Origin of the sequence: Epilithonimonas zeae (genome assembly GCF_023278365.1) — a bacterium.
Classification (GTDB): Bacteria; Bacteroidota; Bacteroidia; order Flavobacteriales; family Weeksellaceae; genus Epilithonimonas; species Epilithonimonas zeae_A.
Window position 1 is genome coordinate 2824993 of record NZ_CP075338.1, and the last position, 230686, is coordinate 3055678.

The 230686-nt window shown below is 35.0% G+C and carries 226 protein-coding genes and 1 tRNA gene (1 of these 227 cut by a window edge); 126 read left to right on the forward strand and 101 right to left on the reverse strand.

All coding sequences use genetic code 11. From position 1 onward, the window contains the following. From KI430_RS12720 to KI430_RS12785, 14 genes are all read right to left on the reverse strand, one after another. Positions 1–683, reverse strand: the 5' portion of a protein-coding gene (locus KI430_RS12720) for a PP2C family serine/threonine-protein phosphatase (RefSeq protein WP_248875329.1). The gene continues 541 nt to the left of window position 1, outside the view; 683 of the gene's 1224 nt are visible here — the first part of the coding sequence; it begins with the start codon at positions 681–683; its stop codon lies beyond the left edge, outside the window. 157 nt (positions 684–840) lie between these two features. Next, the gene (locus KI430_RS12725; protein ID WP_248875330.1) at positions 841–1884 is read right to left on the reverse strand and encodes a TerY-C metal binding domain-containing protein; all 1044 of its coding nucleotides are present in this window, start codon (positions 1882–1884) and stop codon (positions 841–843) included. A gap of 18 nt (positions 1885–1902) precedes the next feature. Next, on the reverse strand, positions 1903–2541 hold the full coding sequence (locus KI430_RS12730; RefSeq protein WP_248875331.1) for a vWA domain-containing protein: 639 nt from the start codon (positions 2539–2541) through the stop codon (positions 1903–1905). A gap of 2 nt (positions 2542–2543) precedes the next feature. Beyond that, on the reverse strand, positions 2544–3182 hold the full coding sequence (locus KI430_RS12735; RefSeq protein WP_248875332.1) for a vWA domain-containing protein: 639 nt from the start codon (positions 3180–3182) through the stop codon (positions 2544–2546). After that, the gene (locus tag KI430_RS12740) at positions 3183–3584 is read right to left on the reverse strand and encodes a hypothetical protein (RefSeq protein ID WP_248875333.1); all 402 of its coding nucleotides are present in this window, start codon (positions 3582–3584) and stop codon (positions 3183–3185) included. After that, complete coding sequence (locus KI430_RS12745) at positions 3581–4237, reverse strand: TerD family protein (protein WP_248875334.1); 657 nt, start codon at positions 4235–4237, stop codon at positions 3581–3583. Before KI430_RS12745 ends, KI430_RS12740 begins: the two co-directional genes overlap by 4 nt. A 38-nt stretch (positions 4238–4275) precedes the next feature. Further along, on the reverse strand, positions 4276–4887 hold the full coding sequence (locus KI430_RS12750; protein WP_248875335.1) for a TerD family protein: 612 nt from the start codon (positions 4885–4887) through the stop codon (positions 4276–4278). A gap of 2 nt (positions 4888–4889) precedes the next feature. Beyond that, positions 4890–5858, reverse strand: coding sequence for a hypothetical protein (locus tag KI430_RS12755; protein ID WP_248875336.1), 969 nt, complete (start codon positions 5856–5858; stop codon positions 4890–4892). 7 nt (positions 5859–5865) lie between these two features. Next, complete coding sequence (locus KI430_RS12760; RefSeq protein WP_248875338.1) at positions 5866–6945, reverse strand: toxic anion resistance protein; 1080 nt, start codon at positions 6943–6945, stop codon at positions 5866–5868. Positions 6946–6950: 5 nt separating this feature from the next. After that, the gene (locus KI430_RS12765; RefSeq protein ID WP_248875339.1) at positions 6951–7505 is read right to left on the reverse strand and encodes a TerD family protein; all 555 of its coding nucleotides are present in this window, start codon (positions 7503–7505) and stop codon (positions 6951–6953) included. Next, positions 7439–8314, reverse strand: a complete 876-nt coding sequence (locus tag KI430_RS12770; protein ID WP_248875340.1) for a phosphoribosyltransferase family protein — start codon at positions 8312–8314, stop codon at positions 7439–7441. Before KI430_RS12770 ends, KI430_RS12765 begins: the two co-directional genes overlap by 67 nt. Before the next feature lie 7 nt (positions 8315–8321). Continuing rightward, complete coding sequence (locus KI430_RS12775; RefSeq protein WP_248875341.1) at positions 8322–8987, reverse strand: HAD family hydrolase; 666 nt, start codon at positions 8985–8987, stop codon at positions 8322–8324. A gap of 6 nt (positions 8988–8993) precedes the next feature. Next, positions 8994–9644, reverse strand: a complete 651-nt coding sequence (locus KI430_RS12780) for a hypothetical protein (RefSeq protein ID WP_248875342.1) — start codon at positions 9642–9644, stop codon at positions 8994–8996. Between the two features lie 7 nt (positions 9645–9651). Next, positions 9652–10227 carry a TerD family protein gene (locus KI430_RS12785; RefSeq protein ID WP_248875343.1) on the reverse strand — a complete coding sequence of 192 codons (576 nt, stop codon included), beginning with the start codon at positions 10225–10227 and terminating at the stop codon, positions 9652–9654. A 481-nt stretch (positions 10228–10708) separates the two neighbouring features. Here KI430_RS12785 and KI430_RS12790 point away from each other — a divergent pair, with 481 nt between their 5' ends. The 3 genes from KI430_RS12790 to KI430_RS12800 all read left to right on the forward strand — a co-directional run bounded on the left by KI430_RS12790 (position 10709) and on the right by KI430_RS12800 (position 13571). Then, on the forward strand, positions 10709–12049 hold the full coding sequence (locus KI430_RS12790; RefSeq protein WP_248875344.1) for a cytochrome ubiquinol oxidase subunit I: 1341 nt from the start codon (positions 10709–10711) through the stop codon (positions 12047–12049). Next, complete coding sequence (locus KI430_RS12795) at positions 12049–13065, forward strand: cytochrome d ubiquinol oxidase subunit II (protein WP_248875345.1); 1017 nt, start codon at positions 12049–12051, stop codon at positions 13063–13065. Before KI430_RS12790 ends, KI430_RS12795 begins: the two co-directional genes overlap by 1 nt. Positions 13066–13148: 83 nt before the next feature. Further along, positions 13149–13571 (forward strand): DUF6646 family protein, encoded by a 423-nt coding sequence (locus KI430_RS12800; RefSeq protein WP_248875346.1) that lies wholly within the window; start codon positions 13149–13151, stop codon positions 13569–13571. Between the two features lie 74 nt (positions 13572–13645). On the opposite strand, the gene KI430_RS12805 is transcribed toward KI430_RS12800, so the two are convergent. The 4 genes from KI430_RS12805 to KI430_RS12820 form a co-directional block, all read right to left on the reverse strand. Further along, positions 13646–15151, reverse strand: coding sequence for a serine hydrolase domain-containing protein (locus KI430_RS12805; protein WP_248875347.1), 1506 nt, complete (start codon positions 15149–15151; stop codon positions 13646–13648). Positions 15152–15220: 69 nt separating this feature from the next. Further along, positions 15221–16642, reverse strand: coding sequence for a beta-lactamase family protein (locus tag KI430_RS12810; protein ID WP_248875348.1), 1422 nt, complete (start codon positions 16640–16642; stop codon positions 15221–15223). 127 nt (positions 16643–16769) lie between these two features. Further along, on the reverse strand, positions 16770–17591 hold the full coding sequence (locus KI430_RS12815; protein ID WP_248875349.1) for a GLPGLI family protein: 822 nt from the start codon (positions 17589–17591) through the stop codon (positions 16770–16772). Next, positions 17591–18490 (reverse strand): pirin family protein, encoded by a 900-nt coding sequence (locus KI430_RS12820; RefSeq protein WP_248875350.1) that lies wholly within the window; start codon positions 18488–18490, stop codon positions 17591–17593. The genes KI430_RS12815 and KI430_RS12820 overlap by 1 nt, the downstream gene beginning before the upstream one ends. A 324-nt stretch (positions 18491–18814) precedes the next feature. Between KI430_RS12820 and rseP the strand changes: the two genes are divergently transcribed. Both rseP and KI430_RS12830 read left to right on the forward strand, forming a co-directional pair. Continuing rightward, positions 18815–20323 (forward strand): RIP metalloprotease RseP, encoded by a 1509-nt coding sequence (rseP, locus tag KI430_RS12825; RefSeq protein WP_248875351.1) that lies wholly within the window; start codon positions 18815–18817, stop codon positions 20321–20323. Positions 20324–20399: 76 nt separating this feature from the next. Then, a tRNA-Asn gene (locus KI430_RS12830) sits at positions 20400–20473 on the forward strand. 70 nt (positions 20474–20543) lie between these two features. Here the strand turns inward: KI430_RS12830 and KI430_RS12835 are convergent. Genes KI430_RS12835 through KI430_RS12845 form a run of 3 tightly spaced genes read right to left on the reverse strand, consistent with a single transcriptional unit; the run spans position 20544 to position 23104 of the window. Then, positions 20544–21137 (reverse strand): Pr6Pr family membrane protein, encoded by a 594-nt coding sequence (locus KI430_RS12835; RefSeq protein WP_248875352.1) that lies wholly within the window; start codon positions 21135–21137, stop codon positions 20544–20546. Between the two features lie 12 nt (positions 21138–21149). Further along, positions 21150–21890 (reverse strand): DUF3667 domain-containing protein, encoded by a 741-nt coding sequence (locus KI430_RS12840; protein ID WP_248875353.1) that lies wholly within the window; start codon positions 21888–21890, stop codon positions 21150–21152. Positions 21891–21901: 11 nt separating this feature from the next. Next, the gene (locus KI430_RS12845; RefSeq protein WP_248875354.1) at positions 21902–23104 is read right to left on the reverse strand and encodes a glycosyltransferase; all 1203 of its coding nucleotides are present in this window, start codon (positions 23102–23104) and stop codon (positions 21902–21904) included. A 214-nt stretch (positions 23105–23318) separates the two neighbouring features. On the opposite strand from KI430_RS12845, the gene KI430_RS12850 reads away from it, so the two are divergent. Both KI430_RS12850 and KI430_RS12855 read left to right on the forward strand, forming a co-directional pair. Next, positions 23319–24359, forward strand: a complete 1041-nt coding sequence (locus KI430_RS12850) for a GMP reductase (protein WP_248875355.1) — start codon at positions 23319–23321, stop codon at positions 24357–24359. A gap of 3 nt (positions 24360–24362) precedes the next feature. Further along, complete coding sequence (locus KI430_RS12855) at positions 24363–25091, forward strand: DUF1835 domain-containing protein (RefSeq protein ID WP_248875356.1); 729 nt, start codon at positions 24363–24365, stop codon at positions 25089–25091. Positions 25092–25123: 32 nt separating this feature from the next. Here KI430_RS12855 and KI430_RS12860 read toward each other — a convergent pair whose 3' ends face one another. Next, a complete protein-coding gene (locus KI430_RS12860; protein ID WP_248875357.1) occupies positions 25124–25696 on the reverse strand; it encodes a nucleosidase in 573 nt (190 codons plus the stop codon). A gap of 91 nt (positions 25697–25787) precedes the next feature. Between KI430_RS12860 and KI430_RS12865 the strand changes: the two genes are divergently transcribed. Together KI430_RS12865 and KI430_RS12870 are read left to right on the forward strand one after the other, a co-directional pair. Further along, positions 25788–26396 (forward strand): hypothetical protein, encoded by a 609-nt coding sequence (locus KI430_RS12865; RefSeq protein WP_248875358.1) that lies wholly within the window; start codon positions 25788–25790, stop codon positions 26394–26396. Positions 26397–26420: 24 nt separating this feature from the next. After that, complete coding sequence (locus KI430_RS12870; RefSeq protein WP_248875359.1) at positions 26421–27014, forward strand: hypothetical protein; 594 nt, start codon at positions 26421–26423, stop codon at positions 27012–27014. Positions 27015–27090: 76 nt separating this feature from the next. On the opposite strand, the gene fabG is transcribed toward KI430_RS12870, so the two are convergent. From fabG to KI430_RS12890, 4 genes are read right to left on the reverse strand one after another with little or no spacing between them, the layout of a single operon-like run. Continuing rightward, positions 27091–27834, reverse strand: a complete 744-nt coding sequence (gene fabG, locus KI430_RS12875) for a 3-oxoacyl-[acyl-carrier-protein] reductase (RefSeq protein ID WP_248875360.1) — start codon at positions 27832–27834, stop codon at positions 27091–27093. A gap of 54 nt (positions 27835–27888) precedes the next feature. Further along, on the reverse strand, positions 27889–28713 hold the full coding sequence (locus tag KI430_RS12880; protein ID WP_248875361.1) for an XAC2610-related protein: 825 nt from the start codon (positions 28711–28713) through the stop codon (positions 27889–27891). 3 nt (positions 28714–28716) lie between these two features. Next, the gene (rsmI, locus tag KI430_RS12885; protein ID WP_074235957.1) at positions 28717–29391 is read right to left on the reverse strand and encodes a 16S rRNA (cytidine(1402)-2'-O)-methyltransferase; all 675 of its coding nucleotides are present in this window, start codon (positions 29389–29391) and stop codon (positions 28717–28719) included. Continuing rightward, a complete protein-coding gene (locus tag KI430_RS12890; RefSeq protein WP_248875362.1) occupies positions 29392–30600 on the reverse strand; it encodes a hypothetical protein in 1209 nt (402 codons plus the stop codon). Positions 30601–30865: 265 nt separating this feature from the next. Here KI430_RS12890 and KI430_RS12895 point away from each other — a divergent pair, with 265 nt between their 5' ends. The 8 genes from KI430_RS12895 (at position 30866) to KI430_RS12930 (ending at position 40118) form a co-directional block, all read left to right on the forward strand. Further along, positions 30866–31456, forward strand: coding sequence for a thymidine kinase (locus KI430_RS12895; protein ID WP_248875363.1), 591 nt, complete (start codon positions 30866–30868; stop codon positions 31454–31456). 55 nt (positions 31457–31511) lie between these two features. Continuing rightward, positions 31512–31850: a hypothetical protein gene (locus KI430_RS12900; protein ID WP_248875364.1), complete on the forward strand. Its 339-nt coding sequence runs from the start codon at positions 31512–31514 to the stop codon at positions 31848–31850. Then, a complete protein-coding gene (locus KI430_RS12905) occupies positions 31828–32130 on the forward strand; it encodes a type II toxin-antitoxin system RelE/ParE family toxin (protein ID WP_248875365.1) in 303 nt (100 codons plus the stop codon). Before KI430_RS12900 ends, KI430_RS12905 begins: the two co-directional genes overlap by 23 nt. Continuing rightward, on the forward strand, positions 32127–34571 hold the full coding sequence (locus KI430_RS12910) for a bifunctional UDP-N-acetylmuramoyl-tripeptide:D-alanyl-D-alanine ligase/alanine racemase (RefSeq protein ID WP_248875366.1): 2445 nt from the start codon (positions 32127–32129) through the stop codon (positions 34569–34571). Before KI430_RS12905 ends, KI430_RS12910 begins: the two co-directional genes overlap by 4 nt. Before the next feature lie 2 nt (positions 34572–34573). Next, positions 34574–36730, forward strand: a complete 2157-nt coding sequence (locus KI430_RS12915; RefSeq protein ID WP_248875367.1) for a patatin-like phospholipase family protein — start codon at positions 34574–34576, stop codon at positions 36728–36730. A 4-nt stretch (positions 36731–36734) separates the two neighbouring features. After that, positions 36735–37151: an rRNA maturation RNase YbeY gene (ybeY, locus tag KI430_RS12920; protein ID WP_248875368.1), complete on the forward strand. Its 417-nt coding sequence runs from the start codon at positions 36735–36737 to the stop codon at positions 37149–37151. Between the two features lie 198 nt (positions 37152–37349). Further along, on the forward strand, positions 37350–39212 hold the full coding sequence (gene mnmG, locus KI430_RS12925; protein ID WP_248875369.1) for a tRNA uridine-5-carboxymethylaminomethyl(34) synthesis enzyme MnmG: 1863 nt from the start codon (positions 37350–37352) through the stop codon (positions 39210–39212). Between the two features lie 84 nt (positions 39213–39296). After that, on the forward strand, positions 39297–40118 hold the full coding sequence (locus KI430_RS12930; RefSeq protein WP_248875370.1) for a class I SAM-dependent methyltransferase: 822 nt from the start codon (positions 39297–39299) through the stop codon (positions 40116–40118). A 221-nt stretch (positions 40119–40339) separates the two neighbouring features. Here KI430_RS12930 and KI430_RS12935 read toward each other — a convergent pair whose 3' ends face one another. Beyond that, positions 40340–41530, reverse strand: coding sequence for a phosphoglycerate kinase (locus KI430_RS12935; RefSeq protein ID WP_248875371.1), 1191 nt, complete (start codon positions 41528–41530; stop codon positions 40340–40342). 679 nt (positions 41531–42209) lie between these two features. Here KI430_RS12935 and rpiB point away from each other — a divergent pair. The 12 genes from rpiB (at position 42210) to KI430_RS12995 (ending at position 51281) form a co-directional block, all read left to right on the forward strand. Next, the gene (gene rpiB / locus KI430_RS12940; protein WP_248875372.1) at positions 42210–42641 is read left to right on the forward strand and encodes a ribose 5-phosphate isomerase B; all 432 of its coding nucleotides are present in this window, start codon (positions 42210–42212) and stop codon (positions 42639–42641) included. Positions 42642–42883: 242 nt separating this feature from the next. Beyond that, positions 42884–45034, forward strand: a complete 2151-nt coding sequence (gene rnr, locus KI430_RS12945) for a ribonuclease R (protein WP_248875373.1) — start codon at positions 42884–42886, stop codon at positions 45032–45034. Between the two features lie 133 nt (positions 45035–45167). Beyond that, positions 45168–45410, forward strand: coding sequence for a hypothetical protein (locus tag KI430_RS12950; protein WP_248875374.1), 243 nt, complete (start codon positions 45168–45170; stop codon positions 45408–45410). A gap of 3 nt (positions 45411–45413) precedes the next feature. Further along, the gene (locus KI430_RS12955) at positions 45414–47228 is read left to right on the forward strand and encodes a hypothetical protein (RefSeq protein ID WP_248875375.1); all 1815 of its coding nucleotides are present in this window, start codon (positions 45414–45416) and stop codon (positions 47226–47228) included. A gap of 4 nt (positions 47229–47232) precedes the next feature. After that, entirely contained in the window at positions 47233–47532 is a 300-nt protein-coding gene (locus KI430_RS12960; protein WP_248875376.1) for a hypothetical protein, read from the forward strand. Between the two features lie 155 nt (positions 47533–47687). Then, positions 47688–48059, forward strand: a complete 372-nt coding sequence (locus KI430_RS12965) for a hypothetical protein (RefSeq protein ID WP_248875377.1) — start codon at positions 47688–47690, stop codon at positions 48057–48059. Continuing rightward, positions 48056–48217 (forward strand): hypothetical protein, encoded by a 162-nt coding sequence (locus KI430_RS12970; RefSeq protein ID WP_248875378.1) that lies wholly within the window; start codon positions 48056–48058, stop codon positions 48215–48217. Before KI430_RS12965 ends, KI430_RS12970 begins: the two co-directional genes overlap by 4 nt. A gap of 1 nt (position 48218) precedes the next feature. Beyond that, positions 48219–48512, forward strand: coding sequence for a hypothetical protein (locus KI430_RS12975; protein ID WP_248875379.1), 294 nt, complete (start codon positions 48219–48221; stop codon positions 48510–48512). Positions 48513–48528: 16 nt separating this feature from the next. Continuing rightward, positions 48529–48750, forward strand: a complete 222-nt coding sequence (locus KI430_RS12980; RefSeq protein WP_248875380.1) for a hypothetical protein — start codon at positions 48529–48531, stop codon at positions 48748–48750. A 170-nt stretch (positions 48751–48920) separates the two neighbouring features. Beyond that, positions 48921–49598 carry a LysE family translocator gene (locus tag KI430_RS12985; RefSeq protein ID WP_074235946.1) on the forward strand — a complete coding sequence of 226 codons (678 nt, stop codon included), beginning with the start codon at positions 48921–48923 and terminating at the stop codon, positions 49596–49598. A gap of 349 nt (positions 49599–49947) precedes the next feature. Then, positions 49948–50877: an LD-carboxypeptidase gene (locus tag KI430_RS12990; protein ID WP_248875381.1), complete on the forward strand. Its 930-nt coding sequence runs from the start codon at positions 49948–49950 to the stop codon at positions 50875–50877. Between the two features lie 35 nt (positions 50878–50912). Continuing rightward, a complete protein-coding gene (locus KI430_RS12995) occupies positions 50913–51281 on the forward strand; it encodes a YraN family protein (protein ID WP_248875382.1) in 369 nt (122 codons plus the stop codon). A 48-nt stretch (positions 51282–51329) separates the two neighbouring features. Here the strand turns inward: KI430_RS12995 and KI430_RS13000 are convergent, their stop codons facing one another. Beyond that, positions 51330–51830 (reverse strand): superoxide dismutase family protein, encoded by a 501-nt coding sequence (locus tag KI430_RS13000; RefSeq protein WP_248875383.1) that lies wholly within the window; start codon positions 51828–51830, stop codon positions 51330–51332. 236 nt (positions 51831–52066) lie between these two features. On the opposite strand from KI430_RS13000, the gene KI430_RS13005 reads away from it, so the two are divergent. The 8 genes from KI430_RS13005 (at position 52067) to KI430_RS13040 (ending at position 60285) form a co-directional block, all read left to right on the forward strand. Then, a complete protein-coding gene (locus KI430_RS13005) occupies positions 52067–54298 on the forward strand; it encodes a TonB-dependent receptor (protein WP_248875384.1) in 2232 nt (743 codons plus the stop codon). 253 nt (positions 54299–54551) lie between these two features. Continuing rightward, the gene (locus tag KI430_RS13010; protein WP_248875385.1) at positions 54552–55193 is read left to right on the forward strand and encodes a hypothetical protein; all 642 of its coding nucleotides are present in this window, start codon (positions 54552–54554) and stop codon (positions 55191–55193) included. A gap of 188 nt (positions 55194–55381) precedes the next feature. Next, the gene (locus KI430_RS13015) at positions 55382–56149 is read left to right on the forward strand and encodes a TIGR04255 family protein (RefSeq protein ID WP_248875386.1); all 768 of its coding nucleotides are present in this window, start codon (positions 55382–55384) and stop codon (positions 56147–56149) included. Between the two features lie 12 nt (positions 56150–56161). Then, the gene (locus tag KI430_RS13020; protein WP_248875387.1) at positions 56162–56656 is read left to right on the forward strand and encodes a hypothetical protein; all 495 of its coding nucleotides are present in this window, start codon (positions 56162–56164) and stop codon (positions 56654–56656) included. Between the two features lie 2 nt (positions 56657–56658). Then, on the forward strand, positions 56659–57231 hold the full coding sequence (locus KI430_RS13025) for a hypothetical protein (RefSeq protein WP_248875388.1): 573 nt from the start codon (positions 56659–56661) through the stop codon (positions 57229–57231). 148 nt (positions 57232–57379) lie between these two features. Next, complete coding sequence (locus KI430_RS13030) at positions 57380–57541, forward strand: hypothetical protein (protein ID WP_248875389.1); 162 nt, start codon at positions 57380–57382, stop codon at positions 57539–57541. A gap of 93 nt (positions 57542–57634) precedes the next feature. Beyond that, positions 57635–59755 carry a prolyl oligopeptidase family serine peptidase gene (locus KI430_RS13035; RefSeq protein WP_248875390.1) on the forward strand — a complete coding sequence of 707 codons (2121 nt, stop codon included), beginning with the start codon at positions 57635–57637 and terminating at the stop codon, positions 59753–59755. A 104-nt stretch (positions 59756–59859) separates the two neighbouring features. Next, positions 59860–60285 (forward strand): hypothetical protein, encoded by a 426-nt coding sequence (locus KI430_RS13040; protein WP_248875391.1) that lies wholly within the window; start codon positions 59860–59862, stop codon positions 60283–60285. 21 nt (positions 60286–60306) lie between these two features. Here the strand turns inward: KI430_RS13040 and KI430_RS13045 are convergent, their stop codons facing one another. Continuing rightward, positions 60307–60780, reverse strand: coding sequence for a YdeI/OmpD-associated family protein (locus KI430_RS13045; RefSeq protein ID WP_248875392.1), 474 nt, complete (start codon positions 60778–60780; stop codon positions 60307–60309). Between the two features lie 75 nt (positions 60781–60855). Beyond that, positions 60856–62397, reverse strand: a complete 1542-nt coding sequence (locus tag KI430_RS13050) for a glycine--tRNA ligase (protein WP_248875393.1) — start codon at positions 62395–62397, stop codon at positions 60856–60858. Positions 62398–62644: 247 nt separating this feature from the next. Here KI430_RS13050 and KI430_RS13055 point away from each other — a divergent pair, with 247 nt between their 5' ends. Further along, complete coding sequence (locus KI430_RS13055; protein WP_248875394.1) at positions 62645–63346, forward strand: pseudouridine synthase; 702 nt, start codon at positions 62645–62647, stop codon at positions 63344–63346. An 85-nt stretch (positions 63347–63431) separates the two neighbouring features. Here KI430_RS13055 and KI430_RS13060 read toward each other — a convergent pair whose 3' ends face one another. Both KI430_RS13060 and KI430_RS13065 read right to left on the reverse strand, forming a co-directional pair. Then, positions 63432–65723: a T9SS type A sorting domain-containing protein gene (locus KI430_RS13060; protein ID WP_248875395.1), complete on the reverse strand. Its 2292-nt coding sequence runs from the start codon at positions 65721–65723 to the stop codon at positions 63432–63434. 101 nt (positions 65724–65824) lie between these two features. After that, positions 65825–67381 carry a tetratricopeptide repeat protein gene (locus KI430_RS13065; RefSeq protein ID WP_248875396.1) on the reverse strand — a complete coding sequence of 519 codons (1557 nt, stop codon included), beginning with the start codon at positions 67379–67381 and terminating at the stop codon, positions 65825–65827. Positions 67382–67748: 367 nt separating this feature from the next. On the opposite strand from KI430_RS13065, the gene KI430_RS13070 reads away from it, so the two are divergent. From KI430_RS13070 to KI430_RS13080, 3 genes are all read left to right on the forward strand, one after another. Further along, positions 67749–68756 (forward strand): quinone-dependent dihydroorotate dehydrogenase, encoded by a 1008-nt coding sequence (locus tag KI430_RS13070; RefSeq protein WP_248875397.1) that lies wholly within the window; start codon positions 67749–67751, stop codon positions 68754–68756. An 88-nt stretch (positions 68757–68844) separates the two neighbouring features. Next, positions 68845–71163 (forward strand): TonB-dependent receptor domain-containing protein, encoded by a 2319-nt coding sequence (locus tag KI430_RS13075; protein ID WP_248875398.1) that lies wholly within the window; start codon positions 68845–68847, stop codon positions 71161–71163. Between the two features lie 10 nt (positions 71164–71173). Then, complete coding sequence (locus KI430_RS13080; protein WP_248875400.1) at positions 71174–71398, forward strand: putative signal transducing protein; 225 nt, start codon at positions 71174–71176, stop codon at positions 71396–71398. Between the two features lie 69 nt (positions 71399–71467). On the opposite strand, the gene KI430_RS13085 is transcribed toward KI430_RS13080, so the two are convergent. The 5 genes from KI430_RS13085 to KI430_RS13105 all read right to left on the reverse strand — a co-directional run bounded on the left by KI430_RS13085 (position 71468) and on the right by KI430_RS13105 (position 76418). Next, positions 71468–71908: a hypothetical protein gene (locus KI430_RS13085; RefSeq protein ID WP_248875401.1), complete on the reverse strand. Its 441-nt coding sequence runs from the start codon at positions 71906–71908 to the stop codon at positions 71468–71470. A gap of 170 nt (positions 71909–72078) precedes the next feature. Further along, positions 72079–74400 carry a TonB-dependent receptor domain-containing protein gene (locus tag KI430_RS13090; RefSeq protein ID WP_248878314.1) on the reverse strand — a complete coding sequence of 774 codons (2322 nt, stop codon included), beginning with the start codon at positions 74398–74400 and terminating at the stop codon, positions 72079–72081. Between the two features lie 44 nt (positions 74401–74444). Beyond that, the gene (locus KI430_RS13095; protein ID WP_248875402.1) at positions 74445–74837 is read right to left on the reverse strand and encodes a heavy-metal-associated domain-containing protein; all 393 of its coding nucleotides are present in this window, start codon (positions 74835–74837) and stop codon (positions 74445–74447) included. Between the two features lie 142 nt (positions 74838–74979). Continuing rightward, the gene (locus tag KI430_RS13100) at positions 74980–75351 is read right to left on the reverse strand and encodes a hypothetical protein (RefSeq protein ID WP_248875403.1); all 372 of its coding nucleotides are present in this window, start codon (positions 75349–75351) and stop codon (positions 74980–74982) included. Between the two features lie 203 nt (positions 75352–75554). Then, positions 75555–76418, reverse strand: coding sequence for a DUF4349 domain-containing protein (locus tag KI430_RS13105; protein ID WP_248875404.1), 864 nt, complete (start codon positions 76416–76418; stop codon positions 75555–75557). A 418-nt stretch (positions 76419–76836) separates the two neighbouring features. On the opposite strand from KI430_RS13105, the gene KI430_RS13110 reads away from it, so the two are divergent. The 5 genes from KI430_RS13110 to tsaB all read left to right on the forward strand — a co-directional run bounded on the left by KI430_RS13110 (position 76837) and on the right by tsaB (position 80752). After that, positions 76837–78195, forward strand: a complete 1359-nt coding sequence (locus tag KI430_RS13110; RefSeq protein ID WP_248875405.1) for an acyl-CoA dehydrogenase family protein — start codon at positions 76837–76839, stop codon at positions 78193–78195. Positions 78196–78244: 49 nt separating this feature from the next. Continuing rightward, a complete protein-coding gene (gene msrB, locus KI430_RS13115; protein ID WP_410744659.1) occupies positions 78245–78784 on the forward strand; it encodes a peptide-methionine (R)-S-oxide reductase MsrB in 540 nt (179 codons plus the stop codon). 70 nt (positions 78785–78854) lie between these two features. Beyond that, a complete protein-coding gene (locus KI430_RS13120) occupies positions 78855–79607 on the forward strand; it encodes an SDR family NAD(P)-dependent oxidoreductase (RefSeq protein WP_248875406.1) in 753 nt (250 codons plus the stop codon). Next, a complete protein-coding gene (locus KI430_RS13125; RefSeq protein ID WP_248875407.1) occupies positions 79607–80038 on the forward strand; it encodes a nuclear transport factor 2 family protein in 432 nt (143 codons plus the stop codon). The genes KI430_RS13120 and KI430_RS13125 overlap by 1 nt, the downstream gene beginning before the upstream one ends. Positions 80039–80065: 27 nt before the next feature. Continuing rightward, positions 80066–80752: a tRNA (adenosine(37)-N6)-threonylcarbamoyltransferase complex dimerization subunit type 1 TsaB gene (gene tsaB / locus KI430_RS13130; RefSeq protein ID WP_248875408.1), complete on the forward strand. Its 687-nt coding sequence runs from the start codon at positions 80066–80068 to the stop codon at positions 80750–80752. 19 nt (positions 80753–80771) lie between these two features. On the opposite strand, the gene KI430_RS13135 is transcribed toward tsaB, so the two are convergent. Beyond that, positions 80772–81971, reverse strand: coding sequence for a PQQ-dependent sugar dehydrogenase (locus KI430_RS13135; RefSeq protein ID WP_248875409.1), 1200 nt, complete (start codon positions 81969–81971; stop codon positions 80772–80774). Between the two features lie 99 nt (positions 81972–82070). Between KI430_RS13135 and KI430_RS13140 the strand changes: the two genes are divergently transcribed. The 3 genes from KI430_RS13140 to uvrB all read left to right on the forward strand — a co-directional run bounded on the left by KI430_RS13140 (position 82071) and on the right by uvrB (position 85856). Then, complete coding sequence (locus KI430_RS13140) at positions 82071–82442, forward strand: BlaI/MecI/CopY family transcriptional regulator (protein ID WP_248875410.1); 372 nt, start codon at positions 82071–82073, stop codon at positions 82440–82442. Between the two features lie 82 nt (positions 82443–82524). Then, positions 82525–83796: a M56 family metallopeptidase gene (locus KI430_RS13145; protein ID WP_248875411.1), complete on the forward strand. Its 1272-nt coding sequence runs from the start codon at positions 82525–82527 to the stop codon at positions 83794–83796. 68 nt (positions 83797–83864) lie between these two features. Then, positions 83865–85856 carry an excinuclease ABC subunit UvrB gene (gene uvrB / locus KI430_RS13150; protein WP_248875412.1) on the forward strand — a complete coding sequence of 664 codons (1992 nt, stop codon included), beginning with the start codon at positions 83865–83867 and terminating at the stop codon, positions 85854–85856. Here the strand turns inward: uvrB and KI430_RS13155 are convergent. The 6 genes from KI430_RS13155 to KI430_RS13180 all read right to left on the reverse strand — a co-directional run bounded on the left by KI430_RS13155 (position 85853) and on the right by KI430_RS13180 (position 90532). Beyond that, complete coding sequence (locus tag KI430_RS13155; RefSeq protein ID WP_248875413.1) at positions 85853–86617, reverse strand: lipopolysaccharide kinase InaA family protein; 765 nt, start codon at positions 86615–86617, stop codon at positions 85853–85855. The genes uvrB and KI430_RS13155 overlap by 4 nt on opposite strands. A gap of 18 nt (positions 86618–86635) precedes the next feature. Further along, positions 86636–87667, reverse strand: coding sequence for a glycosyltransferase family 9 protein (locus KI430_RS13160; RefSeq protein ID WP_248875414.1), 1032 nt, complete (start codon positions 87665–87667; stop codon positions 86636–86638). Positions 87668–87691: 24 nt separating this feature from the next. Then, positions 87692–87904 carry a DUF3820 family protein gene (locus KI430_RS13165; RefSeq protein ID WP_248878318.1) on the reverse strand — a complete coding sequence of 71 codons (213 nt, stop codon included), beginning with the start codon at positions 87902–87904 and terminating at the stop codon, positions 87692–87694. A gap of 10 nt (positions 87905–87914) precedes the next feature. Continuing rightward, on the reverse strand, positions 87915–89003 hold the full coding sequence (locus KI430_RS13170; protein ID WP_248875415.1) for an AI-2E family transporter: 1089 nt from the start codon (positions 89001–89003) through the stop codon (positions 87915–87917). Positions 89004–89016: 13 nt separating this feature from the next. After that, positions 89017–89754, reverse strand: a complete 738-nt coding sequence (locus tag KI430_RS13175) for a beta-carotene 15,15'-monooxygenase (RefSeq protein WP_248875416.1) — start codon at positions 89752–89754, stop codon at positions 89017–89019. A gap of 70 nt (positions 89755–89824) precedes the next feature. After that, positions 89825–90532 carry a hypothetical protein gene (locus KI430_RS13180; RefSeq protein ID WP_248875417.1) on the reverse strand — a complete coding sequence of 236 codons (708 nt, stop codon included), beginning with the start codon at positions 90530–90532 and terminating at the stop codon, positions 89825–89827. A gap of 208 nt (positions 90533–90740) precedes the next feature. On the opposite strand from KI430_RS13180, the gene KI430_RS13185 reads away from it, so the two are divergent. Together KI430_RS13185 and KI430_RS13190 are read left to right on the forward strand one after the other, a co-directional pair. Beyond that, the gene (locus KI430_RS13185) at positions 90741–91685 is read left to right on the forward strand and encodes an aminodeoxychorismate synthase component I (protein ID WP_248875418.1); all 945 of its coding nucleotides are present in this window, start codon (positions 90741–90743) and stop codon (positions 91683–91685) included. Then, a complete protein-coding gene (locus tag KI430_RS13190) occupies positions 91669–92295 on the forward strand; it encodes an aminotransferase class IV (protein ID WP_248875419.1) in 627 nt (208 codons plus the stop codon). Before KI430_RS13185 ends, KI430_RS13190 begins: the two co-directional genes overlap by 17 nt. Here the strand turns inward: KI430_RS13190 and KI430_RS13195 are convergent. The 5 genes from KI430_RS13195 to KI430_RS13215 all read right to left on the reverse strand — a co-directional run bounded on the left by KI430_RS13195 (position 92292) and on the right by KI430_RS13215 (position 97192). Beyond that, positions 92292–92927, reverse strand: coding sequence for a DUF3307 domain-containing protein (locus KI430_RS13195; protein ID WP_248875420.1), 636 nt, complete (start codon positions 92925–92927; stop codon positions 92292–92294). The two genes, KI430_RS13190 and KI430_RS13195, sit on opposite strands and share 4 nt — an antisense overlap. A 56-nt stretch (positions 92928–92983) precedes the next feature. Next, positions 92984–93589, reverse strand: a complete 606-nt coding sequence (locus KI430_RS13200) for a SatD family protein (protein WP_248875421.1) — start codon at positions 93587–93589, stop codon at positions 92984–92986. A 251-nt stretch (positions 93590–93840) separates the two neighbouring features. Beyond that, positions 93841–95511, reverse strand: coding sequence for a 2-succinyl-5-enolpyruvyl-6-hydroxy-3-cyclohexene-1-carboxylic-acid synthase (menD, locus tag KI430_RS13205; RefSeq protein WP_248875422.1), 1671 nt, complete (start codon positions 95509–95511; stop codon positions 93841–93843). Between the two features lie 187 nt (positions 95512–95698). Beyond that, positions 95699–96739 (reverse strand): PA0069 family radical SAM protein, encoded by a 1041-nt coding sequence (locus KI430_RS13210; protein WP_248875423.1) that lies wholly within the window; start codon positions 96737–96739, stop codon positions 95699–95701. A gap of 201 nt (positions 96740–96940) precedes the next feature. Next, positions 96941–97192, reverse strand: coding sequence for a hypothetical protein (locus tag KI430_RS13215; protein ID WP_248875424.1), 252 nt, complete (start codon positions 97190–97192; stop codon positions 96941–96943). A 101-nt stretch (positions 97193–97293) separates the two neighbouring features. Between KI430_RS13215 and KI430_RS13220 the strand changes: the two genes are divergently transcribed. From KI430_RS13220 to KI430_RS13240, 5 genes are read left to right on the forward strand one after another with little or no spacing between them, the layout of a single operon-like run. Next, the gene (locus tag KI430_RS13220; protein ID WP_248875425.1) at positions 97294–98619 is read left to right on the forward strand and encodes a 2TM domain-containing protein; all 1326 of its coding nucleotides are present in this window, start codon (positions 97294–97296) and stop codon (positions 98617–98619) included. A gap of 12 nt (positions 98620–98631) precedes the next feature. Next, positions 98632–98931, forward strand: a complete 300-nt coding sequence (locus KI430_RS13225; protein WP_248875426.1) for a 2TM domain-containing protein — start codon at positions 98632–98634, stop codon at positions 98929–98931. After that, positions 98918–99220 carry a 2TM domain-containing protein gene (locus tag KI430_RS13230; RefSeq protein ID WP_120212052.1) on the forward strand — a complete coding sequence of 101 codons (303 nt, stop codon included), beginning with the start codon at positions 98918–98920 and terminating at the stop codon, positions 99218–99220. The genes KI430_RS13225 and KI430_RS13230 overlap by 14 nt, the downstream gene beginning before the upstream one ends. Before the next feature lies 1 nt (position 99221). Beyond that, positions 99222–99797 (forward strand): methyltransferase family protein, encoded by a 576-nt coding sequence (locus KI430_RS13235; protein ID WP_248875427.1) that lies wholly within the window; start codon positions 99222–99224, stop codon positions 99795–99797. Between the two features lie 5 nt (positions 99798–99802). After that, positions 99803–100552, forward strand: a complete 750-nt coding sequence (locus tag KI430_RS13240; protein WP_248875428.1) for a LytR/AlgR family response regulator transcription factor — start codon at positions 99803–99805, stop codon at positions 100550–100552. A 45-nt stretch (positions 100553–100597) separates the two neighbouring features. Here the strand turns inward: KI430_RS13240 and KI430_RS13245 are convergent, their stop codons facing one another. The 3 genes from KI430_RS13245 to mnmA form a co-directional block, all read right to left on the reverse strand. Further along, positions 100598–100906 (reverse strand): hypothetical protein, encoded by a 309-nt coding sequence (locus KI430_RS13245; protein ID WP_248875429.1) that lies wholly within the window; start codon positions 100904–100906, stop codon positions 100598–100600. A 309-nt stretch (positions 100907–101215) separates the two neighbouring features. Further along, positions 101216–101635 carry a hypothetical protein gene (locus tag KI430_RS13250; protein WP_248875430.1) on the reverse strand — a complete coding sequence of 140 codons (420 nt, stop codon included), beginning with the start codon at positions 101633–101635 and terminating at the stop codon, positions 101216–101218. A gap of 189 nt (positions 101636–101824) precedes the next feature. Further along, positions 101825–103012, reverse strand: coding sequence for a tRNA 2-thiouridine(34) synthase MnmA (gene mnmA, locus KI430_RS13255; protein ID WP_248875431.1), 1188 nt, complete (start codon positions 103010–103012; stop codon positions 101825–101827). Positions 103013–103273: 261 nt separating this feature from the next. Between mnmA and KI430_RS13260 the strand changes: the two genes are divergently transcribed. Next, on the forward strand, positions 103274–103798 hold the full coding sequence (locus KI430_RS13260; protein WP_248875432.1) for a hypothetical protein: 525 nt from the start codon (positions 103274–103276) through the stop codon (positions 103796–103798). Positions 103799–103905: 107 nt separating this feature from the next. On the opposite strand, the gene KI430_RS13265 is transcribed toward KI430_RS13260, so the two are convergent. After that, a complete protein-coding gene (locus KI430_RS13265; RefSeq protein WP_248875433.1) occupies positions 103906–104490 on the reverse strand; it encodes a Crp/Fnr family transcriptional regulator in 585 nt (194 codons plus the stop codon). A 52-nt stretch (positions 104491–104542) separates the two neighbouring features. Beyond that, positions 104543–107077: an ATP-dependent Clp protease ATP-binding subunit gene (locus KI430_RS13270; protein WP_248875434.1), complete on the reverse strand. Its 2535-nt coding sequence runs from the start codon at positions 107075–107077 to the stop codon at positions 104543–104545. Positions 107078–107249: 172 nt separating this feature from the next. Between KI430_RS13270 and KI430_RS13275 the strand changes: the two genes are divergently transcribed. The 3 genes from KI430_RS13275 to KI430_RS13285 all read left to right on the forward strand — a co-directional run bounded on the left by KI430_RS13275 (position 107250) and on the right by KI430_RS13285 (position 109157). After that, positions 107250–107465, forward strand: coding sequence for a uroporphyrinogen decarboxylase (locus KI430_RS13275; protein WP_248875435.1), 216 nt, complete (start codon positions 107250–107252; stop codon positions 107463–107465). Position 107466: 1 nt separating this feature from the next. Beyond that, positions 107467–108573 carry a glycosyltransferase gene (locus tag KI430_RS13280; RefSeq protein ID WP_248875436.1) on the forward strand — a complete coding sequence of 369 codons (1107 nt, stop codon included), beginning with the start codon at positions 107467–107469 and terminating at the stop codon, positions 108571–108573. Positions 108574–108641: 68 nt separating this feature from the next. Continuing rightward, positions 108642–109157, forward strand: coding sequence for a DUF4251 domain-containing protein (locus KI430_RS13285; protein ID WP_248875437.1), 516 nt, complete (start codon positions 108642–108644; stop codon positions 109155–109157). On the opposite strand, the gene meaB is transcribed toward KI430_RS13285, so the two are convergent. After that, entirely contained in the window at positions 109158–110144 is a 987-nt protein-coding gene (gene meaB, locus KI430_RS13290; protein WP_248875438.1) for a methylmalonyl Co-A mutase-associated GTPase MeaB, read from the reverse strand. 88 nt (positions 110145–110232) lie between these two features. On the opposite strand from meaB, the gene KI430_RS13295 reads away from it, so the two are divergent. Beyond that, a complete protein-coding gene (locus tag KI430_RS13295) occupies positions 110233–110523 on the forward strand; it encodes a c-type cytochrome (protein WP_248875439.1) in 291 nt (96 codons plus the stop codon). 160 nt (positions 110524–110683) lie between these two features. On the opposite strand, the gene KI430_RS13300 is transcribed toward KI430_RS13295, so the two are convergent. The 5 genes from KI430_RS13300 to scpA all read right to left on the reverse strand — a co-directional run bounded on the left by KI430_RS13300 (position 110684) and on the right by scpA (position 116551). After that, entirely contained in the window at positions 110684–111217 is a 534-nt protein-coding gene (locus KI430_RS13300) for a tetratricopeptide repeat protein (RefSeq protein WP_248875440.1), read from the reverse strand. Then, positions 111204–111902 (reverse strand): peptide chain release factor H, encoded by a 699-nt coding sequence (prfH, locus tag KI430_RS13305; RefSeq protein ID WP_248875441.1) that lies wholly within the window; start codon positions 111900–111902, stop codon positions 111204–111206. The genes KI430_RS13300 and prfH overlap by 14 nt, the downstream gene beginning before the upstream one ends. Beyond that, a complete protein-coding gene (locus KI430_RS13310) occupies positions 111881–112468 on the reverse strand; it encodes a hypothetical protein (protein WP_248875442.1) in 588 nt (195 codons plus the stop codon). Before KI430_RS13310 ends, prfH begins: the two co-directional genes overlap by 22 nt. 85 nt (positions 112469–112553) lie before the next feature. Further along, positions 112554–113945 carry an RtcB family protein gene (locus KI430_RS13315; RefSeq protein ID WP_248875443.1) on the reverse strand — a complete coding sequence of 464 codons (1392 nt, stop codon included), beginning with the start codon at positions 113943–113945 and terminating at the stop codon, positions 112554–112556. Positions 113946–114427: 482 nt separating this feature from the next. Further along, entirely contained in the window at positions 114428–116551 is a 2124-nt protein-coding gene (gene scpA / locus KI430_RS13320; protein ID WP_248875444.1) for a methylmalonyl-CoA mutase, read from the reverse strand. 714 nt (positions 116552–117265) lie between these two features. On the opposite strand from scpA, the gene htpG reads away from it, so the two are divergent. After that, the gene (gene htpG / locus KI430_RS13325; RefSeq protein WP_248875445.1) at positions 117266–119155 is read left to right on the forward strand and encodes a molecular chaperone HtpG; all 1890 of its coding nucleotides are present in this window, start codon (positions 117266–117268) and stop codon (positions 119153–119155) included. 55 nt (positions 119156–119210) lie between these two features. Here htpG and KI430_RS13330 read toward each other — a convergent pair whose 3' ends face one another. Beyond that, positions 119211–121331, reverse strand: a complete 2121-nt coding sequence (locus KI430_RS13330; protein WP_248875446.1) for a carboxy terminal-processing peptidase — start codon at positions 121329–121331, stop codon at positions 119211–119213. A gap of 172 nt (positions 121332–121503) precedes the next feature. On the opposite strand from KI430_RS13330, the gene surE reads away from it, so the two are divergent. After that, complete coding sequence (gene surE / locus KI430_RS13335) at positions 121504–122268, forward strand: 5'/3'-nucleotidase SurE (RefSeq protein WP_248875447.1); 765 nt, start codon at positions 121504–121506, stop codon at positions 122266–122268. Between the two features lie 6 nt (positions 122269–122274). After that, positions 122275–122844 carry a Crp/Fnr family transcriptional regulator gene (locus KI430_RS13340; protein ID WP_248875448.1) on the forward strand — a complete coding sequence of 190 codons (570 nt, stop codon included), beginning with the start codon at positions 122275–122277 and terminating at the stop codon, positions 122842–122844. A gap of 182 nt (positions 122845–123026) precedes the next feature. Here the strand turns inward: KI430_RS13340 and KI430_RS13345 are convergent, their stop codons facing one another. From KI430_RS13345 to KI430_RS13375, 7 genes are all read right to left on the reverse strand, one after another. After that, positions 123027–123533 carry a hypothetical protein gene (locus KI430_RS13345; protein ID WP_248875449.1) on the reverse strand — a complete coding sequence of 169 codons (507 nt, stop codon included), beginning with the start codon at positions 123531–123533 and terminating at the stop codon, positions 123027–123029. A 64-nt stretch (positions 123534–123597) separates the two neighbouring features. After that, positions 123598–124797 (reverse strand): diaminopimelate decarboxylase, encoded by a 1200-nt coding sequence (gene lysA, locus KI430_RS13350; RefSeq protein ID WP_248875450.1) that lies wholly within the window; start codon positions 124795–124797, stop codon positions 123598–123600. A gap of 243 nt (positions 124798–125040) precedes the next feature. Beyond that, complete coding sequence (locus KI430_RS13355) at positions 125041–125538, reverse strand: hypothetical protein (protein ID WP_248875451.1); 498 nt, start codon at positions 125536–125538, stop codon at positions 125041–125043. Positions 125539–125544: 6 nt separating this feature from the next. Next, positions 125545–126768 (reverse strand): PolC-type DNA polymerase III, encoded by a 1224-nt coding sequence (locus KI430_RS13360; RefSeq protein ID WP_248875452.1) that lies wholly within the window; start codon positions 126766–126768, stop codon positions 125545–125547. 67 nt (positions 126769–126835) lie between these two features. Beyond that, the gene (locus tag KI430_RS13365; RefSeq protein WP_248875453.1) at positions 126836–128593 is read right to left on the reverse strand and encodes a BspA family leucine-rich repeat surface protein; all 1758 of its coding nucleotides are present in this window, start codon (positions 128591–128593) and stop codon (positions 126836–126838) included. A gap of 591 nt (positions 128594–129184) precedes the next feature. Continuing rightward, positions 129185–129835: a hypothetical protein gene (locus KI430_RS13370; protein ID WP_248875454.1), complete on the reverse strand. Its 651-nt coding sequence runs from the start codon at positions 129833–129835 to the stop codon at positions 129185–129187. 10 nt (positions 129836–129845) lie between these two features. Next, on the reverse strand, positions 129846–131378 hold the full coding sequence (locus KI430_RS13375) for a helicase HerA-like domain-containing protein (RefSeq protein ID WP_248875455.1): 1533 nt from the start codon (positions 131376–131378) through the stop codon (positions 129846–129848). 128 nt (positions 131379–131506) lie between these two features. Between KI430_RS13375 and KI430_RS13380 the strand changes: the two genes are divergently transcribed. The 7 genes from KI430_RS13380 (at position 131507) to KI430_RS13410 (ending at position 137309) form a co-directional block, all read left to right on the forward strand. After that, positions 131507–132388 (forward strand): bestrophin family protein, encoded by an 882-nt coding sequence (locus KI430_RS13380; RefSeq protein WP_248875456.1) that lies wholly within the window; start codon positions 131507–131509, stop codon positions 132386–132388. Positions 132389–132390: 2 nt separating this feature from the next. Then, on the forward strand, positions 132391–132930 hold the full coding sequence (locus KI430_RS13385; RefSeq protein WP_248875457.1) for an RNA methyltransferase: 540 nt from the start codon (positions 132391–132393) through the stop codon (positions 132928–132930). Between the two features lie 170 nt (positions 132931–133100). Then, positions 133101–133754 (forward strand): CBS domain-containing protein, encoded by a 654-nt coding sequence (locus KI430_RS13390; protein WP_074235873.1) that lies wholly within the window; start codon positions 133101–133103, stop codon positions 133752–133754. Between the two features lie 3 nt (positions 133755–133757). Further along, a complete protein-coding gene (locus tag KI430_RS13395) occupies positions 133758–134630 on the forward strand; it encodes an NAD kinase (RefSeq protein WP_074235872.1) in 873 nt (290 codons plus the stop codon). Between the two features lie 105 nt (positions 134631–134735). Further along, positions 134736–135803, forward strand: a complete 1068-nt coding sequence (gene fbaA / locus KI430_RS13400) for a class II fructose-bisphosphate aldolase (RefSeq protein ID WP_248875458.1) — start codon at positions 134736–134738, stop codon at positions 135801–135803. 86 nt (positions 135804–135889) lie between these two features. Continuing rightward, entirely contained in the window at positions 135890–136747 is an 858-nt protein-coding gene (gene accD, locus KI430_RS13405) for an acetyl-CoA carboxylase, carboxyltransferase subunit beta (protein ID WP_120211988.1), read from the forward strand. 52 nt (positions 136748–136799) lie between these two features. Next, positions 136800–137309, forward strand: coding sequence for a DUF6973 domain-containing protein (locus KI430_RS13410; protein WP_248875459.1), 510 nt, complete (start codon positions 136800–136802; stop codon positions 137307–137309). 46 nt (positions 137310–137355) lie between these two features. On the opposite strand, the gene KI430_RS13415 is transcribed toward KI430_RS13410, so the two are convergent. From KI430_RS13415 to KI430_RS13430, 4 genes are all read right to left on the reverse strand, one after another. Further along, a complete protein-coding gene (locus KI430_RS13415; protein WP_248875460.1) occupies positions 137356–138420 on the reverse strand; it encodes a T9SS type A sorting domain-containing protein in 1065 nt (354 codons plus the stop codon). A 245-nt stretch (positions 138421–138665) separates the two neighbouring features. After that, positions 138666–139466, reverse strand: coding sequence for a methionine ABC transporter substrate-binding lipoprotein MetQ (metQ, locus tag KI430_RS13420; protein WP_248875461.1), 801 nt, complete (start codon positions 139464–139466; stop codon positions 138666–138668). 11 nt (positions 139467–139477) lie between these two features. Further along, entirely contained in the window at positions 139478–140131 is a 654-nt protein-coding gene (metI, locus tag KI430_RS13425) for a methionine ABC transporter permease MetI (protein WP_248875462.1), read from the reverse strand. After that, entirely contained in the window at positions 140121–141149 is a 1029-nt protein-coding gene (locus KI430_RS13430) for a methionine ABC transporter ATP-binding protein (protein WP_248875463.1), read from the reverse strand. Before KI430_RS13430 ends, metI begins: the two co-directional genes overlap by 11 nt. A 534-nt stretch (positions 141150–141683) precedes the next feature. Here KI430_RS13430 and KI430_RS13435 point away from each other — a divergent pair. From KI430_RS13435 to KI430_RS13460, 6 genes are all read left to right on the forward strand, one after another. Continuing rightward, on the forward strand, positions 141684–143084 hold the full coding sequence (locus KI430_RS13435; protein WP_248875464.1) for a nucleoside recognition domain-containing protein: 1401 nt from the start codon (positions 141684–141686) through the stop codon (positions 143082–143084). A 47-nt stretch (positions 143085–143131) separates the two neighbouring features. Then, positions 143132–143524 (forward strand): hypothetical protein, encoded by a 393-nt coding sequence (locus KI430_RS13440; protein ID WP_248875465.1) that lies wholly within the window; start codon positions 143132–143134, stop codon positions 143522–143524. A gap of 8 nt (positions 143525–143532) precedes the next feature. After that, positions 143533–143985 (forward strand): tRNA (cytidine(34)-2'-O)-methyltransferase, encoded by a 453-nt coding sequence (locus KI430_RS13445; RefSeq protein ID WP_248875466.1) that lies wholly within the window; start codon positions 143533–143535, stop codon positions 143983–143985. Between the two features lie 147 nt (positions 143986–144132). Beyond that, positions 144133–144894, forward strand: a complete 762-nt coding sequence (locus tag KI430_RS13450; protein ID WP_074235861.1) for an alpha/beta fold hydrolase — start codon at positions 144133–144135, stop codon at positions 144892–144894. 94 nt (positions 144895–144988) lie between these two features. Then, positions 144989–145612, forward strand: coding sequence for a ribosome biogenesis GTP-binding protein YihA/YsxC (gene yihA, locus KI430_RS13455; protein ID WP_074235860.1), 624 nt, complete (start codon positions 144989–144991; stop codon positions 145610–145612). Next, on the forward strand, positions 145605–146054 hold the full coding sequence (locus KI430_RS13460; RefSeq protein WP_248875467.1) for a GNAT family N-acetyltransferase: 450 nt from the start codon (positions 145605–145607) through the stop codon (positions 146052–146054). The genes yihA and KI430_RS13460 overlap by 8 nt, the downstream gene beginning before the upstream one ends. A 149-nt stretch (positions 146055–146203) precedes the next feature. Here KI430_RS13460 and KI430_RS13465 read toward each other — a convergent pair whose 3' ends face one another. Next, positions 146204–146869 carry a response regulator gene (locus tag KI430_RS13465; RefSeq protein ID WP_248875468.1) on the reverse strand — a complete coding sequence of 222 codons (666 nt, stop codon included), beginning with the start codon at positions 146867–146869 and terminating at the stop codon, positions 146204–146206. Next, positions 146859–148550: a tetratricopeptide repeat-containing sensor histidine kinase gene (locus KI430_RS13470; RefSeq protein WP_248875469.1), complete on the reverse strand. Its 1692-nt coding sequence runs from the start codon at positions 148548–148550 to the stop codon at positions 146859–146861. The genes KI430_RS13465 and KI430_RS13470 overlap by 11 nt, the downstream gene beginning before the upstream one ends. 103 nt (positions 148551–148653) lie before the next feature. Between KI430_RS13470 and KI430_RS13475 the strand changes: the two genes are divergently transcribed. The 3 genes from KI430_RS13475 (at position 148654) to KI430_RS13485 (ending at position 151938) form a co-directional block, all read left to right on the forward strand. Next, the gene (locus tag KI430_RS13475) at positions 148654–149259 is read left to right on the forward strand and encodes a SprT-like domain-containing protein (protein WP_248875470.1); all 606 of its coding nucleotides are present in this window, start codon (positions 148654–148656) and stop codon (positions 149257–149259) included. After that, positions 149246–150325, forward strand: coding sequence for a mannose-1-phosphate guanylyltransferase (locus KI430_RS13480; protein ID WP_248875471.1), 1080 nt, complete (start codon positions 149246–149248; stop codon positions 150323–150325). The genes KI430_RS13475 and KI430_RS13480 overlap by 14 nt, the downstream gene beginning before the upstream one ends. An 80-nt stretch (positions 150326–150405) precedes the next feature. After that, complete coding sequence (locus KI430_RS13485; RefSeq protein ID WP_248875472.1) at positions 150406–151938, forward strand: YifB family Mg chelatase-like AAA ATPase; 1533 nt, start codon at positions 150406–150408, stop codon at positions 151936–151938. A 45-nt stretch (positions 151939–151983) separates the two neighbouring features. Here KI430_RS13485 and KI430_RS13490 read toward each other — a convergent pair whose 3' ends face one another. The 3 genes from KI430_RS13490 to dnaB all read right to left on the reverse strand — a co-directional run bounded on the left by KI430_RS13490 (position 151984) and on the right by dnaB (position 155564). Further along, positions 151984–153369 (reverse strand): T9SS type A sorting domain-containing protein, encoded by a 1386-nt coding sequence (locus tag KI430_RS13490; RefSeq protein WP_248875473.1) that lies wholly within the window; start codon positions 153367–153369, stop codon positions 151984–151986. Positions 153370–153440: 71 nt separating this feature from the next. Beyond that, entirely contained in the window at positions 153441–153917 is a 477-nt protein-coding gene (rnhA, locus tag KI430_RS13495; protein ID WP_248875474.1) for a ribonuclease HI, read from the reverse strand. A gap of 75 nt (positions 153918–153992) precedes the next feature. After that, a complete protein-coding gene (gene dnaB, locus KI430_RS13500; RefSeq protein ID WP_074235854.1) occupies positions 153993–155564 on the reverse strand; it encodes a replicative DNA helicase in 1572 nt (523 codons plus the stop codon). Between the two features lie 175 nt (positions 155565–155739). Here dnaB and KI430_RS13505 point away from each other — a divergent pair, with 175 nt between their 5' ends. Together KI430_RS13505 and KI430_RS13510 are read left to right on the forward strand one after the other, a co-directional pair. Beyond that, positions 155740–157203: a DUF5687 family protein gene (locus KI430_RS13505; RefSeq protein ID WP_248875475.1), complete on the forward strand. Its 1464-nt coding sequence runs from the start codon at positions 155740–155742 to the stop codon at positions 157201–157203. A 124-nt stretch (positions 157204–157327) separates the two neighbouring features. Further along, the gene (locus KI430_RS13510) at positions 157328–158038 is read left to right on the forward strand and encodes an ABC transporter ATP-binding protein (protein ID WP_248875476.1); all 711 of its coding nucleotides are present in this window, start codon (positions 157328–157330) and stop codon (positions 158036–158038) included. Positions 158039–158181: 143 nt separating this feature from the next. On the opposite strand, the gene KI430_RS13515 is transcribed toward KI430_RS13510, so the two are convergent. The 3 genes from KI430_RS13515 to fumC all read right to left on the reverse strand — a co-directional run bounded on the left by KI430_RS13515 (position 158182) and on the right by fumC (position 160621). Next, positions 158182–158511, reverse strand: coding sequence for a DMT family transporter (locus tag KI430_RS13515; RefSeq protein ID WP_248875477.1), 330 nt, complete (start codon positions 158509–158511; stop codon positions 158182–158184). A 73-nt stretch (positions 158512–158584) separates the two neighbouring features. Next, positions 158585–159145, reverse strand: a complete 561-nt coding sequence (locus tag KI430_RS13520; RefSeq protein WP_248875478.1) for a Crp/Fnr family transcriptional regulator — start codon at positions 159143–159145, stop codon at positions 158585–158587. 81 nt (positions 159146–159226) lie between these two features. Beyond that, the gene (fumC, locus tag KI430_RS13525; protein WP_248875479.1) at positions 159227–160621 is read right to left on the reverse strand and encodes a class II fumarate hydratase; all 1395 of its coding nucleotides are present in this window, start codon (positions 160619–160621) and stop codon (positions 159227–159229) included. A 273-nt stretch (positions 160622–160894) separates the two neighbouring features. Between fumC and KI430_RS13530 the strand changes: the two genes are divergently transcribed. Continuing rightward, complete coding sequence (locus KI430_RS13530; protein WP_074235847.1) at positions 160895–161170, forward strand: hypothetical protein; 276 nt, start codon at positions 160895–160897, stop codon at positions 161168–161170. 242 nt (positions 161171–161412) lie between these two features. Then, positions 161413–162501, forward strand: a complete 1089-nt coding sequence (prfA, locus tag KI430_RS13535) for a peptide chain release factor 1 (protein WP_248875480.1) — start codon at positions 161413–161415, stop codon at positions 162499–162501. Between the two features lie 112 nt (positions 162502–162613). On the opposite strand, the gene KI430_RS13540 is transcribed toward prfA, so the two are convergent. Both KI430_RS13540 and KI430_RS13545 read right to left on the reverse strand, forming a co-directional pair. After that, entirely contained in the window at positions 162614–163039 is a 426-nt protein-coding gene (locus KI430_RS13540; protein ID WP_248875481.1) for a DUF6146 family protein, read from the reverse strand. 209 nt (positions 163040–163248) lie between these two features. Further along, the gene (locus KI430_RS13545; RefSeq protein WP_248875482.1) at positions 163249–164454 is read right to left on the reverse strand and encodes an endonuclease; all 1206 of its coding nucleotides are present in this window, start codon (positions 164452–164454) and stop codon (positions 163249–163251) included. A 221-nt stretch (positions 164455–164675) separates the two neighbouring features. On the opposite strand from KI430_RS13545, the gene KI430_RS13550 reads away from it, so the two are divergent. Together KI430_RS13550 and KI430_RS13555 are read left to right on the forward strand one after the other, a co-directional pair. Further along, positions 164676–167555 carry a carboxypeptidase-like regulatory domain-containing protein gene (locus KI430_RS13550; RefSeq protein WP_248875483.1) on the forward strand — a complete coding sequence of 960 codons (2880 nt, stop codon included), beginning with the start codon at positions 164676–164678 and terminating at the stop codon, positions 167553–167555. A gap of 10 nt (positions 167556–167565) precedes the next feature. After that, positions 167566–168996 carry a DUF5689 domain-containing protein gene (locus tag KI430_RS13555; RefSeq protein ID WP_248875484.1) on the forward strand — a complete coding sequence of 477 codons (1431 nt, stop codon included), beginning with the start codon at positions 167566–167568 and terminating at the stop codon, positions 168994–168996. Positions 168997–169057: 61 nt separating this feature from the next. Here the strand turns inward: KI430_RS13555 and KI430_RS13560 are convergent, their stop codons facing one another. The 4 genes from KI430_RS13560 to KI430_RS13575 are packed head-to-tail and all read right to left on the reverse strand — an operon-like array spanning position 169058 to position 171412. Continuing rightward, positions 169058–169651, reverse strand: coding sequence for a DUF4126 domain-containing protein (locus KI430_RS13560; protein WP_248875485.1), 594 nt, complete (start codon positions 169649–169651; stop codon positions 169058–169060). 44 nt (positions 169652–169695) lie between these two features. Next, positions 169696–170067: a ribonuclease P protein component gene (rnpA, locus tag KI430_RS13565; RefSeq protein WP_248875486.1), complete on the reverse strand. Its 372-nt coding sequence runs from the start codon at positions 170065–170067 to the stop codon at positions 169696–169698. Positions 170068–170070: 3 nt separating this feature from the next. Beyond that, positions 170071–170796, reverse strand: a complete 726-nt coding sequence (locus tag KI430_RS13570) for a ThiF family adenylyltransferase (protein ID WP_248875487.1) — start codon at positions 170794–170796, stop codon at positions 170071–170073. Beyond that, positions 170789–171412 (reverse strand): TatD family hydrolase, encoded by a 624-nt coding sequence (locus KI430_RS13575; RefSeq protein WP_248875488.1) that lies wholly within the window; start codon positions 171410–171412, stop codon positions 170789–170791. Before KI430_RS13575 ends, KI430_RS13570 begins: the two co-directional genes overlap by 8 nt. Before the next feature lie 252 nt (positions 171413–171664). Here KI430_RS13575 and KI430_RS13580 point away from each other — a divergent pair, with 252 nt between their 5' ends. Then, on the forward strand, positions 171665–172294 hold the full coding sequence (locus tag KI430_RS13580) for a TetR/AcrR family transcriptional regulator (protein ID WP_248875489.1): 630 nt from the start codon (positions 171665–171667) through the stop codon (positions 172292–172294). Here KI430_RS13580 and KI430_RS13585 read toward each other — a convergent pair. Next, positions 172291–173433 (reverse strand): serine hydrolase domain-containing protein, encoded by a 1143-nt coding sequence (locus KI430_RS13585; RefSeq protein ID WP_248875490.1) that lies wholly within the window; start codon positions 173431–173433, stop codon positions 172291–172293. The genes KI430_RS13580 and KI430_RS13585 overlap by 4 nt on opposite strands. 78 nt (positions 173434–173511) lie before the next feature. On the opposite strand from KI430_RS13585, the gene KI430_RS13590 reads away from it, so the two are divergent. Further along, a complete protein-coding gene (locus tag KI430_RS13590; protein WP_248875491.1) occupies positions 173512–174813 on the forward strand; it encodes a M48 family metallopeptidase in 1302 nt (433 codons plus the stop codon). A gap of 19 nt (positions 174814–174832) precedes the next feature. Here the strand turns inward: KI430_RS13590 and KI430_RS13595 are convergent, their stop codons facing one another. After that, positions 174833–176362 carry a hypothetical protein gene (locus KI430_RS13595; protein WP_248875492.1) on the reverse strand — a complete coding sequence of 510 codons (1530 nt, stop codon included), beginning with the start codon at positions 176360–176362 and terminating at the stop codon, positions 174833–174835. Positions 176363–176491: 129 nt separating this feature from the next. Here KI430_RS13595 and KI430_RS13600 point away from each other — a divergent pair, with 129 nt between their 5' ends. Further along, the gene (locus tag KI430_RS13600) at positions 176492–177733 is read left to right on the forward strand and encodes a DUF445 domain-containing protein (protein WP_248878320.1); all 1242 of its coding nucleotides are present in this window, start codon (positions 176492–176494) and stop codon (positions 177731–177733) included. Positions 177734–177868: 135 nt separating this feature from the next. Here the strand turns inward: KI430_RS13600 and KI430_RS13605 are convergent, their stop codons facing one another. After that, positions 177869–179536, reverse strand: coding sequence for a DUF6909 family protein (locus tag KI430_RS13605; RefSeq protein ID WP_248875493.1), 1668 nt, complete (start codon positions 179534–179536; stop codon positions 177869–177871). A 356-nt stretch (positions 179537–179892) separates the two neighbouring features. Here KI430_RS13605 and KI430_RS13610 point away from each other — a divergent pair, with 356 nt between their 5' ends. Both KI430_RS13610 and KI430_RS13615 read left to right on the forward strand, forming a co-directional pair. Beyond that, the gene (locus KI430_RS13610; RefSeq protein ID WP_248875494.1) at positions 179893–182091 is read left to right on the forward strand and encodes a glutamine synthetase III; all 2199 of its coding nucleotides are present in this window, start codon (positions 179893–179895) and stop codon (positions 182089–182091) included. A gap of 225 nt (positions 182092–182316) precedes the next feature. Then, positions 182317–182979 carry a C40 family peptidase gene (locus KI430_RS13615; RefSeq protein WP_248875495.1) on the forward strand — a complete coding sequence of 221 codons (663 nt, stop codon included), beginning with the start codon at positions 182317–182319 and terminating at the stop codon, positions 182977–182979. A 276-nt stretch (positions 182980–183255) separates the two neighbouring features. Here KI430_RS13615 and KI430_RS13620 read toward each other — a convergent pair whose 3' ends face one another. Further along, a complete protein-coding gene (locus tag KI430_RS13620; protein ID WP_248875496.1) occupies positions 183256–184272 on the reverse strand; it encodes an aminoglycoside phosphotransferase family protein in 1017 nt (338 codons plus the stop codon). A 130-nt stretch (positions 184273–184402) separates the two neighbouring features. On the opposite strand from KI430_RS13620, the gene xrtF reads away from it, so the two are divergent. From xrtF to KI430_RS13635, 3 genes are all read left to right on the forward strand, one after another. Further along, a complete protein-coding gene (gene xrtF / locus KI430_RS13625) occupies positions 184403–184933 on the forward strand; it encodes an exosortase family protein XrtF (RefSeq protein ID WP_248875497.1) in 531 nt (176 codons plus the stop codon). A 298-nt stretch (positions 184934–185231) separates the two neighbouring features. After that, on the forward strand, positions 185232–185702 hold the full coding sequence (locus KI430_RS13630; RefSeq protein ID WP_248875498.1) for an exosortase F system-associated membrane protein: 471 nt from the start codon (positions 185232–185234) through the stop codon (positions 185700–185702). 11 nt (positions 185703–185713) lie between these two features. Then, entirely contained in the window at positions 185714–186247 is a 534-nt protein-coding gene (locus tag KI430_RS13635; RefSeq protein ID WP_248875499.1) for an STM3941 family protein, read from the forward strand. On the opposite strand, the gene KI430_RS13640 is transcribed toward KI430_RS13635, so the two are convergent. From KI430_RS13640 to KI430_RS13690, 11 genes are all read right to left on the reverse strand, one after another. Then, on the reverse strand, positions 186248–187246 hold the full coding sequence (locus tag KI430_RS13640; protein WP_248875500.1) for a cation diffusion facilitator family transporter: 999 nt from the start codon (positions 187244–187246) through the stop codon (positions 186248–186250). It lies immediately after the preceding gene. Between the two features lie 51 nt (positions 187247–187297). Next, entirely contained in the window at positions 187298–188317 is a 1020-nt protein-coding gene (locus KI430_RS13645) for an aspartate-semialdehyde dehydrogenase (protein WP_248875501.1), read from the reverse strand. Positions 188318–188347: 30 nt separating this feature from the next. Next, positions 188348–188776 carry a hypothetical protein gene (locus tag KI430_RS13650; protein WP_120211945.1) on the reverse strand — a complete coding sequence of 143 codons (429 nt, stop codon included), beginning with the start codon at positions 188774–188776 and terminating at the stop codon, positions 188348–188350. Between the two features lie 93 nt (positions 188777–188869). Further along, positions 188870–189877 (reverse strand): M12 family metallopeptidase, encoded by a 1008-nt coding sequence (locus KI430_RS13655; RefSeq protein WP_248875502.1) that lies wholly within the window; start codon positions 189875–189877, stop codon positions 188870–188872. Positions 189878–190184: 307 nt separating this feature from the next. Next, positions 190185–193304, reverse strand: a complete 3120-nt coding sequence (locus tag KI430_RS13660) for a carboxypeptidase regulatory-like domain-containing protein (protein ID WP_248875503.1) — start codon at positions 193302–193304, stop codon at positions 190185–190187. Between the two features lie 60 nt (positions 193305–193364). After that, positions 193365–194228: a carboxylating nicotinate-nucleotide diphosphorylase gene (gene nadC, locus KI430_RS13665; RefSeq protein WP_248875504.1), complete on the reverse strand. Its 864-nt coding sequence runs from the start codon at positions 194226–194228 to the stop codon at positions 193365–193367. 6 nt (positions 194229–194234) lie between these two features. Then, complete coding sequence (locus tag KI430_RS13670) at positions 194235–194819, reverse strand: hypothetical protein (RefSeq protein WP_248875505.1); 585 nt, start codon at positions 194817–194819, stop codon at positions 194235–194237. After that, positions 194816–196414, reverse strand: coding sequence for an L-aspartate oxidase (gene nadB / locus KI430_RS13675; protein WP_248875506.1), 1599 nt, complete (start codon positions 196412–196414; stop codon positions 194816–194818). The genes KI430_RS13670 and nadB overlap by 4 nt, the downstream gene beginning before the upstream one ends. A gap of 33 nt (positions 196415–196447) precedes the next feature. Next, the gene (locus KI430_RS13680; RefSeq protein WP_248875507.1) at positions 196448–196741 is read right to left on the reverse strand and encodes a type II toxin-antitoxin system RelE/ParE family toxin; all 294 of its coding nucleotides are present in this window, start codon (positions 196739–196741) and stop codon (positions 196448–196450) included. Beyond that, positions 196741–196965 (reverse strand): hypothetical protein, encoded by a 225-nt coding sequence (locus KI430_RS13685; protein ID WP_248875508.1) that lies wholly within the window; start codon positions 196963–196965, stop codon positions 196741–196743. The genes KI430_RS13680 and KI430_RS13685 overlap by 1 nt, the downstream gene beginning before the upstream one ends. A gap of 23 nt (positions 196966–196988) precedes the next feature. Next, on the reverse strand, positions 196989–197615 hold the full coding sequence (locus tag KI430_RS13690; protein ID WP_248875509.1) for an NAD(P)H-dependent oxidoreductase: 627 nt from the start codon (positions 197613–197615) through the stop codon (positions 196989–196991). Positions 197616–197863: 248 nt separating this feature from the next. On the opposite strand from KI430_RS13690, the gene mraZ reads away from it, so the two are divergent. The 32 genes from mraZ to KI430_RS13850 all read left to right on the forward strand — a co-directional run bounded on the left by mraZ (position 197864) and on the right by KI430_RS13850 (position 230661). After that, on the forward strand, positions 197864–198331 hold the full coding sequence (gene mraZ / locus KI430_RS13695; protein WP_248875510.1) for a division/cell wall cluster transcriptional repressor MraZ: 468 nt from the start codon (positions 197864–197866) through the stop codon (positions 198329–198331). A 77-nt stretch (positions 198332–198408) separates the two neighbouring features. Then, positions 198409–199302 carry a 16S rRNA (cytosine(1402)-N(4))-methyltransferase RsmH gene (gene rsmH / locus KI430_RS13700; protein WP_248875511.1) on the forward strand — a complete coding sequence of 298 codons (894 nt, stop codon included), beginning with the start codon at positions 198409–198411 and terminating at the stop codon, positions 199300–199302. 63 nt (positions 199303–199365) lie between these two features. Then, positions 199366–199737: an FtsL-like putative cell division protein gene (locus KI430_RS13705; RefSeq protein WP_248878322.1), complete on the forward strand. Its 372-nt coding sequence runs from the start codon at positions 199366–199368 to the stop codon at positions 199735–199737. After that, entirely contained in the window at positions 199718–201715 is a 1998-nt protein-coding gene (locus KI430_RS13710; RefSeq protein WP_248875512.1) for a penicillin-binding transpeptidase domain-containing protein, read from the forward strand. The genes KI430_RS13705 and KI430_RS13710 overlap by 20 nt, the downstream gene beginning before the upstream one ends. A gap of 84 nt (positions 201716–201799) precedes the next feature. Then, on the forward strand, positions 201800–203260 hold the full coding sequence (locus KI430_RS13715; RefSeq protein WP_248875513.1) for a UDP-N-acetylmuramoyl-L-alanyl-D-glutamate--2,6-diaminopimelate ligase: 1461 nt from the start codon (positions 201800–201802) through the stop codon (positions 203258–203260). A gap of 6 nt (positions 203261–203266) precedes the next feature. Further along, positions 203267–204508 (forward strand): phospho-N-acetylmuramoyl-pentapeptide-transferase, encoded by a 1242-nt coding sequence (gene mraY / locus KI430_RS13720; RefSeq protein WP_248875514.1) that lies wholly within the window; start codon positions 203267–203269, stop codon positions 204506–204508. Between the two features lie 16 nt (positions 204509–204524). Then, entirely contained in the window at positions 204525–205868 is a 1344-nt protein-coding gene (gene murD / locus KI430_RS13725; protein WP_248875515.1) for a UDP-N-acetylmuramoyl-L-alanine--D-glutamate ligase, read from the forward strand. Positions 205869–205940: 72 nt separating this feature from the next. Continuing rightward, complete coding sequence (tnpA, locus tag KI430_RS13730; protein ID WP_248875516.1) at positions 205941–206378, forward strand: IS200/IS605 family transposase; 438 nt, start codon at positions 205941–205943, stop codon at positions 206376–206378. A gap of 148 nt (positions 206379–206526) precedes the next feature. Continuing rightward, positions 206527–207762, forward strand: coding sequence for an FtsW/RodA/SpoVE family cell cycle protein (locus KI430_RS13735; RefSeq protein ID WP_248875517.1), 1236 nt, complete (start codon positions 206527–206529; stop codon positions 207760–207762). Further along, positions 207763–208863 carry an undecaprenyldiphospho-muramoylpentapeptide beta-N-acetylglucosaminyltransferase gene (gene murG / locus KI430_RS13740; protein ID WP_248875518.1) on the forward strand — a complete coding sequence of 367 codons (1101 nt, stop codon included), beginning with the start codon at positions 207763–207765 and terminating at the stop codon, positions 208861–208863. It begins immediately after the preceding gene. Between the two features lie 10 nt (positions 208864–208873). Next, a complete protein-coding gene (locus KI430_RS13745; RefSeq protein WP_248875519.1) occupies positions 208874–209341 on the forward strand; it encodes a hypothetical protein in 468 nt (155 codons plus the stop codon). A gap of 9 nt (positions 209342–209350) precedes the next feature. Next, a complete protein-coding gene (murC, locus tag KI430_RS13750) occupies positions 209351–210724 on the forward strand; it encodes a UDP-N-acetylmuramate--L-alanine ligase (RefSeq protein WP_248875520.1) in 1374 nt (457 codons plus the stop codon). Then, positions 210721–211248 (forward strand): hypothetical protein, encoded by a 528-nt coding sequence (locus KI430_RS13755; protein WP_248875521.1) that lies wholly within the window; start codon positions 210721–210723, stop codon positions 211246–211248. The genes murC and KI430_RS13755 overlap by 4 nt, the downstream gene beginning before the upstream one ends. Positions 211249–211293: 45 nt before the next feature. After that, positions 211294–212322 (forward strand): cell division protein FtsQ/DivIB, encoded by a 1029-nt coding sequence (locus KI430_RS13760; protein WP_248875522.1) that lies wholly within the window; start codon positions 211294–211296, stop codon positions 212320–212322. A gap of 122 nt (positions 212323–212444) precedes the next feature. Beyond that, on the forward strand, positions 212445–213827 hold the full coding sequence (gene ftsA / locus KI430_RS13765; protein WP_248875523.1) for a cell division protein FtsA: 1383 nt from the start codon (positions 212445–212447) through the stop codon (positions 213825–213827). 90 nt (positions 213828–213917) lie between these two features. Next, complete coding sequence (ftsZ, locus tag KI430_RS13770; protein ID WP_248875524.1) at positions 213918–215822, forward strand: cell division protein FtsZ; 1905 nt, start codon at positions 213918–213920, stop codon at positions 215820–215822. Positions 215823–215826: 4 nt separating this feature from the next. Then, positions 215827–216273, forward strand: coding sequence for a GatB/YqeY domain-containing protein (locus KI430_RS13775; protein WP_248875525.1), 447 nt, complete (start codon positions 215827–215829; stop codon positions 216271–216273). 279 nt (positions 216274–216552) lie between these two features. Next, positions 216553–216963: a BrxA/BrxB family bacilliredoxin gene (locus KI430_RS13780; protein WP_074235805.1), complete on the forward strand. Its 411-nt coding sequence runs from the start codon at positions 216553–216555 to the stop codon at positions 216961–216963. A 193-nt stretch (positions 216964–217156) separates the two neighbouring features. After that, positions 217157–218095 (forward strand): ribose-phosphate pyrophosphokinase, encoded by a 939-nt coding sequence (locus KI430_RS13785; RefSeq protein WP_248875526.1) that lies wholly within the window; start codon positions 217157–217159, stop codon positions 218093–218095. Between the two features lie 44 nt (positions 218096–218139). Beyond that, positions 218140–218781, forward strand: a complete 642-nt coding sequence (locus KI430_RS13790) for a 50S ribosomal protein L25/general stress protein Ctc (protein WP_248875527.1) — start codon at positions 218140–218142, stop codon at positions 218779–218781. 123 nt (positions 218782–218904) lie between these two features. Next, positions 218905–219405 carry a M15 family metallopeptidase gene (locus KI430_RS13795; RefSeq protein ID WP_248875528.1) on the forward strand — a complete coding sequence of 167 codons (501 nt, stop codon included), beginning with the start codon at positions 218905–218907 and terminating at the stop codon, positions 219403–219405. A 70-nt stretch (positions 219406–219475) separates the two neighbouring features. After that, on the forward strand, positions 219476–220513 hold the full coding sequence (locus KI430_RS13800; RefSeq protein WP_248875529.1) for a patatin-like phospholipase family protein: 1038 nt from the start codon (positions 219476–219478) through the stop codon (positions 220511–220513). A 243-nt stretch (positions 220514–220756) separates the two neighbouring features. Next, positions 220757–220918 (forward strand): hypothetical protein, encoded by a 162-nt coding sequence (locus tag KI430_RS13805; RefSeq protein WP_248875530.1) that lies wholly within the window; start codon positions 220757–220759, stop codon positions 220916–220918. A gap of 86 nt (positions 220919–221004) precedes the next feature. Further along, positions 221005–222591 carry a hypothetical protein gene (locus tag KI430_RS13810; protein ID WP_248875531.1) on the forward strand — a complete coding sequence of 529 codons (1587 nt, stop codon included), beginning with the start codon at positions 221005–221007 and terminating at the stop codon, positions 222589–222591. 99 nt (positions 222592–222690) lie between these two features. Next, positions 222691–226353, forward strand: a complete 3663-nt coding sequence (locus tag KI430_RS13815) for a hypothetical protein (RefSeq protein WP_248875532.1) — start codon at positions 222691–222693, stop codon at positions 226351–226353. Positions 226354–226422: 69 nt separating this feature from the next. Next, positions 226423–227607: a DUF6402 family protein gene (locus KI430_RS13820; RefSeq protein WP_248875533.1), complete on the forward strand. Its 1185-nt coding sequence runs from the start codon at positions 226423–226425 to the stop codon at positions 227605–227607. A 60-nt stretch (positions 227608–227667) separates the two neighbouring features. After that, the gene (locus KI430_RS13825) at positions 227668–228018 is read left to right on the forward strand and encodes a DUF5412 domain-containing protein (RefSeq protein WP_248875534.1); all 351 of its coding nucleotides are present in this window, start codon (positions 227668–227670) and stop codon (positions 228016–228018) included. A 211-nt stretch (positions 228019–228229) separates the two neighbouring features. Further along, a complete protein-coding gene (locus KI430_RS13830; protein WP_248875535.1) occupies positions 228230–228907 on the forward strand; it encodes a hypothetical protein in 678 nt (225 codons plus the stop codon). A gap of 191 nt (positions 228908–229098) precedes the next feature. After that, positions 229099–229434: a hypothetical protein gene (locus KI430_RS13835; RefSeq protein WP_248875536.1), complete on the forward strand. Its 336-nt coding sequence runs from the start codon at positions 229099–229101 to the stop codon at positions 229432–229434. Beyond that, the gene (locus KI430_RS13840; RefSeq protein ID WP_248875537.1) at positions 229431–229781 is read left to right on the forward strand and encodes a hypothetical protein; all 351 of its coding nucleotides are present in this window, start codon (positions 229431–229433) and stop codon (positions 229779–229781) included. Before KI430_RS13835 ends, KI430_RS13840 begins: the two co-directional genes overlap by 4 nt. A 38-nt stretch (positions 229782–229819) precedes the next feature. Then, positions 229820–229990, forward strand: a complete 171-nt coding sequence (locus KI430_RS13845; protein ID WP_248875538.1) for a hypothetical protein — start codon at positions 229820–229822, stop codon at positions 229988–229990. Positions 229991–229998: 8 nt separating this feature from the next. Beyond that, entirely contained in the window at positions 229999–230661 is a 663-nt protein-coding gene (locus KI430_RS13850) for a hypothetical protein (RefSeq protein WP_248875539.1), read from the forward strand. Positions 230662–230686: the final 25 nt, after the last annotated feature.

Here is a 230686-nt window from a genome sequence, read left to right on the forward strand (position 1 = left end):
TTGTAGAGGCTGTTGATCACAAATGCTTTACTTTTAATCTTCGCATCTTCGGAATTATTGCCATCGAAATAACTGATAATTTCTGATGACAGATTTTGCAAAAAAGTTTCATTATTAAAACTTTCAGCGATATTTTCAGTTACAAATTTTGATCCTGCTCTGGCAAATTTTGCGGAACCAGCGCCATCAGCAACTGCAACTACATTCCAATCATCAGGTAAAGATTTTACTACGAAATCATCATCGCGGAAAGTTCCTTCGTGTGCGTGAGAACGACCTCTTTTGGATGCAACAACAATTTTTTTATCCAGGAAAGATGAAGAGAAAGTTACATTCTCTTCTTTCGGAAATCTGCTGTCTGTAGGACTTGGTTTATTCATCCAAAGATCTTTCGGGTCAGCATTGACGATGAAAGGAATTTTTTTGATATCAATTTCAAAATTTTCGTCTTCTTTGTGGAAGAATTCGATTTCAATATCAATTTGACTGGCATTGGTTGGAACGCCGGAAATACAAGCTTTTTCTGCATCAAACTGTAAACCTACCAAATCCAAATTCTTAATATCATTGATTTGAATTTTCGGAAATAAAGAAGAATCAAAACAAAATTGATATTCTTTTTTGACATTCGCATTCGGAATAGAAATCTGCTCCTCCCTGAATTCTTCTTTATCTTTATTCATATTGAAAATTTGTAGAATTTGAGATTTTAAATTGCTGATCGATTGGGATAATTCATTCAATTTTGCGTTATCCCTCAACTTCAGAATTGTTGAATCAATTAGTTTATTTCTCTCAATATTATATTCCTTTAGAATTTCATTTAACAATTTTTCCATTCTATCCTAAAGTTCTGTTGATATCGAATCCACCTTCTGCCATTCCGTAAAATCCGGTATTCCCACACCAAGGACATTTTGCATTGCCGTCGCCGTTGATGCAATGAATTCCGCCACAAATGCAGGTTGCCAAAGCAAAATTGTTACCACAAGAAGGACAACTCGGATTGCCATAAAGTTCTTCACTTGAAATTTTGTTGGAAATAGCAGAATCCGCAGAGTATTCCCAATAAGAATTTTCATCGATTCTATAGGCACCTTCAACTTTGTAAAATCTGGTTTGGAAGCCGGGAACATTCGATTCCTGCAAAGCTTTCTTGAATTTCAGAAGATACATTTTGTCATTGGTAGAACATTTTCCACTGAGGACAACAAAATTATTATCCGGCAACGAATGATTTTTAGACAAATCTATTTTTTCAACAATATCCGGATTGGATTTGCTAAGATCGATTCCTTCTTTATTGGTATTATTGATATTTTCGCTGGTTGTTTTGATGGAAGCTGTTACCCATTTGAAAAATTCTTTATAGGAATTGCTGTCGGTATTATTGAACAACAAAACCTGATCAGACAATCTTCCTAACAGATTGAGATTGGTATTATCACCAATAGAAATGATGACTAAGTTACTTTTGCCTCGATAATCATTATTCCAACGATTGATTGCTTTTTCGGAATCGTCTGTAGGAATTCCGTCTGTAAATAGAAAGACAATCGGTTTCCAGTCGCCTTTTCTTTCATAGGTTGTTTTCACTACATCTCTGTCGATAGCGTTCATCAGTTCTTCCAAACCTTTTGACAGCGAAGTTCCACTACCAATCGGAATTTTCGGCGGATAAAAAGTAATCACATCCTGCAATGGCGTAATCGTCTTACTTTTTCCTGCAAAACCGATGATGGAAATCCAAACTGTTTCCAAAGCATATGGATCAGTTTTGAGTTCTTTGATAATGGTTGCAATTCCTTCCTGAACCTGTTCAATCGGTTCGCCAATCATCGATTCTGAAACATCCAGAAGGAAATAAATTGGTAATCTTCTCATAGCATTTGGTTTTTGGTTTTAGACGATAATATTGAGTTCGCTTGGCGGTGGAGGAAGTGTCATAGATTCCCCTGTTCCTTGGGATTTGCTTCCCATTTCGATAGAAGAACTTACCCATTGGAAAAATGTGGTCAAAGTAGAAGCATCGGTTGTATCAAGCTTTACAACATTATTGGTTAATTCCTGAAGGAAACTAACTTCTGCTTTCGGTCCCGCTGCACAACCTACAATAACCCCGAAATCTAAAGCTTTGATTTTGGGAATCATTTCTCTATATTTTTGCAAGTCAGACGGTTTGCCATCTGTAAAAATAAATAATAGAGGTTTCCAATCTCCTTTTCTGTCTGCAGAACCTTTGATCAAATCTTTATTGACCAAATCATAAATCATTTCCAAAGCCTGACCTGTATGCGTTGGTCCACTGTCCGGACATTTGATTTCGACCGGATGAAAACTTGCCAAATCCACCAATGGAATCAGATTGTTAACTTCTCTGTCAAACGTCACAACATTGATATGGAGAGAATCCATCGCTTGCGGATCTGTTCTCAGCATACTTATCAAACCATTGAATCCGTTATTCAGCGCAGCAATTGGTTCGCCTCGCATTGATCCGGAAGTGTCTAATAAGAAATAAGCTAAAAGTCGTCTGTTCATAATTATGATACGATTACCAGTTCAGATGGTGGTGGCGGCAATTGATCCAATCCCACAAAATCAATTCCGGTTTCTTCCACTTTTGTAGAAGTTGTGGAAATGGATGCCGTTACCCATTGGAAAAATTTGGAAATACTTTCAGAATCTGCATTGTCCAATCTTACGACAGAACTTGTGATCTGTTTCAAAATAGCATCATCTGCACCAGAACCAGCTGCACATCCGACAATCAAACCTTTGTTGACATTTTTAAGTTTATTAAAACCAATCTGCCAATCATCCGTTGGGATTCCGTCTGTCATTATGAAAGTCAGAGGTTTCCAATCCCCTTTTTGCTCGGTAGTTGTTTTGGTAATCTCGAGTTCCATTTTGTCTGCCAATAATCCTAAAGCAGCGCCCAAAGAAGTTGTGCTTTGCGCTTTGATATCGACCATTTGGAAAGATGCCAAATCTGTCAACGGAACTATTTGCTTGGCTTCACTATCAAATGTTATGATACTGACATAAGCAGTTTCGATAGCCTGAGGATTTTGACGCAAAGAATGCAACATCATCTGAACGCCATTTTTCACAGCTTCTATCGGTTCTCCTGACATAGAGCCTGACGTATCGAGTAATAAATAAACGGGTAATCTTCTCATTTAATTGACATTATAAGTTGGTGTTTCTGACTCAGATTTATTATTAATCAAACTTTCTCCATAACCTGTATGACCATAAGAATCATCGTTTTGATTGATGTGGCCCATTACTTCTTGAGTAATATTCTTCCCTCCTGAAAGTACTCCGAATATCGAACCTATTGTATAAATCGGTCCCCAAGGAATTCCCCACCAGCCGACAATCAAAGATGTTCCAAGATGTTTCAAACCTGGTGTTATTGATGATTTGCCTGGTGGAATAAAATAAATGGAACTTGGTCTCTTGAATGTCATAAATATAATGGAGATGCAGTAATTGTACATTACAAATTTACCGCCGTTATTTACCATTCCTCTGATTTGCTGGGTTGTTAAACCATCTGTGTTTTTAATTTTCATCATAAGTAGTTTTTATTAATTCTGTGAATCGTTTGTCCAATAAACGCATCATCTGTCGGGTCGCCTATGGCATCGAATTTCCATTCTTCTCCCCTTTTGTACAATTTGGCCATAATAATGGCCGTTTTGTTTCGATAAGCAGATTCTGCTGAGACATTATAAGTTGCAAAAACAGAATTTACTCGCTTAGGCGTACCTTCAAACATTCTGATTTTCGCATAAGGAATCTCTGAAAAATCCTCTTTTCCAACATTATTAAGAAAAAAGAAAATCTTAGAAACTTTCGGGTCTATTTTTGAAAGGTCAACTGTAATTATTTCATTATCCAAACCATCATCGCCTCCCTTATCACCTTCCAAATCGTCTCCTGTGTGTCGTAGAGCATTATCTTGTGACACCAATTTACCTTTTGGAAGTCCAAACTTCTGCAAAACATCAATATTGTAAAGCGGTGAGTAGAGGTGGTCACAAATATTATTATTAGTATCAAATAAGATACAGCTTAAGTCTAGGTCCACATCTTTGGAAGACCTCATCCCTAGAAAATTCTTCTTTTCTATTGCACCCCAGTTAACGCCAACACAAAAGTTTGTTAATGTTTCTCCAGAGCTTTTTCTAAGGTCAATTTTCTGTCCTTTTTGTAAATTGATTGACATTGTTATTAGTTTTTATTTTAAGATTAATTTTGAAAAAATTATAAATAATTCTGTCTCACAGTTTCTACGGTTTCCTGCAGTTTTCTGTCTCTTGTAGGCTCTCCGATTGCATTGAATTTCCATTCACCGTTTCTTTTGTAGAAAACGCCCATTACCATTGCCACGTGACCACCGAAATTATCGCCTTTTGCAATATTATAAGTTGCAAAAACTTCATTCACTCGGCTTGGTGTTCCTTCATAAATTCTAATCGATGCAAACGGAATCGTTCCGAAATCCTGTCCTTTGTAGCTATTCAAAACAAACGCAACGGACTGAACATTAGGACTTAATTTAGAAAAATCTAAAGTAATGATCTCATTATCCAGACCATCGTCACCGGACAAATCACCCGTAAGATCATCACCGCTGTGTTTTACAGCACCGTCTCTAGACTTCAGTTGTCCAAAATAGACTACATCTACAGAATTTTTAGCTTCATCAAACAAAAGACAGCTTGCATCCAAATCCACTGCTTCTTTTGTCACGCTACCTAACCAGCTTTTTTTCTCGATTGCGCCCCAGTTAACGCCCACACAAACATTTTGTAATGTAGAGCCATTTTCTTTTACCAGACTTATTCTTTGTCCTTTTTGTAAGTTGATTGCCATTATTATTGTATTTTATTATTTAAATTTAGATTAAGCATAGAATTAAGAATACTCAGTTCTTCATCGATGCTGATGACTTGGTTTAAGACTTCCTGACTGTCCAATGTTTCTTTATATTTTTCCAACATTGTGATGACTTCTTCAGGAAGTTCGGTTTTCATATTGTCGGCTTTTGTTTTAAGCTCCTCATTTCTATTTCTGAGTTCGCTGACAATGGATTTTTTAGACGATGTATTGGGAGAGCGATCCAGTAACAATGCAATATCTTGCTCCAAAAGATAAAACTCATTGGTCTGCAGATTCCAGATAAAATCTTCATCCGTGTCTACAATTCTGAACAATTCAAAAATCTGATTGCTAATGATATAACCACAAATAAATCTGATTTTAAAGTTATTAGCATTCAGTTTTCCTAATAATTTTCGTTCTATATCAACATTGTCGAACTCATAATATTTGACATCAGGCAAACTGAGCAGACAATCTATTTTCGCTTCTTTCCTGTAGTAATCCTGAGCATAGATATTAGAAAGATTCCTGATTTTCTTATAATCTACAGGGGTTACCACATCGGTCAAATTTTTATAAATAGATTTTAAAAAATCTGAAACCAGAGCATTCTGATATTTTCTTTCAGTACCGAAATCGCGGCCTCCTTTTTCCTGCGAAATAAATGCAGCGATATAATCCTCATTAGCATCAATTTCCTTATAAGCCGTAAGAATCCCTGCCTCCTTTTGTTTTTTAATTTTATCAAGAAGAACTATCAGGCTATCAGTGTATTGAAGATGAAACAACTCTAGCTTATTGATATCCAGACCTGCAATGGATTTGGATTCAAAATAAGAATGGATCACTTCTGTTTTGATGATAATATTGATAAGATCTTCCTGTCTAAAAAACTTACTTAGAAGCTTGAGTTTCTGAATTCTTTTTTTACTGTTCTTTAATATTTCCTTCTCCGGACTCAATTTTTATTTAAGAATTTTGAATTTGTTTTTTCAAAGTATCTTCCAGGTTTTTAAGTTCTACATCCAACTGCTGTCTGGATTGTGCACCTTGCTGCTGGATTTGTTTCACCTCATTCAAAGTACTAATCAATGAACTTGTTGTATCCCGAAGCGTATCTATAGAAACAATCGTTTGCTCGTTAGCACGTGCCACATCAATTGTATTTTGCTGTAATCGTTGTGCATTTTTTCTAAGGATTTCTTCCGTTGTAGAAGACACTTTTTTCTGAACATCAATATTTTGCTGCTGTCTATGCATCGCCACAGCCAAAGTCAATTGGTTTTTCCAAACAGGAAGCGTTGTCGTCAAAATAGTTTGTGCTTTTTCAGCAATAGAAACATTGTTATTCTGAATCAATCTGATTTGAGGCAACGATTGCAAAATGATGAAACGAACGACCTTCAAATCAGCCAGTCTTCTGTCCAATCTTGCGATAAAATCTCTTTTGTCAGCAATCTGGTAATCCTGATATTGAGCAGCATTGATTTCCATCAAAGCCAATTCTTCACTGGATTTTTGCATTCTGAGACTTCCTGCAATGATGTAATCTTCAATCTTTTTTACAGATTCTATATTGCTGGTAAAAATCGTTTGAAGAACTGCATTATCTTTTGTTGAATTGATGATTCCTGCATTGACTTTATTCGAAATGTCCGAAATATTATTGACGATTTTGTCATATTTCACAAACAAAGTTTCGACAGAACTTACCATTTTGCTTAAGAAAGGAATCTTTTTCAGGAATTTCTTCACAGAACTTCCTTCCAATTCATCAACATCTACATAGTTGAGCTCAACCAATAGTTTATTAATCAATTCTCCAACTTCTCCAGAGTTTGATTTTCTAACATTATTCAGGAAAGAATCACTTTGATTAGCCAAAGAATTTTGCAATTCCGACCCAAAATTGATAATCGAATTCGGGTTTTGTTCGTCTAATGAGCCAGAAAGACTGTCGTATTTCTGAACATCAATTGACGGAAGTTGCGCCAAATCTACGTTGCCATTTTTGTCAATGACAGGGCTTGTTACTTGAGGTAAATCCATTTCCATTATTGATATAAACTTAAATATTTAGCTAAACCTTCTCTTTGTCCATTCCCAACAGCTTCGAACTTCCATTCGCCGTTTCTCTCATAAATTCTACCGAATTCTACGGCTGTTTCGATTGAGAAATCCTCATCTAATTCGTACTTTAAAATCTCTTCATTGGTTTCAGTATTGAAAACTCTGATGAATGAATTTCTCACCTGTCCGAAGTTTTGATTTCTGGAATCCGCTTCGTGAATCGTTACCACAACGATGATTTCCTTAACTCTAGGGTCGATACCTGTAAGATCAATTTTAATTTGCTCATCATCGCCGTCGCCGTCTCCAGTCAGGTTATCTCCAGTGTGAGTTACAGATTTGTCAGGAGTTTGCAAGTTGTTATAAAAAACAAAGAACTCATCCGCTACCAATTTTTTATTCTCGCCCAACACAAAAACCGAAGCATCCAAATCGAAAGCACCTCCAGTAGATGAATTGTTTGCGTCCCAGCCTAGTCCAATAGTGAATTTTGGGGCATTAATATTTTGTCTTTGTCCTTTTTGTAAGTTGATTGCCATTGTAATTTATTTTTTAATTTGATTATATTTTGTTTGTATTCTTCTACCAAATGGTAGTTGTTGCTGATTGCCAGATTCAGGATTTCTTTTCTTTTAGCTTCTGAAATATTGTTATAAATATTCTCAAAATCCTGGTCCTGCATTAGCAAAATGTATTTTGTAATCCTTGTGTTGAAGTGGAAATCTCTGCCGTTAATTACATCAATCAAATCTTCAGTGGTTTTAATTTTGAAATAATTGTAATGATTTTCGATTTTTGGATGGATATTTTTGTTCATTAATTCAGCAAAATAAACGAAGATGAATTCGCCATTCACGTCATAATGTTTCAGGATTTTATCGACTGTATTTTCGTGACTTCCTGTGATTTTGATATCGTCCAAGAAAAGACAGAACTTGCCATCTACAAAGCTTTTATCGATGTAATAAGTATCATTGGCGATGAGATTGATTCTTTCCTCATAACTCATATTGCCATAATCTTCCACATAAGTTTGCTTTCTGTGGATTTTTCCTTCCAGACAAGCTGATTTTCCATTCTCGAACAGGAAATAATTAAGCTGTTCCTTGAAATAGAAACAAAGAAAGTTCGAAGCTGTTGGAATCGAATGATAAGGACTTGGAAACAGAATAATCTCTTCCTGTTCCAACAACTCATCTCTGAATTCTGAAATAAATCCCTGAAATAATTCTTCAGCAAATTCTTTCGCTACAGAAGTGTCTCCAAACTTGAACCTGCTGTAACTTCCTTCATCAAAAGGACTTTTAAGTTCACTTTCTATTTTATGTAAACTATATCTTTTTTTCATAACTTTTTTAAAATTTCACCAGTTGTGCTTTGACGCCAAATCGTTTTGCGCCTTCATAATCTGCAATTCTATTATCGCCTATATGTAAAATTTTTTCTTTTTCAACTTTTCTTAACTCATTGATTTTATTAAACATCATATCAAAAATCTTTAAGTTCGGTTTCGAAGCTTTTACCTCATCAGAAAAAATCATAAACGAAAAATAATTGGCCAAGCCGTGATGTTCCAAAACTTTCCTCAAAGATTCTCCATTGATAAACGCTGTGTTGCTTAAGATGCTTGCTGTTTTATTTTTTTCTTTGATTTCAATTAATATTTCCTCAATATTTTCCCATAAAATGACAGGTATATTATTCAGAAATAAGTCATCTACCTGATGAAAAAACTGATTGAGGTCTTCCAAAGAAATCTTTTCTGTGTCTTTTCCCAAAGCATCCAACATTATCAAAAAAGTCTCTTCTCTTTCCAGATGATTGCCAGTTTTTTCTGATATCCTGTTAAACAAAATATCATAATGCCTGACAGTTTTCCGAACCTCATCAATATCTTTTTCAATAGAAAAAAAATCTCTGAATAACGCATCTCTTTTCCCCTTGAAATTAGGATTAGATTTGATGATTGTCAGCCAAAGGTCAAAAGAAAAATGCTCGTACGAGTCTATATCTATCTCCACAAACTATTACTTAGAACCCGCAGACCATTGCATTCCCCAATTGTACATCTTATCACAATCGCTATGCGAATTATGGAAAGTCACCAGTTTTTTCACCTGCATACTAGTTGGCGAAAATAGAATCTCCGCGATAGCACAGAATTTTCTTGGATCACTTTGCTTGCCCATTTCAACTTCGATATCCGGATTTCCAGATACTTTGATGGTTACAACACCATTGGTTTCTGCCCATCTTGCAACACCATCATAGATGAAACAGTAAATGATCATTCTTTTGATGTTGTTATTAGGATTCACAATGATGTTTTCTCCAGATCCTGCCGCAGCTCCCCTGTCATCACCTGTATGCCAAACCCACGGCGAATCTGTATATCTGCCTTGGCGCGTTTGTCTGTCTCTTGGTCCGCCATTTCCTTTGGCAAACTGAACACCATCTATCACATTTTTTTGTCCATCTGCCAGCTCATAGAAACAACCAAGATCAAGATCAATTGCGTTATTACCGCCTAATAGACTTGCGAAAAAACCTTTTTTAGTTTCGCCTTGTGACCAGTTGAGATTAATAACAATCTCTTTACTGTTGTCTTTTTTTGTAAGATCAATGGAATGGGTGTCACCTTGTTTTTCAATGGTAACTTTTTGTAGGTTAATAGCCATAATATGTTTATTTTATGATGGATCCGTTGTAATATTTTTCTAAGAAAAAGCCTAAATCTGCCTTATATCCAATACCTGAAGCTTCGAATTTCCAAGCGCCGTTTCTTTTGTAAAGCCTTCCGAACTCAACACCCGTCTCGATAGAAAAATCTTCATCCAACTCGTATTTTGCAATTTCTTCATTATTAGAGTTATCTACAACTCTGATGTACGAATTACGAACCTGTCCGAAGTTTTGCTTTCTTCTTTCAAAATCCTCGATAGTGACTACAAAAAGAATCTCTTCTACTCTGGAATCTACTTTATCCAAATCTATTACGATAGCCTCATCATCATCGCCATCACTATTTCCACCTGTTGGATCATCACCTGTGTGAGTAAGAGCGCCATCAGGAGAACTCAAATTATTATAAAAAACAAAATAATCTTCTCCCACCAATTTTCTGTTAGAATCGATCATTATTGCGGACGCATCCAAATCAAAATCGTGACCTGTTCCTTCATTAGGATCCCATCCTAACCCGATCGTCATTTTGGTTAACCCGATGTCAATTTTTTGTCCTTTTTGTAAATTAATTGCCATAAATATGTTTTAATGTTTTATTAGTTTTGATGAAAGGTAAATATAGAACTTTCCTGCCAATGAAAATTATCGAAAAGTTTAAAAAAATCATAAATTTTCAGTTAATTTTATAAAATTCAAGGACTTTTTAGTAATTCTATGAGATAAATCATTCATTCTAAAATTGATACCACACAGTCTCTTATCGAACGAGCATCGAACAACGGATATACAACGGATATACAACGGATATAGAATGGATATACAACTATCGAAGAAAGGATATACAAGCATTGATATTATGTTAAATGATAACCTGTTAAGATCCTTAAAATCAAATATTAAGCCTCGACAAAAATAAAAATTTTACATCACGACACGTTTTGACGTTAACCTATAATACTTTTGGCAAATATAATATTCAAAGTATGACAATTGTCTTGAGAAAATACAATTAATGATTTGAAATTAAACCTAACTTTACACAAGCAAAATGTAGATTATGGATGATTTTCTAGCCGCCAGATCTCAAATGGCAATGTCCCTGGGCTTTCACATCATATTTTCCTGTGTCGGGATGGTAATGCCTTTTCTAATGGCGTTCTCACATTACAAATATTTGACGACCAAAGACGAAGTCTATAAAGGACTCACCAAAGCCTGGAGCAAAGGTGTGGCAATTCTTTTCGCAACTGGAGCCGTTTCCGGAACAATGTTGTCTTTTGAATTGGGTCTGCTTTGGCCAAAGTTTATGGAACACGCCGGTCCGATTTTCGGAATGCCGTTTTCTCTGGAAGGAACTGCCTTTTTCATTGAGGCAATAGCTATTGGATTTTTCCTATATGGTTGGGAAAAATTCAACAAATGGTTTCATTGGTTTTGCGGCGTTGTAGTCGGCGTAAGCGGACTTGCTTCCGGAATTTTGGTTGTAGCTGCCAATGCCTGGATGAATAGCCCGGCAGGCTTCGATTATATTGATGGAAAATATCTGAACATCGATCCTATAAAAGCAATGTTCAATGAGGCTTGGTTTCCACAGGCATTTCATATGACCGTGGCGGCTTTTGCAGCAACAGGATTTGCTGTAGCTGGGATTCACGCCTTGATGATTTTGAAAAAACGAAATGTCAATTTCCATACAAAAGCCTTTAGGATTTCTGCCGGTTTTGCGATTATCGGGGCTTTGCTAGCTCCTATCAGTGGTGATGTTGCAGCAAAATCCGTTGCAGTAAGACAACCGATAAAATTGGCGGCGATGGAAGCGCATTTTGAGACTGAAAAAGGCGCAAGTTTTGTGATAGGTGGTGTTCCAGATGAGGAAAATGAACAAATCAAATACGCTATAAAAGTTCCAAAAGTCTTGAGTTTTCTGGCTTGGGGCGATTTTGATGCCGAAGTAAAAGGGCTGAAAGATTTTCCAAAAGACCACTGGCCTCCGGTTGCGGTTGTTCATTATGCTTTTCAGATTATGATATTTTTCGGGAGCGTGATGATGTTAATTGGTTTGATCTACCTCATCGCTACATTCTGGAAGAAAGAATGGTTGACCAAAAACTGGTATCTGAAAATGTTCGTTGCAGCAATTCCATTTGGTTATATAGCTTTGGAAGCGGGTTGGACAGTGACAGAAGTCGGAAGGCAGCCTTGGATTATTTACGGCATTATGAAAACCATTGATGCGGTGACACCGATGCCGGGAATCCAATATTCGTTTTACTTTTTCACATTGATTTTTATTTCGTTATCATTAATTATCATCTTCTTGTTACTAAGACAACTTAAGATGGTTCCGAAATTATACGACCCTACTGACCCTAATTATAATCCTAAAAATAAGAAATAATGATTTACGTAGTTATTGCATTTCTCTGGGTTTCAATTTGTTTGTATGTGATTACAGGTGGCGCAGATTTCGGAGCTGGGATTATCGAATTATTTTCCAAAAAATCTTATCGTAACCAAACGAAAAAGATAATGTCCAAATCTATCGCACCAATTTGGGAAGCGAATCATATGTGGCTGATTATTGCTGTTGTAATTTTATTTGTCGGTTTTCCTACAATCTATACAACTGTTTCGACTTATCTTCATATTCCTCTAGTTCTGATGCTGATTGGGATTATCGCAAGAGGAACCGCTTTTACATTCAGAAATTATGATGCTGTTGAGGATAACTGGCAAAAACTATATGCCCAGATTTTCTTTTATTCAAGCTTGTTGACACCATTTTTTTTAGGAATTATTGCAGCGGCAACGATTTCTGGCTCAATTGATACTGAAGCAAAAGATTTTCTGAGTCTTTACATTTTCAGTTGGCTGAATCCTTTCGGAGTTTGTGTAGGTTTTTTCACCGTTTCGCTTTGTGCTTATCTGGCCTCGTTGTTTTCTCTTCACGAAGCGAGATTCAGTGATGCGTTGCCAATTATGAAAAAAAAGGCAAGAGAAACAGCTATTTATGTAGTCGTAACAGGCATTTTAGTTTTTGTAAGCGCTCATTATTCTGACATCCCTTTATTAAAATGGATTTTTTCCAAAGCTTTGGGAATTATCGCCATAACACTGGCAACAATCAGTTTATTGTTTACCAACGAGGCCATCAAGAAAGGTCATTTTCTGTTGGTCAGAATTTATGGCGGGTTTCAGATCATTATGATTCTGGTTGCTGCCACTTATCAGCACAATCCTAATATCATTCTTTTTGCCAACGGCGGTCATCTTTCTCTGTTTGATGAAAGTGCTGCGCCGAAAACTATTGAAGCTTTGGGCTGGGCTCTTCTTTTGGGAAGTATCTTCATTCTGCCGTTTCTGTTTTATTTGTTGATGTCTTTCGGCAATCAAAGCAGAAAAGATCCGGAATAATAAAATAATACTACGGTCGTTTTTTAAATAGTGGTTTTATTTTTGATATCAGGAAGCCATTGAAAATTTAATAAAATAAGTTTATGAAGAAATTGCTATTGACAATGGGTTTGTTGGCTTGCGTTTTGTCTTATGCTCAAGCCTGGAAAGGTGCAGGTGACCAAAAAGCACAAGCGGGAATTAATGTTTGGGGATTTGGAACCGGACCTACTGCAAGTTATGATTATGGACTTTCTAACCTCATCTCTGTTGGTGGAGGTGCGAATGTTTATTTTAATGAAGATGATGATAATCCTTTTGTTTTCGGACGTATTGGGTTTCACTTACAAGAAGCTTTGGCATTACCTTCTGAAATAGATATCTATCCTGGTGTTAATGTAGGAGTTGCCGGTAGAAACTTCGGTTTAGGCGTTTATCTTGGTGCAAGATATTTTTTCACAGAGAACTGGGGCGCTTTTATAGAAGCCGGGAACAATGGAAGTTTTGGTGTTTCTTATTCTTTCTAAACTCAATTACAACGCAATAAAAAAAGCATTTCAGAATATCTGGAATGCTTTTTTGTTTTATTAATTTGAAAATTTTACTTCCCGATTTCTTTCTCGATTTTCAAAATCATTTCTTTTGCATTGTGATTGGCCGGATCAAGTTCTAATGATTTTTGATAATCCTTTTTTGACAACGCATATTCTTTTTTATTAAAATAAGCTTCGCCACGGCTGTCATAAACATTACCCGATTTTGGAAACTCATTGACATTCAAATCAAAAATTTTAAGCGCTTTGTCTAATTGATTATCTCTCAAAAATTCATATCCTAATTCATTGAGTTCATTTTCATTGGAAAAATTGTAGTCGTTTGGCTTCGTTCTTTTTAATTCTTTGTAGAGCGCAATTCCCTTATCAATATTTTTAAGGCTCTCTTTTCTAATCGTTAAACCGATCGATTCTTTTTGAGGCACGACAGGATAATTTTTCCATTGGTTCAAGCTGGCAATACTTAAAAGGATTTCATCGATTAATTTAAAATTATTACCGTTGGTCATTACAACCAGACCGTTTCCGTCTTCAACACTTCCAATATAATAGCAGACAAAACCTTCATTCCCGCCACTGTGTGCGAAATATTTTGTGCCTTTGAAATCATTCAGAAATACACCATAATTGTTCTCAATTCTTTTTTGAGACATTTCTTTGGACAAAATTTTATTGGATTTTCCAAGTAATGATAACTGGGTTTCGATGATATATTTTGCCAGATCATTGGGATTTGTCCATAAACCGGCTGCGGCTTTTTCAGGATAAATATGATATTTGCCATTGACTTCTTTTCCATTATTATAAGCCGTTGCAAGCAGCTTTTCTTTATCTGGAGAAGGTGGTTGATTGTAAGAGCTTCTGGTCATTCCTAATGGCGTCAAGACATTTTTCAACATATAATCTTCATACTTTTCACCTGTCGTACTTTCAAGAATTAATTGTGAAATAGTTGTTCCACCACCTGAATACTGGAATTTGAGATTAGGCTCAAACACTGATTGAACTGCAGGAGAATTGGCTGGTTTTTGTCCATTGAGAATTTGTATTATTGTTGGTAATTCTGTTCCTTTTTGATAACCTCCGAAACCGTGTACAGACAAACCTGCTTTATGACTCAACAGATTTGCAATGGAAATTTTTTTTCCTTTTGAAAGTGAATCGTATGGAAATTTCCAGGTTTTTAAATAATTATTGATGTCATCATCCAAACCTAACTTGCCTTGTTCAACCAGCTTCAAAACCCCGAGACTATTGATAGATTTGCTTATAGACGCTGCCTGAAATAGTGTCTGCGGGGTTGCTTTTCTATTTTCAGCAACGTCTGCATAACCATAAGCTTTTGCCCATTCTACCTTATAATCTCTTATGACTGCGATGCTTACCGCATTCATATTGTAGAAAGTCATTCTCTCTTTTAGAGTCCATTTTTTTGTTTTCGATGTATCCCAACTGAGTAGATTGTCTTCAAATGATTTGATTTTATCATTTACGCTTTGGGCAAAAACATTTAATGATAGAGACAGCAGCAGGATTAGGCTTGGTTTTTTCATATATAAATAATTGATTTTCTATTTGATAAGACAATTTAGAGAAAAATATTGTTACATTTTGAGACTGTTTTATTTTTCGATTTCTTTTTCGATTTTCTCTACCATCTTTTCTGCATTCCCGTTGGTTCCGCCAAGACCGATTGCTTTTTTATAATTCTCTAATGCCAAATCATATTGCTTATTGGTAAAATAAGCCTCTCCTAAACTATCAAATAGATTTGCATCTTTAGGAAACTCGTTGGTAGCCAATTTGAATATGGTTATGGATTCGTGGCTTTTGCCGAGCCTTAATAATTCATATCCCAATTTATTAAGTTCTCCAGGATTTTCAAAACTGTATTCATTTTTAGAATTTTTCTTAAGTAAATAATAGGTTTCTATCGCTTTATTGACGTCATTGACAGCTTCTTTTCTTATCGCTTGATAAACAGATTTTTTAGGAATTTTGTACTCTTTTCCTAACATCAGATTATGAATAATATGTCCCAAATCCCAAACTCTATTGATGTTATTGGAAACCAGAATTATCGTAATATTATTTTTAAGATCATTTAAAAAGATGGATTCGAATTTATACGAAACGCCATTGTGTCTTTGTAGTTCTTCTTTTTCAAAGTATCTGCCAAGAGATCCGCCTTCGTCTTTGGCGTATGGATTATTCAACAAAGTTTGGAAGGATTCTTTGGATATTAATCGATTAGAATTCAGCGCTTCAATCCATTTATAGAGATCATCGATATCTACCCAAAGCCATCCGCTAATAAATTGCATTTCCGGGCATCTGACATTGTCCATATCATAACAAGACGTTCGGTTTTTATATCCCGATTTGGGATCAAATACCGAGTTGGTCATTTTTAATGGCTTAATTATATTTTTAGAAACGAATTCCTCAAATGACATTCCGGTTACCTTTTCAATGATTCTTCTTTGCAAGAAAACGTTACCATTATCATACCTGTAACTGGTTCCCGGTTCGAATAATAGACTATCGTTACTTCGCAAAATCTTCCACGCCTCTTCATCATTTTTCGGGACTATTAACCCATTTTCTATCCTAGGAATCCCACTGGCATAATTAATCAAATGACGGATGGTAACTTTCTCTGCCCATTTTGGTAATCCTAAATTAAATTTGGAAATTGGGTCATCCAGATCGAGAAGACCACGCTCTACTAAAATCATTATAGAAACCGCATTAAATTCCTTTGCAATAGAACCAATGTTAAATATCGATCTTTTATTTAAAAGCGTTTGCTTCGTTTCATCAGTAAAACCAAATGATTTTTGATAGATGATTTTATTATTTTTAGCGATGAGGACATTTCCGTTGAATAAACCTCTTTCATAAGATTTCGCCATTACAGAATCAATTTGATTGGCATACACCGATTCTTTTTTCGATTTGTTTCTGTTGTTTAAGTCATTCACAGTTTGTGCAAAAGTACTTATTGATAAAAGCAGAAGCAAGATTAAATGTAGTTCTTTCATTTTATAACTATTTTTTTAGTTATTAATATAACAACTATAGAAAAGCTTTTATTACATCGTTATTGAATTTATTTACAAACTTCCAAAATAAAAAGCTTCGGAAGTTTTTCCGAAGCTTGCGTTAAATCTATATTTCAACCGTATTATTATAATGGGCTAATTTTTCTTTCTCCCGCTTTTCCTGCTCTTTGAGTCTTTTCATCAGTTCAGGATTTTTCTCATCAAACCATTGTGACATCTGTCCCATCGGGTTTTTGCGGTATTCACTCAGTCTTTTTACGAAACCATCTTTGGTGATTTTCTTCGCTTCGCCCATTTGAAACTCCAGATAGTTCTGTTTGTTCGTGACGATGTTTTGACTTAGTTTTTTGTTAGCTTCCAGTGTCCAGATATAATTCTGACCAGCGTCTTCGATTTTCACAATCAATCCGGGCAAACCTGAAAATTTATACGGTCCGTCCTGAATTGGGATTTCCGGTGTGAACCAGGCAGTCCATTTTCTTTCGCCAAATTCTGTTGTCGCTTTTTGTGTATTGTAAACACCGATTTTTTCTTTTTCTGATGAGATGTTCCATTTCAGATTCGGTTTTTCTTCATAAACATAATACTCAGACATTCCGATGAAATCCTTATAGCGCAGCGTTCCATTTTTTAGCTTACTGATTCTGTAGCTGAAAATCGGCGGTTTCTTGGACATCAAGGCGGCATCTACATCAGCGCCCATTTCCTGAGCTTTTTTTATGCCCGCAGTCAATGTAGAATCGTAATCCAATTGCTTGTAAGACATAAAAAGCGATTCATCTTTCCCAACATCCAAAACCATCATTTCTTTTTCCGTTGTTGCGGAATCTTTAGTCGGCTTGTAAACCATTTCATAATAAAATCTGTGAACCTGTGAATGTGCTAGTGCGAATATTAATAGTAAATTGAAAGCAATTAATTTTCTCATTATTTCAGCTTAAGATTTTTATTTTGTGGTGGCAAAGGCACATAACCGTCATCATTAATCACTTTTGGAAACTCGTGGTTCTGCCATCTAGTTTTGGCGTCTTCTATGATTTCTCTTGAAGTTCCAACGAAATTCCAATAGATATATCTGGGTTCCGGAAACGGTTCGCCTCCAAATATATAAACTGTAGAATCCGGTTTTAAGGTAAAATGACAAAGTTTGGAATCTTTCGCAATCAGGATGTGTTTCGGGTTATAAAGATTGCCTTCGCTTTCGATATTACCTTCCAGGATGTAAAGCGACGATTCTCCAAAAAGATAATCACCGAGAACAATTTCGCGGTCTTCCTGAAGTGTATTTTTGACTTCCAAAAAATACAATGGCGAATAAACAGGAACGGGAGATTTACGTCCAAGGATTTCGCCAGCTATCAGTTTATAATTTACCCCATTGTCTATCCAATGTGGGATATCTTCTTTGTTGATGTGGAAAAACTCGGGTTCCATTGTTTCCAATTCTTTCGGAAGTGCTACCCAAATCTGCAATCCGTGAAGATGTTTGTCGGTGGTTCTTAGGTATTCTGGTGTTCTTTCAGAATGGGCGACACCTTTTCCGGCGGTCATCCAGTTCACAGCACCTTCTTTGATTTCGATTTCCGTGCCGATGGAATCTCTGTGCATAATGCTTCCCTCGAACAAGAATGTCAAAGTGGAAAGCCCAATGTGTGGATGCGGCGGAACATCCATATTTTCGTAATCTTTGAGCGCAGCCGGTCCCATATGATCAATAAACACAAATGGTCCAACACTTCTCTTCTGAGAAAATGGCAACAATCTGCCAACCAAAAAGTTACCAATATCCGCAGCACGCTCTTCGATTATCATCTCAATATTTGACATAATTTCATTTTTAAATTTGATTTAAAATTAAGGATTTTCATCTAACTATTTACACTTTTGATTTACCGTTGAATCGCATGCAGCCCCACTTGAGCGGAAATCCTTTTTTGCGTGTACAAATATCTATTTTGATGTGGAATCTTCGTGCAAAAAAGATTGACTTCGTCGAACCACTTCGTTAGGTTTGGGAGCGGAAGGCGGATTAAGCTGCCCGAATCATCATTATCATTAAGTGTTATTTTGGCAGAGAAAAGGCTGGTTTTTACATTGTATAGTTTCTGACTAAATGATTACCTTTGACAACTATAATTTTAAAACGTATTAATGGAATTAGCATTAAAGATATTTCAGTTTATCCTGAGCATTTCTATCCTTGTAACTTTACACGAAATCGGGCACTTCCTGCCGGCGAAATGGTTTAAAACCAAAGTAGACAAATTCTTTTTATTCTTTGACCCTTATTTTTCCATCTTCGCAATGAAGAAAATCAATGGAAAATGGCAATATAAATTCTTTACAAAAAATCAGCCTACTGAAGAGGAGGTTGAAATCAACGGGAAAAAAGTAACGCAACCGATTGATGTTTCTGCACTTCCAGACAGTGACTGGAGAAAGCATGAAGGTGTGAAATACGGCATCGGATGGTTGCCAATGGGCGGTTATGTGAAAATTGCCGGAATGGTGGACGAAAGTATGGATACAGCTCAGCTTTCCAAACCGGCTGAACCTTGGGAGTTCCGCGCAAAACCGGCTTGGCAAAGATTGATTATTATGTTGGGTGGAGTGACTGTAAATTTCTTTTTGGCATGGGCAATTTATTCTTCTCTTTCTTATTTCACAGGAGAAACGTTTCACGATAATGCGAAATTCGAAAACGGAATCGCAGTTTCTGATGCTGGAAAAAAAATGGGCTTAGAAACAGGAGATAAAATCCTGAAAATAGACGGAAAACCTGCAGAAAGAATGGAAACCTCAACCGTTAATATGCTTTTTGCTGATAACGTAACTGTTCTAAGAGGTGGAAAAGAAGTGACTTTCCCAATCAATGAGGATGGTGTAGCTGAAGTTCTACACGCTAACGAGGCAAAACTTTATTTTATGAATCGTTTTCCTGCTGTGGTAGACACTTTAACTCCAAATATGCCGGCAATAAAAGCTGGATTACAAAAAGGCGACAAAATTGTTGGCGTCAACGGACAGAAAACGGAATTTTACGACCAAGTTACGGATGCTTTAAAGGCAAATAAAGGTGGAGAAATCAGTTTGAATATTATCAGAAATGATCAACCCCTTACAATCAATGCTAAAGCAACTCCGGAAGGAAAATTAGGATTTGGTCCTAACTTCCAATTGGCTCAGAGTTATCTGAACAAAAGCGAGACAACCAAAAATTATTCTTTTCTGGAAGCCATCCCAAGAGGGTTTACAAGAACTATTGATGTTTTGACAATGCAGGTGAAACAGTTTAAAATCATCTTTAACACCAAAACACAAGGTTATAAAAAGGTTGGAGGTCCTATCGCCATCGTAAATAATATGCACGTTGAAAAAAGCAAGGATGGAAGCCTTTCTATCGATTGGGAGTTTTTCTGGGGCTTTACAGCGATGTTCTCTGTTTGGTTGGCATTCCTTAATTTGATTCCAATTCCAGGATTAGATGGTGGTCATGTCTTGTTTACATTGTGGGAAATCATCACAAGAAAACCAGTTCCGCAGAAAATTTTGGAAAATGCGCAAATGGTAGGTGTAATTTTCTTATTAGGCCTTATGGCGTTAATCTTTGGAAATGATATAGTTAAGGTTGTAGCGCAATTTTTTAGTCAAAAAAATTAAAAAAAGTTGTCCAAAAATTTTTGGAAGTATAAAAAAAGTTTCTATATTTGCACACGCTTAAAGCAAATGGAAACATTCCTCTTTAGCTCAGTTGGTTAGAGCATCTGACTGTTAATCAGAGGGTCGCTGGTTCGAGCCCAGCAAGAGGAGCAAAACCACTAGATTAGTCTAGTGGTTTTTTGTTTTTATGTACTTCTTGTTTTCTTTAAAAATCTAATATTTATTTTCTCGCTTTGGATTTTAGTTTTTTGATCCAAATAAAAAGAGCACAGAATAAAATAAACAAGACAATTAAAAGGCCAGAATTGACCAATACCTGATTCAATCCGAATTTTGATACATCTACAAACGGATAAGGATAAAAACCTGAATAATATCCACGAATGAGGATGTAAAACAAATACACCAAAGGAAATATCAACCATTTCGGAATTTGATGATAATTAAGCTTATTATCCTCGTACAAATACCAATAAAGAATCGCTAATCCTGGAATGACGGAATGTAAGAGTTCATCAACAATCATTTGAAGTCCTGTCGGGCTCCAAGTGTGTCTCAAAAGAATCTGATAGACCAAGCCAACAATGGTGATGTAAACAGTAATAGGTGTTAAAATCCTGATTGTCTCCTTTTTGAACGTTTGAATAGAAAATGAAATCGCTAAAATCATATTAGTCAAAATCGTGAAGTAACTGAAAAACCGAATGACAGATTCAAGTCTGGAAATGGTTCTTGATTCCATCATCAAATAAAACTGTAGAATCACCGCTATCCATCCTAAAATCGCAAGAAATAACGCCAGTTTCTGTTTCATAATTCGATTAATTTATAATGACATCACAACTATAAAGATTAAAACCGCTAATCCAACCAAAATAGTCATAATCAAATGACTGAAAATTGACCTAACAATAATATTTATCGGTTTCATTGGTTTGAAAAACTGAAGATTCGTCCAAAAGTGCAATCCCAAATCAATCAAATAGACAATCAGCATTACCGTTCCGATATTGAGAGAATGTTTGACCAGGAAAATAAACGGTAAAAAGACAATCTGAACAATCAGCCTTTGCCCGGCTTTGTAAGTATTCAGAACCAGGTATTCCACAAAATTATAACCTTTGTTATGAAAGCAAATCCAGGTTCCCATCGTGTATAAAGGAATAGTCGCCAAAGTTACCCAACTGAAATGTGACAAAAACCATTCATCAAGGTTCAAAGATTTTCCCGAACCAATATCAGATTTCAAAGATTCTTCTGATGCTGAGAATAAATTGATGTGAAGCCAATGACAAAGCAAAATATAAAAGCCTGTCAATATCAGAACAAACGAAAATGGCGTGACGTAATTCACTCTTTTTCCTTCCAAATAATCTCTGATAGCATCTCCCGGTCTTAGAAATAATTGTTTGATCGTATAAAACAAACCAGCATTGATGTGAAAAAGACTGTGCGTTAGTTGATGTCTCAGATAATGAAAATTGAGTCTTTTGGTTTCCGCAGTTTGTCCGCAGTGATTACAGAATTTCCCTTCAAAACGATGACCACAGTTCTTACAAATTTTCATAATCGATTAGTTTACTTCTTGTTTTTCTCCTCAATCCACCGACTCATATATTTTGTCGAATTCAACTGATGATGTTGTAGGATTTTTCCGAGATAATTTTCTGTCCGATGATTTTCCAGATGATTCTCAATTTTAGAAATTTTTTCCCAAAACTGATTAACATATAACTTCTTATCAAAAACTTCATTCAAAATCTCAAAAGCATTTTCATTAGCTTGCTTCCAAACCGATTCATTTTGATACAACTCAATTGCCTTTTCTGTAAATTTCTCGTCAGAATCCTCGATAAAACCATTCCAAGGCAAATCTTTGTGCATTGCTTCTGCACCAATAGAACTTGTAACATTCGGCAAACCAAATTTCATACTTTCCCAAAGTTTACCTTTCAAACCTGCCCCAAACGGAATCGGAGCCAACAAAACTTTGTATTCATTAAAAAGTGATTTAACATCGTCCGCTCTTCCTTTTACCACAAAACCTTCTTTATCATTATGCAGTTGATAAACTTTATCAGAAGCATAGGCACCATAAATATGAATTTCAGCTTCCGGAAGTTGTTTTCGGATTGATTTCCAAATGGATTTCAGTTTCAGAACCGTTTGCCAATTCGGTTCGTGGAGGAAATTCCCGACACTTACAAAATGTTGTCTTTCTTGAAAAGCAGTCTTGTTTTTCTCAATCTTTTCAGTCAAAAACGGAATGTAAAACAGAATATCAGGATTGATTTTAAACTTCTCTGTCAGCAATTGATATTCAAATTCCGAAATAATCAATGACAAATCACAACGCAAAATCGAAGCGATTTCTCTCTTGAAAACATCATTAACAAGATCATCATTACTAACTTCCCTTTTCTCAAAAAAAGCTTTCCGTCTAGCTTCTCTAAGGAAATGCAAATCTTCAGTATCAATGATTTTCAAAGCATTGGGACAATTTTCAGAAACGCGCCAGCCAAATTGTTCTTCGGTCACATAACGGTCAAAAAGCACAATGTCAGGATTGAGTTTTTTTATTTTTTCATCAAAACTTTCGTTATTGATTTCGATTTTTTGGATTTCGATTTTTTCTGAAAATTCGATGTTATTGGAAGCCGTCAGAAACGTGATTTTATAATTAACTTCCGAGAATAGTTGGATGAGCTGCATCATTCTGTGACCTGCTGCAGTAGAAGCCGGCTCCGGAATAACGAGACCAATAATGACAAGGTGTTTCACAATCACAAAAATAGAGATTCTTTATTGATTATTTTGGCAGCTGTATCCGTCTTCCGCTCCCAATCTTTTCACTCCACTTCGTTGCGTAAAAAGGATTTCCGCTCAAGCCGGGCTGCGGATTCGGCATTCAATCAACATTTGTCATCAAACAATTACTTTGTCATTCCGTTTAATAATCATTCATTTTCAAAAAAATAAATGCTAATTTTGATGTATGCGAATAGAAAACGAAATCAAGTTAGGGTTCAAAGATGTGATGTTTCGTCCGAAGCGTTCCACACTCAAATCCCGTTCAGAAGTGACAATAGAAAGAGAATTCACTTTTCTACATACTCAGAAAAAATGGAGTGGCGTTCCGTTGATAGCAGCCAATATGGATACGGTCGGAACTTTCGAAATGGCGGAAGCACTTTATAAAGACAAAATCATTACAGCCATTCATAAGCATTATTCTGTACAGGAATGGTCTGATTTTCTGAAAGATAAAACCGATGACTTCTACCAATACATTGCCTTGAGTACGGGAACCGGAAAAGCGGATGAAGAGAAAATCAAAACAATTCTGGATGCCAATCCTAAAATCCAGTTTTTGTGTATTGATGTGGCTAATGGTTATTCGGAACATTTTGTAGAGTTCGTGAAAAAAGCACGTCAGAATTTTTCTGATAAAATCATTATAGCAGGAAATGTTGTAACCGGCGAAATGGTGGAAGAATTGATTTTGGCCGGAGCTGACATCATCAAAGTTGGAATTGGCCCGGGTTCCGTTTGTACAACCCGTGTAAAAACAGGAGTCGGTTATCCTCAACTTTCAGCCATTATCGAATGTGCTGATGCAGCACACGGTTTGGGCGGCCAAATCATCGGTGACGGTGGTTGTAAAGTACCTGGAGACGTTGCAAAAGCATTTGGCGGCGGTTCAGATTTCGTAATGTTAGGAGGAATGTTCGCCGGACACGACGAAAGTGGCGGTGAACTCATCACAGAAAACGGAAAAACCTTCCGATTATTCTACGGAATGAGTTCTCAAACAGCAATGGATAAACATTCCGGAGGTGTTGCAGAATATCGTGCTTCCGAAGGAAAAACGGTTAAAGTTCCTTACAAAGGTCCGGTTGCAGAAACGGTAAAAGATATTTTAGGAGGCGTTCGTTCGACTTGTACTTATGTTGGTGCTTCGAAGTTGAAAGAATTGTCTAAAAGAACAACTTTTATACGTGTTCAAGAACAGGAAAATCAAGTTTTTAACGGATAACTTTTGGAAAATATCTTTCACATAACCAATGGCGATTATCTCGCTGAAGAATTGAAGAAAACTTCAATTGAAGGTGAACTTATTGTTTGTCGAGAAGCTTTGGTTTCTGGGAATTTGAAAGCTGATTCATTAGAAGAATTTTGGGAAGCAAGAGCCAAATCAGTTTCTCAGGATTACAATGTTTCCAAGGAAAGTTACTATGAAAAATCCGTTTCGGAATTTGAAAAAATTCTGAATATTCCTGAAGGTTCCGAAGTTAATCTTTGGTTTGAAGATGATTTGTTTTGTCAGGTCAATTTGTGGTTTTGTATTTCATTGCTTTCAAATAGAAATGATTTAAAAATCTATCGGGGTTTTCCGAAAATAAACAATCATTGGAAAGGCTTTTCAGATTCTGATAATTCGGATTTAGAAGAGTCATTGAAATCAAGAGTTCTATTTAATAAAAATGATATCGAATTAACTCTGAATCTTTGGAAAGCCTATCAAAATAATGACATAGATTCTTTGAAACAATTATCTGATAATCAATCAAATTGCTTCCATTTTTTGAAGGAAGTTACTGATGCTTATATCCACATAAAGCCAGAAAATTTCATTAGGAATCAAATCGAAAACGGCTTGAAAGATTTTGATTCGGTTTTTAAAAAATTTCAGGAAGAATTAGGGATTTTTGGTTTTGGAGATATGCAGGTCAAGAAGTTTTATGAAAAAGTTCTAAGCGAGAAATAAACAAAACCGGCCGAATTTTGGCTGGTTTTTTATTAAAGATTATCTAGTTCCCTTCTCAATGCAATCGAAGCTTTTTTAACTTCTTCTGACCAATCATCGGCGGCATTTCCGTCTGCACCGTCAGAAATATATTTCAGGCATAGAAAATCGATTCCTTCCTGCTCTGCAACTTTCGCCAATGCAAAAGCTTCCATATCGATGACATTATATTCAGGATTGATATGTTCCATTTCGAATTGGTCTCCGGAACCGCATATCCCATTAGGGAGATTTTCTATAATTAATCCATATTCCAGGAGAATTGGTTCATTGGAAAATGGTGTTTCAAATTTCCGAAAACCTAAAGCTCTGACATCCATATCTCTCTGAATAAAACGACAGCAATTCACAACGCTTCCTCTGTCAAAAGTTGTACTTCCGGCAGTTCCCAGATTGACAATCAAATCCGGCTTCACTTCCTGAATAGCTTTTGTCAGATTATAAGTCGCTTTAACTTTTCCTATTCCTACAAAGACTTTATTGTAATTTTCAAATTCATTTGCTGCTTCGGATTCCAAAGCAAAAACCAATAAAATATTGCTATAATTCTTTCTGTTGATTGTCATAATTTCTATAAAAAAAGCTTTCTGTAAAGAAAAGAAAAACGAATTTGCCGGAGAACAAAAAAATGTAAATTTGTTTTTTTATTAAAAACCGATGAAAAACACATTAATTTATTCGCTCACTTTACTTTTTTCTTTTATGACGGTATATTTTCTGCTCAGTTTTAGAGTTTTGGAGAATACTCCAATAGGAAAATATCTTTATGATGAAAAAATACCAATAGATTCTATCAGTATAAATCAAAATCTTGCTCCTGTGACATTACAGTCCGGCAACAAGTACGAAGATTTTGAATTGGACGAAGTTGAAGGTAAAACAATTTCTAACGAAGATTTTGAAAAATGGAAGGGAAAATATTTTTTCGAATGTATAGAAGCGCAGGGAGAAGGTCCGTATAGAGCTTTCATCGAGATAGAAGCATCTAATCCTGAAGATGTAAAAGCTTACATTTATTGTAAAGACATTGAAAATGATAAGGTAATAGAAGATGTCAGCTATCGGTTGCAAGGAAAATTCGTTTCAAGAGGAAATGTTACAGACAGCATATTTTTCAGTCCGAAAAAATTGTACGATGGTAATAATCCTTATACGAATTATGATTTCAAACTTTACGAAAAAAATGGAAAATATTGGATAAAAACAGAGATGGTGGTTCCTGAAAATTATGAATACCCAAAATTTCCGATAACAAAATTAGATTAGGCTTTTTACCTTAAAAAAACACGAATGAAAAAAACTTTTACAATACTTTTAATGATTCTTATTGGAGGATTTGGAGGATATTTTTATTACAAATATTCGCAAAAAAATAAAGAAAACAATATTACTTCAGAAGCAGAAAATATTTCAAATACTCCAGAAACTGTGGAAAACCATAATGAAAATTTGGAAACTTCCAATGCCGAAGAACCTGACGAAGAATCTCCACATTCAGGAAAACAAATTGATGAAACACAACTCGATGATGAAAGTTTAAAAAAATGGAAAGGTGAATATTATTTAGAATATTTCGACGAAAAAAGCAAATCTATCCATCCAATAAAATTATCATTGAAAATTGACGCTCCTGATGACAGCAGTATCTTGATTTGGAGATATGATGAAGATAAGCAAACGGATAAAGAAGCAGCATTTTCAGGCGAATTTTGGAAAATGGGAAATGAAAATAATGAATTAGATTTTATTTTGGGAGTTCAATCTGGTGTGTTTGAAGGAAAAAATGAAAGCACATTTTTTCTATCCGAGAAAGATGGAAGATTCTTCATAAGAACCAATTATTTGGATAAAAATGACGCTGTGTTGATTAAGAAAATTAAATAAAAAATCTGTAAGAGATTTAACAAAAAACCGACCAAGAAAGGTCGGTTTTATTTTTTATAAATTAAAGTTCAATACCTTAAGTCAACATTCCGCCGTCAACATTCAGAACCTGACCTGTAACGTAAGAAGATAATTCACTTGCGAAGAAAACGCACGCATTGGCAACATCTGTAGGTTGTCCACCTCTTTTCATTGGGATTCCGTCTCTCCAGCCTTGAACTGTTTTTTCGTCAAGAGCAGCTGTCATTTCAGTTTCGATGAAACCTGGAGCGATAGCATTGCAACGGATGTTTCTGGAACCTAATTCCAAAGCGATAGATTTAGTAAACCCAATTGCTCCGGCTTTAGAAGCTGCGTAATTGGCTTGTCCAGCATTTCCTTTTACACCTACAACCGAAGTCATATTGATTATGGAACCGGATTTTGCTTTCATCATTGGTTTGATAACCGCTTTTGTCAAGTTGAAAACAGAATCCAAATTAACTTTGATAATCGTATCCCAGTCGTCTTTTGACATTCTCAACATCAAATTATCTCTGGTGATTCCTGCATTATTTACCAAAATATCAATTGTTCCGAATTCTGCCAACACATCCTCAACTAATTTTTGAGCAGCGTCGTAATCCGAAGCATCTGACTGATATCCTTTGATTTCTGTTATTTTGCTTAATTCCGATTCCAGTTCTTTAGCTTTTTCCACAGAACCGGCATATGTGAATGCGATTTTCGCACCTTCTTTGGCAAAAACTTCCGCAATTCCTCTACCGATTCCACGCGTTGCACCAGTGATGATTGCAACTTTACCTTGTAGTAATCCCATATATTTTTTTAATGTTTTCTAAAATTTGTTATGGCAAAAATAATACTTTAAGAATTATTGACAATCCTTTGGTTTTTTCTCAATATGCTTTTGAAGTTTTTCGCTCCACTTATAGCAATGTTCTTTTGTTAAAACCATTTTATTCTGCTTTACTTTATAGATATTTTTAACAATCGATGCTCCTGCACAACACTGATTGGTTTCTGTAATCAATTTATTTTTTTCATCAAATTCCAAAGAAGTTCCAGAAAAATCACTTGCAAAAAATTCATTCTTTTTATTATCAAACAAAAAATAGGTTTTTGAAGTATTTGGACCGGCGTAAGATTGCACACAGCTGGAAAAATCTTCGTAACCATCAAAATTATAATCTCCAACCGAAACATTATAGATACTATTAAATCCACATTCTTCCATTTTCATTTTCTGAAAAATTTGATTGCTTTTTTTATCGATAATTAAAAGATAATTCTCTTCATTTTCTTCAGTTCCTCTAAAATAAAATTGTTTAGTACTTTCTGATTGTAAAAATGATTTTTGATTTGCTTTTTTCTTTAAATAGACATTCAATTGAACTTCTGTTTTGAGATTTGTCCAAGTTCCCAGGTATTCTTCTTTTCCATCTTTAAAGTTATCAAAATAGAATTTTGCCTTCCTCGTATCTCCATCCAATTCAAACAATATTAAATGTCCATTCTCAATAATTCCTTTAATAGAAATTGGCTCATTGAATTTTGAATAAATATAAATTCCATCAGCAAATTCTCTATCAATATTAAGAACCATCTCAATTGGGTAATTACCAATTTTTCCTTCATAACTGACTTGAGTGAAGAAAAAAGCTGGAAAAAACAGAAATATGAGTTTAAGAAAATTCATTTTTTAGATTGAATTATTCACGATTAGAACAATTTCGCCTTTTAAAGTTTTGCTTTTCGAGAATTCAATTAACTCATTGATTGTCCCTCGTTTAGTTTCTTCAAATTTTTTTGAAATTTCTCGACTCAAACTTGCTCTAGTTTCTTCCCCAAAGAATTCTTTGATTTGCTCAAGTGTTGTATTGATTTTATGTGGGCTTTCGTAAAGAACGATTGTCTTTTTCTCTTCAGCCAATTGTTTTAGTTTGGTTTGTCTTCCTTTTTTTTGAGGAAGAAATCCAGCAAAAAGAAACTCATTATTCGGCAATCCGGAAACCACAAGCGCTGGAATCAAAGCTGTTGCGCCAGGAAGACAAATCATTTCCAAATTTTCATCCGCGCAAGCTTTTGCCAAAAGATAACCTGGGTCCGAAATTCCTGGAGTTCCTGCATCTGTAATGATGGCAATGTTTTGACCATTCTTGAGGTCATCAATTACTTTTTGTGTGGCTTGATGTTCGTTATGTAAATGATAGGATTTCAAAGGTTTGGATATTTCGTAATGTTTAAGAAGGACGCCAGATGTTCGGGTGTCTTCACACAAAATATAGTCCACTTCTTTCAGAACTTTCACAGCCCGGAAAGTCATATCTTCCAGATTTCCAACGGGTGTCGGAACAAAATAAAGAATGCCACTCATCTACAAAAACCTATTTTCTACCAAAGTCCAAAGTCTCTGCGCATAATTATCCACCTTTTTCCAATCTCTTTCGTAATAGATATCACTCAAGTATTCCTGAGCCTTATCCAAAGAATTGAAAGAATTCAGAACAGAAACTACTTGATTCAGTTCACTTTGGCTTCCGTTAAATAAGTATTGAGAAAACGCAATTCGGTCATTCAAATCCAGCTTGAATTCTGGTTTTGGCTTCGGCGCTTCCATATAATCTGTCGGAACATTATTTTTTAGAAGACTTCCGGAATTCTGAACCGGAGCAGGTTTTTCAATTTCTTCCAAATGGTCATCATCAAATAAAGATTTTGCCACTTTCAAACCTTTGATATTAGCCAATTTGAATTTTTTATCGTGATGTTCTTCTTGATTCTGAGATTCATAAACCTCCTGAGATTTTTCTTTAGGCTGTGTATTTTCTTTAGAAAACTCTACAATTTTTCTTCTGTTTTCTTCAAGCTCTTTCAGTTTAGCCTCTTTCTCTGCCAATCTTGCTTCATAATCATCCTGCACAGTTTCATTTGCAACTGGATCTTCTTTTGTCATTGCAAAAGAAAACTGGCTGTCCTGCATCGGTTCCAGTTTTTCAGTCGGTTCTTCTAACAGTTTTTCTTCCTCAGCTTCGATTTCCTCAACTGCTTCAACTATTTCTTCGTGATAATTTTGAGCTTCAATCTCATTAACAACTTCTGTTTCTGAGATTGGCTCAACCAATTCTTCACTTGAAGTTTCGATTTCTTCTTCGATGATTTCTTCCGGTTGCTGAATCTCTTCAATTTTATCTTCAGAAATAATTTCTTCAACCAAATTTTCTTGATCAATCTCAGCAAAAGAATGAACTTCTTCCACTTCAGGAACATTTGCAAAAATATCCTGCAATTCTGTCTCTTCTACAATAATTTCTGCAACCTTATTTTCATCATCGAATTCTTCAACTGACAACAGATCTGAATTAGTATTTATTATTTGATTTTCAATTGATTGCAAAGGTTCAACTTCGGTTGACGAAGATTCAAAATTCTGAGAAACTTTAAGAAAAGAAAACTTTTGATAAAGTTGATTGATTTCATTTTCTTTCGTCAAAATCTCTTCATAAGTATCAGATTTTGATAATTCTGACAAAAGATTTTTCATCTCTCCGAAAATTTTCTCGTATGATTCCCGCCAATTTTGCATAATATATCTTATTAATTTTTACTTAAATTTGATGCATATAAATTTAAGAACAATTTTGTTCCCAAAAGGTTTTTGCTGTCATTATTTTAATCTATAAATGCTGTAAATTTTAATCGCGAAGGCGTTATTTTACAAGCAAAACATTTTAGGTCGCAAAAATTAATTGACTAGTGTCAATTAGCGCCTTAAAATTTGATTAGAGAAATTGATTTTATGCCTTTGTGTTGAAACAAAAATTTTAAAACAATTTTTTGCTAAATTAATAATGTTTTTAGAAAATACAATTAATCATTCCAAACAAAGCGGTTGGATGGAAGTTATCTGCGGTTCTATGTTCTCCGGAAAGACGGAAGAACTCATCAGAAGACTCCGTCGTGCGGAAATGGCTGGCCAGAATGTGGAGATTTTCAAACCAAGAATCGATACACGTTATTCTGAGGAAGATGTGGTTTCTCACAACCAAACCAAAATCCGAAGTACAGCTGTGGAAAGCCCTTCCGAGATTCTTTTATTGGGTTCTAATTGTGATGTAGTAGCGATAGATGAAGCCCAGTTTTTTGATGAAAGCATTGTGGATGTTGCCAATCAATTAGCAAATAATGGAATCCGGGTTGTGATTGCCGGTTTGGATATGGATTTTCTCGGTCGTCCGTTTGGGCCAATGCCAAATCTGATGGCAACTGCAGAATATGTGACCAAAGTTCACGCAATTTGCCGAAGAACAGGAAATCTTGCCAACTATTCTATGCGAACTTCTGCAGGAAAAGAATTGGTAGAGCTTGGAGAAACCGAAGCTTACGACGCTGTGAGTAGAAGAATTTTTGTGGAGGAAGTTTTAAAGATTAAAGAAGATTAATATCATTATTTTTAATTAAATTTGTTTAAATTTTAATAGTAAAAACTATCACAAAATGATATTAGAAATTAAAAATTATATTCAAATTAGTAATTCGATTGATGAGATTTTGAAAAATTCTCCTTTCAAATTGAAATATATTATTGAGAAAAGCGGAATCTCAGAACCTACATTCTTTCGGAAGATGAAAGAAAAGAAATTCAATCCTGAAGAGTTGCTTAAAATTGCCGAAATTATTGATCCGGAAAAAACATCAAAAGAAGATATTCTTAAAGCAATTGAAGAAGGTCTTGACGATGTGAGAAATGGAAGGCTTACAAGTCACCAAACAGTTTTAAGTGAAGCTAAAGAACGAATTGCAAAAAAAAAGAATGAATATCTTTTGGACAAATAAAGCAAAGTCTGATTTAGAAAAACTTGAGGATTTTCTGATAGAAAATTGGGGTTTTGATGTTCTGGATGATTTTTATGAAATATTGGAGCGAAAGATTTACATATTGGAAACGGAAAAATTAATTCATCAGAAATACGAGGATACTGATTTTCATAAACTTCTGATTACTAAACATAATACAATTATCTACCAAATAGTTGATAATCAAATCAATATTTTGAATATGATAAACAATTTCAGAAATCCTGATTCTAATTACGAAACAATTACAGAGAAGTGAATTACACTTTAAAACAGATTTGCGATATCACTAATTCGCAATTGGTTGGAAATCAAGATATCAAAATCAAAAATATTGCTTTTGACAGCAGGACTATTTATTCTACAAAGCATACTGCATTTCTTGCTATCAATACCCAAAAGAATTCTGGGCAGAAATATATAGAGAATGTTATAGAAAAAGGAATTGATACGATTATCACTGAACATCAAATTGACAATTCTTCTATCAATCAAATCATTACAAAAAATTCGGTTGAATTTTTACAGGCTCTTGCCAAATATCATTTTGAACATTCTGACATCAATTCGATTGGCATTACTGGAAGCAATGGAAAAACAATTCTGAAAGAATGGCTGTATCAATGTCTTTCTAATGAGTTTGTAACGGTTAAAAGCCCGAAAAGTTTTAATTCTCAAATTGGTTTGCCCCTGTCACTATTGCAAATCGATAAAAAACACGAATTAGGAATTTTCGAAGTTGGGATTTCCAAGCCTGACGAAATGGAAAAACAGGAAAATGTTTTCCACCCGAAGATTGGATTATTGACGCATATTGGAACTGCTCACTCAGCTAATTTCAGTTCCGAGGAAGAATTAATTCAAGAAAAATTAAAACTGTTCAAACATTCAGAAATTATATTTTATAATTCTGATAACGAATTGACACACAAATTAATTAATCAATTATATTCAAGTAAAAATTTAATATCTTACGGATTAAAGAATAATAATGACATCACGATAGTTTCTGATGTTAATGACCGAATTCAGGATATTAAAATCAAATATTTCGAAGAAGAATTCTCACTTCCAATCAATCAAAGAGATGAGGCAACATTAACTAATGTATTGGCTTTGATAGGAATTTTGAAAGAGTTGAAGCTATCAAATCTTCAGATTAAAGAAAAAATCGATGCGCTCAAAGCGATTGAAATGCGTCTGGAAAGCATTGAAGGCATTAGAAATAATCTGATTATCAATGATTCTTATAATTTGGATTTGGATTCTTTGAAAATTGCTTTTCAATTTATCGGCGAATACAACAAACCAAAAAAATCTCTGATTCTTACAGATATTTTGGATTCTAACGAGAATTCCGAAGTGTTATATTCCGAAGTGTCTGAATTGGTAAATGAACAAAAATTCGATAAAGTTTTTCTAATTGGAGAGGAAATAAGCTCATTTTATAAACTATTTAGTTCCGAAACCTTTACTTTTAATAATACCAACCAATTTATTGATAGTAAAGTCATTAACGATTTAGAAAATCAGGTTATTCTTCTGAAAGGTGCAAGAAAATTCGAGATTGAAAAAATCAAGGAAATTCTTGAGCTCAGAAAACACGATACAGTTTTGGAAATCAATCTGAATGCCATTCTTCATAACATTAATTTTCATAAATCATTATTAAAACCCGAAACCAAAATGATGGCGATGGTAAAAGCCAATGCTTATGGATTGGGAAGTTACGAGATTTCGGAATTTCTGCAGCATCATCATATTGATTATCTAGGGGTCGCGTTTGCTGACGAAGGTGTTGAATTAAGAAAAAAAGGAATCACAACTCCGATTATTGTTATGAATCCTGAACAACACAGTTACGACAGCGTTATCGAATATAACCTGGAGCCAGAAATCTACAGTCTTCGGGTTTTAGAATTATTCAATGAGCAATTAATAAAATCAGGAAATCAGCAGAAATATCCGATTCATATCAAATTAGAAACAGGAATGCATCGCCTTGGTTTTAAGGATTTTGAATTAGATGAATTAACTGAAAAATTAAATTCTATGAATGTCAAAGTTCAAAGTATTTTCAGTCATTTATCTTCTTCTGATATACCGGAAGAAAAAGAATTTACATTGAATCAATTAAAAACTTTTGAAAAGAATTCTAGTTATTTGATTGATAAATTAGGCTATCAGCCAATCAGGCATATTTTAAATTCTTCAGGAATAACTAATTACACTGATTATCAATACGATATGGTAAGGATAGGTATTGGAATGATTGGAGAAACTTCAAATCCTGAAATTAAAAAACAGCTTCAGCATTCAGTCAGTTTTAAAACCGTTATTTCTCAAATTTCTGATATAAAAACTGGAGAATCTGTTGGTTATAGCAGAAGATTCAAAGCGGAAGAAGATACAAAGATTGCCACTATTCCTGTTGGTTATGCGGACGGAATTCCGAGATTGATTGGAAACAAGGTCGGGAATATTGGTATCAACAATCAACTTTGCCCAATTGTCGGAAGCATCTGTATGGATATGATGATGATTGATGTAGATAATGTAAATGCAAAAGAAGGCGATTCCGTAACAATTTTTAATTCTAATCCGTCATTAGAAGAATTTGCAAAATATTGTGGCACCATTACTTATGAAGTATTAACTTCTATTTCTCCAAGAGTCAAAAGAATCTATATAAAAAATTAACAATGATCAAGAAGTTCTTTTATCTGATTCCATTTTTAGCTTATCTGATATGTTATTCTCAGGTAAAAGAAAATCTTGTCATCCCGAAAAATCCTAAGATTGGATTGTCTCTTTCCGGAGGTGGTGCAAAAGGTTTCACACACGTTGGAGTTTTGAAAGTTTTGGATTCTCTTGGTGTTAAAATAGACTATATTTCCGGAACCAGTATGGGTGCAATTGTCGGTGGACTTTATGCATCAGGTTATACAGGAAAAGACATCGAAAAAATCGTAATGGATACCGATTTCTACTCATTAATAACCGACCCAAAAACCCGACAGGAAACCAGTTTTTTCAATAAAAGTGTAGACAAATATCTGTTTACTGTTCCTCTGAAAAACGGAAAAATTACATTTCCCTCTTCTATTAGTACCGGTCAGAGAAATGTATATCTGCTGAAAGAACTTCTTAGAAACGTTTCAAATATTGATGATTTCTCCAAGCTTCCAATTCCTTTTATGTGTATCGGAACCAATATAGAAAGTGGTCAGATGAAGATTTTTGAGAACGGGGATTTGGTTTCGTCTATTATGGCAAGTTCAGCCTTTCCTTCACTTTTAGATCCTGTAAAAGTTGGTGATAGTATTTATGTTGACGGTGCGATGACGGTTAATTTCCCTTCAAAGCCATTGAAAGATAAAGGAATCGATATTGTTATTGGTGTTGACCTCAATCAGCCTTTGGCAAAACGTGAGAATCTGAATAGCATTATTTCTATTCTTAATCAAATCATTGATATCAACATCAAAAAAGAAACGCTTAACCAGTATAAATACACGGATATCAACATAAAACCAGACCTTACCGGAATGACTGCTACAAGTTATGACGATAAAAGAAAAATCCTGGACAGTGGTTATGTTGAAGCCCAAAAATATGTTGATATTCTGGACAAATTACCAAAACGGAATTTTGACAGAATAAGATCATCAATCAATCCAATTTATTCCAGCGTTTACAAAATAGACAGTCTTGTGGTTGAAAATGGAAGGATCTATAAATCCAACTATATTCGAGGAAAAATGGGGCTTAAATTGCCTTCTATGCAGACTTATGGAAGCGTGAATAAAATGATTGATAAATTGTACGCGACCAACAATTATAAGTTCATCAATTACGATATCGTTCAGGAAAATAACAGCAGTTATCTCAAGTTATACGTAACTGAGGATGAATCTCGTCATTTTTTGAAATTCGGTCTCCATTACGACGAAGTTTTCAAGACCGGATTGTTGCTCAATTATTCAGCAAAACGATTGTTATTTAGAAACTCCAATTTGTCTTTAGATGTAGTAATTGGTGATAATCCGAGATATTATTTCAATTATTTTATAGATAACGGATATATTCCGGGTTTTGGTTTATATTCATCAGGAATGACATTCGATCTGAAAAATTTTGATAATAATACAACCGAAACTTGGGATTGGTTCAGAAACGAAGTGTTTATTCAGTCTGTTTGGAAAGACAAGTTTGCAATTGGAGGAGGTTTGAGCCACGACTATTTTGAAAGTGAACGAAACGGTGCCAATAAAATTGTAGAAAAATACCTCAATCCGTATGTCTTCTTAAAAAGCGACACCCAAAACGACCGCGACTTTCCGACAAGAGGTTTCTATCTTAACGCGGAAGGAAAAATCATAGATCTTTTTAATTCAGATTTAGAGAAGAAACCAATCAATATAAAAGCAGATATCAAGATGAATTTTTACATTTCAAAAATGTTCACTTATCGTCTGAATCTGTATGGCGGAATCACGATTGGTGATAATCTGCCTTCTTTTTATCAATATAGAGTTGGAGGAATTTTTGAACAACCTATAGCCAATTATAAACAATTTGCAGGATACCAGTTTGCTTCATTAGTTGATAATAATATTTTTATTGCTTCTAATGATTTTCAGCTTAGATTCAGTAAAAATTATTTCTTAATTGGAAATTTCAGTCTTGCAAATATGTTCAGCTCTATCAAATTTGAAGATGCAGTTAAACTTAATTACAGTTCAATTGGTCTTACCGCAGGTTACAAATCTCCTTTCGGTCAGATAAAAGTCAACTTCAGCAAATCTCTTAACAAACATAAAGGCGTTTTCAGTGTCATCTTAGGACATTGGTTTTAAAAATATGATAAACTATTTTTTTGAAGAAATTGATAAAGTAGAAATCCATTCAAAAACATCAGAATGGCTGGAAAACTTGATTCAGGCAGAGAACAAGAAGCTCGGCGAAATCAATTATATCTTTTGCGATGACGAATATCTTCTCAAGGTCAATCAGGATTATCTCGACCACGATTATTACACAGACATCATCACATTTGACTATGTGAAGGGAAAAACCATTTCGGGAGATATTTTCGTATCTTTGCCGCGCATTTTGGACAACGCTTCTACTCTATCCCAAAACTTTGAATCAGAATTCAGTCGCGTTTTGGCTCACGGGATTCTTCATCTTTGCGGATACAAGGATAAAACCGAGGAAGAACAAACCCAAATGCGAGCAAAAGAAGATTTTTATATCAATCAATTTAAAAATTTTTAGGAGCTATTTCCCGCTTTCCGATCATACTCCTCACGCCAAAGCTTTTCCCAAAGCTAGTTGCGGGGTAATCGCTAAAAAGCGAAGAATGAGCTTTGACGATTCAATAAAAAAATAATTAAATAATATTGAGTCAATCGGGGCTAGTTCCAATATTATGGCTAATGTTCCACGTGAAACATTACCTTTAAAATATAGAATATGATAAGCGAAATATACGACGTAATTGTAGTCGGAGCAGGTCACGCTGGTTGCGAGGCTGCTGCTGCTGCTGCCAATCTTGGTTCAAAAACGCTCCTTGTCACAATGAATATGCAAACCATTGGGCAAATGAGCTGTAATCCTGCAATGGGTGGAATTGCAAAGGGACAAATTGTAAGAGAAATCGACGCAATGGGAGGCTATTCTGGTATTGTTGCCGATAAATCTGCTATCCAGTTCAAGATGTTGAATCTATCCAAAGGGCCTGCAATGTGGTCTCCAAGAACACAAAATGACAGAATGATGTTTGCGGAAGAATGGCGATTAGCTTTGGAAAACACACCAAATCTTGACTTTTTCCAGGATATGGTAAAGCAGTTGATTATTGAAAATAACAAAGTTGCCGGAGTTATAACATCCCTTGGAATAGAAATCAAAGCCAAATCTGTTGTTTTAACTAATGGAACCTTTCTTAATGGTTTGATTCACGTTGGAGATAAACAATTAGGAGGTGGAAGAATGGGCGAACCAAGAGCTTTTGGAATCACAGAACAATTGGTTTCTTTAGGTTTTGAAGCCGGAAGAATGAAGACCGGAACTCCTCCACGTGTGGACGGAAGAAGCCTTGATTATTCCAAAATGGAAGAACAAAAAGGCGATGAAAATCCTCAGAAATTCAGTTATTTAGATACACCTAAGTTAACTAAACAATTAAGCTGTCATATAGTTTATACCAACGAAACTGTACACGATATTTTACGAGAAGGCTTTGACAGAAGCCCTATGTTTAACGGAACTATTCAAAGTTTAGGTCCACGATATTGTCCGAGTATTGAGGATAAAATCAATCGTTTTGCAGAAAGAAACAGACATCAGTTATTTGTAGAACCAGAAGGTTGGAAAACTGTAGAAATCTATGTGAATGGATTCAGTTCTTCTCTTCCGGAAGATGTTCAAATCAAAGCTATGAAACATATTCCAGGTTTCGAAAATGTAAAAGTATTCCGTCCTGGTTATGCCATAGAATACGATTACTTCCCTCCTACCCAACTGAACCACACCTTAGAGACAAAACTGGTTGAAAACCTTTATTTTGCCGGTCAAATCAATGGCACAACGGGTTATGAAGAAGCTGCCGGACAAGGTTTAATTGCCGGAATCAATGCCCATAATAAAGTTCACGATAAAGGAGAATTCATTTTGAATAGAGATGAAGCTTATATCGGTGTTTTAATTGATGATCTGATTACGAAGGGAACTGAGGAACCCTATAGAATGTTCACTTCCAGAGCTGAATACAGATTACTACTTAGACAAGATAATGCTGATATTAGATTAACTGAAAAAGCTTATAATCTTGGTTTAGCAAAAGAAGAAAGACTAAGAAAAGTTGAAGAAAAAATTGCTAAAAGCGATGAATTAGAGACTTTCCTTAGAGAAACTTCTCTTAAACCAGGTATCATAAATCCTATTCTTGAAACAATAGATTCATCTCCTGTTGACCAAGCTTACAGAGCAGCTCAAATCCTGACTCGTCCAAATATGACTTTGGAAAGATTAGAAACTATTGAAGCTATAAAAGATGTGGCTTCTACTTATGAAAATGAGGTGAGAGAACAAGCTGAAATCAATATCAAATACAAGGGTTACATCGAGAAAGAAAAGGAAAATGTAGCTAAATTGAATAGATTGGAAACTATCAGAATTCCCGAAGATTTTGATTATTCTAAAATCACTTCTCTTTCTGCTGAAGCTAAACAAAAATTGGGTAAAATAAAACCTAAAACTATTGCACAAGCTGGAAGAATTAGTGGAGTTTCTCCTGCAGATATTAATGTGCTTTTGATATATTTAGAAAGATAAAATTATAAATGTTCCACGTGAAACATTTCAAAGAACAATGTTATTTTTCATTGTTCTTTTTGTTTAAAAACTTTGAATTAATTTATGAAAATTAAAGACCATTTTCTTACACAAGAAGAATTTGAAATTGTAGAAACTGAAACAAAAGGTGTTTTCAAAACCTCCCCTATTCCTTCTAATATTTCAAAATATTATGAGAGCGAAGATTATATTTCGCATCATCAGGATTCGGGAAGTTTGAAAGAAAAGCTTTATAAATTTTTACAGTCTTTTAATCTTCAATACAAAAAAAATATTCTCGTAGATAGAATTAAAAAAGATTCTAAAGTTTTGGATTATGGTTGCGGCGCTGGAGAATTTGTAAAGTATATTGAAAATGATTTCCAAACTTTTGGATTTGAACCCAATTCAGACGCCAGAAATGCAGCTATAAATAAAACTCAAAAAGCTAAAATAATTGACGATTTAAACTCAATTGAAAATCAAAGTTTAGATGCAATTACATTATGGCACGTTTTCGAACATATCGAAAATCAGAGTGAAATGTTGGAATTATTTAATCAAAAATTAAAAGAAAAAGGTTTGCTAATTATTGCTGTTCCAAATCCAACTTCGTACGATGCGAAACATTATAAAGAATTCTGGGCAGCGTATGATGTTCCAAGACATATCTATCATTTTTCAAAAAATGGAATGGAAAATCTGGTTTCAAAAAATCCGGATTGGAAATTAAGAAAAATCAAACCTCTCCTACTCGATTCATTTTATATTTCAATGCTGAGTGAAAAATATAAGAAATCACCACTTTTTTGGCTAAAAGCTGTCTTTCACGGAGCAATTTCCAACATAAAAGCACTTTTTTCGAACGAATTTTCAAGTTTGATATATATTATCGAAAAAAAATAGAAAATCGATTTTTGATATATTTATGAAGGTCAATTTTCACCTGTTTTGTTGAAAAATTGTTAATAATTGCAAATAATAGAAAATTTCAAGTTATTTTTAATCTAAAATTAAATTCGCTGAGAATCGCTTAAAAAATTTTATTTGAACCTAGATCAATTATAGACAAAATAAAAACCGACAAATCTTTGTCGGTTTTATAATTTATGTTGAAAAGTAAATTTCTATTTGTTAATGGCAGCAACTCCCGGAAGTTCCAACCCTTCTAAACTTTCCAGCATTGCTCCTCCTCCTGTCGAAACATAACTCACTTTATCAGAATAACCGAATTGTTTCACGAAAGCAACACTGTCTCCTCCACCAACTAACGAGAAAGCTCCCAATTTTGTCGCTTCAGCAATACTATCACCCAAAGCTTTAGTTCCAGCAGCAAAATTTGACATTTCAAAAACTCCGATTGGACCATTCCAAAGAATTGTTTTAGAATTTAATAAAACATCATTGAAAATTTCTCTTGATCTTGGACCAGCATCCAGACCTTGCCAGCTCTCCGGAATTTCTCTGATGTTACATTCCTTTCTATTCGCTTCATTATTGAAATCATCAGCGATGATAACATCTGTTGGAAGATAAACTTCTACATTATGTTCTTTTGCTTTAGACAAAATTTCAAGAGCCAAATTCAATTTATCATCTTCAACAATAGATTGTCCAATTTTTCCTCCAAGTGCTTTGATGAATGTAAAAGACATTCCTCCTCCAATAATTAAATTGTCAACTGCAGGAAGGATATTTTCTATAATCGTGATTTTTGTGGAAACTTTAGAACCTCCAAGTATCGCAGTTACAGGCTTTTCACCAGATTTAAGAACTTTATCAATAGCTACAAGTTCTTTTTCCATTAGTAAACCGAAAAATTTAGTAGAAGGAAAGAATTGAGCAATTACAGCTGTAGAAGCGTGTGCTCTGTGTGCAGTTCCAAATGCATCATTGACATAAGCATCACCTAATTTTGAAAGTTGCTCAGCAAAAGACTCATCACCATTTTCTTCTTCATTATGAAAACGCAGATTCTCCAATAATAAGATTTCTCCTGGTTGCAGAGCGTTAGCAGCCTCTTCTGCCTTCTCTCCTACCGATTCCTCCACAAACTTAACTTCTTGACCAAGAACATTAGAAACTTCGCTTAAAACGTGCTTAAGAGAATATTTATCATTTACTTCGCCTTTTGGTCTTCCAAGATGTGTCATTAATATGACAGAACCACCATCAGACAAAATTTTATCTACAGTAGGTTTCACTGCAGTAATCCTTGTATTATCTGTTACTTTAAGATTTTCATCCTGAGGCACGTTGAAATCAACTCTCACCAAAGCTTTCTTATTTTTAAAATCGAAATCTTTTATTGTCTTCATTAAATTTTTATTTAAGGTTTTTAAATAGAGATTCAAAAGTTCTCCTCTCTTTGTTTCACAAATTTAAAACTTATTCTTCCCTTTTGAAAATTTAATTCCGAAAAGAAATCCACAAACTTATTTTACAATCATAAACAACTTCTTTTTCTTTTTAATAAAAATAAATATTGTAGTCTATTGTTGTAGTTCGGTATTATGGGGAAAACTTTAAGATGATTATTTTACCACAGAAAATATGGAGTAATGAGTAGGTTGTTAACATTGATTTAATATTGATTATCAAAATATTATCATTGTTATTAACAAATGTTTGTAAATCTGAAATCGGCTCTTTATTAGAAATATTTTTGCGGATAAAACCAACGAATCTCAACAAAAAGTTTTTTGAAAATATGAATTGTTTTTTCTGATGAAACTTGCATTACGAAAATTAAATTAAGATTAAAAGAATTATTTAATAGAAGTTATCAACAGGTTTTCTAACAATTTCTAACAATGTATTATCTATTCATTAATAATATCAAAATTTATTTGATGTTTAAATATCATAATATAAATTATTTTGATATATAATCACTTATTATAAAATATTATTATCAATTATATTAAAATATCATACCAACAATTACAAAATATGTAGTAAATTTATATTGTTAAAAGTAAAAAATGATAATTTAAAATGAAAAAGATAGCAATAGCAGCAGATCATGCAGGTTTTGAGTATAAAGAACTGATAAAAAAATACTTGGAAGGAAAAGTTGAAATCAAGGATTACGGAACCTATTCTACTGATTCTGTAGATTACCCTGATTATGTTCATCCTGCAGCAAGTTCTGTGGAAAATGGAGAAAACGAATTGGGAATCTTGATTTGTGGAAGTGGAAACGGTGTTCAAATCACTGCTAATAAACATCAGAAAATCCGTTGTGCATTGTGTTGGATGCCGGAAATCGCTTCTCTTGCTAGACAACATAATGATGCCAATATGATTTCTATTCCAGCGAGATTCATTTCAAAAGAATTAGCTTTCGAGATTGTAGATAAATTCCTGACAACAGATTTTGAAGGTGGAAGACATCAGAACCGAGTTGATAAAATCGCATTCTGCTAGATATAGAGAGACTTACAATTTTGTAAGTCTTTTTTATTGGGATTAAAATGAAAAAATGTGATTATTAATAAAGTTGTATCTTTGCGACGCATTTCACAGAGAAAGTTCTTTCTCACGAAACCATAAATTAATACAAAGGTTTCCAAAACTCCCCTATTTTATTTTATCTTTAATAAAAATTAAATCCTATTTGGGATTGTTGTTGTTGGACATAAATGAAGATGAATTTTAAATTTTAAACAATGAAAAACAAAAAGAATATAAGTCATAAAAACGAACAGAAACTTCTCGATTTGGGAAGAACAATTCTTCGTTTTATGAGCAAAAAAACTTCCAAAATCTACAATTATAAACAAATTGCGGAAGGAATAGATTACAAAAATCCAAGACAAAGAGAGCTGGTAATTCAGGCGCTTCACAGACTCTTGGCAAGTCAAAAAATTAAGGAAACCGAGAAAGGAAAATATATTGTCAACCTTAATATAGAAGGTGCTCTGACTGGTGTCATCGATTTTAACCAATCTGGAAATGCTTATGTAAAGGTTGATGGAATCAATGATGATATCTTCGTCCATCAGAAAAATGTAAAAGATGCATTACAAGGCGATAAAGTTCTGATTGTAACTTACAATTTTAAAGGAAAAAAGCTGGAAGGTTCGGTGGTAGAAGTTCTGGAAAGAGCAAAAGAAGTTTTTGTTGGAACTTTCCAGAAAATTGCGGAGAAAGATTTCGGGTTTGTAGTTTTGGATAAGAAGAAACTTAATACTGATATTTTCATTTCCAAAAACCATTTCAATGGCGCAGAAGACGGCGATAAAGTCATCGTAAAAATGCTGGAATGGAAACCGGGAAGCAAGAATCCGGAAGGCGAAATTACAACTGTTCTTGGCACTCCTGGCGACCACGAAACAGAGATTCATTCGATTTTGGCAGAATATGGTTTGCCTTATAATTTTCCACCAGAAGTGGAACACGATGCAGACCAAATTGACAGAAGTATCAATGCAGATGAAGTGGCGAAACGCTGGGATATGCGTGATATTCTGACATTTACGATTGACCCAAAAGATGCTAAAGATTTTGATGATGCTTTGTCTATCAGAAAATTAGAAAATGGACTTTGGGAAATTGGTGTTCATATTGCGGACGTTTCTCATTATGTGAAACCTGGGACTATTTTAGACGATGAAGCTTATGCGAGAGCAACTTCGGTTTATCTGGTTGATAGAGTAGTGCCAATGCTTCCGGAAGTTTTGAGTAATGATGTTTGTTCACTACGACCAAATGAAGATAAATTCACATTCTCAGCTGTTTTTGAACTGGATGAGGATGCAAAAATCCATAAGCAATGGTTTGGTAGAACAGTTATCCATTCGGATAGAAGATTTGCTTACGAAGAAGCCCAGGAAAGAATCGAAAATAAGGAAGGTGATTTGGTTGAGGAAATTCTTCAATTGGATAAATTAGCCAAAATAATGAGGGCGAAACGTATCAGAAATGGTGCGATTACTTTTGATAGGAGCGAGGTAAGATTCAATTTGGATGAAAACAACAAACCGATTGGCGTTTATTTCAAAGTCAGCAAAGATTCCAACCATTTGATTGAAGAATTTATGCTTTTGGCCAATAAAAAAGTTTCGGAATTCATCTCATTAAATAAAAGAAATGAACCAACTGGAAATACTTTCATTTACAGAATTCACGATGACCCAGACCCGGCAAAATTGACGGCTTTACGAGATTTCGTAGGAACTTTCGGTTACAAAATGGACTTAGCAAATACCCAAAAAGTAGCTGAATCTTTGAATAAATTATTGAGTGATGTCAAAGGAAAAGGCGAAGAAAATATGATAGAAACGCTTGCTATGAGAAGTATGAGCAAAGCCGTTTATTCTACCGACCCGATTGGACATTACGGACTTGGCTTCGAATATTATTCGCATTTCACATCGCCAATCCGTCGTTATCCGGATTTAATTGCGCATAGATTGTTACAACACTATTTGGATGGCGGAAAATCACCAAATAAAGAGGAAGTGGAAGAGAAGGCAAAACATTGTTCTGCAATGGAAAGATTAGCTTCTGAAGCGGAAAGAGAAAGCATCAAGTTTATGCAGGTTAAGTTTATGGAAGACCACGTTGGCGAAGTTTTCTCAGGCGTTATTTCCGGTGTTGCAGAGTATGGTTTCTGGGTAGAAATTCCTGAAAATGGAGCAGAAGGAATGATAAAATCGCGCGATTTGGTGGATGATTCTTATTCTCTGGATGCGAAGAATTATGCGATTGTAGGTTCCAGAACAGGCAATACTTATCAGCTTGGAGACGAGGTAAAAATAAAGGTTGTAAAAGCAAATTTGATTGCAAAACAACTTGATTTTAAGATTATTGAGTAATTAAGAAAAATAGAAAAATTTGAAACCGTCTTTTTAGGACGGTTTTTTTATGAAAAAAAATTAAAAATAATACGTCAAGCTTTGTCGCTGCCGCCATCTAGATTTGCTTTCAGAAACTTTAAAAATATGTTTTATGAAAAATATTTTAGATGAAATTGATGATTTTGATGAAGAAAGCCAAAGAATACTCCTTGGAAGTCGAGTCATACAATTTAATGAATACAATAAAGGAAAAGATCCTTTTGAAGGAATAAGAACAAACAAAACTTTTCAAGAGATATCCAATGAAATTGCATTGGATTCTCCTCTTGGCAAAAACAGTGCATTCTACAGAGAAACGAGAGAAATATTAACCGGTCAAATACCAAAATTATAAACTATGGGATCTTGGAAATATGAAATTGTACACGATTATAATGCGACAAGACTTATCAAAGAATTTCGGGAAGAAAATCTAAAGCTCAAAAACTCGAAAGGAATGGATGATGACGAAACAGACTGTATCATATATGCAGAAAAAGATGACCACACGATTAGCCTAGGTAGAGTATTACTTGTGAAAATGAGTGATGCAATGATAAATTATTATTATGAATATAAAGATCCAGATTACTTACCCAAATACTGGGCAAAATATATTTATGAGGAAAATAAAAACAATAAGACTTTTCAGTTTAATGAAGAAGAAATTTCTAATGCTTTTTTTAAATCTATAGTATTGCACAGAAAGTTGATGAGTGTTACGGCATTGGAATTACAGAATTATTTAAAAAAAATAACTGAAAATCTTTCAGACTATTATCGTAAAGACGAAAAATTTTCTCGTGAGCAGTGGGATCCTACCCTGAAATCTGATCAATATCTTTTTGCAAAACCAGAATTAGCGATCAATTATTTTGTTAAAAAAAGTGATTCTTTAAAAAATAGGCTTACCACATTTAGAAAGCAGTTAGAACACATCAAATCTTTCAAGATAGTTGGCAAAGAATTTAAAATACAGACTATAGATGACATCATAAAAGGGATTGATGACAATATAAAAAGTATTGAGAACTTCAAAAAATGGATGATTGGGAGCAGGGATGATATTAAATTAAATATAGCCTATTTCTGTGGCATTTATAACGGGATTGTTGAGTTTATTGCCGGCTTTATTGATATCGGCTTATTAGCAATTAATATTGTCATAAGTGATGTGTTGGGTGGAGAAACTAATTTAGAATTTTTAGAGATTAGAGAAGCCGTAGAAGAAACACTAAGCAAAATTTTACAAGACCCTCGAAAGGTATTTAATGACATCATAGAAGCAGTTAAAAATTATAAGTATTCTCGTTATGATGATCCAAAACTTAACCAATACCAGATACAGTACAACGAAGGAGAAGATACTGTTTTGGCAACAGATATTATAATAGCCATAATAACTATAATAAAAGCTATTGCAAAACTTGCCAAGCTTTTACCTAAATTTACGAAATGGATTGATGCTATCTTAGGAAGAAACGGCAGACAATTTGTCAAAGGACGGGTTGCTTTTGGAGAAATTACTAAAGCAGTTCTGAGAAAGGAAATACCTGAAGATTTCTTTGAAGCTTTGAAAAAAATGGGAAAATCTGAGGATGATATTTTAGAATACTACACAAAATATCATAATGAGAATGATTATATGTTCCTGAATGGGATTGAAGATATTCTTAAGAACAATAAAAACATTACCAAAACAGATGCCTTTGCCTTATGGAGCTATACTACAAATCATTACTATTGGGACTTAAATAATTGGCTTAGAAATGGAGTTAATGCAGCGAAAACAAAAGAGATTTCGCTATTGCTTACCAAAGCTCTTTATAAAATGCCAAAATATAATGGAACCGCTTTTAGGGCTTTGGAGTTTAGTGATGACAGTATTTTACAATCTTTTTTGAAGAAGCATAGTAAAGGAAACACTGTTGATTATGATGATTTTGTATCTTGTGGGAGTAATACCGACGCTGCTTTTTTTGATAAACCTAAAAAGAATGTATTTTTAAAAATGGAAGTAAAAAATGCACCGATAATTTCCGATTTTGCAGATGGTATCAAAATTAGAGGTTATGATAAAGACGAATTGTTATTATTAAGAGGCAGAAAATTTGTAATCAAAGAATACAAAAAAGTTGGTGATAAACATTATTTTGAATTAATAGAAAAATAAAATTATGAAATCAGATTTTGATAAATTTATAGAAGGTGTAGAAAATTCTCGACAAGAATTTTGGAATGAAAAATATCCAAAAATGAATTTGGAAGAAAAGAAAAAATATTGGCTGGCAAGTACGCATAAAGGAATGCGAACACAGGGCGAAGCTTTTGGTGATGAGTACTCAGAATTTTCTAAAGAATGGTATGATTTTGCCAAAGAGCACGAACCAGATTTCGATGAAATATTTGATTATGTAACCAAAAACTTAGGCTTTGAGTTTGATTGGGAAGAGTACAATAAACGTATTAAAAAGTAAATTTATATCCTCGTAATTATTACGGCGATTTTTTTATTTTTCCGATGGCATACTATAAACTTTGATAATGAAGAATTGTTACTGCTAAGAGGAAGAAGATTTAATACCTAAAGCAAAGGTTATGAAATAAAATTAATAGAGAAATAAATATAAAAATGAGTTTAGAAGATTTAAATAAAAAAATAGAAAAGGAACATCAGGAATATCTTGCAAGTTTAAGTCCTGCTGAAAGAGCAAAATATTTAAAAGAAGAACAAGATTTCGAAGGCGCAGTCAATCAATTTTGGAATGAAAAATATCCAAAAATGAGATTGGAAGAAAAGAAAAAATATTGGTTGGCAGGAACTCATAAAGGGATGCGAACACAAGGCGAAGCCTTTGGAGATGAGTACTCAGAATTTTCTAAAAAGTGGTATGATTTTGCCAAAAAGCACGAGCCTGATTTTGATGAGATATTTGATTATGTTACCAAAAACTTAGGCTTTGAGTTTGATTGGAAAGAATATAATAAACGTATTAAAAAGTGAATTCATATCCTCGTACTTGTGACGGGGATTTTGCTTTTCCGATTAAAATTAGAAACTATGCAAAAGATGAATTGTTGTTATTACAAGGAAGAAAATTTGTAATAATAGAGCAAGTTGAAGAAGATGGTAAATATTTGATAACATTAAAAGAATTATAAAATGGAAGGAAAAGAATTTTTAAAAGAAATATTAAATTCTCAAAAGAAGTTTTGGGATGAAAAATATCCAAAAATGAATTTGGAAGAAAAGAAAAAATATTGGCTGGCAAGCACTCATAAAGGAATGCGAACACAAGGTGAAGCATTTGGAGATGAGTACTCAGAATTTTCTAAAAAGTGGTATGATTTTGCGAAAGAGCACGAGCCTGATTTTGATGAAATATTTGATTATGTGACTAAAAATTTAGGCTTTGAGTTTGATTGGGAAGAATATCGTAAACGCATTAAAAAGTGAATAATGTTGCACTAAAATGAGAAAAGAAATTATGGACAGTCCTTGGGATTTTACTCTTTATGAAGAAAACGACAAAAAAATATTAGACATTGTTTATTGTAAAAGTTTTGTTGATTATTCAAGAAAATTTTTATTACAAGGAGATGAGCTAAATTATGATTTTGAACAAATAAAAAAATTAGCAGAAGATATCCGAAATAATTTCGAAAATTATAAGGACAGAGAAATAAAAGAATAACATTTTTCACTCCGAAGCTCTTCGCTTCGGAGTTTTTCTTCAAAGAGAACAAATCGAATTTCATCAAAAAATTTAGACTTAAAACCAGAGAAATCAATTTTGATGAAATTTAAACATTGCTTTAAATTTTAAATCTCTATTTTTACAGCCGGTTCTGAAATTTAAAAAGAATGCTCGAACTCATTTTATACGCTGTCGGATTAGGAATAATGCTAAGTTTGGTCTTTATAGGACCTATTTTTTTCCTGCTGATAGAAACCAGTTTTTCCCGAGGTCCCAGACATGCCATTGCCTTGGATATTGGCGTAGTTTCGGCTGACCTTCTTTGTATTCTGGTCAGTTATTATGCCAGTGCAGATCTGGTCAGTTTGATAGATAAACATCCCGGATTTTATCGGATTTCAGCATTTTTGATTTTGATTTATGCCATTTATATGTTGCTTTCCAGAACCAAAATGCATATCGAAGGCGAAGAAAAACTCATCGACCAAAATTATTTCAAAACATTCTTGAACGGATTTTTGCTCAATTTATTGAATATTGGCGTTGTCCTTTTTTGGCTCGTAACTGTAGTTTCTGTCCGTAATGCCTATCCAAAAGTACAGGATTTTATACTTTATATTGGGATTGTGATTGGAACTTATTTGCTCATCGATTTGTCTAAAATCCTTTTAGCAAAACAATTCCACGACAGACTGAATCAACGTGTTGCCAACAAAATCAGGAAAGCAGTTGGTTGTATTTTGGTGTTGTTCAGTTTCTTTATTTTCCTTCAAAGTTTCAAAAAATTCAATAAGTTCGACGAAAAATTAGAAAAAGCCGAGAAGCAGCAGCCTAAGAAAAGATAGTTAAAATTTGGGCGCCTTTATCCGCCCATAATTTATCCTGAGCTAGACGAAGGGTTCCCGCTTTTTTGTGCCAAGGCTTTTCCCAAGGCTTACAAAAAGAGTTCCACTCAGGTCGGGGGGCGCTTCGCAAAGTTGAAGATTTGTCATAATAGGAACTCAATATAAAAACCCACTTTTTGTCATTCCGTAGGAATCTCAGCACTCTAGATTCCTACGGAATGACAAACTAAATGTTATAATTATATTCCTTCGCTGAGCAAAGCGCCTTTGCGAGCCTAAAATATTTTCAATAAATTCAAAAAATCTTTGCGACCTTTGCGTTAAAACCTATCATCAAAATCCAACACAAATGCAAAATACGACTTTTCCAAAATCCCTAAAAAAAGGAGACAAAATAGCCATCATTTCACCGGCAGGTTCTGTTGAGATTCCACAATTGGAAAAAACTTTAGAATTAATCAAATCCAAAGGTTACGAACCCATTTTAGGCGAAAATCTCTACACACAATACCAAAACGGCTATTCATATGCCGGAACAGAGAAACAACGAATAAATGATATCAATTGGGCTTTAAACGACCCGGAGATTTCTGCAGTCTGGGCTTCAAGAGGTGGTTACGGTTGTCAGCATCTTTTGCAGGATCTGAAACTGACTGAATTCAAGAAAAATCCAAAATGGTATATCGGTTATTCTGATAATACAGTTATTCAAAGTTATCTATTGAAAAAAGGTTTCGGATCCATCCACGGACAAACGATAAAAACATCCAGCTTTGGTGTTACAGAAGAAAGCTACGAGTTGATTTTCGATATTCTGAAAGGCAAAAAAATCAATTATAAAATTGGTTCAAATGCTAACAATAGAGTAGGAGAGACATCTGGAATTTTGGTTGGTGGAAATCTCGCATTGATTTATGCGCTTTTAGGAACTCCATATTCCTTTGACTTTAAAGGTAAAATTTTATTCATAGAAGATATCGGAGAAAATTTCTATGCACTTGACCGAATGATTATGAGTTTGGAATTAGCAGGCATTTTCAAAAAAATAAAAGGATTGATTATAGGTGGAATGACCAATATGGGAAGCGAAACCGATAACAAAGAATATGAAGAATCCTTCGATTCATTTGCTTTTCAATTGATTGCAGACAGAGTTTCTAAATATGTTTTTCCAACTGTTTTTGCATTCCCAAATGGACATATTTATGACAACAGACCTTTAATCATCGGTTCAGAAATCAATCTGAAAGTTGGAAAAGAGGTGAAGATTCAATTCTGATCATTCATCAACTATCATTCATTAATTATATTCTGATGGCAGACCATAACGAATTTGGTAAAATTGCAGAAGACTTGGCAGTTGATTTTTTAATTAAGAATCAATACAAGATTTTGGCTCGCAATTTCCGCTATCTGAAAGCAGAAGTTGATATCATTGCTGAAAAAGAAAATCAAATCGTTATCGTAGAAGTTAAAGCCAGAAATACAGATGCTTTTTTGGAACCTCAGGAAGCAGTTAACAAAAAGAAAATCAAACTATTAATCTCTGCTTCTAATTATTTTATTGAAGAAAATAATATAGATAAAGAAGTCCGATTTGATATTATTTCGGTGCTTCCAAACAAACAAAAAACTTTGGAAATCCATCATATTATTGATGCTTTCCAAAGTTTTGAAATATGATATCAAGTTTGAACTTAGGAAATCTCTCAAATTCAAATATTATCAAACTTACTTTATCTCCACACATCCAACTCTTCCACCCGCATTTCCAGTGGGTTGTGTATGAAAATCGTCAACTCCAGCGTGGATTACGATTGCTTTTCCGATAATATTTTTCATCGGGTCATCACATCCAAGACACCATTTGTCTGTTGAGAAAACCAGTTGTGCTTGACCATTTTTATCAGCCTCAAGATTGCCGATATCACCCATATGGAAATGTTCTGTATCCCATTTTCCGTGGTCATCTTTGGAAGGATTCCAATGTCCACCTGCCGAAGATGCATCGGTTGCACTGCAGTTTCCAAACTCGTGGATATGAACTGCGTGAAGACCAGGCGTTAATTTGAAAACACTCAAATCCATTTCGACTTTACCTTTTTTCTGAGTAAAGTTAGCCGTACCCTGAGTTAAAGTGTGTGATTTTGGACGAACGATGTATTGTTTCGAAACCGTTTTGCAGGAAGCAAGTGCTAAACCTGCAATACCAATTAGTAATAAATTTTTCATAGTTTTTAAAGTTAATTGTTATTTTTTCGATATAACAAATTTAAAGCCAATGTTATAAATAATTGTTTTACGTGAAACATTTACGGTTCGGGGAGTGATTTCTACGATTCGGTCATTTAAAATTTCAAATAATTCTTGACGACAATATCTTTGAAGAAAATTAATGAGATATGAAATTTTCAATCTGAAAACAACAATTTGAATGATCTCAACCTTAAAAAATAAATAAACTACATATGAAAACTCAAAGTAAAGTCATCGGTCTATTATTATTTTTAATAAGCATCAGTATTTGGTCACAAATTACTATTTCCGGAAAAGTGACCTATAAGAACAAGTCATTGAAAGACATCAATGTAACACTCAAAGATACTTATGATGGCGCAACCACAGATGACAATGGAAATTACACTTTTACCACCACAGAAACTGGAGATAAAATTTTGGTTTTTTCAGGACAAAATTATGATGAAGTCGAGCTTCCCGTAAAAATTGAAGGAAAAAATATTTCTATGAATGCTAACCTCAAGGAACAAATCAGCGAAATCAATGCGGTGGTGATTACGGCGGGAAGTATAGAAGCCAGTGATAAGAAACGTGCAACAGCATTATTGACGCCATTGGATGTTTATACAACAGCTGGCGCCAACGGTCAGATTTCATCCGCTTTAGGTTATCTACCAGGCGTTCAGAAAGTGGGAGAGAGCGAAGGTTTATTCGTGCGTGGTGGAACTGGTGCAGAAACCAAAATATTTATGGATGGAAATCTAGTCAATAATTATTTTACCAATTCAGTTCCGGGAATTGCCGGGAGAGACCGTTTCAACACATCTTTGTTTAAAGGGAATGTATTTTCAAGTGGCGGATATTCTGCAATCTATGGTCAGGCTTTATCATCGGTTTTAGTTTTAGAAAGTGTTGATTTGCCTGAACAGACTTCTTTTGATTTTGGCGTTTCTCCAATTTTTTTAAGCGCTAATTACCAGAAACTGAATCAGAAGAAAACAGCTTCCTGGGGTGTTGCGGGCGGTTATTCTAATCTTGGATTGATGGGAAAACTATTCAATTTCAATACCGATTTTGACAAACATCCTCAGGGTTATGGATTCGATGGAAACTTCAGAATTAAAACTAAAAAAGGCGGTTTCATCAAATATTACGGAAGTGTGGATGAGAATAAAATGGCAGTCGGTTCCGAAAGTTTGGAAGAAGATTCTGACAAAAATATGGTCAGTCTGAAAGGGCAGAATATGTATCACAATTTGTCTTACAAAGAGAAATTCGGAAAGTATCTTTTGAATATCGGAACATCTTATACTTATAATTCCAATGATTTGAATTTTGCAACTTTTAAAGATAATGTCGAGCAATCTGATACACCAATCAATAATCAATCAAATTACATCAATACAAAAGCAGTTGTTGAAATAAAAATCAACAGGGCAAGTGTTTTAAGAGCCGGATTTGAATTGAATAATGCTGATGAAACGATGAAATATGGAACTTTCGAAAGAAATTATAAAGATTTGATTTCGTCTGCTTTTGCTGAAACAGATTTGATTTTTACTAATAATTTGACCGCAAAAATCGGAGCCAGATCAGAACATTCTTCTTATCTCGACAAATGGAATTTCTCTCCAAGAGCTGCGTTAGCTTACAGGATTTCCAAAGATTGGACAACTTCTCTAGCATACGGAATCTTCTATCAAAATCCGGAGAGCAAATATCTCTACAGCAAGAATTTTGATTTTCAGAGAGCCGACCACTATATCTTTCAGGTTCAGAAAAACTCAGATGGAAGAAGCTTGAGATTTGAGGCATTTTATAAGAAATACGATGATTTGATTAAAACCATTTCATTAACGGAAAATGTCTCTTCAGCCAATAACCAATATTATCAGATTGCAAATAGTAATGCAGGTAAAGGCTTTGCAAAAGGAATCGAATTGTTCTGGAGAGATAAGAAAACCTTCAAAGACATCGATTACTGGCTAACTTATTCCTATCTGGATTCCAAAAGAGATTTCTTAAACTATCCTTTTAGTTTAGCACCGAATTTTGCTTCGAAACATACATTCAATGCAGTGGCTAAGAAGTTTGTGATGGACTGGAAAACAGGATTTAATCTGTCTTATACTTATTCCAAAGGAAGACCTTATTATGATTTGGTTTCAGAAAATGGAGAGAATATCGTTCGCCATCAAGGAAAACTGAAAGATTACAGCGGACTGAATTTGAGTATCAATTATGTTCCGAGCGTTGGAAAGAAAGATTCAAAGTCATTCACTGTATTTGTCTTGAGTATTAATAATATTCTTGGAAATAAAAATATTTACGGCTATAATTATTCTGCAGACGGAAACAGTAGAACAGCCGTTAGACCACCGGTTAATACGCTTGTTTTTGTAGGCGTATTTGTAAGTTTCGGGGTTGATAAAACGAATGATGCGATTAATAATAATTTGTAAATGACTAAAAGGTTAATCACAAAGGCACAATTAATTGAATCTGTACTGGATTTTTAAAGGTACAAAGATTAAATCGAAGATTTTTAGTGCCTTAAAACGGAAAGCATATTAATGAAATTTGTGTCTTTGTGTTTAATAACAATTACAGTTCAGACATCAAAAATAACAGTTCGGTAGAATAAAATTTCAATGAATAAAAACTCATTCTATCTTTGAATCAGAAATTTAAAATAAACAATTAAAAAATATCCAAATGAAAAATCTAATCTTAACAGCAGCATTACTTTTTGTAAGTACAATCACATTTGCACAAACCGCTTTTGAAAAAGCAATGATAGAGAAAATCGCTAAAGTAGAAGACCACAAAACACCAGACGAATTCACAGCTTTAGCCAACGATTTTGACAGAATCGGAATCAAAGAGTCTAAAGAATGGTTACCGTATTACTACGCTGCATTTGCAACGATTCAGAAAGGAAGAATCTTGATGAAAGATGGAAAAACATCAGAACTAGATCCAGTTGCAGCCGATGCAGAAAAATATATTGCCAAAGCAGAAGCATTGAGTCCAAACAATGCCGAACTTTTCATCTTGAAAAAAATGACCAGTGGACTCAAAATGATGGTAGATCCAATGTCCAGATATATGACAGAAGCACCGATTGCACAGCAGGCTTTGGCAAAAGCACAGGAGCTTGACCCAAACAACCCAAGAATCACAGTTTTACAGGCAGAAGATGCATACTTCACACCAGAACAATTTGGTGGCAGTAAAGCAAGAGGAACAGAATTGTTCAAAAAAGCAGTAGAGCAGTTTGGAACTTACAAGTCAAAATCATCTCTTGACCCAAAATGGGGGAAAGGTGAAGCGGAATATTTCTCGAATCAGAAATAATAGCGTAAAAGTTTCAGTATATTTAATGAGGTTGAATTTTTTAAATTTTAATAATAAACGTCAAGATTTGTCGTCAACCCAATTAATTTTGCATCAAATATTTCATTAAAATTAACTTAAGGAAATATAAATCATATTGTTTTAATAACAATTATTATTAATTTTGTTTCATAAAAATAAGAATATAAATGTTCGTACCTATTTCGACACAACATTCTATTAGTAGAGTAACTGCAAATTTATTTTTAGCTCAGAATATTATTAAGCCTAAGGATATTCTTGATAAATTAACGGCAGAAAATAAGTTGAAAAGTTATCAAAGAAAAGGTTTTGCACTTAATAAGCGTATAAACCTTACTAATAACCATTTACAGGTTATGAATGATGAGGTTATAGGTTTTTTGTTAGAAGAATTTGATAGTTCAGGTAAAAGTTTAAATTCTTTGAAGATTGAAAATATTGATGACCAATCTAAAGCTAGAATTAGTTTCGAAACAAAATTTTATACAAGATGGGTTGACTTTAATGATCGATTTGAAAATGACATTAATGTTTTAAATCAAACTTTTTCTTTCTATGTTGAAGCAATTTCATTAAATTACATTGACGAGTTTAATTGGAATTCGCCATCAAAAATTCCTATTGAGGAAATATTCAATACAGAATCTGATTTACTAAATAGCAATTTCACAGATTCCCACAATGGAACTTTAGTTGTTATTTCTCAATCTGAACCCAAGAATGGAACCAAAGTTTATGAAGAGAAAAAAGAAATTTTATTTAATAATGATTTAAAGAAAGTTATAATAAATCATACTGTTGGTATAAAACTCGAAGATTATAAATTATGGAATAACGATATTCTTTCATTGTTTCAAGATGCTCACAATAAAAATAAAGATCTTTTAAAGAAGATTTTAAAAGATTCGATAAAAGAACAGATTCATTTAACATAAATCTTTTATAAGATGCTAATAACAACAACATTACTTTTAGGAGGCTTATCTGTTGAAGCCAGAAAACAAAGTTTTTTAGTTTCATATGGAGAAGATTTAGCGCAACAGAATATTGAATATTTATATGATTCTAATGATTCGATTCAAAATTTATATTTTTTAGACGATCACGAAAAATCTATCAGGATTAAGATTTTGGATGAACTTCAAAATATGAATGTTGATACACAAATAAAAATTAATGCAATAAACTTAATAAAAGAACTTCCAAGTTTATTTATTGAAAACTTTAACCCTGAGGATTTTTTTGAAACGTCTTATGGTACATTAATTTTAGATTTTATAAAAGAAGATTCGAATTTCAACATTGAAATTGGGCAAAATTCTTTTGGATATTTTAGTGAAATTAATGGTAAGATTAACCATTTACAAGAAAATAAGAATATTGCATTTACTAAAAATTTCGGAAAATTAAATATTGACTTCTTAGATTTTTACGATAAATAAATATGATAATTCCACAAGAAATTGATTCTTCCGAATTGTTAGTCCGTTTTATTTTCATTGATTATTTTAAGAAAAAAAACATTCATCCAGAGAGATTTGACAAAGGACAGGTTTTTCTAGATGATAGATTGTTTGGTATTTCTTTGCAAAGGGAAAACTATTGTAATGATAAGTTTTGTAAAGAAAGAGCTAAACTAATAGATAAAAAAGTTTATGTTGGTTTTTTAGTTTTTAGTAAAGAAGATTTTAATGAGGTTTGTAGTTCTTTCGCAAGAATCAGAGCTAATTTTGATGCTAAAATTGAATTTACTCCTTTAGATGAAAATAATGAATACTTAGCTTTTAGAAATAATATTGATTCTGAGCAATTAGGAAATCCTAGTCATAGTGATATAGTCTATTACAACCCAGCTATTCAAGGAGATGAGTCTAATCCAAAAACAGCACTCAGAGCTTTTTCTCAACAATTATTTCCTAAATGTTGTCTAATATTAGATAACGATCCTGATAATGATAATTTTACAATGGATTCGGTTGCAAATCAGTACTATAATTTTATTAGTAATCAGGAGTGAAATTTTTATTTGAATAAAATAATATAGAATTTATAATTTAATCAGAAGTATTATAAATTTTCCTTCGTCTTTGGCGAAGGAATTTTGTTTTTAACCATTCCCGTAACTTATTGATTTTTAATAAAATAGGCGCATCTGCCTCAACGAAGTGAATCAACGCCTCAACGTAATGAATCAACGGCTCAACGAAGTGAATCTCAACGAAGTGAATCAGTGGCTCAACAGAATGAATCAATGGAACGACGTAATGAATCAATGGTTCAATAAAGTGGATTTTTTAGGATTTGAATCGCTTTTTGGAAAAATATGATAAGTTGATGAGATTTTTATGAATATGTATTTCCATTAATGACCTATTCTCCAAGAGATTTTATTAATTTTGGAAACATTCAAAAAATTAAAAATGAAAGTAAAATCAATCTTTGCAACAGCAGCCGTTGTTTTTTATGTTGGTGCCCAAGCTCAATCTATGTCAAAATCAAATTATCCCAAAGCCGTAAAAGGAACTCAAGTCGATAACTATTTCGGAACTCAAGTTGCGGATGTTTATCGCGATTTGGAGAATGATTCCGATGCAACTAAAAAATGGGTAGACGAGGAAGTTGCGTACAGCCAAAATTACCTTTCCAAAATCCCTTTCAGAGAGACAATTAAAGATCAATTGAGAGATATCTGGAACTACGAAAAAATATCAGCACCGTTCAAAGAAGGCGATTATACTTATTATTCTAAAAATAATGGTTTGCAGGCGCAATCTGTGCTTTATAGAACCAATAATAAAACCAAAAACGTTGAAGTTTTCCTTGACCCGAATACTTTTTCTGATAAAGGAACGACTTCACTTTCGAATTTGTCGTTTAACAAAAAAGGTAACCTTGCCGCTTATTCTATTTCTGAAGGTGGAAGCGATTGGAACAAAATCATCATCATTGATGCTATTACCAAAAAGCAAATTGATGAAACTTTACTTGACGTGAAATTCAGTGGGATTGCCTGGAAGGGTGATGAAGGCTTTTATTATTCCAGTTATGATAAGCCGAAAGAAGGAACCGTTCTTTCCGGAATGACGGATAAGCACAAAGTTTATTTCCACAAATTAGGAACAAAACAATCCGAAGACCAATTAATTTTCGGTGGCGAAAAAACGCCAAGAAGATATCTTTCTGCAGGCGTTTCCGAAGACCAAAGATTCCTGATTATTTCAGCGGCTAATGCTACCAATGGCAATGAGCTTTATATCAAGGATTTGAAAAATGGAGGTGACTTTGTACAGATCAACAAAGGATTTGACATTAATGCTGATATTGTAGATACACAAGGCGACGACCTTTTCATCTTCACAGACAAAGACGCTCCGAATATGCGTTTGGTGAAAGTGAGCATCAAAAATCCAAGTCCTGAAAACTGGAAAGATGTGATTCCTGAAACTGAAAATGTTTTAAGCATTTCTGAAGCTGGCGGCTATTTCTTCGGGAAATATATGAAAGATGCGATTAGCCTTGTAAAGCAATTTGATAAGACAGGAAAATTGGTCAGAGAAATTACGTTACCAGGGAAAGGAACGGTTTCGGGATTTGGAGGTAAAAAAGAAGATAAGGACATCTATTATTCATTTACCAACTACATTACGCCGGGAACGATTTATAAATATAATGTAGCTTCCGGAAAATCAGAAGTTTATCAGAAGCCAAAAGTGAAATTCAATCCGGAAGATTATGTTTCCGAGCAGGTTTTCTACACTTCAAAAGACGGAACCAAAGTCCCGATGATGATCAACTACAAAAAAGGAACTAAGCTTGATGGGAAAAATCCAACCATTCTTTATTCTTACGGAGGATTCAACATCAGCCTTCAACCAAGTTTCTCTGTTGTGAATGCCATCTGGATGGAAAATGGCGGAATCTATGCTGTTCCGAATATCCGAGGTGGTGGAGAATATGGAAAGAAATGGCACAATGCAGGAACCAAGCAACAGAAGAAAAATGTGTTTGATGACTTCATTGCAGCTGGAGAATATTTACAGTCGAAAGGCTATACTTCGAAGGAATATATGGCACTTTCCGGCCGTTCCAACGGTGGACTTCTGGTTGGTGCTACGATGACTATCAGACCAGATTTGGCAAAAGTAGCTTTCCCAGGTGTTGGGGTTTTGGATATGTTGAGGTATAACAAATTCACGGCAGGGGCTGGTTGGTCTTACGATTACGGAACTGCGGAAGACAGCAAAGAAATGTTCGAATATCTGAAGTCTTATTCTCCGGTTCACCAAGTGAAGGCGGGAACTTGCTATCCATCAACAATGATCATCACAAGTGATCACGATGATAGAGTTGTGCCTGCACATTCTTTCAAATTTGGAGCTGAGTTGCAGGAAAAACAAGCTTGTAACAATCCAATTTTGTTAAGAATCGAGAAAAATGCAGGTCATGGTGCAGGACGTTCTACAGAACAGGTGATTGGCGAAAATGCTGATCTTTTGAGTTTTGCATTGTTCGAAATGGGAATCAAATCCTTGAAAAATTAAAATTGCAATTCATATGATAAAAATCCCGAAATTAGTTTCGGGATTTTTTGTTTTTGGACAATAATTTGATACAAAACAATCACTCATTTAAAACCTTTATAACTATGAAAAAATACATTTTAATTTCTGGCTTTGCGGTTGCTTTAACATTAGTTTCCTGCAAAAAAAATGATACTAAAATGACTTCCGAATCTTATTCCACAGAAACAACTGTTACTGATGAGAACGGGAAAATCGATAGCGTCACAACAACTTCTATGGAGAAAACTGTGGACGGTAAGAAAGTACAGGAATATTCGGTTCCTTACAAAGCTGGGGATGGAAGTCGAGCCAAAGCTACTTTTATCGATAATGGGAAATCAAAAACCATTACTTTGGAAGCTAATAACAACAAGTTTGTTTTGGATTTCAAAAAGAAAACTTCAGAAGGAGAATTCTATGAAAGAAATACAATTTCGGCTGAAACCAAAGGCGATTCGCTTCTGATTTCTCAGGACAATCAGGTGATGCATTTGGTGAGAGTGAAATAAAAAGAAAAGGGATTTAAAATTTTAAATCCCTTTTTTGCCTTCCAGAAGCATTTCTATCATTTTGATTTTCCGGCGTTTGCGCGTTTCTTCTTTCTTCGCCTCTTCTATCCAGCGGATATATTCTTTCCTGTGCGTGTAAGACATTTTATCGTAGAATTCTTTCGCTTTATCGTTTTGATTAAGTAATGCCTGAACATCATCGGGAACAATAACAATTCGTTCTTCTTTGTCTTCCCAAAGCTTAACTTCAACAATATCTCCAAATGTCTTTCCTAATTCTTTTCTAATCGCTTGAGTCAATCCCAATCTGTGACAACCGCCGCCCATATTGGCAAGGCTGCTTCTGTATTCCACTTTATCATCAAGCAGAACTTTGACTTTAACCTGTCCTTTTTTTCCAAATAATTCAATTGTATCAAAAGGAAAATTGATAAATGCAGCATTGATATCCTGATGTTGCTGGATTTCTGCGGAAAAGATAATTGGTTGAGTCATAGTTTAAAATAAAAAATCCCAAACTCAAATGTCGGGATTTTTTTATTAATTTATCAGACTGATACTCTCGAAGACTTAAATCTTAGAAAGCAAAGTCCTGAAATTCACTTTCTCATCAATAATCTTTCTCAGTTCAGAAACCGGAACTCTTTCCTGTTCCATTGTATCTCTGTATCTCAAAGTTACGGTGTTTTCGTTCAAAGAATCGTGGTCAACTGTAATGCAGAAAGGCGTTCCTATTGCATCCTGTCTTCTGTAACGTTTTCCGATGCTGTCTTTCTCTTCAAAAATCACATTGAAATCAAACTTCAAATCATTGAAGATTTTATCAGCAAATTCAGGCAAACCATCTTTCTTCACCAAAGGCAAAATCGCTGCTTTTACAGGTGCCAAAGCCGGCGGAAGACTCAAAACGGTTCTTTCCGAACCATCTTCCAAAACCTCATCTTTCAGAGAGTTGGAGAAGATTGCTAAGAATAATCTATCCAGACCAACCGAAGTTTCTACAACATAAGGCACATAATTCTCATTTCTTTCCGGGTCAAAATACTGGATTTTTCTACCAGAGAATTTTTCGTGCGCCGAAAGGTCAAAGTCTGTTCTAGAATGGATACCTTCCAATTCTTTGAAACCAAATGGAAAATTAAACTCGATATCAGCAGCAGCATTCGCATAATGCGCCAATTTCTCGTGGTCGTGGAAACGGTAATTATCTTCACCTAAACCAAGCGCCAAATGCCAGTTAAGACGTGTTTTTTTCCAAGTTTCATAGAATTCTAACTCAGTTCCCGGTGGTACAAAATATTGCATTTCCATCTGTTCAAATTCTCTCATTCTGAAAATAAACTGTCTCGCAACAATCTCATTTCGGAATGCTTTTCCAATCTGAGCAATCCCGAAAGGTAATTTATGACGAGAAGTTTTTTGAACATTCAGATAATTCACAAAAATACCCTGAGCCGTTTCCGGTCTCAGATAAAGGTCCGTTGCAGAATCTGCAGAAGCACCCAATTTAGTTCCGAACATCAGGTTGAATTGTCTCACTTCCGTCCAGTTTTTAGAACCAGTGTCCGGGTCAGCAATTTCCAATTCCTCGATCAAAGCTTTTACGTCCGCAAGGTCTTCTTTTTCAAGAGATTTTGCCAGTCTGGAAAGGATTGCAGCTCTTTTTTCGCGATACTCCAAGATTTTTGGATTCGTTGCTTCAAATTGAGCCTTGTCAAAAGCTTCACCAAAACGTTTTGCCGCTTTTTCTATTTCTTTATTTTCCTTGTCTTCGATTTTGGCGCAGTAATCTTCCACCAAAACATCCGCACGGAAACGTTTTTTAGAATCTTTGTTGTCAATCAACGGGTCGTTGAATGCATCCACGTGTCCGGAAGCCTTCCAGATGGTTGGGTGCATAAAAATGGCAGAATCAATCCCCACGATATTTTCGTTCAGTTGAACCATCGCTTTCCACCAGTATTGTTTGATGTTATTTTTCAGTTCCGCGCCGTTCTGCCCGTAATCGTAGATGGCCGAAAGTCCGTCATAGATTTCGCTGGAAGGAAAAATAAAACCATATTCTTTAGCGTGGGAAACCACTTTTTTGAAAACATCTTCTTGCTTTGCCATAATTTATGTTGAATTGAAGTGCAAAAATAAGGAAAATGTAGGAAGTTGGAAGCTGAGTGATGGAAGTTTTTAATAGATTCATTTTTAGAAGCCGGGAACCTGCTATTCGTTGCAATTCCTCGCACCTTGCTTTCCCATCGCTTGCTGTGGGATTTCCACTACTATCAGGGCTAGTTACATTTCCCGTTCCGTAGAACCCTCGTCTTACCAGACATCCTATTCTACAGAAAATCTCTACTTTTGCCCAATGTTAGAAATTCTTTACCAAGACGACTACCTTATCGCCATCAACAAATCTAGCGGACTTTTAGTTCATAAGTCAAAATATGCAGGCCCAGCAGACGAATATGCGGTAGAGAAATTAACGAATCAAATCGGAAAAAAGGTTCATCTTGTTCATCGTTTGGACCGAAAAACATCGGGCGTTTTGCTATTTGCTTTCGATAAAGAAACACTTAAACTAATAAGTGAACAGTTTATGAATCGCGAAGTTGAAAAAAAGTATCTGGCGATTCTGCGTGGTTGGACAAAGGAGGAAGAAACGATTGATTACGATTTGACCAATGAAAATGAAATCATTCAAAACGCCATTACCTATTATCGCCGTCTGCAAACTTCTGAAATCGATCTACCATTTCTAAAACATCCAACGTCTCGTTATTCTTTAGTAGAAGCAATTCCCGAGACAGGGAGATTTCATCAATTAAGAAAGCACTTCAAGCATATTTTACATCCGATTTTAGGTTGCAGAAAGCACGGTTGCAATAAGCAAAATAAGTTGTGGCTGAATAGTTTTAATGTCACTGCGATGCCTTTGCATTCTCATCAGCTTAATTTTAAACATCCAATTACCAATCAAAATATTTCCCTCAACGCAAGTCTGAATGTGAATCCCGGCTTTTTAGAAATTGGAAAAATTTTAGGTTTTAATCTTGCAGAATTTATTTAGATTTTTGAAGATTATAAAAACAAAAAAGCTTCTCATTGCGAGAAGCTTTTCCAATTCATTTTCATCAATTCATTTTTACTTACTATTACTTTTTGATGATTTTTTTACTTACAATATTGTTATCAGACGTTACGATTCTTAGTATGTAAACGCCGTTTGGAAGTTTAGAAACATTCATTTCACTGTTATTAGTTTCCAATAATTTTTTGCCCTCCATATTGTAAAGTGCAACAGATTTCAAATTCTTGTCATCAATATGAACGACATCAACAACAGGATTCGGGTAAACCAGTACTTTTGCTTTGTCTCCGGAAGCTTCGCCGGTTGCTAAAACGTCCAAATTCAAATTATAGCCTACCAATCCCAAATCCGCAGACGCAATGTAAATGAATGCATTTTTGTCTGAGAAATCAATTGAAATAGAGTTGGTCTCGGTTTGTAGCAAATCATCACGGTCAACGTTTTTCCAATTGGCACCATTGTCTACGGAATAGAAAATATTAAAAGTCGTGTACATTGACGTGTAGGTCGCTGCCACAAGAACGCCATTATTGACATCAGAATAATCCACCTTGAAGGCTACAAAATCTGAAACTTGATTCCAAGTAACACCTTTATCATTAGAAACAAAAACACCTTGTGAAGTTGCGAGAGCCAACTGATTTGAGTTCTTAGGATTTTGAGAAATATCAAATACTACAGCACCGTATGGGAAGTTTGCGTCAATGGTAACTGCAGTCCAATCTGTTCCGCCATTCGTTGTTTTATAAATTTCTGAACCTACCAGAATGAAAAACTCGTCCGAAATATTATTTGGATGCAGGATTTTGTAAACCGCACCTTGAGTTGGAAGCGGAATATTGGTCACGACAATATCACTCGGATTGTTGAAGTTGATTTTATCCAATTCGCCTTGATCCCAATTGTTGAATGTTGCATAAACCTGATTGTTAACCTGCGGATCAGGGATTACATTAGTCAAGCCATTTGTAAACGTTTCGAAAATTGGAGAAAAATCAACACCAAAATTATCACTTACCGCCAAAGTAGAACCCAAAAATCCGCCTTTGTAAGAATAAACTCTGCCTTCTTTTTTAGAATCCGGAATGTAAGCCGGACCGTTATTATTGGTAAAAATATTAAGAGCCTGAATGTCAAAAGCACTCTCAGAATTATCCGCCAGATTTCTGTGTACAAAACCATTCTGAACGCTGTAAAAAAGATGTTTCGAATTGTCTTTTTCGAACAATGTCACTCTACCGGTCGAGCTGAAAAATGGTGTCTGAACTTGTGTCAGTGTCGTTCCGTTATCTGTGGAGAATAATGGTTTGTAATTCGCTGTAATAAATAGTTCTCCTGCCTTGAACGGGTTGAAACTTGCTTTGATTCCGTAATAATAGCTGTCCAGATTGTCATAAGGGTATTCAACATTCTGCCAGGTTGCGCCGCCGTCTTTTGTAGAAACAATCTCATCTTCCTCCAAAACAATGATGTGATTGTTATCCAGCGGGTTATATTTAATGTCAATAATGTTATTCAATATACCGTTGCTTCCCCAAGTTATATTTTTGTCTTCCCAAGTTGCGCCGCCGTCTGTAGAATGATGAAGTTTTTCCGGACTCATTCCGAAGCTGATTCCTGTCCCAGCGTAGATTTCGTTCGGGTTATTCGGATTGAATTCCAGCGTTGCGAGAACACTGCCTTCCAGTTTGGTTGAGAAAGTATCACCACCATCGTTGGAAATCATCAGTCCGCCATAAACACCTTCGCTTCCATTTCCGTTGGCAATGTAGATTTTATTTTTATCAGTTGGGCTGAAGGCGACATAGCTTGTGATAATATTATGGTTATCATCCACCGAATAGTAGACTTCTTTCCAGTTTTGTCCACCGTCATTGGTTGTATAAACACGGTTGGCTGTTCCTAATCCAAACGGAAACTGAGAACTAACGATCAGGTTGTCTTTATCATCGCCAAAGAAATTATAAGCCGAAACAAAAGCACCTTCTGAATAATTTGGCATCGAGAAGGTTTTTGTAATCGTTTTGGTAGCTATGTCAAAAATGTGAACTTCACCAACTCCGTTTTTCAACGTGGAAAATGTCAGGAACGTGCCATTTTTGCTAATATTCAGTTTGGTAACATTTCCGATTTCCGTTGGAATCGAATAAAATACTTCCCAGGAAACCCCATTGTTCTTGGAAACCAAAATATGGTTGGTAATAGTTGTTGCATAAATGGTGTTTTGCTCGCTGGTGCTGTAAGTTACCTCAAAGATTCTCCCGAATTCATTCTTGCCCAAAATCTGAGACTGGGCATTCATTCTATTGGTTAATAACGCAAATAGGATTCCCGCAAAAAAAGTAATTTTCTTCATATATCTAATTTTATAACCAAATGTTGTGATAAAAATTAGCAACGCAAAAAAACTTAACGGAATTAATAGGACGGTATTTCAGAAATAAAGTGACATTTTTGTTAAATGCTTGTAATATAGGTATATAAGTCTAAGGTTTCGTCGTGTCCCATTTTCTTTACAATCCGCTCTTTTCTTTTGCGACAAGCCTCTGGAGTGATGTTGAAAATGGTCGAAATCTCTTTTACTGACAGATTCATATAGACATATGAAAGGAATCTTACATCGTTTGAATTAAGGTCAGGATGAAGCTGTTTCAATCTGGCAATAAAACCTTGATTGACTTCTTCGAAATGAACCAGAAAACTTTCTTCTTCGTGTGTTTGTTTTTGAAGAATTTTGAATTGTTTGATGATACTGCTGATGTCCACATTGTTCAGATCGTCCGATTCTCTGGAAAGTGTGTTGATGAGGTCATCTATAAGTTCTATTTTTGTGGAAAGCTGTAAAGCCTTGGTTGTCAGTTTCCTATTTTTGGCCTCGATTTCGTTTTTGTATTTTTCTTCTTCCAATAAAGCCGAAACCTCTTTTTCTTTTAATTGATTCTCAAGGATTTCCTTATTCTTTTTTTCTTTTTCGAGTTCAAGCTTAGCGATTTCTGCGTTATTTTGTTCGATGATTTTCTGCTGCTTGTTTTTGACAATGCTGTTTCTCAACGCCCAAAAAATTATTAGAGCAATGAAAATAGCTAGCAAAATTCCCTTGATGAAAAAAGAACGCTGAGTCGTCAGTTTTCCTTTACTTTCTGCCAAATCTTTCTGTGAATTATGAAGCTCAAATTTGATTTTACTGTTCTCGAAAAGCTGTCCGTTTTTGATTCTATTCACCGAATCTTTCACAGCCATTATCGAATCTTTGTAAGAAACTGCGCGCTCGATGTCATTGGTTTTTTGATAAAGTTTGCTGAATCTTCCGAAAAGATTTTCTTTGAAATCAAAATTGAGATTGTTTTTCTCGGCCAATTTCAAAAATTGAAACGCTTTCTGAAGGTCATTTTTTTGCTCAGCAATCGTAGAAAGATTATAGTAAATCTGCGTTTTATGCTCGGCATATTCCACACCATTCAGCTTCGGAAGCAACTCATTGGCCATTTTTTCCGCTTCATCATATTGTTTAAGATTCACCAATGTTTCCATATACGTCGACTTTGCCAGCAGATAATATGGAGAACTTGCGGTGAGTTTCAGCGCTTCATCAATGTATTTTTTCGCTGTTTTGTAATCTCCTTTTTCATTATAAACGATAGTCAGATTAATGGCATATAAACCTTTGGAAGTGTTGTTGTTAACCTTTCCTGCAAGTTCATAAGCTTTGGAAAAATAATCTTTGGCTTTATCTATTTTATTGTCTCGGGAATAGAGAATGGCGATATTGTTCAGCACCGTCATTTCCGACTTTTCATCGAGATGAGCCACGGCAATTTTGTAAGCATCAAGATAATTATTCAACGCTTCGCCGTAATCCAGCATCATATAATAATTGGCGCCGATGTTGTTGACAGCCAGGAATTCTTCCCGATACCAACGGTTGTCCTGGGCAATTTTTTTGGTTTTGCTAAGAATTTGCAGTGACTTTACAAATTCCTTTTTGTTCATTGCTTCTACGCCTTCAATAATCATTTTTTCGCAATCCTTTGGCGTGATTGCAAATGCTTGAAAAGGCAGAAACAAAAGGAAAAAAATATAAATTAAACTTTTATAAAAAGTATGTGGAATCATTTAAAATTTCGGATAAAATCTAAGTAAAGATATAAAGATTTTGGATTATTTTTTTGAATTATTAAAATATAAAACACAAAGGCAAAAGAGCTATTTCATTATAATTGTTTTTAATGCACAAAGAAAGTCGGAGATGTTTGAAAACATAGTGCTTAAAAACACAGTACATTCAAAAATAAAATCTATGTGCCCTTGTTTAACTCGTTATTAAATGATTTTTTTAATCAATTATCCTCACAAAAACGTAAATTTGTAAAACTTTTCTCCGATGTACAAAAGCCTAATTCGTCCTATTCTTTTCAAATTCGACCCCGAAGAAATTCATCATTTTACTTTTTCTATTCTGAAGAATTTCGGATTTCTTGCCAAATTATTTTTACCAAAACCAATCGAAGATCAACGTCTGGAACGAGAAGTTTTTGGATTGAAATTTAAAAATCCGGTTGGCCTCGCCGCAGGTTTTGATAAAGACGCTAAACTCTTCAAAGAGTTGTCTGACCTAGGATTCGGGTTCATAGAAATTGGAACTTTGACACCGAAACCACAACCAGGAAATGATAAAAAACGATTATTCAGACTGAAGGAAGATTCTGCAATCATTAACAGAATGGGCTTCAATAATGGCGGTGTTGATGAAGCCATTGAACGTCTGAAAAAAAATAAAAATGTTCTGATTGGCGGAAACATCGGAAAAAATAAAATGACGCTAAACGAAGAAGCAGTTAATGATTACAAAATCTGTTTCGAAAAATTATTTCCTTACGTTGATTATTTCGTGGTTAATGTCAGTTCGCCAAATACGCCCAATCTCCGTGAACTTCAGGACAAAAAGCCTTTGACAGAATTATTATCAACGCTTCAAAACCTCAATCTTAAAAAGCCAAAACAAAAACCAATTCTGCTGAAAATTGCTCCGGATTTGACAGATGAACAGCTTTTGGATATTATCGATATCGTTAAAGAAACACAAATTGCTGGCGTTATTGCTACAAACACAACTTTGTCAAGAGAAAATTTAGTTTCAGAAAATAAATCAGAAATGGGCGGATTGTCCGGAAAACCATTAACAAAACGTTCTACAGAAGTCATCAGATTTTTATCGGAAAAAAGTGGAAAAGCCTTCCCAATTATTGGCGTTGGCGGAATTCACACAGCACAGGATGCTTTAGAAAAACTAGAAGCTGGTGCAAGTCTCGTGCAGCTTTACACAGGCTTTATCTACGAAGGACCGGAATTGATTAATGAAATTAATAAAGCAATTCTAAAGGGAAAATAATTCTCATTGTTTTTCAAAAAATGATGTAATAAAACAGAGTCGATGATTGTTTTAAATGATAAGTAAACATTTAAAAAACTAATTAGCAATGAAAAACATTTTATTGGTTTTAATCCTCATCTCAACGACTTTTTCTGCCCAGCAGAATCTTAAGATTAATGGAAAAATCATTAATTCTGACAAAGAGATAAATGCTCTCCCAATTGTTGTTTATCTTATGGGTGATGACAATCAATTAATTAAATCTACAATCGCTCAGGATTCGAAGTTCGAATTTGACCAATTGAAGTCAGGAAATTACCATCTTCAGTTGTCATCAGATGAAACCATTCAGAATGAAAATCCATTTTATTTGGAAAAAAACCTGGAGCTTTCTATTGCTTTTCAACCTAAAAGCCAAAAAATCGAGGAAGTAAAACTCACGGCAAAGAAAAATAATTTCAAGGTAGAAAAAGGAAATATCACTTTGGATGTTGTGAATTCTGCTTTGAACAAATTGCCGACATCAACAGACTTATTATCAAAATTGCCTTTTGTGCAGGTGGATGCTAATGGTGAAGGTTTGTCTTTCGTCGGAAAAGGAACGCCGTTGCTTTATGTAGACAACCAAAGAGTAGATTTTTCTACATTATCTGCTATTGCTGTGGATGATATCAAGTCGGTGGAAATCATCAGAAATCCGTCTGTGAAATTTGAAGCTGAAGGAAAAGCAGTTGTCAAAATTAATCTGAAAAAGAGCAGAAAAGATGGTTCGCAATTGAGTGTTTCGGAAACGGCAACTTTTCAAAAACGATTCAGTAATTATCTTTCAGCCAATTTTCAACAAAAGAAAAATAAAACCGAGTGGAAACTGAATGCGGCTTACAACCAAATCAACCATTGGGAAAGCAACGGTTTTGATTATTCGGTTCCGAGTAAAAATATTGCTTCCAATTACGTTATTAAATCCATCACGAAACGTCCGCAAACGATTTTTGGAGCGAGTCTTTATCAGGAACTGAACGATGAAGGCGATTATGTAACATTGTCGGTTAATAGTAATCTCAGACCAGATAAAGGTGATAATAGTACCGACACATTCTACTCAGAAAATGATAATTCTGCCTTTATTAAAACGCTTAATCATCAAGACAGCCAACGGGCAACCGTCAATTCTATTTTTAATTATAAAAAGAAAATAACAGATTGGGATGCTGAGATTTTGGCTGGATTTCAGTTCAAAAGAGAGAGCAAAAATGTAGATTATCAATTTTTCAATGATACCAATAATTCAGGTTACGAGTTCAATCAATTTCGTGTTCAGCGATATTCTGGAAATGTTTATTCCGGAAGAGTGGATATTGAAAAAAAATTGAGCGACAATTATAGTTTGGAATTGGGAGGAAGTTACACGAAAGCCGAAACTAAAAACGATAATAAAACAACTTATAAGAATAATCAAAATCCGGAATTCTATCTGTATGATTTCAAGGAAGCCAATCTTGCAGGTTATATCAACCTCGCTGTGAGTGCTAACAAATGGAATATCAATGGCGGTTTGAGAACGGAATCAACCAATGCGGAAGGTTTTAATAAAATTGAAAATCAAACTAAAATCAAAAGAGACTATTTTGATTGGTTTCCTAATGCAGAAATTAGTTTCAAACAAAATGACAATTATGACTATACTCTGAGCTTCAGAAAAAGTATTTCCCGCCCCAATTACGCAGATTTATCTTCCGGCGGTTTGTACGGAAGTCCGTATGTTGAGTATCAAGGTAATCCGGACTTGGTTCCGACTTATACCAACACAATTTCCTTTTCTACGAATCTGAAAAAAGTGTCCGTTAATGCTTCTGCTTACAAGAGCAAAAATCCTTTGGGTTACACATTGGTTTATGATGAGGCTAAAAATATTTCAAAATTCACAGCCGTTAATTTTGATAAAGAAATGGGCGTTTCTTTGGGTATTGATTCTCTATTTCAAGGAAAAAAATGGACGTCTCAGAATAGTCTTTCCGTTAATTATGATAAAATCGAAGATTCTTTAGCCGTCCTGAAAAAATCAACACCTTATGTTTATTTTTCTACCAATAACACGGTTAATGTCTGGAAATATTTGTCAGTTCTGTTGGATGGTTCGTACATCACAAAACGTGTGGAAGGTTTGTATGAAAACAATGCAATGTGCCTGGTCAATCTTGGGATGACATCTTCTATTTCCGATTTTGATTTTACGGTTCGCTACAATGATGTTTTCAATCAGATGAATTATATCCAGAAAATGTCCTACAGCAAAATCAATTCTACTGGCACCTTTTTTGGAAATACACCAACAGTATCTTTTTCGGCCAGGTATAATTTTGGTAAATTGAAAAAGTCCAATTACAAAGAAAATGCGGTCAACGAGACTTCGAACAGGTTATAATCAATGAATTATGGAATTAGTTACACTCAAGATTTTCAATACAGAAATCGAAGCAGAAATGCTCAAAATTTTCCTGGAAACCAATGATATTGAAACTTATGTTTTCGGCAATATTTTAGCAAATACTTACAATTTGTTCAACAATACAAGTGGTGGCGTTCAACTGAAAGTTTCAGAAAATGACTTTGAAAAAGCGAATGAATTGATGACTCAATTTTATAATAAAGAATTATAAATCGATCTCAAATAATAAAAAAATGCAACCATCACGGTTGCATTTCGTATTTCAATTAAAATCTAATTTTTATGATAAAGGTGCTCCAACAGCCAAATCACAACGATGATGAGGTTCGCCGTGCGCTGGATTCAAAGCTGGCTTTGGTCCAAATGATGGCGCAGGCGCGGAAGGAGTTGTAGTAGCAGGCACAGGATTCGGGTTCAAAATAGACGGCGTTGAAGGTTGTGCCACATTTTGTGTCGGTGCGCTGTCAATTGGTGCACCAACAGCAATTTCGCAACGGTGATATGGCTGTCCGTGTTCAGGATTCAAAGCTGGTTTTCCAGATGTAGAAAGGTTGGTGACAGATGATGCAACTTCAGCCGGAGCAGGTGTTGTGACATTTGCTGTACTGTCGATTGCTATAGAATCAACTTTCGGAGCTTCGCTTTCTGCAACACTCTTTTTCGCTTTATCACAAGAATATAACAATGTGACACCAGCTATTAGGATTTTTATTGTTTTCAATGCTTTAATTTTTATTAAAATTAAGATTTTATTTTGAACTTAATACTGCTCTTATAATTTAAAACCACACAGTCACATAGGAAAATTTAAATCTGATTGGTAAGATAAAATTGGACTGATGATTATGTTTATCCATTCAAAACTATGTGTCTATGTGGTTGATAAACATTTTAAAACTTAAAATCCACGCCAACGTAGAAATTCTGTTTCATAATTGGTGCGTAAACCATTCCGCCGTCAAAATAATTTCCAAACGGATTAGCTGCGTCAAGAATCGCCACTTTCTGCTGATATCCGGTCAAATTCTCTCCACCCAAATAAACTCTGATTTTCTCCGAGAAATTTCTGGAAATCTGAGCATTCAAAGTAGCATAACTTGGCGAATAATCTCCAATTTGAAATTCTGCCGGATTTGATTTTGTATTCGGAAGTCTTTGTTTTCCGACTAAATTTAAAGTCGTGTCAAAGCTCCAAAATCTGCCTTTCTCCGTTTTATTGGTTGAATAAGCCAAGTTCGCAAATCCACGATGTTTAGCCATGAAAGGGACTTTTTTTAATCCGCTCAAATAATCCAAAGCAACATCATAATATTTGTAAGCCACTCTGAACTCCAGGTTTTTCACAGGCTGGAAATCCCATTGCGTTTGAAAACTGTTCGCAAAAGATTTTCCTTCAAGATTATAGAACAAAATTTTCTGTGCAGATTCATCCAAATCTGTCACAACCTGATTTTGGAAATCCGTTCTGAAAAAATCAGCCAAAACCGTGGATTTTCTTCCAAATAATTTGAATTCTTGTTGTAAACTTACGCCGTAATTCCAAGCAATTTCCGGCTTCAAACCATAGATTTCGCCGCCATTATTGATGATTTGGATTTGTCGGTTGGATGCAAAATAAGACTGGCTTTCTGCAAAGATATTCGCAGTTCTGAAGCCTCTTCCAGCCGAAATTCTGAAAATCGTTTTTGGCGTCAAATCATATTTGAAATTCATTCTTGGTGTAAACTGCGTTCCTGCAAGATTGTGGAAATCAACACGAGCGCCTGTTACCAAAGTGAATTTTTCGCCTGTCAAAGTATATTCTGCAAACAACCCAGGAACGGTTTCTGTTCTTTTGTAATTGTCCAAAAGATAATCTTCATCGTATTTGTCATAAAGAAAACTTGCACCAACTTTATACTTGTTGTTAGTATTTCCGATGATACTTTCGAAAATCAAGTTGGAATAATAAGAAGTCTCTTTCCCAAAATAATTTCTCAATCCGAAAAAGCTATCTTGCTGATGATAAGTCAATTGATTCATCCAACCCAAACTTTGGTAAGGTTTCCCTTTGAAAACATAACCGGTTTTGTTCCACAACTGAAATCTCGAAATATCAATCCCAACACCATAAAGCGATTGATCTTTTTGTGGAATTCTTTTGTTAAATCCGATTTGTCCTGCTGTTCTCTCATCTTTCAGATAATTAATTCCGAAATGTGAAGCGAATCCAGAGTTTTCCAAATCATTGTAATTCAGTAAATAAGCTACATTTAGCTGGCTTCCTTTTGGTCGGTCAAGAAAACCGTCATCATTCATATCTGTATCACCAAAAGTTCCGTTGCCGTGCAACAAAACACTTTGAGTCCATTTGCCGGAAATTGGAGAAGTATGAGTTACATTCGCTTCAACACGACCGTTGTTATCGGAAAACAAATTGATTTCTGTTTCCGATTTTTTATCATCGTCGTGAGACTTCAAAAGTTCGGTATTGATTTGACCCGTAATACTTTCGTAGCCATTCACAACTGTACTTCCGCCTTTTGTTAATTGAATTCCGCCAATCCATTTTCCGGGAATGAAATTCAGTCCATAAGGCGAAGCCAAACCACGGATTTCCGGTAATTGTTCCTTGGTCAAAAGAGTATATTTCTGATCCAATCCGAGCATTTTCAATTGCTTGGTTCCTGTAACCGCATTGCTGAATGACACATCAACAGTTGCGTTGGTTTCGAAACTTTCGGAAAGGTTGCAGCAAGCGGCTTTCAGCAATTCTTTGGAACTGATATTGAAAATCAATCCCGCTTCTTTTTTGCTGATAGCTGTTGCTTCTTTTTCTCTCGTCAGTTTTACACCTTCAATCTGATTGGTTTTTTTATCGGAATCTGAGTCGTGGTCAGCATTTTCATTCGGAGCTTTGAAATCAGAACCTCTTGTGTACAGGCAGCAAGAAGGCAGATTTTTATAGGCATCTTCAGGCGCTTTATATTTCTCGTTATCGTGACCAACTTCAGCGATTTGTTTCAGGATATCATCACATTTGACTTTCGATTCGTCAAGCGTCATCGTCAAAGTTTGATTATCGGCGGTCCAATTGGCTGTCTGCGCGCCGGCTTTCAAAGCTGCTTTTTCTATTCTGGCCTTGCACATATTGCAATTTCCTTTTACCAAAAACTGTTCTGTAACGGTTTGTGCAAAAGAGAATACTGAACAAACGAGCAGCACAGAAAACATAAGTTTTCTACTTAAATAATTCATCGTCAAAAAATTTAAATTAATTACTTAAGCTCGCAGACTTGTTTTTTATCAGCATTTTTCGCCAACTTTTTGCTGTTGTCAGGACGGTCGTACTGGCAGCAAGCATCCAAATCGTCATAAGATTTGTCAGAAGCACGGAACATCTCGTTGTCGTGACCCACTTCCGCAACGTTTTTTAAAACCGTTTTTTTGTCAGTTTTAGATGCGTCATAACTTACGGTCAGGACTTTTTTGTTCATACTCCAAACCGCTGACTTTACGTTTTTGTCAGATTTAGCAGCCGTTTCGATGCGTTCTTTGCACATTCCGCAGTTGCCTTCTACTTTAGCTTTGAAGGATTTGGTTTGAGCAGAAAAATTGGAGAATAGAAATATGGAAAGGAATAAAATTCCTGATTTTATGATTGTATTCATTTTGATTAATTTTAATTTGATTGAATTAAGATTTTTAAATAAACCTTTGAATTTATATTCTCGCAGATTTTAAGAATTTAGCAGATTAATTGTGGAAAAATCTGCAAGATTTGCTTAATCAGCGAGAGATTACTAATTAAAATTAACCAAGTTTAGGCGGTTGCCAGATGTTGAACGTTCGCGCAAGAGGCGATTGTGAATAGTAAGAAAATTGATTGTTGATGGTGAAAATCGGTGTTTTCAATTTGTTATCAAAATTATTCAGAACAACCGAAAAAACGAATCCCGAACTGCAGGTTTTGCAAGTGGTGCAATTGTCTTTGCAGTCTTTTTCTTTCTTGGAATCGTGATGACAGGAATCTGATTTTTTCTCTTCTTTTTTGCAACAGTCTGAGTTTTCTTTCTGAGCCTCACAGCAAGAAGTTTGAGCCAACTGAACATTAAAATTCTGCTTCGGAAATACAAAAATTCCCAAACAGAAAATCATTAATATCAATTGAAACTTTCTCAACATCGTCTTGCAAAATTATGAAATGTAAAATAAATGAACCACAAAAGGCACAAAGATTTTCACAAAGCACACAATTATCATTTGACGAAGTCAAATCTTTGTGACCTTAAAAATATTCGAATATCAAAAAAACCTTGTGACCTTTGTGTTAAAAAATTAGTAAATCTTTTGTGTCTTTTGTGGTTCAAAAAACTATTTCTCAGTTTTTACAATATTTTTCTTCTTCTCAAAAAATAGAATACCAAACCTCCAATAAAAACAATCGGCCAAATAGAAATAAGAAAAACAAATAATTGCTGAATCAAATAAAATCCTTCCACAAAAGCATTTTTCACATCGTACAAGAAATTGTATTTGTATTCATTATCAATATTTTTGTTGTTGATGATAGGAATTTTCGCAACACTCGTTTTTGGTTCTTTGATGAAAATATCAACAGTGGAAAATTCTAGATTATCGGCAAGAATTTCGTCAGAATATTTTTGTAGATTCGCTTCGGACATATTGTTGTCGTCCAGTTTGACTTTGTCTTTTCCGGCTTTCAGTTGAGAAATATTGGATTGAGTTTTAGCCTGTCTTTCGGATTCCATTTTTGCCGATCGGATTCCGGCAGAAACATCTTCAGCAGAAATAATTCTGGAATTAAGGAATACTTTCTTATCATTAATGAAATCCAAAAATTCACCTAATTTCTGGGTCGGAACTCTAACTTGCATCCTGTTTTGGTTTTGGAATTTCCGAATCAACATCGCCGACTGATCCGACGTATTGTAAGTATCTTCGGACAAAGTCTGCGCTTCCATTCTACTTTTAGTCACAAATCCGCCAAGCGATTGCAGCTGCTTCTCAATCGAGATGGTCGCATCATAAACATCCTTCACTTCCATATCCACTTCTGCGGTTTTCACAAATTGTTTGCCTTCGACAACTTGAGTTGCCCCCATAGAAACGCCGTCAGAAACAACTCCAGAACTATCTGCTGTTGCATAAGCGGATTCTGTATATTCTCCTTTTTTGCATCCAATTAAAAGTAATGCCACTAAGCTGATTGATAAGATTTTCGTTTTCATTTTGAATATATTTTATTTGTTTTTAATCTTAAAATGGAATCGCAAACGGTTTCATAATAGATTATTTTGAGATTAATATTTTTATATGGGCAGCTATTTCCGCGCTCCGTTCCCGCTATTTTTGTCCAGGCTTTTGCCAAGCAAAAAAATGAGCTCCACTCAGCTCGGGCTGCAATCGTATGACGTTCCAAAAGATTGGTTAAGAGCTTCTTTTATTTTTTGTCTGACTCAAAATTGATAATTAAGATGAAAGCTATTCTGCAAATCAATCCGAAACTATTTGTAAAGAGAGTCGAGGTTTTAACGCGCTGATTTTTAATTTTTTGTAAAATAGATTTTCAGGAAAAATGATGATGAGAAGATATTTGTAAAAGTGTTTTAGGAATATTCTTTGCATTCTACAAGAAAACAGAAATCTATGAACAGCACTATTTCCAAAATCAAAGGAATTTTCAATCTCCTAAAACATATCGATATAGACCAAATCTCCAAAATTTCACAAAAAGTTGACCTTCCAAAACTGATGGATCAATTCTCAAGATTAGATGAGAATCAAATCAAAGGTTTAACAAAAATGTTAGATTCTTCAGGAAAGAAAAAAGAATTGCCACCGATTAATGGCGATTTTTATGAATTGCATATGAAACTCACGGATGAGCAAAGAGCAATTCAGTTACAGGTTCGTGAGTTTATGGAAAAAGAAGCCAAACCTTTAGTCAACAGATATTGGCTGACAGATGATTTCCCACACGAACTGATTCCCAAATTCAAAAAACTGAATCTTTGCGGAGTGACTTACGAAGGTTACGGCTGCCCGAATTTACCATTCCTGATGGAAGGCGTTATCGCAATGGAAATTGCTAGAGTTGATGCGTCTTTGGCGACATTTTTTGGTGTTCAGTCTGGATTATCAATGGGTTCTATTTATATGTGCGGTTCGGAGGAACAAAAGCAGAAATATCTTCCGGGAATGCAACAGTTTGATTTGATTGGCGCATTTGGATTGACTGAGCCGGAAGTTGGTTCAGGCGCAGCTGGTGGACTAACGACAACCTGCAAAAAAGTAGATGGCGGCTGGATTCTGAATGGACAAAAAAAATGGATTGGAAATGCCACTTTTGCTGATGTGACTGTTATTTGGGCGAGAGATTTAGATGATAATCAGGTCAAAGGTTTCATTGTTGAAAAGGGAACAGAAGGTTTTTCGGTTGAAAAAATCAAAGGAAAAATGGCACTCCGAATTGTGCAAAACGGACTCATCACAATGAAAGATTGTTTCGTCGCCGATTCCCAGAAAATGGAACACGCCAACAGTTTCAAAGACACAGCAAAAGTCCTTCAAATGACAAGAGCTGGTGTTGCGTGGATGGCGACGGGCTGTGCACGAGGTGCTTACGAAAGCGCTTTGGATTACACCAGAAAACGGAAACAATTCGGAAAACCGATTGCTTCGTTTCAATTAGTTCAGGGACATTTGGTAGAAATGTTATCCAATTTAACTGCCATGCAAACCTTAGTTTTCAGATTGTCAGAGATGCAGGATGCCAGTATTTTGAAAGACGAACACGCATCTTTAGCAAAAGTATTTTGTAGTCTCAGAACGCGTGATGTTGTGGCGCAAGCAAGGGAAGTTATGGGCGGAAACGGAATTCTTTTGGAACACGATGTTGCCCGTTTTGTTGCCGATGCAGAAGCAATTTATTCTTACGAAGGAACCAAAGAAATCAACTCGTTGATCGTCGGTCGATCGATTACGGGAATGAGTTCCTTTGTTTAACTATCTTATGATAACAGAATCTAATATCAGATTTAGTAAATTTACATCAATGAAAAAATTATTTTTTTTTATATTAATCAATTCATTTCTGCTCCAATGTGCGCAGAAAAAAGTTGATTTAACTAAACCTCAACAACAAACTAAAATGGAAGATAATACACACACCAATAACCCTTACTATTCAAGGACGGATAAAACTAAACTGAATGTTTCCAACGAAGAATGGAAAAAAATCCTTTCGCCAGAAGTTTATGCCATCGCAAGAGAAGCCAATACGGAATATCCATTCACCGGAAAGTACAACGATTTTGATGAAGTTGGAGAATATTACTGTGCCGTTTGCGGTAATCATTTGTTCCGTTCAAGTTCCAAATTTGCGAGTACTTGCGGTTGGCCAAGTTTCTTTGAAGCAGACAAAGACGGTGTTATTTACAAGCGAGATTCATCTCACGGAATGGAACGTATAGAGGTTCTTTGTAAACGCTGCGAATCGCACTTGGGGCACGTTTTCAATGACGGCCCGCCTCCAACAGGCACCAGATATTGTATGAATTCTGTTAGTCTGGATTTCCAGAGAGATAATAAATAAATCAATCCCGAATTATTCGGGATTTTTCTTTGATATAACTTAAATTTGTAAGACTAAATCTAAAGTAAAATTGAAAACAATATTCATAACCGGCGCAACTTCCGGAATCGGAAAAGCGACTGCGATTCTATTAGCAGAACAAAAAAATAGACTGATTCTTTGTGGAAGAAATAAAACTATTCTCGAAGAGTTAAAATCAGAATTATCAAAAGAAACTGAAGTTTTCACTTTAAGTTTTGATGTCCGAAATTCTGATGAGGTTTTTTCTGCCATTAATTCACTTCCTGAAAATTGGAAAAACATTGATGTTTTGATTAACAACGCCGGCAATGCCCACGGATTAGACCCGATTTCTGATGGAAATATTGATGATTGGAATGCAATGATGGACGGCAACGTGAAAGGTTTATTGTATGTTTCTCAACCGATTATCAAATTGATGAAAGAAAAAAGAAACGGACAAATCATCAATATCAGCTCCGTTGCTGCGAGACAAACTTATGCTAATGGAGTCGTTTATTGTGCTTCCAAAAAAGCTGTCGACGTCATCTCTGAAGGAATGAGAATTGAGTTGACAGAGTTCGGAATCCGTGTTACGAATATCCAACCGGGAGCTGTGGAAACTGATTTTTCTAAAGTGAGATTCAAAGGGGATGATGAAAGAGCTGCGACAGTTTACGCGGGTTATGAACCTTTGGTTGCAGAAGATATTGCGGATGCGATTGCTTATTGCATCAATGTTCCGGAAAGAATTTCGGTTTCTGATATGACGATTTATCCAAAAGCGCAGGCGGAACCAAGAACAATTTATAGAAATATCTGATGATTAAGTTTTTATCATCGGTGTTTTTCGTCTGTTTTATTTTTGGATTTTCTCAGACGTATTCCAAGAATGAAAAAGCTTTGTTAAGTCAAATTTCAACGTTGGATTCTTTGATGGAAAATAATGATTCTAAGATTTTGGAATTGTTTTCTGACGATGTTTCTTTTGGACATTCCAATGGCTGGATTCAGAATAAAGATGATTTCAAAACAGATTTCGAATCCGGAAAAGTAAAATATCAATCTGTCAAACAAACCGAATTGAAGGAATTCAAAATCAAAAACAAATTTGCCAATATCCGAAGAATCATTTCTGTCAAAGGACTTTACAAGAACGATGAATTCCAAATGAAATTATCTGTCCTTGAATTCTGGATTCGACAAAAAGGAATCTGGAAATTGTGGAGCCGGCAAAGTGTGAGTTTGAAATAATTCTTCCTTAATCCTTACATTTGCAGAATGAAAATCCTTCACATAGAAACCTCGTCCAAAAACTGTTCTGTTGCCATTTCTGATGGCGAAAATTTACTTTGCCTTTGCGAGGAAGTTTCCGATAATTATAAACAGTCCGAAAGTCTTCACAGCTTTGTTGAATGGGCTTTGGAAGGCGCAGAAATTTCTTTGAAAGATTTGGATGCTATTTCTTTGGGAAAAGGTCCTGGTTCTTATACAGGTCTTAGAATTGGTGCCGCTTCTGCAAAAGGTTTTTGTTACGGACTTAAATTGCCTTTGATTGCCGTTAATTCTTTGGATTCTATGGTTGAAGAATTTGTGAATCAAGGGTTTGAATTAATTATTCCTTTGATTGACGCCAGAAGAATGGAAGTTTACACCGCTTATTTTGACGGGCAATCTGGCGAAATGATTTCTGAAACTGAAGCAAAAATCCTCGATGAAAATTCTTTTTCAGAATTAGTGGACAAGAAAATTCTTTTCATTGGAGATGGCGCAAAAAAAGCACAGGAAATTCTCAATCTTACGAATGCAGAATTCAAACATGATATTTATCCATCAGCAAAAGGATTGATTAAAAAATCTGTGGATAAATTCAATCAAAAAGATTTTGAAAATGTTGCTTATTTTGAACCTTTTTATCTGAAAGATTTTCAGGGAATCAAGAAAGCTGACCGCATAAAAAAATCCTGATTTAATCAGGATTTTGAATTTATTTTTTAGAAATTTTATAAAGTTTTCCACTATCTGTAATTCCATAGAGATTACCATCCATCCCGTTCAAAACATCTCGGAATCTTTCTTTTTGATCAATAAGCAATCGTTCTTCGCCAACCACTTTGTTGTCTTTAATCACGATTCTGTTAATATGTTCGCCGCTTAGACATCCTATAAAAAGATTATTTTTCCATTCCTCGATATTTCCTGTATAAAATGTTACACCACTTGGTGAAACCACAGGATCCCAATAGTAAACTGGTTGTTCTGTTCCGGCTTTCTGTGTTGTTCCATTATTGATTTTTTCTCCGGAATATTCAATTCCGTAAGTCACATCGCCCCAACCGTAATTTTTTCCAGCTTGAATCAGATTAATTTCGTCACCACCTCTTGGTCCCATCTCGATATCCCATAGCTGACCTTTTTCGTCCAAAGCCAAACCTTGCGGACTACGGATTCCGTAGGCAAAGATTTCAGGTTTGTAACCATCTTTTCCTATAAATGGATTTCCCGGAGCGGGTTTTCCGTCTTTGGTAATTTTTAGGATTTTACCAAGATAATTATCTGTTTTCTGAGCGTAAACTCTTGTTTGTTTATCTGATCTTTCGCCTGTGCTGACGAACAGATTTCCGTCTTTGTCAAAAACCAATCGGCTACCGTAGTGTTTATCGCCATCGTAAGTTGGTGTTGCCCGGAAAATCACTTTGACGTCAGAAATTGTTTTAAGATCAGAAGATAATCTACCTTTTCCGACAGCGGTATGATTTCCGCCTTCATAAGGTTCAGAAAAACTGAAATAGATGATATTATTGGTTTTAAAATCTGGATCCAAGGCCACGTCTAACATTCCGCCTTGTCCTTTAGCATCTACTTTTGGAAAGCCATCGATTTTCGAAACTTGTTTACCATCTGCAGAAACAACATTCATAAATCCAGTTTTCTCGGTAATCAAAAATCTGCCGTCAGGTAGATTGATAATTCCCCAAGGTTTTCCCAGAGAAGTATTCAAAACTTCAACATTGTAAGGTATTGTAGTTTTTACAGGTGTTATTCTTGTTTGTCTTGCAAATGCAGGTTTGTAATTCGTATTCGCTTTTTCCTCTATAGCAGAGACTTTGCTGGGTTTTCCTTTGCTTTGGCACGAATAAAATGCACCGATTAATGAAAGGAAAAAAGGGAGTGTGGATTTTAACATAATATTTATTTTCTGTTTGGAATGGAAAAATAATGCCAGTAAAATTTGTTAGTTTAAATTTTAATTCTACATTTGTAGAATAAATTTTATATTTGTAGAATGAAAGAACAAAAATTGACAGATACAGAAATTGTTTTGATGGAGATTCTTTGGCAAAAAGAAAAGGTTTTTATGAAAGATATTTTGGAAGAATATGCGGAACCAAAACCTGCTGCAACAACCATTGCAACTCTTCTCAAAAGAATGCAGAACAAAGATTTGATAGGCTACAAAACTTATGGAAACTCGAGAGAATATTTTCCAAAAGTGAAAAAAGAAGATTATTTCCAGGAAGAAATGTCTTCTATGATTGACCGTTTTTTTAATAATTCTGTAAGCCAGTTTGCATCATTTTTCACATCAAATGCAAAACTGTCCCAGAAACAATTGAAAGAACTTCGAGACATTATTGACAAAGAAATAACAGACTAAAATGTTAACTATTATTTTCAAAATAATCCTTTGTTCCTCGTTACTGATAGGGATTTATTATTTGTTTTTGCAAAGGGAGAAAATGTTCCGCTTCAACAGGTTTTATCTTTTGTTGGCTTTGGTGTTTTCTTATGTAATTCCGTTTGTGAAGATCAACCTTCCTGCTGTTTCTCAACAGAAGAAAGAATTGATTTTTGACGAAATCCAAACACAGCAATTGATTCAGACTACAACTCAAGCAACTGATTTTAATTGGATGAATTTGATTGTTTCAATTTGTATTTTAATATCAATTGGTTTGATTATCAGAATTATAATTTCAATTAGGAAAATTATTAATCTTAAAGGAGAAGAGATTAATTATCAGAATCAGAAAGTAAAATTAGTGGAGAAAAATTTGCCTCCATTCAGTTTTTGGAACAAAATCTATTTGAACAAAAGTTACTTCGAAAATCAACAAATCGATAACAGAATTTTCCAGCACGAGAAAACACATATTGTTCAGAAACATTCTTTAGATATTCTGTTTCTTGAGATTTTGAAAGTCATTTCCTGGTTCAATCCGGCTTTATATTTTTATAAAAAGGCAATGACAGATAACCACGAGTTTTTGGCGGATGAAAGTATTATATTACAAAAAAATAATGTGAAAGATTATCAGACATTGATTCTTTCAGAAATTCTCCAAATACAAAATCTAAAACTGACACACCAATTCAATTACAATAACACCAAAAAACGATTTATTATGATGACAATTAAAAAGTCAAAATTCGAAAACACAAAAAAAATAATCGCGGTTTCGGCTTTTGCAGGATTGAGCCTTTTGTTTGTTCAGAAAGTTTATGCTTCGGAAGTTAAGGGTGAAAATCAACTTAATATGCCCGAATTATCAGTTGAAAGTTCTATAAAATCTGATACGATTCCGCAGAAGACTGAAGGAAAAAATAATGTCAAACTTAAGAATTCAAAAAAAGTAAAGACACCACCAGCTCCTAAGGAATTCAAAGAAAACGAATTGCCAATTCCACCTCCGCCGCCTCCAGCTAGTAATATTACAGCAGCTCAATATCCGGAAGGCATTAATTCGCTTCGCAAGAATTTTTCTAATATTTTTGATTCCTCAGGATTTGTAAAAGAGAAAACAACTGTTAGAACCAATGTCTATATTTCTATTGATGAAAATGGGAAAACCACAGATGTTAAAGCTGATGGACCTAATCCCAAATTCAATGCGGAAGCAGTACGAGCAATGAAACAAGCAACAGAAAACGTAACTTGGAAACCTGCAACAGAAAACGAAAAGCCTGCCGCTACAGTTTTTCAACTTCCTATTACTATGAATTTTCAATAGAATATTTTTATCATACAGATCAAACGTTTCGCATTCCGAAACGTTTTTTTATTTCGTATTTTTGTTCAATGCAATTCAAACTTCAATCAGAATATCAACCTACCGGAGACCAGCCTCAAGCGATTGAGAAACTGGTAGAAGGTATCAATATTGGTGAAAAATATCAGACTCTTCTTGGTGTAACAGGTTCCGGGAAAACATTTACTGTTGCCAATGTGGTTGCCAATGTTCAGCGTCCAACAATTGTGATGGCGCATAACAAAACTTTGGCGGCACAGCTTTTTATGGAATTCAAAGAGTTTTTTCCGGATAATGCGGTGGAATATTTTGTTAGTTACTACGATTATTATCAGCCGGAAGCATTCATTGCATCAACCAATACTTATATTGAGAAAGACTTGAGCATCAATGAAGAAGTGGAAAAACTGAGACTTTCGGCCATTGCAAGTTTACTTTCCGGGCGACGAGATGTTTTGATTGTAGCTTCGGTTTCCTGTATTTATGGTGTTGGAAATCCGAGTGAATTCCATAAATCCTTGATTACGATTGAGAAAAACGAAAAATTATCCCGGACAAGATTACTTCATCAATTGGTTAGTGCATTGTATTCCAGAGCCCTTAATGAATTTCAGAGAGGTACATTCCGTGTAAAAGGTGATGTGATTGATATTTATCCGGCTTATGCTGATACTGCGATTAGGATTCAGTTTTTTGGAGATGATGTGGAAAAAATTCAAAGTTTTGACCCAGTTTCCGGAAATGTGATTTCGAATTTTGATTTGATTAATATCTATCCGGCTAATCTATTCGTAACGACGCCAGAAACAATGCAAAGTGCTATCAAACAGATTCAGGATGATATGGTAAAGCAGGTAGATTTCTTCCGGGAAATCGAAAAACCATTGGAAGCCAAACGATTGGAAGAACGAACAGAATTGGATTTAGAAATGATTCGCGAATTGGGCTATTGTTCAGGAATTGAGAATTATTCCAGATATATGGATGGTCGTTTGCCGGGCTCCAGACCGTTTTGTCTTTTAGATTATTTTCCGAAAGATTTCCTGATGGTGATTGATGAAAGCCACGTAACGGTTCCTCAGGTTCACGCAATGTACGGCGGTGACCGAAGCCGAAAAGAAGTTTTGGTAGAACACGGATTCCGTTTGCCTGCTGCGATGGATAATCGACCTTTGAAATTTAATGAGTTTGAGGATATGCAGAATCAGGTGATTTATGTTTCAGCAACGCCTGCAGATTATGAATTGGAAAAATCCGGCGGAACTTATATCGAGCAAATTATCCGTCCAACGGGACTTTTGGATCCGATTATTGAAGTTCGTCCAACGATGAATCAGATTGATGATTTAATTGAAGAAATTCACAAAAGAGTAGAGCTGGACGAAAGAGTTCTCGTTACGACATTAACCAAAAAAATGGCGGAAGAACTCACAAAATATTTTACAAAAGTTGGAATCCGAACACGATATATCCATTCTGATGTGGAGACTTTGGAAAGGATTCAAATTATGCAGGATTTGCGTTTAGGATTATTCGATGTATTGGTTGGTGTTAATCTTTTAAGAGAAGGTTTAGACTTACCGGAAGTGTCATTAGTTGCGATTCTAGATGCAGATAAAGAAGGGATGCTGCGTTCTCGTCGTTCAATGATTCAAACAGTTGGTAGAGCAGCTAGAAACCTGAATGGTAGAGCGATAATGTACGCCGATAAAATGACAAAATCTATGCAGGCTACGATTGATGAAACCAATTATCGCCGTGAAAAACAGATGAAATATAATGCTGACAATGGCAAAGTTCCTCAGGCTTTGAATAAGAAAATCAGTGAAAATCTGGTTGGCAGAAGCAAAGATTTCCCGGATGAGAAATATACACACAAAGAAATTTTAAGAGAAGTTGCAGAAACCAAAGCCAGTTATGGAAGTGAGGATATCGAGAAAATCGTGGCTCAAAAGCAGAAAGAAATGGAAGCAGCAGCGAAAAATCTTGACTTCATAAAAGCAGCGAAACTGAGAGATGAGATTGCAGCTCTGAAAGCTTAAAGCTTAGGAAGAAAATATTTGTAAAACTTCAGTATTTTTTTTACCTTACGTTTAAATGCTTTTTTATTAGTAAAATCGACGATCTTTTTTAGGCAAAACTCAGGAGAATTCCCCGATAATCTGGCGTATTCTGCACTAATTATTTTGATGGTTTCAAGATCGTTGGTCAATCTTTCAAAGTTGATTAATCTTTTGTCAATATCGATACTTTCATAAAAATTCATTCTATTCAGATCGACTAAAAAAAACTGAAAATTTTCACCTGTTTTTTTGATCAAAAAATTTCCGGAAGCGTTATCAATAAAAATAATGCCATTTTCGTGCAACTGAAAAATGAGATTGGTATAGGCTTTAATAATTTTATTTCTGTCTATAAAATCATCATTATGAAGAACATCACTTAAAGTAAACACGTCCTCAAGTTGTTCACTCACATAATAGCTGGATGTTACACCAATCCAATCGTGATTTTCTATAAAGGCCACTGGTTTTGGTGTGAAAAAACCTTTATCCAAAAGCATCTGTGCATACTCATAAGAACGTCTTGATTTTGATTTTCGATAGTACTTATAAACGTGACGATTGATGATGTTGTGCTGTTTGAAAGATTTGAAATTGAACTTTAGATCATTAACAATGAAAAATTTAACAACATTCCTATTTCCGTGACCAACGACTGTGCCTTCATTTTTAAAATTCTTTAAAATGTTCAGAATGTCGTTTTTGTATTGAGAATATGCCTCGGAAAGTACAAAGTTCATAGCAGTTTGGTTATAATATTATAAAGACGTTTTGATGAGGTCTATTACTTTATCCAAATCCAAATTATTTGTATTGATAGAGAAACTTTTGTCATTATAAGGTTTGTACATCGTCTCATCTGTCACTTTGAAAAGCCCGATTGTAGGTACATTTACCGAGCTTGCAAGATGCATCACGCCATTATCAGCGGCAATAAAAAGTGCGCAGTTGGCCAAAAAACCACCCATTTCCCGGATATCTGTACTGTAGAAATTCGGAATTTTGAAATTCAATTTCGAAATGTTTTCTACGGGCAAAAGTTCGATGATATTGTAATCTGGAAATGTAGATTTTAATTTGTCGTAGAAAGCTTCCCACCAATCTTCAGAATAAATTTTCGCGCCCGTTGCGTTGGTAAATAAGCAAATAGTTTTTTTGTTGTTCTGTACTATTTTCTGCAGATTTTCTTTTCCGGTTTCCAGTTCTTCTTTATCTAAAATAATTTTGAGCGAAGGAAGTCGAGAAGTGTTTTCTGGATAGCCTAATTCCGTTAAGAATTTTCTGAGATTATAAATTGTCTTCTTGGCGTCGTGATTATAATCGGGATATTTTGTATTAAGTTCTTCATCGTGATCGCCGAAAAATTTGAAGGTAGAATTGGTGGCAAGAATGGATAATCTGCCGGAAGATGAACCAGGATTAGAGTTAATTGCCAAGTCATATTTTCGAAACTTTAGCTGAAACCAACCTTTGATATATTTCCCCAAGTTGCTGAAAGGCTTTTTAGGAAGCTGAATATATCTGTCAATATTTTCGTAATTTTTATAGATAATCGGTGTTACGCCACCTTTAACAAACAAATCTATTTTACTGTCAGGAAAGGTTTTGATAACTTCTTGAACCAGTGGTGTCAATAATAGTAAGTTTCCTAATCTGTGATTGGGTCTTGAGATCAGAATTCTCTTGATTTTTATATTTTGATTGTTTTTAATATCTGCATTAGATTTACCAATATTTTTGGTAAGACCTCGCATTAGAGATCTCCGAAGTGCATTTATTTTTTTCTTCATAATAATGCAAATTTACCGAAAAAATTAATGTCTGAGAGGTTTTAGCAAATCCATTGATCCATTGAGTTTGATCTCGTAGATTGTGGAGAGTTGCATTCCTAACTTTCCTTTTGGGAAGCCTCCGTTTCTGATAAACCATTCGAGGTAGGAAATTGGTAAATCGGCTAGAATTGTTTCTTTATATTTTCCGAAAGGCATTCTGACTTCACAGATTTCTTTCAGGATATTCGGATTGATGCCGTCCATTTTATATGATTAAGTCGGTTTTATTTTCCAGTTCAATATCCTGATTCGGAAGTTCCAATTGTGGAGTATCATCCTCAGAAAACTCGTCTCTGTAAACCTGAATTAACATTACTGTAATTGACATTAGAATCGGACCGAAAATCAATCCCATAAAGCCAAAGATATTCATCCCGAGAATAATCCCGAAAACAGTTACTAGCGGATGGATGTCTTCTAATCTTTTCAGTAATGTGAATCTCAGAAGATTATCTGTTAAACCAACAATTACCAATCCGTAAATTAAAATCCCAACGCCCGGGCCAGTTTGCCCTTCAGCAATCATAAAAATCCCAACCGGAACATAAACAATTGCTGCACCTACAACTGGTAACATAGATGCAACCGCTGTTAAAGCAAATAAAAGCATTGGACTTGGGCATCCGAAAATCCAATAACCAATCAAGGCAACAACGCCTTGTCCTAATGCAACAACCGGAATTCCGATCGCATTTGCCATTACGAGTTTTATGAATTTGTCCCCTAAAAGCTGGATATTCTTTCTCTTAAAAGGCATTGCTCTGGCTACGATTCTTTCAAACAATCTGGCTTTTACAAACATAAAATACAGAATGAAATACATCGATGTAATAACAGTGAAAGTATTCACGGTAGTATTCAAAACTTTCGTAGAAAGTGTTCCTGCAAAATTGGTCACTTTTGTGATATTCTCTTTACTCAAAATATCAAATCCTACTTTCTGATAAACAAACTGATGAATCTTCTCCAGGAAAATATTGAATTTTTCCATATAAACCTGCGCATTTCCTGCTTTTGCAACCAGCATATCTACGATAAAGTAAACGGGAAGAATCAGGATAATCAATGATGCTAACATCAGAACTGTAGCCGATAACCACGGTTTCCAGTTTTTTTCTTCAATCAGATAATAATTGTATTTTCTACAAACAATATAAAGTGTAATTGCTCCCAGAACAGCAGGAATGAACAATGCCAGATTCCAGCAAATTAACCCAACTAAAACACATATAACAAGAATTAATGCAATCTGTTTGATAACAACAGAATCTATTGGTTTACCGGAATCTGACATAGTTTATTTGAATTTATTTGTATTGTTCTATTTGTCTTGGCGTTCCGCAATACGCACAGTAAGTAGAATACATTGCGATGTATGCAAATGGAATTGTAAGATAAATTCCAACACAACATAGCACAGCTCCGGCAATACTGATAAGACCAGCCAATAATGCGGTAAGTAAAATCGTGCCATAATTATTTTGAACAATATCAAAAGACTTCTTCAAAGCATCAAAAGCACTTGCCTTTTCAAAAATAAGAATTGGATAACCAAGGAAAAAGAAAGGCATTACAAAAACCGCAGGCAAAACACACATAAAAAGTAGAATTGTAAGAGCAATCTGAGTAATTAAAGCATAAATGAAAATATTAATGAAGTTCTGTCTGTAAGCAAAGAATATATCAGAAACTACAATGGGCTGTTTAAAATTGGATTTATTAGCCACATAGATCAAACTTACCAATACAGGTGTCAGAAGAAGTGTTATCAAAAAACTTGCACCAGTATAAGCTGCAAAACCTGGCGCTGCAATCATATCTGCATAACCAAAATTACCATTACTTTCTCTTGCTTGTTCTATAAAAAGTTGAGTGTCAAATCCTGTCAGCATTTGAACAAGAAGACTTAGTAAAAAATAAATAACAACTGCCAAAAAGCAATATAGAAACGTATTTTTAAAAATTTCTAAAGCGTGAGAGATGATGCTTCCTGCCTCTCTTTCCGGCACAGGCACAGAAGAATTGAATTCATTAAAATTGTCCATTAAGTTTGTTTTTATAGTTGATTATCAAATCTACACAAAAAATCTCTTAATAGAATTAACAAAACAACAATTATTCCTCAAAGTCTGCAATCAGATGCTTATAAAGAACATAATTTACGGCATTCCAAAAAGGAAAAGTCACAAAAAGTCCAAAAAAGAAAACAATAATTCCCGAAAAAGAAATAACAATAGAAGCCAAAACAACAACAATCATCAACAGAGCGTTCTTGTTGAAAACCTGAAAACTCAGTTTAAAAGCATCAAAGAAATTATAATTCTTGAAGAAAATCAAAGCCGGAACCAACAAAAACATCGGCATCCAGATGAGAGAAATGATGAATAAATAATTATTAATGAAGTTCCAAATCAATGCAAAAGCCACAAAAATTAAAAAATGATAACCTCTGAATCCTGCAAACAAATCCGATAATTCTAGCGGTGCGCCAATATCCAACTTTCTGTAAATTTTCAAAAAGCCAATATTCAGGGGATAAATCACAGATTTGATTATCAAAACAGCAATAGAAAAATTCAGCGCATTTTCCGTTTGCATCAGTTCTGCGTATTTTGTCAAGAATGCTGAACTGTCAGAATAGAAGAGATTCTGGAACTTCTGGATTTCCTCAAAAAGCCCGTAATATCGGAATGCATACATTGCCGCAAACATATAAATGCTGAAATAAATCACAGTAAACATCAGCTGGAACGGCAAAGTTCTCATCCAATATTGATAGGCTTCTGTCAGTATTTTTCCAATTTCCGGTTTTTGCGTCGTCATTTCTCAACTTTTTTTGCAAAAGTAGCCATTATTGTTTTGGAAATATATCGCAAAGGCACAAAATTATTTATCTAAATCTTTTTAAGGCACAAAACTTCCAATATTGGAAAGTTTGCGACTTATCAATTATATTAGATTATTAAATTGCGCCTTTGCGATACAAATTCCTATTTTTGTTTTTATGTTTGAGAATCCGCAGTTTCAAAAGATGGACGAGTTGTCAGGGAAAAAAGAACCATTCTTTTTTCTGATTAATTTTTTGATGGATGAAGTCAGAATATTCACAAAAAACGAAATTAAAAATAAAGCTTTGTTGATTGATTTTCATAATATTACGAACATCAATTATCAACACGCAACAATTCCCAACTTTCAATGGAAATCATTTCCGGAAACTTTAGATGAATATCAGCAAGGATTCGAAATTGTTCAGGAAAATCTCAGAAAAGGAAATTCTTATTTGACGAATTATACAACGAAAACAGAAATTGAAACAAGTTTAAGTTTAGAAGATATTTTCAAATTTTCAAAGGCAAAATATAAAGTTTTAGTTCCGGATGAATTCGTATTTTTCTCACCAGAAACTTTTGTAGAAATTGTTGACAACAAGATTTTTACGCATCCGATGAAAGGAACAATCGACGCCGAAATCGAGGATGCAGAAAATATTCTGAAAAATGACCCAAAAGAAAAAGCAGAACATTATACGGTTGTCGATTTGTTAAGGAATGATTTGAGTATGGTTGCGGACAATGTTCAGGTGAAAGAATTTCAAAGAATCGATTATATCAAAACCAAGCAGAAAAATCTCTTGGCAATGAGTTCCGAAATCGAAGGCGAAATCAAACCGGAATATCAAAATAAGATTGGAACCATTCTTCAAAAGTTGTTGCCGGCAGGTTCTATTTTGGGTGCACCAAAACCAAAAACTTTGGAAATCATTTTGGAAGCCGAACAATATGAAAGAGGATTTTATACAGGAATTGCGGGTTATTTTGACGGCAAAAACCTTGATTCCTGCGTAATGATACGTTTTATTGAAAAAGAGAACGACCAACTGTTTTTCAAAAGCGGAGGTGGAATTACCCATCAAAGTGACCTTATCCGCGAATATGAAGAAATGAAAAACAAAATCTATGTCCCGATTTATTGAAAGCATCAAAGTTGAAGACCAGAAAATTTTCCTGAAAGAACTTCATCAGAAAAGGATGAACGACACTTTTTCGAATTTAGGAAAAGTATGCAAAATTGATATTTACAGTTTATTCCTCAATCTGGAACACGATGAAGACGGACTTTACAAATTCCGAATCGAATATGATTTGGAAAACAATTTCAAAACACAGATTATTCCGTATGCGATTTCAGAATTAGATGATTTCGAATTGGTTATTGATAATGAAATCGACTATAGCTTTAAGTCTGCTGACAGGACTCAATTACAAAAACTGAAAGATAAAAGTCACGCAGATGAAGTCATTATTGTGAAAAATAACCAGATTACAGATACATCATATTCCAATCTTTTGTTCCTTAAAGATAAAACTTGGTTCACACCGAAAAGTTATCTTTTAAATGGTGTAATGAGGAAGAATCTTTTGCAATCAAAAGAAATCAAGGAAACAGAAATCACACTAGATAATATCAAAGATTTCACGCATTTTCAGTTGATCAATGCATTGAATGACTTCGATGATATGTTTATTTATCCGATTGAAAAAATCATTAATCTTCCGAAAGAAGAATCTGATTTGGAATTTTAAATTATTTTAAGATATATCTCACCAATTAATATTGCTAAACCGAAGCTTAACAATGTTCCTATAAGTATATATTCTGTTAACTTGATATCATTGTTATCCTTTAAATCCCCAAATCTGAATATTGACTTTGCTGCTAATAAAAAGCCTATTCCTTCCCAAAAATTGCTTATTACAAATAGAAACACAAATGCTCTTTCTAGCATTCCAATATATTTACCAGCATCTTGTATTCCAGAAGTTGTAATATTATAATTAAACATTTCGATTATTTTCTTTATGACGATTGAAGAAACAAAAGTTATACATATTACTGACACGAATAGTATTTGATTCTTTATACTAAATATTTCATTATAATCTATTGTATACTTGTGGAAATAATATACAAATACAGAAATTGATGTTAGATGTAAAGCTTGATCTATGATTAAATTTGTAATGCCATTAACTCTATATTTTAAGTAAAGTTTAGTTAGTGCATCAATTACTAAGTGTGATAATGACAAAATTAATGCAGGGAGTAAATATTCTTTTTTAAATCCTGTAAGTGTTATTATTAACAGATAATGAATTAATATATGCAGATATAAATATTTCGATTTATATCGATTAATGTCAATATCACTTACCATTTTGTTATTTTGAAAAACAAAATCTCCTAATAGATGAGATATAATTATTAATAGTATTAATCGAGACATTCAGATATTTTTTTATTAAATAAGTGGATAATTTCAAGAATTTCATCATAAGCTCCTCTTTTTAAGGCTCTATTTACTGTTGTTTTATCTTTTTTAAGTCGTTCAGCAACTTCTTTTTGCATTAAATTCTTATTTATTAGGGAATAAAAAATGGTTTCAGAAGTAACAGGTTTCCAATTATCAATTATAAAACTTAGCAGTTTAAAAATAGGATTAAAATATTCATCTATTTCCTCAAATGGAGTTTTAATTATAAGAGTATTATTTTTTAATTTTTCAAAGGCTTCTCCCGAATTTATAAAAGCAGAACCATAAGATTCTATAACTTTTTTGCCATTAAATGATATATCTCCAATTCCAATTGAAATTCTTACATCTATTTTTGAATTCGTTTTTATTAACGCTTTTATAGATATTGTTATTTCCAAAGCTCTTTCAATATTTATTTGAACTTGAAAACTATCGCCCCTATATATTTCCCACTCTTCATCATTAGTCGTAATTTTATTCAAGTACTCTTTAAGCTTAGGTAGCCACTCTTCAGAATTGACTTTTCTTGAATTTATTATATCTCCTGTTAATACTGCAATCATTTTTATTTCAAATTTAATAAAAATTGTATTAAATACTACAACTAATAAAAATTGCACTAATTAGTGCAATTTTTATTAGTTGTTAATCCATACATTTTAAGTATGTAGTGTTAGATTAAAAAGGGTGAGTTGCCTTAAAAATAGCAATTAATAAAAATTGTATTAATAGAGCCAATTTAAGGAAATGTGAGTTTAAAAATATTGATTTTTAAATTACCGCAAAAAAAAACAAAGAATTATTCCACAATAAGTTATGGATATTTCAAAGCTTCAAAATACTGCTTCAAAATATCCGCATTATTAGATTCCGAAGTCATGACTTCCAGGATTTTCGGTTTTGAATCCGGCTTGAAATAATTGGGTAAAACGCGGTCAAGAGAAATCTCATCTTCAACTCGGGTATAATCAAATCCAAAATTCTTTGCTAATAATTCTGCATTTCTGTGATGTTGAGTGGCGATAAATTCGTCCAAAGCATTAGTTCCGCTTGGTCCAGGAATGATTTTGAAAATATTGCCTTCCCCATTGTTGAAAATCACAATTCTCGTATAAGGTGGAATATACTGATTCCAAAGTCCGTTGATATCATAGAAAAACGATAAATCGCCGGTAATCAGAATCGTTGGTTCATCCTCCATCATTGCAAATCCCATCGCAGTAGAAGTACAACCGTCGATGCCGCTGGTTCCGCGGTTGCAGTACACATCATATTTCTGATATTCAAATAATTGCGCATATCGGATTGCCGAAGAATTAGAGAAATGAACTCTGTAATTTTCAGGAATATGATTGGATAATTGATTGAAAAGATAAAAGTCTGAAAAAGGTGCTTTGTTGAGATATTCTTCGTGCTTTGCATCTTTTTTATCTTTCAGAACATCCCAAAGGTTGAAATAAGCTCTGGGTTCCAGATTGATAGATTTCAATAATTTAGAAAAGAAGACTTCTGGTTTTGTTTCAATCTTTTGACTCAGAACAAAGTATGTATCAGGCTGCCAATATTCATCAATATGCCAATGCTGCTTTGGTTTGGCTTTTCTTAGGAATTGCTTCACTCTTTTGGAAACCACATTCTGCCCGATGGTAATTAACAAATCCGGCGCGTAAGTATGATAATCTTCCTCAGAAAAATCAGTAATGTAACGGTCGATATGAGCGAAAAATTTGTCGTGCTGAAGATTGGAATTCATTTCCGTCAAAACAACAACGGTGTGATTTTTAACTAATTGCGAAAGTTGAGCTTCCAATTCTGGATTTGGGGACAACGTTCCTGCAAGAATCATAATTCTCTTGGAAGTATGCCAATCTGCAACAAGATTGGATGGTAATTCATAATTCTTTTTCTGAATTGTTTTCTCAACAGCCGGCATTACAGGCAACTCTTCCAGCAAATTGTAGAGAGGTTCTGTCAAAGGAATATTGATATGAACCGGCCCGCTTTTTTCGATGCAAAGTTCAACCGCTTTTTTAATCGTCTCGAAATTATAATCATCAACACCGTCCTTTTCATCTTCCAATAATTCGAAATCGCCGTAAGAATGCTGCTGGAAAATATTTTTTTGACGAATCGTCTGCCCGTCAAAAATATCAACAAAATCCGCAGGTCGGTCTGCTGTCAATACCAAAAGCGGGACATTCTGATAAAACGCTTCTACAACCGCTGGATAATAATTAGCTGCAGCAGAACCGCTTGTGCACGTAATAGCAACAGGTTTTTTAATAGATTTTGAAATTCCTAAACCTACAAATGCAGCAGCTCTTTCGTCCACAATACTGTAACATTGGAAAGCATCAATCTCAGAAAAATGAATCGCCAAAGGTGCGTTTCTGGAACCTGGAGAAATGATGATTTTATCGATGCCGTATTGTTCAAGAATATGTGCGAGAATCTGGATGCTGCGTTTTGCGGAATATTGCTTCATTTGGGAAAATTACTGAGAAATAAATCAGTTTGCAAATTTAATTAAAAGACTTGTTTTATTTTATCGCAAAGGCGGAAAAATGTAAACAACTTGCTGTTTCAAGCCGCAAATATTGTATTCTGATTTTAATTTTGCGACTTTTAACGAATTACAATTAAGAATAATTTGTGACTTTGCGATAAAAATACTAAAACAATCGCAATTGTTGCGTTCTGCTTCCTGTAAAATGTTCAGTTGTTAAAACGGCTCTTTCTCGATTATTAAAAAATTTCTTCTTTCCAATTTCGAAAGTTTTATGAATCATTTCTGCAATATTTCCCTCGCCTTTATATCTTTCGTAAAATCTTTTTTCTCCAAGATTTCCGCCACGCATCGAGCGTATGAGATTCAGGACTTTGTCTTTTCTGTCTGGGAAATGTGCTTCTAGCCACTGGACAAAAACCGGTTCAACAGTATCATTCAGTCTGACAAGAGTATAACCGCAACTTTTTGCGCCGGCTTCAGAAACAGATTTCATTATAAAAAGGCTTTCGTCACTTGTCAAAGCAGGAATCACGGGCGCAATCATCACATTCACAGGAATATTTTTCCCGGATAAAACTTCAATCGCTTTCAGTTTGTTTTTGGCTGTAGAAGTTCTGGGTTCCATTACTCTTCTCAAATCTTCGTTCAAAGTTGGAATACTCATATTCACAGAAATCAGATTTTTCTCTGCCATCTTTTCAAGAATATCTAAGTCTCTCAGAATCATAGCGTTTTTGGTGATAATGGAAACCGGATGTCTGTAATCCAAACAAACCTGAAGCAGTTTTCTGGTGATTTCGAATTGTCTTTCAATTGGTTGGTAACAATCCGTATTTCCGGAAAGCATAATCGGTTTTGGTATGTAAGATTTTTTCTGAAATGTTTTTTCAAGAAGTTCCGGCGCATTTTTCTTGACCATTAATTTTCTTTCAAAATCAATTCCTGCGCTATAACCCCAAAATTCGTGAGTTGGTCTTGCAAAACAATAGGAACAGCCGTGTTCACAACCTTGGTACGGATTCATCGAATAATCCATAGGCAAGTCAGGACTTTTTATAACATTGATTATTGTCTTCGGAAAAACTTCTGTCACCTGAGTCTTGATTTTGTCCAATTCATAGTCTTCCGGCTCGAAAGTATATCTGTCGAATCGGTTGATGACGTTGCGTTGTGCGCCCTGACCTTTTGGAATTAAATCTGACATTAGAATCTAATTTTCTCGCAGATTTAATTGATTTTAGCAGATTTACAATGAGAAATAATTTGCGCAATCTGGAAAATCAGCGAGAGTATGAGTTCAAAATTATCACTTGAAAAATGAAAACTCTCTTAAAATTCCGGAAAGTTTTCCACAAAAAAATCCGATTCAAAAGAACCGGAAATTTGTATAATTAAATAGTGTGTGTTAAAGGAATGCATCCAATTCTACTCCGTCATTTGGAGAAGCGTAAGCTTTCTTTGGCGAACCAAATAGCAAATGATGGTCAGAATAATCGCTATTATAAATTCTGTTTTTAAAATATTTCCTTACCGCTATAGCGCTTAGGACCGCGGCTGTACCAAATAATCCTGCAAATATTATTTCGATATTTCTCTTCATATCAATATTAATTTCCATTCTCAAAAGCAAATAGTGTTCCCTTTTTGTTTTCGACAAAATGACATTTTTTACAATTCAGTCGGTTTTTTCTACAGTTCGGTCAATATTAATTGCTTAACTTCTGATATTGAAATAATTTTGAACCAAGAAATTAAGAAATGAAAAGAAAAAATATCATATCACTGTTCTGGGTCGGTTTCGGCGTTAACCTTTTTTTCTTCATCGTGGATACAGATGAGAAGACAGTGGAGAACTTTTTCTACGGATTATTGATTTGTTTGATGTACTCATTATTCATCGGAGTTAGTAATGGATTGACGAACGAGTTTTTGAACAAAAAATTCCCTTGGGCGGAACAAACCAGAACTCGAACCATTTTTGGAATCATTGCTTTGGTTATTGTGAATGTTGTAGTAAGTTATGTATGTGGTTATCTCAATTTTGTAGTGATTCAGAAAACGGCGACAACGGAAGCTTTCTTCTCTGGAAAATATAACTTTATCAATTGGTTCACCATTAATATTGCTTTGATGATTTCGGCTTTTCTTCACGCCAAAGGCTTTATGGAAGAGCTGAAAAAAAACACCAAGAAAGAAGTCGTAGAACAAAAACTGATTGCAAAATCTGCCAACGCCCAATTCGAATCGTTGAAGAATCAATTGGACCCACATTTTCTTTTCAATTCTTTGAACGTTTTAACCGCTTTGATTGATGAAAATCCTGAACAGGCGCAGAAATTCACGACATCGATGTCCAAGATTTACCGTTATGTTCTGGAACAGAAAGACAAAGAAATGGTAAAAGTAGAAGATGAGATAGAATTTGCTAAAATCTATTGCAATCTTTTGAAAACCAGATTCGAGGATAGTGTGAATTTCACTTTTGATGTTAATAATGATGATTTACAAAAATTCGTGGTTCCACTTTCTTTACAATTATTATTAGAAAACTGTATCAAGCATAATTTCGCAACCTCATCAAAACCATTGAATATCAGAATCTTCACGGAAGGAAAGTTTCTCTGCATCGAGAATAATCTCCAAGTGAGAGAACAACTGAAAGAAAGTGCGGGAATTGGTTTAGCCAACATCGTTCAGCGTTATGCACTACTTACTAAAGAAAATGTATTCATAGAAAAATCAGAACAAACTTTTAAAGTCAAAATACCCATATTAATCGAAAAAAATTCTCAGACAATGGCAACTTATACTTCAGAAACTACAGAAAATGTCGCTTACGAAAGAGCGGTAAAAAGAGTAAAAGAACTGAAAGGATTCTACGGAAACTTAATCTCTTATTGCGTCGTGATTCCTTTTTTAGTAATCATCAATCTATTGACTTCGCCTGAACAAATTTGGTTTTACTGGCCAATGTTAGGCTGGGGAATCGGACTTCTGGCGCACGGAATGACCGTCTTCGCCATCGGTAAAAATTGGGAAGAAAAAAAGATTCGAGAAATAATGAATAATCAGAAATCAATTTAAAAATCAATAACAATGGAACATATTAATAAAGAGAATCCACGTTATGCAATGGCTGTGGAAAGAGTACAAAAAATCAAAAAATTCTATACCGGAATTCTGGTTTTCGCAATCGTGTTTATGGTTGTTTACGGCGTCAGATTTTTCAAAAACGGATTTCCGCAGAACCTTGGTGAGTTGCACGTATCGTGGATTTTCATTATCTGGGGATTGATTCTGGCCATCAAAGGTGCAAAACTGTTTTTGTTCAACTCCGATTGGGAGAATGATATGATTAACAAAGAAATCAAAAAACAAAACAATGGAAATTATTAACGATAAAAACGATATCCAATATCGTGAAGCCGTAAGAAAAGTAAAACGTCTGAAAAGCTTTTACACCCATTTGACAATCTATGTTTTGGTAAATCTATTTCTTATTTTTGCCAACTGGAGCGAAATTCGTGATGAACATAGCATTTGGAGTTGGCAGATTTGGGCAGTTCCGGTTTTTTGGGGAATCGGATTGATAGCACAAGCTATAGGAGTTTTCTGTCCGGGTTTCTTCTTCGGAAAAGATTGGGAAGACAAGAAAATCAAGGAATTGACAGAGAAATATAAATAAAATGACACAGATATTTTTTTATATTCTAATGGGAGCTTGGCTTTTTACCGAGGTCTTTTATAAAAGTAAAATGTCATCCAATAATTCTGACCAAAAAGGTAAAGACAAGTCTTCCCTCAGCTTGCTTTGGATTGTTATCATCTCATCCATATCGTTATCAATTTTCGTTTCATATATTCATTTTGAAGATTTTAGTTTGATGATGACAACACAAAACTGGATAATCTATCTCGGACTGTTTGTATTGTTTATCGGGATTTTCACAAGGTTTTTAATCATAAAATCTTTGGGTAAATATTTTACGGTAGATGTAACGATACGAGAAGGTCATAAAATAAAAAAAGATGGAATCTATAGTATTTTGAGACATCCATCTTATGCGGCTTCTCTTCTCACATTTCTAGGTTTAGGTTTATTTTTAAACAATTGGTTTGCATTATTTATAGCATTTATTCCGCCATTTTTAGCATTTTTGTATAGAATTAAAATTGAAGAAAAAGCCCTTACAGAACAATTCGGTCAGGATTATATAGATTATAAAAAGCAGACAAAAAAATTAATACCATTTATTTATTAAACCAAATGAAAATTAGAACGATAATCATCGAGGACGAAAAGCCGGCAGTCAGAAGACTGGAAAAACTATTGGGTTTGTTTTCTGATTTAGAATTAGTTACAAGTCTTAATTCTGTAGAAGAAGCTGTCGATTGGTTTCAGAAAAATGAACATCCACAACTAATTTTTTCAGACATTGTTTTAGGTGACGGATTATCGTTTGATATTTTTGATAAAGTCTTGACCAAGGCTTTTATCATCTACACAACCGCTTTTGACCAATATACTTTGAAAGCTTTTAAACTGAACAGCATCGATTATCTTCTGAAACCGATTGAAGAAGAAGACTTGGCAAAAGCGATTGAAAAATTCAAATCATTTCTGCCAGAAGAAGGAACGGTTGATTCGCAGGAAATCAGACAAATCGTCCGAAAAGAAAAATCTACACTTTCCAGAATTTTGGTCAAAATCGGTTACAATCTGAAAGTGGTTTCCATCAACGAAGTCAGCTGTTTCTACAGCGAAAATAAAATTGTCTACCTCCAAACCAAAGAACGGAATTTCCCGACAGATTGCACATTGGACGAATTAGAAAATGTTTTGGATAATTCTAAATTTTTCCGTGTAAACAGGCAATTTATCATCAGTTCAGATTATATCAAAAACATCCACACTTCTCCTAATTACAAAGTTGATTTGGATTTCCAGCCGAATGAAGAAATTACGGTAAGCAGAGAAAGAGTGAAGGATTTTAAAGATTGGCTGGCAGGAAATTAAAACAAAGCTCCCAAAATAATTCGGGAGCTTAATAATTGATCGGGCTTATCTTCTTGGACCATTCATTGCAAAATCTCTGTCTTTTTTACAGTCTTTGTGCTGGTAAGCCATATAATTCTCATATTGTTGTTTGTTCAGAATTTTTCTGATTCTGGCGTCATATTCTCTCTGGCTCAATCTTTCTCTTAAAAGGTTATCGATTTTCTTTTGCTGAGCCGGAGTTAAACGGATTCCGGCAAAATCTTTTTGATATTGATGATTTTCAACTTTTATGTTTCTCATTCCGTTTTCTCTTTTCTGTGCACTAGCAGCGAATGCGATAAATAAACTTGCTGCTAAAACTAACTTTTTCATAATTTCTAAAATTTTAATGTTAATATTAATTAGCGTTCTTACTTAGTAATATCCAATATTGATGCCTGAAAGTACCATTAATATTGAGTTATAGAAGAATGAAAGTTATTTACCGACGAAGAAATCAAATGTATAGATGAACAATACTTTTAGAATTTGTGAGAATTTTTTTAACTCAAAGGCTTCGGCTCCATTCAGCCTGACAATGAAAAAAGTAGTAGTAGCAATGTTATGCTCAGCGGAGCCGAAGGATTTCAATTAATAAATATAAAAAACCTTTCAGAATTCCTGAAAGGTCTATTGATTGGATTAATTTTCCTGTTTACGTTCTGGTCTTTGTCCTCCTTTTTTCTGACCGCCTTTTTGATGTTGCTTTTGGTTGGTCTGATATTTTGCATATTGTTCTTTGGTCAGAATGCTCTGCAATTTTCCGTCAAACTCTTTATTTTCTTTTTCAAAATTAGCTTTCATTTTAGAATCGTCTGGCCTTTGACCATCTTTCGGAACTTGAGGTCTTTCTCCGGAAGGTTTGTTTTTTTCAAATTTCGCATCACGTTCTTTATACAGCGCCTGTAATTTTTGTTTTTGTGCAGATGTCAATCCATAATCATCAAATTGTTTCATCTGTTGTTCCGTTGTCGGTCTTTCGGGTCTTTTTCTTTCCTGAGTTTCCTGCGCACTGATTGCAACTACTGTAAATAAACTTGCTGCGAATAATAACTTTTTCATAAGAGTAAAATTTATGTTTTTTATTGTTTTACATAGCAATATTAAACAATAAACATTCCTTTAGCAACCGAGGTTTTGAGCCAATAGACAGATGATTGTTTTTAATCGACGAACGAAACTTATTTATAGACAAAACCGACTTTACGAAAGTTTCATAAAGTCGGTTTCAATATTTAATTCTAATTATTTTTAGGAAATCACCCCACTTCCAATCAATTCATCATCAATATACCATGCTGCAAATTGCCCTTCAGCAATCGCCGATTGAGGATTTTCAAATTCCATAAAAAAGCCTTCTTCGAATTGATAAATCGTTGCTTTTTCCAAAGTCTGGCGGTAACGGATTCTCGCCATCACTTCCATAGATTCTCCGTTTTTTAATTTCAAATCTTCACGAACCCAATGAACTTCAGAATTATCGATTTTCAAAGCTTTTCTAAACAATCCTGGGAAATTTCTGCCTTCGCCTACGAAAATGATGTTGTTCTCCATTTCTCTGGAAATGATGAAGCAACTCTCTTTGTGTCCGCCGATTCCCAAACCTTTACTTTGTCCGATGGTAAAAAACTGTGCACCCTGATGCTTTCCAATCACTTTTCCATCTTCTCTTTTATAATTGATTTTTGCAGACAGATATTCTAATTCTTCTTGTTTTGAATTGAAAGTCGGCTGAGATTTGTGATATTCAGCAAAATCATTGAAGATTTCTACAATTTCGCCTTCTTTCGGAACCAATTGCTGTTGAAGAAAAGTGGGCAAACTTACTTTTCCAATGAAACAAAGTCCTTGAGAATCTTTCTTATCAGCCGTCACCAAACCTTGTTCTTTAGCAATTTCACGAACTTCAGGTTTCGTTAATTCTCCAATCGGGAACAACGCTTTTGACAATTGATCCTGGCTCAACTGGCAAAGGAAATAACTTTGGTCTTTGTTATTATCTTTTCCTGCTAAGAGATGAAAGATTTCTTTCCCATTTTCGTCAAAAGTTGAAGTCACGCGAGCGTAATGTCCTGTTGCAACTTTCTCAGCACCAAGCGATAAAGCTGTTTTCATAAACACATCGAATTTCACTTCTCTGTTACAAAGTACATCGGGATTCGGCGTTCTGCCTTTCTGATATTCCTCAAACATATAATCTACGATTCTCTCCTTGTAGAGCTCGCTCATATCGATAACCTGATAAGGAATTCCTAATTTTTGTGCGACCAGAAGCGCATCATTACTGTCTTCTATCCAAGGACACTCGTCCTCCAAAGTTACCGACGCATCATTCCAGTTGCGCATAAAAAGTCCGATAACCTCGTGACCCTGCTGTTGCAAAAGATAAGCGGTCACGCTAGAATCTACGCCTCCGGAGAGGCCAACTACTATTTTCATTTGATTTCAATTTTACGAAACTCTTAACGGGAGTTCTTAGTTTGAGGTTGCAAAAATACAACTAAAATATTCGCTAAAAAACCATAATTTTATACATTGAGAAAATCGATAGTATGAAATAAGCGATAATTAATTTTAATTTTGGCAACTATTCCGCCTTCCACTCCCGCTATCCGCCTCTGGCGGATGAGCTCCGTTCAAGTCGGGTTGCAAGCAATTCGGCCTTTCAAATTAGATTGATAACATTAAAACTCAAATATTATGAAAAAACATTTCACTTTATTAATGATGATGATTAGCTTTTGGTCGTTCTCTCAAATTGCAATGAGTTCCGGAACTCAAAACAATCGTTGGACTTTTGGTGGTGGTTTAGGAGTAGGATTCGGGAGCAATTCTTATTTCAATTTACAAGTTTCTCCGAGAGTAGGTTACAAAATCACAGACCAATTAGAAGGCGGAATCATCGGAAACGTTTCCTGGCAAACTTCTGATTATTACAAATCAACAATGTTCGGCGTTGGCCCTTTCGCGAATTATTATTTTGACCGTTCGTTTTTTGTTGGCGCCAATCTTCAGCAATATTTCATCAATTCGAAAGAAAAATTCACAGGTTACAAATTTGATACAGACGAAACAGCGCTTTATCTTGGAGGAGGTTATATGCAGAGTTTGGGAAACAATGCCTTTGCACAGTTTGGGATAATGTATAATGTGCTTTGGAAAGAGAGAAGCAGTATTTTCAGTAGTGGATTTGTACCAAGTGTTGGATTTGTTGTAGGACTATAAAAAAAGAACCCTCTTTATTATCACCATTTGTGTTTAGAAATATTAAGAGGGCTCTTGTTTGAGACTGCAAATCTAAAAGGAAAAAACGAATTAAAAATTTACATATGTTAATTTCCGCGTAAAATTCTTTTTTTAATTCTACTTAATGAGACAGGCGTGATTCCCAGTAGGGATGCTACATATTTTGAAGGTACTTTTTTAAGAACTTCTGCATTTTCTTCAAGATGTTTTTGGTAACGCTCTTCGGGATTTAGTAATACAAAATCTTCAATATTATTTAATAAAATTCCAATCATCATCAGAAACATATTTCCACGCAAATTATTAAGTGAAATGCTTTTCTGAGCGCCTTTGTCTATGGCATCATAAGTTAATTCAAAGACCTCTGTTTCCCCCACAGCTTGATAATAAAATCGCGAGGGACGTTTAAAAATAATCCCGCCATAATTACCAACAAAGCTTTTTTTATTATGAAAAAGCATTGTTTTTTCTGTTCCATTTTCTAAAAGATGATAAACTCGGATAATACCACTTTTAATAAAATAAACTTTGGTATTGTTGTCGCCAGGAGAAATAAAAATCTCCCCCGATTTGGACTTTTTAAAAGCTATTGATGGCAATAATAATTCTAAATCCTCAGGAGTAAGCCCTGGAATATTTCTTAATAAATAATCTTTTAATTCCGTTGTCATATTGATATAAAAAGACCACCTAAAATATTTAGGTGGTCAACTTATTTTGATTTTATTCTTTAATACTTTCTTTAGTACTCTTCTCTTTCTGAGTTTTTCCTTCTAGCCCATCTTTAGCTTCATTGATTTTCAGAATAACCGTTTCTCCTTCACTGAATTGCTTATTAACAAGCATTTCTGCCAAAAGATCTTCTATGTATTTTTGGATAGCACGCTTAAGCGGTCTTGCTCCAAAATCTTTATCCCAACCTTTTTCTGAAATGAAATCTTTGGCTTCCTCTGTCAACTCTACTTTGTAGCCTAGTTTTTCAAGTCTGCTGTAAAGTTTTCCAAGCTCAAGGTCGATTATTTTTTTGATGTCTTTTTGCTCCAAAGAGTTAAAGATAACAATGTCATCAATTCTGTTAAGGAATTCCGGCGCAAATGCTTTCTTCAAAGCACTTTCGATAGTGGATCTTGCTCTTGCATCAGAATTGGTTTTCTTCGCATTAGTCCCGAATCCAACACCATCACCAAAATCTTTGATATCTCTGGTTCCGATATTGGAAGTCAGAATGATAATTGTATTTCTGAAATCGATTTTTCTTCCAAGAGAATCGGTCACGAAACCTTCGTCCAAAATCTGCAACAAAATATTGAAAACATCTGGATGCGCTTTCTCAATTTCGTCAAGAAGCACAACTGCGTAAGGCTTTCTTCTAACAGCTTCTGTCAATTGTCCACCTTCTTCATAACCAACATATCCTGGAGGCGCTCCAACCAATCTGGAAACCGCAAATTTCTCCATATACTCACTCATATCAATTCTTACCAAAGCTTCATCGGAATCAAATAATTCTCGAGCCATTACTTTGGCCAACTCCGTTTTACCAACACCAGTTGTTCCAAGGAAAATGAATGTTCCGATTGGTCTGTTTGGGTCTTTCAATCCGGCTCTGTTTCTTTGAATAGCTTTTACTACTTTTTTCACAGCGTCTTCCTGACCAATCACTTTTCCATTAAGTTTATCATCCATCTGAGCCAGTTTATCTAACTCATTTTTACCCACTTTGGTTACTGGAACGCCACTCATCATAGAAACAACTTCCGCAACATTCTCTTCAGAAACTTCTTCTTTTTTCTCCTTTACATCTTTGTCCCATTGTTCCTGGGCAAGATTCAATTCGATTTGAAGCCTTTCTTCTTCGTCCTTCAGTTTTCTAGCTTCAAGATAATCCTGAGCTTTCACAGCTTTCTGTTTCAATTCCTTCACTTCTTCGATACGGGCTTCGTGGTCGATGATTTCTGTAGGAACTTTCATATTCTTGATATAAACTCTAGACCCAGCCTCGTCCATCGCATCAATTGCTTTGTCCGGTAAGAATCTGTCTGTTATATATCTGGCTGTTAAATTAACACAAGCGTTAATTGCCTCATCAGAATAATGAACATTATGATGGTCTTCGTACTTATCTTTGATTTGATGAAGGATTTGAATCGTTTCTTCAATAGATGTTGGTTCAACCATTACTTTTTGGAATCTTCTTTCTAAAGCTCCATCTTTCTCAATATACTGACGATATTCGTCCAATGTTGTAGCACCGATGCATTGGATTTCTCCTCTTGCCAAGGCAGGTTTGAACATATTGGATGCATCTAAACTTCCTGTAGAACTTCCCGCACCTACAATTGTATGTAATTCATCAATGAAAAGAATGACATCTCTGTTTTTCTCCAATTCCGTCATTATCGCTTTCATTCTTTCTTCGAATTGTCCACGATATTTGGTTCCTGCAACAAGACTTGCTAAATCTAACGTAATAACTCGCTTGCCATAAAGAACTCTGGAAACTTTTTTCTGCTGAATTCTCAAAGCTAAACCTTCTGCGATTGCAGATTTACCAACTCCAGGCTCACCAATCAAAAGTGGATTGTTTTTCTTTCTTCTCGATAGAATCTGAGAAACTCTTTCAATTTCTTTTTCACGACCAATAACCGGGTCCAGTTTTCCATCTCTTGCAAGAGCGGTCAAATCACGACCAAAGTTGTCCAAAGTTGGAGTCTTACTTTTCTGGCCACCAAGATTTCCGGAAGGTTTCTTCATCTGGCTGTAAGGTTCATCCTTCTCATCGTCATCATCGTAAGCACTGTTTTGCGGCAATTGATCGGTATTTTTCAACATCGTTCTATACGCCTTTTGAACAGCATCATAATCGATATCATAAGCCTGAAGAATGCTGGATGTCGGATCTTCCTGCTTGTACAATATTCCTAACAAAAGATGTACGGTATTGATATCTGCAGATTGATATTGACGACATTCTAATTCTGACCTTTTCACAGCCTGATCTGCCATTTTTGTAAAAGAAATGCTTCCCATATTAGCAGTGAAAGGATTACTGTTCACGGCACTTAGGGTTTCTATTTTTCGTTTTATCTGGGTGAGGTCTGCGCTAAGACTTTCAAGAATCTCTTTCGCAGAATTTTCAGTTTTGATAATTCCTAAAAGGAAATGTTCAGTATTCAGAAACTCACTCTGCAAACGCCTTGCTTCATTTTTGCTTTGCTTGAACACGCGGTTCAAACCGTCTGAAAATTTATAATCCATAATTAAAATTATACACTAAGTTATGTTTTTTATAATCAATCCTACAATAAATAATTGTAAAATTTAAATATTTGGTTGCAAATAGATTGCCATGAAGAAAAAATGGACTTTATGACCTGATTTTTTTATCATTGCAAAATTGATTAGGTTTGTGATACTCAAAATTTAACCAATGGAAAACTGGCCAGAATATGTTGGATATTTGGCTTCTGCTTTTATAGTTGGAGGCTTTTTGCTAAAGAATATTACTGCCATCAGAACGATTAATTTGTTAGGATGTATATGCTTTGTGATTTACGGTATTTTTAGCGGAATGCTCTGGCCAGTGATTATTCCGAACGGAATTCTCGCCTTTGTCCAGATTTATTATATTTTAAAAAAAGACTAGTATGAAAGTCATTGTAAGTGTTTTTAATAACCTTTACACAGACCAGCGTGTAGAAAAAGTCTGCAAAACACTTTATGATCACGGTTATCAGCCTATTTTAATTGGCAATAACTGGTCGGGAACACCTGAAATGGAAAGACCTTATCCGTTTTTCAGGATTGATTTGAAGTCTAAAAAATTGAGATTTGCCTACATAGAATTTCAGCAAAAGCTCTACAAAGAAATCAAAAAATATGCTGACAATAAGACCATTTTATTAGCCAATGACCTGGAAACAATAATGCCAAATTATCTCATTTCTAAGAAATTGGGCATCCCGATTGTTTTTGACAGCCACGAGATTTTTACCGAAATGCCCACAATCCAGGGACGCTGGGTAAAAAATGTGTGGAAAAAAATAGAAAGCACTTTTGTTCCGAAAATCAAGAAAATGATTGCTGCAAGTGATTCCTATGCTAATTGGTTTGCCAATGAATATAAAATCAATAAACCAATTGTTATCAATAATCTTCCCAGAAAAATTGAATTTAAAGGAACCACCGAAAACTCGAAAAAAATTATTCTTTATCAAGGCTGGTTGAATTACTCCCGAGGAATTGATAAAGCCATTCTCGCAATGCAATCGATTGAAAATGCGGAACTTTGGATTGCTGGCGGTGGACCAATGGAAAATGAATTTAAACAAATTGCTATTAAGGCTGATGTTTTGGATAAAGTCAAATTTCTTGGGAAATTATCTCCGGATGACCTTCGGAAATTGACCCCGAAAGCTGATGTTGGAATTAGTATTGAGGAAAATAATGGATTGAGTTACTATTATTCTTTACCCAACAAAATCTCAGATTATATCCAATCCCGAGTTCCGGTGGTTGTATCAGATTTTCCGGAAATGAGAAATATTGTGAATACTTTTGGTGTTGGAGAAATTATAGAAAATCATTCTACTGAACACCTTGCAGACAAATTGAAAATAGTTCTGGAAAAAGGGAAAGCTTCCTATCTTCACAACCTACATGTAGCTGCAGACGAACTTTGCTGGGAAAATGAGGAAGGTAAAATCCTCAAAATATTCTCAGACTGTAAAAAAGAATTAGAACACAACCATTAACCTTCTGTCTTTTCTGTCATCTAAAGATTGTATGATTTTTGATGATTAATCTTTCTAAAATAATGAATATGAGAGCTTCTATATTAATGATAAGTTTTGCACTGATGACAATCAGCTGCGGAAGTCAAATATATCTTGACCCAGTAACATTGAACTCTGCAATAGAAAATAAAGAATTTGATTTCAATGCAACGAAGGCATTTCCAACCAATTACGATGTGTTGAATGTGATGAACTCGATGCCAGGATCAACAGGAACTCGAATTTTGAACCTAGACTCGGGTTACGGTTTTAATCTGAAAAAAGATTTGTTCAGTGTTTATCTGCCTTATTTTGGAAGGGCTTTTACGGTTAGTCCAGGCGACGCAAACAATAGCGGAATCAAATTCGAATCCAAGGAATTTACGGTAAAACAATCTGCGACTAAAAAAGGAAATACACTTTTGGTCATCACGCCAAGCGACCAAAGAGAAAATTATGTTTTCAATCTGGAGATCTTCAAAAACGGAAGTGGATTTTTATCAGTAAGATCTAATAACAGACAGCCAATCAGTTTTGACGGGAATATTTCGTCAGCGAAATAATTAATTCCCTAATAATTTTTTAACAAAATCACTGGCTTCGGAACTTGGATTAGACAAAAGTTCTGAAGCATTTTTTTTATGTTCCTGGAAAGAATTTTCTAATGAATGGTCGTTTTTAGCTCTTTCAAGAATATATTCTCTTACCCAGAATTCAAAACGTTTCTGAGCTTGATTTTTTCTGGTTTCGAGGAAAGTTCCATTCTTCGTTTTCAAAGAAATATAGTCCTCGATTTTATCAAAAACTTCCTCCAATCCGGTTTTTTCCAAAGCAGACCCAAAGAGCACTGGGATTTTCCAGTTTTTTTCTTTTGGTGTTATAAATTGCAATGCTCTAGTCAATTCCGTTTTCGTCATTTTAGCTTTAGATAGATTTTCGGAATTCACCTTATTAATGAAAATCAAATCCGCCATTTCCATTATTCCACGTTTGATTCCCTGTAATTCGTCGCCAGTTCCGATGACTTTCAGAAAAAGAAAAACATCGGTAATATCATTTACCAAAGTTTCACTTTGTCCAACACCAACGGTTTCTATCAGGATATAATCAAAACCTGCCGCTTCACAGATCAAAAGACTTTCAAAAGTTGTATTCGCAATCCCACCTAAAAATCCGGAGCTTGGACTAGGGCGGATAAAAGCATTCGGATCTTTGGCCAGTTCTTCCATTCTGGTTTTATCGCCAAGAATACTTCCTTTGTTGATCGAGGAGCTGGGGTCAATCGCCAGAACGGCTACTTTTTTTCCTTGCTCAATCGCATATTTTCCAAAGCTTTCTATGAAGGTTGATTTTCCAGCACCTGGAACGCCTGTAATTCCGATTCGGATAGATTTTCCTGTGAATGGCAAAATTTCTTTTAGTAATTGATCCACAATTTCCCGATGTTCAGGCTTTTTACTTTCAATTAAAGTAATAGCTTTTCCCAAAATCCTTTTATCAGAAGATTTGATTCCGTTGATGTAATCTTGTAAACTGATTGTTTTATTCATTGGGAATTTGGAATTATTACAAATTAGGATTTAGGTAATTTTCGGAGTCTTATATTTTCTATTTTTGATAAGAATAAAATCCAAAAATATGAAAAAAACGATATATGCCTTATGTTTTGTAGGCGCAATTATCTATTCCTGTACAACAAAAACAGTGGCGACTTCTACGGCTTCTATCGACACCAGTGCAGAATACGTAGCTAAAGGTAAAACCGTATTTGACCAGCATTGCGGAAAATGCCACGGACTTCCGGAAGCTTCTGACCACACGCCGGAACAATGGAACAAGATCATCGCAAGAATGGCTCCGAAAGCGAAACTGAATCCGGACGAAACCAATTGGGTTCTGGCTTATGTAACGGTTAATGCGAAGAAGTAAATTTTGGGCAATCCCTCTCCAAGGCTTTAGCCAACGCTCGGGTCGGGCTATCCACTCATATCTTTTGCTTTTCCCAAGCTAAATCTTAGCTAAAAAGCAAAAGGATAACCGTTACTATCCCTATTGCGTCCATTATTGCATATAAAACAAAAGGAAACCATTAATTGGTTTCCTTTTTCTTGTTGCTTTTCGCTTTACTTTTGGTTTTCTTTTTCTTGGGTATTTTCTCTTTGATGAATTTTTCTTTGCTCTTCAAAAAGTCCAACATAGATTGATCATAAGCGAATTTTTTAGCTTCTTTCAAAATTTCCAATGCTTTTTTGAAATCCATTTTGATTTCAGACAGATAAGATTTTTGGATTAAAATTCTGCATTTGTCAATTCCTTTTATTTTCAAAGAATATTCGATGAGTTTTTCTGCTTCGTCCAAATCTTCATTATCCAAAAGGCATTTGATGTAATATCTTGGTGTGTTGAGATTCGTAACGTCACATTGCAATGCTTCTTCGAAATAGAGTTTTGCTTTTTCATAATCGATGAGCATTTCGCTGTATATTCTTCCCATCAGACAAAGCGAATCTGCATCTTCCGGGTCATAAGAAAGTGCGTAGTTCAATGCTTCCAGACAATCCGGCAAGTTGTATGGATAATTATCCAAAGCTTCGAAATAATATTTACTTTTAGTTAAGGTCATTTCTGTAGTTTTTTAATTCGTTTTTCACTTGAAGTCTTTCTTTTTTGAAAGATTTTTCCTGATAATTCTTTCTGAAATCAGTTCCCGAAAATGTTCTGATTGGATTTCCTCTTTGAACATTCAAATGATTATTCCAGGTTTCCTGCATTTGTTTTTGAAGCTGGATGATATTCTGTTCCAAAACTTTTTCTTTCAGTCTTTCAACCGAAAGTTTTTTATTCTCCAGTTGCGACCGGGAATCCTGCACGAATACACTTTGTCCTGTCGGAATATGAGTTGCACGAACAGCTGTGTTGACTTTATTCACGTTTTGCCCGCCACTTCCCTGACTTCTCGCCGTCTGAAACCGGATATCTTTTTCATTAAATTCAATTTTTTCCAAACCTTCCAGTTCGAAAATCCCGATAAACCAATTGCTTCTCTTATGCAGTTTTCTGAAAGTGCTTTTCCCAATCCAAAGAATGCTTCCGAGCCAGCTTTTAAGAAATTCATTGACTCCTTTTCCTTTTAAAAGTAAAGTCACAGATTTCAACGTCAGGTTTTCATCACCATTTTCACGGTGAATGATTTCGTAATCGATTTTATTTTGTTTTGCTTCCTCAAGGAAAACCTTCAGAACTTTGGCAACTACCCATTGACATTCCGAAGGTCCTCTTCCCGAGGTTATTTGTATGAGTTTTTCCATTTTTGTAAAATTTTTAAGATAGCTTCTCTGTTTTTAGCTTCTTTAATAAATGTTGATAATCTTTCTACCATTCGCATTCTGTACGGCAATCTTGTTCTTAAATCTGATGAAACATAGTTTTCCATTTCTAAAAGATGTTCCCGATTTCTTGCCCAGAATAACTTTCCTTTGAAATCTTCCTGGAAATAATAGGGACAACCAAAAACCTGGTCGTGTATCAAACCCTCTTCTCTTATAGAATTGTTTAGATACTTTTCAGATTTAGGCTGAACTTGAAAAGAAGAATCGCATTCGTCGCATTTTACAGTAACATTCTTAGGTTTCTCTTTCAAATTGCCTTGCTCATAGCGAATTGGATGTGCACAAATCGGACAATTGAGTTTTACAAATGCTTTGTAAATTACCAAGTCCAATCCGTTTTTCTTCAAATTACAATGATTACATTCTAAAGTCGCTTGCTTATAGTTATATTCATTTTTGACCACTGCATCTTCTCCGCAATCAGGACAAACAACGAGAATGTTTTCGTGATAATTGAAATATTCTTGTTTGTATATTTTTTTCATTTTGTTTAATTAATTTGTTGCTGATTGATTTCAGTTGATAGTGCTAAAAATTCTAACAACTATCAACCAAAACCTATCAACCATTTTATTTATCCATCCTCACAATTCGGGGTTGGAAAGTTCCTAGAATATCGACCAAATCGCTTTGTGAGTTCATCACTTCATTAATGTCTTTGTACGCCATCGGAGCTTCTTCGGCATTTCCGCCCAGCAACGTAACATTTTTAAGTTTTAATTCTTTCTTAATGTCATTTTGAGTAAAACGGTTTCTACATTCACCTCTCGAAAATTCCCGTCCAGCTCCGTGCGAAGCTGAATTTAAAGAATCTGGATTTCCTTTTCCACGAACGATGAAACCTTTCGCCGTCATTGAACCTGGAATCATTCCCAATTCATTTTCATTGGCTGGAGTTGCGCCTTTTCTGTGAACGATCACTTCTTTTCCGTTATGGATTTCTTTCCATGCGAAGTTGTGATGGTTTTCGATTCGGGCTTTTACTCTTCCTCCGACTGCTTTCACCAATCTTCTATGAATATCGTCTTGACAAGCCGAAGCGTAATCTCCCGCCAAATTCATTGCTGTCCAATATTCTAAGCCGAGATGCGTGTTCAAATCCAGCCAAGCGAAGTTTTGTGCTTCTTTTGGCAACGGACATTGTTCTGTCGCCACTCTCGAATAATACTGAGCGATTTCCGCTCCCAATCCACGAGAACCGCTGTGCGAAAGAACACCCAGATATTTTCCTTTTGGAAGTCCGATTTGTTCGTCTTCTTCCGTGATTTCAACCTCTCCAAATTCCACAAAGTGATTTCCACCGCCGGAACTTCCCATTTGTTTGATGGCTTTTCCTTTTAATCTTCTCAATATCGGAATCAAATCGAACGTATCTCTGTCGAAAATTTCGTGGTCGATGTGGGATTTGTGCGTTTCGTACATTCCGAATTTGGTATGTTCGGCAAGCGCTTTTTCATATTTGTCTTTTGCGCCATCGAGATATGAAATTGGCGTATCCAAAATACTGAGCGACATTCTGCAACCAATATCCATCCCGACTCCATAAGGAATCACTGCATTTTCAACTGCTAGAACTCCACCAATTGGAAGTCCGTAACCGCTGTGCGCATCAGGCATCAATGCACCTTGCGTTGCAATCGGCAGTTTCAAAGCGGTATAAAGCTGGTTTTTGGCTTCATCCGAAATATTGTTTCCGAAAATGTGAAAATCTGCTCGGCTTGTGTTGAGCATTCTTTTCTCGGTTTTCTTCGATGACAGCAAAGCTTCTGCAATTTGTCCGAAGGTTAAATCTTTTTCGAAGTGTTCCGGATTTTGGTGGATTTCCTTCAAAAGAGATTTTACGTGATGAATATTTTTGGTTGCAAAGTTTCTCTTCATAACTTCTAAAGCGATGTTGACGCTCTGATTATTTGGATACCCTAATTTTAATATATCTTTTCCTTTAAGTTTTAAATTTCCCATCTTTTTAGATTTTAGATAATAGATGTGAGATGATAGACCTTCCCACATCGAATGTTTTCAACTAATTTTTTAGTTGAGTAATTTTTTATCAAAATTTTCAATTTTTGTGAAAAATGTTGATTGGAGACGAAATCCCTAGCCCCGATTGCAGTGGAAATCCTTTTTTTGCGCTGGCTTGAAGCGTGGGCAAAAAAGATTGCAACGGAAAGCGGGATTAAGCTCCTAATAAAAATTGATTTCGGGAAAACTGTTTTGAGTTTGAAATATTGCGCAATAAAAAACCCGAAAATCTTACGACTTCGGGTTTTGATATTTCATTGTACTTATTCTAAGAGTGTACCAAACCACGAAGCCTCGCCTTTGCAAAAGGCAATCCTACAGATGTATGTTGATTGTATTTGAACATTGCTTCGATGTTTTTTTTATTGGTTGAACTTGATTTTCAGGTGCAAAGATAGAAATAAAATTTAATTACAAATTTTTTAAGCTAAAAATTTTTCCAAAATCTCCACTGCGCATTTCGGTAAATTGGTTCCCGGACCGAAAATAAAATCTGCACCATTGGCATACAAAAATTCATAATCCTGTTGCGGAATTACACCGCCAACAACAATGGTAATATCATCTGCACCCAGTTTTTTCAACTCTTCGACCACTTGTGGAACAAGTGTTTTGTGACCGGCGGCCAAAGACGAAACGCCTAAAATATGGATGTCATTTTCAACCGCCTGTTTTGCCACTTCTTCCGGAGTCTGAAATAATGGCGCAACATCGACATCAAATCCCATATCTGCGAAAGCTGTCGCAACCACTTTTGCACCTCGGTCGTGACCGTCTTGTCCCATTTTGGCAACCATAATTCTTGGCCGTCTTCCTTCTGCATCTTCAAATTTCTGGCTTAAAACAACGGCTTTTTCAAAGTATTCGTTTTTTCCTGCATTCATAGCGTAAACTCCTGATATGGTTCTGATATTGGCTTTGTAACGTCCGAAACTTTCTTCCATCGCATCGCTCATTTCTCCAAGTGTTACTCTTCTGCGGGCTGCTTCTATACAAAGTTCGAGAAGATTTCCATTACCTGTTTTCGCACAATCTCGAATTTTATTTAATATTTGGCTCACCGCCTCGGTGTTACGTTCGGCTTTTATTTTTTCCAAACGTTCGATTTGTTTTCGGCGGACTTCTGTATTATCGATGTCGAGAATATCGATGTCGGTTTGTTTTAGATTGGATTTGAAGGAATTAACACCGATGATAAATTCTTCTCCACTATCGATTTTTGCCTGTTTTCTCGCAGCAGCTTCCTCGATTCTCATTTTCGGGATTCCGGCTTCGATGGCTTTGGTCATTCCGCCTTCTTTTTCGACCTCATCAATGTATTTCATTGCTTCATCAATCATTTGTTGAGTTAGAGATTCAACTAAATGACTTCCACCCATTGGGTCAACAACGTCGCAAATTCCGCTTTCCTGCTGAAGAATAATTTGGGTGTTTCTGGCAATTTTCGCAGAATAATCTGTTGGTAAAGCGATTGCCTCGTCCAAAGCATTCGTATGTAAAGACTGTGTTCCGCCTAAAGCCGAAGACAATGCTTCAATGGCCGTTCTTGTGATATTATTAAAAGGTTCTTGTTCTGTTAAAGACCATCCGGATGTTTGGGAATGTGTTCTTAAGGCTAATGATTTTTGATTCTGAGGATTGAACTGTGTCAAAAGATTGGCCCAAATATATCGTGCCGCACGCATTTTGGCGATTTCCATAAAATGGTTCATTCCAATGGCCCAGAAAAAAGATAGTCTCGGAGCAAAATCATCGACGTTCATTCCGGCTTTGATTCCTGTTCTGACATATTCCAGACCGTCTGCTAAAGTGTAGGCCATTTCCAAAACCGGCGTTGCCCCGGCTTCCTGCATATGATAACCGGAAATAGAAATTGAGTTAAATTTCGGGATATTTTTGGAAGTGTATTCGAAAATATCAGCAATGATTTTCATTGATGGTGTCGGAGGATAAATGTAAGTGTTCCGAACCATAAATTCTTTCAGAATGTCATTCTGGATTGTTCCCGATAGTTTATCCTGCGAAACACCTTGTTCCTCTGCAGCAACAATATAGAAAGATAAAATCGGCAAAACGGCACCGTTCATTGTCATAGAAACCGAAATCTCATCCAAAGGAATCTGGTCAAACAAAATCTTCATATCCTCAACCGAATCAATCGCAACGCCTGCTTTTCCAACATCGCCAACGACTCTTGCGTGGTCGGAATCGTAACCTCTATGCGTTGCCAAATCAAAAGCTACTGACAATCCTTTTTGTCCTGCTGCGAGATTTCGTCTGTAAAATGCATTGGATTCTTCGGCGGTGGAAAAACCTGCGTATTGACGAATCGTCCAAGGTTTCTGAACGTACATCGTAGAATATGGACCACGAAGAAAAGGCGCAATTCCGGCTGAACTGTTCAAAATACTTTTGTTTTTTACATCTTCTGCAGCGTATTTTGATTTAAGTTCCAACCCGTCTTTTTCAAATGTGTAATTTTCTGAATTAGAATTGAATTCAATATTTTGAAAATCAGGGTTTTGATTTTTTATTTTGTGGCGCATTTTTCCTTTTATCTTCTGAAAGTAAATGTAATAAATTTTGAAAATGTGATGAACCACAAAAGGCACAAAAGTTTTGTTAATAAATGTAGAGAGAAATTATGATGATTATATTGTGATTTTTAAACGCAAAGGCACAAAAGGATTTTATGGAATTCGATGTTTAAGGCACAAAGATTTGACTTCGTCAAATTTTATCATAATGTTTTTATTATAAGCTTTTGTAATTTTTGAATGCAAAGCTTGCAAAGACTTTTTTCCAATATTGAAAATATTTTAAGGCTCGCAAAGACGTAAAACTCATCAAAGAACAAAGGCTGATAACAATTCGACTCCGCTCAGTGTGACAAGTCCAATACTATGGTTTCATTTCAATGATGTCAGTCTGAGCGGAGTCGAAGACTTTTTAGAATTAGAGTTTTTATTCCAAGCGACAATTTGTCATTATTTTTTGGATGGTCTTTTTTTTGAGAAATGTTCGTTGGCGGCGAAGCTGCGACAGGGATAGTAGTGGAAATCCTTTTGCTTTTTAGATTCTTCACTTCGTTCGGAATGACAAATGTTCTAAAAAGCAAAAGATTGCAACGGATAGCCCGGTGACAAAATAGCTTGGGAAAAGTTTTGGGTTTTGGCAGTCGCCCTAATTGTGTTGGAGAGTTTGAGGATGGGAGAGTTGGGGATTTTGAGAGTAAATAATTAACAAAAAATAAAATAAATATGGCAACAGGAAGTATTAATGTATCGGTGGAGAATATTTTTCCGCTTATCAAAAAGTTTCTTTATAGTGACCACGAAATTTTTCTGCGTGAGCTGATTTCTAACGCAACGGATGCGACGACGAAGCTAAAGCATTTGACAACAATTGGTGAAGCGAAGGTTGAATATGGTAACCCGATAATTGAAGTGAAAATTGATAAAGATGCGAAAACGCTGACTATCAAAGACCAGGGAATCGGGATGACTGGTGAAGAGGTTGAGAAATATATCAATCAGGTGGCTTTTTCCGGTGCCGAGGAATTTCTGGAAAAATATAAAGATTCGGCGAAAGATGCCGGTATTATTGGGCATTTTGGTCTTGGATTTTATTCGGCGTTTATGGTGGCGGAGAAAGTGGAAATCTTGACTAAATCTTACAAGGAAGATGCGAAAGCAGTTCGCTGGGTTTGTGACGGAAGTCCGGAATATACGCTTGAAGAAACGGAAAAATCTGACAGAGGAACGGAAATTATTCTTCATATCGCAGATGATTCTACGGAGTTTTTGGAGGAATTCAGAATTCGTGAACTTTTGACAAAGTATAATAAATTCAATCAGATTCCAATTAAATTTGGAACTAAAACTGAGACTTTGCCTTTGCCGGAAGGTGCTGCTGAAGATGCTAAGCCGGAAACAATTGAAGTTGATAATATCATCAACAATACCAATCCGGCCTGGACAAAAGCGCCTTCCGAACTTAAAGATGAGGATTACAACAATTTCTACCGAGAATTGTATCCGATGCAGTTTGAAGACCCATTGTTCCATATCCATCTGAATGTGGATTATCCGTTCAACCTGACAGGCGTTTTGTTCTTCCCGAAACTAGGAAATAATCTAAATATCGAGAAAGATAAAATACAATTGTATCAAAATCAGGTTTTTGTGACAGATGAGGTGAAGGGTATTGTTCCTGATTTCCTAATGTTGTTGAGAGGTGTTATTGATTCTCCGGACATTCCGCTGAACGTTTCCCGTTCTTATTTGCAGGCTGACGGCGCAGTGAAGAAAATCTCTTCTTACATCACGAAAAAAGTGGCGGACAAAATGGTTTCATTAATCAATGACAACCGTGAAGATTATGAAAAGAAATGGAACGATATCAAAATCGTTATCGAATACGGAATGATTTCCGAAGATAAATTCTATGAAAAATCTGACAAGTTTGCGCTTTATCCAACAACGGATAACAACTATTATCTTTGGAATGAATTGATTGAAAAAATCAAACCAACTCAAACGGATAAAGATGGAAAGACCGTGATTCTTTACGCTAACAATGCCGATGAGCAACACAGCTATATAGAATCTGCGAAAGAAAAAGGTTATGAAGTTCTGTTATTGGATTCTCCGATTGTTCCGCACCTCATCCAGAAATTGGAATCGTCCAAGGAAAATGTTTCTTTTGCGAGAGTGGATGCAGACCATATCAACAACCTTATCAAAAAAGATGAGCCTAAGATTTCTAAACTAAATGATTCGGATAAAGAGACTTTGAAGAAGGAGATTGAAGAATCAATTAATGACCAGAAGTTTACCGTTCAGCTTGAAGATTTGGATTCTACGGATGCGCCCTTTACATTGACTCAGCCGGAGTTTTTCAGAAGGATGAAGGATATGCAGGCGACTGGCGGTGGCGGAATGTTCGCAATGGGTGGTTTCCCAGAGATGTATAATCTGGTTGTGAATTCTAATTCTGATTTCGCAGGAGAATTATTGAAAAAAGATAATGCTGATGATAAAAAAGCGATGATTAATCAGGCTTTGGATTTGGCAAAATTGTCTCAGAATCTTTTGAAAGGAAAAGAGCTGACAGATTTTATCAAGCGTAGTTTTGAGAGTTTGAAGTAAAGACCTTAAATATAATGTAAATAAAAAAGGAACTCAATTTTGAGTTCCTTTTTTATTATTTAATTTTCGAAAGTACATCTACCGTTTCTTCCAGATAGAAATCTCTTTCAAGATTTTTTCTCCAGTTTTCAGTTTTCTTGGCAAATGCTTCGTCTTTTTTGATACGTTCTGCTTCGTCCTGATGAATGGTAAATTTCAATCCGTTATTGAATTTATCCAAACCTTTGAACTTCTCGATTTGCGCTTTACGTGTTTTCATCAGCTCATTGAATTTGGTTTGATTCAACGTGATTGTTTCTTCTTTGTCAAGCGCTTCTTTCCATTCTGCAGATTCCTGCAACATTTTGTAATTGTTGTTATCCACCAATTGTTTGTCTAATTCTGCTTGCAATTGAGGAACATTAAGTCCGGTCAATTTTTTATAAGAAGTCGTTTCGATTTTGTCCCAAGGTAATGCAAATTGGTCAAAACGTTCTCCAACTTCTGCATAAGAGAAGAAATCTTTCATCTTAAGATCCGCTTCTACACCTTTTCTTTGGGTAGATTCTCCGGAAACTCTATAGAATTTTTGAATTGTCAATTTCAAAGCTCCGAAATCATCATTCGTATTCAGGAATCTATTCAATTCTACAAACGTCTGAACGGTACCTTTTCCGAAAGAACTAGGCGAACCAATAACAGCTGCTCTTCCATAATCTTGGAAAGCTCCTGCAAGGATTTCTGAAGCGGAAGCCGATAATTCGTTTTGCATCACTACCAACGGACCTGTCCAGATTGGCTCATTCGATTTGTTACTAAGAACCTGGATTTTTCCTCTGCTGTCTTTTACCTGAACATACGGGCCAGCATTCATAAACAATCCCATAATATCACCAACTTCGGTCAAAGAACCACCGCCATTGCTTCTAAGATCAAGGATTATTCCTTCTACATTTTCTTTTTTAAGTTTGATTAATTCTGCTTTGATATCATCAGAAGCATTTCTACCTGTAGGGTCTTCAAAATCTACGTTGAAACTTGGAAGGTAAATGAATCCATATTTTTTACCATTTTTAGAATTAACAACAATACTTCTTGCAAATGTATCTTCGATTGCCACTTCTTCACGAATCATCGTTACTTCTTTGATGGTCTTGTCTTTTTTCTCAACTGTTAAAGTTACAGGTGTTCCTTTTTCTCCACGAATCAATCTTACCGCTTCGTCAGACAACATCCCGACAACGTTGACAGGTTCTTCATTTGGTTTTGATTTTACTTTCAGGATTTTATCACCGGCGGTCAGTTGTTTTGATTTCCAAGCTGGTGCACCAATGGTTAATTCACCAAGATATAAGTAACCTCTTTTTTCTTGGATCAAAGCCCCGATGCCAATCACTTTTCCGGTGAATTGCATGTCGAATTCTTCTTTATTTTTCGGAGAGAAATAATTGGTGTGCGGATCAAAAACTTCGGTATAAGCATTCATATAAACTGTAAACCAGTCCATTTTCTTTCTTTTCTTGAATCTTCTGAAAGAATCTGTAATCAAGTCTTTTACCTCAGCAGTTGCTTTTTCACGCTTCTTTTCCATAGAAAGTGGCGCATATTTTATCGTGTCCGGAAGTTTGTTATTTACCACAGAATCTTTTTTCTTTTTCTGAGCCTCTTCCTTGCTGTTCATCGTTTCAATTTCCTGAAGGATATTATACTTGATGTATTTTTTCCACTCTTCACGTTGCTGTTTTGCATCAACAGGATTAACCCTTTTCTTTGGTTCGATGGTCAAAACATCATCCTCATCCAAATTGATTGGTTTGGAAAGGATATCCTGAGTCATTTTATCAATCTCATCTACACGCTGATAAAGTCTGTCGATTGTCAGTTTATAGAAAACAAGATTTCCTTGGTTAAGGTAATCATCCAGTTTTGTGTAATGCTTTTTGAACTCATCCATATCAGATTGCAGAAAATATCTTTTGGAAGCATCTACGCTTTCAAAATATTTATCATAGACATCCTGGGAATAAGCATCGTTAATCGGTTTTGGACTGTAATGAAGATAGGAAAGTGTATTTTTTACGCTGACCATAATGGTCTGCATTTTTTCATCATCATTTTGAGGAGAGTTGAAACAGAACATCAGCGTCATCAGCGGCGCAAACATCAGTAGTTTCTTTAACTTGATTTTTTTGAACATATAAATTTTAAATCTGTACTTGGATTAGTATTTTTTTCTTTTTGAATGTTACTGAGATATTCAAAAACGAAACCAAATTTAACACCTTATTTTAATTAAAGTATTATAAATTGGTTATTTTTGAAAGAATTATGAAAATATCGCAAAAAGCGAAAAAAATTAAATAAAATTTATGAGTAAACCATTGATTCTGGTAACCAATGACGACGGAATTACTGCGCCTGGCATCAGAAAATTAATTAGCATAGTCAACCAAATTGGCGACGTTATTGTTGTAGCTCCTAATTCTCCTCAAAGTGGAAAAGGTCACGCCATCACCATCAACTCAACTTTAAGTTTCGAGGAATTAAACCTGGATGGACCTCAAAAAGATTTCTCCTGCTCAGGAACCCCTGTGGATTGTGTGAAAATGGCATTAGATAAAATCCTTCCAAGAAAACCGGATTTGGTAGTTTCTGGAATTAATCACGGTGCGAATTCTTCTATCAATGTTATTTATTCCGGAACGATGTCTGCAGCGGTAGAAGCTGGTGTGGAAGGTCTGCAAGCCATCGGATTTTCACTTTCCGATTTGAAATGGGAAGCAGACTTTGACCAGGCTGAAGATTTTATTAAAGATATTATTCTTAGAACTTTGGAAAACCCAATGCCTAAAGGAGTTGTCCTGAATGTTAATATTCCCAAATTAAACAAGGAAGAAATCAAAGGCATCAAAGTTTGTAAGCAAGCCAACGCCAAATGGGAAGAAAGTTTTGACGAAAGAACCAACCCGCACGGAAGAAAATATTACTGGTTGACAGGCTATTTCAACAATATGGATGAGTCTGAGGATGCAGACGAAACGGCTTTGGAAAATGGTTATATCAGTATTGTACCTGTAAAATTTGATTTGACAGCTTACGAATATATGAACGAACTCAATTCAATTTATAAATAAAAATGAATGGAGTTTATCAGACAATATTTGCTTTCTAAAGGCATTCCGCTTACTGAAGAAAACTGGAGGCCTTTTGTGGAGAAAAACTTTAGAAAAGAATACAAGAAAAAAGATATAATTCTTAATAAAGGTGAGGTGGATAATTATCTGTCTTTTGTTGAAAATGGAGCAGCAAGGCTCTTCTTTATGAAGGAAAATAAAGAGCTGACTATAAGATTTGTATTTCAAAATCAATTCCTTACGGCTTATGATTCTTTTACTCAAAGAACACCTTCCAGATGCGACATAGAAGCATTAACCGATATGGTGGTCTGGCAGATCCATTATGATGATTTGCAGGAGATCTACAGAACTCAGACTATTGGTAATCTGGTTGGTAGACTGACTGTTGAAGCGCTTTATGTAGAAAAACTAAACAGAGAATTTTCTTTTCTAAGTGAAACTGCAGAAGAACGATACCTTTCACTTTTGAGAGAGCAGCCAGACCTGTTTCAAAAAATTCCATTGAAGCATATCGCCTCTTATATGGGTATTACGCCACAGGCACTTAGCAGAATCAGAAAACGAATTTATTAACCATGGTTCATTTTATTTGAACTAAATAAACTATACTTTTGCCTAAAATCAATTCTGATTAAAAAATCCGAATGAGGGAAGAAAGGCGTTTAGAGAAATCTGAATGCTTTTTTTAGCAATGATAGAAGGGTAGAAACTAATAAAAAAAACCGCTAATCTAATTAGCGGTTTCTATTTTTATATTAATTAAAAGCATTGTCATAAGTCATTGATGAAAAATCGATTTTCAGAATGGCTTTAGAATCTATTGGTGTTCCGTTGCATTTGGCTGGAATCCAAGTTTTGCCAACCTTTGTTGCGGCGTCTTTCAAATCTTTAAGGAAAGGTTCGCTGTTCGCCACTTTTGGTCCGGCTTCAACTTTAGACAAAATTCCGTCTTTGTTTATGTCAAGTTTTACAAAGAACAATCCATTGATTGAATAAGTGCTCCAATTGACGTTCTGCTGCAATTTTTCTTTCAATTCTTTGATATATTTATCCGTTCCGCCAGGATACCTCAAACTTTTGAACTGAGAAGGATTACAAGACTCGTCTTTTATTTGATAAATTCCTCTTACACTGTAAGTCACCGAACTTGTAGAAGCATCCGCCATTGGAATATCGATATTCAAGGATTCTTCAACGTCGTTATTTTGAGCAAAAGCTAATGTAGATATCAGCAGGCTCAATGAAAATAGTATTGATTTCATAGTATTTGATTTATAATAAATTAGAAAGAAATTTTATGCCAAAATAACTCTGATTAGCAACAAATTACAAAACTTCAATCTGGTTTTTTAATAAATCTTCGAATTCGTCTCTTTTTCTGATAAGATGTGCTTTTCCGTCCAAGAACATTACTTCCGCTGGCTTCAATCTCGAATTGAAATTCGAACTCATCTCAAAACCATAAGCGCCTGCGTTTCTGAAAACAATCACATCACCTTCTCTTACTTCATTGATTTTTCTGTCCCAAGCAAAAGTATCTGTCTCACATATGTTTCCAACCACAGTATAGATTCTTTCCGGACCTTTTGGATTGGATAGGTTTTCGATAATATGATAAGAATCGTAGAACATCGGACGAATCAAATGATTGAATCCGGAATTAACACCTACAAAAACGGTCGCTGTAGTTTGTTTGATAACATTGGATTTTACCAGGAAATGTCCACTTTTACTCACCAAAAATTTTCCAGGCTCAAACCAAAGCTGGAATTTTTTCCCAGAAGTTTCCTCGTGTTTTTTAATCGCAGCATTAACTTTTTTCCCAAGAGATTTCACATCTGTTTCGATGTCGCCGTCTTGATAAGGAACTTTGAAACCGCTTCCCATATCCAGATATTTCAGATTTGGGAAATGTTCTGCCAGTTCGAACATAATATCAAGACCTTGAAGAAAGACGTCCGGATCTTTGATCTCGCTTCCTGTGTGCATATGAAGCCCTTCAACATTGATGTTAGTGGATTTCATAACACGTTCGATGTGACGAAGCTGATGAATGGAAATGCCAAATTTGGAATCGATGTGACCTGTCGAGATTTTATAATTTCCTCCTGCAAAAATGTGCGGATTGATTCTCACAAAAATCGGATAAGAACTACCGAATTTATTTCCAAATTGCTCCAAAATCGAAATGTTATCGATATTGATATGAACATTCAGAGACATTGCTTCCTCGATTTCTGCAAGGTCAACACAGTTTGGTGTGAAAAGGATTCTGTCGTTTGAGAAACCAGCTTTCAAACCCAATTTCACTTCGTTGATAGAAACACAGTCAAGAGAAGCGCCTAACTTTTCCACGTATTTCAGGATATTGATATTGGTTAAAGCTTTGGCTGCGTAGAAAAATCTTGTGTTCTTCGAGAAAGAAGAAGTCAGTTTTTCGTATTGTTCGCGTATCGAATTAACGTCATACACATAAACGGGTGTCCCGAATTCTTTTGCTATAGCCAGCAAATCCTGATTTGTCATAAGTTAAATTTTTAAAAATAAAAAGGCAGATTCTTACAAAAAGAGTCTGCCGCAATAGATATCTTATGCATGCAACTCTTTATACATTCCAAACCTTAGAGAACCTCACAGCTCCCTTTTTTCCGATTTTGCTTTGTTTAAAATATTGCATTGCTTTTGTTAAAATTTTTCGCAAAATTAGAGTTTATCTGTAAATCCTGCAATGTTTTTATTTCAAGATTTAAAATTAGGATAATAGAAAGATTATTTTTTCTTTGTTGGTAGTAAATAAACAATTCCGATATTACTTTTAGGAATTCCATCCAGAAGATTATTTGTGATTCTTACGTTGTATCCATAAATCACTTTTACACGCATCAAACCAAATCCAATCTCCGGTCTAAAATATAAATTAGAATTTTTAAAGTCTGTAAAATAAATAAAGTTAGCTCCTAATGCCATTGCTCCAACTCCTCCGGAAACCCAACCTCCAATTTTTGGACCGATGATAAAGTTTTTTCCAGTCAGTAAATTAACTTCAGTCGAAACAAAATAAGCAGAAGAAAGCGGGTGATGACCATTGGTTGAATTCTTGTATTTTGCTAAACCAACTTCTACAAAAAGAGAGTTTTTCCAAAAATTAATTCCTGTAAGAACTGTTAGTTGTCTTTCTGTTTGTAGGGAATCTTTTAAGGATTGAGCAGAAATATTGATGCTCTGAAATATAATAATTAAAACAAAAAACCGAAGAATTCTTTTCATCAATTTTTATTTTTCAGGAAGCGAAGAAATGTCATACTCATTCCTCAAAAGTGCCAACTGCAAATCATTCTGCAACTCCTGTGTAAATCTAGGCACAGGCAACATCAGCTTTTTGATTTTCTCCAAAGACTGAATCTGATGATACAATTCATAAAACCCAAAACCGATTAATTTGCCTTTCTCCAAAACCAAAAATGATTTTTCGCCCAAAGTTCGTCCGGATGACGACCAGATTTCATTCCTTCCTTTGAGATTGATTTTATGAGTGAATTCTATCAAATCCTTTAGTTCTTCTCTGGATTTGATGTAATTAATAGCCTTCAAACCTTGCGTAAAACTCTTGAATCTCAGTAAGGGTTTATCTTCCTGAAGTTTAATTTTCTCAAGAATATATTTGTTCTTTCTGTAAAACAATCCAAAGGTCAATTGTTGTCTTTTTTGGATGCCCTTATTTTGCATCATTAGTTTGGCAATCAAGTCAGTTCCAGTCAGTTCATAAGAGATTTTCTCTGTCTCTTCCTGGATTTTTTTATACTTCGCTTTATCAGAATCGAAAATTTTCTTGGCAGATTTGTAAAGGTCTTCCACAACATCGGAGCTAATGATTTTCCCGTCTGAGTTTTGAAAATATAGAATTCCTCTTTCGTTTGGCAAATCTTCTGTCAAAATCTGAACTTTGCTAATGTAGTCTTTCTCCAGATTTTCTTCCTGTTGTGATTGGATTATTTCGTTGTTTTTGTCTTTGATAATCAGTAATTTAAACAAATCCAAAGTTGCTCTTGCGTCCCCACTTGCACGATGCGCTTCACTCAATGGAATGCCGATTGACTTACAAAGTTTACTTAAGGAGTAACTTTTCTCATCCGGAATCAGATTTTTAGCTAATGGAATTGTGTCTAAAGTTTTGATTGTGAAGTCGTAACCGAGACGTTTGAACGATTGACGAAGCATTCTGTAATCGAAATCGATATTGTGACCAACTAATACAGAGTCCTTGGTTATTTCTACCACACGTTTAGCAATTTCGTGAAATTTCGGAGCTGTAATTACCATTTTTGAGGTAATTCCAGTCAGCTTTTGCACAAAAGCAGAAATCTCTGCTTCGGGATTCACGAGGGAGATAAATTGGTCTGTAATCTCGTGACCATCAAAACGATAGATGGCAATTTCTATAATGCTTTCTTTCCTAAAAGGCGCTCCGTTACTTTCTATGTCTATTATTGAATACAAATGACTAAATACAAATCCTTTCGCAAATGTAAGGATTTGTATTTTGCGAAAGGAGTTTTTTATAAACCTATTGCTTAATAAATTTAGAATGATGTGTTTTTTTATCCGTCGTTATTTTTAAAATATAATTACCAGGTCTTAGTGCGGATACGTTTATCTTATTATTTTCAATTCCTGATTCTGCTTTTATCAGTCTTCCGGACAAGTCATATATTTTCGTTTTTTTGATTTTTTCTTCCGAAGCTTGAAGATTAAGTATGTTTTTTACGGGGTTAGGATAGATTTGGATTTTGAGACTTTGTGATTCGTGTGTAGCAAGAGGGTTACAATTTGGGTCATAAGTGTCGCCGTCAATTTGCCAGTTTTTTGTGTTAATAAGAAAATCTCTTGCGGAAACTGCTTCATTGCTTGAGTAAACCATTGGCGTATTACCGTTAAAAAGTATATTATTTGGTGTATTGATATTATTTGCCCAGCCAATGAGTGTTTTATTATAATTGTCACAATCTATCCCTGAACCATACAACATAAAATTGTTAATCAGTCCGCTGGTAGTGAGATTTTTCAAATTCCATTTTCCGAGATTCTGATTGAATTTATTAGCTGAGAAAAACATACTGCCCATGCCTCTGACGTTGGTCGTATCCCAATTTTCAATATTCTGATTAAAAAGGATTGCAAGACTAAACATTCCAGTCATATCAGTAACTTTAGAAATATCCCAACTACCGATGGGTTGATTGAACGAAAGGGCTGTATAAAACATAAAAGCCATATTCGTTACATTAGAAGTATTCCAATTCCCAATAGGTTTGTCAAATCTGAGCGCGTTTAAAAACATATTATACATACTTCTTACTGACGAAGTATCCCAGTTTCCAATATCCCCGTTAAAAATAGTGTTGCTTTGAAACATCGACTCCATACTTGTCACTTTTGATGTATTCCAATTATTCAGAGATTGGTTAAAAGAATTAGCCACTTCAAACATATGAGACATATTGGTTACATTCAATGTATTCCATTTTCCAATATTTTGGTTAAAAGCAAGTGCACCGCTAAACATATAAGACATGTCTGTAACTTTGGAGGTATCCCAATCGGTTATATCCTGATTAAAAATATCCGCAGAAAAAAACATAGTTGACATATTGGTTACATTCGATGTATTCCAGTTTGAAATTGATTCATTAAATAAATCGGCATTGTAAAAAGCCCAAGACATGTTGGTTACATTAGTCGTATCCCAATTATTGATTTGTGAATTAGCTCTCAGTCTCGGACATTGATAAAATAAACGGCTTAAGTCACATCCGGGCAAAAAAACAGGAGTATCCGCAGCAGTACAATCTAAATAGCTACAGTAGGTAAACTGTATTTTTTTCCAATTAATATTGCCCCATTGTACAATATCCAGTATTTTTTGTGTATCACCATAAGAGCGTGTTGGTCCCTCACTAGTAATACCGTGAAAAACCATTTGTGAAAAATTACCACTCCCGTTGCTAACCTTAACGTAATAAGTAGCTTCAGAGGTATTTGGATTAATAGGATTTCCAAAATCCAGCAATATTGCATTCCCTACAGTAGATGTTACATTGTTCAGTATTCCATTATGGGAAGGAAAACCTGCTTCTTCCCAATAAATTGTATAATCAGTTCCAACACCCGGAAAATATACTTGACTATTAGTAGAGTGCTGCATCTGATTACCAACCCACATAAGGTAACTAGGATTATTAGGTTTCCAAATAGTAATAAACTCATTTTGGGAAAAACAATATATAAAGCAAAAAAGAGATAAAAGGAGAGATATTTTTTTCATTTGTGTAATTTTTTGAATAATATAAATGTAACAATTATTTTAAATTTACATTATATATAGATATTGAATAATACAGATTTTCACTATTAATCAGGTTTAAAATATAATTTCATTTACATTTTTTTCATAATATTCTAGAGCTATCCAAAATAATTCCTTTAATTACAGAAAATATATTATTGTTCTTAGAAAAGTTTGAAGAGGAAAAAAAGGTCTCTTGAAAAAGAATTAAATATGCAGCAATTAGCCCAAAAATGTGACACAAACGTTTCTTACTTTTCTAAATTTGTCAATCATTATAAGAAAGATAATTTTATTTCTTTATATTGGAGTAAAACATTTTATCACTCAGTAAATTGCTCAAAATCCGGGTTAATACCGCGCAAAGCTTCTCTAAAAATTTCAAAGAAAAATATAATATATCACCTTCTTATTTTTTAAAGTTTAAATAAATAATCTGAAGTAAGTATTTGATAATTCCCATACAATATACTTAATGCAAATTTAATCATATACACATTTCGTATGTTTTTCCGAAAAGCGCTCTGTTACTTTCTATATCTATTACTGAGTACATCTACATTTTTCCTTCTACAAAGTTAAGAAACTTGAGAAACTTCCTTTCTCAAACATTTTGTTGTTGATCAATTCTATTTTCTTTATGGAACTGACAGGCACAATAGTAACAATTTTATGTCCTTTTTCAACGTAAAAAAAATAAGCGCTGTTAGAATCAATTAGGTAAATGTCTTTTTGATTTCCAGAATCATCTGTAATCCTATGTTTGATTTTTAAATTATTATTCGCAATTCTGTCTTTTACATTAATTCCTGTTCCTAAACCTCCACCAAGGAAGAAAGCGGAAATCATAAATGCTATCGCGAAATAAGCCTGCTTTTTGATATGGATTTTCAAATCAATGTCTGCTGCGTCAGGATTTTTTTTAAGAAAACTCTTGCTGACAATAGAATCACGAACCCACTTTTTGTGACTATTTTTAGCAAGAAAATTATAATAAAGAAAGAATACTATAACCATCAAAGTTACTGTTAATAAGATGATTGGCTGAGAAGTCAATTCTGCAATCGGACTTATCAAAATGTCCATTATTGAAGAATATTTTAGAAAATTAATTCCCAACATATAGAAAAAAACGCCATCTCTAAGTATCCCGAGAATAATGAGATATAAATAACCTAAAGGTAAAAATGTCTGTAGTTTTTCAATCAGTTTGTAGTCCATTCAGTAGTTTTTATCTCCTTTTCTTCATACTGAACATTCCCAAGATAAACTTAGCGCCTTCTCTTGCCAGAGTATTTAGAAAGGTTTTTCCGGCGCGACTTTCAATGACTTGCTCAAACATTCCTGCTTCTTCTTTTGGTTGTGCAGGTCTTCCTCTTGTTGGCGTTGGGATTACGGTTTGCGTATGTTCTTCGATTCTTTTGTTGAGGATTTCGTAGGCACTTTCTTTATCGATGTCTTGTTCGTATTTTTTGACAAGATTAGAATTTCTGGTCAGTTCATCGATTTCTGATGCGGTTAAGATATCCATTCGGCTTTCAGGCGAAATCAAATAAGTTTGGACTAAAGGTGTCGGAATTCCTTTTTCGTCCAATGCGGTTACAAAAGCTTCTCCGATTCCAAGATTTTGGATGAGTTCATTGGCTTTGTAAAATTCTGTCGTTGGATAATTTTCTACCGCTTTATCAATTTCTTTTCTGTCTTTTGCAGTGAAACCTCTCAAAGCGTGCTGAATTTTCAACCCTAATTGGCTCAAAATATTTTCAGGAACATCGCCAGGAATTTGAGTGATAAAATAAATTCCGATTCCTTTGGAACGAATCAACTTTACCATCGTTTCGATTTGGGAAAGCAAGGTTTTTGAAGCTTCATTAAATAATAAATGCGCCTCATCTATAAACAAAACCAATTTTGGTTTTCCACTGTCGCCTTCTTCAGGAAAGGTCATATAAATCTCGGCAAACAATGATAAAATGAACGTGGAAAAAAGATTAGGCTTATTCTGAATATCATCAACTCGGAAGATATTCACAACACCTTTTCCATCTCTGGTTTTTAGCAAATCATCCACTTCAAAACTTGGTTCTCCAAAGAAAGTTGTTGCGCCTTGTTGTTCCATCGCAACAATCGAACGAAGAATGGCACCCAAAGATGCGGGAGCAATCGAGCCGTAATTGTCAGCCAATTCTTTTTTACCAATCGGATTATCAGTCACATATTGCAAAACTTTTTTCAAATCCTGTAAATCCACCAAAGGCAAAACTTTGTCATCACAATATTTGAAAACAATAGACATAATGCTTTGTTGAGTGTCATTCAATCCAAGAATCTTACTCAATAGAATTGGTCCGAATTCTAAGACTGTCGCACGAAGTTTCACACCTTTTGCGCCGGAAATTGTCATCAATTCTACAGGAAAACTCTGTGGAGAATAAGGCAATTGCGTTTTAGAATATCGATCTTTGATGTTATCATTTTCTGTTCCGGCTTCGGCTATTCCGGATAAGTCACCCTTGATGTCCATTACCAAAGTCGGGATGCCTGCATGAGACAGTTGCTCTACAAAAACCTGAAGTGTTTTGGTTTTTCCTGTCCCAGTCGCTCCGGCAATTAAGCCGTGTCTGTTAACGGTTTTTAGAGGGATAGAAACATTAACTTCTGTAATAACTTCTCCATCCAGCATTCCTTTTCCGAGGATAATGTGTTCACCTTTTGGATTGTACTTGGCGTTGAGGTCGGTTATGAATTTTTCTTTATTTGACATCGATTGGTTTTTTCAATCCTTAAATTTAAAAATAATTTTCAGAAACAATTTAAAACTTGAGTGAATTATAAAGTTATCACAGGATTTTATTTTGATATCAATTATCTTTGTCATCTAATGTTTTTTGTATGCGCGCTTACAACACAAAAAATTTCCTCAAAATACTCATCAGTCTTCATAAAAGTGACACACTGAGTATCCTTTTTCCAACAATGCTTCTCGTAGGAGTTTATTCTTACGGCATCTATTATTTGGAAGTAGAATATCTGCATTTGACGTCCAAATCTTCGGTGATTAATATCGGAATGATTCATTCTTTACTGGGATTTGTCTTGTCTTTGCTTTTGGTTTTTAGGACTAATACAGCCTATGACCGTTGGTGGGAAGGACGAAAACTTTGGGGAAAATTGGTCAATGACAGCCGAAATTTTATGATTAAGATGAGTAGCATCTTGGATGATAAAGATGTTAAAACCAAAACTCAGATCGCACGTTATCTTAAACTTTTTCCTCATTTGCTGGCAACAAATCTTTCCAAAGAATCAACAAGATTGGTTTTGGATGAGGATTTTACAGACCTTAAAAAAGAACTGAAACATCACGGACCTGCAGAATTGGTTTTTCTGATGACCAAAAAATTGTTTCAATTAAAAAAAGAAGGTAAGATTTCCGAAACAGAAATGTTGGTTTTGGATACTCAGCTATCAGGATTTTTGGATGTTTGCGGAGGTTGTGAAAGAATCAAAAATACACCAATTCCATACTCTTATTCATCATTCATCAAGAAGTTTATTGTTTTCTATGTTTTGGCTTTGCCAATCGCGAATGTTGTGAATCTTGGATTTTTTATGATTCCGATTACGATGTTTGTGTATTATGTTTTGATGAGTTTGGAGCTGATTGCAGAAGAGATAGAGGATCCTTTCAATAATGATGAAAATGATATCCCGATGGAATCCATCGCGCAGAATATCGAGAGAAATATCGATTTAATTTTAAATAAAGCTTGATTTTGACAAAAAAACTGAAACTAGAAGAGCTAGGAAGAATAGATGTAGAAACCTTCAAAAAAACAGCTAAAATTCCTTTGGTTGTGATTTTGGACAGCGTGAGAAGTATGCACAATGTTGGTGCGATTTTCAGAACTGGCGACGCTTTTCTGATAGAAAAAGTGGTGCTTTGTGGGATCACGCCTCAGCCACCTCATCGTGAAATTCATAAAGCGGCTCTTGGTGCAACAGAGAGTGTGGATTGGATTTATGAGCAGGATATTAATGTAGCTATTGACCACCTTAAAAAGGAAAACTTCGAAATCATTGGGATTGAGCAAACTTCGTCAAGTCAATTGATAACAGATTTTGAAATTAATCCAGAAAAAAAATATGCTTTAATTCTCGGAAATGAAGTCGATGGAATCAGCGATGAAGCTTTACCAAATATTGATACTTTTCTGGAAATTCCTCAACTTGGAACCAAGCATTCCCTGAACGTAAGTGTCTGTGGCGGAATCGTAATTTGGGAATTTGCAAAGAATCTTAATCTTACAAAATAAAAAACTGCAAACACAATGAAGTGCTGCAGTTTGAAATAAATCTAATAAAAAGTAAAAATGAAAGGCGACAAAGATATATTTTTATTTTTATATAAAGCAATAGTTGTTGTAAAAAAATATAAAATTTTTTAAAATCTTTTGTGGCTAAGTAATTTTTGTAAATTAGCATAATGTTTATCAAAGATTACATTTCCAAAGACTATCCGGCTTTCGGCGTCAGAGACTCTATAGAAGAAGCTTCTGAGGTTGCTAAGGAATTTGGATATTCCCACGTTTTCATTGTGAGCAAGGGTATTTTTCTTGGTGGATTGAGTCAGCCGTTTCTGGAAGACAGTCCGGAAGGCAATCTGGATTCGCTTAATATCCATTACGAGCGTTTTGCGATTATGGAGGACAGTAGTTTGCTGGACAGCATCAAGCTTTTCCACACCTTCAACGCAAATGTAGTTCCTGTTATTTCCAAAGAGGAAAAATATCTGGGTTATATCTCTTGCGACGATATTTTCAATGAGTTTTCCAAATATCCTTTGTTTTCCGAAAACGGGGCGATTTTGACAATTCAAACCACAGGATTGCATTATTCTATGACAGAGATTTCTCAGATTGTAGAAAGTAACAATGGCAAAATCTACGGCACATTCATCAATGCTATAAAAGACGACAGTGTAGAAATTACGCTCAAAATCAGCAATGAAAATCTAAGTTCTATCGATGAGACTTTTGAACGTTACGGCTATGTTGTGGTGCATAAACATTATGATGACGAGAAAGAAGAACTGTTGAAAGACCGTTTTGGGTTTTTCCAGAAATTTTTAGAAATATAATTGATGAAGGCAGCTATCTATTCTCAAAAAAAAGATCTTGATACGTTTTTGTATCTCAACCGATTCATTTCCGAATTGGCGTTGCGAGAAGTAGCAGTTGTTCTTCACGCAGAGATGGCGGAGAATCTGAATTTTTCCAAAGAATTTGATACATTTTCCGGAAAAGAAGAGCTTAAGAATAAGAATGTCAATATCGTTTTTAGTTTTGGAGGCGATGGAACGATTCTGAATGCTTTAACCTTTATTCAAGACCTTGAAATCCCGATTATTGGAGTTAATACAGGGCGATTAGGATTTTTGGCAAATTTCCGAAAAGACCAGATTTTCGATGAATTGGATTCTATTATTCTCGATAAAAATTATAATATCAGCGAACGTTCGGTAATTAAAATTACAACGGATGATAATTCTCAGATTGATTTTCCATTTGCTTTGAATGATGTCAGCCTTTCCAGAAAAGAAACAACATCAATGATTACTGTGGAATCTTATATTAATGATGAATTCCTGAACGTTTTCTGGGGTGATGGATTGATTGTTTCTACACCAACAGGTTCTACCGCCTATTCATTAAGTTGTGGAGGTCCGATTATTTCTCCAAGTAATGACAACTTTGCGATATCACCTATTGCTCCTCATAATCTGAATGTTCGTCCGCTCATAGTAAAAGACGATTCCAAGATAAAATTGACGGTCAAAAGCCGTGTTCCGCAATATACTTTAGCTTTGGATTCCAGACTTTATCATATGGATGTTGGTAGCGAAGTTGTAATTGAGAAAGCCGAATTTTCCTTGTTTCTCATTAAACCAAAAAATTTCAGTTTCTACGAAACGATTCGTCAAAAACTGCTTTGGGGAAATGATAAGCGGAATTAAAAACAAAAATTATTATCTATAACATAGGATTTGTAAAAATGAAATTTGAATTGTTAATAATTTCGTAAGTTTACAGTCCAAAAAATCTTAAAAAATATAATAAAAATGAGCAGAAAATTTCCGGCAGGAGTTGCCACTGGTTCTTTAGTAACAGAGATATTTGATTATGCCAAAGAGAAGCAATTCGCACTTCCGGCAGCTAATGTGATTGGTTCTAGTAACATCAACGCAACGTTAGAAACTGCTGCAAAACTTAATGCTCCAGTAATTATCCAGTTTTCAAATGGAGGTTCTATCTTCAATGCTGGAAAAGGATTGAGTAACGATGGACAAAAAGCGGCGGTTCTTGGAGCTGTTGCTGGTGCAAAACATATCCACACTTTAGCAGAAGCTTATGGAGCAACTGTTATTCTTCACACAGACCATTGTGCTAAGAAATTGTTACCTTGGGTAGATGGACTTTTGGATGCAAGTGAAGAATATTACAAGCAAAACGGAAAGTCTCTTTACTCTTCTCATATGTTAGATTTCTCAGAAGAGCCAATTGAGGAAAACCTGGAGGTTTCTGCAAAATACTTCGAGAGAATGAACAAAATGGGGATGACTCTTGAAATCGAATTAGGAGTAACAGGAGGAGAAGAAGATGGTGTTGACAACTCTGATGTTGACAGCTCAAAATTGTATACTCAGCCAGAAGAAGTAGCACACGCTTACGAAGTTTTGAAAGCGGTTTCTGACAACTTCACAATTGCAGCGGCTTTCGGAAACGTACATGGTGTTTACAAACCAGGAAACGTAAAATTGACTCCGAAAATTCTTGACAATTCTCAGAAATATGTTCAGCAAAAATTCGGAACGGGAGATAAACCTGTGAATTTCGTATTCCACGGTGGGTCAGGTTCTACGTTGATGGAAATCCGTGAAGCTATCAGTTACGGTGTTGTAAAAATGAACATCGATACAGATTTACAATTCGGTTACACAGAAGGAATCAGAGATTATATGACAGAACAGATTGAATATCTGAGACATCAAATTGGAAATCCAACTGGCGCAGATGCTCCAAACAAGAAATTCTATGACCCAAGAGTTTGGGTAAGAAAAGGAGAAGAAACGTATATCAAGAGATTGACTCAGGCTTTTGAAGACCTGAACAATATCAATACACTTTAATTTATAAATGATAATTGATGAGAGATAAGCGATTTTCGCAATTGTCTTTACATCAATTATCATTTTTCATTTATCAATTATAGATTATGGCATTTGATTGGTTTAAAAGAAAAACCCAAAACATTACAACTTCTACAGAGGACAAAAAAGATGTTCCAAAAGGACTTTGGCACAAAACACCTACTGGTAAAATTATAGAAGCTGAAGAACTTAAGGCTAATAATTTTGTGTCTCCGGAAGATGGTTTCCACGTAAGAATCGGAAGCAGAGAATATTTCGATATGCTTTTTGACGACCATAAATTCAAGGAATTGGATGCGGATGTGGAAAGTGTTGATATTCTTAAATTCAAGGATACAAAGTCTTACACAGACCGTCTGAAAGAAGTGAAATCAAAAACAAAACTCACAGACTCTATCAGAAATGCAACCGGAAAAATAAACGGTGTAGAAATGGTGGTTTCCTGTATGGATTTTGCTTTTATTGGAGGTTCTTTAGGCTCAGTAATGGGAGAAAAAATCAGAAGAGCCATCGATTATTGTATCAAACATAAGTTGCCCTATATGATTATCTGCCAGTCTGGTGGCGCAAGAATGCAGGAAGCGGCTTATTCACTAATGCAATTGGCGAAAGTTCAGGCGAAGTTGGTTCAGCTTTCTGATGCTGGACTGCCTTACATCGCATATCTGACAGACCCTACTTTTGGTGGAATCACAGCTTCATTTGCAATGACGGCTGATGTGATTATCGCTGAACCGGGTGCTTTGATCGGCTTTGCGGGACCTAGAGTGATCCGTGAAACCATTGGTAAAGATTTGCCGGAAGGCTTCCAAACGTCGGAATTCTTACAGGAAAAAGGATTTGTTGATTTCATCGTAAAAAGGACAGAAATCAAAGAGTCGATTTCAAGAATCGTAAAATTATTGGTACACGAGTATCATTAATTAAATTTAAATACAACATGCACTCTCTCAAATTTGGGAGAGTTTTTTATTGATGAGATTTATAGGCATATTTTTCAGAACATTAAAGTCATTGACCTTTGGAAAACTTTTGAAAGTTTTTTCTATTGGATTGATGCATCCTTTGTTCGCGATTTTATACACGTATGCGAGCTTTAAAGCCTTTGCGAAAGCGAAAGAATTGTATCCTGATACCAACTCTAATAATGGCGAAGGAAACGCTTTTAGACATTCATATTGGTGTTGTTTGATTATGATGTACTTCTGCAAAGTGTCTTCACCAAGAAAATCGTTGGAATGGTGTGAAAAACTCACCAATATGCACGAAGAATTGTTTCCGAATGAACCATTAGAAACCAAAATGGACCTTCACAATAACAGAGTCGGGATGGATTATTTTATGAGCCTGATTCCGGGTGTTCATCGCCAGTTTTTTGAAAGTAGTTTTTTTATTAAGGAATTGCAGGAAAGAACTAAGAATGGCGTTTTAATAAAATCTATAGACGAAGAAGTTGATAAAGATGTTTTGATATATCTGGAATAAAAAGACGCTCAATCGAGCGTCTTTTTCCTTAAAATTTGAAGTGATATTACTTCTTGATGAATTTCTTCGTCGTTGTTTTTCCGTTTTCGAAAGTGATTCTGATGAAATAATTTCCTTTCGTTAAGCTGGAAACATCTACTATATTGTCTTTAGTTTCCATTACTTTTTGTCCTGTTACAGAAAGAACTTCAACAGATTTCAAAGCATTTTCTGTATTCACCTTGATGAATTTATCAGCTGGATTTGGTCCAAAACTGAAATCAACTTTATTGAAATAATTAACCGCTAAAGTGTTATTCGATTTGTTGACACATCTTACAGAATAACCAAAACTTTTTGCATCACCCCCAAAACCAGTTGTACTAGCCGCAGAAGCTCCTAAATATGCATAACGGTAAAAATTAGGGTTTGCACTAGCCGACCTTGTCCAGAGGTAAGCACGAGTTCCTTCAAAGGCCCAGCCTGCATCTTTACGCGCTCCAGCTCCAGCGATTTTCAGGTTGCTGTCAAAACCTCTCTGCATTCCTGTGTTAGTTGAACCTGCGGGTCTTGGGAAGATATTTTCCTTTGTCATTACCAGATCCCAATCTGCCTCAGAAGGCATTTCCCAATTGTCTCCAATTGCTTTACAAGGATCCATTCCGTTGTGTTCTGTCACTTCAGAAAGACTTTTTGCTGTCCAATTATCATTTTGTTCAGGATTGGCAAACCAACCCGTATAGTTGGAAGACCAAGGTGTTCCACCACCGATGTAGAAAAGGCTTGTTCCAGTGCCTAAACCAACAGGATTGTTTGGTGTTGGATAGGTTTCTGTCGTCTGGGACGTTTTTAATTGATGACCATCATCCCAACGTCCGTACTGGAAATAATCGCCGCGGGCCCCTTCGTCAGCAATACTTGTTGCAACATTTGAGCTTCCAAGATTTTGTTGCAGCCATTCATAACCGTCAGCTGCTCTTACAGTTTTGTAGGAAACAGTTTGGTTTTGATAAGTCAAGCTCACACAACCATTGTCACCGATGTTTGCACCTGCAGTTTGAGGTGTGCAGTTTTGAGCTTGTATATTAAAGATAGCTGCGAACAGCCCTAAACAAAGATATTTATTAAACATATAATTAAATTTTTTGCAAACATATTTATTTAGAACTAATAAAAATAACAAAATGATTTATATCATAATGTGATAATATGATAAAAACGTCTCGATTTACTTTATATAACTAGTTTATTTGTTATTTAAGATTATTTTAAATGATAATAATTTTAAAACTATAAATATTATTTGTTGAATTATAAATAAAAATTGACGATTCGTAAGAACCGCCAACTTAAAAAATTAGATATAGAATAGAAGTTTTACCAGGCTTTCACAGCACCTCCTTTGAAGGTCTGTTGCGCCGCAGATTCTACTTCCGGAGATTGGTATGCTTGTACAAATTTTTTCACTTTTTCATCACTCTTATTATCTTCTCTGGAAACAATTAGATTAGCATAAGGCGAATCTTTATCCTCAGAAAATAAGCCTTCTTTTTCAGGGTCTAGTCCGGCCTGAGCTGCAAAATTGTTATTGATAATTGCCAAAACTACTTCTTTGTCTTCCAGAACTCTTGGGATTTGAGGTGCTTCCAATTCTAGGATTTTAAGGTTTTTAGGATTAGCGATGATATCAGTTACTTTAGGCAAAAGCCCAACGCCATCTTTCAATTTCAGAATACCTTGTTTTTGTAATAACAGTAATGAACGGCCACCATTGGTTGGATCATTCGGAATCACAATAGTTTGTCCAGCCTGTAATTCGGAAATTGATTTTATCTTTTTAGAATAGGCTACAATTGGGAATACAAATGTCTTTCCAACAACTGCTAATTTATAACCGCGCTGTCTAGATTGTTCTTCAAGATAAGGTAAATGTTGGAACGCATTCACGTCCACATCGCCCTGACTTAAAGCCTCGTTTGGAACAACATAATCATTAAATGTTACCAATTCCACATCCAAACCATATTTCTCTTTCGCCACTTTTTTTGCAGCTTCGGCAAGGTTTTGTTCCGGTCCGGTTGCGATTCCGACTTTCAGAACATTGGGGTTTGATTCTTTTTTGTTGCAGGCTGATAATGTAAGAATAGCCAATGCTAAAGCCAATATTTTCGATTTCATTTTTTTATAATTTATCTATGATTGAATTTTTTTGAAAGAAAGTCCCCGGAAATCTGGATAATGAAAACCAGTATAATTAATAATATTAGAACAGAATTCATTACCGCAAAATCATATCCGATGTAGCCGTATTGATAACCTACTTGTCCCAATCCACCTGCACCAACTGCGCCTCCCATTGCGGAATAACCAACTAAAGTGATTAATGTAATGCTTACGTTATTGATTAATGACGGTAAAGCTTCTGGCAAAAGGACTTTCCGGATGATTTGAAGCGGTTTTGCGCCCATTGCTCTTGCTGCTTCTATTAATCCTGAAGGGATTTCCAACAGGCTGTTTTCTACCAATCTTGCAATAAATGGAGCAGAACCTACACTCAACGGAACTAGTGCTGCGGAAACGCCAATCGATGTTCCTACAATGGTTCTTGTGAAAGGTATCATCCATACAATGAGAATGATAAAAGGAATCGAACGGAAAATATTGACTATAATGGATACGATTTGGTGTGATATCTTATTTTCCAATAATTGACCTTTTCTTGTGAGGAAAAGAAAAATTCCCGTCGGTAATCCTAAAACAAATCCAAAAAATCCTGAAACCAAGGTCATTACAATTGTCTCAATTGTCCCTTGAAATAACAAATTGATAATACTATCCGACATAACCTAAAATTTCTGTGTTTGTATATTCATTTTCCAAATAAGCCAAAGCTTCGTTGATATTTTTCCCCTGTAATTCCAGAATCAAAACACCAAAATTCAAGTGACCAACATATTCCAGTTGCGCACTGATAATCTTAGCCTTAACATTAAATTTCTCATACAGATTAATGATAACTGAACTCTGAGTTTCGTTTCCGCTTATCAGAATTTTGACCAAAGGATTGTTATTCTCGCTGTCAATATTGCTGATAGAGTTCTGATAAATCGAAGGCAATTCCACATTCAGAGAAGCTTGTATAAAACCTTTCGTGATTTCTTTTTCCGGATGAATGAAAATCTGTTCTACTTTTCCTTGTTCCGCTAATTGGCCATTATCAATTACGGCCACTTTATCGCAAATACTTTTAATCACTTCCATCTCGTGTGTGATAAGAAGAATCGTGAGATTCAATTTTTGATTAATGGATTTAAGAAGTTGTAAAATCGATTTTGTCGTTGCAGGATCCAATGCGCTTGTAGCTTCATCACACAACAGAACTTTCGGATCGTTGGCTAAAGCTCTCGCAATCGCAACTCTTTGTTTTTGTCCGCCGGAAAGATTCGCCGGATAATCTTTTGCCTTGTCCTTCAGTCCAACTAACTCCAAAAGCGAATCTACTTTTTCTTTAATTTGGGATTTAGATTGTCCTTCTAATTCCAACGGAAAAGCAACATTATCAAAAACATTTCTTGAGGATAACAAATTGAAATGCTGGAAAATCATTGCAATTTTTCTTCGTTCCTGAGTCAATTGAGCTTCGGAAAGTTTTGTCAGTTCAATTCCATCAACAATTACTATTCCGTCATTTGGTTTTTCCAGAAGATTCACGCATCGGATCAGCGTACTTTTTCCAGCACCGGAAGTTCCAATCACGCCAAAAATTTCTCCTTTTTCTACGGTCAGAGAAATATTGGACAACGCTTGGATAGTTTTATTTTTAGTTGTAAAACGTTTGGAAACGTTCAGCAGTTCAATCATTTTGATTCATTAATTAAAAAAATAAAAACCTTTCAAATGAGTTATGAAAGGTTTTCAAAATAAACACACTATTTCTTCTTCATATAAATCTTATGCAACAAACAAATTTCAACATAGTATGGTGTTTTTAAAAAAAGCCTCTGCAAAACTATAAATTTCAATTCATACCAAACAAGTATAATTTGAAATAAATGACAAATGTCATGTTTTGTAAAGATGATTTGACTAACTGGAACACCTTCGCTAGGTTTGGGCAGCTTTATCCGCGCTCCGTTCCCGCTATTTTTGCCAAACTTTCCCAAGCAAAAAAATGAGCTCCACTCAGCTCGGGCTGCTGTAATTCAACGTTCCATTCTAACGTAATATTTAACGTGAAGTTTGCCATTCCGGAGGAATCTAAATAATGCTCATCACCATTATTGTTGAGATTCCTCCGGAATGACAATATTGTGTTTTTTTTACAGGCAAAATTCTAGTATCTAGAATCTAACATCTCATATCTTTTCTTACATTTACTGAAATTAATTTCCAAAAATGGTTTTAAGCAGGATTTGGTCCGCCTTCATCATCATTGCAATTGCGGTTGCATCGGTTAAATATTTTAGTTCAGAAAATTACAGTCAGATTTTCAACGATATGGTCGTTGGGAAAGGCGGTGATACGATTCAGATTGGCTATAAACCATTGGTCAAACTTCCTCTGGAGATCAGAAAACCAATGATGGACAATCTTCAGTTTGAACAAAACCACATTCATTACCAGGCCAATGAGTCGCCTGATGTGAGAATCTACCGCATTCAGGAAACCGACGGCGTGATCGGAACCAGCGAAACGGCGGTTAATATCTGCCTAAAGTTGATTGGAATTATGGCGTTGTTTATGGGATTTATGAGCATCGCTGAAAAAGCAGGCGGTATTAATTTTTTGAGCCGATTGATTCAACCTTTTTTCTCTAAATTATTTCCGGAAATTCCGAAAAATCATCCGTCTTTTGGACATATGATGCTGAATTTCAGTGCCAATCTTCTCGGTCTTGATAATGCGGCTACACCTTTCGGACTCAAAGCCATGGAAAGCCTCCAAACTTTGAATCCAGATAAAGACAAAGCCAGCAACGCCCAAATTATGTTTCTCTGTCTGCACGCCAGCGGATTGACTTTGATTCCGGTTTCTATTATTGCGATCCGTTCATCAATGGGTTCGGAAACGCCGACTGATATTTTTCTGCCTTGTATGATTGCAACTTTTTGTGCGACTTTGGCAGCGATGACGATTGTTTCTATCAGACAAAGAATCAATCTTTTTCAGCCAATTGTTTTAGCTTACGTTGGCGGAATTTCTGCGATTATTGCTTTATTAGTAATTTATCTGGTTCAATTGAATAAAGAAGAATTAGATTCTTTCAGCAAAGTAATGAGCAACGGGATTATCCTGTTGATTTTCTTAGCAATTGTCCTTGGAGCTGTTTATAAAAAAATCAATATTTTCGATGCGTTTATCGACGGTGCAAAAGAAGGGTTCACGGTTTGTGTGAAGATTATTCCTTACTTAGTGGGGATGTTGATTGCTATTTCATTACTGAGGACAAGTGGCGTTTTTGATGTGATTATTGATGGAATGAAATGGATCGCGAGCGCATCTCATCTCGACACCAGATTTGTGGATGGACTACCAACTGCGTTGATAAAACCTTTATCAGGTTCCGGAGCTCGCGGAATGATGGTTGACACAATGAAAACCTTTGGAGCCGATAGTTTTGCAGGAAAATTATCTGCGATTCTACAAGGAAGTTCCGATACAACTTTCTACGTTATTGCAGTTTATTTCGGTGCTGTTGGAATTAAAAATACGAGATATACAGTTGGTTCGATGCTTTTGGCGGATTTGGTTGGCGTTACAGTTTCGGTAATTTTGGCGTATTTATTTTTTGGTTAATAATTTGCCAAACTAAAATCTACAACTAGTCAACTAAAACCTAATCAATGATTCAAGATAAAGACTTTACATTAAGATTAATTCGTCAATTAACCCAAGCTTTAGAAAAACTACTTCTCGGAAAACCGGAAGAAAGTCTGATGCAAAAAGAATTGGATTTCGATTCTTTAATGAAAGATATTTTTAAAATAGACTTCAACGAGTTGTCTTTAAAATCAAAAGAAGAGATTATCGACATAGTAAAAGAAAGAGAATCCAAAGACCATGCAGATTATTACGAGATGCTGGGCAATGTTTTTATGTTCCATTATAGATTAGAGGGAACAAAAGATTTTGCAGAAAAAGCCAAAATATTTTATGAATTGTATCTACAAATCAGCGGAATCTTCGCTTTGCCAATTATCAATAGAATCAACGAATTGCAAGTTGTCTTAAATTAAATTTCAAAATGTTAAATGTAGTTTTAGTAGAACCAGAAATTCCTAATAATACGGGAAATATCGGTCGTTTATGTGTAGGAACAGAAAGTAGATTACACTTGATTCATCCTTTTGGATTTGTCATTAATGATGCTAATTTGAAACGGTCAGGATTAGATTATTGGGTGCATCTTGACGTTACAGAATATCAAAGTGTTGAAGAATGGATGAATGTAATTCCAGACAAATCCCGAGTTTTTCTAATGAGCTCGCACGCCACACATTCGATTTATGACAATGAATTCCAAGATGGAGATTGGCTCGTTTTTGGAAAGGAAAGTTGTGGTTTGAGTCAGGAAGTTTTGAGTTTATTTGACAATCATTTGACCATTCCGATGTCTAAGTTGATTCGAAGCTTCAATATTGCTAATTCTGTGGCATTTGTTGTTGGAGAGGCGAAAAGACAAATCGCATTGAAGTGAGAAATCAAATATCAAAAATATTTTGTTCAAACTTTATTAATAATTTGACATCAGTGTTAAAATAATTTAATTTTGACCGCTTTAGTAGGATTAAAATAAAAAAATTATTCTTTTATTTGTATTTTTGCGCGTTATCGAGAGAGCATTATGATTTTTAAGACAAAAAAAGACACGAAATATAGTTATGTAGAAGCGGGTGAAGGTCATCCAATGGTGCTTTTGCATGGTTTGATGGGCGGGTTGAGCAACTTCGATAAGATGATCAATTTTTATTCGGACAAAGGCTATCAGGTCTTTGTTCCACAATTGCCAATATATGATTTACCTATTCTGAATACCAATTTGGCTTCTATTTCAAAATTTGTAGCGAAATTTATTACAGATGTTATTGGAAAACCGGTAACGATAGTTGGTAATTCTATGGGCGGCCATATTGGTTTGATTCTCACGACTTCTCGTCCGGAACTGGTAAGAAATCTTGTTCTGACAGGTAGTTCTGGTCTTTACGAAAGAACATTCGGAGATAGTTTCCCAAGAAAAAGTGACAAAGAATATATCAAGAAAAAAACTCAGGACGTTTTCTACGACCCGATTGTTGCAACAGATGAGTTGGTAGATGAGGTTTTTGCGGTTGTGAATGACAGAATGAAAGGCATCAAAACCGTGATGTTGGCAAGAAGTGCCATCAAACACAATATGTTGAATGATCTTCCGAAAATCACTTGTCCAACTTGTATTATCTGGGGAAAACAAGATAATGTGACGCCGCCGGAAGTGGCAGAAGATATGCACAAATTCATCCCAAATTCTGAATTGCACTGGATCGATAAATGTGGTCACGCTGCGATGATGGAAAAGCCGGACGAGTTCAATGAGATTCTTTATACTTGGCTGCAAAAAGTAATGTAAGCCAATAATCAATAAAAACTTTTCAGACCATTAAGAATTTGAATTTTTTAATTTTAATAAATTTGATTCTTAATGGTTTTTAAATTATAAAAATATGGTAATCAAAACCGCAGAATTTGTAAAAAGCAGTCAGAAATGGCAGGATTGTCCTGAGCCGACAATGCCGGAATATGCTTTCATCGGACGTTCCAATGTTGGAAAATCTTCTCTCATCAATGCGATGATGAATCACAAAGATCTTGCAAAAACATCTCAAACGCCTGGTAAAACTCAGTTAATCAATAACTTTTTGGTTAATGAAACCTGGTCGCTTACCGATCTTCCTGGTTACGGTTATGCGCGGGTTTCTAAAAGTCTGAGAAAAGATTTTGAGAAATTGATTACCAATTATATTCTTAACAGGAGAAATCTTGTGAACCTTTTTGTTCTTGTAGATATCCGCCATACACCGCAGAAAATCGATTTGGAATTTATGCAATGGCTTGGAGAGAGCAGTGTTCCGTTCTCAATTGTTTTTACCAAAGCGGATAAACTGAAGCCTGGCGCATCAGAGAGAAATGTTGAGGTTTATAAAAACGAATTGCTTAAAACCTGGGAAGATTTGCCAGACCTTTATATTACTTCTGCAGAGAAAAAGGAAGGTGTTGATTTGATTTTAAAATACATCCAGAAAACCAATGACTTTTTGGTTAAAAATAAAGTGAGATTCGATGATTAATGTAGATTGGAAAATCAAAACATTTTCTGAACTTGATACGACGGAACTTTACGAAATCATCAAAGCCAGAATCAATGTTTTTGTAGTGGAACAAGATTGTCCTTATCCAGATTTGGATGATTATGATCAAAAAGCGATTCATCTTTGGGCAGAAAAAGAAGGCGAGGTTTTGGCTTATTGCAGGATTTTTGACAAAGGAATCAAATATCAGGAAACGTCTATTGGAAGAGTAATTACGACGGAAAAGGGTAGAGGAACAGGTTTAGGAAAACAACTGATTTCTTACGCAGTGGATATTATCGAGAATAGATTCCGAACTTCTGAAGTTAGAATTTCTGCTCAGGATTATTTATTGAAGTTTTATTCTGGATTTGGTTTTCAGGAAACGGAGAAAAAATATCTGGAAGATAATATTCCTCATACGGAGATGTTTAGGAAATAAAAAAGAGTCTGAAGTCGCGCTTTAGACTCTTTCTGAAAAATGAAAGTATCTCGATTTGTGTTTTTACGGTTATTAATCTTTGGCAAAGTTAATTACATAAAATCACAATTCTTTACGGGAAAACCGTAAAATTCAAAAAATTTACTTTTTTAAATTATTCCAATATTTTTGCTGGAAGCGATCAATTCCTCGGTGTTTTTCACAGCTAGTGCTAACTTCATGGCATTGATTCTTTTTTCGACACTGCTCAAACTGTTTGGATAGATATTCTTTTCCTGTAGTTTTTTAGGGATGTTTTTTTGTAAAATTCCATCCGATAATAATTTCAACAAAGTAATATCATAGTTGCTGAATTCTATAGTGTTAGCACTTTTTATTGGGAGTTTTAAATTGTGAGAAATGTAGGTGTCTCCGTTGTAAACAGCTTCTATTGCTTTCTTTAATTCTTTGGAGTCAGATCTTGCTTTTTTGACATAAGCATTAATTCCAAACTCTTTGAATAACAAGTCGATAACACCAATTCTGTTTTCTCCGGAAAAAACAATCACTTTCAGTTCCGGATACAAATCCCGGCAACACTTTACCAACTCACGACCATCTTTGATTAATTGTTTCTTATGATCTTCCTCAAAAGAAAGATCGGTAATCAGCATTTCATAAGGAAATTTCGAGGTTAATGATTTTTTCAATTTTTCAAAAGCGTCATCACAATAATAAACGTGATCTACATTAAGAATTGCCAAATCTTCCAATACTTTTTGGACAGAAAAATTACTACTTTCATGATCTTCTGCAATTAATATTTTACTGAACATAAGAACAATGTTTTATTGATAATTTTAAACCTCCCAAGTAACTTCTTTCTATCTTCAATTCTGCATTTATTTGTTCCAAACGAGATTTTATATTACTAAATCCGTTCTTCTCAACAAAATTTTCCGGTAATCCAACACCGTTATCAGAATAAGTGATTTCATAATTATGATTTTCTTTATTGAATCTTAAAATAACCTGCGTCGCAGAACTGTGCTTTTTCATATTAACGAGTAATTCCCGAATAATCTGATAGGTTTCTTCTTTAAATTTAGAACTTAAATGGTCCCAAAAATCCAAATCGTTTCCAATAATAATAATTTTTGTATCCTCATTATCAAAAGAGCTTACCAAACCCAGTATTTTATCCTGAAAATCTTGCTGACTGTTATTGTCATAGGACAGATCACGGGATTTTTCATACATCAATTCCAGCTTGTCCAAAAGTTTTTCTTTAGGCAGATCTTTCTGATTTTCTATAGTTGTCATGACTTCATAAATCCCATTGGCTACAACATCGTGAACTCTTTTTGATAAATCCAATCGCTGTTCCTGCAGTTTGTTATTGGTTTCTAGTAATAATCTTTCTCGCCTTTTTTTAATCCAAAAATAAGTGATAACTACAACGATAAGGAAAACTGAAATTAGAACACTAATAATTATTTTCTGAATCTGAACTTGATATTCGTGAGAAGCGTGTTCTTTTTGGAGAATTAGATTTTCGGTTTTCGCCTTTTCACTATCAAAACGGATCAAAGCGAATTGATTTTTGGCTTTGTTTTGAGCATTAACCAAGCTATCTTGTGTTTTAGAATATTGATCAAAATATTGTTGAGTTTCTGTCCCGTCTGATAGTTTTATTAATGTTTGTAAAGCTTCTAATTCATCAGCAGGATATTGTAACTTTTTAGCCAGTGTCAGCATTTTTTTTGCATAAGACTTCGCTGAATCGGGCTTTTTATTGAGGTAATAAGCTGCCAAATAAGCATATGCCGCATCTTTATCCCAATCATCATCCCAATTCTCGCTTAGTTTTTCTGCCAGTAAATAATTCTTTACAGGGTCGTAATTATTATTCTGAAACCATTTGGATCTGGAATAATTTAATAAAAGTCGCGGATAAAACTCGCTTTTTGAACCAATGCTATCAATGAGTTTTTTGTAAATAGAGATGGCTTTGGTAAAATCTTTTTCATTATGATAAGCAATTGCTAGATTATTGAATAGCATCAATTTATCAACAGGATCTTTTGTGAAAAGTAAAGCTTTATTGTAGAAACGCTTTGCATCATCATAATTTTTTAAATTTCCAGATGCAACCCCCAAATTATTATAGTTGCAAAATAGAGAATAATAATGGGCAGTATCTTTTTCTTTAAGAAATTTGGAGGCAATCAAACTGCTCTCAATACTTCCAAAATTATCACCTGTATTTTCCTGAAGAATGGCCATATTAACAAAGCTTTTGGCCATTCCAAAACTATCTTTTCTCTTTTGAAAAAGGTCTTTACCTTTGTTCAAATAATAGAAAGCGCTGTCTGTCTGATTTTTATCCATCAAAACAAAAGCCTTTTCGTAAAAAGGATTCAGTTCTTTTTTGGGGGAAGTGTCTTTGTGTTGTTCAGTTTTTTCTGTACAGGAAAACAGAATCAACAACAAAAAACAAAAAATTGATTTTTGCAAACTTCATAATTTATTCGAAATTTAAGAAAAAACAGATTATGTTCCAATAATTTAGTATTAAATGACAGGAATGATTAATTTTGTTTAACATCCAATTTTATTAATGTCAATCAACACTTTAGAGCAATATCTTCCGGATAATACGTTTCCTTTTCTCAAAAAATGGTTCTCGGATTATTACATCCACATTAAGATTACAAAGAACCGAAACAGCAAGTTAGGAGATTACAGAAAATTGCCAGACAAATCGCATCAGATAACGGTTAATTCTACTTTAGATAAACAATTATTCTTTTTTGTACTGACACATGAATTAGCTCATCTTATTGCTTTTGAGAAATTTAATTTCAGAATCAGTGCACACGGCAAAGAATGGAAAGATACTTTCCGAGAAATGCTTTTGGAAAGTATTGACATTTATACAGAAGATTTGAAGCCAATTATCAAGAAATTTTCCAAAAACCCAAAAGCCAACTTTATGGCAAGTCCAGAATTAGTACGTTATTTTCACATCGAAAATCCTGAAGAAAATTTTGTTTTTGTTGAGGATTTGTTAATTAATGATGAATTTCACTACAAAGGAGACGATTACAGGTTATTAGAAAAAAAGAAAAAGTTATATCTTTGCGTTCACTTAAAAAACTCAAAAAAATATCTCTTCCGTGCTTTAGCGAAAGTAGAAAAATTAACATTAAATGAAGAACAATAATTATTGCGTTATCATGGCTGGAGGTATCGGAAGTCGATTTTGGCCGATGAGTACCCAGAAATTTCCAAAGCAATTTCACGATATATTAGGAACAGGAAGAACGATGATTCAACAAACTTTTGACAGAATCAGTCAGTTAATTCCTGCAGAGAATATTTATGTTATTACCAATCAGGAATATACGGAATTAACACAACAACAATTACCAAATATTCCGGTAAATAATATCGTTGGCGAGCCTGCGATGAAGAATACTTCGGCGTGTAATCTTTATATGGCCAAAAAAATAGAAGATGCCAATCCTGATGCTAATATCATTGTAATGCCTGCTGATCATCTGATTTTGAAAGAAAAAACTTTTCTTGATAAAGTTGAGTTGGCTTTTGAGTTGGCTTCTAAAAATGATTATTTGATTACATTGGGAATTACGCCAACAAGACCTGATACGGGTTATGGTTACATTCAATTCATCCAAGAGAATGATGAAGTTATTTCTAAAGTAAAAACTTTCACAGAAAAACCGAACCTAGAAATAGCTAAAAGTTTTATAGAATCCGGAGATTTCCTTTGGAACGCAGGAATATTTGTATGGAGTGCAAAAAGTATTTTGTCCGCATTTACAAAATATTTACCTGAAATGTCCAACCAATTCAATGGCTGCGAATACAATACAGAAGCAGAAAAAGAATATATTGATGTGATTTATCCTATCGTTAGCAAGATTTCTATAGACAATGGAATTTTGGAAAAAGCTGATAATGTTTATGTAATTCCAGCAAATATAGGTTGGAGTGATCTTGGAACTTGGACTTCAGTTTACACCAATGCAGACAAAAATGATGACAATAACGCAATAAGTTCTAAAAATGTGTTGACTTACAACTCAAAAGGGAATGTTATTAGAATCAAAAATCAGAACAAAGCTGCAGTAATAGATGGTTTGAAAAACTATATTATTGTAGATACGGAAAAGGCTCTATTGATTTGCCCGAGAGATAATGATCAATTGATAAAAGATTATGTTTTGGATCTAAAAAACCTTAAGAAAGGCGAAAGATTTATGTAATCATTATTATTTCTTAAAAATATTTAACTCTTTGGTTTTCATCAAAGAGTTTTTTTTATTTTTGGTAAAACAAAACACAAATGTTAGTCAAAATTTCCGGTGCCGCCATTCACGGCGTTTCCGCACAGATTATTACTATTGAAGTGAATGTAGATCAAGGCGTTGGTTATCATTTAGTAGGCTTACCAGATAATGCTATCAAGGAAAGTAGTTATAGGATTTCTGCTGCATTGAAGAATTCCGGCTTCAAAATTCCTGGGAAGAAAATTACGATTAATATGGCGCCGGCAGATCTTAGGAAAGAAGGTTCAGCTTATGATATGAGTATTGCTTTGGGGATTCTCGCAGCATCCGATTTGATCAAAGCAGAAAGTCTAGGGGAATATATTATTATGGGAGAGTTGTCTCTTGATGGCGGGCTTCAACCGATAAAAGGTGTTTTACCCATTGCAATCAAGGCCAGAGAAGATGGCTATAAAGGGTTTATTCTTCCAAAACAAAATGCAAGAGAAGCGGCAATTGTCAACAATCTGGATGTATATGGTGTTGAGAATATCAAACAAGTTATTGACTTTTTTAATGACGAAATTCCTTTAGAAAAGTTTGAGATTGATACAAGAAAAGAATTCCAAGATAAAATCGATCATTTTCCATTTGACTTTGATGAAGTTAAAGGGCAAGAAGCAGCCAAACGTGCGATGGAAGTTGCTGCAGCCGGCGGTCACAATATCATTCTGATCGGCTCTCCAGGAAGCGGAAAAACGATGATAGCGAAGAGACTGCCAAGCATTCTTCCGCCTTTGAATTTGAAGGAAGCACTGGAAACTACAAAAATCCATTCCGTAGCTGGTAAAATGGGAGCAGAAACATCACTGATGACAATCAGACCATTCCGCTCACCCCATCATACAATTTCAGACGTTGCACTAGTCGGAGGTGGGAGCTATCCTCAACCAGGCGAGATTTCCTTAGCTCATAATGGAGTTCTGTTTCTGGACGAAATGCCAGAATTCAAACGTGCAGTTCTCGAAGTAATGCGACAACCTTTGGAAGATAGAGTTGTTACCATTTCCCGAGCTAAATTTACTATTGAATATCCTGCAAGTTTTATGCTCGTTGCAAGTATGAATCCAAGTCCAAGTGGTTATTTTCCCGATGATCCTAATAATACTTCATCAGCATTGGAAATGCAGCGTTATATGAATAAACTGTCCGGACCACTTCTAGACAGGATTGATATTCATATCGAAGTTTCAAAGGTTGAATACGAACAATTAGCTGAAAAAAGAAAAGGAGAAAGCAGTCTGAAAATCCGTGAACGGGTTATTGAAGCAAGAAATAAACAAACCGAGAGATTCAAGAATCTTGATATCAATTACAATGCACAGATGGGACCGAAAGAAATAGAAAAATATTGTGAATTGGACGAGTATTCTCAATTATTGCTTAAAACAGCAATGCTAAAACTTAATCTTTCCGCAAGAGCTTATGATAGGATTTTGAAGGTTGCCAGAACCATCGCCGATTTAGAAAACTCAGAAAATATCCAAGGTGATCATATTTCGGAAGCAATACAGTACAGAAGTCTGGATCGTGATTTTTGGAATGCCTAAAAAAAACAAAAACCGTCTGCAAATTATAGACGGTTTTTAAATCATTTATTTCTTGATGATTTTAATAGTTTTTTTATTCTCACCGTCATATAATATCAAAATATAATTACCATCTTTAAGTGAGCCAAGGTTTACATTGCTTTTATTATTTTCCACATCAAAAATTTTAATTAAGTCTCCAGCTAAATTATAAATGTAGGCTCTATTATTAATAGCATTTTCGATGTATAATATATCCGTTACAGGATTTGGATATGAAAAAACATTTTTTTCTGTATAATCCTTAATATCAAGATTTGGCGTGTTGTTTAAACGTGCTAACTTGTTCTTTTCTACAGAGTTGAAAGTTGTAAAGCCGCCTCCGATTAGTATTTTATTGTCAGCCTGCAATGTAATATCAAGAATATTACTATTTGTACCTGTTCCAACATTAAAAGAGCTATCTAAAGATCCATTTGTATTCAGACGAATAAGACTTCCTAGTGAAGAACTGTTATATGCGGTAAAATCTCCACCAACAAGTATTTTTCCATCTGGCTGTGGAATTACACAGTAAACAGTACCATTCGCCCCATTTCCTGTATTGAAACTTGTATCCAAAGTACCATTTGAATTGAGACGAGCAATACGATTTATTGATGTTCCATTGTATGTTGTAAAATAGCCGCCAATGATAATTTTTCCATCTTTTTGTAATGCAATACTACTTATTGTACTTGAGCCATTTCCTAAAAAATTAGTGTCTAAAGTTCCATCATAATTTAATCTTGCAATGGATCTAGCTGTGATATTATTGAATGTGGAAAAATCTCCTGCGATGAGAATTTTGCCATCAGTTTGTAAAATAATATCCTCAATGTTGCTGTTGGCACCAGTGACATAATTGAAACTTGCATCCAAACTACCATCAGTATTCAACCGGGCAATACGATTTCGGGATATCCCATTATATGTTGTAAAGTAACCAGCAATTAAAATTTTTCCATCTGGAAGTACTATAATACTATTGATAATATCATTCGCTCCATTACCTGGATTAAAAGAAGTATCTAAAGAGCCATCAATATTCAGACGAGCTATACGATTCATAGAAACCCCGTTAAATTTTGAAAAATATCCACCAATTAGAATTTTCCCGTCAGGCTGAACAGCAGAAGTATGTATTTGCTGATCTGATCCCGAAGATGGATTAAAGCTTGGATCTAAATTTCCATCAGAATTTAAACGAACAATATTGTTTCTGCTAATATTGTTGTAAAAATTAAATCGACCAGAGACCAGTATTTTATTGTCAGGTTGTACAGTTATACCAAGAACTAAGCCATCGATACCAACATTTGTAGCATTAAAAGTATTATCAAGACTACCATCTTGGGATAATAGCTTTACAGAAATGAAAAAGAAAAAAATAAATTGTAAATGTTTTTTCATTGAATATAAAAGTTTTTGTTTTTAAATATAACCAATATAATTGAATGCCATAAAATCTAATCCTGAATATTTCAGAACATTCCTCCTTCAATCGGATTTTCAAAAAAAGTATCGATTTCCAACTTTCCGGATTTTGAAGCAGTCACGGCTAATTGATCACAAATTTCATTTTCAGGATGACCTGCGTGTCCTTTAATCCAATGAAATTTAGGTTGATGAAGCTGATAGAGTTTATAGAAAGCTTTCCAAAGATCAGGATTTTTTACGTTTTTCCAACCTCGTTTGATCCAACCGTAAATCCATTTTTGGTTAATGGCATCTGCAACATATTTGCTGTCGGTGTAGATATGGACATCATTGTCAGACGTTCTCAGATTACCAAGAGCAACAATAACTGCCATCAATTCCATTCGGTTGTTGGTAGTTTTTCGGAAGCCTTTGGAGTAGGTTTTCTGATATTTCTTTTCCGGAACACGCATTAAGATTCCATAACCGCCAGGTCCGGGATTTCCACTGCAGGCACCGTCTGTAAAGATTTCGATTCTCAAATTAGAAAAAAATTAATGATTAATTGTTGTTTGGTACTCAAATCAATTATCAACTATTATTTATCAATCATTACATTAAAAAGGCATATCATCATCGTCATCATTCATCGCAGAACCAGAAACCTGATTATTACCAGGAATTCCAAACGCCGAATGTGGATCACTTGTAATGGTAATTCTGTCAAATCCAGACGGTTCGTCTTTTTGACCAAAATTGGAAGGTGTGTATTCGTAATTGGTTCCAAGGTCGGCAAATTTACCAATGTTCTTGTGGAAGGCTAAACGAACATCTGCCGTTGCACCATTTCTATGTTTAGCAATGATGATTTCTGCTTGATTTTCTGTACTGGTTTCTGCACCATCTTCGTCGTTATCCCAAACCGCAATCTTATAATATTCCGGACGGAAGATAAAAGACACGATATCCGCATCCTGCTCAATGGCTCCGGATTCCCTCAGGTCAGAAAGCATTGGTCTTTTTCCGGGTCTTGTTTCCACGGTTCTGGAAAGCTGAGAAAGTGCAATTACCGGAACGTTCAATTCTTTTGCAATTGCTTTTAGTGAACGCGAAATCATTGCAATTTCCTGTTCTCGGTTTCCGCCTCCTTTTCCGGAACTAGCTGTCATCAGCTGGAGGTAATCGACCATAATTATCTTAACACCGTGCTGCATTACCAATCTTCGGCATTTTGCTCGGAAGTCGAAGATAGAAAGCGAAGGCGTCTCATCAATAAAAAGTGGGGCATTTTCCAATGCGGAAACGTTGGTGAATAACCTTTGCCATTCATCATCAGACATTTGTCCTTTTCTTAATTTCTCGGAGGAAATCCCCGTTTCGGAAGAAATCATTCTTGTAATCAACTGGACAGATGCCATCTCCAGAGAGAATAATGCCATCGGAATATTGTGATCTACACAGATGTTTCTCGCCATTGATAGAATGAAAGCAGTTTTTCCCATCGCAGGTCTCGCCGCAATAATGATGAGGTCAGAGTTTTGCCAACCTCCTGTTTCTTTGTCCAAGGCTGTAAATCCGGAAGGAACACCAGACAAGCCTTCTTTATCTTTTAAGGATTTGATTTTATCAATCGCTTCTTTTACCAATGAATTGGCAGTATCGAAACCTTTTTTGATCGTTCCATTGGTGATTTCAAAAAAAGATTGCTCAGCTTTGTCCAACAATTCGAAAACGTCCGTTGATTCTTTGTAAGAACTGTCAATAACATTGGCTGAAACATTAATCAATGAACGTAGGATAAATTTCTCAAGAATTACGCGAACGTGATATTCGATGTGGGCAGAAGAACTTACACCCATTGTCAAATCGATGATATAATGGTCACCACCAGCTAGATTCAGTTTTTCATTCTTTTTCAAATCCTGAATAACTGTCATCAAATCGATAGGAGAGTTGCTCTCGTACAATTTCAAGATTGATGCGAAAATCGTCTGATGCCTTGGGTCATAGAAAACATTGGGCGTTAATAAATCGATAGAATGGTCAAGCCCTTTTCTGTCAATCAAAAAAGTACCGATGACGATTTTCTCAAAATCCAATGCATTGGGCGGCATTTTGCCATCCGAAATAGATAATTCCTTTGCAAAATTACCGTGAATCAAACTCGATAATGTTTCCTTCTCTGCCATTGTACAAAGGTAAAATTTTTTATAAGGTTTCGAAATTTAGTTTTACTCAAGAAATCCACACTTAATTGTTAATAAATAGAATTTTTTTGTAACAAAACAGAGATTCTGTCCACTTACTATATAGAAAAACTAATAATATTCAGAATTCATTAAATTTAACAAAAAATAAACTTTTATGCTGCAACGATTCATCAGATTAGAATTCAAAAGTTTTTTCAGGTCAAGTTCTCTGGCAGCCAATATTGTCGTTAAGATTTTCCAGCTTTTGGGAATCCTTTACATTCTCGCAATATTTGTGTTTGCCGCTTTCGGAGCGTTTTATTATCCGAAAAAAGAATTGCATATCGACCCATTACCATTTATTAGTAAGTTTCTGTTCTATTGGCTTATTGTCGATCTGTTCCTCAGATATTTTTTTCAACAGATGCCGACTCAGAATATCAAACCTTTTCTCACAATGAATATCAGGAAAAGTACGCTGGTCAATTATATGATTAGCAAGACGTTTCTCTCATTTTTCAGTTGGGGCGGACTTTTTATTTATTTGCCTTTGTTAGGGATTCTGCTTTATAACGGCTATGCGGTTTTGGGCAGTTTTTCTTGGGTATTTGCACTGATTATTTTAAGTTTCAGCATTAATCTGATTAATATCCTTCTCAACGGTAAAGATTTAGCCGTTTGGATTATCGGAGGATTTTTGGTCCTTGCCGGCGGATTGGATTATTATAATATCATTGCTTTATCATCGGCTTCTGAGAAGTTTTTTATGCTTTTCTATAATCATTGGTTCGCGATTGTATTGCCGATTGCACTATTCGTTATTCTCTATATTATTTGTAGAAAATTTATTTACGACAATTTTTATCTCGACAAAGGACTGGAAATGAAACAGGAAGTCGGGAAGACAGAAAACATTCAATTTCTTAACAAATATGGCGTTCTCGGCACCTTCATCAACAACGATATCCGAATGATCAAACGAAGCAAGGCTGCAAAATCCATTGCATTGGGAAGTTTTCTATTCTTGTTTTATGGATTGCTTTTGTTCAGTTCGCCAGCTTATAAAACCGCTTATATGCAACTGTTTATGGGACTTTTTGTAACTGGTGGATTTTTGTTTTTGTTTGGACAAAGAGTGCCGTCTTTCGACAGTTCTTACTATCCACTGATGATGACGCTGAACGTTCCTTACAAAGAATATCTGAAAGCGAAATGGTGGATGATTGTGAGTGCTGTGGCTGTGAGTATGGTTTTGGCGGTTGGTTATGCGTTCGTGAGTTGGGATCTGTATTTCACGTTTTTGGCGGGCGGACTTTATAATATTGGTGTTAATTCTCAGGTTGTTCTGCTGTCGGGTGCGTTTAACAAAAATCCGATTGACCTGAATGCGAGAGGAAAAACATTGGGCAAGAAAAACAATTTCAGTTTCAAAAACATCCTTCTCCTTTTGCCACAAATGGTTTTGCCAATGGCGGTTTTTGGCGTTTCAAAATATTTTTTTGGAACAACAGCAGCGGTAGCAAGTCTGGGCGTTTTGGGATTGATTGGCTTTTTCCTAAGAGAAAAATTCTTCGATTTCATTGTCAAATTGTATAAAAAAGAAAAATACTCAACCATGAAAGCCTTTAAGGGCAATTAGACGTAAATTTTTGTCTTCATTAAGTTTTACGCCTTTGTGAACCTTAAAAATGTTTTCAATATTAATAAAAAATCTTTGTGGACTTTGTGTTCAAAAAAACTCTCACTTCTAAAATATAAATAAAATGATAACAATAAATAACCTGTCCAAAGTTTACGAAACCAAAAAAGTCTTATCCATAGAAAACCTCGATTTCCAAAAAGGTCAAACCATTGGTTTAGTCGGGAACAACGGTGCTGGAAAAACAACCTTATTCAGCCTGATTCTGGATTTGATAGAACCAAGCTCTGGATTTGTTTCCATCGATGGCGAAAAAGTAAACGAATCCGAAAGTTGGAAAAATAAAGTCGGTGCATTTATCGATGAGACTTTTCTCATTGGTTATTTGACTCCGGAAGAATATTTTTATTTCTTAGGCGAACTCAGAGGTCAAAGCAAAGCGAATGTTGACGAATTCTTAAAAAACTTCACCGATTTCTTCAATGGAGAAATACTGAATGCCAAAAAATACATCCGCGACCTCTCCAAAGGCAATATGAAAAAAGTCGGCATCATCGGCGCGCTAATCGGAACGCCAGCGATTATCATTCTTGATGAGCCTTTCGCCAACCTCGACCCTTCGACCCAAATCAAACTGAAAAACCTCATCAGGGATTGGTCACAAAACTCAGATTCCACATTCCTGATTTCCAGCCACGATTTGGCTCACACCACAGAAGTTTGTGAAAGAATTGTGGTCATCAACAAAGGCGAATTGGTAAGAGATATCCAGACTTCTCCGGAAACGTTGAGAGATTTGGAGCAATATTTTGCAGACCAGGTTTCGATAAGTTAAATTTAATTTCTCGCAGATTTGGCAGATAAAGCAGATTTAAAATTTCATCTGTTCAATTTGCGAAATAAAGAATTGATTAAAAAACCACAAAAGTCACAAAAGATATTATTTTTCTTTTGTGACTTTTGTGGTTCAATAATTTATTAATGTGAAGAAACTGCTTTCAGGCCAACGATGGAAGCAATCAAGGTAAAAATAAAAAACAATCGCCAGAATGTTGCAGGTTCTTTAAAGATAAAAATCCCGACCAGGACGGTACCAACAGCGCCGATTCCTGTCCAGACTGCATAAGCCGTTCCCAACGGAAGTGTTTGCGTTGCTTTGATGAGCAGAAGCATACTTGCAATCAATGATATTCCGAATCCGGCGTACCAAAGGTAAGATTCAGGGCCCGATGTTTCTTTGGCTTTTCCTAAACAAGATGTAAATCCAACTTCAAAAAGTCCTCCAAGAATTAAAAAAATCCAGTTCATTACTTATCAATTTTAATGATGCAAATTTCCAAATTGAATGCTACGGATTTTTTTACAAATGTTAAAAAATTAATCAAATTTCGCTTCGGATTCTACTCAGACTAACTTGTGTGATTCCCAAATAGGAAGCAATGTAACCCAATTGAACTCTTTGAATAATCTCGGGTTGTTTTGTCAAAAGTTCCTCATAACGCTGACTTGCCGTTCTGAATTGTCTGGAAATAAATAATTCTTCCGTTTTTACCAATTCTCTTTCGGCTAATTTTCTTCCCCAATTGGCAATATTGATATCGGTTTCAAATAGCTTTCGCAAAGCATCGATTTTTAATTGATACAAAACACAGTCTTCCAAAAGCTGAATATTTTCATAATTTTGATAATTATCAACATAGCTTTTCATTGGCAAAACCACGTCGCCTTCTTTACCAAACCAAAACGTAAGGTCTTGATTTTCTTGAGGAACAAAAGCTCTTACAATTCCTTTTTTAATAAAATAAACCGTCTTTTCTACTTTTCCGGCTTTGATGATAATGCTATCTTTCGGAAACTCAACTTCTGAAATCAAATTCTTTAAAACTGATTTAGAATTTTCGGGAAGTGTAAAAATTTGGTCAAGAATTGTATCAATATTCATAAGCGAAATTTAATAAAAATAAAAACTCCGAGAATTACCTCGGAGCTTGTCTATTTATCTTTTGTCTGAAAAGTCTATCATCTATTTAAGACTTCCTACCATATCTTCTGGCTTAACCCACTCATCAAATTGTTCAGCAGTTAACAATCCAAGATTAATCGCTTCTTCTTTTAGAGTTGTTCCGTTTTTGTGAGCTGTTTTAGCAATCTTCGCCGCGTTTTCGTAACCGATGTGCGTATTCAACGCTGTTACGAGCATCAGAGATTTGTCAACCAGTTCTTTGATTCTCGGCTCATTTGGCTCAATTCCAACAGCACAATGGTCATTGAAAGAAATCATCGCATCCGCTAACAATTGTGCAGACTGAAGGAAGTTCGCAGCCATAACTGGCTTGAAAACATTCAGCTCATAATTTCCTTGAGTTCCTGCGAAAGAAATCGTTGTATCATTTCCAAGAACCTGAGCGCAAACCATTGTCAAGGCTTCGTTCTGTGTAGGATTTACTTTTCCTGGCATAATAGAAGAGCCTGGTTCATTTTCAGGAATAAAGATTTCTCCAATTCCCGAACGTGGGCCCGATGCCAATAATCTGATATCCTGAGCAATCTTGTAAAGCGAAACCGCCAATTGCTTCAGCGCACCGTGTGTTTCAACGATTCCGTCATGCGCAGCCAAAGCTTCGAATTTATTCGGAGCTGTTACAAATGGCAAACCTGTAAAATCAGCAATATATTTTGCTACCAAAACGTCATAACCTTTTGGTGTATTTAATCCAGTTCCAACCGCAGTTCCACCAAGAGCCAATTCTTTCAAATGGTCAAGCGTATTGTTGATTGCTTTTTTAGCATAATCCAACTGCGCTACATAACCCGAAAATTCTTGTCCCAAAGTTAAAGGCGTTGCATCCATCAGGTGTGTTCTTCCGATTTTTACAATATTCTGATATTTTTTTGCTTTTTCGTCCAGCGTATTTCTCAGTTTATCCAGAGCTGGCAAAGTCGCTTTTACCACTTTAGTATAAGCTGCGATGTGCATTGCTGTTGGATAAGTATCGTTGGAAGACTGGGATTTGTTCACGTCATCATTCGGATGCACTTCGGTTTTTTCGCCCAATTGTCCGCCACTGTTCACGTGAGATTTGTTCGCAACTACCTCGTTCACGTTCATATTAGATTGCGTTCCCGAGCCGGTTTGCCAGATTACCAATGGAAATTGGTCATACAATTCTCCGGCAAGAATCTCATCACAAACTTTCCCGATAGCATCTCTTTTTTCATTAGAAAGAACGCCTAATTCCGCATTGGTATAGGCCGCCGCTTTTTTTAGGTAAGCAAATGCATCGATGATTTCGCGCGGCATACTTCCTTCCGGACCAATTTTGAAATTATTTCTGGAACGCTCCGTTTGCGCACCCCAAAATTTATCAGCAGGCACTTGCACTTCGCCCATCGTGTCTTTTTCGATTCTGAAACTCATTATATTTGATTTAAATTTATTAGAAGCTGTTTCCCGCTTTCCGCTCATACTCCTCACGCCAAAGCTTTTCCAAGGCTTGTTGCGGGGTAACCGCTGCAATCGGGGCTAGTTGATAAAGACTGTTTTATAAACTTTTTCAACCAACTTTTCATTGATTTTTATAACCTTACGAAAATACTAAAAACTAAAAGTTCAGCAAAATGAAAAAAATCAATCTAGAAATTTTGTGAAATAGAATAAAAACGTCTATTTTTGCTCAAAATATATAGCATTATGATGTTATCAGCTTTTTGGCCGTTTTACCAATTTCTTTGGACCGTTTATTTCTTCACAATGATGATTTGTGGATTCTGGTGTATTTTGATGTTCTTCGGATTTATCGTACCACTTTGGTTAACAGAGGGTGTTGCAGAATACTTCGGGAAAATCAACAAGAACTTTGACCCAGAAAAAATCAGATACAAAAAATTGTATGAGCAAGAAGGAGTAGAAGTTATCTACCAAAGACCTGCAGGAGAAAAACCAGTTTCTCACGGTCATCACCATTAATTTGGCAATTTTCTTTTCGTGAGAGATTGCACTCAAAGCGAAACAATATATAATAAATCCATTCTTTCGAGAGTGGATTTTTAGTTTTAAACCACAAAGGCACAAAGGGTTTCACAAAGAATACAATTAAATTAATAATAATAGAGTCCTTTTGGTAAATATAATTTGGAAACTTCTGACATCTATCTTCCTGCTTCCAACTTAAAACTTAAATCATTATCTTTGCAAACTAAAATTTACCTATGTCTAAGTCATTAATTCCGAAACTGGAAGCGATAAAACAACGATATAACGAGGTCGCAGATCTTATCATCCAACCGGATGTGATTTCTGACCAAAAAAAATACTCTACACTCAACAAAGAATACAGCGATTTGGGAAAAATCGTGAAAGTTTTTGATGAATATAAAAACGCGCTAGATACAATCACTGAATCTGACGAAATCATTGCAGATGGTTCTGATAAAGAATTCGTGGAAATGGCGAAGGAGGAAAAATATCAAGCTATGGACAAACTTCCTGCTTTTGAGGAAGAATTGAAATACCTTCTAATTCCAAAAGACCCTGCTGATGATAAGAATATCATTCTGGAAATGCGTTCCGGAACTGGTGGTGATGAAGCGGCTATTTTTGTGGAGGATATGTACAGAATGTATACGATGTATTTCAAAACAAAAGGCTGGAAGCACGAGGTTACCGATTCTAGTGAAGCTTCAAAAGGCTACAAAGAATTGATTATGAAAGTCCAAGGCGAAAGCGTGTACGGAATTATGAAATTTGAATCTGGTGTTCACCGTGTGCAGCGTGTTCCCGAGACAGAATCTCAGGGTCGTGTCCATACTTCTGCAATTACGATTGCGGTTTTGCCAGAAGCTGAAGAAGTGGATGTTGAAATCAATCCTGCTGATATAGAGATGCAGACTTCCCGTTCCGGAGGTGCTGGTGGACAAAACGTGAACAAAGTTGAAACGAAAGTTCAGTTAACACACAAGCCGTCAGGATTGGTTGTGGTTTGTCAGCAAGCACGTTCTCAGCTGGCTAACAGGGAATTAGCTATGGAAATGTTGAGAGCGAAATTGTATGATATCAAACTTCAGGAAGTTGTAGGTGATATTGCCGCACAAAGAAAAACAATGGTTTCTACAGGTGACCGTTCTGCAAAAATCAAAACTTATAATTATCCACAAGGAAGAGTTACTGACCATAGAATCAATAAATCTATGTATAATCTGGATGCTTATATGAACGGCGATATCCAGGAAATGATGGATGCTGTGATAATGGCAGAAAATGCTGAAAAGTTGAAAGGTGAAGAAGAGGGAATTGCCTGATAGAAGTTAGAGGTGAAAAGTTAGATGTTAGAAATCTTTCTAATTGATGTATATTTTAATATTCTAATGTTCAAATTATAATATAGAGCTCAATGGAATTTTCATTGGGCTTTTATTTTGTTTTATCGATTCCTCTTAGTCCGTTAAACTTGACTCCGTATTTCCAATTGCAATAAGCGAAGAATTGGTACAATCTGTATTCGAAATCGAAACCATAATTTTCTTTTTGGTCGTAATCTATAGCGACTTCATAAAAGTTAGGGTTGACTGCTGAATAGAATCGATTGTTCCATTCGGTAACAAGAATTTGATTTCGAGATTTCAAGCTACTTTCTGTGAACATTGATTTTGGTTGAGCTCTTGTCGCTACAAAATTCTCATATTCCGCATCAAAAACGGTGACTTCCCATTCGTCTGCAGAATCGGTCTTTTTATGGGCTGATAAAGAATGATTTTGATTTTCAGGTAATGGTTTTAAAGTTGTGGAGCAAGACCAAACAAATCCTGAAATAATTAATAGGGCGATAAGGTTTTTCATTTTAAATGATTTCTTTAAAGTTATGACTAATTTTATTACCAGTGAATTGCTCGCAGCGCGAGCAGAGTGGAGCTCATTTTTATTTGGACAAAGCTTTGGTAAAAAATAGCGGGAACGGAGCGCGGATAAAGCTTCCCAAATAATTTGATTCTTAAAATAAAAAACCGTTCCAAATATTTGAAACGGTTTGTATAGCAATTAAGATTTAATTAAGGATTTGGATCTTTCTGTAAGATAACGAATGCCGGGAAGTGGTCGGAATAACCTCCTGTAAATTTGTCTCCTGACCAGGATCTGAACGGATAACCTTTGTAACTTCCTTCTTTGGTAATCAAATAATCGGGAGCAAAAATCTCTGCTTTGAAAATGGTGTAATCTTTTTTCAACTCGTTGTTAGGTGAATGAAGATTAGAAGAAACGATGATCTGATCAAACAAGTTAGGTGCGTCTTGATAAGCTAAAGACGCAACCCCTTTCTTATATAAAGGATACATCAAATTGAGATAAGGTGATGTCTCAGATAGATCTTTAGGGTTTCCTACTGCCTTGAAACCATTTTTCAAACTTGAACTTACAGGATCGTCATTGAAATCTCCCATAGCAAATAGTTTTGTTGATGGATCTAAAGCTCTTATGCTGTCCATCTGTTGCCTTAGAACCATTGCAGCTGCATTACGTTTAGGAAGAGACGCTGCTTCTCCACCTCTTCTTGATGGCCAGTGATTTAGGAAAAATGCAACTTTCTCATTGTCTAAGAAACCTGTTAATACCAAAATGTCTCTGGTGTATTCTCTTTTTCCTCCATCACCAAAGATTTTAACTTCTTTTTTCCAAGATTTAGATGGTGTGAATCTTCTTTTCTGATATATGAAAGCAATGTCAATACCTCTATAATCATAAGAGTTATAATGTACAACACCGTAATCATACTTTGCAATAGCTGGTTCTTTTACAAGATCTTCCACCACCTGACGGTTTTCTACTTCCAAAAGACCTACAACAACTGGAGCGGTTCCTGTATAGGATTTCCCCATTTCAGAAATTACTTTTGCTTCGTTTGCTAATTTTTGCTTGTATACACTATAGGTATAGTTTTTACCACTTTTAGGGGTGAACTCCTCGGAACCGCCTTGGATTCTTACCACTTTTTTACCTACAAGAGATTCATCATTCCAAGGACCTTTATAGTCTTTTTCTGTAACTTCCAGATATTTTATAGAATCCAAAGGCACGCTTCTGTGAAATGCAGGATTGCTTCTGTCTTTTGTTCCGTCTATATAATCTGCAGAACGGACAGTATCCCAAAGGTTTTCAACGTTTAAGAATCCAACCGTTGCTGCACGAACTTGTCTTTTCTGCTGTGCAAATAATAAGGAAATACTAAATATAGCTATTACGCTAAATAAATTTTTCATAATAAAAAATGTAAGGCTACAAAAGTAATTTTTTTTGGATTGTTGCAAAATAAAAATTTAAAGTTTTTAAAAATTCATAATTATGTTTTAATTAATTGATAATTTGTTAAAATAAAAAAAATGTTAAAAAGTTTTAATTATCAAAAATTTATATACATTTGCCTTCCGTGCATAACGGACTGTATATTAGAAAAAAAGAGCAAACAAAACCTAATTGATTTATGATTAAAAAATTATCATTAATCTCCTTGTTTACAATGCTTCCGGCATCATTTTACTTTGCACAGACTACGGTTTTTGCATACCTAAAAGATGCTGATGGGAAACCAGTAGAAAAAGCAAGAGTAGATCTAAAAGGAGAAGGTAATGATGTTACGGCAGACAAAATTGGTTATTTCCAATTTGTAGATTTGAAGACCGGACATTATCAAATTGTGGTATCAAAGCCAAATTTCGAGACAAAAACTTTGGAATTTGACATTACTACAGAAAAGAGGAAAGACTTAGGGGTAATTACCCTTTACTCCACGTTGACAGGAGCAGATCAGGGGCTTGCAATCCTTGATACTGGAGACGATGAAAATAGCGGACAGTCTTCTACTGTTGGATTATTGCAATCTTCTCAAGATGTTTTTAATAGAATCGCGAGTTTCGACTTGGGAGCTTATTGGTTCAGACCAAGGGGGGTTGATGGAAGAACTTCCGAAAATATGTTGAATGGTGTGTCAATGGTAAAATCTGATAATGGTAATGTTGATTTCTCAAATTGGGGAGGTCTTAATGAGATTGTTAGATATCCGGAAATCGCTGCTAATCATTCTCCTTCTGAATATGCATTTGGTGGAGCAACTGGTGTTATCTACAAAAATACCAGAGCCAGCGAGTATCGAAAAGGCTTTCAAGCTGTTTATTCTATTACAAACAGAAATTATAGACAAAGAGTTTCTTTGAGATATTCTTCTGGAATGTCAAAAAGTGGATGGGCCTTCACGTTAATGGGAGCTAAAAGATGGGCTGAAGAAGGGATCCAAGAAGGAACTTTCTATGATGCTTATGGTACTTATCTAGGTGTTGAGAAAAAATTTAGCGATAGTCACACAATGACTTTCAATGCATTTGCTTCTCCATATAGAAGATCTACAGCGAGCCCAAGTACTCAGGAAGTTTATGATTACAGAGGCGTACATTATAACTCCTATTGGGGTTGGCAAGATGGAGAGAAGAGAAGTGAAAGAGTAAGAAAAGGTTTCCAGCCAGTTTTCCAATTACAGGATTTCTGGAAAATCAATAAGAAATCAAACTTATGGACATCATTGTCTTATCAGTTTGGAAAAGATAAAGGATCTAGATTAGATTGGCAAAGTGTACCAAACCCCTCTCCTACATATTATAGAAATCTACCAAGTTATTTTGGATCATTGAACGAAGATGCTTTTGTTTGGGATCCTAGTTCGGGAAATTATTTAGCAGCAGGTGATGCATATCAGGCATCTCGTACTGCTTGGCAAAATGGCGATCCGAATGTAACTCAGATCAATTGGAACAGATTGTATGCTGCCAACATGGCGCAATCTCCTGTAACACAATATGGTGTAACTGGTAAAAGAGCGTTGTATTATTTGGTAAACGATGTAAGTGATGATAAAATCTGGAATGCTGCAACGCATTATACTTACAATTTTACGGATAAAACAAAATTTATGTTGAACGTTTCTTATCAGAACTACAGATCAGAGCTTTATAGAGAAGTTAATGATTTGTTAGGAGCTGATTTTGTATTCAATAAAGATCCGTTTGCGGCAACTAATAATCCTGGAACTTCTGCTTTATATAATGAAGGAGAAACAGATGTTGCTAAAAAAGTTGGAGATAGATTGCTTTATAACTATATCTTCAGAAGACAGGAGGTAAAGGTAAATCCAGGACTAAAATTTTCGGAAGGTAAATTTGATGTTTTTGTTTCAGCACTTGCTGGCTATTCAACGTCTAGCAGAGAAGGATTATTCAAACACTATCTTTATGCTGACTCTTTTGGTAAAAGTAAAGATTATGACTTCTGGAACTTTGGTTTGAAGGGGCAAGTTATATATAAAATAGATGGAAGAAACTTCTTGGTGTATAACGGATCATTCTTTTCCCAGGCACCATATCTTGAAGATTTATTCATCAACCCAAGACTTAACTCTTCTGTTGCACCGAACATTAAAAATACAGTTATCAACGCTAATGATTTAAGTTATGTAATTAATTCTCCATTGTTTAAAATAAGAGCATCAGTGTTTTTGATTGATACTCAGAATGAAACAAGTGTGCAGAGATTCTTTGCAGATGGTATCCAAATTGATAATTCTGCGAGTGGTGGAGCTACAGATACTAATACAGGAGGACAGTACATTCAGAGTGCTTTTGTAACTCAGGTAATGTCTAATGTAGAAAAAAGAAATATGGGTGCAGAACTAGGAGTTGACTTCAAGGTATTACCTACATTATCACTTCAAGGTGTAGCTAGTTATGGTGAATATACTTACCGCAACAACCCAGATGTTTATTTTGCTTCTGATGCGATTGGTGTTTTTGGAAATGGACAATCTTTTGTGCAGTTTGGTAAATCTGATCTTAAAAACTACAAACAAGGTGGAACGCCGCAAATGGCATTTTCTGCTGGTTTCAGATATAATTCTCCAAAATACTGGTGGTTCGGTGCTAACTGGAATTATTTAGATAACAATTATTTAGATCCTTCTGCACTACTGAGGTCTCAAAGTTTTGTACAAAATAGTAATTCAGGAACACCATATGAAAATGCTACCCCAGAAGAACTTAGAAGATTACTAGCACCAAACAAATTACCTGCTGCTTATTTTATCAATGCAAACGTAGGTAAATCTTGGATGTTTGGTAAATATTATTTGTTAATCTCTGCATCTGTTAATAATATCTTTGATAATACTAAGTATATTACTGGAGGATTTGAGCAAACAAGAAATGTTAAATTTGATGGTTTCCAGGAAGATTTCAACAGAAGCCAGCAATTATTCGCCCCTAAATATTGGTATACACAAGGGCGTTCTTATTTCGTTAATTTACAAGTTAGATTTTAAAATTATAATAATGAAAACATATACAACAATCAAAACATTGGTCTTTTCTGCAATGGTTGCAATGACCTTTACTTCGTGTGTGAAAGATGATGACTGGAATGCACCAGAAATTCTTTGTAATAACAGATTTGATGCACCAACAATAACAATGGCAGATTTTGTTAAATTGGCACCAGCTCCTGCTAACTCTACAACTTATTCAGCGACTACTTATAAGGTTCCTGCTGATGGCGCTCCAGTAATATTTGACGGATACATAGTTTCTTCTGATGAAAATGGTAATTTTTATAAGACTATTTCTTTTCAGGACAAACCAGAAAATCCAACTGTAGGATTACAGATGGAGGTGGATAAAGCATCTAATTATGCTGATTTTCCTGTCGGAGCACATGTTCGTATCAAAGCTAATGGATTAGTTTTAGGATTGGATAGAGGTACAATAAAAATTGGATCTGTAGATCCAACTTATGCAATTGGAAGAATTCCGAGTATTCTTTTAACAAGATATTTAGCAGGTGTTTGTGATGGAAATAGAATGGATATTGCAACTTTAGTTCCTACAAAACTTCCTAATCTTGACGCTGCGAAAAATGAGAAATATATTAATACATTAGTTCAGGTTTCAGATGTACAGTTTTCTGAGGATCTCATTACGCCTGTTCATAAAACTTTCTTAGAATATGTTGCGGGTGTTGGACAAGATACTGATAGAGCTATTTATGGAAAGAACGGAAATAATACGATTATTCGAAATTCGGGTTACTCTACATTTGGAGCTAATTTACTACCAGAAAAAAGTGGAGATTTAACATTCGTTGTTAGTAGATATAATGGTGCATTTCAGATGTTAATTAGAAGTCTATCTGATATCAATTTTACTAATAATAGATTTTTACCAGGTGCACCAGATAATCCTTCAGCTTCTGCCGTAAACCTTTTTGCAGGGGCAGATTTTGAAAATTGGGCTACTTTCCTATCAAGTGTTAATAACTTCGGACTTAAAACTTATGCAACTCAAGGTGTAGGTTTAGGCTATAATGGTACAAATTCCTTACAAATTAAAGGAACTCCGACAGCTAATGACTATGTATTTACTTCTGTTGCAACGACAGGCTTACCGACTAAACCGAAAAGGATTACAATGTACATCAAGGGAACTGCTACAGGTAAATCTCTTTCATTCAATGTGTACAAGACATCAGGAAGTCCAGCATACTATACATACAATCTAGGAACATTCGCAACTGGAGCTATCCTATCTCCTTCAGATGCTAATGCATACACGGGATCTATCAATACTAATGGACAATGGCGATTAATCGAAATTAATGTTTCTACTCTAACAGATATGAATTTAGCTGCAGGGAAAGATATTTTTGCTATTAAGACAGGAACCAATGGTGTTTATGATCTTCAAATAGATAATATAACAATCGAGTAATTTCGATTCGTTTGAATATAAACAAAAAAAAGACTGCAAGCAATTGCGGTCTTTTTTTTATTCAAAATATTCCAGAATTCTGTGTCTTCATCTTCCTCCAAAGCTTACGTCCAAAAAATAAGACAGCAATAATTAATACAATTGCAAGGATAAAAGCAATAACAGGAAGAAAGATAGAAAGAACCGACATCAATCCAGCTCCGGCAGTTTCTGTGGTTGCAACAATATTATTTCCTATTCCTGCAGTTGTGGCGGTAGAAGCGGCTCGTGTTCCGGCAAATCCAGAAGCAATCGTTGCAGCTGTTCCGCCTCCGGCAATCAAAGCTAAAGCCCACTGAGGAAATGTTTCCAACTCCATAAACTGGCTGGCAAAAAGAACTGATCCCGCAATAGTTGCTAAAGGAATAGAAAGCGTATCCAGAAAATTATCAACAACAGGAATATAATAAGCCAGAATCTCAATAACTGTTGCAACGCCAGTTGTGATAAGGGTTGGTAATCCAGAAAGCCATTCGAAATTGTCACTCATAGGAATCCATCCAAGATAAGATGAAAGACTAACCGCAAAGAGAGGTAGAAAGACTCTAAAACCAGAAGCCGCAGCTAATCCAATTCCGATGAAAGCACTCAGAAGGTAAGGTAGAATATGTTCCATTTGTAATTTCTTTGAGAATAAAATTACAAATTAAATAGAGATGTTTATCCAGTTCTTTTCTTGCAAAGATCCAGAAACTGTTTTTCAACAACAGAAAAACTTCCGGGTAATTCCTTAGAAGCCCAAAAAAGCATCGCAATAGATCGGTCTCCAAAAGCATTGATGTAAACAGATTTGTTGAGGCGGTAAGATTCTCTTAACAAGCGTTTTATGCGGTTTCTGTCCACGGCTCTTTTGAAAAATTTCTTTGAAACAGAAACACCTATTTTATGATTGTCTATCGAAAGTTTATCAGAAGATTTCAGATGGATAATCCTGACATTATCTACAGAAAGCCACTTCCCTTTAGCAAAAAGCAAATCTATCTCATACTTTTTCTTCAGTTTTTCGTGAGAAGGGTAACTGTTTGTGTCCAAAATTTATTGTCTTCCGGTTAAATGATTGATAACTTCAGCAGCGGCGTATAATCCGAAAAGTGCAGGAATGAAACTGATTGTTCCGTAGAAAGATCTCTTGAAATTACTTCCGTCAGTCATCTTCAGGCTGCTTTCATCCTGAACTTCTGTTGAAAAAACGCATCGGAAACCTTTGTTGATTTTCTCTTTTTTCAAACGTTTTCTTACCTGTCGCGCCAATAGACAATCTCTTGTTTTATGCAGGTCACGAACCATTACTTTGCTTGGATCGGTCTTTCCGCCTGCTCCCATAGATGAAACTAATTTGACTTTGTTTCTGCGACAAGTTATCATTAATGCCAATTTCGGGGTCAAAGAATCAATGCAGTCCAAAACGTAATCGAATTTTTCTGATTTGATTAATTCTTCCATTCTTTCCGGCTCCAAAAACTCATTAATTTTTGTAAGCTCAAGATTTGGGTTGATGTCCATTAATCGGTCTCCAACCAACTCTACTTTATGTTGACCAACAGTTGAATGAAGTGCTGGAAGTTGTCTGTTAATATTGGTTATGTCAACAACATCGCCATCAGCAATAATCATTTTTCCGATTCCTGCTCTCGCCAAAAATTCTGCTGCAAAGGAACCTACACCGCCTAAACCAACCACTAAAACTTTAGCGTTTTGCAGTTTTTCAATGCCTTTATCTTTTATCAGTAATTCGGTGCGTTCTAACCAAAATTTATCCATAATTAACAACATTTTCAAGATTTTCCCACATTTGGGTTTTCAGGTTTTCCAAAGGAATGGATTTGATTTCTGATACTTTTTCATACAATTCTGCAATGTCAAAATCTGCATCATCGGTCTCCAAAAACATCTTTTGAATGGGAAAATCTTTAATCAATTTTTGCAAAGATAAGTTATCTAATCCTGCTTTTCCAAAACTGAGATAAAACCCTGCCTCCAAAAGTTCTTTTCCAATATTTTCTTTCTTATTGAAACCGTGAATTACCAACGGAACTTTAGCTTTTTTATAATGTAAAATCTGCGAAAATCTACGGACACAATGGATGATAATTGGTTTTTTGATCTCTTCTGCCCAAGAGATATGATTTTGAAAAATTTCGTTTTGAAGATTTTCATCGATGTTAATTAATCCGTCCAACCCACATTCGCCGATGGCAAGACAGTTTTTTGATAAGGAAATATTTTTTATTTTTTCGAAATCGGATGTCCAGTTTTCTGAAATATCTTTTGGATGCAAACCAACCGAGAAATTACCTAGTGGAATGGCTTCGTTAAGATTTAGATTATAAATCCCGGTTTTATTTTGTTTGTGGTGGTGAAAATCCAAAAAATCCATAATCAAAGATATGAAATTAAAGATTTTTTTGAACGATGAATTGCACGCAGCCCGGCCTGAATGGAGCTCGTTTTGCAAATTTGGACTGGGAAAAGTGCTGGCAATTTGCAAAACAGCGGGAATGGAGGACGGATAAAGCTGCCCAAATTATTATGCGAATCATAAAAAGTTAAAATTTGTTAAATTCTGTAATCGATAACTATTGTTTTTGATGAAAATTAGTTTAATTTTACATTAAATCTTTCATAAAGAATGAGGAAAAAATTTACTGATAAACAAACAAAAATTCTGGATGTTGCTGAGGAACTGATTGCTAAAAAAGGTTTTGACGGGACGTCTGTACGGGATATTTGTACCAAAGCGGGAATCAATGTTGCAATGATTTCTTACTATTTTGGTTCCAAAGAAAAGATGATGTCTTATCTTTATCAGTACCGTGTGCAAAGGACAAAGGAGAGTTTTTCTGAGTTTGCGCAAACTATAAAAGAAGGAAAACCGGAGATGCAGATGAAGGAAATCGTGAATTATGTGATTTCTTTGTTGTTCAAGTACAGCTATTTTCACGGTTTTGTGACTCAGGAGATGCGTTCTCTGGACAATGTGAAGGATGATCTTCTGGAGTTTTACCAGACTTGTGTGGGCAGATTGGATGAGATTATCAAAAGAGGAATAGTTTCCGGTGTTTTTCACAATGCACCAAAATCTGAGGATATCCTGACGATGATTATTGGTTCAACTTTGTTTGTAATCAGAAATAAAAACTTTTACGAAATCTATGTTCCTGCAAACAACGATGCGCAATATATGAAAGAAGCTGAACAAAAACTGAAAAACAGTACATTGTTAAGCGTTTTTGCTTTGTTGGATTACGATGCAGATTAGTTTTTAGTTGCAAATTTTAAAGCTTCGTTGACGTAAAATTCTACTTCTTTTGGTCTGTTTTTAGAATCTTTTTCTGGAGCTTGTTCGTTGCCTAATCTTACGATAATCATATCATATTCCGGAATCATAATGACATATTGACCGAGGATTCCGTGCATATAGTAATGATGAATTTGAGAATCATTATTAATCCAGATTCCCATTCCGTAAACACCATTGGAATTTTCTGCAGGTGTTGTCATTTTATCAACAAAATTTTCATTGATCCAAGGGATGTCTTCGAATTTTCCCTTGTTTAAAAGTAAAGATCCAATTTTAGCAAAATCTCTGGCGGTAGAATGGACGCAGCAAAACGATTTTTCTATACCAAGACCATCAACCGACCATTCTGCATTGTGTTCCATCCCGAGAGGTTTCCAAAGTTTGGCTGAAGCATACATTGATAATGGCATCTGAACGGCTCTGCCTACTGCAAAACCTAATAATTGTGGTGCAGCAGATTGATATTCAAACTTTTCACCCGGGTTATGTTTAAACTTACTTTTGAAAACAATATCCGAAATGGAAAAGCCATAATAAGTTGCTGCATTTTTGGAAAAAGGATTCTTATAATCATTCTCCCAATCGAGTCCGGCCTGCATTGAGGCGAGATTTTCTAAAGTTAAATTTTTTCCAAACTTATCATTTGAAAATTCTTTATAAAAATCTGAAAAAGGCTGATTAATTCTTTCTATCCTACCATCATCTATAGCTTTTCCCATTAATAAAACAGTAATTGCATTGGCCATAGAAAAAGAATTGCTGAGTGTATTTTTGTTATAGCCATCCCAATAATGTTCTTGCAAAAGTTTGCCGTGTTGGATTGCCAAAAATGAAACAGATTTTGTGTCCATTAAATGTCTTTCCAAAGCTGGAGACAAAGGTTGTTTATTATAACTGATATCAATAGGCCAAGGTTTTGGATTTCCTCTGGAAATGGTTTTTGAAGGGAAATCTTTTCCATCATCAATGGTTGGCCCGTTTTTACCTCGCAGATATGTTAATTGTATCCCCCGGAACAGATAATTGTATCCTGTGATGTAGATGAGGACAATAACAGAAGCAATGATTACCAGAACAACATTGATAATTTTTTTCATAGGAAGCTTTTGCTACAAAAATATAGAATATGTAATCATCGTCATCTGAAAACATTATTTTTGTTAAAAATATTATTGATGAATAGATTTTTATTGGTTTTGATTTTGAGTGTATTTTCGTTTTCTAATGCTCAAAACAACTACAAACCGATTGATACGGCAGATTATCTACTGCGGAAAAATTTTTTGACAACTTATATCAAAGATTCTGAAACTTATAATAAGAAGCAAAGGGAAAAATACGAAGGAAAAACAGGAAGAGAGATTTCTGCAGCTTTATCAAGATTTCAAAAGGATTTTCAGGATGAAGTGAAGAATAAGAATTTTGTGTTCAATACGGCGTTCAATCAATATGTAAATCAGCTGGTTGAACAGATTCTTAAAAGCAATTCTCTGGATTTTCCAAACCTGAAAGTTCTGGTAGAAAAAGATAACAGCCCAAACGCCTATTGTATGGGAGACGGAACTTTGGTTGTGAATATGGGTCTTTTCAATTGGGTGGATAATGAGGGGCAATTGGCATCTGTGATTTGTCACGAGTTGGGGCATCTTTTTTTGGACCATTCCATCAAGATTCAGTTAGAGAATATTCAGTTGGGAAAAGATGGAAAAGCTGAAGCTAAAACTTTGACATTAGTTCAAAATAACAAAGGTGAGAAAGCGCATCAGTTTTACAAAAGACAATTGTACAAATTCAGTGCACAGAAAAGAAAGCAGGAAAATGAGGCAGATTCTCTTGGTTATATCTATTATCAGAAATCGAATTTTTCCAGACCAGATTTCAGAAAGGCATTGTTGAATTTGAAAAAATATGATACGATTTCTCCAAAAATGGTCAAGGTTGAAACCTATAAACAGTTTTTTGACCTTCCGAATCATCCTTTCAAGGAACAATGGATGAAAAAGGAAGATTTTTCCGGCTACGATTATTCTCATTACAAAGAGAAGATAGATAAAGATTCTGTGGCTTCGCATCCTGAGATAGAAGCGAGGATACAATATCTTGACAAACATTTTCCTTTGCAGGATTTGGTTTCAAAAGAAGAACCTAAACCGGATTTTCTTGACCTGCAGAAAATAGCGAAAATGGAAGTCCTTCCTAATTTTTATCAATCAGAAGATTATGGCGTCGGGATTTATTCTGCTTTGCAATTTCTTCAAAAAGAAGATTCGGATAAAGATTACTACAAATATTGGTTGGGAAAGAATTTTGAAAAAATATATGAAGCTCGGAAGAATTATAAACTCAATCGTTATCTGGACAGAGTTGATCCAAAAAATCAGAGCGAAAGTTACCAGCAGTTTCTCAATTTTATGTGGAACCTAAGTCTGGATGATATCAAATACATTACCGAATTTTATAATAAAAAAAGTCTCTGAAAACTCAGAGACTTTTGTCTTAATAATTGAGACGTTCCAAACGGATCTTATTGTATTTTTCCTTTTGATTATATTCTCTCAACAAGATATAGCCTTCTTTCCCAACATACGGATAAACCATATAGTCGTCTTTTGCAGAGATTGGAACAACTTCCTGTTTGAAGTTTCCGTCTATTAATGTATTGATGTACAGATTCCAGTTTTTCTCCTTTGTTTCGATATCTTTTACATAATCCCGGTAGAAGAAAACCACATCTTTTCCATCATTCAGATATTGAGAAAACAGATAATCTGAGTTAGACCATTTTGATTTTTCCTTTTCAAAAATCTTTACACCTTTTGTTTTAAAATCTTTATCCGTAAAAATGTAAACCAAATCTGTTGTTTTTGGTGCGCTATATTGTCCTTCTGGTTTATACTTTTCCAAGATTAGACCAACGCTTCCGTCTTTCAGAAAATAGGCATCACGAGGATGTAAATAATAACCAGATTCTACCAGTCCACTTTCTTTGATCTTAGGAATATAACTTACAAGATCAAGGTGGTCAAGGTCTTTTACATTGGTCTCAAATGTATTTTTATCCACCAAAAGTCTGGTGTAGCCGATTTTTCGGAGGTCATTGGTAATATGGTTGCCGAGCATTACAATCTTATCATCGAAAATTTTGTCGTTATCAATATTCCCGAAAGTGTAGGAGTACAAACTCGTGATGTAATCCAGAGTTTCATTGTTCAAGACTTCTATTTTTTCAAAACTTTTTTGTTCTCCGGTTTTGATGTCAAGTACCAAAAGAGAATATTGCTTGTTTTTGTCTATCGTTTTTTTGACCAGGAAGAAGAGATGCTTTTCATCCTTATCGATTAAAGAAATCTCCTCATTTATTTTTTTGTCACCAGAAGTATTGTACTTGTATCGCCATAATTCCTTTTTATTTTCATCAAATTTGATGAGACTGTTGTGATTCACATACTTTCCGTAGTCATTATATTCTACAGCAATATATCCACCTTCCTTGATTTCTACGACATAAGAGATGTAATTGTAACCTTTTTCCTTTTTCTCTTCTCGGTTTTCTTTTCTGGCGCTTTTCCAAGATTTCTGTTCTGTGATTTCTTTAAAATTGCCGTTGTCGTAATCGTAATAAATTTTTTTCTTGATTGAGTTATCTTTCAAATTGATAACCATAGAAGAAGGTGTGAAAACCGTTTTGTTGGTCACGAACTCTCGGTCTATTCTCGAAGGGCGAAGGATAATTTCGCCTCGGAAATCCATATAGCCATAATAATCACCAGCTGTGATATCACCTTCGAACTCTTTGTTGGCGATTGGATTCAGGTTTTTATCCAGGATTACATATTCGAATTTTTTGGTTTTATCTCTGCTTTTTCCATAAGAATAGATGGAAACATAACCGAACAGGCTGTCCTTTTGATCAAAGATCGCATTGAATCCCAAATGTTCTCCTTTTGCCAATGCATAAAGGTCTTGGGTCTGTGAGTAGAAGAATGATGATAAGAATATTACCACCAGAACAGAGAGTTTTTTCATAGAATTGTTTTCTAAACACAAAACTAAAAAAATAAACATTTTAGTATAGATTTATTGATGTGATTTTCAAGAGTATTCCATCAAATTTTGATTAATTTTGTTTGGAATGATTTTCGATTTTCCAGATTTATGAATGATGAATTGAAAAAACAACAGCTCAAACGCTACAAAACTCTTGCGACAGGATTATTTATTCTGATGGCGGTTACTTTCATAACAATGACGATTTTGCAAAAAGAAAATCATTCGCATTGGATTGGCTACATCCGTGCGTTTTCTGAAGCAGCAATGGTCGGTGCTTTGGCAGATTGGTTTGCGGTGACGGCTTTGTTTAATTATCCTTTAGGTCTTAAGATTCCGCATACCAATTTGATTGAAAATTCTAAAGAAAAAATTGGTGACAATCTCGGAAATTTTGTGGTTGATAATTTTCTATCACCTCAGAATATTCGTCCTTATATTCAGAAACTAAAAGTTTCGGTTTATGTAGGGGATTGGCTTTCCAAAGAGAGAAATCAAGATGTTTTGATTAATGAATTATCTTCAATTCTTAAAGATATTATTAATAAACTCGATGATGAATCGGTTGTTAATTTTATTTCGAATAAAGCCGAAGAAATGACAGATTCCATCAAATTAAATTCAGTCATCGGAAACGGAATCGAATATCTTCTCAACAAAAATGACCATCAGAAAATCATTACAAACCTCAGTTCCCAAATCAAAAATTATATTCTTGAGAATCAGCAAATAGTTTCCGAAAGAGTAGGAAAGGAGAGTTTCTTTTTGATTCCGAAATCTGTAGATAATAAAATTGCAGAAAAAATCACCAAAGGTTTAAGCGATTATTTTCTGGAAGTTGAAGAAAATCTTAATCATCCATTACGAGCTGAAATCAAGAATAAAATTCTGGATTTTTCACAAGAACTAAAAGAAGAACCAAAATGGGAAACAGAATTTGATTCTATCAAATCCGATTTTCTGCAAAGTGATAAGATCAAACAATATTCATCTGACATTTGGCAATCTCTGAAATCGTCATTAATCAAAGAATTATCCGAGAAAGATTCTAAACTGAAATCTTACGTCAGAAAAAACATTAACGAGTTTGTTTTCAATCTTCAGAATGATGAACAATTCCAAAACCGAATTGATAATTGGGTTAGATTGACGGCCTATAAATATATTCTGAAAAATACCCGGAATTTTGGTGAGTTAATTAGTACAACCGTTGGCAATTGGGAAGGTAAAGAACTCAGCCGAAAACTGGAACTGGAAGTAGGGAAAGATTTGCAATTCATCAGAATCAATGGAACCATCGTTGGTGGACTGGTTGGTTTACTGATTTACACGATTGCGAATTATATTTAAATGTAATTATAATTGATGCTCTCATAATTTTGGTAGATTTAGTAAATCATTAAAATTTAAATTTGCTTTATCTGCAAAATCAGAGAGATAATTTTATTCATAAAAAAGCCTCCAAATTTTGGAGGCTTTCTATTTTTATTTCTTTTCAAGAATTTTCTCGATGATTTTATGTGTAATCATATAAGTTGGTTTTACACCTGTGAGTCCAAGTCCGCCGGAAGATAATGTACTTCCTGTTTCTAATGGATTATCAGAAGCGTAATAAGCGTACATCACAAACAAATCCGGAGAAATGTGATGGCGAATTTTGCTCGCTACTTGAATTGCTTTCTGGTAATGCGCACCTTCCATTTCCAGTCCGATGGCTTTCCAAGAAGTCGTCATAAAATAGGATAAAATATCTTTGTTTTGAAGTGACGTTCCTAAAACCGTAATCATTGGTCCTTCAAAAGCTTTAACCTCATCATCTACAAAATCTTCCAATTTCAAAGCGTTTTCGAAAGTATAATTATCTGCAGTTCCTTCAAAAATGTGAGACGTGGGAATCATAATGTCGCCTTTTCCTCCAGTCAAGATTCCTGCTTTCCCCATTATCGAAACCGATTTTACTTTCATCATATAAACTTCGCCGTTCACTTCATAAGGTCTTAACAACTCGTCCATTACTTCGTAAGCTTGTTCGCCGAAAGCATAATCGAAAACCAAAATCACATCGTCGCCTTTATATTTATGATTAGCAAAAACCGAATTTTTTAGTTCAGTTTTAGAAAGGTCAATGATTTGAACATCAATGTTGCTTCCGCTATTGTCATCAATATAAATCATTCCTTCTTTCAACGCGTGGTCTAGGATTTTTTCCTGAAGATCTTTCTTGTTACTAATGTCAGCAAATAATTTGTAATCTACTTCTTTTGTAGCTTTTTTGTTAAGCGCCTCATTGGCAAAAAGCATATTTTTCACCGAGTGCATATTGGCACTGATGATGTGAAGCGGACGCATATGAAGATTGTTTTCTACAAGAATATTTTTGATTTTGTTCGCCCATCTTTCCCCGAAAAGGTGATGACCAACACGTTCCTGAAGAATGGCTGAAAAATAGATTTCTCTTTCTCTTGTTTCTCTCCAATCATCAAGGCTGATCTGCCCTAACCAATAAATGATTTTGAATAAACGGTCAGGGTTTTTATCGTCTCCGAAGTTGTTATAAGCATTCAGAGTTTCATCAAAAGTTCTTCCTAAGAAAGAGGAAAGATGAATCAAAGCTACTTCTTTTTCTTTTCTGCTGTATTTTTTATCGCCTTTTGCAACCTCTTCAATGATTTTCCAGATGCGCTTTGGGCGACCTTCGTTATCCAAATCGAAACCGATATTTTTAATTTTATCAGCTTCCAGATAAAGGAAAGTCAAGTGAGTCAGGATATCATAAATCTCAGAACGTCCCAAAAGAACTTCGATGTTCATCTGGTGTTCATCTATTCTGTAGCAGTTTCTACGTCTTTTCTTAGGAACGATTGGCTCGAAACTTCCTTTGTCAAAACCTTCGTCAGAAGTCAGGTGTATAAAAGAACATTCCTCGATGCCTTCCGGAAGACGGTCAAGAACATAAAGCAAACCGTCCAGTTCTATCTTATTAGGGATACTCATACTTCCGTAGATTTCGGGATTGATGACCATTAATAATTTTCTTAACGATTCGCCCGACACTCCAGATGGTTTGAAAAATCCTCTATAGAATAAGTGTCTCATAGAGACATATAATCTTTCGATAGCTTCTGTGGTTTCTCTTGCTCTTGAATTTGCCATATATTAAAATTTTTGTAAAAGTCTGCAAAGGTATGAAATTTTATTTAAATCAAAATAATTTGTTTAATTGGTTGAATTTCAAACGATTGTTGCTTTTGTGTGCTTCTTGGTTTATTAATTTAATAGTTTTTAAAGTTAAACTTTCTCCTCAATATTCTAAAAATAAATTTTATTCATAATTTGATAACAAATATTAAATAAGAGTTTTATATACGTTAATTGATTTGTCTTAAAATTTAGGGGTTGTATAAAGATTTAAAATTGTTTTTATTTTAAACGGCCATAAATTTTTAGGGGTAAATTAATTTGAATTTATATTTTTTGTAAATTTGCCTTGTTAAAAATAACACACTTTTATGTCAACATTAAGATTTAAAGCCTTAGCCGAGCTTCCTTTCAGAAATTACAGACAGGATAATGCGGTTTCTATCCCTTCCAAACTTTCAGAATTGTTTTGTCAAAATGTATTCTCAGAAGAAACAATGAGAGAATATCTGACGAAAGAAGCGTTCCAATCCATTTTGGATGCTATTAAAAAAGGAACAAAAATCCAGAGACACATTGCGGATCAGGTAGCTGTTGCGATGAAAGATTGGGCAATGTCCAAAGGAGCCACACACTACACGCACTGGTTTCAACCGTTGACAGGAGCAACTGCTGAGAAACACGATTCTTTCTTCACACCAATCGAAGGTGGGAGAGCAATTGAGAGATTCAGTGGTGCATTATTGATTCAGCAAGAGCCGGATGCTTCTTCTTTCCCGAACGGTGGAATCAGAAATACGTTTGAAGCTAGAGGTTATACTGCTTGGGATCCGACTTCTCCGGCTTTCATTATGGGAACTACACTTTGTATTCCTTCGATTTTCATTTCTTATACTGGTGAAACTTTAGATTATAAAGCACCTTTATTAAGAGCTTTGAATGCGGTTGATGAAGCGGCGACAGATGTTTGCAAATCTTACTTCGATAAAAATGTAACAAAAGTTTCTCCGACTCTAGGTTGGGAACAAGAATATTTCTTGGTAGATACAGCTTTGTATCAATCGAGACCAGATTTGGTTTTAACAGGAAAAACTTTGCTAGGACATTCTCCTGCAAAAGGACAACAGTTGGATGACCATTATTTTGGTTCGATTCCTACAAGAGTGATGAACTATATGAAGGAGTTGGAAATCGAATGTATGAAGTTAGGAATTCCTGTAACAACGCGTCACAACGAGGTTGCGCCTAACCAATTCGAATTGGCACCAATGTTCGAAGAAGCAAATGTTGCAGTTGACCACAATTCATTATTAATGGATATTATGGCGAGAATTGCACACAAGCATCACTTCCATATTTTATTTCACGAAAAACCATTTGCTGGTGTTAACGGAAGTGGAAAACATAACAACTGGTCTTTGGGAACAGATACAGGCGAAAACCTTTTGAGTCCAGGTAAAAATCCGAAGAAAAACCTTCAGTTCCTGACTTTCTTTGTTAATACTTTGAAAGCGGTTCACGATTATGCGGATTTGTTGAGAGCATCTATCGCATCTGCTAGCAACGACCACAGATTGGGAGCTAATGAAGCGCCACCGGCAATCATTTCAGCATTCATAGGAAGTCAATTGTTCGGCGTTTTGGAAGAATTGGAAAAAGTAACAGACGGAAAATTATCTCCTGAAGAAAAAACGGAGTTGAAACTGAATGTTGTTGGAAAAATTCCTGAAATTCTTTTAGATAATACCGATAGAAACAGAACGTCTCCATTTGCCTTTACAGGAAACAAATTCGAAATCAGAGCGGTGGGCTCTTCTGCAAACTGTGCGGAAGTAATGACTGTAATGAACGTAATTGCGGCTAAACAATTAAAAACCTTCAAAACTGAAGTTGATGCTTTGATTGAAACTGGTCTTAAGAAAGATGAAGCCATTTTCAATGTATTAAGAGAATACATCAAGCAATCTAAGAGCATTATGTTCGAAGGTGACGGCTATTCTGAGGATTGGGCAAAAGAAGCAGAGAAAAGAGGTCTTAACAATTTGAAGACAACTCCGGAAGCTCTTAAAATGGAATTAGACCAAAAATTCGTTGAGCTTTACGAGGAATTAGGAATCTATTCCCACAGAGAATTCGAAGCTAGAAATGAAATCAAATTAGAAAAATACTCAACAGTCATTGATATCGAAGCCAGAGTTTTGGCTGATATCGCAAGAAACCACATCATTCCCGCAGCACTTAATTATCAAAACAGATTGATTGAGAACGTTAAAGGTTTGAAAGAAATCTTTGGAGACAAAGAATTCAAGACTTTGGCAAAAGAACAATTGGCGTTGATTTCTGATATTTCCGGAAATGTTTCCCAAATCAAAGTTGGAGTTGACGAACTTTTGGCAGCTAAAGAAAAAGCTAAAAATACATCAGGAAGTCAAAAACAAGCAGAGGAATATTGCACCAAAGTTATCCCTTTATTTGACAACATCAGAGAGGCTTCTGATGCTCTTGAAATGATGGTTGATGATGAGCTTTGGCCAATGACAAAATATAGAGAATTACTCTTCACTAGATAAATATCTACAAAAAAGTTAAAGAATCTTAACTAAAAATAAAACCGCAATGCCCAAATAAAGGCTTTGCGGTTTGTTTTTTTTTAACATTCTTAAAAAGACTGTTAAAATATGTTAAACTAAAAGTCTCTCAGTTTGAATTGGAAGACCCTTTAAACGGTAATGGCTATTTTTGCTATGCAATCACAAAATACCAACCTAAAGTTTAACACAAATAATTAAATATATATGAAGAAAAGAGTTCTAGTTTATATCTTATTTGTGACCACGTTTTTTTCACTTCAGTCTTGTGTTTCTAACTATGTGGTTTCTAACAATCAAACATACAAAACTGATGCCAAATTTGCATCATTGGATGTAAACGTAAAACCCGTAACCGACAAATCAAACAACAAAGGACAACAAGTTTTAGCATCTATTGCTAATACAAACGATGTTATCAAAAGGTCAGCGATAGAAAATGCAATCAGACACAGCAATACGATTGACAATATCTTATCCGAAGCTGAAAGTTATCTCGGAACACCATACAGATTCGGAGGAACTTCCAGAAGCGGAATAGACTGTTCAGCATTCGTATTGTCAGTTTTTGGCGCAGCAGCTGGGATGGACCTTCCAAGAGTAGCAGCTCAACAATCTCAAGAAGGCGATTCTGTAGAAAAAACAGAACTTCAGAAAGGAGATTTGGTATTTTTCTCACACAGAGGCAGCAGAATCTCTCACGTAGGAATCGTGGAAGATGTAACACCAGAAGGCGAAGTGAAGTTTATTCACGCTGCAACATCCAAAGGAGTAATGGTTTCTTCACTAGACGATAACTATTGGGGACCAAAATTTAGATTCGCTAAGCGAGTTGTAAAAGAAAATGCATTAACTGTATTAAATAATTAGAGAGACTGAAAATATTCAGAAAAAACCTCAGAAGCAATTCTGAGGTTTTTTTATTTATAGGTCATTGCGAACGAAGTGAAGCAATCTAAAAAAATACTTAGGAGCTATTTCCCGCTTTCCGTTGCAATCTTTTTTGCAGACAATTTTCACATCAATAGACCCGAAATTCACGCAAAAAAGGATTTCCACTGCAATCGGGGCTAGGAATTTTGTCATCCAAACAACATTTGTCATTTAAAATTTACTATCAACATTGTCAGACTGAGGCTCTCGAAGTCAATCTATAATCAATTCCTCAATCTTAGATTGCACTTCTTTGCTTTTTAATCTTAGAATGATAAAATACAATTCCGGAAACTGCAGGGCAATCTCATTCCACGTTTGATTCAGTTCATAAATGTTATTAATTCCTTGAAGTAAGCTTGCTAAAAAATGTTTTTTTCTCTGTATCAACCCACGGAATCCGTAAGCGCCTAAAACCTGCAGAAATCGCATCATTTTCATCCATTCAAAAGATTGTTTCAGAGCTTCTTTGTCAGAATCCTTTTCCCAGAATGATACATAATACTCAAGCATTTCTTCTTTAAAATTATTAGGGAAATTAGCTTTAGCCTGATAAAGAAAAGAAATCACATCATAAGTCGCAGGACCTTCCATTGCCGATTGATAATCGATAAAGAAAACCTCATCATTCTCATCCACCAAAATATTCCTGGACTGGAAATCCCGAATCATCAAGGTCTTTGGCTCCAACTTCTGAATCAACTCAGAAATAGTTTTGAATTCCTTCAACAAAGTCGATTTGTGATATTCAATTTCAAGAACATCAATCAAAAAATTCTTGAAGTAATAAAGATCGTGCGTAATTGGTAAATCATCATAACTTTCGTACTCAAAGCTTTTTTTGAAATCTACTTTTCCCAAAGTTTTGGTCTGTAATTCAAACAGTTTTATCAGGCTTTTTTTGACCAGATTTTTTACTCGGTCAGAAGTTCCTTCTTTAGTAATAACTTCCGAAAGTGTTTTATTTCCCAAAAACTCCTGAACATATAAATCTCTTTCAAAATTGATTTTAAAAATCTTCGGTGTATTAAGTTGTAGACTTTGAAATAACTCGGAAAAATAGAAAAAAGCCTCATTCTCCCGGATATTCTCGTTATAAGTGATCACATATTTCTTATCCTCAAAACTCCCGATATAATTGATTCTGGAAGAGCCACTTTGTGGAAGAGCAATAAAAGAATCCGGGTTTTTACCCAAAAATTCTTTGAAAAAATCCTGATGTTCCTGCATAGAACAAAGTTAATTAATAATAGATTTTGATTCGCTAAAAATTGTAATTTTACGCTTTAAAATCACAAACTTAGAATTTTATAAAAATAAAGTGTGATTTCAATTGACCTTAAAAAATAAACACCCACAAATGAAAGATTTTTTACCCGTTCTGAAAATTTTATTAAGATTCGTTGTTATCTATATCGTTCTGGTATTGCTCTATCAATTCTATCTTAACTCTTATGAGAACGAAGTGGTAGATCCTTTTACAAGATGGGTAGCGAAACAAGTCGCTTTTCTGCAAAATGTATTAGGCTTCCCAACTGTTTTGGTTGATAGTTTGAAATTGCATAGTGTCTTGTTTCAAACATCCGGGAAGTTCACAACCAGAATGGTAGAAGGTTGTAATGTTTTCTCGGTCGCAATCTTATTTACGGCTTTTGTTTTTGCTTTTTATAAAGGTGCTAAAACATTTCTATTTGCCCTCGGAGGAATCATTTTACTTCATATCCTTAATATTTCAAGAATTGTTTTACTGAATATCATTTTCTTAAAATATCCTCAGTACGAAAAAGTTGGGCATGATTACCTTTTTCCAGCGATTATTTATGGTGGCGTAATTATTCTTTGGTTAGTCTGGATTCAGTTTTTTGCTTTAAAAAAAACCGATAAATCTTAATTATCATTACAGAATTTTGTTTTTTTTTGACTTTAATTGTTGATTATTAGCAATTAAGAATATTTATTTTTGTAATTTTGTCGTGTAACACACGAGAAGCAATGAAAAATAAATTTATTATCCAAGCTGGGATTTTCCACAGCGCTTTACAGAATCGAACTGATTCTAATATTCAACACTTCGTTTTATAGCACTTATTTTACACTCACAAGTAACTAATGAATTTATGCTTATTCAATCTTTGGATTGATAATTTCATAATGCTATTAATCTATCAAAGAATTTAAATTTTGTAAAAATGATTATTCAAATTTCACTTTTGCAATCCATAAAATTGCCGAAAATACTAAAGTGGGTTTTAGTTTTGTCGGGCGTTTTAGGATTAATCGGGATACGCGGATTAGAAGATAAATTGTTCTATGATCCTTTTTTGCGTTTCTTCAAAACAGCTAATCCAAATGAAATTTTTCCGGATTTTGTGTGGGGGAAATTAATTGTGAGCTATCTTTTTAGATTTGGATTGAACACCTTTTTCTCATTGGTAATAATCCATTTTCTCTTCCAAAATAAAGAATGGACAAAACAGGCTTTTATCTTGATTTTGTTGGTTTTTGCAATCGTATTTCCAATTTATCTCTTTTGCATCAATGATGAGTTTGACTTTGGTTATCTTTTCTCATTTTATGTGAGAAGATTTGTAATTCAACCGCTGACACTGGTACTGTTAATTCCGATTTTCTACTATCGTAAAAAGATGATTCAGGATTAATTTTTTGATTTGTGAATAAAATAGAAATTTATTCAAATAAGAAAAAAGCTTTTTTGTTGCTTTTAGGCTCTGTTGTATTTGTAGTGTTGGGATTTTTTTGTTTTTTGAATGCTGAAAATGTACGAAGTTCATTATTTAGAAATCCATTCATAGTAAAAATTGCTGGAATCGCTTCCATTCTTTTCTTTGGTTATGGGATTTTTGTTTCAATAAAACAGTTGATCAAAAATAAATTAATGCTAATTATTAATGAAAAGGGCATTAATGTAAATCCCAAAAAAGATGATATTATCAAATGGGAGGATATTGATGGATTTTCTGAAATTAAAATTAATAGCGTGAAAATCATTAACATTCAAATCAATAATTCGATTGATTACATCAACAACGAAACAAATAAAATAAGGAAAAACTTAATGAAATTCAATTTGAATAACTATGGATCTCCTTTTAATATTTCGTCATCAACAATGAGTTTAAATCATATAGAATTATTAAAATTACTGAACGAAAATTTTATTGAATATAAATTTAAGAATCAGTAATTAATTTTCCGATGTATGTTTATTAGGCTGAGAAATATTCTCACCATTCCAATCGACCTTTTTTGTAAAATCGTGTTGGCGAACCGGGCATTCAAAAATTTGGCAAATAGCACAGGAAGTCGGTTTACAATCATCCATATGAAAATTGAATTCCACTTTTCTGTCGGTATTTTTGGCGATTAGTTTGATGACTTCTTCCATCTCATCGTGAGCAGTTCTTAGTTCAAAATACCAAGGTAAAGTGATGTGTGCATCTATATGAAGTCGGCTTCCAAATTGCTGAATTTTCATATTGTGAACATCAATCCATTCTGGTTTTCTGTTCTCATTGAGGAAGCTCGCCAATCTTTCCAACATTTCTGGATCTGCTTCATCCATTATTCCACTCAAGGATTTTCTAATGATTTTGTAGCCAATAATGATGATGTAGAATCCAAAAACCAATGCAACAAGGGAATCAATCCAAACAATTTTTGTGAAATAAACCAACACCAAACTGACTACGACACCCAAAGTTGTAATGGTGTCAGACTGAAGATGTTTCCCGGAGGATATCAAAACAATTGAGTTTTCTCTTTTCCCTTTCTGAATCGAGATATAGCCCAAGATATAATTAATAATGGCAGTTGCAGCGATAATCCAAATCCCTAAATCCAACTTGCTAAGAACTTTTCCGGAAATCAAACTGTTGGTTCCTTCGTAGATAATCATTATCCCGGCAATGCTTATGAGAGAGCCTTCTATTGCCGAAGTGACAAACTCCACTTTTCCGTGTCCGTAAGGATGATTCTCATCTCTCGGTTTCGAAGCGAGATATAAAGCGTAAAGCCCCAAAAAAGCACTTATGACATTCACGATGCTTTCCATAGCGTCGGAGAAAACTGCGTCGGAATTCGTCAGTTTCCAGGCAACTAATTTCCCTACGAATAGAATAATACCAATGGCAGCAATCCATCTTTGGAAGCCGATGTTGGAATTTGTTTTTTTATTTGTTTTCATTGCTAAAAAAAGAATCTTCGAAATTTCGAAGATTCTTTAGATTTTGTTAGTTTAAACTAAGTTGTTTGCTACTAAGTATTCTGCAATCTGAACCGCGTTGGTAGCAGCGCCCTTTCGGAGATTGTCTGCCACAATCCAGAGATTGAGTGTTTTGGGTTGCGAAAGATCTCGTCTGATTCTTCCTACAAAAACCTCATCTTTTCCTTCGGAATATAAAGGCATTGGATATTCGTTATTTTTAACGTTATCCTGAAGCACAACTCCTGGCGTTTCAGAAAGAATTTTTCTTACTTCTTCCAAATCAAATTCGTTTTCAAATTCGATATTCACGCTTTCAGAATGTCCTCCCTGTACTGGAACTCTTACTGCAGTTGCCGTCAAATTAAAAGTATCGTCGCCCATAATTTTCTTAGGCTCTTTCATCAATTTGATTTCTTCCTTAGTATAATCATCATCCGCAAAAACATCACAATGTGGCAATGCATTTTTGAAGATTTGATAAGGATAAACTTTTTCAGGATTTTCGCCTTTGATTTGGCTCTCTCCGTTCACCGAATATTCTATTTCAGAATTTAGTTGATCAACAGCTGCTTTTCCAGTTCCGGTAACAGATTGGTAAGTTGAAACAATGACCCTTTTGATATCATATTTCTGATTCAACGGATGAAGAACCATCACCAACTGGATTGTAGAACAATTGGGATTAGCAATGATTTTGTCTTCTTTTGTCAAAACGTTCGCATTGATCTCAGGAACTACTAACTTTTTAGTCGGATCCATTCTCCAAGCTGATGAGTTATCGATCACTACTGTTCCAACTTCAGCGAATTTTGGAGCAAACTCCAAAGATGTTCCACCGCCAGCTGAAAAAATAGCGATCTCGGGTTTGACTGCAATAGCGTCGTTCATGCTAACGATAGTGAATTCCTTGTCCTTGAATTTGACCTTATTTCCAACAGATCTCTCTGATGCTACGGGAATCAGTTCAGTAATTGGGAGATTTCTCTCCTCCAAAACTTTCAGCATAACTTGTCCAACCATTCCGGTTGCGCCTACTACAGCTACTTTCATTGTTTTTTGATTAATTAAATTGTTAAATATTTATCCGAAAACTCTAGCCCAAGGGAATGCAAAAACGAATAACGCAATTGCAACCAATCCTAATGACATAATAGGAATAGTCAGTTTTTCGGTTGTTTTGAATTTTTTATTGATAATCGTCATTAATACTGCTGCGATTAACATAGAGAAAGGATGTTCTACATAAGTGAATCTTAAATCAGCATTTTTCATGACTGCGCCCATATCCAATCCTTTTGTAATGTTGGTAATCAGCATGATGATCCCAATCAAGAATTGAACGTGAAAAAAGATCATTGTAAATAATGTTACTTTTTTTAAAGCCTTTGAAATGTTACCGCTGTAACCAAACATCGTTACAAGTAAAAGGACTAAAAATGCTGCTACCAACAAAAGTTCGAGGTAAGCGAAACCTTTGTGTGCATGCAAAAGAATGTTATAAATTTCCATATCCAGATTTTTGATTGACAAAGATAGAAAAATCCCGACAGATAGCCGGGATTTTAATATTTTAAATAAGTTGGGTTTTTATAAAATTATTAATTATTGAGGATTTGAAACAATAACTTTCTCAAGATAAACTTCGTTGTGTCCAGGCTGCATATATCCTTGATGAGTATCTGTTCTACTTTCCCAATAGATTGTTCCTCCAGTAATGGAATTAAAGGTGTAATATTCTACATAAGTACTACCGTTTGGATTTGAAGGATTAATCTGCTTGAAGTGAGCAGCTACAGTAATGTCATAAGATATGCCTGGGTTACTATTGAGAGAAGAGTTTCTATGAAAATTAACTTTAGAACTTAACTGCACATGATAAATATCCTGAGAGCCATTAGTATTTTGTTCAATAACATTTTCAAGTTGACCATAACTAAATGTTAATGGCTGGTATAGATAGTATAGTCCTATTCTATCGGAGGTTGTAAATTGTTCTCTCTGTGAATACCAACCTTCTCCACTATGCAAGCGCATATAGGAATTAGATGAATACATCATTATTGAGTTGAAATCCATTGGACCAAAAGTTCTTGCCTCTGAAAAATTCTTAATTTGATAATTTACATCATTATGTACACTTGGATCTACCCAAATATATGCATCTCTGTCAGGTCTTTGGTGTTCATGGAATACTCCCACAGCATGGGCTATTTCATGCATTACGACTCCGTGGTTTGCCCAATCAGCAATGTTGATTATTTGTCCACCACCTACACGACCAACATAAGAAGAACTTTCAGATGCATGTCTGACAAACTTAATATAATCTTGTTGGTTTGTTCTTGGAACCAATTTCACTCCTGTATCAGAAGAAAAATGATTAATAGCTGAAATTATTCTTGCTGTATTAGGGAATCCTGAAGAAATCTCATAAGGGACCACACCATCAGTCCATTTTCTAGCAAAATCTCTAAAAATATTACTTTTTCCCGCAGTATTACTGCCATCTAATGATTTTAAGAATTGAAATTGCTCTTCACTTATAATTATATCATCACTAATGAAATATCTACCATCTCTTACAGCAATTTTTAAATTATTACCATTCAATTTTAGATTTATTTCATTTTCAGATTGTGAGGTTGTTATAATATCTTCTTGACGACAAGAAAAGATAAAAATTAATGCAACAAATAAAATAGGATTTTTTTCATGATAAATGTAGTTTGGTTAAAATTAAATATGTATTGAAAAAAAATAGAATCTATAATTTATAGATGCTGCCCATGTTTTGTAAAACAAGCAAGCAAATACATTCGGTACTGTTTGACCTAAAAAAGTAAAAGACATTGCTTGAGCCCTAATTTTTATTAGTTAGTTATCGCGCAATGTCTTTATAATTATAGAATATTACTATTTAGAAAATGTACCGGATTCCAACCTGTCCCTGCCATCTAGAAGCAAGATCAGAAATATTATAAGCTTTGTTTTCACTTGGAGCTCTGAAAGTATATCCTCCGCCACCAGAAGTAGTATAAGTAATTAACTGATAAGCTTGATTATTTACGAAATAGCTTTTGCCCCATTCTTTGTTAAGAAGATTCCCTACGTTGAAAATATCAAATGTCAATTGGAATCTGTGAACTCTATCTTTTATTGTTACTCCTAAGTCCTGAGTGATTCTCAAATCAAATCTATGTTCCCAAGGCGTTCTTGCACCATTTCTTTCAGCATATTGACCTCTTCTAGTTTTTAAGTAAGGATCTTGCTCGATGAAGGCATCCAATGCAGCCCATTGTTGTGCAACTGTAGCAGGGTTAGATCCTGTTAAGGCAACTAATTTAATCTCACTAGCATTTCTAGGTACATAGATTAGGTCATTGGAAAGCGCCCCATCACCATTCACATCGCCGTTATACAAATAAGTAAAAGGAGATCCAGATGTTCCTGCATAGAATAAGCTGAATCCAGTTGAGAATGCTTTGTTTCTACCATATTCTATTTTATAACCAACACTTCCAATAGTTCTGTGTCTGATATCAAAATTAGAATTTGCAAGGGCAGGGTTATTTGGGTTTGTTACAACTTGTGTAAACTCCCAGTTTGATAAAGCTGTACTACTGTTACCATCATTGATTGATGCAGATTGACCGTGAGTGTAAGCAGCCATCAAGTCCAAACCAAAACCAAATGATTTTTGTAATTGAGTTGTTAAACTATAAGTATAACCTCTGCTTGAGTTGCTTAATAAAATTACATTGGTGAAGTCTGTAGCATTCACTCTTTGTCCAGCATAGTTAGGTCTAATATCTGCACCTCCTGATAAAGCAGGATTGATAATTCCATTGCTACCAGATATATTGATGTCAGAATATACAATGTTATTCATTGTTTTAGAAAGCATACCTTCCAAAGTAGCGTTGATTCCTCCAGGTAATTTGAAATCTCCCGCTAAGTTGAATCTCAATACTTGAGGGATTTTGAAATCATCACTTACAAGGTTAACTTCTGCTCTTGTAGATCCAGATCCCATATTCTGTTGGTTATCAATATTAGGGTCAAATCCGTTACCTCCGTTGATTGCAGTTGTTCTTGCATCAACAGTACCAAACAACATTCCGCTGTTTGTAAACTGATTAGATAACCAAACAAACGGTACTCTTCCAGTGAACACCCCAACACCTCCACGTAAAACAAGAGATCTATCTCCGTTTACGTTATAATTAAATCCAGCTCTTGGAGCCCATAACAATTGACCACTTGGTGTATTGTCTGTTCTGTATCCAGGGAAAGCGGCTTCAATCTTTGGATTTCTCAAAGGCTTATCTCCAATGATTGGAACATCTAATCTAATACCATAAGTTAATCTAAAGTTTTTGAAAACCTCAGATTCTCCTTGTGCATAAAATCCTAACTGGGCAGCGCTGAACTTAGCTTCTGGTCTTGATTCTCCTGGGATTAAAGAATAAGTTGCTCTAACTCTCGCAGGATTATTGTTTAAGTAATCTGCTACACTATTGAAGTCCCATCTACCATTTAGGTTATTGATAAACAAGTTTCTAAAAGTGAAGAATTCGTTGTGAGTTCCTAAAGTGAAAGTATTTTTTCCAACATTCCATTTAAAGTTGTCAGTAACTTCAAAAATAGTTTGGTCTAATTCATTAGCAAATGAACTTCTTTGAGATCCAAATTCTGCAGATGCTCCAGAAACGTTTCCAATATTCAAGATAGTGATTTGAGGGAAAGGGCTTCCTGCGGTATCACGACTATCTTTTATAGATGAATATCCTAAGATTAAGTTATTGGAAAAACTACTGTTGAAGTTACTTCTTAATTCAGCAACCAAACCACTTTGCTTGTTCGTGAATTTATAAGCGTTATTTCCAAATCTAAAGAAATTGGCACTTCTTGATAAATTGTCATCAAAAGCATCAATATAGTTATAGCGGATAGCTAGCTGGTGCTTGTCATTGATGTTCCAATCAATTTTACCAAAAAATTTGTTGTTTTGAGTTTGGATATCTTGAGGACCGTAGCCACCAACATCATATCCGTATTTTGAAAGTGTGTAATCTGCAATTTGCTGAGCAATATCATTGGTCATAGCAGTTCCAGTTTCGCCAGCATTGAAGGCTAAAGGAGAAGTTCTTCTTCCAGATTCTGCGTTGAAGAAGAAGAATAATTTATCTTTAATCAATGGGCCTCCAACTCTGAAACCGTATTGAGTTTCACTGAATTTTGAAGACTTTTCACCAGTGATTACACTTTTACCAATTGTCTTTTCGTTTCTTCCAAAGAAATATAATGAACCTTCAAATTTATTATTTCCAGATCTTGTAACAGCATTTACTCCTGCTCCGGTAAAGTTTCCTTGTGTTACATCAAAAGGAGCAAGTGCTACCTGAAGTTCTTGAATTGCGTCAAGGGAAATTGGCTGTGTACCAGCTTGTCCACCGGGTGTTCCAGAACCGGACAGTCCGAATACATCGTTGTTTACAGCACCATCAATTGTAATGTTATTATATCTGTTATTTGCTCCTCCAAAAGAGTTTCCGTTGGCTTGAGGCGTAAGTCTTGTAAAGTCTTGTAAAGATCTACTAAGAGTAGGCATACTCTCTAATTGCTTTCTTCCAACAACTGTTGTTGCTCCATTTTTTTTAGAATTTCTTCCTACAGCAACAATTTTCACTGCTTCAATTGAGGTTTCATTTTCTTGTGTCAACATTGCGTCGGCAGCAAAAGGCTCTCCTAATTGTAAATATACATCTTCGTATATAACAGGTTTCAAATTAGCATAGGTAATTTCAATTGTGTAAGGACCTCCAACACGAAGATTCGGTAAATTGAAATAACCAGAGCTATTAGAAACTCCAGAATATACAGTACCAGAAGGTTGGTGAACTGCTTTGATACTAGCTCCGGCAGTTTTTTTACCAGCAGATTGAGTAACAACTCCACTTACGCTACTTGTTGTTACCTGTGCAGACGCTGTGAAAAAACCGGCAAGTAAAATTGCAACGATTAAAGTCTTTTTCATTTTCTTAAGATTTATGTCGCAAAAGTCTTAAAAAAAATTACAAAAACTGTTAATAGATTGTTAATTTTGTAAAGCCTTGAGACTCAGGTCTATATTGCTTGAAGAGTGCGTAATTGCACCCGCTGAGATAAAATCAACACCAGTTTTTGCTACCGAATTTAACACCTCACGTGTAATTCCACCAGAAGCTTCGGTTTCTGATTTTTTATTAACAATCTTTACAGCTTTAGTCATTGTCTCGACATCCATATTGTCAAACATAATTCTGTCTGCACCTGATTTTACGGCTTCTTCAACTTCTTCAAGGTTACGGGTTTCAACTTCAATTTTAAGTTTTAGTTTATTTTTTTTGACGTAATCTTTTGCCATTTTCACAGCATTAGTAATGCTTCCATTATAATCAATATGATTGTCTTTCAGCATTATCATGTCATAAAGTCCATATCTGTGATTGGTTCCGCCGCCGATTGCCACTGCCCATTTTTCACAAACTCTGAAATTAGGAGTTGTTTTTCTGGTGTCAAGAAGTTTTGTTTTAGTTCCAACCAGTCGGGAATCCCAATCGTGAGTCATTGTTGCAATCCCGCTCATTCTTTGCATACAGTTCAGAACCAAACGTTCTGTTGAAAGAATAGATCTGGCTTTTCCAGAAACGATAAATGCAACATCACCTTTCTTAGCGGATTCTCCATCTTTGATAAAGATTTCAACAATGAGATTTTTATCAAAAGTTTTGAAAATAATTTCTGCTAGTTCCACACCAGCCAAAATGCAGTTTTCTTTAACCAAAAGCTGAGCTTTCTGTTCCAAATCTTTGGGAATTGTTGACAATGTTGAATGGTCGCCATTTTGGATATCTTCTTCTAAAGCCAATTTTATAAATTCCTTTAAAACTTTATCGTTAGCGTAAGATGGTCTTTTCATTTTGCGTTAGTTGATATTTTTATATTTGTTGAGAATCAATGAAAGCATTTCATAATCTTTTCCCTGACCAAAATTGTTAGTATTGGCCTTTGTTCCTATGATTTGGTTTCGATTACAGCCGAAACAAATTTTGGCGGCTCCGATAATTCTTTTATTTTTTTTGAAAACTAATATATCTCTAAATATCGGAATACAGGTAAAATATAATCCATCTCTTTCAGTGCTTTCGGAAAATAATTGTGTAATGCTTTGAAAATCTTTGGATTCTATCTCGGTTTTTTTGAAACCGACTTTTATGAGGTCATCCGTAAAATTATTGTTGTTGATGTTTTCAGTGGTTTCTCCCACAATCAAATCATATTTTAATTTATCCAATTCTGAATTATTCTGAAGGTTTGATAGATTCATTGCGATGTTTTCATCAATATCATTTGAATAATAGTCCACTGCATCAAAGTCAAAAAAAGGTTTGCCTGATTTTACATTATCACCCTGTTCCTTTGAAGATTTATCACCTTGGGGTTTTGAAAAATTACAAGATGTGTTAATGATAATTATAATCAACAAAAGAAACTTGACAATAGTTTTCATTGTTCAGTGATCAAAAGCGGTTTCGTAGCCAAATCCTTATTATAAAAAGCACCTTTATTTTCTTTCATTTCCAAAGATTGTTTGATAATCAAATAAGAAACATTCACAAGATTTCTCAACTCCGAAAGTTGTGGTGAAAGTATGGAATAATTATAAAGTTCTGTTACGGCTTCGTAGATTTCGCGCTGCTTTTTCTTGGCTAATTCCAATCTTGCATTGCTTCTTACAATCGCAACCAGGTCACTCATCATCTCCTGAAGCTGTTTCCTGAGATATGTTACGAGAACCATTTCGTCCATCATTTTCATTCCTTCCTCGTTCCACTCTGGAACTGCTTTCAAATCATCGAAATTGAAATCATTTTCTTTCAGCAATTCAACCGTTTTCATCGCCGCATTATGACCAAAAACCAAACCTTCTAATAAAGAATTTGAAGCTAATCTATTTGCGCCGTGAAGTCCGGAATTGGTGCATTCTCCAACCGCAAAAAGATTTTTGATAGAAGATTGTCCGTTTTTATCAGTTTCAATTCCACCCATCAGATAATGGCAAGCCGGAACTACGGGGATCAATTCTTTGAAAGGGTCAATTCCTTCTTCCATACATTTTTGATAGATATTTGGGAAATGATGCAAAAATTTTTCTCTATCCATTTCTCGGCAATCTAAACCTACAAAATCATCTCCGCTGATTTTCAATTCGTTATCAATAGCTCTTGCAACGATGTCACGTGAAGCCAATTCTTCACGCTCATCATATTTTTGCATAAAAGGTTTACCTGATTTTGTACGAAGTTTTGCACCGTCGCCACGAACGGCTTCAGAAATCAAGAACAACATTCCGTCTCGTTTGGAATACATCGCCGTTGGATGGAATTGATAATATTGCATATTCGAAACTTTGCCTTGCGCTCTGTGGACAAAGGCAATTCCGTCTCCTGTTGCAATAATTGGGTTGGTCGTGTTTTTATAAACGTGACCAGCGCCTCCAGTTGCAACTAAGGTAATTTTCGAAGTGATTTTTTTGATTTTCTTATTCTGTTCATCAAGAATATATGCACCATAAGCATTGATATTTCCTTTGTCCAATTCTTTTCCAGGAACGTGATGCTGAGTTATCAAATCGATGACATAATGGTGCGGAAGAATCTCAATATTTGGAGAGTTTCTAACAGTTTCCAAAAGTGCTCTTTCGATTTCGAAACCTGTAATATCTTTGTGGTGTACAATTCTGTTTTCCGTATGTCCACCTTCTCTTCCTAGAGAATATTGACCTTTTTCCTGGTCAAATTTTGCACCCCATTCAACGATTTCATTGAATCTAAGAGGTGCTTCCTCAACAACAATTTTTACAATCTCAGGGTCATTGATGTAATCTCCGGCACGCAAAGTATCGTCTATGTGTTTTTGAAAATTATCTTTAGAAAAATCTGTTACAACTGCCAATCCGCCTTGTGCATATTTGGTATTACTTTCGTCCTCGTTGGATTTTGTAACGATTGTTATTTTGGTTTCTGGTAATTGTTCGGAAATTTTGATGGCATAAGATAAGCCCGAAATTCCGGAACCGATTACAAGAACGTCTGTTTTTATCATTTTAATTTTGAAATTGTAGGATTATTAAAGACATTAAATCTTTGGATAATTGTCAGGATTGGATTTGGCAAAACGAATACCAAAAACAACTACTGTTTTTGTAGATTCATAAAGAATATAATGCAGGAGAATCGGGAATTTTCTTACTTGCCTAATTCTAATTTCATCATATCGAATTTGAAAAAAAGGAATGTTTTCTAATTGTAAAAGACATTCATCAAAATTGTGAATGAATTTGTTTCCAAGCTCAAAAGAAATATTTGAATAAAAATCATTGACTTCATCCAAATCTTCCCAAGCTTCTTTTGTAAGTAGTACGACAAACATTACAGATATTCTCCACGAATGGCACGCCAAGCTACAAAGTCTTCAGGCTTTGCATTTCTGACTCTTTCACGCATCAATTCTTTTTCCTCCTCAGAAATTTCAAAATCAAATTCTTCTTCTTTCGGAAAAATGATAACCTCAGCATATTCAGCATCAAAATTTTCTGGAAGTTCTATGCTCAGTTTATGATTTTTCACCTCAACGATTTGTCTGATTGCATTCATTTTAATTGAATTAAAGATTAAAATTACAGAAATTTGATGAACTTATCCGCAGGTTTTCTCACTTTTTTGAAATTCTGAAAAATATCATCTTCCGCTCTGTAGCCAAGCGCCAGAACAACCGCAATTTTTTCGTGTTCTTTATCAATTTTTAGAACATTTTCTATGATTTCAGATTTGAAGCCTTCCATTGGGCAAGTGTCGATTTCTTCTTCGGCAGAAGCCATTATCAATGAACCCAAAACAATATAGCTCTGTTTTTCGGACCAGCTTTCCAGTTCTTTCTGAGTGTAATTTTCTAAGAAAAGATTGATATTATTTCTAAAAGCAGACAATTGTTCCAAAGTCACACCACGCTCATTAATTATATGACTGAAATAATTATCAACATACTCCTTATTAATATGCGTTTTTGTAACCAAAGCAACCAAATGCGAGCAAGTTGATATCTGAGATGGATTATAAAATGCCGGAATCAATTTCTGAATCGTTTCATCATTCTCAACCACCAAAAGATGATACGGCTGAAGTCCTAAAGAACTGACAGACAATCTTCCAGCTTCCAAGATATTATTTAACTTCTCTGATGAAATCTTCCTCCCATCAAATTTTTTTACAGAATATCGCCAGTTAAGTGCTTCTAAATAATTCATATAACAAATATACTCATTTATGATTTTGGTTTAGAACCATTTTAAATAATGAAACTTTTCTAACCGAATTTTTTAAATCATTCATTGCAAATGCTTTATGGTAAGGCTTTTCGCAATATTTCATTTTAATTGATTTGTTATCAAATCATTAGCCAACAAAGCTGTGAAAACAAAAAGTTATAAACATTAAGTATAAAAGTGGGTGAAAGTGGTAAAATGTGGTAGATTTTTATATAAATTTGCTCCAAATGAAAAACTTCATTGGAACATACGAGTGTAAAATAGATGACAAAGGGCGCGTCAAACTGCCTGCTTCGCTTACGAAGCAGATGGAACATTTTGCAGATGAGCCATTTGTAATCAAGCGTTCGGTGTTTCAGAAGTGTCTTGAGGTTTATCCAATGAAGCCTTGGGAAAAACTGATGGCAAAAATAAACGGTCTGAACCGATTTGTGAAAAAAAATGCAGATTTCATCAGGATGTTTACGGCTGGAGTTAAAACTGCAGAGTTGGATAACGTTGGTCGTTTGCAAATCAGTAAGGATTTAACACAATTTGCAAATCTTGGAAAAGATATCGTGATTACAAGCGCTGGCGAATTGTTCGAGATTTGGGATAAAGATTCTTATGAACAGGTTATCTCGGTCAGTGAGTCTGATTTCGCTAGTCTTGCGGAAGATGTAATGGGAAATCTTGATTCCGAAGAATCAAATTAATAACTAAGAATAATTAATAGGTTTTTAAACCCGAATTATTAAATCATTATCAATCATCATTCATCAATAATAAAACAATGTATCACAATCCTGTCTTATTAAAACAAAGTGTCGACGCTCTGGTAACCAATCCGGACGGGATTTATGTGGACTGCACTTTTGGTGGAGGTGGTCACTCAAGAGAGATTTTGAGCAGGCTTTCCGACAAGGGAAAGTTGTTTTCTTTTGATCAAGATTTGGATGCGTTGAAAAATACGATTGATGACCCGAGATTTACTTTAGTGAATCAGAATTTTAGATTTTTGGAAAACTCGATGCTGGCTTATGGAATTTCTCAAGTTGATGGGATTTTGGCAGACTTGGGCGTTTCTTCTCATCAGTTTGATGAAGCGGAACGTGGATTTTCCACAAGGAGCAATGCGCCGCTTGATATGAGAATGAATGTATTGCAAGGCCTTGATGCGAAGAAAATCATCAACGATTACGAAGAAGAAGACCTCGCTAATATCTTTTACCAATATGGGGAATTGAGAGAATCTCGAAAATTGGCAAGAGAAATAGTTCATCACAGAAAAACCAAGAAAATCAATACGACTGAGGATTTGAAAAATCTCTTCAATTATATTCCTGCATTTAAACAGAATAAATTTTTTGCTCAGGTTTTTCAGGCAATCCGAATTGAAGTAAATCAGGAATTGGAGGTCTTAAAGGAAATGTTGGTTCAATCTTACAAGATTTTAAAAGTTGAAGGAAGATTAGTAGTGATTTCTTACCATTCTTTAGAAGATAGATTGGTAAAACGTTTCCTAAAAAACGGAATGTTTGAAGGTGAACCTCAGCGTGATATCTACGGGAATTATGCCAAAGCATTTGATTTGTTGCAAACCAAAGCGATCATTCCGGACAATAAAGAAATTGAAGAAAACTCAAGAGCGCGAAGCGCAAAAATGAGAATTGGAACAAAGTTATAAATCATAAATGATAGGCGATAAATGATTATCAATTACCATTCATCACTTATCAATTATAAAAACGTGGCAAAGCAGACAACCTATAATAAGCAGAAAAAGAAACTCACTTTTATGGACATCATAAAAGGGAATTTTCTTAACCGTGATGAGGTCAAAGCCCATTACAAATATTTTCTGTTCATTTTCGGATTGTTGATGGTGATGATTTATAGTAATCACTTGGTTAATAAAAAAATAGAACACGTTAACAAGCTTAAAGAAGAAACGGAAGAATATAAATCCAGAAACGCTTACGCACAAAGTAGGCTGATAAAAATAAGAATGGAATCCGAACTGGGAAAAGAAATGGTTCAGGATTCTTTGGTGAGTTTGGAAAGCCACCCGATGAAATTATTGATAAAAGTAGATAGCACAGATGATAAAGCAGCCAAATAACAATTACGAAAAAAAACGTTCCAATGCGTTGAAGTGGGGCTACCTTTTTGTTTTGGGAGCTTTCATTTTGTTTGTTATCTTTTTGGGTAGAATTATGATTCTTCAGAATACCAATGTTGAAGAATTCGAAAATAATTACATCAGCAAAAATTACCGAGAAGCAACCTTGAAAGCAGCTCGTGGAAATCTTTTCGCTTCCGATGGTTCTATCTTGGCAACAACGGTGATGCGTTATGATATCTATCTAGATTTCAAATCAATGAGAGATACGATTTACTCCAATAATATTGGTGCTTTGACAGATTCTCTTAGTAAAATGTTCGATAAGCCGAGAAGTTATTTCAGAGCGAAATTGGATGCACAAAACAAGAAAAATAATCAATATTATCTTTTAGCGAAAGGTTTGGACTTCGATGAGTATGATAGAATCCGTGAGTTTCCGATTTTCAAAAAAGGTAAAAATAAAGGAGGTTTCATCGTAGAAAGAAATTTCCGAAGAGAATTGGCAACAACGCAAATCGGAGCCGGAACCATCGGAGCTGATAATGGCGAATCAAAATCTGGTTTGGAAGGTGCTTTTAGTAAATTCTTAACCGGAATTGACGGAAAAAGATTGGAGCAAAAAATCACTTCTACACAATGGAAACCAATCGATTACTGGAAGGTTCAGGAGCCTGTTGATGGACAAGACGTTTATACAACTTTGGATTTGAGGATTCAAGATATTGCACATTCCGCATTGGAAAATCAACTCATCAAATTCGATGCGAATCACGGAAGTGTTGTTGTAATGGAAGTTGAAACTGGGAAAATCCGTGCGATGGTTAATCTTAGAAGAACTGATCCGGGAATCTATGTTGATGCTTACAATTATACTGTGAAAGATGCGCAGGAGCCAGGTTCTACATTCAAAACAGTGTCACTTTTGGCAGCGATGGACGATGGTTTTATTGATGAAAATACGAAAGTCAACATCGGAAACGGAATCTGGACTTACGCAGGACAAAGAATCACAGATGGTCACGGCGGCGGAACTTATGATGTAAGTGATGTCTTGGCGAAATCAAGTAATGTTGGAGCGGCTAAAATAATTACGCAACATTACGCTGATAAGCCGGAAGTTTTCATAGACCATCTTAAAAAATGGAAGATGTTTGATAAAATGCAAATCGAACTTCCAGGAATTGCAAAACCATCGATTCAGACACCTCAAAGCAAACGTTGGAACAAAGCGACTTTGGCTTCGTTGGGTTATGGATATTCTTCAAGCTTTCCATTATTACAATTGGTTGCTTTCTATAATGGAATTGCGAATAAAGGGAAAATGGTAAAACCGCTTTTCATTGATAAAATAATGAAAGATGGTAAGGTTCTTTACGAAGCCAATCCTGAAATCATGGTTAAAAAAATGGCTTCGGATAAAGCGATTACGATGATGACGCACGCTTTGACAAAAGCGGTTGAAAAAGGAACAGCAAAAAGTATCTATACTCCGAATCTTAAAATTGCGGGTAAAACGGGAACGGCAAGATTCGAATATTGGAAAGCTGGACCAATGAAGTATCAGGCGTCATTTGCAGGATTTTATCCGGCTGATAATCCGAAATATACGTGTATCGTAGTTGTGAATCAGCCTGATCCTTCAAAAGGATTTTACGGAGGAACGGTTTCTGCGCCGGTTTTCAAAGAGATTGCTGGAAAGACATTCTTGAAAACGCCTCTGAATGTTGAGAAAGATCTTTTGGTTGAACATAAAGTTAACCTTAATAAAATGACTGCACCAAATGTAAAGGTGAATGTCACAAGAGATTCGATGCCGAATTTGGTTGGAATGATTGGAAAGAATGTGATTCCTCAGCTTGAAAATCTGGGTTACAGAGTAGATTATAAAGGTGTTGGAAAAATTATGGGACAATTTCCTGCAGAAGGAGCGACTATTGGAAAGAACCAAAAGATTTATTTGAATCTTCAAAACTAAAAAAGCGACGAAGTCGCGTATGTTGGTAGAAATAAAAACGAATTATAATAACAATGAGGTGCGAAGCACCGAAATATTGGTTAAATGATATTACAAAATTTATTACAAAGGATTACAGTTTTAGAAGCCATCGGAACTCTTGAAAGAGAGGTTTCGGAATTGGTTTTTGACAGCAGAAAAGTTGTTGAAAATTCTTTGTATGTTGCACTGAAAGGAACTGTTTCAGATGGACATTCATACATCAATCAAAGCATTGAAAAAGGTGCAAGAGTGATTGTTTGCGAGGACTTACCTTCAGAAATTAATGATGAAATAACTTATTTAAGAGTTAAGGATTCTTCCAAAACTTTAGGACATTTAGCTTCTAATTTTTACGGAAATCCTTCTCAAAAATTAAATCTAATCGGCGTTACCGGAACTAATGGAAAAACTTCTGTAACGACATTGTTATTTGATATTTTCAAAAATCTGGGTTATCAATCCGTTTTAATTTCAACTGTTGAATATAGAATCGGAGATGAGATTATTCCTTCTACACACACAACGCCAGACGTAATTCGATTGAATCAAATACTGGCAAAAGCTGTTGAAATCGGATGTGAATATGCCTTTATGGAAGTAAGTTCTCACGGAATTTCCCAAGATAGAATCGAAGGTTTGCATTTTAAAATTGCCGGTTTTACGAATATCACGCATGACCATTTGGATTATCATAAGACTTTCCAAAATTATATCTACGCTAAGAAGAGATTCTTTGACGAGTTGGAAGATTCAGCGGTTGCAATTACAAATGCTGATGACAAAAACGGATTGGTAATGTTACAGAATACCAAAGCGAAAAAGAAGACATTTGCTTTGAAAACAATGGCAGATTTTCACGGAAAAGTTCTAGAAATTGACTTCAATGGGATGTTGCTGAACTTCAATAACAAAGAATTCTGGACAACTTTGACGGGAAAATTCAATGCTTATAATTTGCTTTTAGCTTATGGAATTGCTTTGGAATTAGGAATGGACGAAACAGAAGTTCTTCAGGCGATTTCAGTGCTTCAAAGGGTGAACGGAAGATTCGAAACGATAAAATCCGACAGCGGAATTTTCTTCGTGGTGGATTATTCGCACACGCCGGATGCATTGGAAAATGTGTTGGATAGCATCAACGAAATCAGAACCAAAAACGAAAGATTGATTTGTGTTTTCGGTTGTGGAGGCGACAGAGACAAAACCAAACGTCCGGAAATGGGCGACATCGCTACCAAAAAATCGACTTTGGCAATCATCACTTCTGACAATCCAAGAACGGAAGACCCGATACAGATTATCAAAGAAATAGAAGCTGGTGTTCAACCACAGAATTTTAGCAAATACACTTCGATTCCTGACAGAAGAGAAGCTATAAAAATGGCCATCAAATTTGCTGAACCAAAAGATATTGTTGTTGTAGCTGGAAAAGGGCACGAAACATATCAGGAAATCAATGGAGTGAAACATCATTTTGATGACAAAGAAACGATTAGGGAATTATTACAATTAATGGGAAAATAACAAAATATGCTTTATTACCTATACGAATATCTTTCCAGCCACGGAATCCACGTTCCGGGAATGAACTTGTTCAAATACATTTCGTTCCGTGCGGCGATGGCAGTTTTGTTTTCGCTGATTATTGCGATGGCTTACGGAAAAAGGATCATCAATTTCCTGAGAAGAAGACAAATGGGAGAATTGGTAAGAGACCTTGGTCTTGAAGGACAGAAGCAGAAAGAAGGAACGCCGACAATGGGAGGTTTGATTATCATTTTGGCGACCATCATTCCGGTTTTGTTATTCACCCGAATCACCAATATCTATATTGTCCTTTTGATTATTTCGGTTTTGTGGATGGGAGCCATTGGATTTTTAGACGATTATCTCAAAAAAGTTAAGAAAAATAAAGACGGATTAAGTGGGAAATTCAAAGTGATTGGGCAAGTTGGGTTAGGCTTAATTGTCGGAGTTACAATGTATTTCCATCCTGATGTTGAGGTTAAGAGAAAATATGCAGACGCAACGGTTATCAACAGAAATAATGTAGAACAGAATTTTATGCCGGACGAAAAAATTCCGGTTTCCACGGTTCCTTTTACAAAAAATAACGAGTTCGATTACAGTGGGATTTTATTCTGGATGGATGATGCAAAAGCGCACGAATGGGCTTGGATCGTTTTCATCCCGATTGTAATTTTCATTGTAACAGCAGTTTCTAACGGTGCAAATATCACGGATGGAATTGACGGATTAGCTGCAGGGACAAGTACAGTGATTCTATTGACTTTAGCATTTTTTGCTTACGTTTCCGGAAATATGATTTTCGCAGACTATCTGAATATTATGTTTCTTCCGCATATGGGCGAGACGACGATTTTTGCGCTTGCATTGGTTGGAGCGGTAATAGGATTTTTCTGGTACAACACTTATCCGGCGCAGATTTTTATGGGCGATACAGGAAGTTTAATGTTGGGAGGTGTAATAGCCGTTTTAGCAATCATTCTAAGGAAAGAATTATTAATTCCCGTTTTATGCGGCGTGTTCCTTATCGAAAATCTTTCAGTGATTCTGCAGGTAATGGTTTTCAAATACAGAAAAAGAAAATATGGGCTGGAATATGCTCAAAACAATAGATTATTCAAAATGTCTCCATTACATCACCATTATCAGAAAGAAGGGTTTCACGAGAGCAAAATCGTAAACCGAATGATAATCATAGGTGTAATGCTGGCAATTATTTGTTTAATTACTTTAAAAACTAGATAAAAACTAATAATCATAAATGAGAGTAGTAATACTTGGAGGAGGTGAAAGCGGTGTTGGTGCCGCGTATTTGGCAAAAGCCAAAGGCTTTGATGTCTTTCTTTCGGATATGGGAATTATCCGTGAGAATTACAAAAAAGAACTGGACGAACTAGGGATTGATTATGAAGACGGAATACATTCTGAAGAAAAAATTCTGAATGCCGATTGGGTCATCAAAAGCCCCGGAATTCCAAAGAAGGCAGAAATGGTTCAGAAGATTCAGGAGAAAGGAATCCGGTTATCTTCTGAGATTGAATTTGCATCGGAATTTACCAATGCAAAAATCATTGCGATTACAGGAAGTAACGGGAAAACGACGACAACGTCTTTGATTTATTACATCCTGAAAGAAGACGGTTTCAATGTCGGATTGGGTGGAAACATAGGGAAGAGCTTTGCAAAACAGGTGGCTGAAGAGAGTTTTGATTATTATGTATTGGAAGTGAGCAGCTTTCAGTTGGATGATATTCAGAATTTCAGACCCTACATTTCATTGTTGTTGAATTTGTCTAAGGACCATCTTGACCAATACAATTATAATTATGAAGAATATGCATTGGCAAAGTTCAGAATTGCTGAAAATCAGGATGCTAATAATTTTTTTATCTATAACAAAGATGACGAAATGAGCAAATCGATTCTTGAAAAATTGGATTTGAAAGTGACAAAAGTTCCATTCTCATTAGATGAAAAATTGGAAAAAGGTGCTTTCTCGATTGATGAAAATTTTGTAGTCAATATCAATGAAGGATTCACAATGAATATTGACGAACTGTCATTGGTTGGAAAACATAATGTAGCAAATAGCCTGGCAGCAAGTATCGCTGGAAAGTTATTGGAAATCAGTAATGAAAGTATCAGACATTCATTGATGACATTCCAGGCGGTTGAGCACAGATTGGAGCCAGTGGCTGAAATCAGAGGTGTAAAGTTCATCAACGACAGTAAGGCAACAAACGTGAATGCGACTTACTTCGCTTTGGAAAGTATGAAACAGCCGGTGGTTTGGATTGTTGGCGGAAAAGACAAAGGAAATGATTATACTGAAATCGAAGAATTAGTTAAGAAAAAAGTAAAAGCAATTGTTTGCTTAGGAATTGATAATTCTAAGATTATTGAGTTCTTCAAAGACAAGAAAACACAGATTTATGACACTTCCAGTATGCAAAAAGCGGTAGAGGTTTCTAAATCAATTGCAGAAAAAGGAGACGTAGTTTTATTGTCGCCTTGTTGCGCAAGTTTTGATTTGTTCAATGGTTATGAAGACCGTGGAAATCAATTCAAAAAAGAAGTTTTAGAAGAATTGACAATTAAGAATTAGAATTATCAACAGGATTGGGCTTTAGCCCGTTCTAAAAATAAACGAACAAATTGGCTTTAGCCAAAATAAAAAATGCCATTTGTAAAAGTTTACATACACATTGTTTGGAGTACAAAAAACAGAATTCCTTTTCTCAATTCCAAAAATTTGAGAATCAATGTATGGAAACACATAAAACAAAATGCAAATGAAAAAGAAATTTTTATAGATGTTGTAAATGGATATTCAGACCATTGTCATTGTTTAATTTCTTTGTCAACAAACCAGACAATAGAGAAAGTTGTACAATTGATAAAAGGAGAATCTTCATTTTGGATTAATAAGAATAATCTGACCAAAGAGAAGTTTGCTTGGCAAGATGAATATTTTGCCGTTTCTGTTTCAGAATCGATGATAGAGAAAGTCAGAAATTATATTATTAATCAAGAAAAACATCATTTAACAAGAAGTTTTTCTGAGGAATATGAAGAATTTATTTCAAAATATAATTTTAATTCAAAAGAAAAATAAGTTTTGGCTAAAGCCAATGTGATAATGATAAGAAACATCAGGCTAAAGCCGGACGCAATTGAAAATAAAATTTTAGACATCAATAGGATTGGGCTTTAGCCCATTCTGAAATATTAAAGAAAAAATTTGGCTTTAGCCAAAACTTATAATGAGCGAACAAACTACAGAAAACAGATTCGAGCTACTGAAAGGCGACAAAGTCCTTTGGTCGGTTATCATTTTGATTTCCTTCCTTTCCGTATTTCCGGTTTATTCCGCAAGTTCGAATCTGGAATATATCGTGAACAACGGGACTACAACTGGTCACGTTTTCAAGCATATCGTTTTCGTATTCATTGGTTTGGGAATTATGCGTTTCGTAGGAACAGTCAAGTACGAATACATCGGAAAACTGAGTTCCATTCTTCTCTTGTTCACGATTGGATTATTGCTGATAACAATGTTCACAGGACAAAAGATTGAAGGAGCAAGTGCTTCGCGTTGGTTGAAAATCCCAGGAACACCAATTTCTTTTCAGCCATCGTCGTTTGCTTATTTGATGCTGATTATTTATCTGTGCAGATATTTGACTAAGAAAATCAAAAGGGAAAGAGTTCCAATTGAGAACATCATTTACATATTCGGACCAATTCTAATTGTGTTCGGATTGGTTGCAAAAGACAACGGTTCCACAGCATTGATGATTATGATGGTTTCAATTATCATTCTGATTATAGGACAATTGGCTTGGCAATATGTAGCGGGGTTTATCTCGGTTGCTGTTGTTTTTGTTGTAATGTTTTTAGTCATTGCTTTGAATACGAATTTAATCGGAGGAAACCGGGTTCATACCTGGATGAGCCGTATCGAAACCTTCACGAGTTCCAAGAAAACAGCTGATGTTGAGGATGAAAGTATCAAGGCAAAAAACTATCAGGTGATGCAGGCAAAAGCGGCTATTGTTCACGGTGGATTCAACGGAATTGGACCTGGGAAAAGTGCTTTGAAGCAGACATTACCACAATCGGTTTCCGATTTTATTTTCGCAATTATTGTGGAAGAATACGGCTGGATTGGAGCGTTTGTTTTGATTAGCCTTTATATGATAATGATTATCAGGATTGTAATGATAGCCAGTAAAATGCCCGCTTTTTTTGGGTCATTGCTGGTGCTCGCCATTGGACTGATGATTTTTGTTCAATTGTCAGTAAACATTGCTGTTGCTGTGAATTTGATTCCGGTAACAGGTCAGCCTTTACCATTGATAAGTTATGGAGGAACGTCGATGTTGGTAACCTATATTCAATTAGGAATTATTTTGAATGTAAGTTCCAGAATTCAGGTTTTCGATGAAGAAGGTTTGGGCAAAAGACAAAGTATTGAAGAAATAAATGATATCGCATAAATGAGCAAAAAACTAAAAATACTAATGAGCGGCGGAGGAACTGGTGGACACATCTTTCCTGCGGTTGCGATTGCTCAGGAAATCCAGAAAAGATTTCCCGATGCAGAGTTTTTGTTCATTGGTGCGAACGGAAAAATGGAAATGGAAAAGGTTCCTCAATCCGGATTCAAAATCGAAGGATTGAATATCGCCGGGTTTGACAGAGGTAATCTTCTGAAGAATATCGGGCTTCCTTTCAAAATCATTTCCAGCCTGATGAAAGCTAAGAAAATCATCAAAGATTTCAAACCGGATTTTGCGGTTGGAACTGGCGGTTTTGCGAGCGGACCGGCTTTGTATATTGCGGCGAAAATGGGAATTCCGACTTTTATTCAGGAGCAGAATTCGTTGCCAGGAAAGACGAATGTTTTCAATGCGAAAAAAGCAAAAGCAGTTTTTACGGCTTATCCGGATATGGAACAATTTTTCCACGGAACGAAAACTTATTTCTTAGGCAATCCTATCCGTCAGAATATCATCACAGATTTGATTGATAAAGATTTGGCTAAGGAAAAATTAAGTTTAGATAAAAATAAATTAACGATTCTTTCAGTTGGCGGTTCACTAGGTTCCAGAACCTTGAACAACGGCTGGAAAGATAATTTTGATAAACTGAGAGAGAAAGATTATCAGTTAATCTGGCAAACAGGAAAGACGGATTTTGCTGAAATAACTTCCAGCATTCAACCTCCAGCTTCCATCCAAATTAAGGAATTCATCTCCGATATGGCTATGGCTTATTCGGCGGCAGATGTGATTGTTTCCAGAGCCGGAGCAATTGCGATTTCAGAACTGGCAGTTGCAAAAAAACCGGTTTTATTAGTTCCGTTTCCATTTGCGGCGGAAGACCATCAAACCAAAAACGCTTTGACCTTGGTGGAGAAAAATGCGGCGAGAATGGTAAAAGATTCTGAGATGAAGGATAAATTCTGGACTACACTTTCAGAAATCTGTGAGAACGAAAACCTAAGAAAAGAAATGTCAGCCAAACTGGAATTTTTTGCAAAACCAAAAGCAGCAGAAGGAATTGTAGATGAGATTATAAAAGTGATAAATAAATAACACAAAACAAATGATGAAAAATCTTTTTTGGATAATGTCTTTAACATTTTTCTGTAGCTGTGCTTCAGATTTTTATAAGCGTACGCCAGAAAAATTTGCAACACAAGAAAGAATTAATAAAGCAAAAGGATTTGCAGAACAAGTTTTCGGAAAATGTTCAAACAAAGATTATTCTGAAATTCAAGGATTTGACATAGACGTAAATACCAAAAAAGATTTTGGGCCTGAAAACTTAAAGAAATTTTGTGAAGAATTATCCAAAAAGACGGGTACAATTACGATAGGAAAATTTAATAGAGCAATCACTCCAAATTCTCCTAAAGATTTTATGGATTATATGGTTTTTGATGCAAAATATGAAAAAAATGATACTGTGAAATATGCTGTCGTTTCTCTTTATAGGGATAAAGATTTTATATATAAAGTTAATTTAGTAAGCACACCCAAACCTGTAATTCGTATTAATTTTCGAAAATAACAATTAATAATGAGCATCTTAAATAAATATCAAAACTTCTATTTCATCGGCATCGGTGGGATTGGAATGAGTGCGCTGGCGAGATATTTTCACGCTAACGGCAAAAATGTTTTGGGTTATGATAAAACACCAACAAAACTGACGGCTCAAATCGGTTTTGAAGGCATAGATATTACGTTTGAAGATGTCATTGATGAAAAAATTGTAGCGTTGGATAAAGAATCAACATTGGTTATTTATACGCCTGCAATTAAGAAACTCGGAATTCTGGATTATTTCGCAAGTGAAAGTTTTGAAATCCTGAAACGTGCAAAAGTTTTGGGACTGATTACCGAAAATACAGATTGCATCGCCGTTGCTGGAACGCACGGAAAGACAACAACTTCTACATTGATAGCACATCTTTGTAAAGAAGCTAATCTTCCATCATCAGCATTTTTAGGTGGCATTTCTGAGAATTTCAAATCCAATTTCGACTACAACGGCAACCAGTTTTCCGTAGTCGAAGCCGATGAATATGACAGAAGCTTCTTAAACCTTTCACCGGATTGGGCAGTTGTAACATCGATTGATGCTGACCATTTGGATATTTATGGAGACAGAGTTCAGATAGAAGATGGTTTCCGACAGTTTGCAGCTTTGGTTCCAAATGACAATCAGTTGTTTGTGAGAAAAGGAATTGCGATTGGAAGAGAACACAAGACTTATGCTGTGAACGAGGAAGCGGATTATTACTCTGATAATCTGAGAATGGATCACGATAAAATCTATTTCGATTTTCATACGCCAACGCAGGAGGTTGAAGATTTTGTTTGGGAAATTCCGGGAATTCATAATGTTGAAAATGCAACTGTTGCTTTGGCAATTCTGAGCAATTTGGGCGTTGATTTCGATACTTTGAAAAAAGCAATTGCAAGCTTCAAAGGTATCAAGAGAAGATATACGAAACATATTTTCGATAACGGAAAAATCTATATCGATGATTATGCGCATCATCCAACGGAACTGAATGCAGTCATTGGTTCGATAAAAACCTTTTATCCAACCAAGAAATTGTTGGTGGTTTTCCAACCTCATCTTTTTAGCAGAACAAGAGATTTTGCAGAAGATTTTGCAAGAAGTCTGGAAAATGGAGATGGCTTGTTGTTGTTGGATATTTATCCTGCAAGAGAACTTCAGGAAAATTTTGAAGGCATCACATCAACTTGGTTAGCTGAAAAAATTGAAATAGAAAATAAAGAAGTCTGCACATTGCAGGAGACTTTTGAAAATATAAAAAAGAGAGACTTTGATATTTTATTGACAGTCGGAGCGGGAAATATTGATACACTTTATGACCCGATCATGGAATGGCTTCCCAATATTGAAAAAGTAGAAATATGAAACTGAAAATTTTCTTCTTACTATTTATTTTGGTTTTCGGCTTGGGATTTTCGCAGTCGAAAGCAGATTTGATAGAAGTAGAAAATATCAACAAGTATTCTGAAATCATTGATAAAGATTCGAAGATAACTAAATATCAGTTTCAGGTAAAAGGTAAGAACAAAACGATTCATTACCAATATGAGAAGAAGGGAAACGAGATTGTTAAAATCTCACGGGAATGGAAAGAAAATAGCAATAATTGGTGGGAATTGTACAACGATTATTTTCTATTGAAGAATGGCGAAAGGGTTTTTGCCAGCCAAAGTATAACTTACACAAATATGTCCAATGCAGAAGATATAGTTGGTTGGAGTGTTAGTTTTTGGATTGATAAAAATAAAGTGATTCATATGACTTCCCTCGGACACGGAAAAACCGAAATGGACGATTGGGACTATGAATCAGAATTAAAAGATAATTTCAATTATATGCTGAAGACGGTTAATAATTATGATAAAAACCGAAAAGCAAATAATAAATAAAAGAAAAAATTTGATGCGGATTGCATTGAAAATGAGATATAGAGAATGAAAAATAAGTGGAGAATATTGAAGATATTGGTAACAGTGGTCCTTTTTGGATTTCTGCTCAGTTTCTCGTTGAAGCGTTTCAATAACGCTAAGATGGAGAATGTATCTATCAATATGAACCAGACCAAGACACCGGTTTATTTTGTGGATGAGAAGGACATCAAAGATTTGGTGAAACAATTTAATCCGACTAAGAAAATCGGCGATGTTAAGATTCCGGAATTGGAGAAGAAGATTAATGAGATTCCATTTGTCGATAGTGCTAATGTTTATATGAATCTAAATGGCAATCTGAATGTTGATATCAAACAACGAATTCCGATTTTCCGATTGAATAAAAATGGAAAGGATTTTTATGTGGATGAAAAAGGTGTTGAATTCCCGATTTCGAGAAACTTTTCTTATCCGTGTATGCTCGTAATGGGAGATGTAGAAGCTTCGGAATATCAGGAACTCGGAAAGTTGATTGAGAAAATTGACAAAGATGATTTCAGCAAAAAATATTTCATCGGAATCAAAAAAGAAAAAGACAGTTATAATCTTCTCACTAGCGACGGGAATTACAAAGTTGAGATTGGAGATTTAGAAAATATTGATTTCAAGGTTAAAGGATTTAAAACTTTTGTAGAGAAATATCTAGTTTATCAGAATCCGAATAAGTACAAAAAGATTTCGGTTAAATACAATAACCAGATTGTAACGACACTGAACCCTTATTTCAAAGAAAACGACAGTATTCTGAGAAATGCACCGAAGATTGAAATTACAAAACCGGAAGAAAAGCCAACACAATTATTAGCATCAGTTCCTGCAAAAACAGAAACTAAAAAGGCGGAACCCAAACCGGAACCGAAAAAAGAAATAAAAAAAACTGAACCTAAAAAATCAGAAGTAAAAAAGGAATCTTCCAAACCTAAAAAAGTAGAGAAGAAACCGGAACCGAAAAAATCTTCGGAAAAGAAAAAGGAAACCACCTCCAAATCGTCTTCTGATAAAAAGAAAAAAGCAAAAGTAGTAGTAGAATAAATTAGATATAAATAAAGTCTTAGCTGAGTAAAAAGCCTTTGCGAGCTTAAAAGCATAATAATGGTAAAACAAAACTTTGCGGACTTTGCGTTAAAAATTAAAAAAATCAAATCGAGCATATAATGGAAAATCAAGAGTATTCAGTAGGTCTGGACATTGGGACAACTAAGATTGTCGCCATTGTCGGAAGACGTAACGCTCACGGGAAAATCGAAATCCTGGGCGTTGGGAAGGCTAAAAGTCTTGGTGTTCACAAAGGAATCGTGAACAACATTTCCCAAACCATCAATTCCATCAAAACTGCAGTGGCAGAAGCGCAATCCAGCGCCGGCGTTCCTATCCATAAGGTAACTGTAGGAATTGCAGGAAAACATATACGTTCTCTCCAGCATTCGGATTACATCATGAGAGAGCATCCGGATAGATACATCACAGAAGATGATATCGAGAAACTAAAAGACCAGGTAAAGAAATTGGTAATGTTGCCTGGAGAAGAAATCATCCATGTTTTGCCTCAGGAATACAAAGTAGATTCTGAAGGCGAAATCCAGGAACCGGTCGGGATGCACGGCAAAAGATTAGAAGCTAATTTCCACGTTGTTGTGGGACAGATGGGTTCTATCAGAAATATTGCCAGATGTGTTCGCGAAGCTGGTCTGGAAATGGAAGCTTTGACCTTGGAACCTTTGGCATCGTCTGAAGCAGTTCTTACAAAAGAAGAAAAAGAAGCTGGTGTTGCGATTGTTGATATTGGTGGTGGAACTACGGATATCGCAATTTTCAAAGACAACATCATTCGTCATACTTGCGTGATTCCTTACGGTGGTGGAATTATCACCGATGATATTAAGGAAGGATGTTCAATCATCGAGAAACACGCAGAACAGCTGAAAGTGAAGTTCGGATCCTCTGTTCCGGAATTGGAAAAAGACAGCACGTATGTGACAATCCCGGGATTACACGGTCGTCCGGACAAAGAGATTTCGTTGAAAGTTTTAGCTCAGATTATCAATGCAAGAGTTGAAGAAATTCTTGAAATGGTAAATACTGAATTGAAAGCTTACGGCGCATTCGAACAAAAGAAAAAACTGATTGCAGGAATCGTTTTGACTGGTGGTGGTTCCAACTTGAGAAACCTTCGTCAGTTAGCAAATTACACTACAGGTTTCGACAGCAGAATTGGTTTTGCTAATGAATATGTAGCGAATGACAAAAACCAATATCTGAAAGGACCGGAATTTGCAACGTCAATCGGCTTATTGATGGAAAGTCTTAAAATCAGAGATAAAAGAATCCTTCCAACAGAAGAAGAAATTATCGAAGAAGCTGTAGCAAAAGCAGAACCGGTTGCACCTCAGCCAACTACCGAAGTTGAGAAACCTCAACAGATTCAGCAGATAGAAGAAGTTGCAAAACCAAAAGAAGAAGCTAGAAGAAACAAACCGACTTTCGGACAGTCTCTAATGGATAAAGTAAAAAAATTCTTCGAGGAAGTAGAAGAGTAATAATTAAAGATTTGAGTTAAATTGATGAATGGTAAGCTTATTCTTGAATCAATTATAACTCATCAATCATCAACTATAAAAAAATATACTATGGACAATATAAATAATACACAAGGATTTTCATTTGACCTTCCAAAAGGAAATTCCGCTATCATCAAAGTTATCGGTGTTGGTGGCGGTGGAAACAATGCGCTGAAACATATGTACGAGAAAGGAATTTACGGAGTAGATTTCGTGATTTGTAATACAGATGCACAGACTTTGGACAATAATCCGGTTTCTAATAAAGTTCAGTTAGGAGTAACGATGACAGAAGGGCTTGGCGCAGGCGCTGACCCGGAAGTTGGAGAAAAAGCAGCCATCGAAAGTATCGATGATATCAAGGCATCAATGGGACAGAATACCAAAATGGTTTTCATCACTGCCGGAATGGGCGGTGGAACTGGAACTGGTGCTGCGCCTGTTATTGCAAAAGTAGCGAAGGAAATGGGGATTCTTACTGTAGGAATCGTAACCGTACCTTTTAGTTTTGAAGGAAAAAGAAGATTGGACCAGGCTGAATTAGGTTTGGAAAAATTAAGAAATAATGTTGATTCTTTAATTGTCATTAATAATGATAAATTGAGACAGCAATTCGGAAACCTTGGTTTCAAACAAGGATTCTCAAAAGCCGATGAAGTTTTGACCAACGCTGCAAAAGGAATGGCAGAAGTGATTACAGGTTATTTTGATGTTAATATTGACTTCCGTGATGCTAAATCTGTTTTGGCTAACTCCGGAACTGCATTGATGTCAACTGGAATCGCTAGTGGTGAAAACAAAGCGGAAGAAGCGGTTAAAAAAGCATTGGATTCCCCGTTATTGAATGATAACAAAATCACCGGTGCAAAAAATGTTCTATTGTTGATTAGAAGTGGTGCGACTGAGGTAACAATGGACGAAATTGGTGTGATTATGGACCACATCCAGAAAGAAGCTGGAAATACGGCTGATATTATTTTTGGAGTTGGGTCTGATGAAGAATTGGGCGATGCAGTAAGCGTTTTGGTTATTGCAACTGGTTTTTCAAATGATAACAAAAAACATTCTGGAGTAACTGAGACGATTAAATATTCTTTGGAAGACAGACCAAGTCCTTCCAGACATAGAGAATCTCCGTTCAAAAGCAGAGCTCAGGAAGAAACTAAACAACAGACAGAATCGGGAAAGAATTTTTTTCGTTTAGAAGATGATGACGATTTTGGAACTTCTAATTTTCCAACTAATTCGGTTGCGGAAAGTCTTGTAGAAGAGCCAATGACAGAAATCGAAATCATCGAAAATGAGGAAATCATGGATTTCTCAAATGATTATAATTCTAATAAAGGAAAACAAGAATACAACCTTTTCACTTTCGAGGAAGAGAGTTATGAAGAATTAGATTTGGAAGCGCAATCTTTTTCTTTTGAAGTAGAAGACAAGCCAAAAGCATCTTTCAAAGAAGAGGAAATCGAGAAGCCTGTTGAAGTAACTTTCACAATCAATGAGCCTGCCGTTGAAGAAGAATTTCCGGTAATTGAAAAACAAGTTATTTCTGAAATCAAAGATTCGGTAATTGAAGAAACTCCAATCAGAGAAGAAATCGTTAACGACATCATCGAAGAAAAAGTTGAAGAACCAACAAGATTTTCTTTCGCTGTAGAAACTAAGGAAGAAATTGTAGAAGAGAAAAAATCTGAACCAGTTCAGGAAACTGAAAGTGGATTTACGTTTTTCAACAAAACTCCGGATTCTTCAAAAGCTATGGAAAGAAGAAACAAGTTGAGAGAATTCAATTCCCGTTACCAGCAATTGGATAATGAGAATGTTTTTGAAACAGTTCCGGCTTTCAAGAGAAAGAACATCAATATCGATGGTTCTAATGCATCAGACCAGAATATCAACACTTATTTGTCTGATAATAACGGAAGTATGCAGTTGAGAGAAAACCGTTTTCTTAATAAAGATGTAGATTAAAATTATGAGTTTAGAAACTATAATAAGCGAAGCCATAAAAACGGCGATGAGAGAAAAAGACCGTGTGGCTCTGGACTCTCTGAGAGCAGTGAAAGCGCAGATTCTTTTGTTACAAACCGAAGCTAGAGGTGCTGAAGTTTCAGAAGAACAAGAGATTGCGATTTTGCAAAGAATGATAAAGCAGAGAAAAGATTCTTATGAGCAATTTATGGCTCAGGGAAGAACTGACCTTGCTGAAGTGGAAGAAGCACAGTCCAAAGTGATTGAAAAGTTTCTTCCAAAACAATTATCTGCTGAAGAATTGGAATCAGAAATCAAGAGAATTATTTCTGAAACCGGAGCAGAAACTATTAAAGACTTAGGAAAAGTAATGGGCGTTGCCTCCAAAGTATTAGCCGGAAAATCAGACGGAAAGAGTATTTCCGAAATGGTGAAAAAGTTACTTACCTAAATATAAATGATGGTTGATAAACGATAATTGATAATCATTGGCTTTGCCGAATCTTCGATTTCATCATTTATAAATTATCATTAATTACCCACGGATATACTTAATTTGCATATCGATTTGATTAAACCTTGAATTTTCGGATTCAAGGTTTTTTGTTTAAAAATCAGTCAAAATGTCTCAATAGATTTTCGGAATGATTTTAATAGAATGATAAATAAGATAATCAAAATATTATTTGATTAAATTTGCAATTCGAATTAACCTAAAATATATTTTAATATGTATCCAGCAGATTTAGTATTGCCAATGAAGGCAGAACTTACAGATAAAGGGTTTGCAGACCTTACAACACCAGCACAAGTTGACGAAGCGCTTAAACAAAGCGGAACAACATTATTAGTAATCAACTCCGTTTGCGGGTGTGCAGCAGGAGCGGCAAGACCAGGCGTTTTGTACTCTTTGACAGGCGAGAAGAAGCCAGACCATTTGGTTACAGCTTTCGCAGGATTTGATACGGATGCGGTTGCAGAAGCTAGAAGATTGTTAGCACCGTTTCCTCCAAGTTCGCCAGCTGTGGCACTTTTCAAAGATGGCGAGTTGGTGCATATGTTAGAGAGACACCATATCGAGGGTAATCCTGCAGGCGCAATTGCTGCGAATCTTCAGGCTGCTTTTGACGAGTACTGTTAAGAAAAATAGAAAGACCAAAATAGAAAATATTTTGGTCTTTTTTTATGAAATCATACTTGGCGTTTTTTTGATAATCCAGTGATAGCGGGTGATAGAATATCATTTCTAATAAATAATATAAATCTATTGATGAAAAGTTCGGAAATAAGCTTTCAAACTTTTCATTATTTTTTAAATTTGCAAAAAAGTAAAAATGTCAGATCAAGCAAGTTATTTGTTTTCTACCAGAACCAGCCACGAGTTGGCAGAAAAAATCGCTCAGGCTTATGGGCAGCCTTTAGGGCAAATTAATATTCAGCATTTCAGCGACGGAGAATTCGAGCCAGTCTTGGAACAATCCGTTAGAGGCGCACGTGTTTTCCTCATTGCTTCTACCTTTCCACCAGCGGATAATTTGTTGGAACTGTTATTAATGATAGATGCAGCGAAAAGAGCATCAGCCAAAAACATTACGGTTGTAATTCCATATTACGGTTTGGCGAGACAAGACAGAAAAGACAAACCAAGAGCGCCCATCGGAGCAAAATTGGTAGCCAATCTTTTGACTGCTGCGGGAGCAACCAGAATTATGACAATGGATTTGCACGCAGACCAGATCCAAGGATTCTTCGAGATTCCTGTTGACCATTTGTACGCATCTACTATTTTTGTAAAGTATATTCAATCCCTTGCTCTTGACAATTTGACGATAGCCTCTCCGGATATGGGAGGTGCAAAAAGAGCGAAAAATTATGCAGGTCATCTTGGAGCAGACGTTGTAATCTGTTATAAAGAAAGAAAAAAAGCCAATGTTGTAGAAGAGATGTTCCTGATTGGTGATGTTAAAGATAAGAACGTGATTCTGATTGATGATATGATTGATACGGCTGGAACGCTTTGCAAAGCAGCAGATATCCTAATGGAAAAAGGAGCAAAATCTGTAAGAGCAATGGCAACACACGGCGTTCTTTCTGGTAAAGCTTTTGAAAATATCGAGAATTCTCAACTTTTGGAAGTGATTGTCACAGACTCTATTCCGCAAAAAACAGAGAAATCTTCAAAAATAAGAGTGCTTTCTTGCGCAGAATTATTTGCTGACGTGATGAATATGGTACACGAGCACAAATCTATAAGTGAGAAGTTTATTATTTAAAAAAAATTAATATCTTTGCACCCTTAAAATAATTTTTATACAAAATGAAATCTATTACAATTCAAGGTACAAAAAGAGAAAGCGTGGGCAAAAAGTCTACTAAAGCTTTACGTGATGCTGAATTAGTTCCTTGTGTTGTTTACGGAGGTGGTGAGCCATTGAACTTCTCTGCAGAAGAGAAAGCTTTCAAAGGTTTGGTATATACTCCTGAAGCACACACGGTATCTTTGGAAGTTGACGGAAAAACAATCCCTGCTGTTCTTCAGGACATTCAGTTCCACCCACTTACAGATAGAATTATCCACGCTGATTTCTATCAGCTAGCTGATGACAAACCAGTTATCATGGAAGTTCCTGTAAGAATCACTGGTCGTTCCAAAGGTGTTGTTGCCGGTGGTGTTCTTAGACAAACCTACAGAAAACTAAAAGTAAAAGCGATCCCAGCTAACTTGCCAGACGAGATTGTTGTGGATATTACTGCTCTTAAGATTGGAAACAAATTCTATGTAGAAAGTCTTAAAAATGACAAATATTCTTTCATGCACCCAGACAACGCAGTAGTAGTTGCTGTTAAGATGTCTAGAAATGCTAGCAAAAATGCTGCAGCAGGACAAGATGATGAGGATGAAGAAGAAGTAGCAGTAGAAGGTGCAGCTGATGCGGCTCCAGAAGCTTCTGCAGAATAATAATTAGATTTATTATACTCAAAATATTAGCCGGCTCGTTTTAAACGAGCCGGCTTTTTTTGTTTTTATACGTCAAGTTCTGGCGTTTCCTTATTCTAGATTTGTTCATAAATATATTAGATTATGGACAATATTACTCAACAAAGAATTCAAAAACTTCACCCATCTGTTCGAGATGAGGTAACCCATATCATCAGAGAATGTGATCTGGCACTTACCGGTCGGGCAAAAATCAGAATTACACAAGGTCTTAGATCCTTCAAGGAACAAGATGAGTTTTATGCGATTGGACGAACAAAGTCTGGTAAAAAAGTAACAAATGCAAAAGGAGGGCAAAGCATTCATAATTACGGATTGGCAGTCGATATCTGCCTTATTATCGATAGAAAAACTGCGAGTTGGGATACAGCAAAAGATTGGGACAATGATAAAGTGGCTGATTGGTATGAATGTGTAAAAATCTTTGCAAAATATGGTTGGGAATGGGGCGGAAATTGGAAAAATTTCAAAGACCTTCCGCATTTTGAAAAAAAAAGTATCAAAACTAAAAATAAAGAAATGAAAACCAACTGGCGAAATCTCATCAAACTTCCAAGAGATAAAGCAGGTTATATTATTTTTTAAAATCAATTTTTATCACGACGAGTTCTGTCGCGACCCGCACCTACTTTTGTAATATCAAAAAACAAAAGAAATGAAAAAGGTAACTATACTTTCTTTAGACGGTGGCGGAATCAGAGGGATTATTTCCTGTATTATTCTGCGTTATTTGGAAGAACTTTTACAGCAAAAAGATCATCCGAATGCCAAACTAGGTGATTATTTTGATATGATAGCGGGAAGCAGTACAGGCGGGATCCTAGCCTCTGTTCTTCTTTATCCGGATGACAATAAAAAAGCCAAATATTCCATGAAAAAAGCATTTGAACTTTATACGGAAAAAGGCGAAGATATCTTTACCGTTTCTCTGTGGGAGAATCTTTTTAATCCATTTGGTTTGTTTAGTGAGAAAATTTCGCAGGATAATTTGGAAAGACAATTGAGTGATTTTTTTGAAGATTTGGAACTTAAAGATTTTATAAAACCTTCGCTCATTACCAGTTATGATATTGAGAATAGAAAAGCAAAACTCTTTAATACAATCAATGCCAAGCAAAACCAACAGAACTTTCTTGTAAAAGATATTTGCAGAGCTACTTCAGCAGCGCCAACTTATTTCTCACCTGCTCAGATTAAGTCTTCTTATGGTCAGACTTTTAGTTTGATAGATGGCGGAATGTTTGCCAATAATCCTGCTTTATGTGCTTATGCAGAAGCCAGAAAAATTCCTTTTGCAGATCTATTTGAAAATCCTGAAAAACCCAATTATCCTACAGTGAATGATATGATGATTGTTTCTCTGGGAACAGGTACGGAAATGAAATCTTATCCTATTAATAAATATAAAAATGCTGGGAAATTAGCTTGGATAGGACCAATCATTGATATTCTACTTTCTGCCAACGCAGAGACAGTGGATTATCAATTGAACCAAATGTTTATGACTTTGGGAAAACGAAACAGGCAGAACTATTACAGAATCAATCCTTCCTTGAAAACCGCTTCTCCCGAGATGGATAATGTCAAGAAGAAAAACATTGAAGCTTTGATACAGGCAGGTTTGTGTTATGTGGAAGAGAATAATGAATTGCTGAATCAAATCGCTGAAAAATTAATTAAAAATAAAATATAAATTTTAAAAGCGACGAGTTTTGACGCTTCTGCAAGATATCTTTGATTTATAGAAAAAGAGAAACAAAATACAAATGATGAAAACAAAGATTAATATTTATTACGTCAAGTTCTGACGCCAGCGACAACTACTTTTGGATTATAATTAAGGCCTCAATTTAATCAAAATCACTTTTACGAAACCCCAATAATATCAGCAAAAATAGCTGGTAAGGACAACTATTACCCAAACACAAAACATCATATGGAAACACCAACAGAAAAATTAACAGAAGAATCCTCTCAAAGCCCGATCTACAGCATCGAATGGGAAGATATTGAAAACGAAGAATTAGACTATGACTTCTATCTGGATGAGATTGAAACTTTTTTCAGAGAAGACTTTGAGAATGATATTATTAACTAACCTAAAAATTTTAAGATATGAAATAGAAACGCGAATAAAAAATAGAAGATTGTAAAATAATATAATAATGAATTAAAAAAAACCAAATGGAAAACGATTTAGAAGAAAAAAATTACATACCAAATCAGGTGATTTCGAAAGATAGTCTAAAAACCTATTTTGAAAACGGGGATACGCCTGATGAACAAAATTTCTGGGAATGGCAAGATTCTTATTGGCACAAAAATGATCCTAACGATGTCATCCCATCAGAAAGACTTGACTTATCTGGGAAAGCTGATAAAAATGCTACAAATTTGGATGGAGACAATGTGCAAAGTTGGAGAACAAAACTTAATATCCAAGATAATGTTCAGAGTATACCCGTATCCGGCACGCAAAGCGGAATAGTTAATAATGAAAATTTACAGGAACTTGGAGGTGCAGATAAAACGATTAACAAAGTAAGGATTGGAAAAGGCTCGGGTAATACAACGGTTATCATAGAGGATAGTACCTCTGTAGGAGATTCTGCTTTATCTTCAAATACAACAGGAAAAAACAATACTGCGATAGGAATGTATGTTTTAAATGCAAATACATCAGGCAGTTTCAATGCGGGATTAGGCGATTATGCATTATATTCCAATGTCACAGGTGTTTGGAATAGTGCTTTAGGGTCATCTGCATTATTAAATAATACATCAGGGCAAAGGAACGTTGCTACTGGATCTGCGTTGTATTGGAATACTATAGGAAATAGAAATACTGGAATAGGAATCAGCGCAGGCTATGCAAATGTCTCAGGATCAAATAATACTTATTTAGGAAGTTCCGCAGGTTATGACAATGGATTGGGAAGTTATAACGTAGCTGTAGGTAATGCTGCAATGGCTATATCTACAAGTGGTTACACTTCTGGAGGCTCAACTGTTAATTTAAATAGAAACGTATTCATTGGATCTATGATCCAAGGTTTAGCAGATTTAAATGATACTTTAGCAATTGATAACAAAGGAGCAACTGTCACACAAGCAGCTAATGCATTGATTTATGGAGGATTTTCAGTTGCGAACAGATTTGTGAAAATTAATGGAGCGTTATCAACCAATCCAGCTAATACACCAAATGCTGATGGTGATGCGACTTTTACTAAAAGAGTAGTTGCTAAAGCAGACGGAACTTTTGGCTTTGCGACAGATATTACTCCCGCTATTACTATTACATCAACATCTACAACAAAGATTAGACTGACCTCAGATTTTATAAGTAGTAATGTAACTAGAGCCAATGTGCCAACATTTAACTTTAACGTAGAAACTGGAAAGTTCTATAAAATCAAAATTCTTGGAGCGTATAGCTCAGTTGCTACTACAACAGGCGGTTCTATCGGTTTTGTTCTTGGTAATGGCGCAGCAGGAAGTATTTTTGGATCTGTTAAGATGAATATTGTTCACACCAATACAGCTGCACCAGAACAGGTAATTACTGCAATTGATTCTAATTCTGCAACAGTAAGAAGTTTTGCAACATCTACGGGAGTTGGTACTATCAATATGCCGGAAATGATCATCGCAGAATTAATTTTCGAATGTACTACGCCTGGAGTATTTAATGTACAATGGGCTTCAGAGATAGCAAACAACAATGCAACGCTTTTGAAGAACACCCTTTTAGAAATCACAGAAATTTAAATTTTATTAAAAATAAGTAAGGCAAAATTCAATTAAAATTAATTGAACAGCCCAAACTATGTCCTAATATAAACACCAAAATAATTTAAAATAAATAAAATGAACGATTCAACAAATATAAATAATGTACAGGCTGTATCTAATCCTGCTACACAAACGCTCTTCAGATTTGTAAGCCTTAGAAATCCGCAGCTTACAGAAGTGGTGAAGGAAAACTTAGGTTTTGTTAAAAGACCAAAAAATATTAAAGGTATCTTCGATACACAAATAGAAATTTGGGCAGTGACAGAGCCAAAATCGACAATTAAATTTCAAGAGCTTGAAATAGCTGCAGCTAATTTTGAATTAGAAGCTTTTAAAAAAGAAAAGGAGGTAGAGAATATTAATTCGGATTATTTTTCAATAGGTAAATCTTTATCAAAAAATCAAGTTGTTGACCCTATAGTAATAGAAAGAGTTGCTAGTTTGCCTAAACTTACAGATGCTTCCTTAACAACCCTTTGGAATAATTTGATTTATCAAGTTGTTACACAAAAAGATTTTTACATAAAAGAAGCAATAATTCAGACTCTCAAAGCAATAGACTATATTGAGGTTTACAAAAAATATAGATATCAGGATGTTGCTATTGAAAAACTTAATGAAGCTAAAAATGCTAAAGTAATATTGCCAGCTAAGCTTTTTGTAGAGGAAGCATCAGTGGAAGATGACGAAGATAACATTTTTACGGTTCAAAAATCGAAAATAGCAAGTGAGGATCGTATTGGAGGCGAGAGAAATTCAAAAATCGGTGCTTCAGTTTTCCCAAAAATGCTTTCTACAAAACAAGAAAGTAGGTTAAGACTAAATGCCGAAAAAAATCTAAAACAGAGCATTGCTTCTATTAAAAAATCTGATTTACAAACTCTTAAGAGAGAGCTGGAAAAGCTACAAAAGAGCTACAATAAATCTTACCAACAAGCATACAATGATGAAATGGTAAGATATCAAATTGAAATTCAGCCTATTATTGATAACAATAATAAAATCCTGGAAAATATAGAATCAACTTTTGGTGCAGAAATAACTTCAAGAGAAAAAAGATCAGCCTATAATCGAGTAGAATTAAAAGAGGTCCCGGAGTTTCAGTTCAATTATAGGAATGAAATCAACTTTGCTGATTTAAAATCACAATTAAGTTTAAAATCGCTAAATACCTTTCTGGAATTATTTACAGAATTTAATGTGTCACCAATTTCTGATAAACAAACAGATAGTGATTTGCAAACATCGTTTATCAATTCTGATACTTCAATGCGTATTGATAATACTACATTCGAATTATTGGAAGACTATCATTCTTATGAGAAAGTTTTTGAAAGATTAGATGATGCCATCTCTGTGGAATCTCAAGCCCTATTGTCTATCTTAGAAAGACCGCAGAAGCAGTATGTAAATTTAGCCGGGGTAATCGTTCCAATCTCTAAAACTAAGCTTGTTACACCGGGAGGTTACAGTTTGTTATCATACTACAAAGAATCTGTCATTGGTTACAATTCTTTTTTAAATTTTAGTTTTGAAGTCGATAATGCTTCTTGGTCTCTGGCTTATGCAAAAATTTCAGCGTTAGCGGATGAGAATGAAATTGAAGAAACATTTACCAATTTATCAGTTGTTGATAATATGATTACTCTTCCTCCTGTTTTTGTTGATAAATTTAAGAGTGTATCTTCAATAAAGATTGAGCTTTATTTTGATAATGATAGAGAATGTGTCTTAGAATTAGGCGATTTGACTAATAACCATAATTACATCGGGGTTCTTAGTTTTGACTCAAACCTTAGTAGAAAAACAGCTAAAACAGACGTTGGAAGTACCAATACTTTCACACCAAAACGTTTCGGTGTACGCCGACTTGGTATTGCAGATTATCTTAAAGTAGAACAATCAGTTCACGCATATGTTCCAGGAGAAGTTTCGAATATTGAAAATGTTATGGCAAGCGAGTTGAGACACAAATCCTCGGTAAGATCTGTTAAAACAGAAGACACCCAGACAGATGCAACTTCTACGGAAACAGAGCATATTTCTGATACGACTACAGCTACTAGAAATGATATGCAGAGTGAGGTAGCAAGAGAATTGGATAAGCAGCAGAGCTTTGCTTCACACGCCAATTTCAGCAAAAATGCGGTTTGGACAATTGATGTAGGAGCTAGTTATGCTAATAATACAGCTCAGCATGATAGTACTAGACAAGCAGTTCAGAAATCGCAGGAAGTTACAAATAGGGCTTTAGATAGGATTGTTTCCAAAGTCTCTCAAGAAAGGATTAGAAAGATAACAAATGAATTTGTAGAGGAGAATATTCATGAGTTCGATAACAGAGATGGAAAAGAGCATATCTCAGGCGTTTACAGATGGGTAGATAAGAAAATGAAAAATCAAATCTACAACTATGGAAAGAGGATGATGTTTGAGTTTATGATTCCCGAGCCGGCTCGTTTACACAGATTAGCTAATGCTGGAGAGATTCTTACAGCACCGCAAGATCCCAGAAAAGCAACTGGTCAATGGAACATGGCCAATGCAAATGTAGATGAAACAATTTTGCAGTACTGGGCTGATGTATATAATGTGAAACTCACGGAAACTCCTGTGAAAACTGTCAATCAACACATCGACTATGAATACTTCAAACTTGACGGCGATCAGGGTCAGAGATTTAAAGTGCTGACCTTTCCGGAGAATTATGCTGCAAAATCTGTAAAAGTTTCCTATGGATATGAGTTTGGGAGAATGGTGGTAAGTAATTTTAAAGGTGGAGATATATCATTGCCTTATGTAGGAGGAGGTTCTATAGACAATAGTTTTACTGTAGATGGACTAAATATAGAAAACAGTTTTGCATTTAAGTACCAAGGTTTTGGTGTAGATTCTTTCAACGTCACATTTGATCTCGTTTGTGGGCTCTCCGATACTTACATCAATTCCTGGAAACAACTGCAGTTTGATAATATTATTGCAGCTTACATGCAGGCTGATGCAGATTTCCAAAAGATAAAAGAAGAGCAGGAAGCCACCCAGACAGACAAAACCCAAAACTTCTACCGGGATATGGAGGAAGTGGTTCTGAAGCACAACTGCATTGCTTATCTGTTGCAGGATTACTTGGCAATTTTAGGGCGCAGGTCTACAAGTGGTACCAATATGGAAAATTTCCAGGTCATGTTGGATGCAGATTTGGACTCTTATGCTGCTTTGGTCAAGTTCATGGAGCAAGCCTTTGAGTGGACCATTATGGATTACACCTTCTACCCATATTATTGGGCAGACAGAGCCAACTGGCAGGAGATGTACATTACAGAAAGTGTGGACCCATTATTCAGAAACTTCCTGCAGGCTGGTATGGGACGTGTGATTGTAACCGTGAAACCAGGTTTTGAGGACGCAGTTCAGTTCTTTATGAATACTGGTAAGATCTGGAATGGCGGCGAAGTCCCTGTAATTGGCGATCCAATGTATTTGAGTATTGTAGACGAATTACGTGAGCCGGCTGGCAAGCCACAAGGCAAAGCGTGGATCACAAGAATCCCTACAACGTTGAACATTTTGCAAGCCAGATCTATCGGGTTGGAAGTAATTGACGCATTACCAATCTCCAAGGAAAACCCTGAAGATTTTGAAGTTCCTTCGGAAGTAGAAACTGCGAGTGCTTTTGGTGAACCGAAAGATGTGGTTTTGACGGGGAGTACGAAGCCTACAACCTTATCACAAAAATAAAATTTCTTAAAAATGGCGGTGTCTAAAAGCACCGCTTATTTTTCAATTTTAACTTTAAAATTTAAAAAAATGAAAGCAGCAAAAGCATTAGGCTTGTCAAGAATGAAAGAAAATAAGGAAAAAGAACCTCCAAAAGAATATATCGAGGGTTATATTTGGTGCGACAAAAACCAAAATAATTTTACGGATGGAGTGTTGAGGTATGGACAAAATGAAATTTATTCGCTTCTAGAATTCACACAATATGCTATTGGAAAGATAGCAAAAATAGAAGTGTCAAACAGAACCAATGGAAATTTATTAGAAACAAAATCATTTAAAATTACGTCTAAAAAAATGATAATAGGTTTTGATGAAGAGAAAATATTTAATTCTTGTGATGGAGAAACAATTAATTTCTTTGCAATAAAGATGCTTGTAGAAAACCAGTTCTTTTACCCAGATCCTAAATATCTCAATATGAATCTCAAAATTCATTTTGTGGTTTTAGTGCCCAAAATTATGAACAAACTTGGATGGAAAATGGCAGAAAAATCTCAAATAGAGTGGTTTGAAGGTAAAGCCAATAATTATCCTTGGGAATCTGAACCTGGTATTAATTACTTCACATTAGGAGGTTTAATGCATTTTGATAGGTTTAAGGATTTTTATAATAAACATCTTAATGATTGGAAAACCGAAAAATCGATTAATGTTTTAAAAGGAGAAATAATTAAAATGCAAAAAGATGGAATAATAGAATTTCCAACTGTAGCGAATCCTAAAACAGAGTTTGGTACCTTTTCAGGAGAAGTTAATGAAAAAGTAATAAAACCCGATGAATTGAATGGAAAAGAAACAATAGAAAAAATGCCATTATTTGAAAAATATTATTTTAAAAATGTTCCATACAAAGAATCAAAATTAAATAGTCTAGATGATTTTTTCGGGGCAATAGCCAATTGCAATCTTAGGTTTTCTGCCAAAGGCTTTCTCCATTACCAGAACGGAAAAATTATGGTAGAGATTAAAAAAATTGCAGTTTATATAAAAGATGGGTTTGATTTTGTGGATGGTGATGCTTTAATAAGTCAGCCTTTAGGTTTTTGGACTTATAAAAACAAATCTGCCTCCAAAACAGGTTTTTCAAATTCTGAGATTAATAATAAATCTTATAGAGATTATAGATATGATACACATAAGGGGAGTGATGGTTACAGATATTCTAATCTTTATCTGTATGATGCAACTTATACTATGTTCAATTTAAAATAATTTCTAAAGTTTGACAGAATTTCTTACTAAACTTTTTTATTTTTGTTAAAAGTTTAATTTATGAAAAAAATCCTTATCGCTATTTTTATTTTTAGTTTAGTTTGTTTTGGTATTTACAGCTTTTTTAGTCAAAAAGAATTTCTACATTCTAGAAAAAGTCCTGATGGAAAATACATCGTAGAAATTTATAAAGAAAAAAGTTTTTTTGCTGCGCCAGGAGACGGCGGTATTAGTGGTAGCTTGGGATATATTAAACTATTAGATGAAAATGGAGATAAAATTGGAGACACTTCAGATTGCCCCCCCTTTTTTTTAAGTGATATTGAGCTTGATTGGGAAATAGGAAAGAATAAATATATTTCCTATACAAAAGGAGAAGGGATTAATTTAAAAACAGGTAAATGCAATTAATGAATTGAAGCGAGACCCAGATTCACATACTTTAATGGTTCGATAGCGCGGATTTGTAATTCGTGCTTTTTCATAATAATTAAAATAAAAGCAGTAACACAATGTGTTATTGCTTTTTTTAGTATTTTCGAGTATAGATGTTGGAACAGTCACGGATTGCAAATCCGCGACATCGGGTATTAAAGAGAAACCCAGAATTAGTTAGTATAAAATGAGAAAAATAAACTTATTTCTTTTCTTCATAATTTGTAATGTTGTTTTTGCACAAGATTTAGATACTTATCGATTAAATTATTGTTTGAAAAAATGCAAAATTTATTCGAAAGAATTAATAGATAAGAAAAATAAAAATGATGCTGTTCCTTCGTATATGATAGGAACGCCTAAATTTTCCAAAATGTTTTCAATAAAAGAGGATGACAGAATGAAGATTTATCCATTTAATAAATATGATTCTATTTATGTGACAAATCCAATATTAATAGAAAAAATACAAGAGCCAAGAAATTATTTAGATAAAAAATACCATAAATCATTGAGATTACTATCTAAAGATGAAAAAAATAAATTATCGGATATTTTATTTAATTATCATAAAACTTACGATTTATTTAGAATTAGTGTAAAAGGTCAAATTGGATGCGATTGTGTTTATTTGGAATACCCTCAAATGATATTACTTTTTATGAAAAATGGGAGATTTGAAAAATACATTGCTTTTCCTGATGATGGATGGGATAGATATAATTTTTCAGATGGACAATACAATAATTTTGATTGGTCAGAAAACAAAGAAAGTATGATTTTGGATATGTTTAAAAAAGACATTCTTCCTGACCAAAATTGTAAAACGCCAGTCTATAATCCGCCACCTCCAGAAAAAAAATAATATTTAAACCGCAACAACAAGTTGCGGTTTTTTTATGCTGAAAAATTGAAAACTTTCTTGAAAATAAGGGACGTGTAATTGTAACCATGAAGCTTCCCCGATAGCGCGGATTTGCAATCCGTGCTTTTATACAATCAAAAACAAAGCAGTAGTATAATGTGTTATTGCTTTTTTAATATTTTCGTGAATTGATGTTGGAAACAGTCACGGATTGCAAATCCGCGCCATCGGGTAATATGATTGATTCTGTCGAAGGATTTGCACAATTCTATATAACTTTATGCTCATTTGATAAATCCTTTGATAAGAAAAAATTAGCTCAAAGTTTTGGATATATTGAATCCTGTACAAAAGAAGTTTCAGAAATATTTCTGGATGGTCTTTTAAGTTTAAGAACGCACCCGAATTCTACTGTTTTTAAAGCAACAAAAGACCCTGAACCAACAATAGTACCTGCCTCCCAAGTAGCAGAAAATAGTAAAAACGCAGAAAAAATTATGAACGCAATAAAAAAAATATTTGAATGAAAAATTTAAAATGGTTTTGGAGAATTAATTACATTATAACCCTTTATAGTTTAGTCTTATTGTCTGGAGAGATTGTAGACTCTATTCTTGGCTATGATAAAAATGGCTATAGTTTCACACAAAAATATAGTAAATACTATATGATAGGCAATAACGATTTTATTAGTGTTTTCTTTTTTTGTATAGAATGGCTTCAAATAACATTGGTTTTAATTATTTTAATTTGGAAAAAGCAAGAAAGAACAAAATGGAACTGGCTTTACTTTATTTTATTAATGTTTTTAGCATTGGTGAAAATTCTTTTTTATTTTGTTGCTGCACTTGGCTTTGCGACAGGGGAAGCTTAAATACTTTTATTTGGATACCGATATCGAAAATATATGATTTGTTCGAAAGAAAAAAAGAACTTACTAAGATTCAAAAAGAAAAAAAAATAGATGCGCAAAAAAATATTATTCTAAAAAAATTTAAGGAATGGTATATCGTCAACTATGGAACAGGTAATTATAATTCTTGGAAACTATCAATTGAAAAGAGATATCCAGAGTTTAAATAATTTTTATCATGAGAGCCAATATTCTAATTTTATTTCTAATTTTCATTCCTTTTATAGTGTTTTCTCAAGATGAGAATTTGACAAATTATAGAAATTTATATTGTGTGAAAAATTGCAAACAATATAAATATGAACAAGAATATATTAAGCAAAATAATCCATCTCTTCCTCCAAGGAAAGGAGTTTATCCAAAATTCAAACGTATTTTTTCAATTCCTTTAGAACAAAGGAATGAGATTTATCCTTTCAATAGATATGATTCTATTTATATAGCGTCTCCTAACTATATAGTAGAAAGAGAAGAAAAAAGGAATTATTTGGATAAAAAGTATCATAACTCAATAAGACAAATATCTTTGAATGAACGAGATAAATTGTCGGATATTTTGTTTAATTATTATGAATTAAATTCTTTTGGCGCAAAAACAGGCTTGTTCAATCCTGAAGATGAGGATTATTGTATTCAATCCAGATATCCAAAATTTATTTTGTTATTTATGAAAAATGGGAAATTTGAAAAATATATTGCTTTTCCTGACGAAGGATTTAATAGATATAATTTCACAAGTAAAGACTATTACCAAAATTTTGATTGGTCATATGACAAAGAAGATATGATTTTGGAAATATTTAAAAAAGATATTCTTCCTGAAGAAAAATGTAAGAAATAATTATTTAAGTATAAAAAAACCGCAA

Coding starts and splice junctions, on each gene's coding strand:
- KI430_RS12725 (WP_248875330.1), bottom strand. CDS start 1,884: ATGAGAAGATTACCAATTTATTTCCTTCTGGATGTTTCAGAATCGATG.
- KI430_RS12730 (WP_248875331.1), bottom strand. CDS start 2,541: ATGAACAGACGACTTTTAGCTTATTTCTTATTAGACACTTCCGGATCA.
- KI430_RS12735 (WP_248875332.1), bottom strand. CDS start 3,182: ATGAGAAGATTACCCGTTTATTTATTACTCGATACGTCAGGCTCTATG.
- KI430_RS12740 (WP_248875333.1), bottom strand. CDS start 3,584: ATGATGAAAATTAAAAACACAGATGGTTTAACAACCCAGCAAATCAGA.
- KI430_RS12745 (WP_248875334.1), bottom strand. CDS start 4,237: ATGTCAATCAATTTACAAAAAGGACAGAAAATTGACCTTAGAAAAAGC.
- KI430_RS12750 (WP_248875335.1), bottom strand. CDS start 4,887: ATGGCAATCAACTTACAAAAAGGACAAAGAATAAGTCTGGTAAAAGAA.
- KI430_RS12760 (WP_248875338.1), bottom strand. CDS start 6,945: ATGGATTTACCTCAAGTAACAAGCCCTGTCATTGACAAAAATGGCAAC.
- KI430_RS12765 (WP_248875339.1), bottom strand. CDS start 7,505: ATGGCAATCAACTTACAAAAAGGACAAAGACAAAATATTAATGCCCCA.
- KI430_RS12770 (WP_248875340.1), bottom strand. CDS start 8,314: ATGAAAAAAAGATATAGTTTACATAAAATAGAAAGTGAACTTAAAAGT.
- KI430_RS12780 (WP_248875342.1), bottom strand. CDS start 9,644: ATGGCTATTAACCTACAAAAAGTTACCATTGAAAAACAAGGTGACACC.
- KI430_RS12785 (WP_248875343.1), bottom strand. CDS start 10,227: ATGGCAATTAATTTACAAAAAGGACAAAAAATTGACATCGGGTTAACC.
- KI430_RS12790 (WP_248875344.1), top strand. CDS start 10,709: ATGGATGATTTTCTAGCCGCCAGATCTCAAATGGCAATGTCCCTGGGC.
- KI430_RS12795 (WP_248875345.1), top strand. CDS start 12,049: ATGATTTACGTAGTTATTGCATTTCTCTGGGTTTCAATTTGTTTGTAT.
- KI430_RS12800 (WP_248875346.1), top strand. CDS start 13,149: ATGAAGAAATTGCTATTGACAATGGGTTTGTTGGCTTGCGTTTTGTCT.
- KI430_RS12805 (WP_248875347.1), bottom strand. CDS start 15,151: ATGAAAAAACCAAGCCTAATCCTGCTGCTGTCTCTATCATTAAATGTT.
- KI430_RS12810 (WP_248875348.1), bottom strand. CDS start 16,642: ATGAAAGAACTACATTTAATCTTGCTTCTGCTTTTATCAATAAGTACT.
- KI430_RS12815 (WP_248875349.1), bottom strand. CDS start 17,591: ATGAGAAAATTAATTGCTTTCAATTTACTATTAATATTCGCACTAGCA.
- KI430_RS12820 (WP_248875350.1), bottom strand. CDS start 18,490: ATGTCAAATATTGAGATGATAATCGAAGAGCGTGCTGCGGATATTGGT.
- rseP (WP_248875351.1), top strand. CDS start 18,815: ATGGAATTAGCATTAAAGATATTTCAGTTTATCCTGAGCATTTCTATC.
- KI430_RS12835 (WP_248875352.1), bottom strand. CDS start 21,137: ATGAAACAGAAACTGGCGTTATTTCTTGCGATTTTAGGATGGATAGCG.
- KI430_RS12840 (WP_248875353.1), bottom strand. CDS start 21,890: ATGAAAATTTGTAAGAACTGTGGTCATCGTTTTGAAGGGAAATTCTGT.
- KI430_RS12850 (WP_248875355.1), top strand. CDS start 23,319: ATGCGAATAGAAAACGAAATCAAGTTAGGGTTCAAAGATGTGATGTTT.
- KI430_RS12860 (WP_248875357.1), bottom strand. CDS start 25,696: ATGACAATCAACAGAAAGAATTATAGCAATATTTTATTGGTTTTTGCT.
- KI430_RS12865 (WP_248875358.1), top strand. CDS start 25,788: ATGAAAAACACATTAATTTATTCGCTCACTTTACTTTTTTCTTTTATG.
- KI430_RS12870 (WP_248875359.1), top strand. CDS start 26,421: ATGAAAAAAACTTTTACAATACTTTTAATGATTCTTATTGGAGGATTT.
- fabG (WP_248875360.1), bottom strand. CDS start 27,834: ATGGGATTACTACAAGGTAAAGTTGCAATCATCACTGGTGCAACGCGT.
- KI430_RS12880 (WP_248875361.1), bottom strand. CDS start 28,713: ATGAATTTTCTTAAACTCATATTTCTGTTTTTTCCAGCTTTTTTCTTC.
- rsmI (WP_074235957.1), bottom strand. CDS start 29,391: ATGAGTGGCATTCTTTATTTTGTTCCGACACCCGTTGGAAATCTGGAA.
- KI430_RS12890 (WP_248875362.1), bottom strand. CDS start 30,600: ATGCAAAATTGGCGGGAATCATACGAGAAAATTTTCGGAGAGATGAAA.
- KI430_RS12895 (WP_248875363.1), top strand. CDS start 30,866: ATGTTTTTAGAAAATACAATTAATCATTCCAAACAAAGCGGTTGGATG.
- KI430_RS12900 (WP_248875364.1), top strand. CDS start 31,512: ATGATATTAGAAATTAAAAATTATATTCAAATTAGTAATTCGATTGAT.
- KI430_RS12905 (WP_248875365.1), top strand. CDS start 31,828: ATGAATATCTTTTGGACAAATAAAGCAAAGTCTGATTTAGAAAAACTT.
- KI430_RS12915 (WP_248875367.1), top strand. CDS start 34,574: ATGATCAAGAAGTTCTTTTATCTGATTCCATTTTTAGCTTATCTGATA.
- ybeY (WP_248875368.1), top strand. CDS start 36,735: ATGATAAACTATTTTTTTGAAGAAATTGATAAAGTAGAAATCCATTCA.
- mnmG (WP_248875369.1), top strand. CDS start 37,350: ATGATAAGCGAAATATACGACGTAATTGTAGTCGGAGCAGGTCACGCT.
- KI430_RS12930 (WP_248875370.1), top strand. CDS start 39,297: ATGAAAATTAAAGACCATTTTCTTACACAAGAAGAATTTGAAATTGTA.
- KI430_RS12935 (WP_248875371.1), bottom strand. CDS start 41,530: ATGAAGACAATAAAAGATTTCGATTTTAAAAATAAGAAAGCTTTGGTG.
- rpiB (WP_248875372.1), top strand. CDS start 42,210: ATGAAAAAGATAGCAATAGCAGCAGATCATGCAGGTTTTGAGTATAAA.
- rnr (WP_248875373.1), top strand. CDS start 42,884: ATGAAAAACAAAAAGAATATAAGTCATAAAAACGAACAGAAACTTCTC.
- KI430_RS12950 (WP_248875374.1), top strand. CDS start 45,168: ATGAAAAATATTTTAGATGAAATTGATGATTTTGATGAAGAAAGCCAA.
- KI430_RS12955 (WP_248875375.1), top strand. CDS start 45,414: ATGGGATCTTGGAAATATGAAATTGTACACGATTATAATGCGACAAGA.
- KI430_RS12960 (WP_248875376.1), top strand. CDS start 47,233: ATGAAATCAGATTTTGATAAATTTATAGAAGGTGTAGAAAATTCTCGA.
- KI430_RS12965 (WP_248875377.1), top strand. CDS start 47,688: ATGAGTTTAGAAGATTTAAATAAAAAAATAGAAAAGGAACATCAGGAA.
- KI430_RS12975 (WP_248875379.1), top strand. CDS start 48,219: ATGGAAGGAAAAGAATTTTTAAAAGAAATATTAAATTCTCAAAAGAAG.
- KI430_RS12980 (WP_248875380.1), top strand. CDS start 48,529: ATGAGAAAAGAAATTATGGACAGTCCTTGGGATTTTACTCTTTATGAA.
- KI430_RS12985 (WP_074235946.1), top strand. CDS start 48,921: ATGCTCGAACTCATTTTATACGCTGTCGGATTAGGAATAATGCTAAGT.
- KI430_RS12990 (WP_248875381.1), top strand. CDS start 49,948: ATGCAAAATACGACTTTTCCAAAATCCCTAAAAAAAGGAGACAAAATA.
- KI430_RS12995 (WP_248875382.1), top strand. CDS start 50,913: ATGGCAGACCATAACGAATTTGGTAAAATTGCAGAAGACTTGGCAGTT.
- KI430_RS13000 (WP_248875383.1), bottom strand. CDS start 51,830: ATGAAAAATTTATTACTAATTGGTATTGCAGGTTTAGCACTTGCTTCC.
- KI430_RS13005 (WP_248875384.1), top strand. CDS start 52,067: ATGAAAACTCAAAGTAAAGTCATCGGTCTATTATTATTTTTAATAAGC.
- KI430_RS13010 (WP_248875385.1), top strand. CDS start 54,552: ATGAAAAATCTAATCTTAACAGCAGCATTACTTTTTGTAAGTACAATC.
- KI430_RS13015 (WP_248875386.1), top strand. CDS start 55,382: ATGTTCGTACCTATTTCGACACAACATTCTATTAGTAGAGTAACTGCA.
- KI430_RS13020 (WP_248875387.1), top strand. CDS start 56,162: ATGCTAATAACAACAACATTACTTTTAGGAGGCTTATCTGTTGAAGCC.
- KI430_RS13025 (WP_248875388.1), top strand. CDS start 56,659: ATGATAATTCCACAAGAAATTGATTCTTCCGAATTGTTAGTCCGTTTT.
- KI430_RS13035 (WP_248875390.1), top strand. CDS start 57,635: ATGAAAGTAAAATCAATCTTTGCAACAGCAGCCGTTGTTTTTTATGTT.
- KI430_RS13040 (WP_248875391.1), top strand. CDS start 59,860: ATGAAAAAATACATTTTAATTTCTGGCTTTGCGGTTGCTTTAACATTA.
- KI430_RS13045 (WP_248875392.1), bottom strand. CDS start 60,780: ATGACTCAACCAATTATCTTTTCCGCAGAAATCCAGCAACATCAGGAT.
- KI430_RS13050 (WP_248875393.1), bottom strand. CDS start 62,397: ATGGCAAAGCAAGAAGATGTTTTCAAAAAAGTGGTTTCCCACGCTAAA.
- KI430_RS13055 (WP_248875394.1), top strand. CDS start 62,645: ATGTTAGAAATTCTTTACCAAGACGACTACCTTATCGCCATCAACAAA.
- KI430_RS13060 (WP_248875395.1), bottom strand. CDS start 65,723: ATGAAGAAAATTACTTTTTTTGCGGGAATCCTATTTGCGTTATTAACC.
- KI430_RS13065 (WP_248875396.1), bottom strand. CDS start 67,381: ATGATTATTGAAGGCGTAGAAGCAATGAACAAAAAGGAATTTGTAAAG.
- KI430_RS13070 (WP_248875397.1), top strand. CDS start 67,749: ATGTACAAAAGCCTAATTCGTCCTATTCTTTTCAAATTCGACCCCGAA.
- KI430_RS13075 (WP_248875398.1), top strand. CDS start 68,845: ATGAAAAACATTTTATTGGTTTTAATCCTCATCTCAACGACTTTTTCT.
- KI430_RS13080 (WP_248875400.1), top strand. CDS start 71,174: ATGGAATTAGTTACACTCAAGATTTTCAATACAGAAATCGAAGCAGAA.
- KI430_RS13090 (WP_248878314.1), bottom strand. CDS start 74,400: ATGTTTTCTGTGCTGCTCGTTTGTTCAGTATTCTCTTTTGCACAAACC.
- KI430_RS13095 (WP_248875402.1), bottom strand. CDS start 74,837: ATGAATACAATCATAAAATCAGGAATTTTATTCCTTTCCATATTTCTA.
- KI430_RS13100 (WP_248875403.1), bottom strand. CDS start 75,351: ATGTTGAGAAAGTTTCAATTGATATTAATGATTTTCTGTTTGGGAATT.
- KI430_RS13105 (WP_248875404.1), bottom strand. CDS start 76,418: ATGAAAACGAAAATCTTATCAATCAGCTTAGTGGCATTACTTTTAATT.
- KI430_RS13110 (WP_248875405.1), top strand. CDS start 76,837: ATGAACAGCACTATTTCCAAAATCAAAGGAATTTTCAATCTCCTAAAA.
- msrB (WP_410744659.1), top strand. CDS start 78,245: ATGAAAAAATTATTTTTTTTTATATTAATCAATTCATTTCTGCTCCAA.
- KI430_RS13125 (WP_248875407.1), top strand. CDS start 79,607: ATGATTAAGTTTTTATCATCGGTGTTTTTCGTCTGTTTTATTTTTGGA.
- tsaB (WP_248875408.1), top strand. CDS start 80,066: ATGAAAATCCTTCACATAGAAACCTCGTCCAAAAACTGTTCTGTTGCC.
- KI430_RS13135 (WP_248875409.1), bottom strand. CDS start 81,971: ATGTTAAAATCCACACTCCCTTTTTTCCTTTCATTAATCGGTGCATTT.
- KI430_RS13140 (WP_248875410.1), top strand. CDS start 82,071: ATGAAAGAACAAAAATTGACAGATACAGAAATTGTTTTGATGGAGATT.
- KI430_RS13145 (WP_248875411.1), top strand. CDS start 82,525: ATGTTCCGCTTCAACAGGTTTTATCTTTTGTTGGCTTTGGTGTTTTCT.
- uvrB (WP_248875412.1), top strand. CDS start 83,865: ATGCAATTCAAACTTCAATCAGAATATCAACCTACCGGAGACCAGCCT.
- KI430_RS13155 (WP_248875413.1), bottom strand. CDS start 86,617: ATGAACTTTGTACTTTCCGAGGCATATTCTCAATACAAAAACGACATT.
- KI430_RS13160 (WP_248875414.1), bottom strand. CDS start 87,667: ATGAAGAAAAAAATAAATGCACTTCGGAGATCTCTAATGCGAGGTCTT.
- KI430_RS13170 (WP_248875415.1), bottom strand. CDS start 89,003: ATGTCAGATTCCGGTAAACCAATAGATTCTGTTGTTATCAAACAGATT.
- KI430_RS13175 (WP_248875416.1), bottom strand. CDS start 89,754: ATGGACAATTTTAATGAATTCAATTCTTCTGTGCCTGTGCCGGAAAGA.
- KI430_RS13180 (WP_248875417.1), bottom strand. CDS start 90,532: ATGACGACGCAAAAACCGGAAATTGGAAAAATACTGACAGAAGCCTAT.
- KI430_RS13185 (WP_248875418.1), top strand. CDS start 90,741: ATGGACGAGTTGTCAGGGAAAAAAGAACCATTCTTTTTTCTGATTAAT.
- KI430_RS13190 (WP_248875419.1), top strand. CDS start 91,669: ATGTCCCGATTTATTGAAAGCATCAAAGTTGAAGACCAGAAAATTTTC.
- KI430_RS13195 (WP_248875420.1), bottom strand. CDS start 92,927: ATGGTAAGTGATATTGACATTAATCGATATAAATCGAAATATTTATAT.
- KI430_RS13200 (WP_248875421.1), bottom strand. CDS start 93,589: ATGATTGCAGTATTAACAGGAGATATAATAAATTCAAGAAAAGTCAAT.
- menD (WP_248875422.1), bottom strand. CDS start 95,511: ATGAAGCAATATTCCGCAAAACGCAGCATCCAGATTCTCGCACATATT.
- KI430_RS13210 (WP_248875423.1), bottom strand. CDS start 96,739: ATGTCAGATTTAATTCCAAAAGGTCAGGGCGCACAACGCAACGTCATC.
- KI430_RS13220 (WP_248875425.1), top strand. CDS start 97,294: ATGAAAAGAAAAAATATCATATCACTGTTCTGGGTCGGTTTCGGCGTT.
- KI430_RS13225 (WP_248875426.1), top strand. CDS start 98,632: ATGGAACATATTAATAAAGAGAATCCACGTTATGCAATGGCTGTGGAA.
- KI430_RS13230 (WP_120212052.1), top strand. CDS start 98,918: ATGGAAATTATTAACGATAAAAACGATATCCAATATCGTGAAGCCGTA.
- KI430_RS13235 (WP_248875427.1), top strand. CDS start 99,222: ATGACACAGATATTTTTTTATATTCTAATGGGAGCTTGGCTTTTTACC.
- KI430_RS13240 (WP_248875428.1), top strand. CDS start 99,803: ATGAAAATTAGAACGATAATCATCGAGGACGAAAAGCCGGCAGTCAGA.
- KI430_RS13245 (WP_248875429.1), bottom strand. CDS start 100,906: ATGAAAAAGTTAGTTTTAGCAGCAAGTTTATTTATCGCATTCGCTGCT.
- KI430_RS13250 (WP_248875430.1), bottom strand. CDS start 101,635: ATGAAAAAGTTATTATTCGCAGCAAGTTTATTTACAGTAGTTGCAATC.
- mnmA (WP_248875431.1), bottom strand. CDS start 103,012: ATGAAAATAGTAGTTGGCCTCTCCGGAGGCGTAGATTCTAGCGTGACC.
- KI430_RS13260 (WP_248875432.1), top strand. CDS start 103,274: ATGAAAAAACATTTCACTTTATTAATGATGATGATTAGCTTTTGGTCG.
- KI430_RS13265 (WP_248875433.1), bottom strand. CDS start 104,490: ATGACAACGGAATTAAAAGATTATTTATTAAGAAATATTCCAGGGCTT.
- KI430_RS13270 (WP_248875434.1), bottom strand. CDS start 107,077: ATGGATTATAAATTTTCAGACGGTTTGAACCGCGTGTTCAAGCAAAGC.
- KI430_RS13275 (WP_248875435.1), top strand. CDS start 107,250: ATGGAAAACTGGCCAGAATATGTTGGATATTTGGCTTCTGCTTTTATA.
- KI430_RS13280 (WP_248875436.1), top strand. CDS start 107,467: ATGAAAGTCATTGTAAGTGTTTTTAATAACCTTTACACAGACCAGCGT.
- KI430_RS13285 (WP_248875437.1), top strand. CDS start 108,642: ATGAGAGCTTCTATATTAATGATAAGTTTTGCACTGATGACAATCAGC.
- meaB (WP_248875438.1), bottom strand. CDS start 110,144: ATGAATAAAACAATCAGTTTACAAGATTACATCAACGGAATCAAATCT.
- KI430_RS13295 (WP_248875439.1), top strand. CDS start 110,233: ATGAAAAAAACGATATATGCCTTATGTTTTGTAGGCGCAATTATCTAT.
- KI430_RS13300 (WP_248875440.1), bottom strand. CDS start 111,217: ATGACCTTAACTAAAAGTAAATATTATTTCGAAGCTTTGGATAATTAT.
- prfH (WP_248875441.1), bottom strand. CDS start 111,902: ATGGAAAAACTCATACAAATAACCTCGGGAAGAGGACCTTCGGAATGT.
- KI430_RS13310 (WP_248875442.1), bottom strand. CDS start 112,468: ATGAAAAAAATATACAAACAAGAATATTTCAATTATCACGAAAACATT.
- KI430_RS13315 (WP_248875443.1), bottom strand. CDS start 113,945: ATGGGAAATTTAAAACTTAAAGGAAAAGATATATTAAAATTAGGGTAT.
- scpA (WP_248875444.1), bottom strand. CDS start 116,551: ATGCGCCACAAAATAAAAAATCAAAACCCTGATTTTCAAAATATTGAA.
- htpG (WP_248875445.1), top strand. CDS start 117,266: ATGGCAACAGGAAGTATTAATGTATCGGTGGAGAATATTTTTCCGCTT.
- KI430_RS13330 (WP_248875446.1), bottom strand. CDS start 121,331: ATGTTCAAAAAAATCAAGTTAAAGAAACTACTGATGTTTGCGCCGCTG.
- surE (WP_248875447.1), top strand. CDS start 121,504: ATGAGTAAACCATTGATTCTGGTAACCAATGACGACGGAATTACTGCG.
- KI430_RS13340 (WP_248875448.1), top strand. CDS start 122,275: ATGGAGTTTATCAGACAATATTTGCTTTCTAAAGGCATTCCGCTTACT.
- KI430_RS13345 (WP_248875449.1), bottom strand. CDS start 123,533: ATGAAATCAATACTATTTTCATTGAGCCTGCTGATATCTACATTAGCT.
- lysA (WP_248875450.1), bottom strand. CDS start 124,797: ATGACAAATCAGGATTTGCTGGCTATAGCAAAAGAATTCGGGACACCC.
- KI430_RS13355 (WP_248875451.1), bottom strand. CDS start 125,538: ATGAAAAGAATTCTTCGGTTTTTTGTTTTAATTATTATATTTCAGAGC.
- KI430_RS13365 (WP_248875453.1), bottom strand. CDS start 128,593: ATGAAAAAAATATCTCTCCTTTTATCTCTTTTTTGCTTTATATATTGT.
- KI430_RS13370 (WP_248875454.1), bottom strand. CDS start 129,835: ATGGACTACAAACTGATTGAAAAACTACAGACATTTTTACCTTTAGGT.
- KI430_RS13375 (WP_248875455.1), bottom strand. CDS start 131,378: ATGTCAAATAAAGAAAAATTCATAACCGACCTCAACGCCAAGTACAAT.
- KI430_RS13380 (WP_248875456.1), top strand. CDS start 131,507: ATGCGCGCTTACAACACAAAAAATTTCCTCAAAATACTCATCAGTCTT.
- KI430_RS13390 (WP_074235873.1), top strand. CDS start 133,101: ATGTTTATCAAAGATTACATTTCCAAAGACTATCCGGCTTTCGGCGTC.
- KI430_RS13395 (WP_074235872.1), top strand. CDS start 133,758: ATGAAGGCAGCTATCTATTCTCAAAAAAAAGATCTTGATACGTTTTTG.
- fbaA (WP_248875458.1), top strand. CDS start 134,736: ATGAGCAGAAAATTTCCGGCAGGAGTTGCCACTGGTTCTTTAGTAACA.
- accD (WP_120211988.1), top strand. CDS start 135,890: ATGGCATTTGATTGGTTTAAAAGAAAAACCCAAAACATTACAACTTCT.
- KI430_RS13410 (WP_248875459.1), top strand. CDS start 136,800: ATGAGATTTATAGGCATATTTTTCAGAACATTAAAGTCATTGACCTTT.
- KI430_RS13415 (WP_248875460.1), bottom strand. CDS start 138,420: ATGTTTAATAAATATCTTTGTTTAGGGCTGTTCGCAGCTATCTTTAAT.
- metQ (WP_248875461.1), bottom strand. CDS start 139,466: ATGAAATCGAAAATATTGGCTTTAGCATTGGCTATTCTTACATTATCA.
- metI (WP_248875462.1), bottom strand. CDS start 140,131: ATGTCGGATAGTATTATCAATTTGTTATTTCAAGGGACAATTGAGACA.
- KI430_RS13430 (WP_248875463.1), bottom strand. CDS start 141,149: ATGATTGAACTGCTGAACGTTTCCAAACGTTTTACAACTAAAAATAAA.
- KI430_RS13435 (WP_248875464.1), top strand. CDS start 141,684: ATGGTTTTAAGCAGGATTTGGTCCGCCTTCATCATCATTGCAATTGCG.
- KI430_RS13440 (WP_248875465.1), top strand. CDS start 143,132: ATGATTCAAGATAAAGACTTTACATTAAGATTAATTCGTCAATTAACC.
- KI430_RS13445 (WP_248875466.1), top strand. CDS start 143,533: ATGTTAAATGTAGTTTTAGTAGAACCAGAAATTCCTAATAATACGGGA.
- KI430_RS13450 (WP_074235861.1), top strand. CDS start 144,133: ATGATTTTTAAGACAAAAAAAGACACGAAATATAGTTATGTAGAAGCG.
- yihA (WP_074235860.1), top strand. CDS start 144,989: ATGGTAATCAAAACCGCAGAATTTGTAAAAAGCAGTCAGAAATGGCAG.
- KI430_RS13460 (WP_248875467.1), top strand. CDS start 145,605: ATGATTAATGTAGATTGGAAAATCAAAACATTTTCTGAACTTGATACG.
- KI430_RS13465 (WP_248875468.1), bottom strand. CDS start 146,869: ATGTTCAGTAAAATATTAATTGCAGAAGATCATGAAAGTAGTAATTTT.
- KI430_RS13475 (WP_248875470.1), top strand. CDS start 148,654: ATGTCAATCAACACTTTAGAGCAATATCTTCCGGATAATACGTTTCCT.
- KI430_RS13480 (WP_248875471.1), top strand. CDS start 149,246: ATGAAGAACAATAATTATTGCGTTATCATGGCTGGAGGTATCGGAAGT.
- KI430_RS13485 (WP_248875472.1), top strand. CDS start 150,406: ATGTTAGTCAAAATTTCCGGTGCCGCCATTCACGGCGTTTCCGCACAG.
- KI430_RS13490 (WP_248875473.1), bottom strand. CDS start 153,369: ATGAAAAAACATTTACAATTTATTTTTTTCTTTTTCATTTCTGTAAAG.
- dnaB (WP_074235854.1), bottom strand. CDS start 155,564: ATGGCAGAGAAGGAAACATTATCGAGTTTGATTCACGGTAATTTTGCA.
- KI430_RS13505 (WP_248875475.1), top strand. CDS start 155,740: ATGCTGCAACGATTCATCAGATTAGAATTCAAAAGTTTTTTCAGGTCA.
- KI430_RS13510 (WP_248875476.1), top strand. CDS start 157,328: ATGATAACAATAAATAACCTGTCCAAAGTTTACGAAACCAAAAAAGTC.
- KI430_RS13515 (WP_248875477.1), bottom strand. CDS start 158,511: ATGAACTGGATTTTTTTAATTCTTGGAGGACTTTTTGAAGTTGGATTT.
- KI430_RS13520 (WP_248875478.1), bottom strand. CDS start 159,145: ATGAATATTGATACAATTCTTGACCAAATTTTTACACTTCCCGAAAAT.
- fumC (WP_248875479.1), bottom strand. CDS start 160,621: ATGAGTTTCAGAATCGAAAAAGACACGATGGGCGAAGTGCAAGTGCCT.
- KI430_RS13530 (WP_074235847.1), top strand. CDS start 160,895: ATGATGTTATCAGCTTTTTGGCCGTTTTACCAATTTCTTTGGACCGTT.
- prfA (WP_248875480.1), top strand. CDS start 161,413: ATGTCTAAGTCATTAATTCCGAAACTGGAAGCGATAAAACAACGATAT.
- KI430_RS13540 (WP_248875481.1), bottom strand. CDS start 163,039: ATGAAAAACCTTATCGCCCTATTAATTATTTCAGGATTTGTTTGGTCT.
- KI430_RS13545 (WP_248875482.1), bottom strand. CDS start 164,454: ATGAAAAATTTATTTAGCGTAATAGCTATATTTAGTATTTCCTTATTA.
- KI430_RS13550 (WP_248875483.1), top strand. CDS start 164,676: ATGATTAAAAAATTATCATTAATCTCCTTGTTTACAATGCTTCCGGCA.
- KI430_RS13555 (WP_248875484.1), top strand. CDS start 167,566: ATGAAAACATATACAACAATCAAAACATTGGTCTTTTCTGCAATGGTT.
- KI430_RS13560 (WP_248875485.1), bottom strand. CDS start 169,651: ATGGAACATATTCTACCTTACCTTCTGAGTGCTTTCATCGGAATTGGA.
- KI430_RS13570 (WP_248875487.1), bottom strand. CDS start 170,796: ATGGATAAATTTTGGTTAGAACGCACCGAATTACTGATAAAAGATAAA.
- KI430_RS13575 (WP_248875488.1), bottom strand. CDS start 171,412: ATGGATTTTTTGGATTTTCACCACCACAAACAAAATAAAACCGGGATT.
- KI430_RS13580 (WP_248875489.1), top strand. CDS start 171,665: ATGAGGAAAAAATTTACTGATAAACAAACAAAAATTCTGGATGTTGCT.
- KI430_RS13585 (WP_248875490.1), bottom strand. CDS start 173,433: ATGAAAAAAATTATCAATGTTGTTCTGGTAATCATTGCTTCTGTTATT.
- KI430_RS13590 (WP_248875491.1), top strand. CDS start 173,512: ATGAATAGATTTTTATTGGTTTTGATTTTGAGTGTATTTTCGTTTTCT.
- KI430_RS13595 (WP_248875492.1), bottom strand. CDS start 176,362: ATGAAAAAACTCTCTGTTCTGGTGGTAATATTCTTATCATCATTCTTC.
- KI430_RS13600 (WP_248878320.1), top strand. CDS start 176,492: ATGAATGATGAATTGAAAAAACAACAGCTCAAACGCTACAAAACTCTT.
- KI430_RS13605 (WP_248875493.1), bottom strand. CDS start 179,536: ATGGCAAATTCAAGAGCAAGAGAAACCACAGAAGCTATCGAAAGATTA.
- KI430_RS13610 (WP_248875494.1), top strand. CDS start 179,893: ATGTCAACATTAAGATTTAAAGCCTTAGCCGAGCTTCCTTTCAGAAAT.
- KI430_RS13615 (WP_248875495.1), top strand. CDS start 182,317: ATGAAGAAAAGAGTTCTAGTTTATATCTTATTTGTGACCACGTTTTTT.
- KI430_RS13620 (WP_248875496.1), bottom strand. CDS start 184,272: ATGCAGGAACATCAGGATTTTTTCAAAGAATTTTTGGGTAAAAACCCG.
- xrtF (WP_248875497.1), top strand. CDS start 184,403: ATGAAAGATTTTTTACCCGTTCTGAAAATTTTATTAAGATTCGTTGTT.
- KI430_RS13630 (WP_248875498.1), top strand. CDS start 185,232: ATGATTATTCAAATTTCACTTTTGCAATCCATAAAATTGCCGAAAATA.
- KI430_RS13640 (WP_248875500.1), bottom strand. CDS start 187,246: ATGAAAACAAATAAAAAAACAAATTCCAACATCGGCTTCCAAAGATGG.
- KI430_RS13645 (WP_248875501.1), bottom strand. CDS start 188,317: ATGAAAGTAGCTGTAGTAGGCGCAACCGGAATGGTTGGACAAGTTATG.
- KI430_RS13650 (WP_120211945.1), bottom strand. CDS start 188,776: ATGGAAATTTATAACATTCTTTTGCATGCACACAAAGGTTTCGCTTAC.
- KI430_RS13660 (WP_248875503.1), bottom strand. CDS start 193,304: ATGAAAAAGACTTTAATCGTTGCAATTTTACTTGCCGGTTTTTTCACA.
- nadC (WP_248875504.1), bottom strand. CDS start 194,228: ATGAAAAGACCATCTTACGCTAACGATAAAGTTTTAAAGGAATTTATA.
- KI430_RS13670 (WP_248875505.1), bottom strand. CDS start 194,819: ATGAAAACTATTGTCAAGTTTCTTTTGTTGATTATAATTATCATTAAC.
- nadB (WP_248875506.1), bottom strand. CDS start 196,414: ATGATAAAAACAGACGTTCTTGTAATCGGTTCCGGAATTTCGGGCTTA.
- KI430_RS13680 (WP_248875507.1), bottom strand. CDS start 196,741: ATGTTTGTCGTACTACTTACAAAAGAAGCTTGGGAAGATTTGGATGAA.
- KI430_RS13685 (WP_248875508.1), bottom strand. CDS start 196,965: ATGAATGCAATCAGACAAATCGTTGAGGTGAAAAATCATAAACTGAGC.
- KI430_RS13690 (WP_248875509.1), bottom strand. CDS start 197,615: ATGAATTATTTAGAAGCACTTAACTGGCGATATTCTGTAAAAAAATTT.
- mraZ (WP_248875510.1), top strand. CDS start 197,864: ATGAAAAACTTCATTGGAACATACGAGTGTAAAATAGATGACAAAGGG.
- rsmH (WP_248875511.1), top strand. CDS start 198,409: ATGTATCACAATCCTGTCTTATTAAAACAAAGTGTCGACGCTCTGGTA.
- KI430_RS13710 (WP_248875512.1), top strand. CDS start 199,718: ATGATAAAGCAGCCAAATAACAATTACGAAAAAAAACGTTCCAATGCG.
- KI430_RS13715 (WP_248875513.1), top strand. CDS start 201,800: ATGATATTACAAAATTTATTACAAAGGATTACAGTTTTAGAAGCCATC.
- mraY (WP_248875514.1), top strand. CDS start 203,267: ATGCTTTATTACCTATACGAATATCTTTCCAGCCACGGAATCCACGTT.
- murD (WP_248875515.1), top strand. CDS start 204,525: ATGAGAGTAGTAATACTTGGAGGAGGTGAAAGCGGTGTTGGTGCCGCG.
- tnpA (WP_248875516.1), top strand. CDS start 205,941: ATGCCATTTGTAAAAGTTTACATACACATTGTTTGGAGTACAAAAAAC.
- KI430_RS13735 (WP_248875517.1), top strand. CDS start 206,527: ATGAGCGAACAAACTACAGAAAACAGATTCGAGCTACTGAAAGGCGAC.
- murG (WP_248875518.1), top strand. CDS start 207,763: ATGAGCAAAAAACTAAAAATACTAATGAGCGGCGGAGGAACTGGTGGA.
- KI430_RS13745 (WP_248875519.1), top strand. CDS start 208,874: ATGATGAAAAATCTTTTTTGGATAATGTCTTTAACATTTTTCTGTAGC.
- murC (WP_248875520.1), top strand. CDS start 209,351: ATGAGCATCTTAAATAAATATCAAAACTTCTATTTCATCGGCATCGGT.
- KI430_RS13755 (WP_248875521.1), top strand. CDS start 210,721: ATGAAACTGAAAATTTTCTTCTTACTATTTATTTTGGTTTTCGGCTTG.
- KI430_RS13760 (WP_248875522.1), top strand. CDS start 211,294: ATGAAAAATAAGTGGAGAATATTGAAGATATTGGTAACAGTGGTCCTT.
- ftsA (WP_248875523.1), top strand. CDS start 212,445: ATGGAAAATCAAGAGTATTCAGTAGGTCTGGACATTGGGACAACTAAG.
- ftsZ (WP_248875524.1), top strand. CDS start 213,918: ATGGACAATATAAATAATACACAAGGATTTTCATTTGACCTTCCAAAA.
- KI430_RS13775 (WP_248875525.1), top strand. CDS start 215,827: ATGAGTTTAGAAACTATAATAAGCGAAGCCATAAAAACGGCGATGAGA.
- KI430_RS13780 (WP_074235805.1), top strand. CDS start 216,553: ATGTATCCAGCAGATTTAGTATTGCCAATGAAGGCAGAACTTACAGAT.
- KI430_RS13785 (WP_248875526.1), top strand. CDS start 217,157: ATGTCAGATCAAGCAAGTTATTTGTTTTCTACCAGAACCAGCCACGAG.
- KI430_RS13790 (WP_248875527.1), top strand. CDS start 218,140: ATGAAATCTATTACAATTCAAGGTACAAAAAGAGAAAGCGTGGGCAAA.
- KI430_RS13795 (WP_248875528.1), top strand. CDS start 218,905: ATGGACAATATTACTCAACAAAGAATTCAAAAACTTCACCCATCTGTT.
- KI430_RS13800 (WP_248875529.1), top strand. CDS start 219,476: ATGAAAAAGGTAACTATACTTTCTTTAGACGGTGGCGGAATCAGAGGG.
- KI430_RS13805 (WP_248875530.1), top strand. CDS start 220,757: ATGGAAACACCAACAGAAAAATTAACAGAAGAATCCTCTCAAAGCCCG.
- KI430_RS13810 (WP_248875531.1), top strand. CDS start 221,005: ATGGAAAACGATTTAGAAGAAAAAAATTACATACCAAATCAGGTGATT.
- KI430_RS13815 (WP_248875532.1), top strand. CDS start 222,691: ATGAACGATTCAACAAATATAAATAATGTACAGGCTGTATCTAATCCT.
- KI430_RS13820 (WP_248875533.1), top strand. CDS start 226,423: ATGAAAGCAGCAAAAGCATTAGGCTTGTCAAGAATGAAAGAAAATAAG.
- KI430_RS13825 (WP_248875534.1), top strand. CDS start 227,668: ATGAAAAAAATCCTTATCGCTATTTTTATTTTTAGTTTAGTTTGTTTT.
- KI430_RS13830 (WP_248875535.1), top strand. CDS start 228,230: ATGAGAAAAATAAACTTATTTCTTTTCTTCATAATTTGTAATGTTGTT.
- KI430_RS13835 (WP_248875536.1), top strand. CDS start 229,099: ATGTTGGAAACAGTCACGGATTGCAAATCCGCGCCATCGGGTAATATG.
- KI430_RS13840 (WP_248875537.1), top strand. CDS start 229,431: ATGAAAAATTTAAAATGGTTTTGGAGAATTAATTACATTATAACCCTT.
- KI430_RS13850 (WP_248875539.1), top strand. CDS start 229,999: ATGAGAGCCAATATTCTAATTTTATTTCTAATTTTCATTCCTTTTATA.